General features: G+C 65.7%; 212 protein-coding genes, 1 tRNA gene and 1 pseudogene (2 of these 214 only partly in view). 121 read left to right on the top strand and 93 right to left on the bottom strand.

Going from position 1 to position 226,426, the window contains the following annotated elements:
* Positions 1-174, top strand: the final stretch of a protein-coding gene (locus JQ639_RS08495; protein ID WP_211965686.1) for a DUF1194 domain-containing protein. The gene continues 666 nt to the left of window position 1, outside the view; only the last 174 of its 840 coding nucleotides appear in the window; its start codon lies off the left edge, out of view; its stop codon occupies positions 172-174.
* Between the two features lie 63 nt (positions 175-237).
* Here the strand turns inward: JQ639_RS08495 and JQ639_RS08490 are convergent, their stop codons facing one another.
* Positions 238-1,821, bottom strand: coding sequence for a 4-hydroxyphenylacetate 3-hydroxylase N-terminal domain-containing protein (locus JQ639_RS08490; protein ID WP_211965685.1), 1,584 nt, complete (start codon positions 1,819-1,821; stop codon positions 238-240).
* A 274-nt stretch (positions 1,822-2,095) separates the two neighbouring features.
* Here JQ639_RS08490 and JQ639_RS08485 point away from each other — a divergent pair, with 274 nt between their 5' ends.
* The 3 genes from JQ639_RS08485 (at position 2,096) to JQ639_RS08475 (ending at position 4,873) form a co-directional block, all read left to right on the top strand.
* Positions 2,096-2,656: a flavin reductase family protein gene (locus tag JQ639_RS08485; protein ID WP_211965684.1), complete on the top strand. Its 561-nt coding sequence runs from the start codon at positions 2,096-2,098 to the stop codon at positions 2,654-2,656.
* 66 nt (positions 2,657-2,722) lie between these two features.
* Positions 2,723-3,592: an intradiol ring-cleavage dioxygenase gene (locus tag JQ639_RS08480; RefSeq protein ID WP_211965683.1), complete on the top strand. Its 870-nt coding sequence runs from the start codon at positions 2,723-2,725 to the stop codon at positions 3,590-3,592.
* A gap of 363 nt (positions 3,593-3,955) precedes the next feature.
* The gene (locus JQ639_RS08475) at positions 3,956-4,873 is read left to right on the top strand and encodes a LysR family transcriptional regulator (protein WP_349644623.1); all 918 of its coding nucleotides are present in this window, start codon (positions 3,956-3,958) and stop codon (positions 4,871-4,873) included.
* A gap of 5 nt (positions 4,874-4,878) precedes the next feature.
* On the opposite strand, the gene JQ639_RS08470 is transcribed toward JQ639_RS08475, so the two are convergent.
* From JQ639_RS08470 to JQ639_RS08440, 7 genes are all read right to left on the bottom strand, one after another.
* On the bottom strand, positions 4,879-6,117 hold the full coding sequence (locus JQ639_RS08470; RefSeq protein ID WP_211965682.1) for a class I SAM-dependent RNA methyltransferase: 1,239 nt from the start codon (positions 6,115-6,117) through the stop codon (positions 4,879-4,881).
* The gene (locus JQ639_RS08465) at positions 6,110-6,841 is read right to left on the bottom strand and encodes a TlyA family RNA methyltransferase (RefSeq protein WP_211965681.1); all 732 of its coding nucleotides are present in this window, start codon (positions 6,839-6,841) and stop codon (positions 6,110-6,112) included. The genes JQ639_RS08470 and JQ639_RS08465 overlap by 8 nt, the downstream gene beginning before the upstream one ends.
* A gap of 47 nt (positions 6,842-6,888) precedes the next feature.
* Positions 6,889-8,811, bottom strand: a complete 1,923-nt coding sequence (gene dxs, locus JQ639_RS08460; protein WP_211965680.1) for a 1-deoxy-D-xylulose-5-phosphate synthase — start codon at positions 8,809-8,811, stop codon at positions 6,889-6,891.
* A 311-nt stretch (positions 8,812-9,122) separates the two neighbouring features.
* Complete coding sequence (locus JQ639_RS08455; protein ID WP_211965679.1) at positions 9,123-10,370, bottom strand: alpha/beta fold hydrolase; 1,248 nt, start codon at positions 10,368-10,370, stop codon at positions 9,123-9,125.
* A gap of 98 nt (positions 10,371-10,468) precedes the next feature.
* Positions 10,469-10,720 carry an exodeoxyribonuclease VII small subunit gene (locus JQ639_RS08450; RefSeq protein WP_211965678.1) on the bottom strand — a complete coding sequence of 84 codons (252 nt, stop codon included), beginning with the start codon at positions 10,718-10,720 and terminating at the stop codon, positions 10,469-10,471.
* Positions 10,721-10,932: 212 nt separating this feature from the next.
* Positions 10,933-11,862 carry a histone deacetylase family protein gene (locus JQ639_RS08445; RefSeq protein ID WP_211965677.1) on the bottom strand — a complete coding sequence of 310 codons (930 nt, stop codon included), beginning with the start codon at positions 11,860-11,862 and terminating at the stop codon, positions 10,933-10,935.
* Positions 11,863-11,957: 95 nt separating this feature from the next.
* Positions 11,958-13,730, bottom strand: coding sequence for an acyl-CoA dehydrogenase family protein (locus JQ639_RS08440; protein WP_211965676.1), 1,773 nt, complete (start codon positions 13,728-13,730; stop codon positions 11,958-11,960).
* A gap of 337 nt (positions 13,731-14,067) precedes the next feature.
* Here JQ639_RS08440 and JQ639_RS08435 point away from each other — a divergent pair.
* Together JQ639_RS08435 and JQ639_RS08430 are read left to right on the top strand one after the other, a co-directional pair.
* Positions 14,068-14,142 (top strand) — tRNA-Gln (locus JQ639_RS08435).
* A 430-nt stretch (positions 14,143-14,572) separates the two neighbouring features.
* Positions 14,573-15,355: a hypothetical protein gene (locus JQ639_RS08430; protein ID WP_211965675.1), complete on the top strand. Its 783-nt coding sequence runs from the start codon at positions 14,573-14,575 to the stop codon at positions 15,353-15,355.
* A gap of 375 nt (positions 15,356-15,730) precedes the next feature.
* On the opposite strand, the gene JQ639_RS08425 is transcribed toward JQ639_RS08430, so the two are convergent.
* The 4 genes from JQ639_RS08425 to JQ639_RS08410 all read right to left on the bottom strand — a co-directional run bounded on the left by JQ639_RS08425 (position 15,731) and on the right by JQ639_RS08410 (position 20,619).
* Positions 15,731-16,441, bottom strand: a complete 711-nt coding sequence (locus JQ639_RS08425) for a hypothetical protein (protein ID WP_211965674.1) — start codon at positions 16,439-16,441, stop codon at positions 15,731-15,733.
* 913 nt (positions 16,442-17,354) lie between these two features.
* The gene (locus tag JQ639_RS08420; RefSeq protein WP_211965673.1) at positions 17,355-18,320 is read right to left on the bottom strand and encodes an HlyD family secretion protein; all 966 of its coding nucleotides are present in this window, start codon (positions 18,318-18,320) and stop codon (positions 17,355-17,357) included.
* Positions 18,317-18,535 (bottom strand): DUF1656 domain-containing protein, encoded by a 219-nt coding sequence (locus JQ639_RS08415; RefSeq protein ID WP_211965672.1) that lies wholly within the window; start codon positions 18,533-18,535, stop codon positions 18,317-18,319. Before JQ639_RS08415 ends, JQ639_RS08420 begins: the two co-directional genes overlap by 4 nt.
* Positions 18,532-20,619: an FUSC family protein gene (locus tag JQ639_RS08410; RefSeq protein WP_211965671.1), complete on the bottom strand. Its 2,088-nt coding sequence runs from the start codon at positions 20,617-20,619 to the stop codon at positions 18,532-18,534. Before JQ639_RS08410 ends, JQ639_RS08415 begins: the two co-directional genes overlap by 4 nt.
* 96 nt (positions 20,620-20,715) lie before the next feature.
* Here JQ639_RS08410 and JQ639_RS08405 point away from each other — a divergent pair, with 96 nt between their 5' ends.
* The gene (locus tag JQ639_RS08405; protein ID WP_211965670.1) at positions 20,716-21,522 is read left to right on the top strand and encodes an AraC family transcriptional regulator; all 807 of its coding nucleotides are present in this window, start codon (positions 20,716-20,718) and stop codon (positions 21,520-21,522) included.
* Here JQ639_RS08405 and JQ639_RS08400 read toward each other — a convergent pair.
* Positions 21,519-22,145 carry an Lrp/AsnC family transcriptional regulator gene (locus tag JQ639_RS08400; RefSeq protein WP_211965669.1) on the bottom strand — a complete coding sequence of 209 codons (627 nt, stop codon included), beginning with the start codon at positions 22,143-22,145 and terminating at the stop codon, positions 21,519-21,521. The two genes, JQ639_RS08405 and JQ639_RS08400, sit on opposite strands and share 4 nt — an antisense overlap.
* A gap of 583 nt (positions 22,146-22,728) precedes the next feature.
* Here JQ639_RS08400 and JQ639_RS08395 point away from each other — a divergent pair.
* The 12 genes from JQ639_RS08395 (at position 22,729) to JQ639_RS08340 (ending at position 34,355) form a co-directional block, all read left to right on the top strand.
* Entirely contained in the window at positions 22,729-23,085 is a 357-nt protein-coding gene (locus JQ639_RS08395; protein WP_211965668.1) for a VOC family protein, read from the top strand.
* 70 nt (positions 23,086-23,155) lie between these two features.
* Entirely contained in the window at positions 23,156-23,662 is a 507-nt protein-coding gene (locus JQ639_RS08390; protein ID WP_211965667.1) for a flavin reductase family protein, read from the top strand.
* A 260-nt stretch (positions 23,663-23,922) separates the two neighbouring features.
* Positions 23,923-24,792 (top strand): branched-chain amino acid ABC transporter permease, encoded by an 870-nt coding sequence (locus JQ639_RS08385; protein ID WP_211965666.1) that lies wholly within the window; start codon positions 23,923-23,925, stop codon positions 24,790-24,792.
* A 13-nt stretch (positions 24,793-24,805) separates the two neighbouring features.
* A complete protein-coding gene (locus tag JQ639_RS08380) occupies positions 24,806-25,807 on the top strand; it encodes a branched-chain amino acid ABC transporter permease (protein ID WP_211965665.1) in 1,002 nt (333 codons plus the stop codon).
* Entirely contained in the window at positions 25,804-26,529 is a 726-nt protein-coding gene (locus JQ639_RS08375; protein WP_211965664.1) for an ABC transporter ATP-binding protein, read from the top strand. Before JQ639_RS08380 ends, JQ639_RS08375 begins: the two co-directional genes overlap by 4 nt.
* 4 nt (positions 26,530-26,533) lie before the next feature.
* A complete protein-coding gene (locus JQ639_RS08370; protein WP_349644624.1) occupies positions 26,534-27,244 on the top strand; it encodes an ABC transporter ATP-binding protein in 711 nt (236 codons plus the stop codon).
* A gap of 177 nt (positions 27,245-27,421) precedes the next feature.
* Complete coding sequence (locus tag JQ639_RS08365; RefSeq protein ID WP_211965663.1) at positions 27,422-28,189, top strand: enoyl-CoA hydratase/isomerase family protein; 768 nt, start codon at positions 27,422-27,424, stop codon at positions 28,187-28,189.
* Complete coding sequence (locus tag JQ639_RS08360; RefSeq protein ID WP_211965662.1) at positions 28,190-28,954, top strand: creatininase family protein; 765 nt, start codon at positions 28,190-28,192, stop codon at positions 28,952-28,954.
* A gap of 212 nt (positions 28,955-29,166) precedes the next feature.
* A complete protein-coding gene (locus tag JQ639_RS08355) occupies positions 29,167-30,297 on the top strand; it encodes an LLM class flavin-dependent oxidoreductase (protein ID WP_211965661.1) in 1,131 nt (376 codons plus the stop codon).
* Positions 30,298-30,326: 29 nt separating this feature from the next.
* Complete coding sequence (locus JQ639_RS08350) at positions 30,327-31,106, top strand: enoyl-CoA hydratase/isomerase family protein (protein WP_211965660.1); 780 nt, start codon at positions 30,327-30,329, stop codon at positions 31,104-31,106.
* A gap of 1 nt (position 31,107) precedes the next feature.
* Positions 31,108-32,979, top strand: coding sequence for an AMP-dependent synthetase/ligase (locus JQ639_RS08345; RefSeq protein WP_211965659.1), 1,872 nt, complete (start codon positions 31,108-31,110; stop codon positions 32,977-32,979).
* Positions 32,980-33,122: 143 nt separating this feature from the next.
* Positions 33,123-34,355 carry an ABC transporter substrate-binding protein gene (locus JQ639_RS08340; protein ID WP_211965658.1) on the top strand — a complete coding sequence of 411 codons (1,233 nt, stop codon included), beginning with the start codon at positions 33,123-33,125 and terminating at the stop codon, positions 34,353-34,355.
* Positions 34,356-34,403: 48 nt separating this feature from the next.
* On the opposite strand, the gene JQ639_RS08335 is transcribed toward JQ639_RS08340, so the two are convergent.
* On the bottom strand, positions 34,404-35,267 hold the full coding sequence (locus tag JQ639_RS08335) for an AraC family transcriptional regulator (RefSeq protein WP_249123017.1): 864 nt from the start codon (positions 35,265-35,267) through the stop codon (positions 34,404-34,406).
* Positions 35,268-35,945: 678 nt separating this feature from the next.
* Positions 35,946-36,143, bottom strand: coding sequence for a hypothetical protein (locus JQ639_RS08330; RefSeq protein ID WP_211965657.1), 198 nt, complete (start codon positions 36,141-36,143; stop codon positions 35,946-35,948).
* A 175-nt stretch (positions 36,144-36,318) separates the two neighbouring features.
* On the opposite strand from JQ639_RS08330, the gene JQ639_RS08325 reads away from it, so the two are divergent.
* On the top strand, positions 36,319-36,657 hold the full coding sequence (locus tag JQ639_RS08325; protein ID WP_211965656.1) for a VanZ family protein: 339 nt from the start codon (positions 36,319-36,321) through the stop codon (positions 36,655-36,657).
* 29 nt (positions 36,658-36,686) lie between these two features.
* Here JQ639_RS08325 and JQ639_RS08320 read toward each other — a convergent pair whose 3' ends face one another.
* On the bottom strand, positions 36,687-36,977 hold the full coding sequence (locus JQ639_RS08320) for a hypothetical protein (RefSeq protein ID WP_211965655.1): 291 nt from the start codon (positions 36,975-36,977) through the stop codon (positions 36,687-36,689).
* A 299-nt stretch (positions 36,978-37,276) separates the two neighbouring features.
* Between JQ639_RS08320 and JQ639_RS08315 the strand changes: the two genes are divergently transcribed.
* Positions 37,277-38,743, top strand: coding sequence for an undecaprenyl-phosphate glucose phosphotransferase (locus JQ639_RS08315; protein WP_211965654.1), 1,467 nt, complete (start codon positions 37,277-37,279; stop codon positions 38,741-38,743).
* A 32-nt stretch (positions 38,744-38,775) separates the two neighbouring features.
* On the opposite strand, the gene JQ639_RS08310 is transcribed toward JQ639_RS08315, so the two are convergent.
* The gene (locus JQ639_RS08310) at positions 38,776-39,423 is read right to left on the bottom strand and encodes a class I SAM-dependent methyltransferase (RefSeq protein ID WP_249123016.1); all 648 of its coding nucleotides are present in this window, start codon (positions 39,421-39,423) and stop codon (positions 38,776-38,778) included.
* Positions 39,424-39,595: 172 nt separating this feature from the next.
* On the opposite strand from JQ639_RS08310, the gene JQ639_RS08305 reads away from it, so the two are divergent.
* Positions 39,596-40,279 (top strand): WecB/TagA/CpsF family glycosyltransferase, encoded by a 684-nt coding sequence (locus JQ639_RS08305; protein ID WP_211965653.1) that lies wholly within the window; start codon positions 39,596-39,598, stop codon positions 40,277-40,279.
* Here JQ639_RS08305 and JQ639_RS08300 read toward each other — a convergent pair.
* A complete protein-coding gene (locus tag JQ639_RS08300) occupies positions 40,233-41,648 on the bottom strand; it encodes a lipopolysaccharide biosynthesis protein (RefSeq protein ID WP_211965652.1) in 1,416 nt (471 codons plus the stop codon). The two genes, JQ639_RS08305 and JQ639_RS08300, sit on opposite strands and share 47 nt — an antisense overlap.
* Positions 41,649-41,765: 117 nt before the next feature.
* On the opposite strand from JQ639_RS08300, the gene JQ639_RS08295 reads away from it, so the two are divergent.
* The 4 genes from JQ639_RS08295 to JQ639_RS08280 all read left to right on the top strand — a co-directional run bounded on the left by JQ639_RS08295 (position 41,766) and on the right by JQ639_RS08280 (position 46,843).
* Positions 41,766-42,842 carry a glycosyltransferase family 4 protein gene (locus tag JQ639_RS08295; protein WP_249123015.1) on the top strand — a complete coding sequence of 359 codons (1,077 nt, stop codon included), beginning with the start codon at positions 41,766-41,768 and terminating at the stop codon, positions 42,840-42,842.
* 44 nt (positions 42,843-42,886) lie between these two features.
* Positions 42,887-44,041, top strand: coding sequence for a glycoside hydrolase family 5 protein (locus JQ639_RS08290; protein WP_211965651.1), 1,155 nt, complete (start codon positions 42,887-42,889; stop codon positions 44,039-44,041).
* Positions 44,042-44,213: 172 nt separating this feature from the next.
* Positions 44,214-45,614 carry a GumC family protein gene (locus JQ639_RS08285; RefSeq protein WP_211965650.1) on the top strand — a complete coding sequence of 467 codons (1,401 nt, stop codon included), beginning with the start codon at positions 44,214-44,216 and terminating at the stop codon, positions 45,612-45,614.
* On the top strand, positions 45,611-46,843 hold the full coding sequence (locus JQ639_RS08280; protein WP_211965649.1) for a surface polysaccharide polymerase: 1,233 nt from the start codon (positions 45,611-45,613) through the stop codon (positions 46,841-46,843). Before JQ639_RS08285 ends, JQ639_RS08280 begins: the two co-directional genes overlap by 4 nt.
* Here the strand turns inward: JQ639_RS08280 and JQ639_RS08275 are convergent.
* Positions 46,833-47,933: a GNAT family N-acetyltransferase gene (locus JQ639_RS08275; protein WP_211965648.1), complete on the bottom strand. Its 1,101-nt coding sequence runs from the start codon at positions 47,931-47,933 to the stop codon at positions 46,833-46,835. The two genes, JQ639_RS08280 and JQ639_RS08275, sit on opposite strands and share 11 nt — an antisense overlap.
* 469 nt (positions 47,934-48,402) lie before the next feature.
* On the opposite strand from JQ639_RS08275, the gene JQ639_RS08270 reads away from it, so the two are divergent.
* Together JQ639_RS08270 and JQ639_RS08265 are read left to right on the top strand one after the other, a co-directional pair.
* The gene (locus JQ639_RS08270; RefSeq protein WP_211965647.1) at positions 48,403-49,578 is read left to right on the top strand and encodes a hypothetical protein; all 1,176 of its coding nucleotides are present in this window, start codon (positions 48,403-48,405) and stop codon (positions 49,576-49,578) included.
* Between the two features lie 2 nt (positions 49,579-49,580).
* Positions 49,581-50,519, top strand: a complete 939-nt coding sequence (locus tag JQ639_RS08265) for a glycosyltransferase family 2 protein (RefSeq protein ID WP_211965646.1) — start codon at positions 49,581-49,583, stop codon at positions 50,517-50,519.
* Positions 50,520-50,556: 37 nt separating this feature from the next.
* On the opposite strand, the gene JQ639_RS08260 is transcribed toward JQ639_RS08265, so the two are convergent.
* The 3 genes from JQ639_RS08260 to JQ639_RS08250 form a co-directional block, all read right to left on the bottom strand.
* Entirely contained in the window at positions 50,557-51,009 is a 453-nt protein-coding gene (locus JQ639_RS08260; protein ID WP_249123088.1) for a flavin reductase family protein, read from the bottom strand.
* A 121-nt stretch (positions 51,010-51,130) separates the two neighbouring features.
* Positions 51,131-51,835 (bottom strand): acyl-homoserine-lactone synthase, encoded by a 705-nt coding sequence (locus tag JQ639_RS08255; protein ID WP_211965644.1) that lies wholly within the window; start codon positions 51,833-51,835, stop codon positions 51,131-51,133.
* 96 nt (positions 51,836-51,931) lie between these two features.
* On the bottom strand, positions 51,932-52,654 hold the full coding sequence (locus tag JQ639_RS08250; protein WP_211974958.1) for a helix-turn-helix transcriptional regulator: 723 nt from the start codon (positions 52,652-52,654) through the stop codon (positions 51,932-51,934).
* Between the two features lie 533 nt (positions 52,655-53,187).
* Between JQ639_RS08250 and JQ639_RS08245 the strand changes: the two genes are divergently transcribed.
* From JQ639_RS08245 to JQ639_RS08195, 11 genes are all read left to right on the top strand, one after another.
* Positions 53,188-54,045 carry a class I SAM-dependent methyltransferase gene (locus JQ639_RS08245; protein ID WP_211965642.1) on the top strand — a complete coding sequence of 286 codons (858 nt, stop codon included), beginning with the start codon at positions 53,188-53,190 and terminating at the stop codon, positions 54,043-54,045.
* A 67-nt stretch (positions 54,046-54,112) separates the two neighbouring features.
* A complete protein-coding gene (locus JQ639_RS08240) occupies positions 54,113-55,399 on the top strand; it encodes an SfnB family sulfur acquisition oxidoreductase (protein WP_211965641.1) in 1,287 nt (428 codons plus the stop codon).
* Between the two features lie 53 nt (positions 55,400-55,452).
* Positions 55,453-56,754, top strand: coding sequence for a lysine N(6)-hydroxylase/L-ornithine N(5)-oxygenase family protein (locus tag JQ639_RS08235; protein ID WP_211965640.1), 1,302 nt, complete (start codon positions 55,453-55,455; stop codon positions 56,752-56,754).
* A complete protein-coding gene (locus JQ639_RS08230; RefSeq protein ID WP_211965639.1) occupies positions 56,751-57,821 on the top strand; it encodes an NAD(P)/FAD-dependent oxidoreductase in 1,071 nt (356 codons plus the stop codon). The genes JQ639_RS08235 and JQ639_RS08230 overlap by 4 nt, the downstream gene beginning before the upstream one ends.
* Positions 57,809-59,821 carry a class I tRNA ligase family protein gene (locus JQ639_RS08225; RefSeq protein ID WP_211965638.1) on the top strand — a complete coding sequence of 671 codons (2,013 nt, stop codon included), beginning with the start codon at positions 57,809-57,811 and terminating at the stop codon, positions 59,819-59,821. The genes JQ639_RS08230 and JQ639_RS08225 overlap by 13 nt, the downstream gene beginning before the upstream one ends.
* A 52-nt stretch (positions 59,822-59,873) precedes the next feature.
* Complete coding sequence (locus JQ639_RS08220) at positions 59,874-60,221, top strand: phosphopantetheine-binding protein (protein WP_211965637.1); 348 nt, start codon at positions 59,874-59,876, stop codon at positions 60,219-60,221.
* Positions 60,218-63,574: a non-ribosomal peptide synthetase gene (locus JQ639_RS08215; protein WP_211965636.1), complete on the top strand. Its 3,357-nt coding sequence runs from the start codon at positions 60,218-60,220 to the stop codon at positions 63,572-63,574. Before JQ639_RS08220 ends, JQ639_RS08215 begins: the two co-directional genes overlap by 4 nt.
* A 34-nt stretch (positions 63,575-63,608) precedes the next feature.
* Positions 63,609-65,138 (top strand): AMP-binding protein, encoded by a 1,530-nt coding sequence (locus JQ639_RS08210; protein WP_211965635.1) that lies wholly within the window; start codon positions 63,609-63,611, stop codon positions 65,136-65,138.
* Positions 65,135-65,395, top strand: a complete 261-nt coding sequence (locus JQ639_RS08205) for a phosphopantetheine-binding protein (RefSeq protein ID WP_211965634.1) — start codon at positions 65,135-65,137, stop codon at positions 65,393-65,395. The genes JQ639_RS08210 and JQ639_RS08205 overlap by 4 nt, the downstream gene beginning before the upstream one ends.
* A gap of 3 nt (positions 65,396-65,398) precedes the next feature.
* A complete protein-coding gene (locus tag JQ639_RS08200) occupies positions 65,399-66,019 on the top strand; it encodes a GNAT family N-acetyltransferase (protein ID WP_211965633.1) in 621 nt (206 codons plus the stop codon).
* Positions 66,020-66,035: 16 nt separating this feature from the next.
* Positions 66,036-67,070 carry a C45 family autoproteolytic acyltransferase/hydrolase gene (locus tag JQ639_RS08195; protein WP_211965632.1) on the top strand — a complete coding sequence of 345 codons (1,035 nt, stop codon included), beginning with the start codon at positions 66,036-66,038 and terminating at the stop codon, positions 67,068-67,070.
* Positions 67,071-67,125: 55 nt separating this feature from the next.
* Here the strand turns inward: JQ639_RS08195 and JQ639_RS08190 are convergent, their stop codons facing one another.
* A complete protein-coding gene (locus JQ639_RS08190; RefSeq protein WP_211965631.1) occupies positions 67,126-68,037 on the bottom strand; it encodes a beta-ketoacyl-[acyl-carrier-protein] synthase family protein in 912 nt (303 codons plus the stop codon).
* Positions 68,038-68,159: 122 nt separating this feature from the next.
* Between JQ639_RS08190 and JQ639_RS08185 the strand changes: the two genes are divergently transcribed.
* Complete coding sequence (locus tag JQ639_RS08185; RefSeq protein ID WP_211965630.1) at positions 68,160-70,400, top strand: iron-containing redox enzyme family protein; 2,241 nt, start codon at positions 68,160-68,162, stop codon at positions 70,398-70,400.
* A gap of 6 nt (positions 70,401-70,406) precedes the next feature.
* On the opposite strand, the gene JQ639_RS08180 is transcribed toward JQ639_RS08185, so the two are convergent.
* On the bottom strand, positions 70,407-71,237 hold the full coding sequence (locus tag JQ639_RS08180; protein ID WP_211965629.1) for a thioesterase II family protein: 831 nt from the start codon (positions 71,235-71,237) through the stop codon (positions 70,407-70,409).
* 8 nt (positions 71,238-71,245) lie between these two features.
* On the bottom strand, positions 71,246-72,400 hold the full coding sequence (locus tag JQ639_RS08175; protein WP_211965628.1) for an acyl-CoA dehydrogenase family protein: 1,155 nt from the start codon (positions 72,398-72,400) through the stop codon (positions 71,246-71,248).
* Positions 72,401-72,661: 261 nt separating this feature from the next.
* On the opposite strand from JQ639_RS08175, the gene JQ639_RS08170 reads away from it, so the two are divergent.
* Positions 72,662-73,855 carry a YbfB/YjiJ family MFS transporter gene (locus JQ639_RS08170; protein WP_211965627.1) on the top strand — a complete coding sequence of 398 codons (1,194 nt, stop codon included), beginning with the start codon at positions 72,662-72,664 and terminating at the stop codon, positions 73,853-73,855.
* Between the two features lie 16 nt (positions 73,856-73,871).
* Here JQ639_RS08170 and JQ639_RS08165 read toward each other — a convergent pair whose 3' ends face one another.
* Positions 73,872-74,681: an enoyl-CoA hydratase/isomerase family protein gene (locus tag JQ639_RS08165; RefSeq protein ID WP_256442966.1), complete on the bottom strand. Its 810-nt coding sequence runs from the start codon at positions 74,679-74,681 to the stop codon at positions 73,872-73,874.
* 240 nt (positions 74,682-74,921) lie between these two features.
* On the opposite strand from JQ639_RS08165, the gene JQ639_RS08160 reads away from it, so the two are divergent.
* Positions 74,922-75,092, top strand: coding sequence for a YjiS-like domain-containing protein (locus tag JQ639_RS08160; protein ID WP_211965625.1), 171 nt, complete (start codon positions 74,922-74,924; stop codon positions 75,090-75,092).
* A gap of 54 nt (positions 75,093-75,146) precedes the next feature.
* Here the strand turns inward: JQ639_RS08160 and JQ639_RS08155 are convergent, their stop codons facing one another.
* The gene (locus JQ639_RS08155; RefSeq protein ID WP_211965624.1) at positions 75,147-75,839 is read right to left on the bottom strand and encodes an alpha/beta fold hydrolase; all 693 of its coding nucleotides are present in this window, start codon (positions 75,837-75,839) and stop codon (positions 75,147-75,149) included.
* A gap of 86 nt (positions 75,840-75,925) precedes the next feature.
* Positions 75,926-76,396, bottom strand: coding sequence for an OsmC family protein (locus JQ639_RS08150; RefSeq protein WP_211965623.1), 471 nt, complete (start codon positions 76,394-76,396; stop codon positions 75,926-75,928).
* A gap of 549 nt (positions 76,397-76,945) precedes the next feature.
* On the opposite strand from JQ639_RS08150, the gene JQ639_RS08145 reads away from it, so the two are divergent.
* The 6 genes from JQ639_RS08145 (at position 76,946) to JQ639_RS08120 (ending at position 82,808) form a co-directional block, all read left to right on the top strand.
* The gene (locus tag JQ639_RS08145) at positions 76,946-77,689 is read left to right on the top strand and encodes a winged helix-turn-helix domain-containing protein (protein WP_211965622.1); all 744 of its coding nucleotides are present in this window, start codon (positions 76,946-76,948) and stop codon (positions 77,687-77,689) included.
* A gap of 166 nt (positions 77,690-77,855) precedes the next feature.
* Positions 77,856-78,647, top strand: coding sequence for an SDR family NAD(P)-dependent oxidoreductase (locus JQ639_RS08140; RefSeq protein ID WP_211965621.1), 792 nt, complete (start codon positions 77,856-77,858; stop codon positions 78,645-78,647).
* Between the two features lie 167 nt (positions 78,648-78,814).
* Entirely contained in the window at positions 78,815-79,747 is a 933-nt protein-coding gene (locus JQ639_RS08135) for a thiamine pyrophosphate-dependent dehydrogenase E1 component subunit alpha (RefSeq protein ID WP_349644787.1), read from the top strand.
* The gene (locus tag JQ639_RS08130) at positions 79,744-80,778 is read left to right on the top strand and encodes an alpha-ketoacid dehydrogenase subunit beta (protein ID WP_211965619.1); all 1,035 of its coding nucleotides are present in this window, start codon (positions 79,744-79,746) and stop codon (positions 80,776-80,778) included. Before JQ639_RS08135 ends, JQ639_RS08130 begins: the two co-directional genes overlap by 4 nt.
* Before the next feature lie 9 nt (positions 80,779-80,787).
* A complete protein-coding gene (locus JQ639_RS08125; protein WP_211965618.1) occupies positions 80,788-81,756 on the top strand; it encodes a hypothetical protein in 969 nt (322 codons plus the stop codon).
* A gap of 32 nt (positions 81,757-81,788) precedes the next feature.
* Positions 81,789-82,808: a cyclase family protein gene (locus JQ639_RS08120; protein WP_211965617.1), complete on the top strand. Its 1,020-nt coding sequence runs from the start codon at positions 81,789-81,791 to the stop codon at positions 82,806-82,808.
* Positions 82,809-82,866: 58 nt separating this feature from the next.
* Here JQ639_RS08120 and JQ639_RS08115 read toward each other — a convergent pair whose 3' ends face one another.
* A complete protein-coding gene (locus JQ639_RS08115) occupies positions 82,867-83,910 on the bottom strand; it encodes an alcohol dehydrogenase catalytic domain-containing protein (RefSeq protein ID WP_211965616.1) in 1,044 nt (347 codons plus the stop codon).
* Entirely contained in the window at positions 83,907-84,782 is an 876-nt protein-coding gene (locus JQ639_RS08110; protein WP_211965615.1) for an IclR family transcriptional regulator, read from the bottom strand. Before JQ639_RS08110 ends, JQ639_RS08115 begins: the two co-directional genes overlap by 4 nt.
* A 249-nt stretch (positions 84,783-85,031) precedes the next feature.
* On the opposite strand from JQ639_RS08110, the gene JQ639_RS08105 reads away from it, so the two are divergent.
* From JQ639_RS08105 to JQ639_RS08080, 6 genes are read left to right on the top strand one after another with little or no spacing between them, the layout of a single operon-like run.
* Entirely contained in the window at positions 85,032-85,859 is an 828-nt protein-coding gene (locus JQ639_RS08105; RefSeq protein WP_211965614.1) for an SDR family NAD(P)-dependent oxidoreductase, read from the top strand.
* 55 nt (positions 85,860-85,914) lie between these two features.
* A complete protein-coding gene (locus JQ639_RS08100) occupies positions 85,915-86,934 on the top strand; it encodes a TRAP transporter substrate-binding protein (protein WP_211965613.1) in 1,020 nt (339 codons plus the stop codon).
* Positions 86,935-86,969: 35 nt separating this feature from the next.
* Positions 86,970-88,811, top strand: a complete 1,842-nt coding sequence (locus JQ639_RS08095) for a TRAP transporter large permease (protein WP_371745064.1) — start codon at positions 86,970-86,972, stop codon at positions 88,809-88,811.
* 14 nt (positions 88,812-88,825) lie between these two features.
* Entirely contained in the window at positions 88,826-89,860 is a 1,035-nt protein-coding gene (locus tag JQ639_RS08090; protein WP_211965611.1) for a cyclase family protein, read from the top strand.
* 3 nt (positions 89,861-89,863) lie between these two features.
* Positions 89,864-90,736 (top strand): hypothetical protein, encoded by an 873-nt coding sequence (locus tag JQ639_RS08085; RefSeq protein ID WP_211965610.1) that lies wholly within the window; start codon positions 89,864-89,866, stop codon positions 90,734-90,736.
* 5 nt (positions 90,737-90,741) lie between these two features.
* On the top strand, positions 90,742-92,481 hold the full coding sequence (locus tag JQ639_RS08080; protein ID WP_211966521.1) for a thiamine pyrophosphate-binding protein: 1,740 nt from the start codon (positions 90,742-90,744) through the stop codon (positions 92,479-92,481).
* A 20-nt stretch (positions 92,482-92,501) separates the two neighbouring features.
* Here the strand turns inward: JQ639_RS08080 and JQ639_RS08075 are convergent, their stop codons facing one another.
* Together JQ639_RS08075 and JQ639_RS08070 are read right to left on the bottom strand one after the other, a co-directional pair.
* Positions 92,502-94,103 (bottom strand): ABC-F family ATP-binding cassette domain-containing protein, encoded by a 1,602-nt coding sequence (locus JQ639_RS08075; protein ID WP_211965609.1) that lies wholly within the window; start codon positions 94,101-94,103, stop codon positions 92,502-92,504.
* Positions 94,104-94,464: 361 nt separating this feature from the next.
* On the bottom strand, positions 94,465-94,677 hold the full coding sequence (locus tag JQ639_RS08070) for a DAPG hydrolase family protein (protein ID WP_211965608.1): 213 nt from the start codon (positions 94,675-94,677) through the stop codon (positions 94,465-94,467).
* A 212-nt stretch (positions 94,678-94,889) separates the two neighbouring features.
* On the opposite strand from JQ639_RS08070, the gene JQ639_RS08065 reads away from it, so the two are divergent.
* Complete coding sequence (locus JQ639_RS08065) at positions 94,890-95,849, top strand: SphA family protein (RefSeq protein ID WP_211965607.1); 960 nt, start codon at positions 94,890-94,892, stop codon at positions 95,847-95,849.
* A gap of 207 nt (positions 95,850-96,056) precedes the next feature.
* Here JQ639_RS08065 and JQ639_RS08060 read toward each other — a convergent pair whose 3' ends face one another.
* From JQ639_RS08060 to JQ639_RS08010, 11 genes are all read right to left on the bottom strand, one after another.
* A complete protein-coding gene (locus tag JQ639_RS08060) occupies positions 96,057-97,661 on the bottom strand; it encodes an ATP-binding cassette domain-containing protein (protein WP_211965606.1) in 1,605 nt (534 codons plus the stop codon).
* The gene (locus JQ639_RS08055; protein WP_211965605.1) at positions 97,658-98,632 is read right to left on the bottom strand and encodes a branched-chain amino acid ABC transporter permease; all 975 of its coding nucleotides are present in this window, start codon (positions 98,630-98,632) and stop codon (positions 97,658-97,660) included. Before JQ639_RS08055 ends, JQ639_RS08060 begins: the two co-directional genes overlap by 4 nt.
* A 14-nt stretch (positions 98,633-98,646) precedes the next feature.
* A complete protein-coding gene (locus JQ639_RS08050; RefSeq protein ID WP_211965604.1) occupies positions 98,647-99,522 on the bottom strand; it encodes a branched-chain amino acid ABC transporter permease in 876 nt (291 codons plus the stop codon).
* A gap of 18 nt (positions 99,523-99,540) precedes the next feature.
* Complete coding sequence (locus JQ639_RS08045) at positions 99,541-100,740, bottom strand: amino acid ABC transporter substrate-binding protein (RefSeq protein ID WP_211965603.1); 1,200 nt, start codon at positions 100,738-100,740, stop codon at positions 99,541-99,543.
* 99 nt (positions 100,741-100,839) lie between these two features.
* Positions 100,840-101,502: a DAPG hydrolase family protein gene (locus tag JQ639_RS08040; protein ID WP_211965602.1), complete on the bottom strand. Its 663-nt coding sequence runs from the start codon at positions 101,500-101,502 to the stop codon at positions 100,840-100,842.
* A gap of 59 nt (positions 101,503-101,561) precedes the next feature.
* On the bottom strand, positions 101,562-102,791 hold the full coding sequence (locus tag JQ639_RS08035) for an MFS transporter (RefSeq protein WP_211965601.1): 1,230 nt from the start codon (positions 102,789-102,791) through the stop codon (positions 101,562-101,564).
* A gap of 111 nt (positions 102,792-102,902) precedes the next feature.
* Complete coding sequence (gene kce / locus JQ639_RS08030) at positions 102,903-103,844, bottom strand: 3,5-dioxohexanoate:acetyl-CoA acetone transferase (RefSeq protein WP_211965600.1); 942 nt, start codon at positions 103,842-103,844, stop codon at positions 102,903-102,905.
* Complete coding sequence (locus JQ639_RS08025; RefSeq protein WP_211965599.1) at positions 103,841-104,770, bottom strand: 3-hydroxyacyl-CoA dehydrogenase family protein; 930 nt, start codon at positions 104,768-104,770, stop codon at positions 103,841-103,843. Before JQ639_RS08025 ends, kce begins: the two co-directional genes overlap by 4 nt.
* A gap of 5 nt (positions 104,771-104,775) precedes the next feature.
* Complete coding sequence (locus JQ639_RS08020) at positions 104,776-105,573, bottom strand: SDR family NAD(P)-dependent oxidoreductase (protein ID WP_211965598.1); 798 nt, start codon at positions 105,571-105,573, stop codon at positions 104,776-104,778.
* Positions 105,570-105,923, bottom strand: coding sequence for a cupin domain-containing protein (locus JQ639_RS08015; RefSeq protein WP_211965597.1), 354 nt, complete (start codon positions 105,921-105,923; stop codon positions 105,570-105,572). The genes JQ639_RS08020 and JQ639_RS08015 overlap by 4 nt, the downstream gene beginning before the upstream one ends.
* 69 nt (positions 105,924-105,992) lie before the next feature.
* Positions 105,993-106,871, bottom strand: coding sequence for a cyclase family protein (locus JQ639_RS08010; RefSeq protein WP_211965596.1), 879 nt, complete (start codon positions 106,869-106,871; stop codon positions 105,993-105,995).
* A 143-nt stretch (positions 106,872-107,014) separates the two neighbouring features.
* Between JQ639_RS08010 and JQ639_RS08005 the strand changes: the two genes are divergently transcribed.
* Entirely contained in the window at positions 107,015-107,788 is a 774-nt protein-coding gene (locus JQ639_RS08005) for an IclR family transcriptional regulator (RefSeq protein WP_211965595.1), read from the top strand.
* Positions 107,789-107,807: 19 nt separating this feature from the next.
* Here the strand turns inward: JQ639_RS08005 and JQ639_RS08000 are convergent, their stop codons facing one another.
* Entirely contained in the window at positions 107,808-108,527 is a 720-nt protein-coding gene (locus JQ639_RS08000; RefSeq protein WP_211966520.1) for a DNA-3-methyladenine glycosylase I, read from the bottom strand.
* A gap of 241 nt (positions 108,528-108,768) precedes the next feature.
* On the opposite strand from JQ639_RS08000, the gene JQ639_RS07995 reads away from it, so the two are divergent.
* The 10 genes from JQ639_RS07995 to JQ639_RS07950 all read left to right on the top strand — a co-directional run bounded on the left by JQ639_RS07995 (position 108,769) and on the right by JQ639_RS07950 (position 119,866).
* The gene (locus JQ639_RS07995) at positions 108,769-110,775 is read left to right on the top strand and encodes an alpha-ketoacid dehydrogenase subunit alpha/beta (protein ID WP_211965594.1); all 2,007 of its coding nucleotides are present in this window, start codon (positions 108,769-108,771) and stop codon (positions 110,773-110,775) included.
* Positions 110,775-111,581, top strand: a complete 807-nt coding sequence (locus tag JQ639_RS07990; RefSeq protein WP_211965593.1) for an IclR family transcriptional regulator — start codon at positions 110,775-110,777, stop codon at positions 111,579-111,581. The genes JQ639_RS07995 and JQ639_RS07990 overlap by 1 nt, the downstream gene beginning before the upstream one ends.
* 12 nt (positions 111,582-111,593) lie before the next feature.
* Positions 111,594-111,986, top strand: coding sequence for a RidA family protein (locus JQ639_RS07985; protein ID WP_211965592.1), 393 nt, complete (start codon positions 111,594-111,596; stop codon positions 111,984-111,986).
* Positions 111,987-111,991: 5 nt separating this feature from the next.
* Positions 111,992-113,380 carry an aminotransferase gene (locus JQ639_RS07980; RefSeq protein WP_211965591.1) on the top strand — a complete coding sequence of 463 codons (1,389 nt, stop codon included), beginning with the start codon at positions 111,992-111,994 and terminating at the stop codon, positions 113,378-113,380.
* A 2-nt stretch (positions 113,381-113,382) separates the two neighbouring features.
* Entirely contained in the window at positions 113,383-114,816 is a 1,434-nt protein-coding gene (locus tag JQ639_RS07975) for an amidase (RefSeq protein ID WP_211965590.1), read from the top strand.
* A gap of 27 nt (positions 114,817-114,843) precedes the next feature.
* Positions 114,844-116,097 (top strand): branched-chain amino acid ABC transporter substrate-binding protein, encoded by a 1,254-nt coding sequence (locus tag JQ639_RS07970; protein ID WP_349644625.1) that lies wholly within the window; start codon positions 114,844-114,846, stop codon positions 116,095-116,097.
* 76 nt (positions 116,098-116,173) lie between these two features.
* Complete coding sequence (locus JQ639_RS07965; protein WP_211965589.1) at positions 116,174-117,124, top strand: branched-chain amino acid ABC transporter permease; 951 nt, start codon at positions 116,174-116,176, stop codon at positions 117,122-117,124.
* The gene (locus JQ639_RS07960; RefSeq protein ID WP_211965588.1) at positions 117,121-118,425 is read left to right on the top strand and encodes a branched-chain amino acid ABC transporter permease; all 1,305 of its coding nucleotides are present in this window, start codon (positions 117,121-117,123) and stop codon (positions 118,423-118,425) included. Before JQ639_RS07965 ends, JQ639_RS07960 begins: the two co-directional genes overlap by 4 nt.
* Positions 118,422-119,171, top strand: coding sequence for an ABC transporter ATP-binding protein (locus tag JQ639_RS07955; RefSeq protein ID WP_211965587.1), 750 nt, complete (start codon positions 118,422-118,424; stop codon positions 119,169-119,171). The genes JQ639_RS07960 and JQ639_RS07955 overlap by 4 nt, the downstream gene beginning before the upstream one ends.
* On the top strand, positions 119,171-119,866 hold the full coding sequence (locus JQ639_RS07950; RefSeq protein ID WP_211965586.1) for an ABC transporter ATP-binding protein: 696 nt from the start codon (positions 119,171-119,173) through the stop codon (positions 119,864-119,866). Before JQ639_RS07955 ends, JQ639_RS07950 begins: the two co-directional genes overlap by 1 nt.
* Positions 119,867-119,922: 56 nt before the next feature.
* On the opposite strand, the gene JQ639_RS07945 is transcribed toward JQ639_RS07950, so the two are convergent.
* From JQ639_RS07945 to JQ639_RS07920, 6 genes are all read right to left on the bottom strand, one after another.
* Positions 119,923-120,606: a helix-turn-helix domain-containing protein gene (locus JQ639_RS07945; RefSeq protein ID WP_211965585.1), complete on the bottom strand. Its 684-nt coding sequence runs from the start codon at positions 120,604-120,606 to the stop codon at positions 119,923-119,925.
* Between the two features lie 120 nt (positions 120,607-120,726).
* A complete protein-coding gene (locus tag JQ639_RS07940) occupies positions 120,727-121,212 on the bottom strand; it encodes a response regulator transcription factor (RefSeq protein WP_249123011.1) in 486 nt (161 codons plus the stop codon).
* A 54-nt stretch (positions 121,213-121,266) separates the two neighbouring features.
* Complete coding sequence (locus tag JQ639_RS07935; RefSeq protein ID WP_211965584.1) at positions 121,267-121,467, bottom strand: hypothetical protein; 201 nt, start codon at positions 121,465-121,467, stop codon at positions 121,267-121,269.
* A 148-nt stretch (positions 121,468-121,615) separates the two neighbouring features.
* Complete coding sequence (fixJ, locus tag JQ639_RS07930) at positions 121,616-122,230, bottom strand: response regulator FixJ (protein WP_211965583.1); 615 nt, start codon at positions 122,228-122,230, stop codon at positions 121,616-121,618.
* Positions 122,223-123,725: a sensor protein FixL gene (gene fixL / locus JQ639_RS07925; RefSeq protein ID WP_249123010.1), complete on the bottom strand. Its 1,503-nt coding sequence runs from the start codon at positions 123,723-123,725 to the stop codon at positions 122,223-122,225. The genes fixJ and fixL overlap by 8 nt, the downstream gene beginning before the upstream one ends.
* A gap of 164 nt (positions 123,726-123,889) precedes the next feature.
* Entirely contained in the window at positions 123,890-124,618 is a 729-nt protein-coding gene (locus JQ639_RS07920) for a CBS domain-containing protein (protein ID WP_211965582.1), read from the bottom strand.
* 166 nt (positions 124,619-124,784) lie between these two features.
* Here JQ639_RS07920 and JQ639_RS07915 point away from each other — a divergent pair, with 166 nt between their 5' ends.
* The 4 genes from JQ639_RS07915 (at position 124,785) to JQ639_RS07900 (ending at position 129,391) form a co-directional block, all read left to right on the top strand.
* Positions 124,785-125,150 (top strand): hypothetical protein, encoded by a 366-nt coding sequence (locus JQ639_RS07915; RefSeq protein WP_211965581.1) that lies wholly within the window; start codon positions 124,785-124,787, stop codon positions 125,148-125,150.
* Positions 125,151-125,289: 139 nt separating this feature from the next.
* Positions 125,290-125,721 (top strand): CBS domain-containing protein, encoded by a 432-nt coding sequence (locus tag JQ639_RS07910; RefSeq protein WP_211965580.1) that lies wholly within the window; start codon positions 125,290-125,292, stop codon positions 125,719-125,721.
* Positions 125,722-126,025: 304 nt separating this feature from the next.
* Complete coding sequence (locus JQ639_RS07905; RefSeq protein WP_211965579.1) at positions 126,026-126,631, top strand: universal stress protein; 606 nt, start codon at positions 126,026-126,028, stop codon at positions 126,629-126,631.
* 63 nt (positions 126,632-126,694) lie between these two features.
* A complete protein-coding gene (locus JQ639_RS07900) occupies positions 126,695-129,391 on the top strand; it encodes a bifunctional acetate--CoA ligase family protein/GNAT family N-acetyltransferase (RefSeq protein WP_211965578.1) in 2,697 nt (898 codons plus the stop codon).
* Between the two features lie 24 nt (positions 129,392-129,415).
* Here JQ639_RS07900 and JQ639_RS07895 read toward each other — a convergent pair whose 3' ends face one another.
* The 4 genes from JQ639_RS07895 to JQ639_RS07880 all read right to left on the bottom strand — a co-directional run bounded on the left by JQ639_RS07895 (position 129,416) and on the right by JQ639_RS07880 (position 131,000).
* Positions 129,416-129,835 (bottom strand): hypothetical protein, encoded by a 420-nt coding sequence (locus JQ639_RS07895; RefSeq protein WP_211965577.1) that lies wholly within the window; start codon positions 129,833-129,835, stop codon positions 129,416-129,418.
* Positions 129,836-129,856: 21 nt separating this feature from the next.
* Positions 129,857-130,330, bottom strand: coding sequence for a phage holin family protein (locus tag JQ639_RS07890; RefSeq protein WP_211965576.1), 474 nt, complete (start codon positions 130,328-130,330; stop codon positions 129,857-129,859).
* A gap of 1 nt (position 130,331) precedes the next feature.
* On the bottom strand, positions 130,332-130,589 hold the full coding sequence (locus tag JQ639_RS07885; RefSeq protein ID WP_249123008.1) for a hypothetical protein: 258 nt from the start codon (positions 130,587-130,589) through the stop codon (positions 130,332-130,334).
* 114 nt (positions 130,590-130,703) lie between these two features.
* Positions 130,704-131,000, bottom strand: a complete 297-nt coding sequence (locus JQ639_RS07880) for a c-type cytochrome (RefSeq protein ID WP_249123084.1) — start codon at positions 130,998-131,000, stop codon at positions 130,704-130,706.
* 233 nt (positions 131,001-131,233) lie between these two features.
* On the opposite strand from JQ639_RS07880, the gene JQ639_RS07875 reads away from it, so the two are divergent.
* The 12 genes from JQ639_RS07875 to JQ639_RS07820 all read left to right on the top strand — a co-directional run bounded on the left by JQ639_RS07875 (position 131,234) and on the right by JQ639_RS07820 (position 142,346).
* Positions 131,234-131,374: a hypothetical protein gene (locus tag JQ639_RS07875; RefSeq protein WP_211965574.1), complete on the top strand. Its 141-nt coding sequence runs from the start codon at positions 131,234-131,236 to the stop codon at positions 131,372-131,374.
* 39 nt (positions 131,375-131,413) lie between these two features.
* Positions 131,414-132,748: an oxygen-independent coproporphyrinogen III oxidase gene (gene hemN, locus JQ639_RS07870; protein WP_211966515.1), complete on the top strand. Its 1,335-nt coding sequence runs from the start codon at positions 131,414-131,416 to the stop codon at positions 132,746-132,748.
* Positions 132,749-132,918: 170 nt separating this feature from the next.
* Entirely contained in the window at positions 132,919-134,550 is a 1,632-nt protein-coding gene (ccoN, locus tag JQ639_RS07865; protein WP_211966514.1) for a cytochrome-c oxidase, cbb3-type subunit I, read from the top strand.
* 10 nt (positions 134,551-134,560) lie between these two features.
* Positions 134,561-135,295 (top strand): cytochrome-c oxidase, cbb3-type subunit II, encoded by a 735-nt coding sequence (gene ccoO / locus JQ639_RS07860; protein ID WP_211965573.1) that lies wholly within the window; start codon positions 134,561-134,563, stop codon positions 135,293-135,295.
* A 12-nt stretch (positions 135,296-135,307) separates the two neighbouring features.
* Complete coding sequence (locus tag JQ639_RS07855; RefSeq protein WP_211965572.1) at positions 135,308-135,472, top strand: cbb3-type cytochrome c oxidase subunit 3; 165 nt, start codon at positions 135,308-135,310, stop codon at positions 135,470-135,472.
* A 6-nt stretch (positions 135,473-135,478) separates the two neighbouring features.
* Positions 135,479-136,354 (top strand): cytochrome-c oxidase, cbb3-type subunit III, encoded by an 876-nt coding sequence (gene ccoP, locus JQ639_RS07850; protein ID WP_211965571.1) that lies wholly within the window; start codon positions 135,479-135,481, stop codon positions 136,352-136,354.
* 94 nt (positions 136,355-136,448) lie between these two features.
* A complete protein-coding gene (ccoG, locus tag JQ639_RS07845; protein WP_211965570.1) occupies positions 136,449-137,903 on the top strand; it encodes a cytochrome c oxidase accessory protein CcoG in 1,455 nt (484 codons plus the stop codon).
* A gap of 17 nt (positions 137,904-137,920) precedes the next feature.
* On the top strand, positions 137,921-138,445 hold the full coding sequence (locus JQ639_RS07840) for a FixH family protein (protein WP_211965569.1): 525 nt from the start codon (positions 137,921-137,923) through the stop codon (positions 138,443-138,445).
* A gap of 13 nt (positions 138,446-138,458) precedes the next feature.
* Positions 138,459-140,651, top strand: a complete 2,193-nt coding sequence (locus JQ639_RS07835; protein WP_211965568.1) for a heavy metal translocating P-type ATPase — start codon at positions 138,459-138,461, stop codon at positions 140,649-140,651.
* Positions 140,651-140,836, top strand: a complete 186-nt coding sequence (gene ccoS / locus JQ639_RS07830; protein ID WP_211965567.1) for a cbb3-type cytochrome oxidase assembly protein CcoS — start codon at positions 140,651-140,653, stop codon at positions 140,834-140,836. The genes JQ639_RS07835 and ccoS overlap by 1 nt, the downstream gene beginning before the upstream one ends.
* Before the next feature lie 378 nt (positions 140,837-141,214).
* Positions 141,215-141,463 carry a hypothetical protein gene (locus tag JQ639_RS07825; RefSeq protein WP_211965566.1) on the top strand — a complete coding sequence of 83 codons (249 nt, stop codon included), beginning with the start codon at positions 141,215-141,217 and terminating at the stop codon, positions 141,461-141,463.
* 49 nt (positions 141,464-141,512) lie between these two features.
* Positions 141,513-142,346 carry a universal stress protein gene (locus JQ639_RS07820; protein WP_211965565.1) on the top strand — a complete coding sequence of 278 codons (834 nt, stop codon included), beginning with the start codon at positions 141,513-141,515 and terminating at the stop codon, positions 142,344-142,346.
* 63 nt (positions 142,347-142,409) lie between these two features.
* On the opposite strand, the gene JQ639_RS07815 is transcribed toward JQ639_RS07820, so the two are convergent.
* A complete protein-coding gene (locus JQ639_RS07815; RefSeq protein WP_211965564.1) occupies positions 142,410-142,577 on the bottom strand; it encodes a hypothetical protein in 168 nt (55 codons plus the stop codon).
* Positions 142,578-142,666: 89 nt separating this feature from the next.
* A complete protein-coding gene (locus JQ639_RS07810; RefSeq protein ID WP_211965563.1) occupies positions 142,667-143,281 on the bottom strand; it encodes a GNAT family N-acetyltransferase in 615 nt (204 codons plus the stop codon).
* Positions 143,282-143,442: 161 nt separating this feature from the next.
* On the opposite strand from JQ639_RS07810, the gene JQ639_RS07805 reads away from it, so the two are divergent.
* The 6 genes from JQ639_RS07805 to JQ639_RS07780 all read left to right on the top strand — a co-directional run bounded on the left by JQ639_RS07805 (position 143,443) and on the right by JQ639_RS07780 (position 149,212).
* Entirely contained in the window at positions 143,443-145,059 is a 1,617-nt protein-coding gene (locus JQ639_RS07805) for a GMC family oxidoreductase (protein WP_211965562.1), read from the top strand.
* Between the two features lie 118 nt (positions 145,060-145,177).
* Positions 145,178-145,609, top strand: a complete 432-nt coding sequence (hpaR, locus tag JQ639_RS07800) for a homoprotocatechuate degradation operon regulator HpaR (RefSeq protein ID WP_249126365.1) — start codon at positions 145,178-145,180, stop codon at positions 145,607-145,609.
* A gap of 75 nt (positions 145,610-145,684) precedes the next feature.
* Complete coding sequence (locus tag JQ639_RS07795) at positions 145,685-146,026, top strand: EthD family reductase (RefSeq protein ID WP_211965560.1); 342 nt, start codon at positions 145,685-145,687, stop codon at positions 146,024-146,026.
* Positions 146,027-146,043: 17 nt separating this feature from the next.
* The gene (locus JQ639_RS07790) at positions 146,044-146,862 is read left to right on the top strand and encodes a sugar phosphate isomerase/epimerase family protein (protein ID WP_211965559.1); all 819 of its coding nucleotides are present in this window, start codon (positions 146,044-146,046) and stop codon (positions 146,860-146,862) included.
* 171 nt (positions 146,863-147,033) lie between these two features.
* Complete coding sequence (locus JQ639_RS07785) at positions 147,034-148,230, top strand: NADH:flavin oxidoreductase/NADH oxidase (protein WP_249123007.1); 1,197 nt, start codon at positions 147,034-147,036, stop codon at positions 148,228-148,230.
* Between the two features lie 28 nt (positions 148,231-148,258).
* Entirely contained in the window at positions 148,259-149,212 is a 954-nt protein-coding gene (locus JQ639_RS07780; RefSeq protein ID WP_211965558.1) for an aldo/keto reductase, read from the top strand.
* Positions 149,213-149,316: 104 nt separating this feature from the next.
* Here JQ639_RS07780 and JQ639_RS07775 read toward each other — a convergent pair whose 3' ends face one another.
* The gene (locus JQ639_RS07775) at positions 149,317-150,027 is read right to left on the bottom strand and encodes an SDR family oxidoreductase (RefSeq protein ID WP_211965557.1); all 711 of its coding nucleotides are present in this window, start codon (positions 150,025-150,027) and stop codon (positions 149,317-149,319) included.
* A 10-nt stretch (positions 150,028-150,037) separates the two neighbouring features.
* The gene (locus JQ639_RS07770; protein ID WP_249123006.1) at positions 150,038-150,850 is read right to left on the bottom strand and encodes a shikimate dehydrogenase family protein; all 813 of its coding nucleotides are present in this window, start codon (positions 150,848-150,850) and stop codon (positions 150,038-150,040) included.
* 163 nt (positions 150,851-151,013) lie between these two features.
* On the opposite strand from JQ639_RS07770, the gene JQ639_RS07765 reads away from it, so the two are divergent.
* The 3 genes from JQ639_RS07765 (at position 151,014) to JQ639_RS07760 (ending at position 153,039) form a co-directional block, all read left to right on the top strand.
* Positions 151,014-152,039 (top strand): ABC transporter substrate-binding protein, encoded by a 1,026-nt coding sequence (locus JQ639_RS07765; protein ID WP_249123005.1) that lies wholly within the window; start codon positions 151,014-151,016, stop codon positions 152,037-152,039.
* On the top strand, positions 152,014-152,199 hold the full coding sequence (locus JQ639_RS35240) for a hypothetical protein (RefSeq protein WP_249123004.1): 186 nt from the start codon (positions 152,014-152,016) through the stop codon (positions 152,197-152,199). The genes JQ639_RS07765 and JQ639_RS35240 overlap by 26 nt, the downstream gene beginning before the upstream one ends.
* Positions 152,200-152,343: 144 nt before the next feature.
* The gene (locus tag JQ639_RS07760) at positions 152,344-153,039 is read left to right on the top strand and encodes an EthD domain-containing protein (RefSeq protein ID WP_211965556.1); all 696 of its coding nucleotides are present in this window, start codon (positions 152,344-152,346) and stop codon (positions 153,037-153,039) included.
* Positions 153,040-153,357: 318 nt separating this feature from the next.
* Here the strand turns inward: JQ639_RS07760 and JQ639_RS07755 are convergent, their stop codons facing one another.
* The 7 genes from JQ639_RS07755 to JQ639_RS07725 all read right to left on the bottom strand — a co-directional run bounded on the left by JQ639_RS07755 (position 153,358) and on the right by JQ639_RS07725 (position 161,150).
* Positions 153,358-154,434, bottom strand: coding sequence for an ABC transporter substrate-binding protein (locus tag JQ639_RS07755; protein WP_249123003.1), 1,077 nt, complete (start codon positions 154,432-154,434; stop codon positions 153,358-153,360).
* A 100-nt stretch (positions 154,435-154,534) separates the two neighbouring features.
* A complete protein-coding gene (locus JQ639_RS07750) occupies positions 154,535-155,410 on the bottom strand; it encodes an ABC transporter permease (protein ID WP_211965554.1) in 876 nt (291 codons plus the stop codon).
* Entirely contained in the window at positions 155,403-156,269 is an 867-nt protein-coding gene (locus JQ639_RS07745) for an ABC transporter ATP-binding protein (protein WP_211965553.1), read from the bottom strand. The genes JQ639_RS07750 and JQ639_RS07745 overlap by 8 nt, the downstream gene beginning before the upstream one ends.
* A complete protein-coding gene (locus tag JQ639_RS07740; protein WP_249123002.1) occupies positions 156,266-157,336 on the bottom strand; it encodes an ABC transporter substrate-binding protein in 1,071 nt (356 codons plus the stop codon). The genes JQ639_RS07745 and JQ639_RS07740 overlap by 4 nt, the downstream gene beginning before the upstream one ends.
* A gap of 22 nt (positions 157,337-157,358) precedes the next feature.
* The gene (locus tag JQ639_RS07735) at positions 157,359-158,285 is read right to left on the bottom strand and encodes a TauD/TfdA dioxygenase family protein (RefSeq protein ID WP_211965552.1); all 927 of its coding nucleotides are present in this window, start codon (positions 158,283-158,285) and stop codon (positions 157,359-157,361) included.
* 130 nt (positions 158,286-158,415) lie between these two features.
* Complete coding sequence (locus tag JQ639_RS07730; protein WP_211965551.1) at positions 158,416-159,852, bottom strand: flavin-containing monooxygenase; 1,437 nt, start codon at positions 159,850-159,852, stop codon at positions 158,416-158,418.
* A gap of 86 nt (positions 159,853-159,938) precedes the next feature.
* A complete protein-coding gene (locus JQ639_RS07725) occupies positions 159,939-161,150 on the bottom strand; it encodes an acyl-CoA dehydrogenase family protein (RefSeq protein ID WP_211965550.1) in 1,212 nt (403 codons plus the stop codon).
* 386 nt (positions 161,151-161,536) lie between these two features.
* Here JQ639_RS07725 and JQ639_RS07720 point away from each other — a divergent pair, with 386 nt between their 5' ends.
* Entirely contained in the window at positions 161,537-162,352 is an 816-nt protein-coding gene (locus tag JQ639_RS07720) for a class I SAM-dependent methyltransferase (protein WP_211965549.1), read from the top strand.
* Between the two features lie 63 nt (positions 162,353-162,415).
* Positions 162,416-163,756 (top strand): LLM class flavin-dependent oxidoreductase, encoded by a 1,341-nt coding sequence (locus tag JQ639_RS07715; RefSeq protein WP_211965548.1) that lies wholly within the window; start codon positions 162,416-162,418, stop codon positions 163,754-163,756.
* 278 nt (positions 163,757-164,034) lie between these two features.
* On the opposite strand, the gene JQ639_RS07710 is transcribed toward JQ639_RS07715, so the two are convergent.
* From JQ639_RS07710 to JQ639_RS07695, 4 genes are read right to left on the bottom strand one after another with little or no spacing between them, the layout of a single operon-like run.
* The gene (locus tag JQ639_RS07710; protein ID WP_211965547.1) at positions 164,035-165,264 is read right to left on the bottom strand and encodes an acyl-CoA dehydrogenase family protein; all 1,230 of its coding nucleotides are present in this window, start codon (positions 165,262-165,264) and stop codon (positions 164,035-164,037) included.
* 28 nt (positions 165,265-165,292) lie between these two features.
* The gene (locus tag JQ639_RS07705; protein WP_211965546.1) at positions 165,293-166,288 is read right to left on the bottom strand and encodes an ABC transporter substrate-binding protein; all 996 of its coding nucleotides are present in this window, start codon (positions 166,286-166,288) and stop codon (positions 165,293-165,295) included.
* 27 nt (positions 166,289-166,315) lie between these two features.
* Positions 166,316-167,029 (bottom strand): ABC transporter ATP-binding protein, encoded by a 714-nt coding sequence (locus JQ639_RS07700; RefSeq protein ID WP_211965545.1) that lies wholly within the window; start codon positions 167,027-167,029, stop codon positions 166,316-166,318.
* The gene (locus JQ639_RS07695) at positions 167,026-167,823 is read right to left on the bottom strand and encodes an ABC transporter permease subunit (RefSeq protein WP_349644643.1); all 798 of its coding nucleotides are present in this window, start codon (positions 167,821-167,823) and stop codon (positions 167,026-167,028) included. The genes JQ639_RS07700 and JQ639_RS07695 overlap by 4 nt, the downstream gene beginning before the upstream one ends.
* A 362-nt stretch (positions 167,824-168,185) precedes the next feature.
* Between JQ639_RS07695 and JQ639_RS07690 the strand changes: the two genes are divergently transcribed.
* Both JQ639_RS07690 and JQ639_RS07685 read left to right on the top strand, forming a co-directional pair.
* Complete coding sequence (locus JQ639_RS07690; RefSeq protein ID WP_211965544.1) at positions 168,186-169,256, top strand: LLM class flavin-dependent oxidoreductase; 1,071 nt, start codon at positions 168,186-168,188, stop codon at positions 169,254-169,256.
* Between the two features lie 186 nt (positions 169,257-169,442).
* Positions 169,443-170,819: an LLM class flavin-dependent oxidoreductase gene (locus JQ639_RS07685; protein WP_211965543.1), complete on the top strand. Its 1,377-nt coding sequence runs from the start codon at positions 169,443-169,445 to the stop codon at positions 170,817-170,819.
* 13 nt (positions 170,820-170,832) lie between these two features.
* On the opposite strand, the gene JQ639_RS07680 is transcribed toward JQ639_RS07685, so the two are convergent.
* The 7 genes from JQ639_RS07680 to JQ639_RS07650 all read right to left on the bottom strand — a co-directional run bounded on the left by JQ639_RS07680 (position 170,833) and on the right by JQ639_RS07650 (position 177,586).
* Positions 170,833-171,360: a carboxymuconolactone decarboxylase family protein gene (locus JQ639_RS07680; protein WP_211965542.1), complete on the bottom strand. Its 528-nt coding sequence runs from the start codon at positions 171,358-171,360 to the stop codon at positions 170,833-170,835.
* Between the two features lie 18 nt (positions 171,361-171,378).
* Positions 171,379-172,293, bottom strand: coding sequence for a branched-chain amino acid ABC transporter permease (locus tag JQ639_RS07675; protein WP_211965541.1), 915 nt, complete (start codon positions 172,291-172,293; stop codon positions 171,379-171,381).
* Entirely contained in the window at positions 172,290-173,150 is an 861-nt protein-coding gene (locus JQ639_RS07670) for a branched-chain amino acid ABC transporter permease (RefSeq protein ID WP_211965540.1), read from the bottom strand. The genes JQ639_RS07675 and JQ639_RS07670 overlap by 4 nt, the downstream gene beginning before the upstream one ends.
* Before the next feature lies 1 nt (position 173,151).
* Positions 173,152-173,847 carry an ABC transporter ATP-binding protein gene (locus JQ639_RS07665; protein WP_349644644.1) on the bottom strand — a complete coding sequence of 232 codons (696 nt, stop codon included), beginning with the start codon at positions 173,845-173,847 and terminating at the stop codon, positions 173,152-173,154.
* A gap of 32 nt (positions 173,848-173,879) precedes the next feature.
* Positions 173,880-174,638 (bottom strand): ABC transporter ATP-binding protein, encoded by a 759-nt coding sequence (locus JQ639_RS07660; protein ID WP_211965538.1) that lies wholly within the window; start codon positions 174,636-174,638, stop codon positions 173,880-173,882.
* Positions 174,639-174,642: 4 nt separating this feature from the next.
* Complete coding sequence (locus JQ639_RS07655) at positions 174,643-175,863, bottom strand: ABC transporter substrate-binding protein (RefSeq protein ID WP_211965537.1); 1,221 nt, start codon at positions 175,861-175,863, stop codon at positions 174,643-174,645.
* Between the two features lie 343 nt (positions 175,864-176,206).
* Complete coding sequence (locus JQ639_RS07650) at positions 176,207-177,586, bottom strand: LLM class flavin-dependent oxidoreductase (protein WP_211965536.1); 1,380 nt, start codon at positions 177,584-177,586, stop codon at positions 176,207-176,209.
* A gap of 297 nt (positions 177,587-177,883) precedes the next feature.
* On the opposite strand from JQ639_RS07650, the gene JQ639_RS07645 reads away from it, so the two are divergent.
* Positions 177,884-178,114, top strand: coding sequence for a hypothetical protein (locus JQ639_RS07645; RefSeq protein WP_211965535.1), 231 nt, complete (start codon positions 177,884-177,886; stop codon positions 178,112-178,114).
* 26 nt (positions 178,115-178,140) lie between these two features.
* Here JQ639_RS07645 and JQ639_RS07640 read toward each other — a convergent pair whose 3' ends face one another.
* The 3 genes from JQ639_RS07640 to JQ639_RS07630 all read right to left on the bottom strand — a co-directional run bounded on the left by JQ639_RS07640 (position 178,141) and on the right by JQ639_RS07630 (position 181,480).
* A complete protein-coding gene (locus JQ639_RS07640) occupies positions 178,141-179,010 on the bottom strand; it encodes a helix-turn-helix domain-containing protein (RefSeq protein ID WP_211965534.1) in 870 nt (289 codons plus the stop codon).
* A gap of 491 nt (positions 179,011-179,501) precedes the next feature.
* The gene (locus JQ639_RS07635; RefSeq protein ID WP_211965533.1) at positions 179,502-180,341 is read right to left on the bottom strand and encodes an AraC family transcriptional regulator; all 840 of its coding nucleotides are present in this window, start codon (positions 180,339-180,341) and stop codon (positions 179,502-179,504) included.
* A gap of 131 nt (positions 180,342-180,472) precedes the next feature.
* Positions 180,473-181,480: a SphA family protein gene (locus tag JQ639_RS07630; RefSeq protein ID WP_211965532.1), complete on the bottom strand. Its 1,008-nt coding sequence runs from the start codon at positions 181,478-181,480 to the stop codon at positions 180,473-180,475.
* Positions 181,481-182,187: 707 nt separating this feature from the next.
* Between JQ639_RS07630 and JQ639_RS07625 the strand changes: the two genes are divergently transcribed.
* A complete protein-coding gene (locus JQ639_RS07625; RefSeq protein WP_211965531.1) occupies positions 182,188-182,979 on the top strand; it encodes a MoaF C-terminal domain-containing protein in 792 nt (263 codons plus the stop codon).
* 105 nt (positions 182,980-183,084) lie between these two features.
* On the top strand, positions 183,085-183,474 hold the full coding sequence (locus JQ639_RS07620; protein WP_211965530.1) for a nuclear transport factor 2 family protein: 390 nt from the start codon (positions 183,085-183,087) through the stop codon (positions 183,472-183,474).
* A 50-nt stretch (positions 183,475-183,524) separates the two neighbouring features.
* Here JQ639_RS07620 and JQ639_RS07615 read toward each other — a convergent pair whose 3' ends face one another.
* A complete protein-coding gene (locus JQ639_RS07615; RefSeq protein WP_211965528.1) occupies positions 183,525-184,463 on the bottom strand; it encodes an AraC family transcriptional regulator in 939 nt (312 codons plus the stop codon).
* Positions 184,464-185,163: 700 nt separating this feature from the next.
* On the opposite strand from JQ639_RS07615, the gene JQ639_RS07610 reads away from it, so the two are divergent.
* Entirely contained in the window at positions 185,164-186,756 is a 1,593-nt protein-coding gene (locus tag JQ639_RS07610) for a GMC family oxidoreductase (protein ID WP_211965526.1), read from the top strand.
* 245 nt (positions 186,757-187,001) lie between these two features.
* Here the strand turns inward: JQ639_RS07610 and JQ639_RS07605 are convergent.
* Positions 187,002-187,130, bottom strand: a pseudogene (locus JQ639_RS07605) (glycosyltransferase family 4 protein); the annotation flags it as partial.
* Between the two features lie 57 nt (positions 187,131-187,187).
* A complete protein-coding gene (locus JQ639_RS07600; protein ID WP_211965524.1) occupies positions 187,188-190,730 on the bottom strand; it encodes an autotransporter domain-containing protein in 3,543 nt (1,180 codons plus the stop codon).
* Between the two features lie 447 nt (positions 190,731-191,177).
* Between JQ639_RS07600 and JQ639_RS07595 the strand changes: the two genes are divergently transcribed.
* Positions 191,178-192,140: an AraC family transcriptional regulator gene (locus JQ639_RS07595; protein WP_211965522.1), complete on the top strand. Its 963-nt coding sequence runs from the start codon at positions 191,178-191,180 to the stop codon at positions 192,138-192,140.
* Between the two features lie 103 nt (positions 192,141-192,243).
* On the opposite strand, the gene JQ639_RS07590 is transcribed toward JQ639_RS07595, so the two are convergent.
* The 5 genes from JQ639_RS07590 to JQ639_RS07570 all read right to left on the bottom strand — a co-directional run bounded on the left by JQ639_RS07590 (position 192,244) and on the right by JQ639_RS07570 (position 196,935).
* Positions 192,244-192,993 carry an ABC transporter ATP-binding protein gene (locus JQ639_RS07590; RefSeq protein WP_211965520.1) on the bottom strand — a complete coding sequence of 250 codons (750 nt, stop codon included), beginning with the start codon at positions 192,991-192,993 and terminating at the stop codon, positions 192,244-192,246.
* 1 nt (position 192,994) lies between these two features.
* Positions 192,995-193,702 carry an ABC transporter ATP-binding protein gene (locus JQ639_RS07585; protein WP_211965518.1) on the bottom strand — a complete coding sequence of 236 codons (708 nt, stop codon included), beginning with the start codon at positions 193,700-193,702 and terminating at the stop codon, positions 192,995-192,997.
* Positions 193,699-194,739, bottom strand: a complete 1,041-nt coding sequence (locus JQ639_RS07580; protein WP_211965516.1) for a branched-chain amino acid ABC transporter permease — start codon at positions 194,737-194,739, stop codon at positions 193,699-193,701. Before JQ639_RS07580 ends, JQ639_RS07585 begins: the two co-directional genes overlap by 4 nt.
* Positions 194,736-195,599 carry a branched-chain amino acid ABC transporter permease gene (locus JQ639_RS07575; protein WP_211965513.1) on the bottom strand — a complete coding sequence of 288 codons (864 nt, stop codon included), beginning with the start codon at positions 195,597-195,599 and terminating at the stop codon, positions 194,736-194,738. The genes JQ639_RS07580 and JQ639_RS07575 overlap by 4 nt, the downstream gene beginning before the upstream one ends.
* Positions 195,600-195,684: 85 nt before the next feature.
* The gene (locus JQ639_RS07570; protein WP_211965511.1) at positions 195,685-196,935 is read right to left on the bottom strand and encodes an ABC transporter substrate-binding protein; all 1,251 of its coding nucleotides are present in this window, start codon (positions 196,933-196,935) and stop codon (positions 195,685-195,687) included.
* A gap of 323 nt (positions 196,936-197,258) precedes the next feature.
* Between JQ639_RS07570 and JQ639_RS07565 the strand changes: the two genes are divergently transcribed.
* The 3 genes from JQ639_RS07565 to JQ639_RS07555 all read left to right on the top strand — a co-directional run bounded on the left by JQ639_RS07565 (position 197,259) and on the right by JQ639_RS07555 (position 199,039).
* Positions 197,259-197,792: a 2,4'-dihydroxyacetophenone dioxygenase family protein gene (locus tag JQ639_RS07565; RefSeq protein WP_211965509.1), complete on the top strand. Its 534-nt coding sequence runs from the start codon at positions 197,259-197,261 to the stop codon at positions 197,790-197,792.
* An 85-nt stretch (positions 197,793-197,877) separates the two neighbouring features.
* Positions 197,878-198,636, top strand: a complete 759-nt coding sequence (locus JQ639_RS07560; RefSeq protein WP_211965507.1) for an SDR family NAD(P)-dependent oxidoreductase — start codon at positions 197,878-197,880, stop codon at positions 198,634-198,636.
* A gap of 256 nt (positions 198,637-198,892) precedes the next feature.
* Positions 198,893-199,039, top strand: a complete 147-nt coding sequence (locus tag JQ639_RS07555; protein WP_211965505.1) for a hypothetical protein — start codon at positions 198,893-198,895, stop codon at positions 199,037-199,039.
* Between the two features lie 154 nt (positions 199,040-199,193).
* Here JQ639_RS07555 and JQ639_RS07550 read toward each other — a convergent pair whose 3' ends face one another.
* Genes JQ639_RS07550 through JQ639_RS07540 form a run of 3 tightly spaced genes read right to left on the bottom strand, consistent with a single transcriptional unit; the run spans position 199,194 to position 202,227 of the window.
* A complete protein-coding gene (locus tag JQ639_RS07550; protein ID WP_211965503.1) occupies positions 199,194-199,982 on the bottom strand; it encodes an SDR family NAD(P)-dependent oxidoreductase in 789 nt (262 codons plus the stop codon).
* A gap of 17 nt (positions 199,983-199,999) precedes the next feature.
* Positions 200,000-200,827: a molybdenum cofactor biosynthesis F family protein gene (locus JQ639_RS07545; RefSeq protein ID WP_211965501.1), complete on the bottom strand. Its 828-nt coding sequence runs from the start codon at positions 200,825-200,827 to the stop codon at positions 200,000-200,002.
* Between the two features lie 2 nt (positions 200,828-200,829).
* On the bottom strand, positions 200,830-202,227 hold the full coding sequence (locus JQ639_RS07540) for a transaminase (RefSeq protein WP_211965499.1): 1,398 nt from the start codon (positions 202,225-202,227) through the stop codon (positions 200,830-200,832).
* A 208-nt stretch (positions 202,228-202,435) separates the two neighbouring features.
* Here JQ639_RS07540 and JQ639_RS07535 point away from each other — a divergent pair, with 208 nt between their 5' ends.
* The 9 genes from JQ639_RS07535 to JQ639_RS07495 all read left to right on the top strand — a co-directional run bounded on the left by JQ639_RS07535 (position 202,436) and on the right by JQ639_RS07495 (position 213,742).
* A complete protein-coding gene (locus JQ639_RS07535; protein WP_211965497.1) occupies positions 202,436-203,119 on the top strand; it encodes a helix-turn-helix transcriptional regulator in 684 nt (227 codons plus the stop codon).
* Positions 203,120-203,300: 181 nt separating this feature from the next.
* Positions 203,301-205,301, top strand: coding sequence for a primary-amine oxidase (locus JQ639_RS07530; protein ID WP_211965495.1), 2,001 nt, complete (start codon positions 203,301-203,303; stop codon positions 205,299-205,301).
* 141 nt (positions 205,302-205,442) lie between these two features.
* The gene (locus JQ639_RS07525; protein WP_211965493.1) at positions 205,443-207,113 is read left to right on the top strand and encodes an amidohydrolase; all 1,671 of its coding nucleotides are present in this window, start codon (positions 205,443-205,445) and stop codon (positions 207,111-207,113) included.
* A gap of 4 nt (positions 207,114-207,117) precedes the next feature.
* A complete protein-coding gene (locus tag JQ639_RS07520; RefSeq protein ID WP_211965492.1) occupies positions 207,118-208,290 on the top strand; it encodes a CobW family GTP-binding protein in 1,173 nt (390 codons plus the stop codon).
* Positions 208,291-208,319: 29 nt separating this feature from the next.
* Positions 208,320-209,501 (top strand): ABC transporter substrate-binding protein, encoded by a 1,182-nt coding sequence (locus tag JQ639_RS07515; RefSeq protein WP_211965490.1) that lies wholly within the window; start codon positions 208,320-208,322, stop codon positions 209,499-209,501.
* A 90-nt stretch (positions 209,502-209,591) separates the two neighbouring features.
* The gene (locus JQ639_RS07510; RefSeq protein WP_211965488.1) at positions 209,592-210,461 is read left to right on the top strand and encodes a branched-chain amino acid ABC transporter permease; all 870 of its coding nucleotides are present in this window, start codon (positions 209,592-209,594) and stop codon (positions 210,459-210,461) included.
* Positions 210,448-212,163: a branched-chain amino acid ABC transporter ATP-binding protein/permease gene (locus JQ639_RS07505; RefSeq protein ID WP_211965486.1), complete on the top strand. Its 1,716-nt coding sequence runs from the start codon at positions 210,448-210,450 to the stop codon at positions 212,161-212,163. Before JQ639_RS07510 ends, JQ639_RS07505 begins: the two co-directional genes overlap by 14 nt.
* The gene (locus tag JQ639_RS07500; protein WP_211965484.1) at positions 212,160-212,870 is read left to right on the top strand and encodes an ABC transporter ATP-binding protein; all 711 of its coding nucleotides are present in this window, start codon (positions 212,160-212,162) and stop codon (positions 212,868-212,870) included. Before JQ639_RS07505 ends, JQ639_RS07500 begins: the two co-directional genes overlap by 4 nt.
* A 170-nt stretch (positions 212,871-213,040) precedes the next feature.
* On the top strand, positions 213,041-213,742 hold the full coding sequence (locus JQ639_RS07495) for a glutamine amidotransferase (RefSeq protein WP_211965483.1): 702 nt from the start codon (positions 213,041-213,043) through the stop codon (positions 213,740-213,742).
* A 16-nt stretch (positions 213,743-213,758) separates the two neighbouring features.
* On the opposite strand, the gene JQ639_RS07490 is transcribed toward JQ639_RS07495, so the two are convergent.
* A complete protein-coding gene (locus tag JQ639_RS07490) occupies positions 213,759-214,694 on the bottom strand; it encodes a LysR family transcriptional regulator (protein WP_211965481.1) in 936 nt (311 codons plus the stop codon).
* A 173-nt stretch (positions 214,695-214,867) separates the two neighbouring features.
* Here JQ639_RS07490 and JQ639_RS07485 point away from each other — a divergent pair, with 173 nt between their 5' ends.
* From JQ639_RS07485 to JQ639_RS07465, 5 genes are read left to right on the top strand one after another with little or no spacing between them, the layout of a single operon-like run.
* Entirely contained in the window at positions 214,868-215,752 is an 885-nt protein-coding gene (locus JQ639_RS07485) for a fumarylacetoacetate hydrolase family protein (RefSeq protein ID WP_211965479.1), read from the top strand.
* 20 nt (positions 215,753-215,772) lie between these two features.
* On the top strand, positions 215,773-216,354 hold the full coding sequence (locus JQ639_RS07480; RefSeq protein WP_211965477.1) for a VOC family protein: 582 nt from the start codon (positions 215,773-215,775) through the stop codon (positions 216,352-216,354).
* Positions 216,351-216,776 (top strand): nuclear transport factor 2 family protein, encoded by a 426-nt coding sequence (locus tag JQ639_RS07475; protein WP_211965475.1) that lies wholly within the window; start codon positions 216,351-216,353, stop codon positions 216,774-216,776. Before JQ639_RS07480 ends, JQ639_RS07475 begins: the two co-directional genes overlap by 4 nt.
* Positions 216,777-216,812: 36 nt before the next feature.
* Positions 216,813-218,021 carry an ABC transporter substrate-binding protein gene (locus tag JQ639_RS07470; protein ID WP_211965473.1) on the top strand — a complete coding sequence of 403 codons (1,209 nt, stop codon included), beginning with the start codon at positions 216,813-216,815 and terminating at the stop codon, positions 218,019-218,021.
* 28 nt (positions 218,022-218,049) lie between these two features.
* Positions 218,050-219,675, top strand: a complete 1,626-nt coding sequence (locus JQ639_RS07465) for an FAD-dependent monooxygenase (RefSeq protein ID WP_211965471.1) — start codon at positions 218,050-218,052, stop codon at positions 219,673-219,675.
* Here JQ639_RS07465 and JQ639_RS07460 read toward each other — a convergent pair.
* Together JQ639_RS07460 and JQ639_RS07455 are read right to left on the bottom strand one after the other, a co-directional pair.
* Positions 219,672-221,096 (bottom strand): sensor histidine kinase, encoded by a 1,425-nt coding sequence (locus JQ639_RS07460; RefSeq protein ID WP_211965469.1) that lies wholly within the window; start codon positions 221,094-221,096, stop codon positions 219,672-219,674. The genes JQ639_RS07465 and JQ639_RS07460 overlap by 4 nt on opposite strands.
* A complete protein-coding gene (locus JQ639_RS07455; protein ID WP_211965467.1) occupies positions 221,093-221,758 on the bottom strand; it encodes a response regulator transcription factor in 666 nt (221 codons plus the stop codon). Before JQ639_RS07455 ends, JQ639_RS07460 begins: the two co-directional genes overlap by 4 nt.
* Positions 221,759-221,862: 104 nt before the next feature.
* Between JQ639_RS07455 and JQ639_RS07450 the strand changes: the two genes are divergently transcribed.
* From JQ639_RS07450 to JQ639_RS07435, 4 genes are all read left to right on the top strand, one after another.
* Positions 221,863-222,912 (top strand): ABC transporter substrate-binding protein, encoded by a 1,050-nt coding sequence (locus tag JQ639_RS07450; protein ID WP_249122999.1) that lies wholly within the window; start codon positions 221,863-221,865, stop codon positions 222,910-222,912.
* 163 nt (positions 222,913-223,075) lie between these two features.
* Complete coding sequence (locus JQ639_RS07445; RefSeq protein WP_211965463.1) at positions 223,076-224,482, top strand: 2-hydroxycarboxylate transporter family protein; 1,407 nt, start codon at positions 223,076-223,078, stop codon at positions 224,480-224,482.
* 70 nt (positions 224,483-224,552) lie between these two features.
* On the top strand, positions 224,553-225,887 hold the full coding sequence (locus JQ639_RS07440; protein WP_249122998.1) for an MFS transporter: 1,335 nt from the start codon (positions 224,553-224,555) through the stop codon (positions 225,885-225,887).
* A 41-nt stretch (positions 225,888-225,928) separates the two neighbouring features.
* Positions 225,929-226,426, top strand: partial view of an isocitrate/isopropylmalate dehydrogenase family protein gene (locus JQ639_RS07435; RefSeq protein WP_211965461.1) — the beginning only. Its footprint extends 540 nt past the window's final position; the window shows 498 of its 1,038 coding nt (coding positions 1-498); it begins with the start codon at positions 225,929-225,931; its stop codon lies off the right edge, out of view.

Below are 226,426 nucleotides of genomic sequence, written 5' to 3'. Positions count from 1 at the left end.
TTCGTGGTGCCGATCAAGACGCGCGAGAAGTTCAAGGAAGCGATCCGCACCAAGCTGACGCTGGAAGTCGCGGGGCGCGAGCCCGAGGTGCGCGTCGTTCCTGTCGCTGCCGACAAGCCACGCATCACCTGCATGATCGGCGAGCAGCTCTGGCAGGATCGCTGGGGGCGATAGGTCTGCGTGATGTGAAGGGAGCCGGCGATGCCGTGCCGGCTCCGTTGCATCCGAATGTCGGGCTCAGCCCTGGACCATGCCGCGGCTGATGAGATTGATATCATCGGGGTTGATGAGATCGTTCGCCGTCCATCCCGACAGGTCGTAGTCGCCCATGCAACTGCGCACGAAGTCCTGCATCGCGCCGAGGTCGCCGGTCGCAGTCGCCGCCATCAGCGTCTCGACGCGCAGGTTTTCGTAGTTGCCGGCATAATTGCGCTCGTAGAGCTCGTGACGGCCGCCGAACTCGGTGCCGATGGCATCCCACAGCAGCTTGAGCAGCTTGACTCGGTCGATCGCGGCATAGCCGTTGGAGCCGCGGACGAAGCGATCGAGATAGGGGCGCACCGTATCGCTCTCGAAGTCGGCGGAGCTCGACGGCAGATAGATCAGTCCGCTGGCGACATGGCGCTCGATCAGCTCCTTGATCCGCCCATAGGCCATCGGCGCGAACACCCGATAGGCAAGGCCATAGTTGAGGTTGGGTAGGTTGAAGCCATCGGTGCCCTGCCAGGGAATGGGCGACTTGACCATGGCGTCGGCCATGCCGTGGAACAGGTTGCGCCAGGCGATCACTTCGCCGACAGCCGTCTGCACGCCGCGGAAATCCTTTGCGCCGGTCGCTTCCACCGCCATCGCGAACAGGCCGGCGATGAAGTCGAGCTTGACGGCAAAGCGCGTGACGCCATGCAGCGTGAAGCGTGGAATGAAGCCCGAGGCCGGGAAGAAGGCGTTGATCTTGTCGACGTCGCCGTAGATGAACACGTTCTCCCACGGCACAAGCACCTTGTCGAAGACGAGGATGGAGTCGTTTTCGTCGAAGCGGCTCGACAGCGGATAGTCGAACGGCGAGCCGGTGGCCGCTGCCATGTACTCATAGGACGAACGGGCGATCAGCTTGACGCCGCGCGAATCCATCGGTGCCGTGAAAATCAGTGCGAACGACTTGTCCTTGATCGGAATGCCATAGTGGGCGATGAAATTGTAGTGGGTGAGGGCGGAGCCGGTCGCCACCACCTTAGCGCCCGAGACGATCAGTCCGGCGTCGGTCTCTTTCTCGACATGCATGAATACATCGCGGACTTCTTCGATCGGCCGGTCGCGATCGACCGGCGGATTGACGATGGCGTGGTTCCAGAAATCGAGCCGCTCCTGGGTGCGGGCGTACCAGGCCTTGGCGTTGCCAGCGTATTCGCCATAGAAGCTGGAGTTGGCGCCGAGCGTGCCGAGGAACGATGCCTTATAGTCCGGCGATCGCCCCATCCAGCCGAATGCGACTTTCTGCAATTCGGCGATGGCGTCGCGGCTCCGGATCAGATCGTCGGCGGTGCGCGAGCCGAGGAAGAACGGATGGGTCAGCAAGCCTGACCCGGTGTCGGTCGGCACGCCGATGCGATCCCTTGTCTCGTGAAAGCGGTCGTACCAGCGCGCGACCATGCGCGCCGAATTGCGGAACGCGGGGTGCTGCGTCACGTTCTTGACGCGCTCGCCATAGACATAGATCTCGCGACCGTCCTGGATGCTTTCGAGAAACTCCGCCCCGGTATAGGCGCCGGTCGATCGCGGCTGCTGCGCGTCGATCGTCTTTGCTGCGGCTGCAACGCTCATGAATCATTCCTCCCTGATGACTGCGGCGGGGCAGCAACGTTGCCGTTCTGCCTGCGCGCCGCCGGTCGTGCGCTCTTCGGCGCCGCCGTTCGCAACGATTAGCGGTGGGAGCTGTCGGGCTGAAAGGTATGATGCAATACCGTGGCGATCATCGCTTTCTCGCGTTTGCCGGCGTATGCCTCCACCGGTCACCGCGCTGGACCGGTCGCGCGGATGCTGCAGATGCGAATATGTCTGCGGACAACGAAGAAGACCGGCACGGGATGGAAACCAGATGGCGTGTGAAACGCAGCAGGCGCGGGCGGCTGGTCCCGAAGCCATCGACCCGCGCAGGTTCCGCGACGCGTGTGCGCGCTTCGGCACCGGGGTGACCGTGGTCACCACGCACTGCGATGGCAACGATCACGGCATGACCGCGAACGCCTTCATGTCGATCTCGCTGTCGCCGCCCCTGATCGCAATTTCGATCGCCGCAACCGCCCGCATCCTGCCGAAGATCCGCAAGACCGGCTGCTTCGCCGTCAGCGTGCTGAGCGAAGGCATGGAGGACATCGCCTGGCATTTTGCCGGAAAGCCGCGCGCGCAGGCGCAGGATTGCCTGCGCTGCGATATCCGCCCGGCCGCGGTCGCCGGCTCCGCGGCGAGCTTTGTCGCCGACGTGACCAGCGAGATCATCGCCGGCGACCATGTCGTGTTCATCGGCGAGGTGCGGCAACTGGCGAGCGACCCCGGCGGTCGTCCGCTCCTGTTCTTCGGCGGCCGGTTTGGCGCGCTCGCCGAGACGCCTGCCATGCAGCTTTCGATCGACTACCAGGACCACGGCATGTTCTGGTGACGTTCATCTCGACCATCAAGGGCCTGCAAACGGGCCGTCTGTCATCATCAGCAAGGGAGGCCATCCATGAGGAACGTGACCATCGACAACATCACCGATGTGGTGATCAATGCCATGTCGCCGGACATTGCGCCGCGCAACAGGCAGATCATGACCAGCCTGATCAAGCATCTCCACGGCTTCGCCCGGGAGGTCGACCTGACATTCCCGGAATGGCTTGAGGCCTGCGAGTTCATGCGCCGCGCCGGCGACATCTCTGACGACAAGCGCAACGAGTTCATCCTGATCTGCGATATTCTCGGCCTCGAGGTGCTGGTCGATATGCAGGACCACCGCGTCACCGACGGCGAGAGCGAGTCGACGGTGCTCGGACCATTCTACCGCGAGAACCCGCCAGTGCTGCCCAAGGGCGCGTCGATCATCCAGAAGCATTTCGACAATTCGCAGACCGTGCGCGTCTCGGGGCGGGTGCTCGACACCGCGGGGCGGCCGATCGAGGGCGTCACCATCGATGTCTGGGAGGACGCGCCGAACGGGCTCTATGAGCAGCAGGACCCCGACCAGCCCGACTACAATCTGCGCGGCCGCTTCGTTACCGACGCCAACGGCGAGTATGCCTTCGTCGGCATCCGGCCGGAGCCGTATCCCATTCCCTATGATGGAGCTGCCGGCGAACTCCTGAACTACATGGGGCATCATCCGTGGCGTCCCGGGCATATCCACTTCATGCTGTTCAAGGACGGCTACCAGACCCTGATTTCGCAGATCTTCGACGCTGATACCAAATACCTCGACAAGGATTCGGTGTTTGCCGTGAAGGAAAGCCTGATCGGCCAGATGCGTCCGGCGCCCGCCGGCGCCGATACCGAGCTCGTGATGGACTTCGACTTCAGGCTGAAGAAGGCCGTCGCAAAGACGCTGATCGCGGCGGAATGATCGTGCGCACGGCCCGTCTCTCGCCATGCCCTGCGCAGGAGGGAGACGGGCCGGTCCTCACATGCGAGCGGGAAGTGCCGCGACATTCTCCGTTCGACCGAGCAGCGGCCATATGCGCAGCGGCAGGCTGGTCGCATCACTGCGACCGATCGCTGCGGCCGATCGACACCCGCAGGACGCCTGTTCATTTGTTGTGCGGCGAATATGATCCGGCCTGGGCGGCCGTGGGTGCTGTGCGCCGGCGGCAGCGATCGACGGCGTCATCGTGATGGTCATGAAGGAGCTGGGGCTTTTTCGATGAGTGAACATTTCGTGGTCTTCCGCTTCCGTTGGGCCAGCGCGCCGACGCGCATGTCGATCTAGATGAGCGGGGAGCGCGAAGACGCGATGGACCTGCGGCGGTTAGCCTATTTCGTGGCCGTCGCCGAGGAGCTGCATTTCGGCCGCGCAGCAGCGCGTCTGTCGATCGCGCAGCCGCCGCTGAGCCGGCAGATCGCCCAGCTCGAGGCTGATCTCGGCGTCATGCTGATCGACCGCAGCCGCAGCCAGATCCGCCTGACGCAGGCCGGAGAGGTCTTGCTGCTGCGGGCCCGCGATGTCCTCGGACGGCTCGACCAGGCCGAGCGCGAGGTCAAGCGGATCGGTGAGGGCATTTCCGGTTACCTGCGTATCGCGTTCGTCGGCTCCGCAACGCATGGCATCCTGCCCAACGTCATCAAGGCGTTCCGCACCAGTTTTCCCGAGGTCGAGCTGGCGCTGTCGGCGATGAACAACGCCGAACTCAAGCGTGCCGTTGTCCAGCGCGAGATCGATATCGCGATCGCGCGACCGTCGCTCAATGATGAGGAGTTGAAGTCCGAGCCGCTGCATCACGAGCCACTCATCCTCGCTATCCCGGATTCCTCGCCGCTGCTCGCCGCCGATCCGATCCGTCTTACGGCCTTGCGCGACGAGACGTTCGTGCTCTATCCCCGCAAGCCGCGCCCGAGTTTCGCCGACGACATTCTCGCAGTCTGCCGGGATGAAGGCTTCATTCCGAAATCGCCGGTAATGGCGCAGGACTATCAGACCGCCATCAGCCTCGTGTCGGTCGGTGTGGGGATCTCGCTGGTGCCGGCGTCAGTGTCGCAGTCGCCGCGGCTTGGCGTCGCCTACCGTCCCTACGCGGGCAACAATCCCGGCACGGCGCTGTCGCTCAACTACCGCCGCGACAACCGCACGCCCCATGTCTTCAATTTTCTGAAGATCGCGCAGCAGTTCGCGCGGCGTGGCCGCGGCTGATTTTCCTAACGGTTGAACCGCGCCACCAGCTCGACATGCGCGGTGTGACGGAACTGGTCGACCGGCACGACGCGCTCGCAACGGTAGCCGGCCTCGACTAGAATGCGGGCGTCGCGGGCGAAGGTCGCGGCGTTGCAGGACACCGCGACGATCACCGGCACCTTGCTCGCCGCGAGTTGCGTGACCTGCGCTTGCGCGCCCTGGCGCGGCGGGTCGAACACCACGGCATCGAACGTGCGCAGTTCCTGCGGCATCAGCGGGCGGCGGAACAGGTCGCGAACCGTCGCGGTTACCGGCTTCAGGCCGCGTGTCGCGGGCGCGGCCTTCTGCAGCGCGCCGACGGCGCCGGCATCGCTGTCCCAGGCCGACACGCGCACGCGCTCGGCGAGCCGCAGCGCGAACGGTCCGACGCCGCAGAACAGGTCGGCGACGGCCTTGGCGCCCTTGCAGTCTTCGAGCACCAGCGCGGCGAGCGTCTCCTCGCCGGTAGCGGTGGCCTGCAGGAACGAGCCGGGCGGCAGCGTGACCTCGGCGCGGCCCATGCGCACATTCGGCGGTGCGTGCATCACCACCAGTTCGCCGTGGCGCGTGACGCGCGTGATGTGATGCCGTGCGGTGAGTTGCGACAGCGCCATCATCGCCGGGCCGGCGAGGGGGCCGGAGCCGCGCACGTCGACGTCGAGGCCGGTATCGGTCGCGGTGATCTGGATGTCGAGCGGCTTGCCGACGTGGGCGAGCGTGCTGGCGAGGGCCTTGGCCGCGGCGAACGCGCCGTCGAGCGCGGGATCGAGGATCGGGCACTGGTCGAGCGGCACGATCTCATGGCTGCCTGCGGCGGAGAAGCCGACCTGCAGCGCCGTGCCGCTGCCGCGGCGGGCGTGGGCGACGAGGCGCCGACGGCCGGCGCCATGGGCGTCGACGAGGTCGGCGACCTCGGCCGTCAGGCCGGCTTGCGCGAGCGCCTCGACCACGAGGCCGCGCTTCCAGGCACGGTAGCCATCGCCCTGCCAATGCTGGATCGCGCAGCCGCCGCAACGGCCGAACTGAGGGCAAAACGGCGTGATGCGCTCGGCGCTTGCCGTGACCACGCGCGTCAGGCGGCGTCGGTCCGGATGACCGGGCACGTCCTCGACCTCGACGGTTTCGCCGGCGAGCGTGCCGGGCACGAAGACGGTTCGGCCATTCGCCGAGGCGATGCCGTCGCCGCGGTGGCCGACATGGTCGATGACGAGCTGTTCAGCCAAAGCGGGCTCCGATGAAGAATTCGACATTGCCGTCGCCGCCGGCGATCGACGAGGGAAACACCGCGATATCATGGCCGCCGTGGGTCCGTACGAACGCGGTGATGTCATCGCACACGGCGGCGTGCACGGCGCTATCGCGCACGATGCCTTTCTTGGAGTGGCGCCGCTCGGCCTCGAATTGCGGTTTGATCAGCGCGAGCAGGCTCGCTGGCCGTGCGGCGATCGCCAGTGCCGGCGGGAGCACGAGCCTGAGCGAGATGAAGCTGGCGTCGATCACCACGATGTCGGGCTGCTCGGCGAAATCGTTGGCTGTCAGGGTGCGAATGTCGGTGTGCTCGCGCCCGTCGACGCGTGGATCGTCGCGCAGGCGCGCGTGGAGTTGGCCATGGCCGACGTCCACCGCATGGACGCGGCGCGCGCCGCGCGCCAGCAGCACCTCGGTGAAGCCCCCGGTCGAGGCGCCGACATCGAGGCAGACATGCCCGTCGATCGCCATGGGATAGCGCTCCAGCGCGCCGGCAAGCTTGACGCCGCCGCGCGACACCCAGGGATGGGCGGGCGTCGCCGCGAGTTCGGCCTGCAGCGGAATCATCTCGGAGGGCTTGGCGACTGTGCGGCCGTCGACCGTGACCTGTCCGGCTGCGATGGCAGCCTGGGCGCGCGCGCGGCTCTCGAACAGGCCGCGCTCCACCAGCAGAAGGTCTGCGCGCTGACGCGGCTGCATGCGCGGTCTCGCCTCCGGGCGCCGCTCCGACGCCCGGAGCCGGACGGTTAAGCCAGCTTGCTGGTCTCGGCCTTGATGTCCTTGCCGAGCGCCTCGAAGGCCTTGGCGACGATCGCCTTGGCGTCGAGGCCGGCGCGGGCATACATCGCCGCCGGGGTGTCGTGATCGAGGAACTCGTCGGGTAGCACCATCGAGCGCACCCGCAGGCCGTTATCGAGCGCGCCGTGATCGGACAGCGCCTGCAGCACGTGCGAGCCGAAGCCGCCGATCGAGCCTTCCTCGATGGTCAACAGCACCTGATGCTCGCGCGCGAGCTTGAGCACGAGATCGATGTCGAGCGGCTTCATGAAGCGCGCGTCGGCGACGGTGGTCGACAGGCCATGGGCCTCGAGCTCGTCGGCGGCCTTGAGCGCCTCGCCGAGGCGGGTACCGAACGACAGCAGCGCCACCTTGTTGCCCTCGCGCAGCACGCGGCCCTTGCCGATCTCGAGCGGCACGCCGAATTCCGGCATCTCGACGCCCCGGCCTTCGCCGCGGGGATAGCGCAACGCGCTCGGAGCGTCGTTGATCGCGACTTGCGTCGCGATCATGTGGACGAGATCGGCTTCGTCCGCTGCCGCCATGATCACGAAGCCGGGCAGACAGCCGAGATAGGCATTGTCGAACGCGCCCGCATGGGTCGAGCCGTCGGCGCCCACGAGGCCGGCACGGTCGATGGCGAAGCGCACCGGCAGGCCCTGGATGGCGACGTCGTGCACCACCTGGTCGTAGCCGCGCTGCAGGAAGGTGGAGTAGATCGCGCAGAACGGCTTGTAGCCCTCGGTGGCAAGGCCGGCCGCAAACGTCACGGCATGCTGCTCTGCAATGCCGACGTCGAAGGTGCGTTCCGGAAACGCCTTGCCGAAGGTGTCGATGCCGGTGCCCGACGGCATCGCCGCGGTGATGGCGACGATCTTGTCGTCCTTCTGCGCTTCCTTGACGAGGCTCTGGCCGAACACGGCAGTGTACGCCGGCGCGTTGGACTTGGCCTTGACCTGGGTGCCGGTCAGCACGTCGAACTTGACGACGCCGTGATACTTGTCGGCGGAAGCTTCCGCCGGCGCGTAGCCCTTGCCCTTCTGCGTCACGACATGGACCAGGATCGGGCCGTTGGTGGCGTCGCGGACGTTGGTCAGCACCGGCAGCAGGTGGTCGAGGTTGTGGCCGTCGATCGGGCCGACATAGAAGAAGCCGAGCTCTTCGAACATCGTGCCGCCGGTCACCATGCCGCGGGCGTATTCCTCGGCGCGCATCGCACGCTCCTCGAAGAACTTCGGCAGCTTGTGGGCGATGTTCTTGGCGATCTCGCGGATCGACTGATAGGTGTGGCCCGAGATCAGGCGGGCGAGGTAGGCCGACATCGCGCCGACTGGCGGGGCGATCGACATGTCGTTGTCGTTGAGGATGACCACGAGGCGCGAGTTCATCGCGCCGGCATTGTTCATCGCCTCATAGGCCATGCCGGCGGACATCGAGCCGTCGCCGATCACCGCCACGACATTGTTCTTGCCGCCCGACAGGTCGCGCGCCACCGCCATGCCGAGGCCGGCGGAAATCGAGGTCGAGGAGTGCGCCGCGCCGAACGGGTCATACTCGCTCTCGGAGCGCTTGGTGAAGCCGGACAGGCCGCCGCCCTGGCGCAGGGTGCGGATGCGGTCGCGGCGCCCGGTCAGGATCTTGTGCGGGTAAGCCTGATGGCCGACGTCCCAGATCAGGCGGTCGTCCGGAGTGTTGAAGACATAGTGCAGGGCCACCGTGAGCTCGACGACGCCGAGGCCGGCGCCGAGATGGCCTCCGGTCACGGACACGGCACTGATGGTTTCCTGACGCAGTTCGTCAGCCAGCTGGCGCAGCTGCTCGGGCTTCAGCCGGCGCAGCTCGTCGGGGGTCTTCACGCGGTCGAGGAGGGGAGTGGGGCTCGGCGTGGACACGGGTGGCTTCCTTTGACTGATGATGGGGGCGGGCGAGGCGCTCGACCCGAGGCCGGCCCGGGGCCGACCAAGGCAAATGTCGAAAATTGGCAAGTTGATCCAGCGGCTTATACCAATTTTTTTTCACAAGCCAATCGTTAGAGGGAAGATGCTGCTGGCAGGACGCCGCGGCGGGGTGCCCCTTTAGGTCGTTTCTGCCCGGAAAGTGGTTCAAAATCGGGTGGATAGGCGGTTCCGGCAGGCCATGACGACGACCTGAACCGAATGGCCGGGCGATCCGGCATGGCTGGGCTGCGACCCCGGGCGCCGGCTCAGGCCACCCCGACGGGCGGTTCCTCCAGTTCCGACCATGCGCGCTGACGGGCTGGTCCGTCCCCGGTGGCGACGGCGAGGGCCGCAGCCGGGTGGGTGAAGCGGTCGCACAGGGTCAGGGGTCCGCAGACCATCATGAAGAAGTCGTAGGCGTTGGGCTGCTCGTTGGCCATCACGAACTGGAAGTGGATGCGAAAGAAGTGGCGGCGGAACGCGTGGTAGTTTTCCGGCGCGATAATATCGCGGAAGCGCACGGTGACGATGTGGGGATTGCGGCGGGCGGCGCCGACGTCGAGGCCATGGCCGGCGACCGGATCGAACGGATAGAAGTTCATCACGTCCTTGCGCGACTGGCAGTCGACCCAGTGCAGCGAGGGCTCCGTCGCGAGGCGTTTGAGGCGTGCGCGGAACTGATCGGAGACCGGCAGGAAGCCGACGATCGGCAGGTTGCCGCCGATGGTGAGCAGCATCAGGCGCGGACCGCGGCGGCCGATTTCGGGATCGATCTCGAGCGCGCGCATCAGGATCTCGAGACCGAGAAACGAGCCCGAAGAATGGCCGACCACGATGATCTCGTCGGCATCGCTGGTGCGCACGGTCGCGACGAGGTCCTGTGCGAACTGCTCGATGCGCCTGTCCCATTCAGGGCGCTGGCGGTGGGCGTACTGCCAGGTAAAGATGGTGTCGGACATCAGGTAGAGCGCGTAGGTGCGGCTCTCCAGGTATTTCAGCATGGTGCCGAGCAGGGCGACGAACACCGCTGTCGCGGCCGGCAGCGTGATCACCATTGGTATGCCGACACGATCGAGCCCGGCCGCGAACACCGCCGCGATGACGCCTGCAACCAGCGCCTCGATGACCAGCACGAACTGCGGATAGCTGATGAACGTGGCGAAGCGCCAGTTAGCCTTGCGAAAGCGCGTCAGCACGCCGTTGAAGATCAGGCGGATATAGATCGCCAGCGCCTGGGTCACCGTGCGCCAGATCGGCCACTCGAGGTCGGCCTTGATCAGGTCCTCCCAGCGCAGGAAGTCGTAGCGCGTCTGTGTCTGCCAGTCGGGGCCCTGGGTGTCGATCGTCCACGATGCGGCGCGCGCATCGGTCGACGCCGGTCGCCCCACCTTGCAGTTGAAGCCGTAGAGCGCCGCGAACTTGCGCAGCTCGCTGCGGAACATGCGGTAGTATTGCGCGAGCCCGCGGGGGTCGTAGCCTTGCACGTAGATGATGTGACGGCGGTTGACTCGCACGCAGGTCCCCGAATGGCGGCGGGCAGTGGGAGATGAGCGGCGCGGCGCCGCCATCGAGAGAGGCCGGAGGCGGCCGCGCGTCGCGAAGCGGCGTGGCCCTATTGAACGTCGAGCGGTTCGGTGCCGGCCACCTGGCCGGACGCGTCGGTGGTGATCTTGTCCACGCGCGCCTCGGCCTGACGCAGCAACTCGTCACAACGGCGCTTCAGGGCTTCTCCACGCTCATAGATCGCAACCGATTCTTCCAGCGGAACCTTGCCGTCCTCGAGACGCTTCACGATCGTTTCAAGCTCCTCGATCGCGCGTTCGAAGCTCAGTCTCTTCACGTCGGCATTGGTATTTTCGGCCATTCAGCTGTCCTCGAAGCGCCCCGCTTCGGTTTGAATCGTCATTGGGGGCGCATTGTGGCCGGGGGGCGTCCCTATTTCAAGCCGAGCGGTCCGGCCTGTGCAGGACACCGTGTTGTCACCGATCCATCATTCATCTTTGTGACGACGGAACCGTGGGGGTGGAACGATACCTGGCCTGGCGCTCGCCGTTGGGCTGAGGCCCGTGGCAGGGATCAGGCGGTCATCAGGCCCTTCACATGGGCGCTGACCGATTCCTTGAGGCCCTGCAGGTCGTAGCCACCCTCCAGCACGGAGACGATCCGCCCGCCGGCGGTGTCGTCGGCGAGCCGCATCAGCTGTTCGGTGATCCAGGCATAGTCGCCCTCCTGGAGCTGCAGGTTGGCGAGGGGGTCGCGCCAGTGGGCATCGAAGCCGGCGGAAATGATCAGCAACTCGGGCGCAAAGGTCCTGAGCCGCGGCAGGATCCGGTCGGTGAACGCCTCGCGGAAACGCGTGCCGCCATCGCCGGAGCGCAGCGGTGTATTGACGATGGTGTCGTGATCGCCGCGTTCGGACGTCGCGCCGGTGCCGGGAAACAGCGGCATCTCGTGGGTCGAGGCGTACATCACGGTGGGGTCGGCCCAGAAAATGTCCTGGGTGCCGTTGCCGTGGTGGACGTCGAAATCGACGACCGCGACACGGCCGACGCCATGCCGGCGCTGGGCGTAGCGGGCCGCGATGGCGGCGTGATCGAAAAAGCAGAAGCCCATCGGCTTGCCGACCTCGGCATGGTGGCCGGGCGGGCGCGTGGCGACGAACGCATTGCTGGCGCGGCCCGCGAGCACGGCGTCGACTGCGGCGGTGGCGCCGCCGACGCAGCGCATCGCCGCTTCCCATGTTCCCGGCGACATCGAGGTGTCGCCATCGATGTAGACGAGCCCCTCCGCTGGCGAGATGTGATGCAGCTCGTTGACGTAGTGTTCGTTGTGACAGAGCAGCACGTGATCGATCTCGCCGATCGGTGCCTCGGTGCGTATCAGCGCATTGAAAGCGTCCGGCGACAGCGCCTGCTCGATCGCACGCATGCGGTCGGGCCGCTCGGGATGGCCGGGCGGCACGACATGGTCGATGCATGCGGGATGGGTGATCAGGAGCGTGGACATCGGCGGGTCGATCCCTTCAGCAAGAAGACGGCGGGGGCGCCGTCGGGACGCGCCGGCGGGTCCGCTGGCGCGGACGGCCGCCGGTCCATCGTGCATCAGCCGGTGAGCACGGCGTCGGCGCCGTTCACGGTGTCGGCGCTGTCGATCACCATGCGCTCGAGGCCGGACGCCTGTACGGTGACGTTCTCGGCGAAGAAACGCGCCAGCGTGACGTAGCGCTGGCCTTCGCCATCGCCGCGCGCCGCGAGCGCTTCCTTGGCGAGCAGGCAGCCGCCGAGCGTCGAGCCGAACAGCCTCAGATAGGGCGTCGCGCCGGCGAGGGCGTCGTTCGGCGCGGCCGCAAGGCGCTCCAGCAGCCAGCGGCCGGCGCGGTCGAGCGAGGCGAGGCCATCGCGCAGCCGTGCGGCGGTGGTGCCGAACGCCGGATCGTTGGAGCGCTCGACCTCGGTTGCGATGTCGTTCAGTTCCTTCAGCAGTGCGTCGACGGAGGCGCCGCCCTGGGCGGTGAGCTTGCGGGTGACGAGGTCGATCGACTGGATGCCGTTGGTGCCCTCGTAGATCGCGGTGATGCGGGCATCGCGGTAATGCTGCGCCGCGCCGGTTTCCTCGATGAAGCCCATGCCGCCGTGGATCTGCACGCCGAGCGACGTCACCTCGTTGCCGATGTCGGTGGAGAAGGCTTTTGCGATCGGCGTCAGCAGCGCGGCGCGCGCGGCGGCGGCCTCGCGCACCTTGGCGTCGGCAGCGCGGTGGGAGACGTCGATCGCCACCGCGGTGGCGTAGCAGATGGTGCGGGCGGCGGCGGTCAGCGCGCGCATCTGCATCAGCATGCGCTTGACGTCGGGATGGGCGAAGATCGGGTCGGAGCCCGCGCCCTTGGCGCCGCCGGCCTTGCCCTGGCGACGCTCGTGGGAGAACGCCAGCGCCTGCTGGTAGGCGCGATCGGCGATGCCGACGCCCTCGAGGCCGACGCCGAGGCGGGCCTGATTCATCATCGTGAACATGCAGGCCATGCCACGGTTCTCTTCGCCGATCAGGTAGCCGATGGCACCGTCCTTGTCGCCGAGGGTCATGGTGCAGGTCGGCGAGGCGTGGATGCCCAGCTTGTGCTCGACGCCGCTGGCATGGATGTCGTTGCGCGCGCCGAGCGAGCCGTCGGCGTTGACCAGGAATTTCGGCACGAGGAACAGCGAAATGCCCTTGGTGCCGGCGGGCGCGTCCGGCAGGCGCGCGAGCACGAAATGCACGATGTTATCGGTCATGTCGTGTTCGCCGTAGGTGATGAAGATCTTGGTGCCCTTGAGGCGGTAGGTGCCGTCGCTCGCGCGCTCGGCGCGGCTGCGCAGCGCGCCGACGTCGGAGCCGGCCTGCGGCTCGGTGAGCTGCATGGTGCCGGTCCATTCGCCGGAAATCAGCTTGGCGAGGTAGATCTGCTTGAGCTCCTCGCTGCCATGGGCCTCCAGCGCCTCGATGGCGCTGGCGGTCAGCAGCGGGCACAGGCCGAACGCCATGTTCGAGGCGCTCCAGATCTCGGTGCAGGCGGCATTGATGGCGATCGGCAGGCCCTGGCCGCCCCAGGCCTCGGAGCCGGCGACTGCGTTCCAGCCGGCCTCGGACCAGCGGCGGTAGGCGTCGGGCCAGCCCGGCGCGGTGGTGACCTTGCCGTCGTTCAGCTTGATGCCGTTCTTGTCGCCCTCGCGGTTGAGCGGTGCCAGCACGTCGGACGCGAACTTGCCGGCCTCCTCCAGGATCGCCGCCGTCATCTCTGCGTCGAAATCGCCATAGTGCCCGGCCTTGACCGCTGCCGCGAGGCCTGCGCCCTGGTTGAGGGCCAGCAGCATGTCGTTGATCGGGGCACGGTAGGTCATGGGCATTCTCTCCTGGTGGAACGGCAGGCTGGTTTCTTGTCGTATCGGGGCGCGGCTGCCACTCTATATGTGGATGCGACCGGGGCCTGTCAGAGGGGCCGCCGGCCCGCCGGAAGATCCCGGACGATGCCGCAAACTGCCATGCCGGCGGGCCGGCTTCAAACAAAAGTGGGCGGTGTACCCCGACCTGGCGGAAACGGGCCACGGCCGCTGCTGGAGACGGCGCGGAGGCTGTCCCGACCGCGCCGATCCACCGCTTGAAATGGCCGATCTCTCCCTATACACCGGCGGGGCCTGAAGGGAATCCGTGCGGTCCAGCCCCGCGCCCCGGGGCCATTGGGGCGTCGCCAAGTGGTAAGGCAGTGGATTTTGATTCCACCATGCGGAGGTTCGAATCCTCCCGCCCCAGCCAGATTTCTGTCTTCGATATCAATCGGTTGGTGATTTCAGGAGGATCGATCCTGACATCGCTGGTCGTGGTTCTCGCCCAACTCCCAACGCCGGCTGCCGTGGCGCGTAACTTCGAATGTCACCCGCTCACGGGGCGTCATGGACCATGGTCTGCTGCCGGTCGGCCTCACAAGGTGGGCGTTCAGGTGGTTTTTAAGCTCGACGGGGCTGTTAGGGCATCGGCTGCGACGATGGGGCGCCCCGGGGCTGAATGCCTTCTCACGAGGGCAAACCGGAAGACAGGACAGACGGGGATACTTGAGGGCAAAAGAGGGCAAACGACCGAGCGGCGTATCCTGCCGTCCTATGGCAGAGTTACCAGCGCCGGAGTTGGATGACTGCTGGACGACAATGGCTCGTTTCAGCTGTGACCTTTGAGAGAAAGGCCGTTTATGCGCGAACTCTTCAAGGTACTTCCGCTAGGACTGCTATTGCCCGTCTTCCTCGCGGCAGCCTCTGTTAAGCCCGGGGATGCTCAAGCAAATATTTCAGCGTGGGCGGGTCGGGTTGGCATTCATGACCTGCCGACTTGGGCTACAAACCCGATGGCTGTTACAGTCGCATTTTACGCTGCAACTGGTGGCGCGGCGATCTACTCGGGCGCAGTGTGGATTGTACCTGCAATGCGCAGAAGAAGCGGCCCCGAGCTTACGAGAGTTTTAGTTATTTTTGCCCTGATCGCGACTTTACTTGGTGCGATAGGATACGCGGCAAGTTTGACATCGCGGAAACGGGATGTCCCAAAAGTCACCACCCCTAGCAATCAACTTGTTTCGACCTTTGGAAAAACAATCTTGAGGTGCGTCAAGCCCAAGACTGCCGATGCAAGAGACCCCAAAGACGTGATAGCCGAAACAGCAGAAAATATGCGCGCGATAGGTGAAAAGTTTGGCCTCTCGATGATGCTCACGACTATCCAGAATGGAATCCGCATCGAGATGTTGCCCGCGACTCGTGAAGGAAAGATACGAATGGGAGGCAGCGAAAAATGGCTGCTGGAAGCGAGCCGTTCTGACGCCGAATTGCTTGTATATTCTCATATGCAAATGCCGAGCGTATTGGGCATGCTTGCTGATCTAATGCCAATCGATCCGCAATCTAAGACGATAGTTCAGGAGAGAGAGACAATTGAGCATATCCTTGGAGTCGCGCTGGGCGGCTGTAGGATCATGTGAACCAGACACCATACCGGCAACGAAGGGCATCATGATATATCGGTTAGTGTTATTGGTGTTCGCGCAAGGAGCCGGGGGCTTGTCTATGGACCCGGGAAAAGGCGTCCCGGTATCAACCACATCTCTCCACGTAGGCAATTTTGCGACAGCCGAGAATTGCGCTGCTGCGGCAAAAGAGGCTGCAGCAAACGCAAGCTCTCTTTCCGGCCCGGGATAGCCGTCGGCAGTTTACAGATTCATGTGTATCCGGGCTACCGACGGCAAAGTTGCGCCGCCACAAGAATTTAACAGCAAGCTTAGCCGGGATGAGCGTAGCGACTCCGGATCATTGAATTGCGACTACCCCGGATCAAGCTGAGCTCATCGGGGGCTACGCTAGCCCTGGATGCGTGGAGGCGCTTCCTCCATCATCGCCCCGTAGAGGCTGCCTAAGATGGAAATAAGCTTGCTGTCGGTCGGCAACGCTTTATCGATGTTATCAATCCCTCGAACGATAATGTAGAGACCCGCGAGGATCGCGAGAGCCGACAGCAAGCGCTCCGCTGCAATCTGCTTCCCAAAGATTGATATTAGAGCACTGCCAGCCCCGACGTGCACCTCAGCCAGTCCGTAGATGAAGGGCTGCTTCGATCGAATTACGAAAAGAATCAATCCACTGGCGAGCACACAAATAATTATCAAAATGAAGTTGATCAGCTCATCCTGGTTTAGATGGATCCCGAACAAACCAAGGGCAAAGATAGCGGCTCCTGCGATCAGTATTGAGAGGAACCCCACAACGACGGAGCAAGGCAATATAACCAGGAAGAATGCTGCCACTCCGCGATCAACAATGTTTAGAGCTCTTTTACCCCACGTTGTTGCTCTAATGGCTTCTCTGATTCCAAGGCCGCTGATGATAACAACGGCGGAAAAAACGAACCAGAGCAGAAACAAATTGACTAGCTTAGCCACGATTATCAGCGCGTTTAGGATTGTGCTCGACGTTTCGGCGCGAACGAGCGCGATGAAAAGCCCGTCCAAGACGAGAAGTGCTACGGTTCCGAGCACAATTGCGGCTACCAAGAATACCTTGCGATAATTCATGAGATTCACCTTCCCGGACGGGCGGACTATCTGAGAAATCTGTCACATGGTGTTGTTGGTTGTCACCCGAATTGGCTAGGTTGCCTAGACCCCGCGCGATAGCCGTTGCCGTCGCGAGACGCTGCGCGAGCTCTTCTGAATCCATCGACCCTGACCGCAGCGGGAAACCTCATCAACAGCTCCTCGAAGGAGTTGCAGCTACGCGCCAGCCTGAGCAGCGGATCGGCGATCGGCGACAGCACTGGCTCCCAATCCCCCGCTGATCCGGAAGCCCTCCTGTCAACCTCGTCAGCCAGCCCTTCGTAACGGAGTGCAAGCCGGTGGCATCCACCGCAGCCTGAACTTGCGACCGCGCTGGGCGACTTTTCTTCTTGTGTTGACCGCAAAGATTGATGTTGGTCTGAAGGCTGCCGAGCCTCGGCCGGCCAAGATAATGAAAAACTGATCCGCGAGACGACTAGCGTTGGCGCGCCACTTTCCGAGGGGAAGCAGCCGGGATCGCACGTACCACCTGCGAGCTATGTCAGCCCCGCCAGCCGGAAGGGCACCGTTGGCGTCACAGTTCCGCGTCACAATTGGCACGACTTTGAAGCGCCCTGAGATTTGGCTCTTCATAAACTGTAACTGGTGCCCCAAGCTGTGGAGCTTGGCGTCACAGATCGGATTGAAGGTCCCGCAAAAACAACGACGACTCATCTCTCGCTTTCGATTGGGGGCATTTGAAGTGGCGCGACGAGACAGAGTCACCAATTCCAGCCTATCGCAGAGAAACCCAACAAAGACGGGCACTTCCCGTATATTCCCATTTGATCCCAGCCATTCCCGGCAGTGACACGAGTAATTGCGCGCGACAGCTGCCGTGGAGATACAGGTGAGCGGTCGTTCGGTCGACGCTCAGGCAGATTTTCTTTTGCTAGAGCTTCCGCGTTGACGATGTCCCGGAACCGTCTTCCCGGAAGAAGGCGCGCAAAAGGCGCGAGATGCCAGCACCAAGCACCATCGGCGTGGGACCAGGGTGACTGTTGATCTGGACAGTGACGGTTCGGCCGACGATTAGCCCGTCTGTGCGGTCTTTCATATCGAGGCGAATGCGAACCGGAATTCGCTGTGCGAGTCTGACCCATGAGAAGCTGGGGTTGATGTTCGCCAGCATGCTTGCGCCGGAACTGCGGTCCCGGTCTTCGATGCCGGCGGCGATGCTCTCGACCTTCCCTTGCAGGATCGCGCCGCCCATCACCCTGATATCCGCGGTATCGCCGACATGGATGCGCGGGAGTTTGGTTTCCTCGAAATAGCCTTCGACACGGATCGTGTCGGTCTCGATCAGCGCCATGATCCCGCGCCCTGCGGGAAGATAGGAGCCCGGACGCAGGTCGAAGTTGGTCACGCGACCGTTTGTCGGCGCGCGGACCTCGGATCGGATCAGGTTGAGACGGGCGACGTCCAGATCGGCAGAGGCTTGATCATAGGCGGCCCTGGCCTGCAGGTTCGCGGCGTGTACAGCTTCGTGCTGCTGCTGGGAGATGACGCCATCGCTCAGTTTCTCATAGCGGGCATGATCGCTCGCGGCTTTGTCCAGGGCCGCCTGCCGGCTGGCGACCACGGCCTCCGCCTGTCGAACCGCCAGGCGGAAGCGTTCGGGATCCAGGCGGAGCAGCACATCGCCCTTGCGAACCGCCTGATTGTCCCTGATCAGAATTTCGTCGACCAGGCCGGACACGTCCGGAGCGACGACGACGACGTCGGCCCGGATGCGGCCGTCACGTGTCCAGGGATCGGCTTCGTAATGATTCCACATGCCGATGGCGGCCGGCACAGCGGTGGCGAGTACCAGTGACGTGATCAGGAGGCGCGGAAGGATCGAGTGTCTTGCGGTCACGGCAGCAGTGTTCCCAGTAAAGCATAGGAGATATCGACGAGGATCACGAGGATGGCGAATTCGAACAGCAGGGGATGCCACGCGATGGCGTTGATCCGCGGCGAGACGATGCGCTTGATCGCCGCGGACAGGATGGCCCCGAGCCCGAGCGCGAAGATACAGGCTGCGACGAACGTCGGCAGGAACACGCCGGCAATGCTGATCTCTTCGGTCATTGCGTGGCTCCGTCGAGGGCCGGCGCCGATGCATGGGGAAACAGCGTGCGGCGCAGGCCGACCAGTGCGGTCAGCTGTTGTCGTTGCGCGGCGCTGGCCCATTCGCAGCGCTGGCGGAGTTGTCGATCGATTGCCGCGCGCAGCGCCTGGGCTTCCGTGGAGGCGATCTCGCTGTTCCCCGATGCGAACCCGCGGAAGACGTGCGACAGCCTTGTGCGAAGATCCTCGAGGGTCTCTCCTTGCGCCTGGGCCATGCCGTCTGAACCCGACTTCAAGTCCAGCAGATCGAGGCCGATTTGCAGGGCCGCGAGCGAGCGGCCAGCCTCCGCCGCGACATCCGCGCCGGACATCGCCAGTCGTGGCACGACGAGACCGAGACGGTCGAGCATCACGCCGAGCCAGCGCTCCCGGCTCATCGGGCGACGGACTCCGGCGAGGATCGCGAGATCGACCCAGCCGTGGCGGATCAGGCGGTTTGCGGCGCTCTTGGCGCTCACTGAGCGGAACAGGCGAACGGCGAGAAATGCGGCCGCGATCCCGAAAAGGGAGGCCGCGTTGACGTTCGCGAACGCAGCGAAGTCGGCCGAGAACCTGTTCTGGAGATCGAGCGCGCCGATCAGGCCGAGAATGAGAGTCAGCGCCTTGAGCGCATGGCGCGGATTAGCCTGCAGGTAGCCCACGATGAGGAACGGCGGAGCCAGCGCACCGGCCAGCATCGGGAAGCCGTCGATCGCCGGGAAGATCAGGAACAGGTAGATGGCTGCGATCGGCAGCGACACCACGATCCAGATCGCGGTGGACATCAGGGCCGGAGCGGGATCGTCGAGGTTGCTGTAGAGCGCCGCCGCGATCGTGGCGATCTGGGCCGCGACGCCGCCCTCCGGCCATGCGGTTGCGATCCAGATCGCACAACAGCCAAGGACGGCAGCAAACAGGGCTGCGACGGACCATGCGGCGAGACCCTGATCGAGATGGAGAAGTCGTCTGCCGCGGCGACCATGGTCGGATGTCGCGGTCACCCCGGAGACGGAGGCGGCCCGAGATCCGTGGACCATCGCCGACAGCGCACGGGTCGCCGCCAGCGCGTCGATCAGGGCCGCCGCCTTGGCGATCGTGCTCAAGGTCAGGAGCCTGTCCCAGTTGCACGGCGCCGCGGGCAATGCGGCCTCGACGTCTGCGCATCGTCGCAGCAGCTCGTTCACGGTTTGCCGGGATCCAGCTGGATCGCGCGCCCATTCGCCGAGATGCGTGAGAAGCTGGTCCAGCTCGCGCGAGCGCCGCCCGCCGAGCGCGGCGAGATGGTCTTCGATCGCAGTCAGCATCGGCAGCACGAGCGCGAGTTTGTCCTGCAAAGCTCCGATCGCCCATGTCTGCGACGCGCTGGCGGTTGCGTCGTAGCGAAGGTGGGTTGACAGGATTTCGAACTGGGTGAGGTCTGCGGCCAGCCGCCAGCGTGCAGAGGTCTCTTGAGCGGGAGCGCTGTTCAGCAGGACGTCCGCGGTCCAGCGCGAGGCATCGCAAACCGCAGCATCGATCGTAGTTATCAGAGCGCCCGTGACATGGCTCGGAAATAGCAGCGTATGGACGGCTGTCGCGCAGCAGATGCCGAGCACGATTTCCTCAACACGCGCCAGGGCGACGTCGAACACGAGATGCGGCGCGGTGACGCTCGAGAACGCGACAGTCGTTGCCGTGTAGCCCGCGAGCACGAAGGCGTAACCGCGGGGTGTGCGATCCTGGAGGGAGATGTACAGGCAGAGCGCCGCCCACCCGGTGATGGCGACGCTCATCAGCGTTGGCTGATCAGCGAGAATGGGAACCAGCGCCAGGGCCGCGCAGGCGCCGAGCAGCGTGCCGAGCAGGCGGTAGATGGCCCGCGAACGCACCGCCCCAGCCAGTGGCTGTGCCGTGAGATAGACGGTCAGCATCGCCCAGGAGGGCCTCTGCAGGCCGAGACGGAACGCCAGATACGTTGCGATCATCGCTGCGATGAACGAATTGGCCGAGAACAGCGCCCACCGCGGATCAAAGGTGCCGGGATATGCGATGAATCCGGAAATCCGGGACAGGATGATGCGTGTCATTGGTTCTACGCCGGGTCTGTGGAGCAGCCGGACGATAGAACTTGGCGTGCATCGCGAATTTCGTTACTTTACCAAAAAATTGCGAAATACTGACAGATGCGTGGCTCGCTGCTCGACTATTACCGTGAACTGGATCCGGACACGCTCGAGCGTCCGGTCGTCGCGCTCGCGGTCGATATTCAGGAAAAGAATGACGAAGTTCCGATCCACATGCACCGCAAAGGGCAACTGGTTCTGGCGGACCGCGGAGGTGTGACGTGCGAGGCGCCGAGCGGGCTCTGGATGGTGCCCCCGCGATGCGGCGTCTGGATTCCCGGCGGCATGCCGCACAGCAACCGGACGACAGCCAATGCGAGCATTCATTTCCTGTATGTGGACATGAATGCGGCCCGCGTCCCGAAGGATTGCTGCACGTTGGCGATCACGCCGCTGCTGAACGAACTGATCCATCGCCTGGCGATGCTGCCGCCTCTCTATGATCCGCAAGGGCCGACGTCGCACATCGTCACCGTTCTGCTCAACGAGCTGATCGAGATGCCGACCGAACAGTTGCATCTTCCGGTGACGCGCCATTCGAAACTGCGGGCGATCGCCGATGCCTTGATGGAAAATCCGGCGGATCGCCGCACGGTCGCGGAATGGGGAGAAGCCATCGCGCTCGGCGAGCGGACCTTGATGCGGCTCGTCGTTGCCGAGACCGGCATGACCTTCGGTCGCTGGCGTCAGCAGCTTCACATCATCATCGCGTTGCAGCGTCTGGCCGCCGGCGAGTCCGTGCAGTCGGTATCGGAGGTTCTCGGCTACGAATCCGTGAGCGCCTTCATCACGATGTTCAGGAAGGCGCTCGGCAAATCGCCGGCGCGGTATTTCTCGACCCGGCAGAGATTCGAATCCGGCCGCTAGAGGCCGGCTGCATTGTGATCGAGCGCGCGTGAGGTCTCGATGCTTCTGCCATCGTCCAGGTGGGCCTGAAGAGTCGCATCGTAATGCGGCTTCGCCGGTCTGTCGGCGCGTCTGGAACCGGGATTGCCTGGTCTGATCTGGACGGGCCGGTTCGAGTCGATGGGCAGCACCGTCTTGTGGGAAATCCGCTTCAAGGCGAGGTTGGAGCGTATGCTGGCGACACCGGGGATGCGCGACAGCTTGTTGACGATGAGGTCTTCGAGAGCATCGACATCGGACACCATCACGCGGAGCAGATAGTCGCTGTCTCCGGTCATCAGATAGCACTCCATCACCTGGCTCAGACGATCGATCGAGCGCGTGAAGTTCTCGAGCGAGAGCTGGACCTGCTTCTCGAGCCTGATCTGGATGAAGGCGATGACGCCGATGCCGAGAACGGCCGGATCCAGAACGGCGATGCGCCGGTCGATCACGCCGAGCTTTTCGAGCGTGCGAACGCGGGCCAGGCAGGGAGAGGGCGAAAGATTGACGCGCGAGGCCAGCTCGACATTGGTCAGACTGGCGTTCTGCTGCAGTTCATTCAGGATCTTGATATCGATCCTGTCGAGAGCGGTCGTTGTCATGCGAGTCCTCCCCGGATAACTGCGGCCTCATCGAGGTCCGATCCCACGCGTTGTTCGCGTGGTGACATCTCCATGACAGCCATGCTAACCGCAGATGCGGCCGTACGAATTTCGATAAAATGACGACATATAGTCAAAAACGGTCAATTTCCGCGGCCGTCCATGGAGACGAGTCAGCCACTCACGCGCTGGCCTGAAGCTTCTGATCCCCAGGTCTCATTCGCGAACGGCCCCACCGGAAAACGGCCTGGCGGATTGTCGAACGGCCCGGCTGGGGATCGCGAATGCGTCATGAGCGTCCCGTCGCTCTCACTTGTCTTGGCCGCGAGGGTTGTGACCGTTCGTCACCGGCGCGCCTCCAAAGCGGACGAGAGCCCAGCCGGGACAGAGCGCCCGGGCGAGCCAACACCCGATAGGCCACGATGCCAAAGCCGAGGTGATGCGGCAGAAAATGCTGCACCTGCCAGATGAGCCATGGACTCTTCGGGCATTCATGCCGGGGCAGCGGTGCGACGATCGCAGGACAATCGGGGCCTGCGGCGGTCGCAGGCCGGCAGCCCGTTCAAAAAGCGGGAAAGAGGACATGAAGCTCAAGCAGGTCTATCTGACGGCCGTCGATCCCGAGGGACTGGCCGCGTTCTACGAGGCCCTCGGACTGACGATACGCTTCGCGGACCGCGGCAAGTGGATTCAGTTCATCGGAGATCCGACGGCTTTTTGTGTCGCCAGCCCGGCTGAATCGGCCTCCGAACAATCGCCGAATGCGGTTCTCGTGTTTGAGGTCGGTGATCTGGAAACGACCATCGCGCGGGCGCAGACGCTGGGCGCCAGGGTGCTCGGTGAAATCCGGGACATGGGCGCGCATGGTCGGGTCGCCCATCTCAGCGACCCGCACAACAACACGCTTCAGCTGTTTCAGGCTGCACCCAGGCAGGGCTGACGGTCGCCGCGCCGGACATCGCCGGTTCCATATATCAGGGGCTATCACCATGAATCTTCGAGTGCGACCGATGCCAAATCAGGAACCCCTGGTTTTCAGCAGCGCGGATTTTCGCAGCGCGATGCGCAATGTGCCGGGTGCGGTCTCCATCGTCACCACGGGACAGCGGCCAGGCAGGCATGGCCTGACGCTGACGGCGGGCTGTTCGCTGTCGACCGAGCCCTCGCGTGTGCTCGTGTGTGTCAACAAGTCCGCCGGGGCTCACGATACCATCGAGCAGGGCGCAGCGTTCTGCTGGAACATCCTCGCCGCCGAGCATGCTTCGCTGGCGAAGTCGTTCGCAGGGCAGGACGGCAGCAAGGGCGACATGCGTTTTGCCGACGGGTTGTGGCGCGAGCTTGCGACGGGGTCCCCGGTTCTCGCCGATGCGATCTGCGCCTTCGATTGCCGCGTCTGCGACTCATACGACGCAGGCAGCCACACGATCTTCATCGGGGAGGTGGTTGCACAGGCGACCAGCGCGGATCGCGAACCTCTCGTCTATGTGCAGGGCGAGTTCACCGTACCCAGGCGCTGAGGGGCGCGGGACGGGGATCTTCCGCGTGCCCTGAAAGTCGTGCGGATCGTCGCCGGTCCGGTCTCCTGTGTGAAAGCATCGATCAAGTCGACAACTTTGGAGCCGGTTCTGATGTCCGAAGTCAGGATGAGCGTCGGTGGTGCCGGTCGGCGCATCCGCTGCAAGATCGCGGAGGCGCGCAAGGTGACATCGGCGCGGGCAGTCCCCGCTGCGGATATCGCGGTGACGCGATGTGCGTCCGCCCCGGCCGGGGGGCGCTGATGCTGTCGCTCTGGCTCAACGTTCTCGCGAGCGGCATTCTGCTGGGGCTGGTGTACGGCCTCGTGGCGCTCGGCCTGACGATCATTTTCGGCGTCATGCGGGTCGTCAACTTCGCGCATGGCGAGATGGTCGTTTTCGGCGTCTATGTCGGCTACTGGACCGTTCGTCTCTGGGACATTCCGATCATCGCTGCTGCAGCCATCTCGGCGGTCGCGATGTTCATTTTCGGATATCTTTTGGAAATCCTGATCGTCAAACGGTTCGTCAATCGGCCGCAACACGATCAGTTCATCGTCTTCATCGGCCTATCGCTGCTCTTCAGCGGTGCGCTGCTGGTGGCCTTCGGACCGGATCCACGCCCCACGGCGTCCCAGCTGTCGTTTCAGACCATATCGCTCGGTGTCGTCGCGCTGGATCTGGCGCGACTTCAGGCTGCGGCGACCGCCGCGCTGCTCATTGCCTTGCTGGGAGCGTACCTGAAGTTTTCGTCGTTTGGTCGCTCGTTGCGAGCCGCCGCCGACAATCGGCTGGGTGGCCTGATCGTCGGCCTGAACATCCCCCGCATCTATGCGGTGACCTTTGGCATCGGTGCGGCCTGCGCGGGCGTCGCCGGCGCATTGATCTCGCCGCTGTTCGACGCCCAGCCCTATCTGGCGGTCGACTTCACCCTGCTGGCCTTTGTGACGGTGATCGTCGGCGGCCTCGGCAGCTTCGGTGGAGCGCTTCTGGGGGGACTGGTCATCGGTGTGGCCGAAGCCATCGCCGCACTGATGTTCACGCCTTCGATGAAGACTGCGCTTCCCTATGCACTGCTGATCATCATCCTGATTTTCCGTCCGAGAGGGTTCTTTGGTGCGAGAGAGATCTGAGGATACCGCGGACATGAAGCGATGGCTTGCCGGAGCAACGGTCTTTGCCGTGCTGGCTTTGATCGGCGCAGTGGCGAGTTCGTACCTCATCTCGTTAATGACGCTCGTGCTGCTGTTCACGTTCCTCGGCCAGTCCTGGAATTTGATGCTCGGGATCGGCGGGCAGCTCTCGATCGGCCACGCCCTCTTTGTCGGCCTCGGCGCCTATTCGGTCGGCGTCCTCGACGTGAAGTACGGTATTTCACCGTGGATCGGCCTCCTGCTCGGGACGTGCATCGCCGGATCGGTCGGTGCGGTGCTGGCGTGGCTGAGCTTCCGGTTCGAAGTGCGCGGCATCTATTTCGCGCTGCTGACGATCGCCGCGGCGGAGTTCGCCCGGATCGTGTTTGGTGGCTGGGAATTCGTCGGCGCGATGCAGGGGCTGTTCTTTCCCGCGCCGACGAGCACGATCGATATCGTGATGCTGCGGGGAGACGCGCGCTTCTACTACTTTGTCGCGCTTGGTCTGGCGGCGGTGGGGATCATCGGAACGGACCTGATCTCACGATCGTATCTCGGATATGTCTGGCGGGCGATGCGGGATGATGAGCAGGCGGCACGCGCGCTCGGCGTCCGCACATTCCGGCACAAGATTCTTGTGATCGCGATATCCGCCGCGGCGGCGGCCATCGGCGGCGGAATACTGGCCCTTGTGCAGGGGGCGATATTCCCGGATTCGATCATGGGCATGGGCCTCTCCGTCGACGTTCTGATCGGGCCCGTGGTCGGTGGCCTTGGCACGACATTCGGTCCGCTGGTCGGGGCGCTCACGGCCATTCCTCTCAACCACCTGATGAGTGCGCTTGGCGACAGTCTTCGGATCCCGGGGCTGAACAGCATCGCCTATGGGGTCGTTCTGGTTCTGGTCGTCTGGTTCCTGCCGAACGGCATCTGGCCGGCGATCGTCAGGCGCTGCCAGGCTGCCCGGACGCCGCGCTCGATGTGGTTGCCGCAACCGAGGAAGGTCGGGAAATGACGCCCCTGCTCGAGGTCCGACACCTCTCCCGATCCTTCGGGGGTCTGATGGCGGTGAACGACGTCAGTTTTTCCCTGACGGCCGGCCGTATTACCGCGCTGATCGGGCCGAACGGGGCGGGAAAGACGACATGCTTCAATCTCGTTGCGGGTGCGCTGCGGCCAACCGGTGGTCAGGTCGTCTTCGAGGGGCGCCCGATCGAGAATACGCCGCCTGAAATCGTCTGCCGGATGGGGATCGCGAGAACCTTCCAGATCGTGCGGCCGATGCGCGATATGTCGGTCATCGAAAACGCGATGGTCGGGGCCTTCAGCTGGACCACGCATGTCAACGAAGCGAGGGCGACGGCGTACGAGGCTCTGGACAGCGTCGGGCTCGCCGGCAAGGCCGACGCGCGGACGGATCAGTTGACGCTGCCGGATCGCAAGATGCTGGAAACGGCCAAGGCGTTGTCCACCCGCCCCAGGCTGCTGCTGCTGGACGAGGTGATGGCCGGCCTTCGGCCGACCGAGGCCGCAGGGGTGGTTCGTGTGCTCCAGAAGCTCGCCGCGGGCGGGCTGACGATCCTCCTCGTCGAACACGTGATGAGGATCGTCATGGAGATCGCCTCGACCGTGATCGTGCTTCACCATGGCGCGAAGATCGCGGAGGGAAGGCCGGGGGACGTCGTCGCGGACCCCAAGGTCGTGGAAAGCTATCTGGGAGCTGGCTTCCATGGGTGACCCCGTGCTTCTGTCGATCGACGGCCTTTGCGTTGCATATGATGGCTCTAACGCCCTGACCGGTGTCTCGCTGCAGGTCCACAGGGGCGAATTGATCTGTGTCGTGGGCGCGAATGGCGCCGGAAAGACGTCGCTGATCAGGTCGATCGCCGGCATCGTGCGCTCGTCGAGCGGCATCGTGAAAATGAACGGCGTCGACATCTCCGGACTGCCGCCATGGGACGTCTGCGAACGCGGCCTTGCGCAGGTCGCCGAAGGCCGGCAATTGTTCGGAAATCTGTCCGTCGAGGAGAATTTGCAGCTCGGCGGATCGCTCGAACGCGCAAGAGCCAGCCGGCACGAGACGCTGGAGTTCGTCTATCGACTGTTCGGGAGACTGCGGGAGCGCAGGCGGCAACTGGCCGGAACGCTCTCCGGCGGCGAGCAGCAGATGCTGGCCATCGGGCGCGCGATCATGTCGAAGCCCGAGATCGTCATGTTCGACGAGCCGTCGATCGGGCTGTCGCCTGCCTTGACGGATGTGATGTTCGGCGTGGTGAAAGCCCTGCATGAGCAGGGCATCACGGTGCTGCTGGTGGAGCAGAATGTGGCGAAATCCCTCGCGTTGAGCAATCGCGGCTACGTTCTGGAGAGCGGATCGATCGTGCTGCACGGACCGAGCCGCGAATTGCTGAATAACCCCGAGATTCAGCGCGCCTATCTCGGAATGTCGTGACTTCCACCGGCGCGATGGCGGCGCTGCCGTCGATCTGCGACGTGGACCGCCGAAGATCAGGCCACAGAGCATGAGATGCTGCGATTCCGAGCCCTGACGGCTGTTTGTGCCGAGGCCGGTCGGCGGAGCCGCGCTCTACGGTGATCAATGCCGATGTCGGTCGTCTAGGCTCCTGCCATGGAAAGCGATGACGTCCTTCTCATCGAGCGCGATCTCGATATTGTGACGATGATCATGAACAGGCCGCCGGCCAATGCCCTGAACAACGGGCTGGTCGGCCGCCTGCTGGATGCGGTTCGCGCCCTGTCTGCCGAGGCGTCGCCGCCGGGGCTCGTTCTGACCGGCGCGGGCGACCGCTTCTTCAGTGCGGGCGGCGACATCAAGGAAGTGGCAGGCATCGAGATATCCCGGCCGCGCCTGCGAAATTTCCATGCGCTGCTGTGCGAGATGGAGAGATATCCAGCGCCATTCGTATGCGCCGTCCGTGGCTATGCGGTTGGCGGCGCGTTGGAATTTCTTCTCCATGCCGATCATGTCGTCGCGGACGCTGCATGCAAGGTCGGATTTCCGGAAATCAATCATGGTTTGCTGCCCGCGGCCAAGGGAATGAGGCAGGCGGTCCGGAAACTGGGGCTGCGAGAAGCCCAGGCGTTGCTCTATGGGGGCGAACTGGTCGGCGCGGAGAAGGCGCGCGATATCGGAGCGATCAATGAGATCGTGGCCACAGCAAACGTGATGCCGCACGCCACCGAAGTCTGCAGGTATCTGCGCGGCAAGGACCAGAGGCTGTTCGCTGCCATCAAACGCTCGCTGAACCTGACGGGGCAGATGGACGACGCTGCGCTCGAGGCGATGACCATGGAGGATCTGGGAGCCTATCTGACCGGCGACGGCTCGGCGAATGCACGTGCCCGCTTTCTCTCGAAGAACGCCACGAAGGAATGAATGACGGTGCCCCTACCTGACCAGCTCCGCCTTGAGTTCATGAGCTTCGAGGAGGTATCGAATGCCCTGGCGGCGGGGATATCGACGGTTCTGATTCCGTGTGGCGCTGTCGAGCAACATGGGCCGCACCTTCCGCTGTGCATGGATGCCGATCACGCCGATGCGCTGGCGGAGCAGATCGCGCGGCGTCTTGCAGATGCCTTGATCGCGCCCACGATCAAGGTTGGCTGTTCGACCCACCATCTCGGCTTCTCCGGCACCATTTCCTTGCGGCCGGAGACCTTCGAGGCGATGTGCCTCGACTATTGCACCTCTCTCGCGCGGCACGGCTTCAAGCGTATCCTGATGTTCTCCGGGCATATCGGAAACTTTCCCATCCTGCGTGACAGCCTTCCCCGGCTGAAACGCGCTGTGCCGCAGGATGTCGAGATCGCTGCGTTCTGCGACTCGATCGCCTGGATCGACCGCTGGCGTCATGCCGTCGCTGAAGCCGGAGGCGACGCGGACTCTGTCGGAGGGCATGCAGATATCGCGGAGACAGCGTTGATGATGTATCTGCGTCCCGACAGCGTGCGCCGGGATCGATTCGAAGTCGGGCACCTCGGGGCGCTGAGCGAAGAACAGCTTCATGCCATGTGGAAGAATGGCATCAAGTCGGTCACACACAACGGCATTATCGGCGACCCGCATGGCGCGACCGCGGACATCGGCAGGCGATGTCTCGAAGCGATCGCAGATCTTCTCGTTACCTCGTTCGGTGAGTAAGACCGGCTGCCGGTTGTCTGTCCGGCACTTTGGAGAGACGCCGCCGCGCGATGCCGCGTTTCTCCGTCCCCCATACAAAACCGAAAACCTGTATCATCGCCTGACAGCATAAAATTCGGAAAGTCCTGCCACGGCGACAAGCTTTCGGGCAAAAATGTCGCCGCGCCCGTGACACCCTCTGCCATCTCGAATTTCCCAGAGGATGTTATCAGATGGCACTTTCGTTCGGGTTCTGGTCGGAGCAGGAAACCCAGGTCGGACACAGCTACGCGCGCCGGCTTCATGAACTGGTCGATGAGGTGCGCCTCGCGGAAAAGATGGGGTTCGACTGCGTCGCGCTGTCCGAGCAGCATGTCGCGCTCGGTGGCATCTCGAGTTCCGCCCCGGAAGTGGTCTACGGCTATCTCGCCGCGGTCACCTCGCGCGTAAAGCTGAGGTCGGCGGTGACCCTGATGCCGCAGAAGATCAATCATGCACTGCGTTCGGCGGAGCGGCTGGCGGTCACGGACATCCTGTCGCACGGCCGCATGGAGTTCTACGCCGGCCGCGCCAACACGACCATCGCCATGCGGGCCTTCAACGTCGACCCGAACGAGACGCTTGCCCAGATGGAGGAGGGTATCGCCCTTCTGAAGAAGTCGATGCGCGAGGACATCTTCACGTTCGAGGGCAAGTACTACCAGATCCCGCCGCGCATGCTGGTGCCGAAGCCCATTCAGAAGCCGCATCCGGTCATCGGCATCGCGGCCACGAGCGAGCGCAGTCACGGCTGGGCGGGAGCGGAAGGCCTCGCGGTCATGAGCGCCTCGATCTATCAGGGCTGGGAGGTTCAGGACCGGCTGCTCAACGCATACCGCCGTGCCTGGAAGCGCGACGAACAGGGGCCGCTGGAGCGCCCTCGTATCGGCCTGCCGCTCTTTTTCGGCATTGGCGCCACCGATCAGAAGGCGAAGGACGACTATGCCGAACCTCTGATGCACTACGCGCGGATTTCAACCGACGCGTATCCGCGCCTGGCGAGGCTTGCCGACGATTATGCCTACATGAGCGAGAGCGTGCCCGCCATGGAGCGTGCCGGGCGTGACTGGGACTATCTGCTCAACCACTCCGCGACAACGGTGTGCGGCAGCCCGGATACCGTCATCCGCCAGATCGAGAAGTTCCAGGCGCTGGGAATCGACGAGGTTCTTCTCCACCTCGATTCGGTCAGCCACGAGAAGATCATGGAGGCCATCGACATGTGCGGCCGCTACATCATTCCGCACTTCAACGACAAGAACAACGTCGTGCGCCCGACGGAAGACATCCTGGCGCAAATCCGCGCCATGCGCCCCCAGCAGTGAACTCATCGAGAACAGGACGGAAAGATCCCATGCCACCGCACGTTTACACGTATCTGCTCGTCGAGAAGCGCTCCAGCGGCGTCGCCGTCGTGACGATGAACCGGCCGGAGATTCTCAACGCCATCAACTGGGACATGCACGAAGAGCTCGAACAGGTCTTCGTCGAGCTCGACGACGACAAGGACGTCCGGGCAATCGTGCTGACCGGCGCGGGCCGCGGTTTCTGTTCGGGCGGTGACCAGAAGTCGCTCGACAAGGGGCCCTTGCCGTCGCCAACGAGAAGCGGACGTCACCTCGTTCGCAACATGCTCGAAGTCGAGGTGCCGATTGTCGCGGCCGTCAATGGCGCGGCCGTCGGGCTCGGCGCGACGCTTGCGCTGTTCTGTGACGTCATCTTCGCAAGCCCGACCGCGCGGTTCGCCGACACCCATGTGACGGCGGGCGTCGTCGCCGGCGATGGCGGCGCGGTGATCTGGCCGCTGCTGATGGGTCCGGTCCGGGCGAAACACTATCTCATGACGGGCGAGTTCATTTCCGCGGAGAAGGCCGCCGCGATGGGAATGATCAACGAGGTCGTGGCGGATCGAGAGGTCAGGGACGCCGCGATCGAATATGCCGAGATGCTGGCGAGCGGTCCGCGAGAGTCGATCGTCTGGACGAAGTATAGCGTCAACAAGATCATCAAGCAGTACGCCCATCTGGTGCTCGATACGTCCGGCGCATTGGAAATGCTGACCTTTGCATTGCCGGAGCGGCGGGAGGCGGTCGCTGCTTTCGCGGAGAAGCGGAAGCGCTTCGCGGAGAGGTGACATGGACGTCGAAAGCCTGACGTCGGGAGCCCAGCTCGCCGATGTGACCATCCCGCAGCTTTTGGGTGCGCGCAGGGCGGAGCGGCCGGAGGCGGTCGCATATCAGCAGAAGCGCCACGGCGAATGGTTCGCCGTGACCTGGCGGCAATACGCGGATCACGTCGCCAATCTCGGAGCTGCCCTGCAGAGCGCCGGGCTGCAGCGCGGCGATCGTGTAGCCATCATGGGGGATGTGTCCCAGGAATGGCTTCTCGCGGACATGGCGACGATTTGCGCCGGCGGCGTCATGGTCGGCGTGTATTTTACCTCGTCGCCGGAAGAGGTCGCCTACTACATCAGCGATTCCGGCGCATCCTTCGCCTTCGTCGGCAGCGAGCTCCAGCTCGGGATCGTCCTGGCATCCGGCGAGGCCGGGAAGTTGCGGAAGATCATCGTCCTCGACCCGCACTGGGACGGGGCAGCTGCGGCGGCGAATGTCGTCTCTCTCTCGGCGTTTTGCCGGACGGCTTCGGTCGATGCCGATGCTTTCCTTCGAGCGCAGGCGGCGGCGGCCCATGCGCAGGATCTGGCCAGCATCGGGTACACCTCCGGCACCACGGGCTTTCCCAAGGGCGCCATGCTGACCCACCTGTCGCTGCTTGCCGGTGCGCACAGCGTGACGACCTTCAATCCGAGACTGCGTGCGGATGCGCACCGCGTCGTCGTGCATCTGCCGCTCTCGCATACGGTCGCCCGTGCACAGGCAACGACCTTGCCTCTGCTGACCCGGATGGTGCCTTATTTCGGCGAGACCAGCGCGGAGTTCGCCCAGACGATCCGGGACGTCAAGCCGACATACTTCACGGCGCCACCTCGCTTCTACCAGCGGTTTGCAACACAGATCCTCAGCAAGGTTCATTCGGGATCGGCGAAGCAGAAGCTGGACTACCAGTTCGCGATGACGATCGCCCGCAAGGCGCTCGACGACCGCCAGTCCGGCGGCACGCCGGATCCGCTGATCTCCGCTCTGTTCGCGGTGTGCCAGCAACAGGTTTTCCGGCCGCTGCTGGCCGAGGTCGGTTTCGAGGATCTGACGATCACCTATACGTCGTCCGCGGCAATGCCTCCAGAGCTAATGTCGCTGTGGCAGCTGTGGGGCCTGCAGCTGAAGGAATGCTACGGTCAGACCGAACTGGTTGGTGCCAACCTCGTTCAGATGGAGGAATGGCCGGAGGCGGGAACGGTCGGCGTGCCCGTGCATGACGCCGCCTGGGAAACGGCGGTTCTCGAAGACGGGGAGATGATCGTCAGAGGACCGGGCCTCTTTGTCGGATACTGGAACAAGCCGGAAGAAACGCGGTCGACCTTGCGCGACGGCTGGCTCTACACCGGTGACATTGTGGAGATCGGACCGACGGGTCTGTTCAAGCTGGTCGATCGCAAGAAAGAAATCATCAATACGTCCAACGGCAAGTCCGTCAGCCCGACCCAGATCGAGAATGAAATCCGGCGCAGCCCGTTCATTTCCGAAGCCGCGGTGATCGGGGAAGGAAAGAAATATCTGACCGCGCTGATCGAAGTGAATGGCGCCGCGACCATGGAATGGGCGAGGTCGCGCGACCTTCAGATCGAGCAATACTCGGATCTGGCGAATTCCGAGCCGGTTGTCCAGCTGATCGAAGGCGAGGTCGGAAAGGCCAACAGCAGGCTTGCCAGAGCCGAGCAGATCAAGGCCTTCCGGATTCTACCGGAGGAGCTGTCTCCCGAAAACGGATTGATGACCCCGACCCGAAAAAAGCGCCGAAAGCAGATTCTGGAAAGGTATCGGTCGCTGATCGAGACGCTGTATGACGAGAGCGAAGACCATCTCGTCCGGGCCGAAGTGAGAACCTGATCCGCGTCGGCGCCAGCTGCAAACGCGTGCGGCTGTGCCTGCCGCAGCGGTATTCGCCTAGCGCTGCCGCGGCGATCGCCATTGATCGAGCCTCGATCAGGCATCTGAAAACAACAAAGCCTTTGAACGGAGGGGAGCGTCACATGAAGAAATCGAATGAAGGCGGTCTAACGCGTCGCGGTTTGCTCGGCAGCGGCGTCGGTGCTGCCGTGGGTCTCATGTCTTGGCCCGGCGGCGCAGCCATTCCCGGCAAGGTGCGTGTCGGCGCGATCAACCCGAGCAGCGGTGTTCTGGCGTTTCCGGGACAAGCCTGTGTGCGTGGTATCGATGTCGGCGCGAGGTTTGCCCGGGAGAAATTTGGCATCGACATGGAGATCATTCATGCCGATACGCAGAGCCGACCGGAAAATGGACGCATCGCAGCCGAGAATCTGATCAGGCAGGGCTGCACGGTGCTGATCGGTGCCTGGGACTCGGGTGCAACCATATCGGCGCTGCAAGCGGCGGAGGCCGCGCAAGTTCCGATGGTGGTGCATGTCGCGAGCGCGACCCAGGTGACCTCGCAGGGATTCACCCAGGTGTTTCGCTACTGTCCGACGTCGCTGACCATCGTCAGGAAATCTCTGACAGAATTGAAGTCGTTGCTGTCCTCGGTGAAGGACGCGCCGACCAGCGCCGTCGTCATGCATCTCAACAACACCATGGGGCAATCGACCGCGGCCAGCATCGACCAGGCCTGGAAGGAGGTCGACGTCCCCTTGAACATCGTCCAGTCCATTCCATACGATGAAAAGGCCAAGGATCTTTCCGTCGAGGTCGCCAAGGCGAAAGCGTCCGGCGCCGACGCGCTGGTCTCGGTGACACGCGTCAATGACGCCGTCATGATCATCCGCGAGTGCGTCAAGCAGGGATGGAATCCCAGGCTGGTCTTCTCTCCGAACTCGAACGGGGTTCAGGACAAAGCGTATTACGACGCCTTGGGCAAGTACGGCGACGGTGCGATCCTTTCGACGTTGTGGTACAATCCGAAAGCGCCGGACGCTGCGACGATCCTCAGGCGGTTCGCCACCGACTATCCAAATGACTGGGTTGATGGCAATTCGGGATGCGCGTTCGAGGCGGTGCAGATTGTGGCCGATGCCGTGAGCCGTGCCGGTTCGCCCGAGTCTCTTGCCGTCCATGCTGCGCTGAAGGCGACGGACATGATGCCGATCCTGATGTCCAGTGGCAGGATCCGGTTCGATGCGACCGGACAGAATACCGGAAGCGATGTGACCATCCTGCAGGGGCAGAACGGCAGGCCTCGGGTGGTCGCGCCGCAGGTCGTGGCGGAAGCATCTCTGCAGTATCCGCTGGTCCCGTTCAACGCAAGGTGAGGACTGCAAGCCACGGCACGGGCTCCCGCAAGCGGGGGCTTGGAGGGCTTACGCAAACGCCTCATGATTGACGAAGCTGGACCGCTCGGCGAGGAAGCGGCGCGGGCTCTTGCCCATTGTCTTCTTGAACATGGTGATGAACGCGCTCGGCGTCTCGTAGCCGAGATCGAGCGAGACGGCCTGGACCGAAGCGCCGGCGGATAGCCGCTGCAAGGCAACGAGGATGTGAAGGCGCTGCCGCCAGCGCCCGTATGTCATTCCGGTTTCCTTCAGGATCAGGCGGGCGAAGGTGCGCACGCTCATGGCGTAGCGCGCGGCCACTTCCTCGACGGTGCTGCGGTCGCCGGGATCGTGGAGCAGGGACGTCGCGAGTTGCTGAACACGGCTGTCCGGAGAGATCGGCAGGTAGATCTGTTCGGTCGGCATCAGCAACAGTTCGTCGAGCAAGACACGTCCGAGGCGGTCGATCGGGCTTTCGGGCTGATACAGCGGCGGGCAGACCGACAGCCGCTGGATCAGTTCGCGCACAAGCGAGGATATCGTGAACGTGCAGCATGTCCTGGGAAGCATGCATGCCTGCGGATCGATGAAGACGGTGTAGACCTTTCCGTTGTCGGATACGCAGTTGCTGTGCAGGACCCCCGCGGGGATCCATACCGCGCCCCGCGGCGGTACGATCCACAGCCCGCCCGGTGCGCGACACATGACCGATCCATGTGAAGCGACGACCAACTGCCCCTTGTTGTGCGAATGCAGCGGGAGTTCGTCGTTGTCTTTGCCCGTTTCGATATAGAAGGAGAGAACCGGGCGGTCGAACTGATCCGGATCGACCGGATCGTAGTTGATCCGAATGTCCGGCAGCGTCATGCGGGCGAAGTTGTGGTCCGCTTCAAAACCGGGTGACTTGTGCATCGAATCCACTCGTGTGGGCTGTGCTCCACGCTTGGGAAGCGCCAAGCGTGGACGTCGCTGTCTGACGGTAGACGTAAACAGGGTGTGTAACCAGCCGGATCTTTTGTTCGGACCCATCATGTCGCATGAGTGGCAGCGAAGCCTTCGATCTTCATCCAAGACGGTTTCTGTACGTCGCCGAAGGCTTCTGGCGCGAGATGAGTATGGCGCTTGAGCGCCCGACATCCGCGTGTCCGGCTACTGGGGGGCTCTCGAGGGAAGATCAGGCCTCGAACAACCGGCGCGTGCCCTCATGGTGTAGATTCCGCTGGTGGAGATCGTCGGAGCTTCGGCTCCGCGCCGCGCAGGTGTCATGGCAGCGCTGATCGATCGATGAGCGAACGGGACCGTCCGTCCGCGACCTTGCGCAGGAATTTCTCTGCCGCTGCGGGATCTGATGGGGTTACAGCCCGTGAGAGGGCCAGCACTTGCCGGGAATGGCCTTGCCTTTCCTCCCGGAGAGCCGAGACCGGTTGGGATGGTGTCCCGCTCTTCCGCACTCCGGCGCTTTGGCTTGCCACTGCCAGGTCGTTGGGACGGGCGTCGTTGGACGAAGCGCCCGTCAAAATTTCCGGAATGCTTCAGGGCAGCGCCATCAGACCCGGGGCTTTGATGAGCAAAGCGCCTTTCAGGCTTTGGTCAGGCACGGATGCGGCGAGCGCCAATGGTGCTTCGGGGTCCGTGCAGCCGCGCCGGTGCCGCTGCCAGCACCATGATTAATTCACGGCCGAGGCCTATGAGGATCGCGCAGAGTGTCGTGGCAACATAGAGGATCGACACGATCAGCATCAGTGGAACAAGCCAGGTGCTGCGGAGAACGAAGGACGTGCCGGTCATCGCCAAGCCTCGTGCCAAAGTCGTCGTGCGAACAGACAATTTTACACAATCTGGCCGAAAGCGTAGCGCCGCTCCTGGTCTCCCGATAGACGTACTTTCCCGTACTTCGGGCGAGGTGGGGCGATGGAGCGTCGCCGCGGTTTGAAGCAGCTGTTCGAGCGGTTACGATGTCACGATGATTCAGAAGGTCTCCCTCGTTCTCGCGTGGCTCGCGGTTGCCGTCATCGGTTTTGCCACCCTGTCGTCGATCGGCTTGCGGCCACACCTCGCAAGTCCGCATCGCGAGCATTTCGCGGCCTTTGCCCTCGTCGGGGTGCTGTTTTCGCTGGCCTATCCACGGCGTCCGGTCGTGATTCTTGGCCTTGTCGTGATCGGTGCGCTATCGCTGGAGTTGCTTCAGATGCTGACGCCGGATCGGCATGCGCGCATCGTCGATGCGGCGTTCAAGGTCGCAGGCGGATTTGCCGGTGTTGTCGCCGCGCAGGTGTTGTTGCTGGTTGCACGGCGCCGGTGAGGGCGGCGGCGGGGGCCGGAGCGTTGTACTCAGCGATCGAGCAGCGGAGATCGCCGCGGCAGCGCTTTGCGGAGGCCGCGGCCCTGCATCGATACGGTCAGCGCACGAGCGCCGAGGCCCGCCGCATATCCGAGCTGCAGCACGATGCCGACGAGGACTGCGTTACCGATCGCGGCGCCAAGGCCAGTGCCAGCCATTATGAGTTGCAGCAAAAGGATACCGACAAACGCCGCTCCGACGATCGGCAACAGGATCCAGACCCGGAAGCCTCTGAGGACATAGCCGGTCAAAAAAGCGATCAGGATGCCTGACGTCGTCATTTGCGATCTCCGCATCCATCATCTGCGCCGAAATCCTAAGAAAATGTGAACCTGATGCCTGTGTTGGTACGTAACTGATAAGCATGTGCCGGTGCGCCGGATCCGGGACAGCTAGCCAATGACAAATTTGTGACCGTGAAAATCAACCAGGGGTTGCGATTTTCATGTTGCGGCGCACAATTGCACGTGACGTTTGTTGCGATGCATCAATGTTTAATGTTTAGTTAATGTAATGACTTGCGGGGGGAGGCGGCGGGTTTTGGTTCCCTGACTCTGAGGATGTGGCGTTGAGACGCGTGATGAAAGTATCGAGCGTTGCCATACGGTCCTGGCAGCCGCCTGGCGGCGCCAGTGCACAGCCGGGTTTGCGGCTTTCGTTCGCCGCCCTGCAGTCCTGCACCGCGTCGGTGGACGCCGTGCTGATCGTTCTGGCCAGTGTTGTCGGCGGCATCGGCTATCAGCTGTGCGTCAATGCCGATTACGGCGACATCAACGCTTTCATTGGCACGGGCCTGATCGCGGCGCTGCTTTACGGCCTGATCGTGCATTCCATCGGCCTCTATCGCATGTCGTCGCTGGCATCGCCGCGCGGCGATCTCTGGCAGGTCGTGGCGCTGTGGTCGCTGGTCAGCCTGCTTCTCACCTTGCTGGCTTTCCTGCTGAAGATCGGCGCGGCGTTTTCCCGCGGCTCGATCGTCTGCTTTGCGATGCTCGCGCTCGTGCTCCTTGTGGCGTCGCGTGCGCTTGCCAAGCATCTGATCAGGTCCGCTGTCGCGGAAGGCAAGATCCGCGGCCGCCGCGCCATCCTGATTGCGGCGCGGGACGAACTGGTTGCGCTCGACGGCTTCGATCTGCTGCAGAATTTCGGTGTCACGGAGATCGGCCGCGTCAGCTTCCCGAGTGCCGGGCGTGACAGCCTCACGATTGGCCCGTCCGACCTTGAACAGCTCGATCAGGCGCTGAAAGTTGCCCGCGACAGCGATGCCGACGAAATCGTCCTGGCGTTGCCGTGGAGCGATCCGCGCAGGCTCGATCTCATCCGTGACCACCTGCGGTCGTCGCCGCTGCCGGTGCGCCTGTTGCCCGACCGGCATGTCCGCTCCCTGACGCACAATCCGCTCTATCGCTTCGACAAGACGCTGGCGGTCGAGGTGCAGCGTGCGCCGCTCCAGTCCTGGGAGCGGGCGTTCAAGCGCGCGTTCGACATCGTCGGCGCGTCATGCGCGCTGCTGATGCTGTTGCCGCTGATGCTGATCACGGCGCTCGCGATCAAGCTGGATTCGCCGGGGCCCGTTCTGTTCCGGCAGCGCCGCACCGGCTTCAACGCCCGGCAGTTCGCCATCTTCAAGTTCCGGACCATGACCGTCATGGAAGACGGGCCCGAGATCACGCAGGCTTGCCGTGGCGACGACCGGGTGACCCGGGTCGGCAGGATCCTCAGAACGTCAAGCATTGACGAACTGCCGCAGTTGATCAACGTGCTGATCGGCGACATGTCGCTCGTCGGTCCGCGGCCGCACGCGGTTGCCCATGACAACTTGTTCGGCGATCTGCTGTCGGCCTACGCGTTCCGGCATCACGTCAAACCCGGTATCACGGGCTGGGCGCAGGTGCATGGATACCGTGGCGAAATTCATCGCGTCGAGCAGATGAAGGCGAGGGTCGAGCACGACCTCTGGTACATCAACAACTGGAGCATGGCGCTCGATGTCAGGATCGCGGTCCTGACATTTGTCGAGCTCATGCGCCGTCGCAATGCATACTAACCTCAAGGAGACCCCGGCTCCGCGGCGATCGGCTATCGAATGGCGATAAGGGACTTTGTGAATACGACTTTCTCCCGTTCGATCGTGTAATCCGGGAACAGCGTCTTCATCGCATTGAAGTCCAGCAGCGTGGCATCCGACAGGATGGTCCGCGCCTCGTCCTCGTTCGTTGCCTTCGGGTAGAAGCCGCATGCGCGCGCCTTGACGATCAAGATGCGCCAGGGCTCGGGAAGCCAATGAATAAAGGGCATGCGGAAATGCGGTTCGATGGGAAACCAGTAGTTGGGGGTCTGGATGAAGCCGCGCGGCGCGACACGGCGAATTTCTGCGGCCATTCGCTTCTGGTTCGCCCAGCTGCCGACGTGCTCGATGACCGAGTTGGAGTAGACGAGATCGAATGCGTTGTCCGGAAACTGGAGCTGGCAGGCATCCCCGGCGACGCTTTCGAAGCGCGGATCGGTAATCGGTTCGGCTTCGAGATTGAGGAGCGTGACATGAACGGCGCGATTGCCCCAGAGATCGGACAATGCAGCCCAGTGCTCCATCCGTCCTCCGACATCGAGGACACGGCACTGCGCCTTGGTCGCGATGATCTCGTCGACGATGCCGAGAAAGCGCTTGAAGCGCGCGAGGCGGAAGCGGTTGCGATAGACGTCGTCGGGGGTGGTGCCAAGAAACATGAGGGCGTCCGAGTTCTGCGCGATCGGGATCGGACTGCCTTTTACCAAACAACGCCTCAAAAGAGGTGTCTTAATTATAACTTACTTAACAGCTCTGGTCGGTAATATGTCGACGATGTCTACGCGTGAAATACTTGGAATTCCGGTTGTTGCGGCGACCGCGGGCGACGCGGTGCGCAAGGTCGATGCTCACCTCGGCGGTAATTCCGCTGCGCTTGTCACGTTCCTGAATGCTCATGTCTCGAACGTCGCGGCCCGCAGTTCCGAATTGCGCGACGTGCTGCGCAACAGCCTCGTCCTGAATGACGGTATTGGCGTCAGCCTCGCATCCTTCGTGCTCCACGGCGAATTCTTCCCCGACAACCTGAATGGCACGGACTTCATCCCGCGCTTCCTCAAGGAAACCCGGCATCTCTTCCGTATTTATATCGTCGGCGCGGCCGCCGGCATCGGCGAGCGCGCCATCGAAGCGCTGAGCGCGACTGCGCCGCAGCACGACTATGTCGGCGCGCACCATGGTTTCTTCGACGATCACGAATCGGGAGCCGTTCTGGAGGACATCCGGCAGTCCGGCGCCGATCTGGTGCTCGTGGCGATGGGCACGCCGAAGCAGGAGCTGTGGGCGGAGAGCCACCTGATCCGCACCGATGGCCCCTCCGCGATCTGTGTCGGCGGATTGATCGATTTCGTGTCGCAGGAAAAGCCGCGCGCCCCCCGCTGGGTGAGGGCGCTGCGTGCCGAATGGATCTTCCGGCTGATCGTCGAGCCGCGCCGGCTGTGGCGGCGCTACCTGATCGGTAATGGCTGGTTCATCGCGCGCCTGGGGCTTGCCTACTTCCAGTCGCGACGAGCTTGAGAAGATCGAAGCGCCACACGACGAGCGCGAGGGCGGCCGACAGCAGCAGCACGTCGACGGCATGCCGGACGGCTTCCGTAGCTATCTCCGCTCCGATCAGACGGCACAGCAGCACCAGCACGGCCGCGATCACCGGAATGCCCACCAAAGCCGGCACGTCGATCGGCAGCACATGAAGACGGCGGCCGATGACAGCGCCGATCAGGCAGGCCGCCGCATGGGCAATCATCAGCGCGATGGCGCCGCCGACTGCGCCATGCGCCGGCACCAGCAGGATCGCCAGCACCGTCGACGACAGCACGAACGCGACTGCGATCAGCAATTCCAGGAACGTACCGTTGCTGAAGTAGATCACCTGTCCGAAGTAGAAGCTGCGCAGCATCATGAAACCGAAGCCGACCGCGAAATACGGGATGATGCCGGCGCCGGTGTCGGCGAACTCTGCGCCGAGCAGCAACCGAGCCAGCGTGTCGCCGAACAGGATGAAGAACGCTGCGCCGAATGCGCCAGCAGTGAGGCAGGCGCGAAATGCCGAACGCATCACCGCGTCGGAAGCGTCCCGGCGGCCTTCGTCGGCATGCTGCTTGGCGACGGTGATCAGCGCCAGCGCGATGGACTCGCCGGCGACCATGTAGCTCTGGCGCATCATGTCGGCGATGACGCCGTAGGGGCCGAGCACGGCATTGCCGGCGAAATGGGCGATCAGGAAGCGGTCGACGGTTTGCCCAAGGGCGAAAACGCCGAACGACAGGATCAGCGGCCAGCCATAGCGGACGAGTGCATGCATCGCGTCGGGTGTCGGACGGGCGGTGCGGAAGCTTCGCAGCATCGTCAGCGATGGGATCGTCGCCACCAGATGGCCTGCAGAGACGCCAAGCGCGAGCGTGAAGGCAGAGTGGTTGAAGGCAAGGAATATGCAGCCGATCACCAGCACGAACACGGCCCGGCAGATCATGCTCACCGCGACGGTCGTCGCCTGATGGAGCGTGCGGTTGATTTCGAGGGCGCCCTCGTAGACCGTCATGGTGGCGAACAGCGCGATCAGCGCCAGGGTGAAGTCGAGCCGCATCGGCAGCAGTGCGCAGAGCGCGAGCAGCACGGTGCTGGCGATGCCGATGGCGGTCGCCATGAGCCGTGCATAGGAAGCGATGATCGCGCGCTCGTCCGCGGCGCGATAGACGCCGAAATAGGAGAATTTCATCCACTGTGTCGCGAAGCCGTAGACGACGATGGCCCAGGCGAACATCAGGATGTAGGAGCCATAGTCCGCCGGGCCGATCAGGCGGGCGAAAACCGCCACCGACGCCAGGTTGCCGACCGCTGAAATGGCGCGGGAGCCGAAATAGACAACGAGTTTTGAACTGCCCATCATGAACTTGAATTGGTCGAAAAGCCGCGGCGGCGCCAGGTTCGTCGCGCCGTCCGTTAACCGATCGGAACGCCGCCCGCCTGTACTATCGCCTTTGGAAGGTAAGGGACAGTGAATATGGGCAAGGAGAGCAGGGGGGAGCCGCTGAGGGTCCTCCAGATCCTGCACACCGACGAACGGGGCGGCATCGAAACGCTGGCGAGCGCCATCGCAGCGGGGCTCGCCGCGCGCGGCGTCGAGGTCGATACCGTTTTTCTGTTCTCGCGTCCGGACGCCGGCTTTGTCGGCAAAATCGCCGGGGCGTTAACCATGGCCTGGCGTCTGCTGCGCGATGACCATGACGCGATTGTCGCGTATCAGGCGACGGCATCGCTGCTCGTCGGGCTGTGCGGTGCTCTCCGCGGCTGCCGCCGCCGCATCGTTCATCAGACCGCCGTGCCGGCCGCGACCGCGTGGCCGCTGCGCCTCGCGGACAAGATCGCCGGTTCGCTCGGCCTCTATACTGCCAATGTCGCCAACACCGCGGCGACGCGCAAGCAGTTCGACGGCTATCCCGCAAGTTATCGCCGGCGGCTGGTGCTGATCGAGCACGGCCTCGTTCATCGTGCCCCCTGGCGCACCCGCGAGGAGACGCGACGCCTGTTCGCGCTGCCCGAGGACGCCCCGCTGCTTCTCAATGTCGGGCGCATGGCGCCCCAGAAGAACCAGGCGGTGGTGATCGCCGCTCTCGCCGAGGTCGATGGCGCCGCATTCGTTGTCGCCGGACAAGGCTCCGAGCGCGATGCCTACGAGGCACAGGCCGAACGGCTTGGCGTCGCCGATCGGCTGCATCTGCTCGGCGCGGTTGCGCCGGCGGAAATCGCCAATCTCTATGCGGCATGCGATGCTTTCGTTTTCCCGACCGTCTGGGAGACGTTCGGGCTCGCTGCCGCGGAGGCTGCGATGAGCGGGATTCCGATGGCGGTCTCGGACATCGCGGTGTTGCGCGAGGTGCTGTCCGCGACGACGGCGCCGGTGATCTTCGTGCCGCCGGACGATCTCAAGGGTTGGGCTGCTGCCATTCGCCAGTTGCTCGCAACGCCGCCGCCTCGCCATGTGCTGAACGCGTTCGCACAGGAGGTCGCGACGCGCTATTCCGTCGAGCGTATGATCGACAGCTACATTGAATTGCTGAACGATCGTCGCGAACCATGATCTCCAGATTTGCACGACCGCTGCTTGTGTCTGCTGTCGCCGTCATGATCCTTGCGGCCAGCAGCGCCGGAGCGTCGCCGTTCCGGAAAGGCACCAGCCTGCAGGTCTTTACGTTTCCGGCCGTCGTCGGCGACGGCTATGCCGACGATCCGTTTCCGTCGCGGGCGGGCGCCGAAACGTTCTTCGCGACGGCGCGGCTGGCGGCGGCCGGTTTCGATCACGTCCGCCTGCCCGTCGATATCGGTCCCTTCCTCGACGATCCCGGCGAGCGCCGCTGGAAGGTGTTTCGAGGCTATTTCGCAGAGTTCGTGCGAGATCTCAGCCGCAATCGGCTCGGGATCATCGTCACGCTGGTTGCGCCGGGATCGCATGGACAGATTCCGGAAGACCAGCTCGATGGCCTGACGGGAGCGAGGTTCGGGCGCTATGCGGCGCTCGTGGAGCGGTTCGCACGCGAGCTCGAGAGCTGGAAGCTGCCGGCTCTGGCGCTCGAGCCGATGAACGAGCCGCAGCAGGCTTGCGCCAAGCCATCCGGACCGGACTGGACCGACTATCAGGACGTTCTGCTGCGACGGATGCGCGCAGCGGCGGGCTCGCTCTGGCTCGGTGTCACCGGGGGCTGCTGGTCACAGATCCAGGGCCTCGAGAAGCTGACCGGTGAACGGCTGCGGGATTCGCGCGCGTTCCTCAGCATTCATTTTTACGACCCGTTTCTGTTCACCCACCAGGGCGCGGACTGGACGCTGCCGATCATGCCGTTGATTTCCGGACTGCCATACCCGGCACGTGAGGGCGCGGCCGACAATGTGCTGGGGCGTATGCCCGGCCTGAAGCTGTCGCCGAAGGACGAAGCGCGCCGCCCGCAACTGACGCAGCAGGCAACGGACGCTGTGCGCAACTACTTCCACGAAGACTGGCGGGCCGACGTGCTCGCGGCGAAGCTGGACAGCTTGCAGGCATGGTGTGCGCGTAACAGCGTGCCGGCGGACCGCGTGGTCTTTACCGAGTTCGGAGCGATGAAGACGGCCGGCGGTGGCGTATCCCGGCGGCGCTGGCTGCACGATGTTTCGTCCTCCGTTGCATCCCGGGGCTGGGGGTGGACGCTATGGTTGTTGAAGCAGGGACCGTTCGGCCTCGACGATGCCGGCGGCCGCTATGATCCGTCCCTGCTGGAGGCGATCGGTGTTGGCCCCCTCTGAGGCCCGTGACGATTTTGGCAAAATGGCTTATTTTTTGCTAAAATTGCCGTCACGTTGACGGATCGCCGTGAGAGGCGCCGGGCTGTCCCGTTGTGCGCCATAGGCGCACCTCTTCGGGACGCGACTGACAATGTAAACCGGACGTCAAGTAGTACCGCGTAAAGGCTCTGGTATGGCACTTTCAGAGAATGACAGATCCAGTGTGTATATACCGCTGGCCCGTCTGGATATCCGTGAATTCGCCGGAATGTTCCGCCGCCGCGCCGCGATCATCATCGCCTCGGTCATTGTCTGCGCCTGCCTCGGGGCGACCTACGTCGCTCTGGTTCCGCCGAAATACGCCGCCTTCGGCCGCATTCTGCTCGATCCGCAGGGGTTGCAGATCGTCGGCACAGGTGTCGAACAGCGTGGCGCGCGTGACACCAGCGCGATCGAGGCGGAGAGCCAGGTCTACGTTCTGACCTCGCGCAGCGTCTTCGATCGCGTCATTGCCCGCGAGAAGCTCGAAACCAGCCCGCTGTTCGGCGCCCGGCCGCGGGGCATCCTCACCGGCCTGCTGGTCGGCCTCGGCATGGCGCGTTCCGTCGATCCGCACGCCATGGCTCTTCGCCAACTGGAGCGCGCGGTGTCGATCACCCGCAGCACGGGATCGTTCGTCATCAACGTCAATGTCGTGACGGAGGATGCTCAGGTCTCGACTCGTGTCGCCGACGCCATCATGGAGTGCTACGTCGACGAGCAGAACCTCGCCCAGGCCGAAACGGCGCGGCGTGCCGGCACGGCGCTGGTGACGCGGCTGGAAACCCTGCAGTCTCACGTGCGCGAGGCCGAGCAGCGCTACGAGAAGTACCGCAGCGAGCATGGCATCGTCGTCGCCAACGGCCAGCCGGTGCTGGACAAGCAGATCAGCGATCTCTCGGGCCAGATCTCGACCGCGGAAGCGCGGGTCAACGAGCTGCGCTCGGCGCTCAACCAGATCGAGGGTGTCAAGAAGGGCACGCTCGACCTCGACGCCATTCCCGAGGCGTTTCGCGGTGGCGCCATCGAGGCTCTGAAGAACAAATATGCAGTCGCCAAACAGGCCGAGGTCAATATCGGCGCGACGCTGGGACCGCGGCACCCTGATCGCGTCACGGCTGCGCAGCAGACCGCGGAGGCGCGGCGGCAGCTCGACCAGGCGATCCTCGACATCATCCAGTCGACCACGGTCGACCTCAATCGTGCTGAGGCGGTGGTCAGCGGCCTCAAGGCGAATCTCGAGAAGGCCAAGACCGACCTGTCCGGCATGAACGAAGCGTCGGTTCGCCTGCGCGAGCTCGGTCGCGACGTCGAGGCCAACCGATCGATTTACGAGGCCTTTCTGGTGCGCTCGCGCGAGCTTGGTGAGCAGCAGCGTTTCGACAGCTCCAACACCCGCATCATCAGCCGGGCCACCGCGGCTTTCGATCCGAGCGGTCCGACGCCGGTGCTGGTGCTGGCCGCGAGCATCCTGTTCGGCCTCGGCCTCGGTGCGGCGCTTGCCTGGCTGGTCGAGCAGGCCTGGTTCGCCAGGAAGAAGGCCCCGCTGCGATGACCGACGCCGTCGCCGCTTCGCATCGCGCGGCCGGCATGGACTTCGACGGTGCGCGCGTGGCGCGGCTGATCGTCATCGCGGCGCTCGTCTTCAATCTGATACTGAGCTTCGTCAATGCCAGCGTCATGCGGATCGGCGCGAGCCATGTGATCGCGGTCGAGCTCGTTCTGCTCGGGATCGCGACGGCAATGGTTGCGAGCCGGAGCGTGGCGTTCTATGCCGTGTCGGTGCTGGTGCTGCCGATGCTGATCCTGCTGCTGGTGCTGCGTTATCAGCTCGATGCCAAGGCGATCCGCGACGCCTTCATTCCCATCGTGTTCTTCTTTCTCGGCCGGCACTTCGGATCGCCGGAGTCGGGAGATCGCGTCGTGCTCGCCGCGATCCTGGTCGTGGTTGCAGGCGCGCTGTTCGAGTGGCTGTTCCTCGATACCTACCTGAAGTATTTCGATGTGCTCGGCTACTATCAGGCGCGCGGCAGCGTTGATGCATCCGTCGGGGGCGATGGCCCGGGGCTGTTCATTAGCGGCTTGCGCTTCGAGGGACGTACGCTGCTGCCGTTTCTCGGCGAGCATCGGGTGTCGTCGGTGTTTCTCGAGCCAGTGTCGCTCGGCAACTTCGGCGCCATCGCCTTTGCCTGGGTTTTGCTGCGCGACCACGGCCACATCTGGCGCCTTGTTATCAAGGTGCTGCTGATCGCCATGGTCCTGGTCCTTGGCGACGCCCGTTTTGGGCTCTACCTCTGCGGTGTGGTGCTGCTGGTCTACATGGTGTCGCCGCTGGTGCGGCCGACCATGGTGTTCGTGCTGCCATTCCTGATCGTCATCGCGCTGGTGACCTATGCCGGCGCCATGGCCGGGGCACCGTGGGACAACACCATCATGGGCCGCTTCCTTCTCAGCGGTCAGCTGCTGTCGACGCTGGACATCAGCCAGGCGCTCGGCATCAAGGTGTCGGCTGTCGATTTCGACGATTCCGGCTACTCTTACGTGCTGTCGCGCTATGGCATCGTCGGCGCCGCTGTGCTGTGGGGACTTTATGTCTACGGTGCACCGGCGGAAACGGCATCGTCGTGGCGCTACAAGCTGTTCGTCTGTGTCTACCTCGTACTGCTGCTGTCCATCAGCACGTCGACGGTGACGATCAAGACGGCGGCGCTGCTCTGGTATCTGGCCGGCTGCGTCGCCACCGGCGTGGCGTCGGCGCCGCAGGTGTTGCGCTTCAGGGATTAGCGCTGCGCCGGACGAGCCGTCGCGCCCAGTGCTGGGCCGTTGGCGAGTGTGACATCGCCTTTGCGAGGATTCGCCCGGGAACGGTGAAACCACGCCACAGGGCCCACATGCCGGTGGCGCTGGTGCCGAAATCCCGTTTGTAGGACTGGTCGCCGATCGTGAAATCGAACCGTGCCATGCCGCGGGCGATGCAGTCTCGCAATGCATCCTCGATGACCAGCAGGCCAACCGAGTAGTTGCGGTAGCGGGCGAAGTCGAAGCCCGTGAGGACGAGATGGAAGGTGTCGCCGCTGACAAGTCCGAACGCGATGCTGGCCGGAGCGCCGTTGACGTTCAGGGTATAGGCGCGGCCGAGCGGGCCGTCCGCGGACACATCGCGATAGAAGCGCGCGAACGTGTCCTTGCTAAGGATGTCGATCATGGTGATTTCGCGGAAACGGTGTTCGCGAAAAGCCCGGATCCGGTCGAGCGCCTCGGCGAGGCCGTCGGGCGTTTCGGTGACCGCGATGTCGATGCGCCCCTTGCGTGACAGATCTCGTCGCTTGGTATCGAGGAACCGGCGCTGTGACGCCGACATGCTGGCATCGCGCCAGTGCTCGAACGTGCCGAACAGGCGGGTGTCGTGGGCACCGAAATCGAGCTTGGTGCGGTGTGCGCGGCCGATCAGGTCGAGCGCGGGCAGGGACGGCTCGGGAACTTTGCGGGCGACGATGATATCGTTCCTCGCCAGCAGCCTTTGGAGATCGGAGGCGAGGGCCTTGTCCGCGAGCAAGGTCGGCAGTTGCGCAGGATCGGCAATGACGGTGCAATAGTCACTGACACCGAAGTCCGCGAATTCTGCGACGCGAAACATCCAGTAGCGGCGCTGGACCAGCGGGAGCACCGCCACGAGCTGTGCGCTGGCCTGCTCCCTGATCGTGATGATGGAGGGGGAGACTCGGAAATCCGCAACAAGGCCACCGTAGACGTGGTCGAGCCACGCGGGGCTCTGAAAGACCGTCGCATTGGCGCGCGCGTACAGGTTCTTATACTCATCCGATTGGAAATCGTAGGAGCTGAGATCGGCGATGGTCCAGCGTGAGGAGGTCATAAGTCTTTCGACGTCGCGATGACATCATCGCGATCTACAATACGAAGCTGTACTGTGCATAGCAATTCTTCGTCCCGTTGTACTTGCAGTCGGGATTGCCCCGATATCGGGCGGCGTTGGTCGGAGGGGCGCGGATGACCGCGAGCGCATCGGGCGTTCGTCACGCGAGCAGGATATCGAGAATGACCCGTTGAGAATGAGGTCGCGACGACGAACTGACCTTCGTGGCGCCGGCCGCTCGGCGGGACGAGGCGGCGTCGGCGGACCTTGCCGGACTGATTTGGGGGCCGGGCGTTGCCATGGAAGCGTCTTTGAGGTGCTGCCGGTTACAGGATACGCCCAGATAAGCCATTGCATTTGAAGTGTTTCTGATTAGAACCATTTCGGTTGCGGAGCGGCGGCTGGATGTCGTTGCCCTGTCGTCGCGGGGCTTCTGCGACAGTTCATGACGCCTTGGGGGCAGGTGGAGATGGTGGAAAGCGCTAAGACGCTGCCTGATCGCGCGAAATGGACGTTTAGCCTCGGTTTTCGGCGGCTCTTGCTGGCCATTCTCTGTGCCGCAGTGGCGGCCAGCGTGTTCTGGTCAGCGGCGCACTGGAGCGAGCGCCGCGGCGTCTTCGACGACATCGGCTACCTGCGCCAAGCCCATCTGTTTCAGCGTTTTGGCCTCGGCGGTTTCGACACCGACATCCGTCGGGACGACGATCACTTTTTCAGGGATGCTGCGGCTGAGGTCAGCGCCCTCGTCTGGAACGATCCGAACCGGCCGATCACCCATACCTTCATTCCGAAAAGGGACACCTGGGTCCTTCAGTACCCGCCGGGTACCGGGGCATTGCTGGCGGTCTTTCCCGAAGGGCGGCAGGTCGCGGGCCTCTATATCTCTGCAACGCTGGTTGTGCTGCTGGCGGCCTGTGCGCTGATCTTCCGGGCCCGATCCACCCTTGTGTTGAGTGCCTGCGGTCTGTTCGGCGTGCTGTCGGTCTACATGATGGTGAACCCCGCCAAGGCCAGCTACTCAGCGGCGCCGTCCCTCGCCATTTGCGCCCTGCTCGGGCTGCTGACGCCACGCCTGTTCGCCTCCGCAGGCGCTACGCGGCTGGCGGCGGCGGCTCTCATCGGTCTCCTTGTCGGACTGAGCGCGAACCTGCGCATTGCCAATATCCTGCTGGCCGGCGGGTTTGGTTTCGGCTGCCTGCTCGAGCTGCTGCACGCACGGTTCGGCCGTTTCAAGAGCGAAACAGTGCTCGTCGGTCTCGGCATTCTGGCAGGTGTCGTGCCGACGCTGGCGGCCAACTGGATCAATGTCGGCAGTCCGCTGTCGACGACCTACAGTTCGGTCGATGCGTCGCCCCCCGACTGGACGTTCAGTTCGGCACTCTATTATCTCACCAACACGCAAGGGATCCTGCTCGTCGTCGGGCTGGCTGCAGCCATTGTGCTGCATGTGCGCGCGCCGGCACGCCGCACGCGCATTGCGGCACAGGTTGCGATCGTCAACAGTCTCATTAACGCGGCATTCTTTTTCACCCATCAACTTTACACGCCCTATTATCTGATGCCTGGCGTGATGCTGTCGCTCTGGATCGTCCTGGCGGCATCGGTCGATGCCGAACGTGAGCCGCTTGCGGTTCAGGGAGTGTGATGATGGCTGTCCAGGTTGCGCGGGTGGCCGTCCTGGTTCCGTGCTTCAACGAGGAGCAGGCGGTCGGCAAGGTTGTGGCGGATTTTCGCGCCGCACTGCCTGATGCGGACATCCACGTCTACGACAACAATTCCAGCGATCGCACCGTCGAGGTGGCGCGGGGCGCGGGCGCTCTGGTCGGCCGTGAGCGGCGGCAGGGCAAGGGCCATGTGGTGCGCCGGATGTTCGCCGATATCGACGCCGACATCTATGTGCTCGTCGACGGCGATGCGACCTACGATGCGCCCAGCGCGCCGCAGATGATCGAACTGCTGGTCGAGCAGTGCCTCGACATGGTCGTCGGACTGCGTGTCGATCAGGTCCAGGCCGCTTATCGTCCCGGCCACCGTCTCGGCAACCGCGCGCTCACCGGGTTCCTCGCCATGGTGTTCGGCCAGCAGTTCAAGGACATCCTGTCAGGCTACCGCGTGTTCTCTCGCCGTTTCGTCAAGTCCTTCCCCGTGCTGTCTGACGGATTCGAGATCGAGACCGAGCTGACGGTTCACGCGCTGGAGCTTGCGCTGCCGGTCGCCGAGGTCGCGACGCCATATTATGCGCGGCCGGCGGGATCGGAATCCAAACTCAACACCTGGCGGGACGGCTTCCGCATCCTCAATACCATCATCAAGCTGTACCGCTCGGAGAAGCCGCTGAGCTTCTTCGCCGGCATCGGCGTCCTCCTCGCGCTCGCCTCCGTCGTGCTCGCCGCTCCCTTGGCGGTAACCTATCTCGAAGAAGGGCTCGTTCCGCGACTGCCGACCGCGGTGCTGTCGACCGGCCTGATGATTGTCGCCGTGCTGGCGATCAGCTCCGGCCTGGTTCTCGATACCGTGACGCGGGGGCGCCGCGAGATGAAGCTGCTGGCCTACCTGTCGCAGCCGGCGGTGCGTCGCAAGCCCTGAGCATCGGCGGGCGGCTCCGGGCCTCCGTCCGCTCGGGTCAGGTCAAGGCATAGGATGCAGCCGGATGGCCGTCCTGCCAGAGCAGGGGAGAGATGGGATCGGCGACCCGAGCGGCCTCGATCCGGCCGACGATCACGACATGGCTGCCATAGGCCATGCTGCCGTCGAGGCGGCAGAGCAGGGTCGCCTGGCCGTCCATCAGGCAGGGAAGACCGTCGATGACATCCCAACTGCCGTACTGGAAGCGAGCGGAACCTTTCTCCGCTCCGCTGAATACCGGGATCAGCGATCCCTGGCGCGCCTGGAGCAGGTTGGCCGAGAAGCGCTGGCAGCGCATCAGGGGGGCAAAGAGGCTTGCCGACCGATTGATGCAGGCGACAATAGCAGGCGGATCGGCGCACAGTGAATTGACCGTCGTCGCGATCATGCCGATGTAATGTTCGTCTTCCACCGTGGCGATGATCGACACGGTGGACGTCAGGCGCCGCATGGCCTTGCGGAAGTCCGTCACGATCGTGTCCGGATCGCTCAGCCGGAGATGTCGTGCCGTGGCGGTGGCGGATATCGTTGCCGGGTTCACGAAATCCTCCCAGAGCAGAAATTGATGATCCTCAGTTTGGTGCAGAGCCGCCGGTCTCGAGCCGGGCGTCGGCGTGAGGCCTGGGGGTCCTGGGGACCTGCGCGTTCCGCGTGCCGGCGGCCGTCATCAGCGGCAGGTCGCGCGCCCCCGACGAGGTCGTCACAGGTGCGAAATTGGCGAGGGCGCGGGCGCGGTCGAGCGAGTCGCGCCGAATATCGATCTGGATCGCGAGCGTCGGGACGTTTTCCACGGGCTGCGGCAGGCCGAGAGGGTGCACGACAAATCCAGCCTCGTGAAAGCGCGGCAGCCACCACATCTCGATGACCGCCGTGATCGAGGCGATACCGACATTGAGGCAGAACTCCTGGACGGCGGCCAGCAGCTCGAAATAGACCTTGCTCGACCGGTACTCTTTCACCACGAAGAAGCGCGACCATTCGTAGATCGCCACATCGCGCGGAACCGGACCGCGCGTGACCAGGTGCGGAAACACCTCGCTGATCATGTGCGGCTGCAGCGTCGGAAACAGACGGTGTCCTCCGATGACCCGTTCGCCGTCCATGGCGAGCATATAGATCGTGTCCGCCGTGTCGAACGCGTCGATCTCGCGGCCGTCCGGACGAGCGAGCGCTCGCCATCCCCGCTCCTCGACGAAGATCCGGTGGCGAATGACGTGATGGTCTTCGATGGCCCTGGCATATGGTCGCCGGTTCAAGGCGGTCACCACATGGATCATGTTGCTCCCTCTCATCGCTTGGCGAATGCTGGAAGGAACAATGGATGCGGCAGTTTTCTCCTCAATGGCAAAGGGTTGGACTTGACGTAAAAATAGTCACCACGGGATTTCGTGAAGCCTGATCGCCTCGGCGACGGCCTGGGTCTTGTTGATCGCCCGCAGCTTGCGGGACGCGGAGCCCACATGCTTGTTCACGGTGTCGACGCCGATGCCGAGTATGCAGCTCGTTTCCCATGCGGATTTGCCGGCCGCGGTCCAGGCCATGACCTCGCGTTCGCGCGCCGTGAGCCGTCGTCGTTGCGCCACGATTTCGCTGCGGGTATGGCGCAGCTTGTTGAACGCATAGACGGACATCAGGTGCACGCTGGCCTTGGCGAACTGCGCCGTGTCGACCTTGTCGCCGCCCATGGATACACACCACTCCAGCCCGAACAGGCCGTGGATCGGGACACAGAACCCGGCACTCATGCCGAACGACTTCGCTGCGTTCATGATGTGACGCGAGCGTGGGTGTCGCTCGGAGTCGTAGCGCGCGTCGGCCCACTCGAATGGTTCGATCGTCGAGCGGCAGAGCCATGCGACGGGATCGTCGAGGATGTAGCGTTCGCGCGCGTAGATCGCGAACCATTCGTCGGGCCAGTGCTTGTGAAGAATCTTCTGCTCGAAACGTTCTGTGAGATTCGGAAGCCCGGTGACGATGACCGTCGTGTAGCCGAAGGAGGAAATGGCTATCCGCAATTCGTCGACGATCCGTTCCGGATCGGGCACCAGTGTAATGCGATCGATGAAGTCAAATGCCTCGCGACCATAGTCCAACATCACTGTGGTCTCCTCGCCATCGCAAAATGTTTTTGGAGTTGCTAGATCACGATCAATCCATTCGTTTTCATGTCGGGAATGCTCTCGGCGCCCTGCCGGGGCGCCGAGCCGTATTCGCCTCTGGATGGTTGCTCAGAGCCAATGCACGGTCAAGATGCAGATCGGGTTGTCGGCTTGGTGTGCCAGACGAAGGTGGCCGATGTGGGGGCGAAGCGTGGCGCCCCTCCGTCACGACTGTTGTCCTTTCAGTTCGCCCCGTGATCATCGCGCAATACCGGTGCGGGCGTATGCGGAGGTGTGCTGATCGCGAAGACGAATATGTGTCAACGTTTCGGGGAGGCGATACCGCGTCAGCAGTGTGATGTCGCATTCCAACTTAGATCGCAGCCGATGGCAAATGTTGGGGGGTTGGCTGTCGAAGGTCGATGATCTTAATTGCGCCCGCTCCTGCACCGCAGGCGCTCTGCCTTCTCGTCGCGATCCATATTGTCATCTTCTCTTAAAATTTGAAGAGAGTATGCGCGGAGGCCACAATGGACATTCAGCACGCCAAGTCGACGCCGCCCGGCGCTTCCAAGGGCGTCTGGGAGGACGCACAAGCCTACGAACTCTACATCGGGCGCTGGGGACGTGTGGCGTCTCGCGAATTCGTGTCCTGGCTCGCGCCACCTTCGCGGCTGAAGTGGCTCGACGTCGGATGCGGGACCGGCGCACTGAGCGAGGCCATTGTCGATACCGCACCGGAGTCGGTGACCGCGGTCGATCGCTCGGACGGCTATCTTGCGCTCGCCCGCAAGATGATTCCCGGAGCGGGAGTGACCTTCCTTACCGGTGACGCGCAGGATTTACAGTTCCCCGATACATCGTTCGACGCGACGGTGTCGGCATCGATGCTGAACTTCCTCGCGGATCCGCCGCGCGCCGCGCGCGAGATGTGCCGCGTGACGAGATCCGGGGGGCGCGTAGCCGCCTATATCTGGGACTATGCCGAAGGCATGCAGTTTCTGCGAGCGATCTGGGCGGTTGCGTTCAAGCTCGACCCCGAGGCCATCAAGCACGATGAAGGTCATCGTTCGTCGATCCGGACGATCGACGACATGGCGAATCTGTTCGCCGCCTGTGACCTCACGCAACTCGAAACGTGCAAGATCCAGATTCCTACACGTTTCGCAAATTTCGACGCTTACTGGAAACCGTTTCTCGGTGGCCAGGGAACCGTTTCCAGCTATGTCTGCAGGCTGTCGTCAGAGCTGCGCGAAGAACTCAAGGAAGGCGTGCGCCGCGCGCTGCCAACGGCCGCCGATGGCAGCATTCACTTGACAGCACAAGCGCTGGCCGTACGCGCGCGCCGGCCCCAGGCCAGGCTCGGTGTCCGCCCGCTTCGTTCGTGAGACGTTGGAGATCTCGCTCGCGAGAGCCAATCGGCTCCCGCTCGCTCCCGGATCGCTGGAGAAACACATGACAACGGCGCAAACGCGCGAGGCCTCCACGACGACGGTCGTGATCGGCGAGGATGGGCACGGAACACCGGCGGTGCCCCCTCGAGTGATTGACTTGGAGCCTCGGGCAAAGGTCATTGCCAACGACGCCTCCGCCATTGCCGCTGCCGAGCAGGTTGCGGCAGTGGTGGCTCCAGGGGCTGCCGATCGGGACCGCGACCGGCGACTGCCATATGAGGAGCTCCGCGAATTGGCCGCAAGTGGACTGCTCGGCATCACCGTCCCGAAGGCTGCGGGGGGCGCGGGGGTTTCGACGACGACGCTTGGACGAGTGATGCAGATTCTCGCCGCGGCCGATTCCAACATCGCCCAGATTCCGAAGAACCATTTCCTGGCTCTCGATATCCTGTCACTGAACGGCTCCGCCGACCAGAAGCGCTTCATGTTTGACGAAGTCCTGAACGGCAGGCTGATCGGACATGCGGCCTCCGAGCGCGGAACGAAGAATGTGCTCGAGATCAAGACCCGCCTCGCTGGCAATGGCACAGGCCCGAAGCTGACCGGCAAGAAATTCTATACCACCGGATCGCTCTACGCCGACTGGATCGCCGCCAGCGCGATCGATGACAGCGGGCGCTACGTCACCTGCTTTGTCCCGCGCCATGCCGAGGGAGTGACCGTGATCGACGACTGGTCCGGCTTTGGGCAGCGCACGACCGCGAGCGGAACAACGATTTTCGATGGTGTCGTGGTCGATCCGACGCTGGTGTTGTCTCTGGAGGATGCCTACGTCAAGCCGACCCTGGCGGGGCCCGTGTCACAGTATCTGCATGCCTGCATCGACCTCGGGATTGCCGGCGCGGCGATCGACGAAACCATGTCGTTCGTCAATACCAGGGCGCGTCCCTGGGCTGACAGCGGCGTCGATCGAGCCTGTGAGGATCCCTACATTATCAGCGCGATCGGAGATCTGCGGATCCGCCTGTTCGCGGCGGACGCGGTGGTCGAGAAGGTCGGATTGAAGCTCGACCACGCCGCAGCATTGCCCACGACCGAGGACGCAGTCGCTGCGGCGTCGATCGATGTCGCGATCGCCAAGGTTCTGACGACCGAGCTTGCGATTCTCGCCACCAACAAGCTGTTCGAACTGTCGGGTGCTGGTGCCACGCTGGCGAGCGATAACCTCGATCGGTACTGGCGAAACGCGCGGACCCACACACTGCATGATCCCGTCCGTTGGAAATACAACGCCGTCGGCGATTTCTTTCTCAATTGCGTGAACCCACGGCGTCACAATTACATTTGACCGCGCTGCGATCGGTCAATGCCTTGCGAGCCGGTTGAACGGTGAGAGACATCATGCGCTATCGATGCGTGGGTATAGGCGTCGGACCGTCCAACCTCAGTGTGGCATCGCTGCTTCACGATCGGGAAGGCATCAGCAACGTTTTTTTCGACAGGAAGCCAAAATTCTCCTGGCACGATGGCATGCAGTTCCCCGAAGCCAATCTTCAGGTCGCCATCTTCAAGGATCTGGTGACGCTGGCCGATCCGACCAACAGCTTTTCGTTCATTTCCTATCTGCACTCCCAGGGGCGGATCTATCATTTCCTCAATGCGCGCTTCGAAAGCGTTCCACGCCGCGAGTTCTCAAACTATATGAGATGGGCCTGCGAGCGGAATGGCAATATTCGTTTCGCGGAGGATGTGAAAAGCATCACGTTCGACGGCACCTTTATCGTTGAGACCTCGCGCCAGCGTGTGATCGCCGACAACATCTGCGTCGGTGTCGGGATTTGCCCGAGAGTCCCGCCGTTCGTTCGCCTTCATCCGGATTCGACCAGTTTCCATGTCGCCGATTTCCTGCCGAACGCCTATCGGTTCCGCGGCAAGCGCGTCGTCGTGGTCGGCGGAGGTCAGTCTGGAGCGGAGGCGGTGCTGGCGCTGCTCACCGGCGGCCCGGGAGGGCTGCCGCATCAGGTCTCCTGGATTTCATCGCGAGACAATTTTCTTCCGCTCGACGATTCACCGTTCACCAATGACTATTTCACGCCGAGCCATTCGTCGTATTTTTTCGAGCAGACCGAACGCAGCAAGACAGCTTTTGTCGAGCGCAACCTTCTTGCCAGTGACGGTATTTCCGATCGGACCCTGCGCCAGATCTATCAGCGCATCTACACGCTGCGGTTCATCGATGTGGGCCCCCCTTCGGTTGGGTTGCTGCCAGGGCGGCGCGTGGTGCAGTGCGCCTATGACAGTGTCGGCTGGAATCTGCTGCTTGAGCATGCGGCGAGCGGGGCTACGGAGGTTTTGCGGGCCGATGTGGTGGTATGGGCCACGGGATTTCGACCGGCAGCGATGGAGTTTCTGGCGCCGCTCCTGCCACGGATCGAACGCCAACAGGATGAAATCCTGATCGACGACGATTTTGCGGCGATCTGGGACGGGCCCGCCGATCGCAACATCTTCGTGCTCAATGCCGCCCGCCGCCAGCGGGGGCTGCCGGATCCCAATCTGAGCCTGACGGCATGGCGCAGCCAGCGCGTGGTCGACCGGATCTGTGGCGGCGGACATGTTGGTGAAATCCAGCAGCCTTCGTTCATCAGTTGGGCTCAGTCGATCGAGCAATGTGAACGGCAGCCGCTCGAGAGGTTTGCATGACCGGGCCGATCGCGATCGTGGGAGGTGGAATTGTCGGCTGCTTGCTGGCGCGTGAGCTGTTGGCCGCGCGTGCCGACCTCCGCATTGTGCTTCTGGAACGTGACCTTGTCGGACTCGGGGCGTCGCAACGTTCCGCCGGTGTCCACTTTCCGTTCGGGCGAACCGAACGGCTGCGCGCGATGACGCGCTTCAGCGAGCAATACTATGCCGATCTGGGCCGACGGAATCCGCATCTGCCGCTGTTTCCTGTCGACTTCGTCGCGGCTGCGCCGGGTGCCGCGGCCGTCACCGCGCAGGAATGGTTCACCACGGCCGCTGCCGGCGACGTACCACCGTCGCGGCGTGTCGGGCTGTCGGCGTGGCCGCCGGACGCCGCGTTGTGGATGATGCCGGGATGCCACCATGCGGATGTCGGCGCACTGGCTCGCTCTCTGGCGACGGATTTGCGGCAGCACATTACGCTGCTGGAAGGGGTCGACGTCACCGCCGTGAATGAACGCGGTGACGGCGTCGCACTCGAGCTGTCGACCGGCGAAACCCTGCGCGCCGAAAAGGTCGTGCTGGCGCCGGGACCGTGGGTGAATGCGGCCGCCTGGCGACACCTGACCGCGCCGCTCGGCGTGCGCGTCAAGAAAATCGTCGCGCTGCATCTTGATCGCGCGGTGCGGCCGGACGCCGCCGCGGTGTTCTTTCCGCAGGACGACGCCTTCATCGTGCCGCTGAAGGATCGCGGCCATTGGCTCTACAGCTATACCTGCACGGAATGGGATCTGCAACCCGACGACATCCACGGGGGACTGACCGAGCGAAACCTCGCGGATGGCCGGGCGATTCTCGCCCGTTACGACGAGACATTGGCGTCCTCATTGCGATCGGGGCGCGTCTTTTGCGACGCCTACAGCCCAATGCGCGAGCCGCTCGTCACCACGGTCGGTGAACTGGGCCACATTGTCTTCGCCGGTGCGGCAAATGGGTCCGGCTATCGCCTGGCGCCCGCGATCGCTCGGGAAGTTGTCCAGCTTCTGAATCTCGAACATGGTCGGGGAGTTCTGCAATGCGCATCGTAGACGTGGCATTCGAGTCGTTCTCGCCGGCCTTCGGCATCGACATGGCGTCGATCTCAACCTTCGTCGGCGGCGACACGATGGCGAGTTTTGGCCGTGTGGCCGCTGGAGGAGAGAGCACGCCGCACCAGCATGACGAGGTCGAAGCCTTCGTGATCCTGCACGGTATCGGCGAAGTCATTGTCGACAACGTCGTACACAAGGTCGAGCCTGGCGTGGTGGCGATCTTCGATCCGTTCGAGACTCACGTGCTGCGCAACACCGGAGATGGCGATCTCACCTTCCTGGATGTGTATCGGCGTGATCCCGCGGCTGCGGTTTCCGCGGCAATGAACAGTGGCCACGAGCGCCTGTCCGGACGGCCTGTCTTCGTGTTTTCGACGCCGCCGACGCCGAATGGCGACCTGCATCTCGGACACCTGTCCGGGCCCTATCTCGGTGCTGACGTCTTTGTGCGCTTTCAGCGCCTGAACGGTGTCGAAGCCTACCATCTGACGGGGAGTGACGATTTTCAGAGCTACGTGGTCGGTCGGGCGCGCCAGGAGGGAAAGGTCCCGGCGGAGGTGGCAGCGCACTACGCCGCCGAGATCCAGACGACACTGGATATGATGGATATTCATCTCGACCAGTTCACCATCACCGGGACGGACGGCCGCTATCAGGATGGGCTCCGGCTGTTCTTCTCGCGGATCGTTGGTTCGGGGCGCGTAACGCGGCAGCGCGGGCCGGCTCTGTTCGACGGCGAGAGCGGTGCTTACCTCTACGAAGTCGATGTCGCTGGCAAATGCCCGAGCTGTGGCGTCGCGACCAGCGGCAATATCTGCGAGGAGTGCGGCGAACCGAACACCTGTGTCGAGCTGCTCGATCCGAAGTCGCGACTGTCAGACGCGCCACCACGTCGCGGATCGATCGAACGCTATGTTTTGCCTCTTCATGAATTCCAGGACGCTGTTGCGGATCATCATCGGCGTGGGAAGGTCTCCGCGCGTCTTCAGGATCTGGCCAGGCGCCTGTTCAGACGGCAGACGTTCGACCTGCCGGTGACCCATCCGGCGCAATGGGGAGTTCGCCCCAGCGAGGACACCGAGGGCGCGCAGGTCATCTGGGTCTGGCCGGAGATGGCTTTCGGTTTTCTGCACGGCATCGAAGAGCTGGGGCGCAGGCTTGGTCGCGGCTGGACTGCTGACGAGCCACGGAGCGACTGGAAGATCGTCCATTTTTTCGGCTACGACAACAGCTTCTATCACACCATTCTCTATCCGGTGCTGTATCGGCTTGCCTATCCCGACTGGCAGAACGATATCGAATACAACGTCAACGAGTTCTATCTGCTCGACGGGCAAAAGTTTTCCACCAGCCGGCGGCACGCGATCTGGGGCAAGGACATCCTCTCTCCCGCCACGGTCGACGCCATACGCTTCTACCTTTCGATGACACGCGGGGAGATCGAGCGTACCAACTTCGAGCTCGCCGCATTTCAGCGGGCGGTCTCAGACATTCTGATTGCTGGCTGGCAGAGCTGGCTGTCCGATCTCGGCTGCCGTGTGAAGACGGATTTCGCCGGACGTGCGCCGGATGCAGGAATCTGGGCTCCCGAGCACAGCGCGTTCCTTGGGCGGCTGCAGCTTCGTCTGGAGGCGATCACTCTCGGCTACGGCGCTGATGGCTTCTCGCTGAACGGGGTTGCAGCGGAGCTTCGGTCTCTGGTCGAGGATACGACGCGTTTCGCCAGGGCGAATCGCGCGCTTGCGGACGATCCTGCCACGCGGGACCTGTGGCGCACGGCGATTGCCCTGGAGCTCGCCGCGGCGCGACTGCTTGCACAGGCGACCGCGCCCATGATGCCGCAGTTCAGCGCACGCCTTGCACAGGCGCTCGGCGAGGGCGCGATCACGCGATGGCCGGATCGCGTCGCGCTGGTTGCGCCCGGGACGCCTATCGGGCTCGCTGACGCCATCTTCTTTGGGCCCGCCGAACTCATGCGGTCGGCACGGGCCGCTTGACGCCGGCAGGTCGGGGTCAGGCGGGCGGGTCCATTGTCGAAAGGAAATTCAGATGGCCGATCATGGTTCGAGCGTTGCGGGTCGTTCGCCTGCGGAGGCAGGGACGGATATCGACTACATGCTGGTACAGCAGAGGATCGAGAGCATTCTCAGACGTATCCTCCGGCTCGATCGGCGCGAGGCCATTGGTGGTACGCCATTGTGCGAGCTCGGGCTGAGTTCGATGGGAGCGATTACGATGCAGTATCAACTCGGTGTCGAGTTCGGCACCGATCTGCAGGTCAGCGAGATCCTCGGCGCCCGTAGCGTCGAGCGCCTGGCGAAGACCGTGCTGTCCCGTTCGGCCAGCGAGGCAGCGGTTGCGGCGGGAGCGGGTGGCAAGAGCGGGGTGCTGATATGAGTATCGAGCAGGTGCTCCGGACCGTGGCGGAGCGTGGCCTGACGCTGCGTCTGGATGGAACGGATCTACGTCTTGAGGGGGCACAATCACGGATCGATTCTTCGCTGATTGCGTCAATTCGGGCCGTCAAGGCCGAGATTGTCGCGCATTTCGAGGGACTGCGTGCCGATCCGGATGCTGCTCATGATGCCTTTGCGTCGACGCCGATGCAGCAGAGCTATTTCTATGGCCGGCAAGAGCATTTCGCGCTCGGCGAGGTTGCATCGCATGTCTACCACGAGATCGAGGGCGTCTTCGATGCGGCCGGTCTCGAGCGCGCGCTCGCCGCGGTTGTTCGACGCCATGGCGCACTGCGCACCGTGTTTCGCGACGATGCCCTGCAGGTCGAGCTCGAGTTCGAGGTGCTGACGCCGCCTTATGTGAAGGTGACGGATCTGCGCAATGCCGATGGCGATGTGACGACGGGCCGCGCGGCACGGCTGGCGACCCGGGAGGCGATGTCGCATCAGCGTCTGCCGGCAGACCGCGCGCCGTTGATCGACGTGCGGCTCACCATCCTGTCGGACCGCGAGATGGTGCTCCATGTCAGCCATGATGGCCTTGTGATGGACGGCATCAGCTCGTTCCTGTTCTTCCGTGACTGGTGGCGGTTCTACCGGTCGCCGGAGGATGTTCCCGCTGCGCTCGATATCTCGTTTCGTCACTATGTCGAGGCGCTCGCCGCCGGCCGCAGCGGTCCAGCGGCGGAACGAGCACGCAGCTACTGGCTGGGCCGCCTCGGCGAGATCGCGCCCGCACCGCAACTGCCAAGGCGGGGCGATCCGGCGACGTTACGCCGTCCGTCCTTCGTGCGTCACACCATTGAGGTCGATGCGGCGCGATGGGCATGCCTGAAGACAGGATGTGTTCGCGCCGGGTTGACGCCGACAGCCATGCTGGCGTCGGCTTACGCCGACGTTCTGTCCCGCTGGGGCGGCGGTGATCGCTTCACGCTCAACATGACGGTCGCCAATCGGCTCCAGTTGCACCCGGATATTGACCAGGTCATCGGCAATTTCACCGATTGCCTGCTGCTGTCCGTGGACCACGACAGCGCTGCGAGTTTCTCCGCGCGGGCGCTGAAGCTTCAGGACGGACTTCGGCAAGCGCTCGATCATCGCCAGTTCTCGGGCATCGAAGTCATGCGCGCGCTCGGGCGCCATCAAGGTCTGGCACAGGCCGTGCCGATGACCTTTACCTTCAACAGTACGATTGGTGCGACATGTGATGGCTCGTCCATCGCGTGTTTCGGGCGGGAGGTCTATGCCGTCAGCCAGACCCCGCAGGTGTTGCTGAACCTGTTCGTGCTGGAGCGCAATGGCGCGCTTGTGGTGGAGGTCGATGCGGTCGATGAGGCATTTCCGGAGGGGCTGGTTTCGGACGTCGTTGCCGCTTACGGACGCCTTCTGCATGCGCTCGCGGAAACCCCGTCGGAATGGCAGAAGCGCGAGCATACGCTACTGCCACCCCGGCAAGCGGAGCGCCGGCGGGAGGTGAACCGAACGGACGCGCCGATCCCACCTGGTCTCGCATATGCCGCGTTCCTGACGCAGGTGGAGCGAGATCCGGAGGCGGTGGCGATCATCGCGGGGGTGCACACGATCACCTATCGCATGCTGCGCGATGCCGCGATTGCGATCGCGGCGCGGCTGAAGCGCCATGACGTGGGACGCCATGATGTCGTGGCGCTGGTGATGCGCAAGGGCTGGGAAGAGGTGGCCGGCATTCTCGGCATTTTGCTGGCGGGGGCGGCTTACCTCCCGCTTGGCGCGGGTCTCCCCGAGGCGCGGCTTCGCGCGCTCCTGCGCGAGAGCGCCGTGCGATGTGTCCTGAGCCAGCAGGATACCGGCGACATCGCCGGAACGGAGCTGGATCGCATCGTGGTCGACGCGTCGCTGTTCGACGCCGCTGAGGCGAACAGTCCGATGGCTTTCGACGGGGACCAGCGGGATCTCGCCTATGTCCTCTATACGTCGGGATCGACGGGGCGTCCCAAGGGGGTGATGGTCAGTCATCGCGGTATCGTCAATCTCGTGACAGATATCACGGGGCGGCTTGCGATCGGCCCGCGCGACCGCTTTTTCGCGGTCACGCAGACGGCGTTCGACCTGTCGGTCTTCGACATCTTCGGCGCACTGTCAGTCGGGGCCGCGCTGGTCATTCCCTGCGGCGACGCCGAGGCGGACCCGGCACGATGGTTGACGCTGGCCGGCGACGCCGGCGTCACCGTCTGGAATTCAGTGCCGTCGACCATCGCAGCGCTGCTCGACGAGGCAGGCCCGACTGGCAGCGGCCTGCCGCCGACGTTGCGTCTGGCGCTGCTGAGCGGAGATCGTATTCCGGTCGCACTGCCCGCCCGCCTGATGGCCACCAATCCCGCGCTGCGTGTCGTCGCGCTTGGCGGTCCGACCGAAACGACGGTCTGGAACATCATCTACCCGATCGAGCGTCTCGAGCCGGCGTGGAGCAGCATCCCTTACGGCCGGCCGACCGCGAACAATCGCTACTATGTGCTTGACGGCGACCTGCGCGAATGCCCCGATTGGGTGCCCGGAGAGCTTTATGCGGCCGGCGTCGGACTGGCCGAAGGATACTGGTCCGATCCCGATCTTACGGCGGCACGGTTCGTTCATCATCCCCAACTCGCCGAGCGGCTGTATCGGACCGGCGATATCGGGCGCTACACGCCGGACGGCGACATCGAGATTCTCGGGCGCGCCGACTTCCAGATCAAGCTGAATGGCTACAGAATCGAGCCGGCGGAGATCGAGGCCGCATTGGAGCGCCACCTCGGCATCGCCCGGGCGGTCGTGATCCTCCGCACGGTGGCGGGGGAAGCGCCCCATCTCGTGGCGTTCGTGGTCGCGGCGGAGGGAGTGGGCCGGCCAACGCCGGATAGCGAACTGGCGGATGAACTTTCGGCTGCCCTGCCGTCCTATATGGTGCCGCGGCGTTTCGTGTGGCTGGCTGAGCTGCCGTTGACGCCCAACGGCAAGGTCGATCGCGGTGGCCTGAAGACCATCGCCTTGCCGGATGAAGCGGCTGCTGCAGCCGCGCTCCCGCCGACGCCGGTTGATACGGCACTGGCGCGCCAGCTGGTGACGATCTGGTCGGAGATTCTGCGGGACGATGCGGTGGACATCGACAGTCCGTTCTTTGCGCTGGGAGGGACGTCGCTTCAGGCGGTTCGTCTGCTGGCGCGCGTGCGCAAGGAGTTCAAGATGTCCGTTCCGCTGCAGGAACTGCCGAGGTTCGAGACGCCGAGAGCGATGGCGCGGCATATCGAGAGCCGTGACATGCGTGCAGCATCCTGAGCGAACGGTGCTTTGTGCCGAAGGAGACAATACGATGGCGCCGATTGTCGATCGCCTGGCGAATGGCCACCCGGTGGCCGGGGGCACCATCACGATCTATCAGCCCGGCCGGCGCGACCGGTTTGAGCTTGGTGAGCTCGACGCACTGGCGCGAAAGACGGCGGCGTATCTCACCGGGCTCGGTATTCGGGCCGGCGACCGGATTGGTATCGCCGCTCCGAACTGTCTGGAGTGGGTTCTGCTCGATCTCGCCGCGATCAAGCTCAAGGTGGTGACGGCGGGCTTTGAAGTCGGCAAATTTGCGGTGAGTTCCGATCTGCTGGATCGGTACGGCCTGCGTCTGCTGTTCGCGCACCGCGGCGCGGGCGACGACCGCATCCGCTCCATTGCCGAGCTGTTGCCGGCGCTCTCCGCCATGGCGGATCCGCCGCAATCGGATCCCGTGGTCTATGCGCCAGCCGATGTCACCACGATCAAGTTCACCTCAGGAAGCACGGGCCAGCCGAAAGGGCTGGCCGCCACTGTCGGCAGCATCGACAGCTCCATCACCGCTGTGCAACGGCTGTTCGGCCATGCCCCGCCAGACTGCCTGTTTGTCTTTCTGCCGTTGTCGCTGCTACAGCAGCGCTACTGGATCTATTCGGCGCTTGTTCACGGGCATGACGTCGTCGTCGCGACCTATGAACTGGCCTTCCATGCGCTCCGGCGGGAGCAGCCGACCGTGGTGATGGGGGTGCCGGCGTTCTACGAAACCCTGCGCCGGCAAATCACTGCGCTCGCCCAGGCCGATGTCGGGAGCGAGAACGCGGGGCGGGAAGCATTGCGGGCGCGGGCCTGCGAGGTGCTGGGGAGCCGGATCCGCTACCTGTGGACCGGGTCGGCACCCGCCAGTCCGGACGTCCTCGCATTCCTCGATGGCTGCGGAATGCCGATCTTCGAGGGCTATGGCATGAACGAGACCTGCATCGTCACCAAGAATGCGCCGGGCGCGCATCGCCGCGGCAGCGTCGGGCGGCCGCTCGATGGCAAGACCGTCTTCCTCGACGACCGCAACGTGGTCAACGTCCGCAGCGACTATCCGGTAAACACCCGCTACCTCTATTGCGCCGCGGGTGAATCCGAACGGATCTTCGGGCCGGACGGTACGGTCCATACCGGCGACATCGGGCGGATCGATGCTGACGGCTATCTCTACATTCTCGGCCGGGCCGACGATATCATCGTGCTGGCAAACGGCCGCAATGTCATGGTGCGCAAGGTCGAGGAGCGCCTCAAGGCCTGCGACGTGATCGACGACTGCATCCTCGCCGGGTTCGGCCGCGACCATCTGCTCGCCGTGGTTTGCGCCACAGATGGCGGCGCGGTTCGGGAACGCATCGCAGCGCATATTGCCGAGGTGAACCGTGAGCATGGCACCGATGAGCGGATCGGCGGCTTTGTCGTGATCGACGAGCCTTTCAGCATCGAGAACGGCCTCCTCACGTCACAGTACAAGCCGCGTCGCAAGGCGATCCTCGAACGCTACCAGGACGAAATCCAGCGTGGATATGGAGGGCTGCAATGAACAGTTTCCAGCAGGTCGTCACCCAGGATCTCGCCAGGCTGGTGTCGCCGCCGATCGAAGCGAGCGCCGTCGATCTCGACGCCGAACTCTATGGCCACTATGGCCTGAGCTCGCTCAACATGGTCCTGCTGATGACGTCCGTATGCGACCGTACCGGTACCGCGATGATGCATCTGACGGAAGAGGACATCGCAGATCTGCGCACACCGCGCGACATCATCGCGCTGCTGGCGAAAATCAATCATGTGGAGGCCTGACCCATGTCCTGGAGCGACAAGGCCGGCGCCGTCCTGGAAAACGATCAGCTTCATTTGCGACCGTTCGTCAGCAGCGATCGCGGCGAGCTTGCCACGATCGCATTCGACGCGGATATCTGGCGCTATTTTGTGACCAGAATTGACAGCGACGAGGATCTCGATCGCTTTCTCGCTGTCGCCATCGGCGATACGCGGGCCGGCCGCCGCATCGTTCATGGTATCGTCGACAAAGCGAGCGGGCGGCTCGCCGGCAGCATGGCGTTCGGCAACCTTGCCGAGGCCGACCGCCGTCTTGAGATTGGCTGGTCATGGCTTGGCCGGGACTACCGCGGCAACGGCATCAACCGTTGGGCGAAGTATCTGATGTTGCGCCATGCGTTCGAGGTGCTGGACGTCGAGCGGGTCGAATTCAAGACGGATGTGCTTAACATCCAGGCGCGCAAGGGTCTTGCCAATATCGGGGCGACGGAAGAAGGCGTCTTCCGCAGCTACAACGTGATGCCGGGCGGGCGGCGCCGGGACGCGATCTATTACAGCATCCTGCGACGTGAGTGGCCGGTGGTGAAGGCAGGACTGGAGGCTGGCCGGAAATTACTGCGACCGGCGAGCGAACTGGCCGCGTGAACGTTCGGGGCGTGCAATGGTGCCCGTGCGCATGTCTGGCGACGCATACCGGATTGGCGGAATGCACGGAGAGGCGTTCCGCAGCGAGATCCATGCCTTCCTGAGCGACGACCTCTGTCGCCTCAACCGGCTGCTGTCTCGCCCGACGTCGCTCGTGGCGCTTCGTCCGGCTATCGATCGCTACCGCCGCGCCATCGTCGACGATGCTCCGGATCTCGCGGACGAGGTTCGTGGTCTCGCCGCAGGAGCTCGCATCGGGCTCGATGAGGCGGTTCTGCTCCAGATCAGGCGCGAGGTGCTGGGATATCATCGAATTCCGACCATGGGGGACTGCACGACCCTGTTCAGCCGCCGTAACGGCGGCCAACCGGTACTGGCGCAGACCATTGATCTCAACGGCAATCTCGACGAGATCATGACTGTTTTGCATGTGACGCATCAGGGCGGCCGCCGCGTGCTGCTGCTGTCGTTTGTCGGTCTGCTCGGCTACCTCGGCATCAACAGCGATGGACTGGCCATCGGATTGAATCTCGTACTTGGCGGTGAATGGACGGCGGGACTGCCGCCCTATCTCGCGATCCGGCACCTGCTCGACACTTGCGCCAGCGTCGAGGCTTGTCTCGACCGTCTGGCGGGCCTGCATCTGGCGAGTTCGCGGGCACTGACGATCTGCGATCATGACGACGCGGTCACTCTGGAGGTGATGGAAGGAAAGATCGCCGTGCGGCGCGGCGCGGAAATGGTGCATACCAACCACTTCCTTGCTGAGCCGTTCATCGCGGCGGACGCGATCAATCCTTTTGCCCGCAACTCGTCGTTACGACGGCTTGCGGCGTGTGAAGAACGCCTGGCGCAGTTGCCGAAACATCCGTCCTGCGCGGACTATATGGACATTCTGGTGCGCGAGCCGATCCGCGTTCGCGATACTGGCGACATTCGCCGCGAGCGAACCGTCGGCGCGGTGGTGCTGTCCCCCCGGGACCGCGCCATGCATGTGCGTCGTGGCGATCCGGCACAGGCAAGGACGCAGACGTTCCATGTCGATGGCTAGGACCAGCGCACCCTGTGTGCGGCGGGCGCGGCGCGCACGCAAAGCCGGATACATGTCACATCATGCGCACGAGGCCGGCGAAGCGTGCTCCGGAGACGCTGGAGCCCAGCGCGACGAGATCGCCGCTCGACAGGGCGCCGCGTGCGGCGAGGTCGACAAGATTGATGATCGGATCGCAGGCGGAGACGTGGCCGATCCGGGTCACATTGTCCAGGAACAACTGCCGCGCGGCGAAGCCGGCCTGCTGCTCCTTGATGGCTACGATCGGCCGAAACAGATTGTTGTGGGCCACATGTTTGACATCGCCAACCGCAACGCCGCAACGGCTGGCGATGTCGGCGTGGGCCTGCCGTGTCAGCGCGGCGGAAATCTCGGCACCGGGGCGCATCGCGGCGGCATCGATCGCGACGGCGGTGTCGATCAGTTCGAAATCCCCGGGAAGATCGCGGGTCACGATGAAAGAGGCGGCGCCATCGCTGAAGATCGCGAAATGGCGCAGTCGCGTGTCCTCGTCGGCCAGGGCGTCGAAGGCTGCGACCAGCACTGCCTCGTGCAGGCCGGCGAGCAGCAGGGCCTGAGCAATCCGCAGGCCGGCCATCAAGGTCGCGCAGCGATTGAGGCTGGTGCCATAGGGCGCCGCGGCCGGAAGATCGAGCGCTTCCAGGAAGCGGCCGACGATATCGGCATGACCGTCGACATCGCCGGGAAATCGTGTTCCGCACAGGACAACAGCGTCGATCGGCCGCCGCCCTGCAAACGCGGCCACGCTTTGCTGCGCGGCCGCAAGGCCGATGTCGACGGCGCTGCTGCGCGTTCGGCAATACGATCCCCAGCCCCACAACGCGGCATCGTGGATCATTTGGTGGCGGTCGAGAAAACCCTGCAGATCGGGCAGATCGGCGACGGCGCATACGTCCTCGCCCAATGCATATCGGCAGCCGTGAAGATGGAGCTTCGATGCGCTCATGGTTCACTCCGGGGTGGAGAGCCGGCGGCGTCGGATGGATCGGATCATGCCATGGCGGATGTCGGCGGCGCAACCATCGGTCGCGTTGTGCCTGCGCCGTTGTCTCATCAGGAGAGCGCGAGATGACCGAGCAAATGAAATGGATTTCACCACCCGATACGTTCTGTGGTGGCACCATCGATACGTTTCGCTTTAGCCCCGGCGCGCGCGCGGCGGCTGATGAAGTCCTGGCTTCCACGCCGGTCGGGATTTTTGCGTCATTGATGCGTGATCAGGAAAGCGAGGGCGGTCTTCTGGCAGCCAAGCAGGTCCTGGACGCGACGCTTGCAGCGCCGATCGATGACATGCCCGGCGCCGGGCAGTGGTTTGATCCCACGGGCCGCCTCGATCTCGCGCGGCTCGAAACCTGGGTGCGTGAATGCCGTGCGACTGTTGCCGGCCGCCTCGCGCAGGCCTGTGCGCTTGGCGGTGAAGCGCGCGAAGTCATGCTGCGCGAGCGTGCGGCCATTGCGCTGCTCGCCGGATGCTGGCTCGATACGATCTCGCAGCCGGCGACGCAGCCCGCCGGCATTGTCAATGATCTGTTTGCGCACTACTGGCGGCTGCAGGGAGAGGGTCGCCCGGGACGCTCGGTCGAGGCTGGCCGGCGGCGGCTTCTTGAACAGTTCGGCGTCTATCTCCCGCCGGTCGGTGATCCGGATTTTCCGCGCGAGGCTGGCATGGGAGCCCGGACTGCCTTGCATGCCGCGTTCCTGCTGTCGCTGTCACGTTATCCGGTGAATTACCTGCCGGAGGTTGTTGGCATCCACTACGCCTCCCATGTGATGGCCTGCGATAGCATTCTGCTCGGCGAGCCGCCGTTGCTGGCGGAAAATGAGATACGATCGATCCTCGGAGCGTATGTCGATCTGCTCGGGGCGAGCGGTCGATCTGCGCTGGAACGACGTGTCGCCCGAGCCGTATCGCTCGGCGTGGCATTGGAGGTCCGGCACGCCGGACTTCTGGTCGCGATGGCGGAACGTAGCGCAAATCAGACGCTCGATGGCAAGGTCGCCGATATCATCCGGCGTCATGCGCCGTTTGCGGGCAAGCAGCATCGCCAGGTCAAGGTGGGCGGCAAGCTGTTGAGCCAGTGGTTCGCTGATCCGACCTTCGATATCGCGGCGTTTCTGGCAGACTTCAGGCAATCGTGGCACGTCCGGACGACGACATCCGGCAATTCGCGCTTCATTGATGCACTCAAACTCGGTGGCCCGATGTTCGGCGTCTTCAGCGAACGCGAGGCGCGTGTTCTCCGCGACTGGATCGCGCGGATTTCAACGACGAAAGACGCGCCGATCGTGGTCACGGTGGCGCGGCCGGACGAGGCAGACGCTGCGGCGTGGCTCGATTCCATTCGCGGCGAACAGCCCGCTGGCGTGGTGTTCGAGACGGCGGGTGAGCTCGACGATCGCGCGCTCTTCTATCGCCTGGTCAATATCGAGAATTTTCCACATGTATTGCCGCCTGCGAGGCAGCGCGCAGCGGCGGCACTCAAGGCGGCGCAGGTCATGTTCTCCGCGGGAGCCGATGGCCGCTATACCGATGCGACATTCTTCCCATATTCCCCCGATGCCCTGATGGCGCGTGTCGATGCGATCTACTGGCGCAAGCTGGTCGATCCCTATGCGCCTCTGCAGCAGATTCCGTCGCGAGACGATGTGATCTTCGGTCAGAAGATGTTCGCTCTCGGCAGCCTGATCGACGGATCGTGGGTATTCAGGATCGGCAATGCGGGACGCCACACGCGGGCCAGCGACAGCATGCTGTTCGCGATCTATGCGGACGAGATGGGGATGGGCGACGTCCGCAAGAATCATATCACGCTGATCCATCGGGTCCTCGCCAGCATGGGCATCGTCATGCCGCATATCCGCGAGGCGAGCTTCATCGACCAGGACGAGATTCCGGACGAGTTCTACGCCTTTCCCATCAACCAGCTGTGCCTGGGATTGTTCGCCGACAGTTTCTATCCGGAGATCGTCGGCTACAATCTCGGCATCGAGATGTTCGGACTAGGTGAACTGCGGCTCCATGAAATCCAGAAGCTGCGGCACTGGAATCTCGATCCGATCTACGAGGAAGCGCATCTGTCCATCGACAACGTGTCCGCCGGGCACGCGCATCAGGCCGCGACCATCATCCAGTCCTATCTTGGCCAGATCGAACGGCAACTGGGACAGGATGCCGTCGCGGCCGAGTGGCGGCGTATCTGGAACGGCTATGCGGTGTTTGCCTATTTCACGGAAGGATACCATCTGCGGCATGAGGCGCCCGCCGTGCCGCCTCTGGCCGACGAGCGAACAGACGTGCTGATGATCTGAGGCGGATTACCGGCCGCCGTGCCGGGAGACCCCGCGAGCAGGCTCGGCGTGGGCGCCGGCACGCTGGTCCGGCGGCGCAGGAGCGGTCGTCGCAGGCGGCGCGTCAATGGTTGATCCGACGTGGCGGATCACATCGGCCTTGGCATCGAGGATGAAGAAGTGTCCACCCTCGAAGTGCTGGCGTGTGATGGCATGGCGCGTCTCCTTCTGCCAGGCCGTCAGCGAACTATCCGGGACATGTCGGTCCCGGCTGCCGGTCAGCAGGGTGATCGGTACGTCGAGCGGAGCGCCGGGGCGGTAGCGGTAGCCGGCGATCAATGTGAAATCGGCCTTGAGGATCGGCAGGAAGATCGCTCGCAGGCCGGGTTGGCGCAGGATGTCGTCAGGCAGGCCGCCGAAGGCGCGAACCTGCTGAACGAATGCGTCGCCGTCGAGGGCGGCAATGGCGCGGGTCTGGTCCGAGGGCATCTGCGATGGCGCGCGACAGCCGGATGCGAACAGTCGTACAATGGGAAAGGACGTCAGGCGGCGAAGCGTTTCGAAAGCGAGCACCGCGCCAAGGCTGTGGCCGACGAAGTAGGCAGGCCGGTCGAGCAAAGGGCGAGTCGCGCCGGCGATGTCGCCGATCAGGCGTTCGATGTCGGTGGCGAGTTCGCCACCGATCTGCTGGCCGTGACCGGGAAGCTCGAGCGCGTGCACGCGGGTCCGGCTGCCGAGCGCCGATTGCCAGCCGGCATAGGTCGATGCGCCGCTGCCCGCATGGGGGAAGCAGAACAGGTGGACATCCGGCTCGGTCTGGCGCGGCGCGAAGATCCAGCGTGGCGGGCCGTGGGACATGGCAAAGCTCATGCGACGGGGCGCAGATGGCCGGCGATGATATTGCGCTGGATCTCGGACGTGCCTTCATAGATGCGCAGCGAGCGAATCTGGCGGTAGAGCTGCTCGGGAAGGGAGCCTTGGACCAGCCCGGCTGCGCCGAACAACTGGACGACATCGTCGATAACGTCCTGCGCCGCGTCCGTGGCGAAGAGCTTCGCGATGCTGGACTGCCTGGCGTAGCGCTGGCCGTGATCCCGCAGCCAGGCGGCCTGCGCCACCAGCAGCGCCGCCGCATTGGTGGCGATGTCCGCGTTCACCAGTTTTTCGCGTGCGGGCGCAGTGTCATACAGCGTCCCGCTGCCGAGCTTGCGGCTGCGTGATCGCTCGTTGGCTGCGCGCTGTGCGCGCCGCATGAAGCCGACCGCGGCGGCGCCGACCGTCAGGCGATAGCTCTCCAGCACGTCCATGGCGATCGCGAAACCGCCGCCCGCGGGGCCGACCAGGTGGTCGGCTGGGATGGCGCAGTCGCGGAACGAGAGCGTGGCGAATGCGCGCGGAGCGATGAAATCGATCGGTGCTGCTGTGAGGCCGGCGGTCCCGGCCGGCACGCGCAGCATGCTGAGCCCGAGGGCACCGGGGCCTTCGCCGGTCCGCGCGAGGACGCTATGGAAATCTGCGATGGAGCCGTTCGAGATCCAGGTTTTTTCGCCGTTGAGAACGAAGGTATCACCGCGCCTCTCGGCGCGGAGGCTGATGCCGGCGACGTTGGAGCCGGCATCCGGCTCGGAGATCGCAAGCGATCCGATGCTGCGACCGGTGAGGGCGTCGGGCAGCCAGCGCGCGCGTTGGGCGGGGCTGCCGTGGCATCGCAGCGGCGTTGCGGCCAGTGACTGGATGGAGAAGGCGAAATCGCAGAGGTCGTGAATGAACGCGAAACCTTCGCGAACGATGGCGATCGACCGGAAGTCCGGTGTTTCGCTGTCGCCGAAGGAGATCTCGAACCAGCGTTCGTCGCCGAGGAGGCGCGTCAACTGGCAGCCAAGTTCTGAAGGTGCGAGGTCGCGCCAGGCGTCGAGACGCTCCGCCATGCCGTCCGCCCAGCGCTCGATGCGCACGGCGAGCTCTCGGTGCTGCGGCGCAAAAATCGGCAGCGCAAGAATATCGGGATCGTAGATTTTCATGTCGACGAACCGCGCGGATGCATCCCCTTGAAGGACTATAGGCCGGGCTGGCGGTCTGCGAACCGGCAACTTCTTGGGGGGGGGGGAGGCACTTCGCTGTTGTCACCGCCGCGCCTGGGAGGCGCCCATCGCGTCAAGTACAAGGGTTTGCCATATGCAATAACTTTCCCTTGTCCGGCTCGTCACGTTATCCCTGCTCTGACAAAACGTGTCGCGCGGCACCCATGCTGCCCGCGGCTTCGGCTGGCCGCTGGAGTGACCATGGCACTGACGGGTGACGTCGCGCGGGACAGCTGGCAGCGCCACCTTCTGACCGCCGCAGGGTTGTCCATAGCGGCGGCCGTGGCGCTCGGCTTCTCGCGTTTTGCCTATTCGCTGCTGCTGCCGCCGATGCGCGAGACGTTGGGGTTGAGCTATGTGCAGGCCGGCGCATTGAACACAGCCAACGCCGCCGGCTATATTTTCGGTTCGATGGCCGCGGTGCTGTCGGCGCGGCGCTGGGGTGTGGAGCGGCCGTTCCAGGCTGGCCTTGTGGTCAGTGCGCTGATCCTGGCTTTCACCGCGGCGACGTCCGACTTCACGCTTCTGTTCGCGCTTCGCACGATTGGGGGCGTCTCGACGGCTTTTGCCTTCATTCTCGGCGCGGCCCTCGCGGGCGCCATTTCGCCGACCAGCAGTTCGGAGCGCAAGGGCTTGCTGGTCGGGCTCTATGTCGCCGGCAGCAGCGCGGGCATCGTGCTGTCGGGGATCGCGGTTCCGATCGCGCTGCAGGACGGCCCGCAGGGCTGGCGTGCGGGGTGGGTCATTCTCGGGGTGCTGGCCCTTGTCGGTATCGTGCCCGCGCTGCTGGCCGCGCGCGCTGTGCCGGTTCTCGACCGCGGCCCGGCCGCCATGCTGCGGCTGGACGAATTCGTGCGCATCCTGCCGGCGTTCTTCGGCTACGGTCTGTTCGGAGCCGGTTATGTCGGCTGGATGACCTTCATCATCGCGCTGCTGCGCGATCAGGGCGGCAGCGGCAGCCAGACCGCGGCGTTCTGGATCGTGCTCGGCGTGACGTCGACGATCTCGACCTCGCTGTGGGGGAGTGTGCTGGCGCGCCTGCCGGGGGGCCGCGGCCCCGCGGTGATCTTCTTCGTCACCATGCTGGGAACGCTGCCGGTCCTGATCCATCCCGGACTGGTCTCGGCGTTTCTGTCCGCCCTGATCTTCGGCAGCAGCTTCATGGCAGGCCCAGCCGCGGTCACCATCCTGGCGCAGCGGCAGCTTCCGGCCCGATCGCTCACCGCGGCTGTCGCCGTGCTCACGGTGGCTTTCGCACTGGGGCAGTCGATCGGGCCGATCCTCGCCGGCAAGGTCACCGATATGACCGGCGAAGTCGCCGCCGGCCTGTGGGCCTCGCCGGCGCTGCTGGGTCTCGCGGCACTGGTCTCGCTGCTTCAGCGCAGGGCCGCGTAAATCGGCGTGGGCGTCCTCACCGATCCCGAAACGTGGGTGTTCGCTTGGCCAGGAATGCGTCGCATCCTTCGTGCGCATCGCTGCTGTCGAAGGCGAGGCTGACCATGGCCTGCTCATAGGCTAAAGCCGCGGGCAATGGCATGTCGGCGCCGTGGTTCAGGGTGCGCTTGAGCAGCTTGAGCGCCAGCAGGGATTTTCCGGCGATCCGCAGCGCCAGCTCCATGGCTTCCGGCAAGACGCGCTCGCGCGAGACGACGCGATTCACGAGGCCGAGTTCGAGCGCGCTGGCTGCGGAAATGCTGTCGCCGGTGAACATCATTTCGCGCGCCCGGCAGGGAGAAATCTGTCGCATCAGGCGCTGACTGCCGCCGCCGCCGGGAAACAGCCCAAGGGCGATCTCCGGCAGGCCGAGCTTGGCCTGCTCCGCGGCGATGCGGATATCGGTCGCCAGCACGAGTTCGAGCCCGCCGCCCACGGCGAGGCCGTTGATCGCGCTGATGGTCGGCTTCTCGCAGGCTTCAAAGCGACGAAATGCGCGGTGCACGACATCGGCGAATTCCAGGTAGTGGGCGAGCGACCGCCGCGCGTTGAGATCGGCAATATCAGCGCCTGCGGCGAATGCGCGTTCTCCTGCGCCCGTCACGACGATCACACGGGCGTCCGGATCCTGCTCGAAGTTGGCGAGACCGCGCTGCAGGGCATCGATCAGCGGCAGATCGAACATGTTGAGCGCTTCGGGCCGGTTGATGGTGATGAGCCCGACAGGCCCTTCGATCTTGGTTGTGACCAGTGACACGATGCCCCCTCGATCTGCCTGCGGCGCCATGGAACGGTTGCGCCGCAGCTGGCGAGCGTGCCGCAGCTTCCGTCGCCTCAGACGCCTGTTTGAACCATCCTAATCCCGCGTTTCCTGCGGGAGCCCCCCAAACTCTGGCCATAGACAGCGCCGGGCGTATGGCCCCATGCAATGAGGGTTGAGCGCGAGTGCGCCTTGATTTGCGTTTGGCGACCCTCGCCTGCGTGGGATCACTTGCGATCCCGCATCTCCCATGAGTGGGAGGCGCGCATGACACGATTTTATTGGACGGTTCGTCTGCGCCGGATGGTCCGGATATGGCGTCGCAGAATGCGCGAGCGGCGGCAGCTCGCGCGGATGTCGATGTTGGAATTGCGTGATCTCGGATTGACGCCGCTGGATGCGCTTGCCGAATTCAGCAAACCGTTCTGGCAGGCGTAGCCGTATCCTGCGATGCCGAGGTCCGAGGCGCGAGCTGCTCCGGCGGCTGCTGTGTCAGCCAAGCCAGCGCGCGAGCGCGGAGTTGACGACGGAGGGGCGTTCGAGCGTCGACAGATGACCGCAATCGGGGATTGTGACGAGGGTTGCGCCGTCGATGCCGGAAGCAATTTCCTCGGACAGCGGCGGCGGCGTGAGCTGGTCGTTGTCGCCGACCATGACGAGGGTCGGGCAGCGGATGGAAGCGAGTGTCGCCCGTGAGTCCGGCCGCGTGACAATGGCGGTGTGCTGGCGAATGTAAGCACTGACGCCGACTTCTTCCGACATGGTGTCGCACGCGAGACGAAGTGCCATGTCGTCGATCCTGCTTTCATGAACAATGAAGGGAAAGACGCCCTCGTTGACGTCGGCAAGGCGACCACTTTCAGCCAGAGCGATACAGTCGAGCCGCGATCGGGTCTGAGCCTCGGTGTCCTGTCGCGCCGAGGTATCGAGCAGAACGAGGCGATCGACGCGTTCGGGAGCCTGCCGCATGATCTCGAAGGCGACATAACCTCCCATGGAGTGTCCGAGCAGCGTGAAGCGCGGCGGCGCGTCGTTCAGGATACGGGCCGCGATCGCCGCTATCGTGTCATCCCGGGTATGATCCGCGATGACGACCGAGCCAAGCGTCCACAAAAAAGGCACCTGCGCGTCGAACAGCCGGGCGGACGCATTCAGCCCGGGGATCAGAAGGAAGGCATGAGACATGCTCGATCCTCACCGTGGCGTTGCCATGTCTTTGCGTGGCGGTCCATTCGTTTCGAGTGGCCGTCAATGCTGGGACAGGGTTGCGATCAAATCGTGGCGGCGGCGCCGATTGTGATCATGGTTCGCACCGAGTTGGCAAGGAAGCATTGCGCGTGGGCCTCCTGGTGCAGTTGGGCTTCGGTCTCGCGATCGGGAGGAGGCCCCCCATAGGTGACGACGGGCGTGAGCGTCACCCGGGTGACGCTGAAATGGCCGCGATCGTCCGTCTGCATCGTGCCGCGCGCCTCGTCGCGATATGAATCGACGACAAATCCGTGTGAGGCCGCGATGTACAGGAAAGTCAGCATATGGCAGCTCGAGAGCGCGGCCACATAAGCCTCTTCGGGGTCAACGTCGGCGGGGGCAGACAGTGGAGGCGGTACGATGTGCGGGGAGGCCGAGGCTGGAACGTGCGCGCCCCCGTCGAACTGCCAGACATGACGTCGGCTGAACTTGCCATCGGCGAAAGCATCACCGATCGCGCGCTGCCAGACGATCGTTGCACCGAAATTGGGCATCGAGAGGCTCCTGTGCTCGGCCTTGCGTGTCATGAACGTCGCATAAGCGACTGACGACTATACGTCCGCCGGTCCTCGTGCGCGAATGCTTCCGCCCATCGACGATCACCAGAGGATGAATTCGCGGCATCGCAAGACGGCAGGCGCAGTGAATCGGCGATCGTGCCCGGTGCCATCCATTGAATAGCCGATTTTCCGCGACACCATCACCGCGCGATCGAAGCGCGCTGGTGGTGTGGTTGTCGCCGTCGGCACGACAGGTCGGAGGCTGGATGCGATGCGGATTCAGTCTTCGCCACGACGATGAGACAAAACTGAAACAAAACATACGATGTTCTAACTTGTGGTTGAACGTGGAATTCAACGCACGTATGCTGCAGAGCGGCATTGAGGAACGAAGCCACGATCGGCGCTGTTTCCACGGGCGATTTCCCACGGGCCATTGGCCGAGAACGACAGTGCGGCGGGATGAACCTGTCGTTTTGCGAGGGGCGGGGCGCTCAGAGTTGGCGAGACATCATGCGATGAGCCAACGGTGGTTGTTGTGCGATGACGCTTGCCGTAAAGCCGAGAATCCTGCTCGCGGGTGACAAGAGCTTCATCAGCTTGCTGAAATACATCGTCGAGAACGAGGGATTCAGCGGAATTCTGACTGACGATCTCGGCGAGGCGATTGTCCTCGCCGAAGCCGAGCAGCCTGACCTGATCGCTCTTGATGATGTCTGGCCCTATGGATCGGCCGCTGCGGCGCGTGACCGGATCGGCAGCAATGTGCGGACGCGACATATTCCGGTCCTGATCCTTGCCGCGGGAGCAGCAGGTGCCGTCAGGGCGGCTCCGCACATCGACGAAGTCGACTACATCCTCAAGCCATTTGCCCCCGACGAATTCACAAATCGATTGCGCGGCCTGTTGCGATCCGCGTCGTCGGTGGCCGACACCAACGTGTTGTGCTTCGCCGACATCGTGATGGAGCTTGATGCGCATCGCGTCTACCGCAACCAGCGCAGTGTCCATCTCGGCCCGGTCGAGTATCGGGTTCTTCAGCAACTGTTGCGCCATCCGCGGAAGGTGCTGTCACGCGACGAGATCCTGCTGCTGGTCAGGGGCGCGCGCAGCGACGCGGTGACCCGCGCGGTCGACGTGCATGTCAGCCGTATTCGCAAGGCATTGTGCGAGAACGGAGAGGTGGACCTGATCCGGACCGTGCGGGGTGTTGGCTACTCGCTCGATGCGGACGGCGGCGGTCCGCCGCTGTCTGCGGGCGGGCGTTTGGCGCGCCGGCTGGCTTGATCCGCTTTCCAATCGTTCGTGACCGGCGCGCGAAGTATTTGTAAGGAGAACGTTTCGTATTCTTAAGTATAGTTTTTCAAGTACTTGAACAAATTATTATATTTGACTTGGATTTTTTCTTGAATGATCCTGCGGTGACTGACGCTCGAAGTAGCGAGAGGGTCGCATGACAGGTCTCATTGGCAAGATCGCGTTGGTGACGGGCGGGACCCGAGGACTCGGGGCCGCGACGGCACGCCGCCTCGTCGAGGATGGTGCTCACGTCGTCATCGTCGGCCGCGACGAAGCCGCGGCGCGCAAATTGATATCCAGCGTCGATGCCGGACGGCGGCTGATGTTCATCAAGGCGGATGTCGGTGATGTCGACGCGGCCGCCGACACCACGCGGCGGGTCGTGGAACAGTTCGGCGGCATCGACATTCTCGTCAACAGCGCCGGCGGCAGCAAGCTCATGCCGTTTCTCGATACCGACGCCGCGACGCTGGAAACCATGCTCTCCGTCAATCTCAAGGGCACGTTCTTTTTCGCTCAGGCTGTGGCCAGGACGATGGTGAACCGCGGACGTGGTGGCATCATCATCAACATCTCCTCGATCTCGGGACAGCGCGGCAGCACGCTTCGTGCGGCGTATGGCATGGCAAAGAGCGCGATCATCCAGCTCACGCGGGTGATGGCCGTCGAGCTCGCGCCCCACGGTATCCGTGTCAATGCCATCGCTCCGGGGCCGATCGAGACGCGCGCGGCGACCGAACGACATTTGCCGACCACGCGTAGCGCCTACCTTCGCACCATTCCGATGCGGCGCTACGGTACGCCGGAAGAGGTGGCTGCCACCGCGATGTTTCTGGTCTCGGATGCCGCATCCTATGTCACCGGACACATTCTGAATGTCGACGGCGGCTTCTGCGCTGCCGGCATCATGGAGCAGGAGATCGCAGCACAGGTGTCTGCGGCGTAGCTCCTTTGCTTTCAAAATCAAGAAATCGATCTGGAAACGCCCGCGATGTCGTCGTTCAACGAAGAGGTATCGCCGTGGTTACAGCACAGCTGACGCAGGTTCGAACGAAAGATCCGCATGTTGATGGCATCCGCTCCGATGCCCAGCGCTTTCTTGAACACTACCGCATGATGTGGCGAATTCGTGCCTTCGAGGTCGCGGCCGAGGAGAGTGCTGCCGCCGGGCACATCCGGGGCATGATCCACTCCGCTGTCGGCCAGGAGGCCGTTGCCGTCGGCATCTGCGCCAACCTGCGCCGCGACGATCTGGTCACGAGCACCCATCGTAATCATCATCATGCGCTCGCCAAGGGTGTCGATCCCATTGCGATGATGGCGGAGCTGTTCGGGCGCGGGATCGGCGTTTGCAAGGGCAAGGGCGGCTCGATGCATATCGCCGACTTCAATGTCGGCATGATCGGCGCCAACGGCGTTGTCGCAGCCAGTGTCGCGATCGCCGCCGGCGCGGCGCAGGCGTTGCGGATGAAGGGATCGGATGCTCTGACGGTCGCCTTCTTCGGCGATGGCGGCATGAACCGGGGGCAGTGCCTCGAAGCGTTCAACTACGCCGCGGTCTACCGCCTTCCGATCCTGCTGGTATGTGAGGACAACGGCTGGGCGGCGACCACACGGACGGCGACCGTGAGTGCCGGACCGGGCACGGCGGCGCGAGCCGAAGCGCTCGGGGTGGAGGCTCATGCGGTCGACGGCAACGATATCGAGGCCGTCGATCGTCTGACACGGCATCTCGTCGCTGAAATCCGGGCCGGCAGCGGGCCGCGTATCCTGCATTGCCAGACCTACCGGCTGCGCGGCCATACCTGTGCGGATCAGGCCTCCTATCGCGATCAGGCCGAGGTGCAGGGCCGCTGGGGCGATGATCCGATCGCCCGCTGCCGCCAGTTGCTGCGCGAACTTGCAGTCCCTGCGGCTGCCGTCGACGCCATCGAGGCGGAGGAGGACCGGCTGATCGCGCAGGCGGTGGCGACCTCGCTAGCCGCGCCGTGGCCCGACATCGGCGAAGCCTATCTCGACATCCAGACTGCAGGGAGCGGATCATGACCGTAACAAGCATGACGGTGGTCGAAGCCGCACGCATGACGCTGCGCCAGGAGATGCAGCGCGATCCGGACATCTGGGTGCTAGGTGAGGACATCCGGCACGGCGGCGTGTTCGGACAGTACAAGGGGCTGGTCGACGAGTTCGGCCCCGAGCGGATCGTCGATACGCCGATCGCGGAGGCGACAATGGTCGGCGCCGCCGTCGGCGCCGCGCTGGCGGGCACGCGTCCGATCGTCGAGACGCGCTTCTCCGACTTTGCGCTGTCCGCCATCGACGAGATCGTCAACCAGGCCGCAAAGGTGCGCTACATGTTCGGTGGCCAGGGCCGGGTGCCGATCGTGGTGCGCATGCCGTCGGGCCTGCGAAAGAACTCGGCGGCCCAGCATTCGCAGAGTCTCGAAGCGTGGTTCGCACATATACCGGGTCTGGTGGTGACCGCGCCGGCAACGCCGGCCGATGCCCGTGGGCTGCTGCTCACCGCCCTGCGGGGTGAAGATCCGGTGATGCATCTGGAAGCCAAGGAGCTGTGGCAGGTGACGGGTGATGTCCCGGACGCGGGAGAGCCGATCCCGTTCGGGGTCGGCCGTGTCGTGCGGGCCGGCTCCGATCTGACGGTCGTGACCTGGGGCACGGCGCTGCATGAATCGCTCCGCGCCGGCGAGGTGCTGCAGGACCATGGCGCGTCGATCGAGATCATCGATCTGCGCACACTGTGGCCATGGGACAAGGCGCTTGTCCTGCGATCGGTGGCGCAGACCCGGCGGCTCGTCGTCGTCCATGAGAGCGTCCGCGATGTCGGTATCGGCGCAGAGATCGCCGCGACGGTCGCCGAAGAGCTGCATGAGACGCTGGTTGCGCCGGTCCGCCGGGTGGCTTCACCGCGCATCCCCGTCGGCTATTCGCCGCCGCTGGAGGATGTCTATCGCGTCCGTGCATCGAAGATCGTCGCGACGGTGGCGCCGCTGCTGGGAATCGATCCATCCAGGATCGGGCCATCGAACGCGGCCACCACGGTCAGCGACCAGTATTGAGGTCATGTCATGCGCATCCTGGCCTGGCTGGGTCGCCATGCGACCGCAGCGCTCGCGCTCGGCGTGTTCGTCGGGCTGTTGATCCCGCCGCTCGCGGAGTTGTTGCGCGGCGGGCTCACGGTGCTGGTGTTCCTGTTCACCGCGGTCTCGCTGCTCAAGATCGACGGTGCGACGTTCGCGCCGGTCCGGTCCCGGCCAGGATTGCCTTGTGCGATCATCGTGTGGTGCCTCGTCGTCGTCCCGCTGCTGGCGGGCGGCGCCTTGCGGTTGCTGGCGCTGCCCGAAGGCCTCTCTCAGGCGATCGTCATCTGGGCGTCATCGCCGCCGATGACGGCGGCCATCGTGTTTGCGGTTCTGCTCGGGCTCGATGTGCCACTCGCGACCGGCGTCGCGCTGATCAGCATCTTTGTGGTGCCGCTGATCGGTCCGGCGCTCTGTCTCATGCTGGCGGGGCTGCCGATCGGGATCGATGCGCCGGTCCTGATTGCGCGTGTCGGGGTGTTCATCGGACTGGCCGCCGGAGCGGCCTATGTGGTCCGCCGGCTTGCCGGCGGTGAACGCCTCCAGCGTCATGCCGATGCGCTCAACGGGCTCATCATCGTGACGTTGATCGCCTATGCCGCAGCGCTCACGGCGGGACTGGGAGATGCCTTTGCGGCACGGCCGGGACGCATCCTGGCATTCGTCGCCGCCGGCTTCGTCAGCAATGTTGCCGTCCAGATCGTCACGGCGTTCGCCTTCCTGAAGTTCGGCGCGACGCGCAGCGCGACCGCGGCGATGCTCGCCGGCAACCGCAACATGTCGATCCTGTGCGCCGGGCTCGGCGCTGCGATCACGCCGGATATCATGCTGTTCTTCGCGGTCAGCCATGTGGCGGTCTATACGCTGCCGTGGCTGCTGCGGGGCCTCTATGACAGGATTGGCGAGCGCGCAAAGTCGGCGATCGCCGGTGAGAAGATGCTGCCACGATCGGCCTGACTGGCCAGCGGCGCGTACAGATGAGGGAAGCCATGTCCATGCCACGCTGGAAGAAGCGCCCTGCCGGCGCCAACTGGGGCGATTTCGGAGCCGACGACCAGATCGGGCGGCTCAATCTGCTGACGCCGGAGCGCGTGAAGCGGGCGGCGGCGGAGGTGCGCGAGGGGCGTACGTTCTGCCTCAGCCTGCCGCTCGATTATCCCGGCGGGCAGGCGTTGGCGCCACATCGGTTCCCGCCGAAGCTGCAGCCGACCGTCCGCCACGGACGGACCTATTTCAACTACGCTTTCACCAACGAGGGCGCGCAGTATTCCGACTGTGGCTGCGATGACGCCGTGCTGCTGTGCACGCAGTACTCCACCCAGTGGGACAGTCTTGCGCACATCGGTCAGGCGTTCGACGCCGATGACGACGGCGTGGCCGAGTTCGTCTACTACAACGGTTACCGCGCCGGGATCGACGTGCGCCAGCCAGAGGCGCGCGTGGAAGGCGATGGCGGTGCCGCGCTCGGCATCGAGAACATGGCCTCAACCTGTGTCCAGGGGCGCGGCGTGATGGTGGATCTCGAGCGCCGGTTCGGTCGCGCGCGTTACCTCGTCGGTTATGACGATCTGATGCGGATCATCGAGGCCGACAGCGTCGAAGTCGAGGAGGGCGATATCCTCTGCCTGCACACGGGTTTTGCAGCGGCTGTCCTGCAGATGAACCGGACGCCCGATCCCGCGGTGCTGCATGATCTCTGTTGCGCGCTGGACGGCGCCGATCAGCGGTTGCTGCAGTGGATCACCGACAGTGGCGTCGCCGCGATCGCCGCCGACAACTATGCAGTGGAGGCGATCCCGGCGCGGGGCGGCGAGGGGCCGCGGCCATTCGTCCCGCTGCATGCCCACTGCCTGTTCAAGCTCGGCGTTCACCTCGGTGAGCTCTGGCATCTGTCGGAGCTGAACGCCTGGCTGCGGACCCATGGCCGCAGCCGCTTCCTGCTCACCGCGCCACCGCTGCGGCTGTCCGGCGCCGTCGGCTCGCCGGTGACGCCGGTGGCGACGGTCTAGCGGTTCTCGCCAGCATCGTTGGGGAGCGCGATGTTTGCTCCGACCGCCGGCGCTGCTGTCAGGGACGCAGCACGACCTTGCCGGCTTCGCCGGACGCGGCGAGCGCGAATGCGGCGTCGTAGTCGGCGAGCGGCAGGGTGTGGGTCAGCACCTGCGACAGCATTACGCCATGCGAGCGCAGCAGCGCTTCTGTCTGCAGCCAGGTCTGGTCGAGGCGTCGGCCATAGACGCCGCGCAGGGTGATCTCGCTGAGGATGACATGGCGGGTCATGTCGATGCTGAACGGGCGGTCGGGAAGGCTCGCGAAGACGATATCGCCGCCCCTGCGGGTCTGGGTCAGTGCATCCTGGAATGCCTGTTCGCTGCCCGAGGTCTCGATCACGACATCGAACTTGTCACGGACGAGACGCGCCGGCATCGCGTCGGCGAGCGACTGGCGTGCTGGATCGACGACGTCGTCGGCGCCGAGACGCTGCGCCAGTGTGCGGCGATAGGCGGCAAGATCGGTTGCGATGATCGCACCGGCACCATAGGCACGTGCCGCGGCGACGGCGAACAGGCCGATCGGGCCGCAGCCAACGATCAGCACATTGGCGCCCGTCACAGGGATTTCGGTGACGGCACGGACGGAAACGCCGAGCGGCTCCATCATGGTTGCGAATTCGACGGGAATGCCGTCCGGGACGACACGGAGCAGCGCGTCGGGGACGACAGTGTGGTCGGCGAAGCAGCCGAGCCCCATCCGGCTGAACAGCCTGAGGTTGTCGCAGGTGTGGCCGCGTCCCAGCCGGCATTGGTGGCAGTGGCCGCAGGGCAGGTGGGTCTCGGCGCTGACGATGTCGCCCTCGCGCACCCGCGTCACGCCGTCGCCGACGGCGACGACGGTGCCGCCGAACTCGTGCCCGAGGGCGGTCGGCGGCCGGTAGCTGCGCGCAGCCCAGTCGTTCCACTTGTAAATGTGCAGATCGGTGCCGCAGATCGAGGCGCTGTGAATCCTGACCAGCACGTCGTGCGGGCCGATGGCCGCGACCGGGTGATGGCGCAGGCCAAGACTGCGCGGCGCTGCAGCTTCCTTGAAGACCGAACGTGTCGAGAGGTTCATCGGGAACCTCCGCGGGTCGAGCGTTTCGCTTTGTGATCCTCGGGCGACGACACCTGGATGGCGTTGTCGGCAAAATCCGATTGCATCAGCGCGGCAAGCTCCGCCGCCTCGCGCTGCAGCAGTTGCACCACCTCCGGAATGCGCTCGCCGCGCAACCGCTCGGCGATTGCCGCGACACTCAGCGAGGCCAGCGGGCGCCCTTCGCCGTCGAGCACCGGTACTGCGATCGCGTTCATTCCGGGAATCACCCGCCCGTCGTTGAATGCGAAACCGTAGCGCCGCGTCTCGGTGACAAGCGTGCGCAGCAGGTCGGCGTCGAAGCGCGGGTAGTCCTCGAGCCAGTGGCGGTTGCCGGCGATCGCCGCGTCGATCTCGGCGTCGGACAGGAACGACAGCAGCGCGAGGCTGCCCGATCCGATGCCCAGTGGACGGCGGTGGCCGACCTCGAGAGAGAGTGTCCGGATCGGAAACGATCCGACCTCGCGGCCGATGCACACCGCGGACAGACCCTCGCGCACCGACACATATGCGGTGTCGGCCGTGATCCGCGCGATACGTTCGAGAAAGGGATAGGCCAGCGCGCCGACATGACGGTGGCGTGCGGTGGTCGCGAGCAGGCCCAGGCCGACGCCGAGGCGATAGCGACGCGTGCCCGCGTCCTGGGCGACGAAGCCGACATCGGTCAGTGCCCCGAGCAGGCGATGGACGGTTGCCTTGCCAAGTCCGGTGCGGCGGGCGACGTCGCTGAGCATGGCGCCGCGTTCGTCCTCGCCCACCAGCGCCGCCAGCAACTTCGCCGCGCGATCGATGGTCTTGACCGCCGCTGCGGTCTCGCCGCCGCGCTCGAGCGCTTCGTCTGCGATGAGTTCCATTATTCCTCCCTGTGACAGGTACATTTTTGAAACAGATGTCACGCCGGTCGGCGCGGCGAAAGCCTGTTTCCGCTGCATATGAACGGGATTTTCAAATCGACGATTTGACATCCCGTTTCAGCAGTGTAAGTGTTCCATATATTAAATATAACTGTTCCACAATACGGAACGATTTCGGGGAGTGAAACGATGTCGTCGGGGTGGCCCTCTGGCGCGACCGCTTCGCGCGAACACAGCGAGCCGGCCGGCATGGGTGGTGGCCAAACGCGGCCCCATGCGCATGCCCATGGCCGGTTTCGCGGCAAGGTCGCTGTCGTCTTCGGCGCTGGATCGTCGGGGGCCGGATGGGGCAACGGAAAGGCGGCGGCCACGCTCTATGCCCGGGAGGGCGCGATGGTCGTCGCGGTCGACGTGCAGGGAGCTGCGGCTGAAGAGACCCGCGACATCATCCGCGAAGAGGGCGGGCAATGCCTTGCGCTGCAGGCAGACGTGACGTCGAGCAGCGCTGTGGCCGACGTCGTTCGCGAGGCGGTCGATGCCCTCGGCACCATCGACATCCTGCACAACAATGTCGGCATCACCGACATGGCCGATGTGATCGAGGCCGGCGAGGACAGCTGGCGCCGGGTGATCGACACCAATCTCACCAGCGCGTTCCTGACCTGCAAGCATGTTCTGCCGATCATGCTGGAAAGAGGGCAGGGCGCCATCGTCAACGTCTCTTCGCTCGCCTCGATCCAGATCAACAGCTATCCCTATATTTCATATTATGCGGCAAAGGCGGGCCTCAATCATTTCACGCGCGCCATCGCGGTTCAGTATGCCGCCCGCGGCATTCGTGCCAATGCGGTGCTGCCTGGTGTGATCGATACCCCTCTCATTCGAACCCAGATCGCCGGCCGCTATGAAAGCACCGAAGCGATGCTCAGTGCGCGGCATGCGGCAAGTCCGATGGGGCGTATGGGGGACGCGTGGGACGTCGCTCGCGCCGCGCTTTTCCTGGCCTCGGACGAGGCTGCATACATCACCGGAGTCTGTTTGCCCGTCGACGGCGGCAAGAGCTGCGTCGGGCGCTGAATTTCATACGACGACAACGATCGGCGTAACGCCGACGCATTTCATGGAGGAAGCCATGCTCAAGTTGAGCCGTCGAACACTGCTCACGGCGGTCGGGGCGGGGATGATTGCGAGCCCCGCTATCCGGCTCAGGCGGGCGCACGCCGCCGAGTTCACCTACAAGTATGCCGGCAACGTCAACGCCGAGCATCCGCTGACGCGCAACATCACGATCGCCGCCGACAAGATCCGCGACCAGACCGCCGGACGGGTCGAAATCCAGATCTTCCCCAACAGTCAGCTCGGTTCGGAAATGGACATGCTGACCCAGGTCCGAACCGGGGCAATCGAATTCTACACCATCTCCGGGCTGGTGCTGGCGTCGCTGGTGCCGATCGCCTCGATCAACGGCATTGGCTTCGCTTTTCCCGACTATCCCGACGTCTGGCGCGCGATGGACGGCAAGCTCGGGGCGCATGTCCGCGCGGCGATCGACAAGTTTGGCGTCGTGACCTTCGGTCGGATCTGGAGCGGAGGCTATCGCCAGGTGACGTCGAGCGTGAAGCCGGTGCGCACGCCGGCCGATCTGCAGGGGCTCAAGATCCGCGTGCCGGTCAGCCCGCTTTGGACATCGATGTTCAAGGCGTTCGGCGCCGCGCCGGTCAGCATCAACTGGGGCGAAGTGTATTCGTCGCTGCAGACGCGGGTGGTCGATGGGCAGGAGACGCCGCTGGTCAGCATCGAGAGCGCCAAGCTCTATGAGGTCCAGAAATATTGCTCGCTCACCAACCACATGTGGGACGGCTTCTGGTTCCTCGCCAACCGGCGTGCGCTCGATCGTCTGCCGCCGAACCTGCGCGAGACCGTCGTCGGCGTGATCGATGACCAGGCGGTCGCGCAGCGTGCCGAAGTGGAGCGGTTGAACAGGAATCTGCAGGAGACGCTGACCCGCCTCGGGCTCGTCTTCAACAGTACGGAGCCGGAGCCGTTCCAGGAAGCGCTGCGCAAGGGTGGCTTCTATGAGGAGTGGAAGGGCCGTTATGGCGAGGCGGCATGGTCGCTGCTCGAGGAAAGCGCCGGAAGGAAGCTGTCATGACCGTCGCCGAGCAGGTGCCGCATGCCCATGCGCAGATGATCTCCGGTGGAGTTGCGCCGCGGCTGCGGGACATCGAGAACGTCCTCTCCCGGATCGTTGCCGCTCTCGCTGGCGGACTGGTTCTGGTCGAAGGCGTGATTCTGCTCGCCGGCATCGTGGCGCGGTATGTCTTTCACGCGCCCCTCCTGTGGTCGGATGAACTGGCCTCGATCCTGTTCACCTGGCTTGCGCTGCTGGGTGCGGCCATGGCGTTTCGCCGCGGCGAGCACATGCGGATGACGGCGGTGATCGCCCGAGTGCCGCCGGCGGCGCGTCAGTTTCTCGACCTGCTGGCGACGGCGCTCGCGACCGCCTTCCTGTTTCTCATCCTTCCCGCGGCGGTCGAGCTCGCGCAGGAGGAAGCGCTGATGCTGACGCCGGCCATGGAAATGTCCGGGGCCTGGCGCGCTGCCGCGCTGCCGGTCGGCGTCGCCGTCATGGCGATATTCGGCGTGCTGCGTCTCGCACAGGCTGTGGACCGGCGCCGCGCCATCACGGCAGCGCTGATGACCATTGCCGCTGTCGCGCTGGTCGGCGCCTGTGCGCCGCTGTTCGCCGGCTTTGGCTATTTCAATCTGCTGATCTTCTTCGTCGGCTTCGTGTTTGCCATGGTGTTCGGCGGGGTGCCGATCGCCTTCGCCTTTGGCCTCGCCACCTTCGGCTATGTCTCGGTCGCCACCCATGCGCCGATGCTGGTGGTCGTCAGCCGCATCAACGAGGGCATGGGGCACCTGATCCTGCTGTCGGTGCCGCTGTTCGTGCTGCTCGGCATGATGATCGAAATGACGGGCATGGCGCGTGCCATGGTCCAGTTCCTGGCGAGCCTGCTGGGGCATGTGCGCGGCGGCCTGTCCTATGTGCTGGTTGGCGCGATGTACCTGGTGTCCGGCATCTCGGGTGCCAAGGCCGCCGACATGGCGGCGGTGGCGCCGGTGCTGTTTCCGGAAATGAAGGCGCGCGGTGCCAGGCCCGGCGATCTGGTGGCGTTGTTGGCGGCGACCGGCGCGCAGACCGAAACCGTGCCGCCCAGCCTTGTTCTGATCACGCTCGGCTCGGTGACCGGCATTTCGATCGCCGCGCTGTTCACCGGCGGTCTGCTGCCCGCGCTGGTGCTGGCGGTGACGCTGTGCCTGACCGTTGCCTGGCGCTATCGCCGCGAGGATCTGTCGGGCGTGGTGCGTCCGTCGCGGCGGGAAATCGGGCGCGCCTTCGTGGTCGCGCTGCCGGCGCTGGCACTGCCGTTCGTGATCCGAGCCGCGGTCATGGAAGGCATCGCCACCGCGACCGAGGTCTCGACCATCGGCATTGTCTATGCAGCGCTGGTCGGGATGCTGATCTATCGGCAGTTCTCCTGGCGGCAGCTGCTGCCCAGGCTGGTGGAGACGGCAGTGCTGTCCGGCGCCATTCTCTTCATTATCGGCACCGCCACGGCGATGGGCTGGGCGCTGACCCAGTCGGGTTTCTCGCAGACGCTGACGAAGGCGATGGCCGGCCTGTCCGGCGGCGCCGCGGTCTTCATGGCGGTGTCGGTGCTGGTGTTCATCGTGCTCGGCAGCGTGCTGGAGGGCATTCCCGCAATCGTGCTGTTCGGACCCCTGCTGTTTCCGGTGGCGCGGCAGCTCGGCATTCATGAGGTGCACTATGCCATGGTCGCCATCCTCGCGATGGGGCTCGGCCTGTTCGCCCCGCCGTTCGGCGTTGGCTACTACGCCGCCTGCGCCATCGGGCGCGTCGCGCCTGACGAAGGCATGCGGGCGATCTGGGGATACCTGCTGGCGCTGTTCGCGGGTATCGTGCTGGTCGCGTGCGTGCCCTGGATCTCCATTGGCTTCCTGTGAGACGGGACGTGCACATGATCGACGATAGGCAGCGCGTGACGGCGCGGCGCTGGGTCCATCGGCCGGCGGGCTCGAACTGGGGCGAGTTCGGGGACGACGACCAGCTCGGCCGTCTCAACCTCATCACGACCCACAAGGTGCGGGAAGGGCTCGCGGAAGCGCGGGAAGGGCTCACATTCTGCCTCAGCCTGCCGCTCGACTATCCCGGCGGGCGCGCGCTCGCGCCGCATCGTTTTCCGCCGCAGCGGATGTCGACCGAGCGACATGGCGAGCGCTACTTCAACTATCGCTTCACGCACGAAGGGGCGCAGTTTTGCGACTGTGGGTGTGACGACGCCGTCCTGCTGTGCACCCAGTATTCGACGCAGTGGGACAGCCTCGCCCATATCGGTGCGTTGTTCGATGCCGATGGCGATGGTGTCGCCGAGCCGGTCTACTACAACGGCTTCCGCGCGGAAGCCGATGTCGTGGCGCCGGAAACCGCAGCTGTGGCGAGTGCGCTCGGTGTCGAGCACATGGCGGAGCGTTGCGTCCAGGGCCGGGGCGTGCTGGTGGACCTCGCGCATCACCTCGGTCACGGCCGCACGCTGGTCGGTTATGACACGCTGATGCGGGTGATGGACGCCGATCGCATCGAGGTCGCCCCCGGCGACGTGCTCTGCCTGCACACCGGTTTTGCCGAAGTCGTGCTGGAGATGAACCGCGATCCCGACCCGGCTGTTCTGCACAATGCCTGCGCGGCGCTGGACGGCGCGGATGAGCGGCTGCTGCAGTGGATCACCGATTGCGGCGTTGCCGCGATCGCGGCCGACAACTATGCGGTCGAAGCCATTCCGGCGCGCGGTCCGGAGCGTGGCGCGCGGCCGTTCGTGCCGCTGCACCATCACTGCCTGTTCAAGCTGGGCATCCCTCTCGGCGAGCTCTGGTACTTGAGCGCACTCGCCCGCTGGCTCCGTGAGCATCAGCGTTCGCGCTTTCTGTTGACCGCACCGCCGCTGCGCCTGCCTGGCGCGGTAGGATCTCCGGTCACACCCGTGGCGACGGTGTAGGCCATGGCGGGAATCGTGCTCGACAGCATCACCGAGCTGCCGCCCGATGTCGCGGGGCGCCCGGTTGTCGCGGCCTCCCATGGCGGGATCTATTCGGCGCGTTGTGCGCTTGGCGCAGCCGCGGGCGGGGTGATCTTCTGTGACGCCGGTATCGGCCGCGAGCAGGCGGGTGTCGCCGGCCTCGCCCTGCTCGATGCCCATGGCATCCCGGCGGCGGCGGTCAGTCACGCTTCGGCGCGGATCGGCGACGGGGCGGACTGTCTCGCGCGCGGTGTGCTGTCGGTGGTGAATGAGGCGGCCCGTCGGTGTGGCCTTCGCGAGGGCATGCGCGCTGCCACGGCATTCGCCCTTCTGCAGGATATGCCGGCGTGGTCTCGAGATGGAGGCGATCGCCGGGCCGATGGTCGGTCGGCATCCATCAATGGTGCCGGCAATGGCTGTGGGAGCGAAGTACGGTTCGCGATGGCCGAGTTCCTTCCGGTGCCGGTGGTGACGATCGATTCCAATTCGCTGGTCACCCCCGCAGATGCCGAGGCCATCGTGCTGACCGGCTCCCATGGCGCGCTGCTGGGCGGTCGCAGCGCCTCCGCCATCAAGCACCGCGTGTTTGCGGTGGTCTACAACGATGCCGACGTCGGCGCCGATGGCGCCGGCATTTCCCGCCTCGGCGCGCTCGACGCGCTCGGCATTCCCGCCGCCACGGTCAGCGCGTGGAGCGCCCGCATCGGCGACGGCCGCTCGACCCTGGCGGATGGTTTCATCACCCATGTCAACCGCAGCGCCGCGGCGATTGGCGGTGAGCGTGGCATTTCGAGCGCGGCTTTCGTCAGCCGCCTCGCGGAAGTCTGGATCGACACGAAAAGGAGTGAACCGTGAACGTGATGCAGATCGATACGTCCCTGACCATGACCGGCGGCCGTGCGCTTGGCGAAATGCTCAAGCTGCATGAGGTCGAAGTGTTGTTCGGGATGGGTGGGTTTCAGCTGCTCCCCTACTATGAATCCTGTCGTGTGCTGGGATTGCGGCATGCACTGATCAATGACGAGCGTGCCGGGGTGTTTGCAGCCGACGCTTATGCCCGTGTCACCAACCGGCCGGCGGTCGTCGATGCGACGCTCGGCCCGGGGGCGACCAATCTGGTCACGGGTCTTGCCGAGGCGCTCAACGCCGGCATCCCGATGATCGCGATCACCGGCGACACCAATCGGGAGCATTCCTGGAAGAACATGACCCAGGAGGCGCACCAGGTCGAGGTGTTGCGGCCCGTGGTCAAGGAGGTGATCCGCATCGAGATGCCGCGGCGCATTCCGGAGCTCGTCCGCCGCGCCTTCGCGATCGCGACGTCGGGGCGCCCGGGGCCGGTGCTGATCGACATCCCCGAGGACGTCGCCCACGCCGAGGTGGCGTTCGATGCCACCGATTTCTGGGTCGATACGGGCACCTTGACGGCGCAGGCGCGACGGTCGCGTCCCGACGGAGCGGAACTTGCGCGTGCGGTGGAGAAGCTCGCGCGGGCCGAGCGGCCACTGATCCTTGCTGGCGGCGGGGTGCACATTTCCGGCGCATATGCGGCGCTGCAGGCTCTGGCGGAAGGGCAGGGTATTCCCGTCGCGCACACCATGTCGGGCAAGGGCGCGATCGCCTGCAACCATCCGCTGTCGGCGAGCCTGTTCGGGCGTTACTCGCGTATCGCCAACGAACTGGTCGAGACCTCCGACTGCCTTCTGGTCGTCGGCTGCAAGCTCGGTGAGGTCGCGACGAAGCGATTCCAGTTGATCGGCCCGGCCAAGACGGTGATCCATGTCGATATCCTTGCCGAGGAAATCGGCCGCACCACACGCACGGCGATCGCGCTCGCCGGCGATGCGCGGCTGACGCTCGAGGATCTGTCCGCCGCACTCGGCGACGGCGGCCAGCGGCGCGCCCGTCGTGCGGATTATCTGGCCGAGATCCCGCGGCGGATGGCGGAGTGGCGTGTGGGGGCGGCCGATCGGCTGGAGTCGCGGGAGACGCCGATCAACATCGGCCGTCTGATGGGCGAGTTGAACGCGGTGATGCCCGAAGATGCCATTCTGGTTGCCGATGGCGGTTTCGCTGCCCACTGGGGTGGCCTGCTGTTCGATACCAAACGCGCCGGGCGTGGCTTTGTCGCCGACCGCGGCTTCGCCTCGATCGGCTATGGCGTTCCCGGCGGGCTTGGCGCCCAGCTCGGGGCGGGCGCGTCGCGCCGGGTGATCGCGATGACCGGCGACGGCGGCTTCAACATGTCGATGGGCGAGCTCGAAACCGCCCGCCGTCTTGGCGCCAACTTCATCACCTGCGTCTTCAACAACGCCGCATCCGGCTATGTGAAGGCGCTGCAGCATGCGGTCTATGGACCCGGCAGCTATCAGTCGTCCGATCTCGTCGAGATGGACTACGCCGCGATCGCGCGCGCCATGGGCTGTCATGGCATTCGCGTGACCGATCCGGAGCAGTTGCGGCCCGCATTGCTCGATGCGCTGGCGACGACCAGCCGGCCGACGGTGCTCGACATTGTCGTCACCCGGGATCCGGCGCGCATGCTCCCCGGCGTCGACAACCGCACGCTCAGGGTCAACAAGGGCGACCGGCCGGTCTGAGCCTCGCGGGCGGGCTGCGGCTAGCGGTTGCCGCCGCCCGCGGCTGCAAGATCGATTCGTTGCTCGATGCCGATGGCGTCGAGGAACAGCTCGTCGTGGCTGACGACCACCAGCGCGCCGTCGTAGGCGGTGAGGGCGGCTTCGACGGCTTCGATGGACGCGATATCGAGGTGGTTGGTTGGCTCGTCGAGGACCAGAAGCGGCGGCGGATGCTGGCGGCCGAGCACGCAGGCAAGCGCTGCGCGCAGGCGTTGCCCGCCGCTTAACGTGCCGACGATCTGCAGCGCGGCATCGGCGCGGAACAGGAAATTCGCGAGCATCGCACGGCACGCATTGTGGCCGGCTAGCGGATTGAGACGCATGAAATTGTCGGCGATCGAGGCCTGCGCGTCCAGCACGTCGACGTGCTGGTCGAGCATGGCCATGTCGACGGCAACGCACACGCGGCCATGCGAGGGCTGCAGCTGGCCTGTGATCAGCCGCAGCAGGCTGCTCTTGCCCGCGCCGTTCGGACCGGTCACGGCGATGCGGCGCGGTCCGGTGATGGTGAACGACAGGTCGTGGATGACGGGCGGCGCGCCATCATAGCTGGCCGTGACGCGATCGAGCGTGAGGACCGTGCGGCTGGCCGCAAGCCCGGTGGATGCGAGCGTGATGGCGAGTGGCCGCAGGATCTCGATACGGGCGCGCGCGGTGGTGGCGGCCTCCAGCGCGTCGGTGCGCTGGCGGTTGGCGAGCCGCACGCCGTCGCCCGTGCTGGCCTCGGCCCGGCTCTTGCGCGCGCCGAGCAGGATTTTGGGCAGATCGCCGCGCGCCCCCTTGCGCGCTCCGGCGCTGCTGCGCCGGTCGCGCCGTTCGGCCGCGATGCGGGCGTGGCGATCGGCTTCAGCCATTGTCTTTTCAGCGTGGGCAAGGTCGTGTTCGGCGGCCCGCAGCTCGACGGCCTTGCGTTCGCGATACTGCGTCCAGTTGCCGCCATAACGCGCCGCGCCAAGCGACGTCAGCTCGACGATGACGTCCATTTCATCCAGCAGCCCGCGATCATGGCTGACGACGACGGCGCCGCCGCGCCAACTGGCGATGAGGTCGATCACCGCCTGCCGCCCGGGGCGGTCGAGGTTGTTGGTCGGCTCGTCGAGCAGCAGCATGTCCGGCGCGGCGAGCACCAGCGCGGCAAGGCTCGCCCGCGTGGTTTGGCCGCCGGAGAGCGCCGCCAGCGCGGTGTCGAGCGGGATGGTGAGGCCGACGTCCGCGAGCGCGGTCGCGATGCGTTCGTCCAGCGACCAGTCGACGTCGGCGAGCTCTTCGGCCGTGGCATGGCCATGCGCGGCGCGGGCGAGCACCGTCAACGCCTGCCGTGCACCGAACAGGTCCGCGACCGACGCGCCGGAAGGCGGCTGAACGGTCTGCCGGAGCAGACCGACGGTTCCGGCGATCGACACGGTGCCGGCGCGCGGCGGCAGGTCACCGGCCATCGTCGCGAGCAGCAGCGATTTGCCGATGCCGTTGCGGCCGACGATGCCGGTCCGCTCGGGTCCGAAGCTCAGATTGATGTCGCTGAGAAGGGCTCTGCCGTCAGGCGTGGACAGGCCGACGTGCGATAGAACGATGGAGGCTGGCATGCGCTTGGAAATCCCCGTGGGCAAGGCTGGTCGGCATTGCTGTCGGGTTGAAATCCATGGCTGCGAAAGTCCTCTGAGGTTGTCTTCGTCGCCTGATTAGTCACGATCGGCGCGGAGATCAAGCATTGCGGCGGCGGATGCCGGCCGCGATGAAGGTGATCATGCCGCGGTATTGCGGCGGTACAGTGTCGGCAGGAGCGCGCCAATGTGCGGCGGCACAGGATCGAGTGCGCCGAGCCCGAAGCGCGAGCGCATCGCCGCAGCCTGAATAGCGTCGGACCGCCGCCAAAATACTCGTGCGCGATATGCGTGCCGCCGACATAGCGGCCGGTGCCGCGCTCGCCGATCCATCCCACTACTTTTATTGCTCGGTGGTGTGGACATAGCCGAGCCACCATTCGGCCATCGCTGCCGTGCCGCCGATCATGTGGGCGCGCGCCGCGACATGCGCGCGGCCGTCGTCGTGACGGATCCAGTCGCTCTCGAACCGCGAGATCGCTGCGTCGAGCAGTTGGTTGGCATCGGCAAATCGCATGCAGGGCCCTTCGGTGGTGAGGAAGGCGTTGGGCGTCATCGGGTGCCAACGTGATCGTGAACCGCAATGTGATACAATTGAATTGCAATGTGATTATTGGGCAACAGCCGCGGGGAATCCGGCGGCGCCGGCCGCTGCGGTATTGTTGTGTGTATCGATATTCAGTACGAGTGTACCGCTATACAATAATCACTCGGGGGAAATCAATGACTGCTTTACGGCGGACGGCCGCGGCATGCGCGGCGTCAGGGATGGTTGCTGCGCTGAGCAATGGTGTGGCGCATGCGTATGAGTTCGGTTCTTCCGGCTGGGCGCAGAAGCCCGGTCTCACGCTCGGCGCCGCCACGGCCGGTGCACCGCCGCCCGGTGTCTACATGTTCCAGCAGTTCGGCACTTATCAGGCGTCGCTGGTCGGGCCCGGTGCGCCCAACGTCGGCGGTGCGCAGACCAGGGTCCAGATCGCGGCGGAAGCGACCGGCTTCGTGTTCGTGCCCGGCTGGTCGTTCCTGGGCGCGACCTACAACGCGGTGCTGGTGCAGCCCGCGCTCATGGCTGGCATCGGATCGCCCATCAGCATCAGTTCCGCCGGATTGCACAACACCTATATCGTTCCGGTCGAGCTGAGCTGGAAGCTCGGCGACAGCGGCTTCTTCGTCAAGGCGGGGCTTGGCATGTACGCGCCGGATGGCTCGACCAGCGGGGCGAACGGGCTCGGCAATGTCGGCAATCCGTGGTGGACGTTCCAGCCGGAGTTCATCGTCTCCTACCTGAAGGATGGCTGGAATCTGACGGCAAACCTGTTCTACGAGACCAATACCCGCAGCACCGTCACCAACTACAAGAGCGGTGACGTCCTGCACGCCGAGTTCACCGCCACCCGGACCATCGACCGCTGGAGGGTCGGGCCGGTCGGATACTACGTCGGACAGGTGACCAACGATCAGTCGAGCGCGTTCTACAACGGCGCGATCAACGTCAACCGCTACAATTTGTGGGCTGCCGGTCTGCTGGTCGGTTATGATTTCGGTCCGGCGACCCTCAATGTCTGGGCCTTGAACGAGTTCTCCGCACATGCCTCTGGCGGCACGGCCGCGCCGGGCCAGGATGCGGCGAGCATCACCAGAGGCTATTCGGTCTTCGCCCAGGTGAGCTTTCGCCTGTGGGCGCCCGACGAGCCGGCGCCGCTCGCGCGGCCGCTGATCCGCAAATAACACCCACAGCACGTCCTTGAGCATTCGCCGCGTTTTCCCTCCAGGTTTCGCGGCGGATGTTTCTTTTCGTGGTCAAGACATCATCATGGCCACCGTGATACGGCCGCGCGATGCGACGATCACGCCGCGACGACGGACTTGCTTCTCCGAATAATGCTGATGCCAGTGATGGCGCGGCTGCGCGCCGGCAACCGAGCCGCGCCGATGTCAGCCGGCCGCGTGCTGGTCCGCGTGCTCGGCTGCGCCGATATAGATGTGCCGGAGCCTGGGATCGGCGGCGATCTCGCGCGGCGTTCCCGTCAACGCGAAACGGCCTTGTTCGAGCACGTGGGCGCGGTCGGCGAGCGCCAGTGCCCGCTCGATGTCCTGCTCGATCACGATCAGCGTCATGCGGGCCTGCTTCAGCAGCGCCAGCGCCTCGTACAGCCTGTCCATGACGATCGGTGCAAGGCCGAGGCTGATCTCGTCGAAGATCACAAGGCGCGGCTGCGCCATCAGCGCCCGCCCGATCGCCAGCATCTGCTGCTGGCCGCCGGACATCGCCGTGCCGCCTTGCGTCCTGCGCTCGGCGAGGACGGGAAAGAGATCGTAGACGGCGGCGAGCCGCGCGCGGGCGGTGGTGCGGTCGACATGGCGGGCGGCGATCAGCAGATTGTCCTGCACGGACAGCGTCGGAAAGATGCGGCGCCCCTCCATGCAGTGGGCGATGCCATGGCTGGCGATGCGATGCGGCGGCTGCCCGGTGATATCCGCGCCGTCGATCCGCAGCGTTCCGGCCGATGGCGCGATGGCGCCGCTGATGACGCGCGCGAGCGTCGTCTTGCCGGCGCCGTTGGCGCCGAGGATCGCGATGGTCTCGCCGGGCATGGCGGTCAGGTCGATGCCCTGCAGCACCTGCGCCTGGCCGTAGCCGGCGCGGATGCCGGCGAGCGCGAGCAGCGGCGTACCGGCAGATGAAGCTGTCGTCGGGGCGGTCAGCGGCGCCAGCACCCGTGCCTCCGCGTCCGGTGCGGCGAGGTGGACGTCGTCGCCGGCGGCGGTCACCGCGGTCTCGTTGGTCGTGCCCTGGCGGGCGCCGCTGCTGCCGAGATAGACCGCGGCAACCTTGTCATTGCCGAGCACCTCGTCGGTCGGCCCCTCGATCAGCATCTTGCCGAAATCGAGCACCAGCGATCGCCCGCAACAGGCGCGGACGACCCGCAGCACATGCTCGACGATCAGGATCGCGGTGTGGTCGTCGCGGATGGACTGGATCAACGCGATCAGCTCGCTGATCTCACTGTCGACGAGGCCGGCGCCGACTTCGTCGAGCAGCACGATGCGCGGCTTCAGCGCCAGCGCGCGCGCGACTTCGAGGCGCTTGCGTCGCAGCAGCGGCAGGCTGTTCGCCGGACGCGTCGCGACGTCGAGAAGCCCGGTGCGCGCGAGCAGGGCTTCGCGCTCCTCGCGCGCGGTCTCGGCGCGGATGAACGGGGCGACGGAATACTGCGCGACTGCCAGATTGTCGGCGACCGTCATGTCGAGGAATGGGCGCGGGATCTGGTAGGTGCGGCCGATGCCCGCGCGCGCCCGCTCCGCGGCGGGCAGCCGCGTGACGTCGCGGCCGTCGAGATGAATGGTGCCTGCGCTCGGGGCGAGCGCGCCGCCGATCAGGCCGATCAGCGTCGACTTGCCGGCGCCGTTGGGACCGATGACGCCGGTGATGGTGCCCGGACGCAGGACGAGATCGACCTGGTCGATGGCGACGAGGCCGCCATAGCGCTTGACGAGGCCACGGGCGACGAGAAGGGGCGCAGCTTCCAGCGTTGTCATGGTGTGGCTCGCGAAGGGAGGGCCCGTTCGGCAAGGCCGACAAGGCCATGGGGCGCGAAGCGGATCAGGACAATCAGGATGGCGCCGGTGATGGCGACATGCAGTTCGGGATAGTCAGCGAGGGCTTCGCCGACGGCGACCACGAGCACCGCGCCGACCAGCGGGCCGAGCCGGCGGCCGACGCCGCCGATGACCACCATCGACAGCACGTCGATCGACCATTGCAGCCCGAACATGCCGTAGGGCTCGATCGCGCCGAGCTTGACCGCCTGCAGGCCGCCGGCCATGGCGGTCAGCGCGCTCGCCAGCATGAAGGCCGCGAGCTTGACGCGGAAGGTGCGCACGCCCAGCTGCGCCGCCGCATCGGCGTCGTCGCGCACGGCATGCATGATCACGGCGGCGCGGCTGCGCCCGCACAGCGTGGCGGCGAGCGAGGCGATCACCGCGAGCGTCAGCGCGTAGCGGAACAGGACGGGCAGGGCCGGCGGATCGTCGCGCAGGATCAGCCCGGTGGCGCCGCCGAACGCCGGGACGTTGATCATGGTCAGCCGCAGCAGTTCGGCCAGCGCCAGCGTTCCGACGGTGAAGTACAGGCCGCGCAGGCGGAACAGCGCCGGCGACACCAGCGCGGCAAGCGCGCTGCCAGCCACGGCGCAAGCCGCAAAGGCGAGCGGCAGCGGCAGGTCGAGATGGTTGAGCAGGCCGAACGCGACATAGCCGCCGAGCCCGACGAAGCAGGAGGTGCCGAGCGAGACGAGGCCGACCGAACCGGCCATCAGGTTCCAGCCCTGCGCCAGCACCAGGAAGATGCCGATACGAAAGCCGAGCTGCAGCCAGTGGTCACCGGCGATCGCGGGCGCGAACCACAGCGCGATCCCGGCGACGGCGAGCACGGCGATTTCGAGGGAGCCGTGCGAGGCCGAGGTCGACCACGCAAGAGCGGGACGGGCGGAGGCAGTTGAGGAGATCATGGGGGATGCCTGGGTCATGTGCGGCCCCTTGCCATGAAGCCGTCGGGGCGGAACGCCAGCACCAGAAGGAACAGCGCCATGCCGACGAGGTCGCGGTAGCCGTCGCCAAGCGTCAGGCCACCGACGCTCTGCAGTGCGCCGAGCGCGACGCCGCCGAGCAGCGTGCCGAGCACGTTGCCGAGACCGCCCAGCACGACGATCGCGAGGCTGTTGAGGAGATAGGCGCCGCCGCTCGACGGTGCGAACTGGAACGCGGCGCCGATCAGCGTGCCGCCGACGCCTGCGCAGGCTGCCCCCAGTGCAAACGTCAGCATCTGCACCCGCGCGACGTCGACGCCGAGCGTCGCGGCGGCGCCGGCGTCCGCCGCGCTCGCCCGCAGGTCGCGGCCGAACGCGGTTGCGGTCACCAGCCAGTGTACCGCGAGGATCAGCGCCACCGAGATGGCACAGCCGATCAGGTAGATCAGCGGTACGGTGACCGGGCCGATGGTGAGCGGCACGGTGGCATAGTCGCGGGCGATCGAGCGCGTGTCGGCGCTGAACGCCAGCACGAACAGGTTTTCCATGATGATGGCGACGGCGAACATTGTCATCATCTGGGCTTCCGCGCCGCGGCTTGCGAGCGGCGCCAGCAGCAGGCGGTACAGCGGCACGGCGAGACCCCCGACCACGATCGCCACCACGGGAAGGCCGAGCAGCGGATCGAGACCGGTGGTCTGCAGCAGGTAGAGGCCGCCATAGGCGCCGACCAGCAGGAAGTCGCCGTGAGCGAGATTGACGAGCCGCATCACGCCGAGGACGATCGACAGACCGAGCGCGGTGAGGGCCAGCATGCCGCCGAGCAGGAGGCCGGCGGCGATGGTGCTGGAGACGATGCCAATGTCGGGCATGGTGCGAGCCTCGCGGGATCAGCGCAGCGGGAACAGGAAGTCGCCGGTCCTGGCGTCTTTCGGCCAGACCACGATGGTCTTGCCGCCCTGCCATTGCAGCGACACCACGGGCAGTTTCGCCGTGTGGTCGCGGTCGAACTGCACGGGGCCGACGACATAGGTCTTGTTGGTCTCGCCGATGGCCGCGTTGATCTTTTCGGGGTCCGTCGAGCCGGCCGCCGCGATCGCGTCGAGCAGGATCTGGGCGGCGGCGTAGGAGTCGGCGATGTGCTGGCTCGACGTCAGCCGCGTCTCGCTTTCGAACGCCTTGGCGAGTTCAGCCGCGCCGGGATAAGGAAACGACGGATCCCAGTAGCCGCCGACCAGCACGCCGTCGGCGAGCTTGCCGAGCGCCTCGGCGAACTGCACCGGCTCGGCGCCCTTCTCGATATTGAGCACCTTGGGCGTGAAGCCGGCGGCCGCCATCTGCTTGCGGATCGCGATCGCCTGCGGGGTGATGGCGTCGACCATCACGATCTCTGCGCCCTTGCTCTTGGCCTCGGCGATGATCGAGGTGAACTGAGTATTGTCGACCGGGAAGTCGGCGTTCTGCACCACCTCGTAGCCGAACTCCTTGGCGAGCGCCGGCCAGATCTGGCCGCCGACCATCTGGCCGTCCGGGCCGTTGTCGTGCCAGATCGCGATCTTGCGGTTGGTCTGCGCGCCGAGGTCGGCGAGCGCCTTGAACTGCACCGCCGCGAGCTGCGGCTCATGGAAGAACAGGTCCCAGACATACTGCCACTTGCGCACCGCCTTGAACGCCTCGAGCGGATTGCAGCCGGTCACCATCGGCTTCCTGGCGCGTTCCGCCACCAGCGCGCCGGCATTGACCAGCGCCGGCGTGCAGGACCCGAGCATCGCCACCACGCGCTCGCGCGAGATCAGCGTTTCGGTGTTGGCCGCCGTGGCGTTGGGATCGGTCTTGTCGTCGCGGATCACGAGGCGAACCGGACGCCTGGCGCCGTCGATGGTGATGCCGCCGGCCTTGTTGACCTCGTCGACCGCGCGCTTGTAGCCCCATTGCTGGAAGCTGCCGAAGCCGGCGAGCGGGCCGGACAGCGGCAGCGATGCGCCGATGACGATGTCGTCGGCGGCGGCTGCCGGATGCGCGCCGATGACAGCTGCGGTGAAGCCGAGCGCGATCGTAGCCGCGCGAATGCGTGAACGCTGAAGCGTCATGTGTTTCCTCCTGTGATGATGAAAGCCGCCGGCTTGGGCCGGTCTTGGTGGAGCGATACGGGCCGTACGCGACGGCCCGTCGCAGGCGTTGCGGTCGGCTCAGAAACTGTCGTCGAGCGTGACGCGGCGGTACAGCGTCGGCAGCACCTCGGCGAGGTAGCCCATCTCCTCGACGCAGTGCTGATGCAGTCGTCGCGCGAAGGCGACGTCGACATGATCGGCGCGCATCTGCCGGATCTGGGCCTCGGGCAGCGTCACCGTCGGATCGCGGTGGCTGATCAATCCCAGCCAGAAGCGCGAACGCATCTCGCAGCCATAGTCGGTGTCACGTATCAGATGGGTCATGCGGCCGATCTGGATCGGCGCCTCGAGCAGTCCCGGCCGCGCACACACCGCGAACATGCCGGACGCCTTGTAGCGCTCGGCATCGAAGGTCTCCGTAGGCTCGTGGATGTCGATGCGCAGCTTGTAGAGCGGGCCGTCGGTGCCGGCGAGATACTCGTGCACGATGTGCGAGGCGCCGATGTAGCGTCCGTTCACGCGGTTTTCCCAGGCGCTGTAGACATGGTCGCGCGGATGCCACAGGCGGTACCACTCGATGTCGCCGAGCCAGGAGAACCACCAGTCGATCATCTTGGCGCGGCATCCGGGCATGCGGGTCAGGGCGGCGACCACCCACTTGCCGTCGTCGAGCTCCTGGTAGCCGGATTCGAACGGCAGGTAGCCTGGCTTGAGCATCTCATTGGCGTCTTCGAATCTCATCTGCTTTCTCCCTTTGTGGTCGGTGTGGTCGTTTCGAATGTGGCAAGTCGGGTTGAGTTCTATGTCGTCTTCGCCGCGGCTGACGCCTGCTGGACGAGCCTTTGCGCCTGACCCGCCTGCGTCGGCCTGGGGGATCTGGCGAGCAGCACTGTGAACAGCGCGGCGAACAGAAAGCCGACGGCGCAGAGGGCGACGCTGACGCCGAGGCCGTATCGCGCGGCGATGATGCCGAGCACGAACGGAGCGAGGGCGGAAATGCCCCGGCCGACATTGAAGCAGAAGCCCGCGCCGAGGCTGCGAATGCGCGCTGGATAGAGCTCGCTGAAGTAGGATCCGAAGATGCCGGCGTAACAGAAGAACAGCGCGACGACGGGGCCCAGCCAGAACAGCAGTGTGGTGTTGGCGCTGAGGCCATAGATCGGCAGCATCACGACTGCGCCGCCAAAGGACCAGAGCAGGGCCGCGGGCCGTCCGATCTTGTCGGCGAGCCAGCCGAACGCCTGGTAGCCGACGAACATGCCGATGTTAAGCATGACCACGAACCACGACATGTCAGCGGCATCGAGGCCACGGTCTTTCACGAGATAGGTCGGAATCCAGGTATTGGCGCCCCAGTAGCCGACAAGGGCCGAGGCTGAGGCAAGGGTGCCGAACACAGTGGTGCGCAGATATTCGGGCGCAAACAGTTCGCCGACCGAGACCCGCTGCCGCCCGGCCGCGGAGTGGCGTCGCTGCTCGCGCTGCTCTGCCCATGCCGCCGACTCCGGGACGAACAGCGCCGTATAGAGCGCGGCGACCACCGCGCCGAGACCACACAGGAACAGCGCCCGCCATCCGTAGCTCGGCAGAATGATCGAGGCGATGAATGCAGCGCAGCCAAACCCGATCGGCCAGGATCCCAGAACGAAAGCGGTTGCCCGCCCCCGCTGTTCGGCGGGCCAGGTTTCGCTGATGAACGCCGCCGCCACACCCCAGACACCGCCCAGTCCGAGGCCTGCGAGAAAGCGCAGCACCATGAGGTCGGTCCAGCCCCGGGCAAGGGCGATGGCGCCCGTCAGCACGCCGAAGACGACGAGGCTGGCGATCAGCGCCGGCCGCCGTCCATAATTGTCCGCGTACCACCCGATGACGACGCTGCTCAAACCGACGCCGGCAAGCGTCGCCGCCCCCAGCAGTCCCGCGTCGGACAGCGACAGATTCCATTCGGCGATGATGGCTGGCATCGCGAGCGCGAGCAGCATGAAATCCATCGCATCGAAGGCGTAGGCGAGAAAGCATGCAACCAGCACGTGCCATTTCACTGCCGGTCGCGCGCCCGATCTGTTGTCGCCGCTCATCTCGTTTCCTTCCCAATTGTCAGATGGCCGCAGCGTTTTCCGCTTCTCGGCCCTTCAGCAGTGTCAGAAGCCGACCTGGTCGCCGCCTTTCAGCGCCAGCATCGCGCGCGCCTCCGCCGGCGTCGCGATGGCATGGCCCAGTTCTTCCATGATGCGCCGGATCTTGGCGACCTGCTCGGCATTCGAGGTCGCGAGCTTTCCTGGTCCGATGTACAGCGAATCCTCCAGGCCGACGCGGACATTGCCGCCGAGCATTGCGGCCTGGGTCGCGAACGGGATCTGGGAGCGCCCGGCGGCCAGCACCGACCAGTGATAGTCGGCGCCGAACAGACGGTCGGCGGTTTCCTTCATGAACATCAGGTTGCGCATGTCGGCGCCGATGCCGCCGAGGATACCGAAGATGGTCTGGACGAAGAACGGCGGCTTGACCAGCTTGCGGTCGACGAAGTGAGCGAGGTTGTAGAGATGGCCGACGTCGTAGCATTCGTGCTCGAACCGCGTGCCGTGCTCCTCGCCGAGCATTTTCAGGATGCGCTCGATGTCGCGGAACGTGTTGCGGAAGATGAAATCGTCGGTGCCGCGCAAATAGGGCTCTTCCCAGCCGTACTTCCAGCTCTTGTAACGGTCGGCAAGCGGGAAGATGCCGAAGTTCATCGAGCCCATGTTGAGCGAGCACATCTCGGGTTTGGCGACCAGCGGCGCGGCGAGCCGCTGCTCCACCGTCATGCTGAGGCTGCCGCCGGTGGTGATGTTGAGGACGGCGTCGGTCGCCTGCTTGATGCGCGGCAGGAACTGCATGAACACCGCCGGGTCCGGCGAGGGGCGGCCGTCGGCGGGATCGCGGGCATGCAGGTGCAGGATCGCGGCGCCGGCTTCGGCTGCTTCGATCGCCTGGGTGGCGATGGCATCCGGCGTGAACGGCAGCGCGTCCGACATGGTCGGGGTGTGGATGCCGCCGGTGACGGCGCAGGTGATGATGACCTTGTTCGATCGCTTTTGTGTCATGGCTTGGGTTCCGTTGCGGAGGCGGGCGCGCCGAAGCTCGCCTTGAGATGTCGGGTCAGCCGCGCGCGCAGCGCGGCCTGCTGCTCGGGGCTCCAGCGTGCAAAGCCTTCGCCGCTCTTGAAGCCGAGGCGTCCCTGCGCGATCAGCTCGTCAAGGTAGGGCGAGGGCGTCGTGGCGCGGTCGAGCGCGGGAAAGACGTAGCCGTGGATGGCGCGGGTGAGGTCGAGGCCGACGAGGTCGGCGTTTTCCAGCGGACCGAGCACCGCGAGGCGGGCGCCGAAGCCGGACTTCACCACCTCGTCGACGGTCTCGGCGTCGCAGACGCCCTCGGCGACCAGTGCGATCGCCTCGCGCCACAGCGCATGCTGCAGGCGGTTGCCGACGAATCCCGCGACATCCTTGCGGACCTCGACGGGCGTCTTGCCGACCTCGCGCAGCAGCGCCATCGTCGCCGCCACCGCATCGTCGGCGGTCTGCGGTGTCCGCACCACCTCGACCAGCGGCACGAGATAGGGCGGATTCCACCAATGGGTGCCGAGCGCGCGGCCGCGCGGGGTGACCTCGGCCATGATCTGCCCGATCGGGATCACCGAGGTGTTCGAGGCGAGGATGGCGTCGCGCGGCGCGGCGCGGGCGACGTCGGCAAAGATCTTCTGCTTCAGGGCGAGATCTTCCGGCGCCGCCTCGATCACCCAGTCCGCACCCGCGACGCAGGCTTCGAGTGTGTCGACCACGGTGACGTGCGTGAGTGCGTCGCCGCTGGCGCCGAGATCGTCCAGCGTGCCGCTGATGCGTGCGAGGATCGCGGAGCGGACGTTCGGCAGGGGGTCGGTGATGGTGACGGTGTGGCCGGCGCGGGCGAACACCAGCGCGATGCCGTGTCCCATCAGGCCGCCGCCGAGAATGGCGATGCGTCGTGCGGTCATCGCTGTCATCCCGCCGTGTAGCCGCCGTCGGCGTAAAGAATGTGTCCGGTGTAGAAGTCCGAGGCCTTCGATGCGAGGAACAGCAGCGGGCCGGCGAGGTCGGCCGGTTCGCCGAGCCGACCCTTGGGGACGCGCGCGAGGAAGCCTTCGCGCGTGGTGCGTGCGCGGTCGTCATCGCCGAACATCCAGGCGGTCAGCGGCGAGCGGAATACGGTGGGCGCGATGGCGTTCACGGTGATGCCGGTCGGGCCCCACTCGCAGCCGAGCGCGCGGGTGATGCCGTCGACCGCCGATTTGGAGGCGCAGTAAGCGGTGTAGCCGGCGGGATGGCCGAGCAGGCCGCGCGCCGATGACATCAGGATGATCTTGCCGCCGTCGCCCTGGGTGAGCATCTGCGCGCCGGCGGCGCGGGCGAGCAGCCAGCTCTGGGTGACATTGGCGTCCATCACGTCGAGGAAACGCTGCGGCGCCATCTCGGTGATCTTGGCGACGTCGTTCTTGCCCGATGCAACGACGAGGATATCGAGCCGGCCGAAGCGTGCGACCGCGGCTGCGACGATCCCTGCGCAGGCGGCCTCGTCCGACGGACGCTGTGCAATCGTCTCGACCTCGGCGCCGCGGGCGCGGCAGTCGTCGGCAATCTGAGTGAGGGCATCGGCCTGGCCGGCGGCCAGCACGAGGCGTGCGCCGGCGGATGCGAGTGTGCGGGCGGCGACGGCACCGAATGCGCCGGAGGCGCCGGTGACGATGGCGACCTTGCCGGCAACCGAGAACAGCGACGGGGGATCGGTGGGCACGCTCATGGCGCCGGGCTCCGTGATGGATAGGGGATGATCACCAGCATGGTGCAGACATGGTTGGATCGGTTGGCGATCTCGCGCACCTCGTTCGGAGGAATGGTGCAGGAATCGAGCGGCCCGAGCACGATCTCCTGCTCGCCGGCGCGCACCGTCATCTCGCCGCTGAGCACGACATAGACCTTTTCGAACGGCGTGGCGTCCGGGCCGGCGCCGCCGCCGGGCAGAAACTGGGAATAGCCCACCCACTGGTTGGTCGGGCCGCCGGGCTCGAAACCCTGCAGGCGCAGGCCGACCACGCCGTGATGATGGGGCGCTTCATACGGCGCGGCGTCCGCGAACCGTTTGACGTGCATGGGCGTGTCCTCCTTCGCCGCTCCCGGCGGGAGCGGCGTTGGTGTTGGCGTTGGCTAGGGCGTTCGGCGTTATGTCGCGAACGCCGTGCCCTTCTCGATGCGATAGCCCTGCGCTCGGTCGATCATCGCGACGAGGCGGATGATGCAGCCGTCGCCGCGGTCCCAGTTCCACGGGAAGAACGCGAAGGTGACGCGCTTGTTGGTGACCGCGTCGAGATCGCCGCCGACATTCTCGATGCCGAGAATGCCGTTGGTGAACAGCTTGCGGTGCACCGGCTCCCACTCCGGGTGGTCGTCCTTCCAGTCGCGGCCGCCCGACCACTGCCGGTACTCCTCGGCGAGATGCGGGTGCAGCGGGCCGTTGCGATGCGGGCCGATCGCGGTCGCCAGCGGATGGTCGTTGGCCTGGGTGTCATGGCCGACGACCTTGACCTTCTTCTCGACGAACCAGTCGGCGGCGGAGGCGACGAAGCCCGGGCACTTGCAGAAATATTCCTCGCTGTCGCGGTACTTGTGATGCCAGCCGGTGTTGACGATCACGACGTCGTTGGGCTGCACCGCATGTCCTGCGGCCTTCTCGAGGTCGTCATAGGTGATCGGCTCCCACATTGCTTTGGGGATCGACACCACGATGCCCGAGCCAAAGAAGTGCGGCAGCGGCACCTCGTCGATGAACGGTGTGTCTTCCACCACATGGGCGGGCGCGTCGATGTGGGTGGTGTTGTGCATGCTGGTCGTGATGCGCTGCGACAGCACGCCCGACTTCGCCATGTAGTGGATGCGTTCGATCTTGACGTCTTCGAAATACGGCCAGTTCGGCGACTGGAAGCCGAAGCGATGGGAGAGATTGTAGAACTCCAGGCCCATCGGGTTGTCGAGATTGCTCTGGAATTCGATGCCGCGAATCTTCATCGCTGCGCGCTCCTTGTCGTGTCCTTGCGTGTCCATCCCGCCGGCCGCCAAAACGCCGCCGGGCTTCTTGTACCAAGATACAATGCATGTGTACCATATAGCAGTCAAGCGGCTGCGGCCGATTTGTTCACCGGCTGCGGGCGCGCTAATGCTTGCGCGACAGGACGAGGAGATTCTCTGTGAGTGTGCGGACGGACGACGACGACAAGGGGGCAGCGCTCGGCGTGCAGGTCATCGCCCGCGCGGCCAGTGTGCTGCGTGCGCTCGAAGGCAAGCCGGATGGTCTCAGCCTCGGCGAGATCGCCCGCGCGGTCGGCCTTGCGCGCTCGACGGTTCAGCGCATCGTCGCGGCACTGGCGAACGAGGACTTCGTCACTGAGGCGCAGCCCGGCCGCGGCGTGCGCATCGGCCCGGGCCTCGCCCGTATCGCCGCCTCGCTCAGCTCGAACTTCACCGACATCCTGCATCCTCATCTCGTCGCGCTGCGCGACGAGGTCGGCGAGACCGTCGACCTCTCGATCCTGTCGGGCGGCTCGGCGGTGTTCATCGATCAGATCCCGGGCCAGCAGCGCCTCGTCGCGGTGTCCGGCATCGGCGAGCGCTTCCCGCTGCATTGCACGGCGAACGGCAAGGCGATCCTGTCGTGCTTTGCCAAGGAAGATGCGGCGGCGCTGATCGACAAGAGCGTCACCGAGCACGCCGACTATCCGATCGCTGATCGCAGCCGCCTGCTGAAGGAGCTCGACGCCACGCGCCGCAAGCATCTCGCGTTCGATCTCGCCGAGCACGGCATCGGCATCAGCGCGGTCGGGACGGCGATGGTCGATCCCTTCGGCCGCCCGGTTGCGGTATCGATCCCGGCGCCGACCCACCGCTTCAATGCGGAGCGTGAGATGCTGTCCGCCGCGTTGCTGCGCTTTCGCGAGAAGTTGCAGTCGATCGTCGGCCGCTGATGCGGCCGGCGGGCCGGCCTTACTCCTCGCCGCCGGCCATGGCAGCGAGCTTGTCCGCCGCGTAGTTCTCGCCGATCGACAGCGCGCAGATCCGCGACAGCTGGATGTAGGGCAGGCCGGTTTCCTTGGCCCAGGCGTTGAACTGGTCCTGCACCCGTGTGAGGTCGCGCTTGGAGGTGACGCTTTCGGCGATGTCGAGGCCGGCGTCGCGCAGGCATGTCACCACGTCCTTCGATGTCACGAAGCCGTCCCAGCCGAGAAAGCGCAGCAGCATCTGGCCGGTGTTGCCGCCGAGCCGGCTGCCGCGCTTGGTGAGCAGCTCCAGCAGCCCGATTTCGTTCGATGCCGGCCACGCCGCCAGCATGCGGCCGAAGCTGCCGTGCTCCCTGGCGATATCGCGCACGAACACCGCATTGCTGCGCACCGACATGATCTTGGCGCCATTGCGCACGATGCGCGTGTCCTTCATCAGGCCATCCCAGTAGTCATCAGGCTGTAACGACAGCCGTCCGGGATCGAAGCCGAGAAACGCCTCCTCGAAACCCTCCCACTTCGCCTCGATGACGCTCCAGGCAAAGCCCGCGGAAAACACCCGCTTGGTCATCATCGCCAGTGCGCGATCGTTGCGCAGCTTCGCCAGCGCCTTCACGTCCGGCGCGGGCGGCAGCAGCTTGGCGAGCGCCTTGGGGCCGCCTTTGCGCTTCTCGGCGCGGGCGCGAATGGTCTTGAACGATGGCACGATGAAGTCTCCGGTCATGCGGTCATGGTGGCGGGCGACGCGAGCCTAGGAGGCGCGGTCGTAGCCGTAAAGCGGAGCGGGATCAGGCGCGCGAAGCGGACGAGGCGTGGTGCGGGTGGACTCCATGCGCCGTGTATTGTCATATAGTGATAATCTTATAATATATTTGACATCTTGGTCTCCGAACGGCTCTCTGTGCGCACAACGTTTTGTGCAGGGAGGCCGTTTCAAGGTGAGTCAGTTGTCCAATTCCGATCGCGCGTTTCTGCTGACTGCCTACGAGGAGATGCTGCGCATCCGCCGCTTCGAAACCGCCTGCATCGAGCTCAGCACCGAGAAGGAGCCGCGCATCGCCGGCTCGGTTCACACGTGCGCCGGCCAGGAGGCGGTGCCGGTCGGCGCGCTCGCGGCGCTGCGTGCGGACGACCAGGTGGTCGCTACCTATCGCGGCCATGGCTGGGCGCTGCAGAGCGGCATCGGGGCGGAGGAACTGCTGGCCGAGCTGTGCCACCGCGCCGCGGGCGTCAACGGCGGCCGTGCCGGCTCGGCGCTGGTGATGGCGCCGGAGCGGCGCTTCCTCGGCGAGAACTCCATCGTTGGCGCCGGCGTGCCGATCGCCTGCGGCGCGGCAATGGCGGCGGTGAGCGAAGGCTCCGACCGCGTCGTCATCGTCACCTTCGGCGACGGCGCCACCAGCCAGGGCGCGTTGCATGAGGGCCTGGTGTTTGCGGCCAGCCGCAACCTGCCGGTGATCTTCGTCTGCGAGAACAATGGCTGGTCGGAGATGACCCCGATCTCGGGCATCGTGAAGGTCGACCGTCTCGCCAAGCGCGCCGGCGGTTACGGCATCCGCGGCGTGTCGATCGACGGCACCAATCCGCTGGCGGTGCGCGACACCGTGGCCATGGCAGCCGCGGAGGCGCGCAAGGGCGGCGGCCCGGCTTTCATCGAGTGCCATGTGCCGCGGCTGTGGGGCCACTACAACCGCGATATCGAGCACTATCGTCCCAAGGACGACCGCCAGGCCGCTGGCCGCAAGGATCCGATCGCGCTGCTGGAGACTTCGCTGGTCAGCGATGGGGTTGCGAGCGCCGACGAGCTCGCGGCGATCGCCGCGCGCGTCACCGGCGAGATCACGACCGTGATCGACAAGGTGACCGCGCTGGAGGCGCCGCAGGTGGCTGAAGCGGGGCGCCATGTGGTCGCGCTGCCGGTCGCAACGCGAGCCGCGGCCGATGCCGCCGCCGAGACGCGCGAGATCACCTATGTGCAGGCCGTCAACGAGGCGCTGCGCACCGAGCTGACGGCGCGACCGGAGATGCTGCTCTATGGCGAGGATGTCGGCCATGCCGGCGGCATTTTCGGTGCCACGCGCTACCTGCAGCGCGACTTCGGCGCGGCCCGGGTGTTCGATACGCCGATCGCCGAGAGCGCCATCCTTGGTTCGGCGGTGGGGGCTGCGATGTGCGGTCGCCGGCCGGTGGTCGAGATCATGTGGGCCGACTTCATGCTGGTCGCGCTCGACCAGCTCATCAACCAGGCCGCCAACGTGCGCTATGTCACGCAGGGCCGCACCACGGCGCCGCTGGTGGTGCGGGTGCAGCAGGGCGCGACGCCGGGCTCGTGCGCGCAGCACTCGCAATGCCTCGAGGCACTGCTCGCCCACATTCCCGGGCTGCGGGTCGGCCTGCCGGCCACCGCCCAGGATGCCTATGCGATGCTGCGCGCGGCGATCGCCGACGCCGATCCCTGCATCATCATCGAGGCAAGATCGCTCTATCAGGTCAAGGCGCAGGTCGCGCTGGGTGGGCCGGTCGAGCCCGTCGGCAAGGCGCGGCTGGTGCGCGAAGGCCATGATGTCGCGCTGGTCGGCTGGGGCACCATCATGCCGCACCTGATCGCGGCGGCCGAGACGCTGCAGCAACAGGGCGTCAATGCCGCGGTGCTCGACCTGCGCTGGCTGTCGCCGCTCGACGAGGAGGCGCTGGCCGCGACGGTGCGCGGCTGCGGCGGTCGCGTGGTGGTCGCGCATGAAGCCAACCTCACCGGCGGCTTCGGCGGCGAGGTGGTGGCGCGGCTGCAGGAGCTGTGCGGGGCGATCCAGTTCCGCCGCGTCGGCGCCCCCGACGTGCGCATGCCGGCATCGCCGGTGCTGCAGCGGGCGCTGCTGCCCAATGCCGACACGGTGGTGCAGGCGGCGCACGAGGTGCTCGCGACGACGGGAGCGAGGGCGAAGGAGGAGGCTTGATGAAGAAGCGCGGCGGAAGTGCGGTGGCGCCACCGGATGCGCCGGTAGACGACAGCATGCCCCGGCAACGCATCAATTCGGTGGCCCGCGCGGTCAACATCCTGCTGGCGATCTCGCGCAGCGAGCAGGGGTTGACCGTGAAGGAGATCAGCGACGCGCTCGGCATCGAGCGCCAGACCACCTATCACCTCGTGCACACCCTGGCGGCGATGAACATGATCGCGCGCGACGAGCAGCGCCGCTATCAGCTCGGCTTGCGCGTCGGCAGCCTGACGGACGCGTTCCAGCGCCAGTTCTCGGCGCCGGATTATCTGCGGCCGCTGGTGCGCGACCTCGCCACCGCGAGCGGCGAGACCTGCTATGCCGTCGGCTGGTGGCAGGGCGAGATCGTCACGCTGGCGGTGGTGCGCGGCACCTCGGCGATTCAGGCAGCCGAAGTGCCGCACGGCCAGTATGGCGACGCCCATGCCCGTGCCGCCGGCAAGCTGCTGCTGGCGTTCGCGCCGTTCTCGCGCCGCAACGACTACCTGCAGCGCCATCCGCTGCGCACGCGCACCGCCAACACCATCACCGAAGTCAAGCGCCTGGATGCGGAGTTCGTGCGCATTCGCGACCAGGAATACGCCGTCGACGACGAGGAGTTCGCGCTCGGCGTCTGCTGCATGGCGGTGCCGCTCGACGGCGGCGGCGCCCCCTTCGCGCTGGCGCTGTCGGCGCCGGCCGACCGCTTCCGCGAGCGCTTCGACAGCTATCTGCAGAGCGCGCGGCGCATCGCCAATAACAATCTCGAACCAACCAACATCTAGTCGGGACGAAACATGCTCAGCTACAGGACCAGTGACGACATCGCCGCGCCGTTCGGCAACTACAATCATGCGGTCGAAGTGCCGCCGGGGGCGCGGGTGCTGCATCTCGCCGGCCAGGTCGGCGCGCGGCGTGACGGCACCATTCCGGACAGACTGGAAGAAGAGGTCCGGCTGATCTTCGCCAACCTCGAAAGCGTGCTGAAGGCGAGCGGCATGGCGCTGTCCGACCTCGTCAAGCTGAACTACTTCGTGGCCTCGACCGATCATCTCGCGACGCTGCGCACGGTGCGCGACACCATCCTCAAGGCGCCCTATCCGGCCGCCTCGCTGGTGATCGTCAAGGCGCTGGGACGGCCGGAGTGGCGCATCGAGGTCGACGGCATCGCCGCCAAGGTCGGAGCGTGACGCCGATGCGCAACGATCTGCACGTTCAGGACATCAGCCTGCATCTTCATCCGCAGACCAACCCGCGCGCCCACGAGACCCGTGGCCCGCTGATCATGGCGCAGGGCAACGGCGCGCGCGTCGTCGACAGCGACGGCCGCGAGTACATCGAGGGCATGGCGAGCCTGTGGTGCGCCTCGCTCGGCTTCAACGACGCGCGGCTGGCAGCGGCCGCCGCCACCCAGTTCGCGACGCTGTCGACCTATCACACCTTCAACCACCGCTCGAACCAGCCCTGCATCGAGCTGTCGGAAGCGCTGCTGGCGATCGCGCCGATCGCGCCGGCGCGGGTGACCTATACCAACTCCGGCTCGGAAGCGAACGACTCCATGATCAAGCTGGCCTGGCTCTACCAGGCAGGGCGTGGCAAACCGCACAAGCGCAAGATCATCTGCCGCCGCGGCGCCTATCACGGCAGCACCATCTTCGGCTCGGCGCTCAGCGGCCTCGACCATGTGCGCGGTCCGCTGGTGCCGCCCGCCAGCGAGATCCTGTTCACGGATACGCCGCATTACTATCGTCGGGCACAGTCTGAGCAGTCGCAGGCGGCGTTCGTCGACCAGCTGATCAACAATCTCGAAGCGCTGATCGTCGCGGAGGGCGCCGACACCATCGCCGCGATGATCGTCGAGCCGGTGATGGGGGCGGGCGGCGTCATCATGCCGCCGGACGGCTATTTTCCGCGGCTCGCCGAGCTGCTGCGTCGCCATGACATCCTGGTGCTCAGCGATGAGGTGATCTGCGGCTTCGGCCGCACCGGCCACTGGTTCGGATCGCAGGCGTTCGGCTTCGCGCCGGACATGATGTCGGTGGCCAAGGGCCTGTCGTCGGGTTACCAGCCGATCGGCGCGGTGGTGCTGTCGGAGGCGATCTTCGCCGCCGTCGCGGACGAGGCTGATCGCATCGGCACCTTCGGTCATGGCTTCACCTATGCCGGCCATCCGGTGACCAGCGCGGTCGCGCGCGAGACGCTGAAGATCTACCAGGAGATGGACCTGATCGGTCACGTCCGTCGCCGCGCAGTGCCGTTCCAGCAGCAGCTGCAGGCGTTCGCCGATCATCCGCTGGTCGGCGACGTCCGCGGCATCGGCCTGCTCGGCGCGCTCGAACTCGTCGCCGACCGCCGCGCGCGCACGCCATTCGCGTCCGGTCTTCGGGTCGGCCCGCGGGTGGTGGAGAGTGCGCTCGCCCACGGGCTCATCGTGCGCAGCCTTGGCGACATCATCGCAGTCTGTCCGCCGCTGATTATCGCTGAAGCCGACATCACCGAGCTGTTCGCGCGGCTGACTCGCGCGCTCGACGACGTCGCAGCGTCGCTCGCCGCGGACGAGCAGTCTTCCAAAGAGGTTCACTGAAGATGTCCAATGATCCCCTCGACCTCGACGCCGTCGGCCAGGCCGCGCTTGTCGTCGCCAAGAAGATCTCGCCGCGCGAGCTGGTGGATGCCGCCATCGCCCGGATCGAAGCCGGCGACGGGGCGATCAACGCCGTCACCCAGCGGCTGTTCGACGATGCCCGCGCTGCGGCGGAGTCCGACCGGCATCACGGCCCGTTCCGCGGCGTGCCGTTCCTGCTGAAGGACTTCTACTGCCATATGGCAGGCACGGCGACGACCGGCAGCGCGCGTCTGCTGAAGGACAATGTCATCGACCATGACAGCGAGCTGATGCGGCGCTACCGCGCGGCCGGCCTGATCACGGTCGGCAAGACCAACACGCCCGAGCTGGTGTCGATGGGCACTACCGAGCCGAGCTGGCGCGGCGCCACCCATAATCCCTGGAATCTCGACCACACCCCGGGCGGCTCGAGCGGCGGCGCCGCGGCGGCGGTCGCGGCCGGCTTCGTCGCCATGGCCCATGCCAATGACGGTGCCGGCTCGACGCGCATTCCCGCGGCGTGCTGCGGGCTGTTCGGGCTGAAGCCGTCGCGCGGACGGATCACGCTCGGTCCGGACGTCGGCGAATCCATTGGCGGCATCACCGCCGAGCATGTGGTGACGCGCTCGGTGCGCGACAGCGCCGCGCTGCTGGACGCCACCAGCGGCGGCCTGCCGGGTGATCCTTACGTGGCGGAGCCGCCGCGGCAGGGCTTTCTGGCCGCGACACGGCAGCCGCCGAAGCGGCTGCGCATCGCGGTGTCCGAGACGCCGCTTTACGCCGCGAAGATGGATGCCGAATGCGTCGCGGCGGTGCGCCGGACGGCAAAGCTGTGCGCCGATCTCGGCCACGACGTCGTGGAGGCGCGTCCGAAAGTCGATGGCGATGCCTTTCGTGCCGCGGTCGAGACGTTCTGGCCGATGACGGTGACGCGGGCGCTGTCGGTGCTGGCGGTGCAGCGCAACTGCACGGCGGCGTCGCTCGCCGCGGAGCTGGAGCCGTTCAACCAGTACCTGTTCGAGCAGGGCAGCCGGCGCAGCGCCATCCAATACCTGGCGGACCTGTCCTTCTTCCAGGCCGTGACGCGCACCTTCGGGCAGTTCTTCACGGACCATGACGTCTGGCTGACGCCGACGCTGGCGTTCGTGCCGCCGCGGCTCGGTTATTTCGACGCCGCGCGGCTCGGCGGCGCGGAGGCCTACCGCCGGGTGATCGATTCCTTCGCCTTCACCGTGCCGGCCAATGTCGCCGGTCTGCCGTCGACGAGCCTGCCGCTCGCCACCTCGGCCAGCGGGCTGCCGATCGGCATCCAGATCACCGGCCGCCTCAATGACGAGGAGACGCTGTTCGCGCTGTCGGCGCAGCTCGAGCAGGCCGCGCCGTGGACTGGCCTCGCGCCGCGGGCCGCAGCCTGATCATCAAACAAGTAAAAAGGGGGAAACATGACACATCAACTCTCGCGCCGCGCCATGCTCGGCACCGCGCTTGCCGGCCTCACCGCGCTGGCGCTGCCGGCGCGCGCCGCCACCGACAAGGTGCGCGTCGCGTTCATCGATCCGCTGTCCGGGGGCGGGGCGATCGCCGGCGAGCACGGCGCGCGCCATTTCCGCTTCCTGATCGACAAGATCAATGCCGCCGGCGGCGTGCTTGGCGGCACGCCGCTCGAGCTCGTCGTCTATGACAACAAGAGCGCGGTGCAGGACACGCTGATCCAGGCGCAGAAGGCAATCGACGCCGGCACCCGCATCATCGTGTCCGGGTTCGGCTCGAACGTTGCGCTGGGGTTGTCGGACTTCCTGCAGAAGCACAACAGCCGCAACCCCGAAGCCCAGGCGATGTTCCTGAACTACGGCACCATCGATCCGGCGCTGACCAACGAGAAGTGCAGCTACTGGCATTTCCGCTTCGATGCCGATGCCGAGATCAAGATGCACGCGCTGACGAGCTTCATCCGCGACCGCAACGAGATCAGTAAGGTCTACGTGATCGGCCAGGACTATTCCTTCGGCCAGGCGGTGCGCGCCTCGGCGCGCCGGCTGCTGGCCGAAAAGCGTCCGGATATCGCCATTGTCGCCGATGAGCTGCACCCGCTGCTCAAGGTCAACGACTTCGCGCCCTACATCGCCAAGATCAAGGCGTCGGGCGCGGATTCCGTGATCACCGGCAACTGGGGCCAGGACTTGGCACTGCTGCTCAAGGCGGCGGCGGATGCCGGCCTCAAGGTCGACTGGTACACCTTCTATGCGGGGCTTGCGGGCAGCCCGACCGCGGTGCGCCAGACGGGCCTCGATCATCGGATCTATCAGGTCGTCGAATGGCATTCCAACGTGCCGGGCAAGGAGATGCAGGATCTCAATGCCGAATTCCGCTGGCGCTATGACGGCAAGGGCTGGTGGTACCTGCGCGCCAAGACCGCGATGGACATGCTGGTGAAGGCGATCGACACCGCCAAGGCGATCGACGCGGCGAAGATCTCCGCGGCCATGGAAGGAATGCGGATCAAGAATGCGCTCGGCGCCGAGGTGTGGATGCGCAAGGACGATCACCAGGCGTTCCAGGACCTCTATGTCGCCTCGTTCGGCTCCGGCGTGCCGGTGGACGAGGAGGGCACGGGATGGGGCTGGAAGACGGTCGCGACCATCGCGGCGGCGGATACCCTGACCAGGACCGTGTGCCAGATGGACCGGCCGAGCTGATCGTCGTCTGATCCCACCACCTTTTCTGTCATTCAGCCGATCGCGCGGCGAGGTCGCCGCGCGCGAGGGAGCGCGCATGCTCGAATTCCTGACCTTCTCGGTGCTCAATGGCGTGCAGTACGGCCTGCTGCTGTTCCTGCTCGCCAGCGGGTTGACGCTGATCTTCTCGATGATGGGCGTGCTCAACTTCGCCCATGCCAGCTTCTACATGCTCGGCGCCTATTTCGGCTTCCAGGCGAGCCTCAGCCTCGGCTTCTGGCCGGCGCTCGTGGTGGCGCCGCTGGCGGTGGGCGTGCTCGGGGCGCTGGTTGAGCGCTTCGGGCTGCGGCGGGTGCATCGGCTCGGCCATGTCGCCGAGCTGCTGTTCACCTTCGGCCTCGCGTTCGTCATCGACGAGGTGGTGGTGATGCTGTGGGGCCGCACCCCGGTCGACTACCGCGTGCCGGCACTGCTCGACGGCCCGGCGTTCATGCTGTGGCAGACCAGCTATCCCGCCTACAAGCTGTTCCTGCTGCTGGCCTCGGTCGCGATCTTCGCCGGCCTGCTGATGTTCCTCACCCGCAGCCGGGTCGGGTTGATCATCCAGGCATCGCTGACCCATCCGCAGATGGTGTCGATGCTCGGGCACAACGTGCCACGCATCTTCATGGTGATGTTCGGCGCCGGCACCGGCCTTGCCGGGCTCGCGGGCGCCATCGCCGGGCCCGCGCTGGTCACCCAGCCATCGATGGCGGCGCTGCTCGGGCCGATCCTGTTCGTGATCATCGTGCTCGGCGGGCTCGGCTCTCTGACCGGCGCGCTGATCGCTTCGCTCGCGGTCGGCCTGATCCAGACCTTCGCGGTCGCGGGTGAGGTGTCGATCGCCGACCTGCTGGCGCGCGTCGGCGTCACGCTCGGCCACTCCGAATGGTTCGGCAACTTGTGGCACGCGACGTTGGCGCAACTCGCGCCGGTCATTCCCTACCTTCTCCTGGTGCTGATGCTGCTGCTTCGGCCCGCCGGCCTGATGGGAGCCCGAGAGACATGAGCCAGTCCACCTCCATGCCGATTCCGGCTGCCGGCAACGGCACGCTGCGCGGCGCCGTCCGTATTCTTGGCCCCTGGGTCTGGACGGCGCTGCTATTGCTCGCGCTGCCCCGCCTGTTTCCCTCGACCGGCGCCCTGGCGACGCTGTCGCTGATGGGCGTCGCGGTGACCTTCGCGCTCGCCTACAACATGCTGCTCGGCCAGACCGGCTTGTTGTCGTTCGGCCACGCCATCTACTACGGCCTCGGCGGCTTTCTCGCCGCCCACGCCATCCTCGGCGCGGCCGCGGCAGGGGTGCGCATTCCGTTGCCGTTGATGCCGTTGGCGGGGGCGTTCACGGGGCTGGCGTTCGGCGCGCTGTTCGGCATCGCCTGCACCAAGCGTGCCGGCACGGTGTTTGCGATGATCTCGCTGGGGTTGGTGGAACTGGTCACGGCGCTGGCGCTGGTGATGACCGGCTTCTTCGGTGGCGAGCAGGGCATCGCCTTCGATCGCACACGGATCGCGCCGTTTCTGGGCCACCGCTTCGGCTCGCAACTCGAGGTCTACTACCTGATCGCGGCCTGGACCTTCCTCGCGGCGGCCGCGATGTATTTCCTCACCCGCACGCCCTTCGGGCAGCTGTGCAATGCGGTGCGCGAGAACCCGATGCGGGTCGAGTTCCTGGGGTATTCGACGCGCACCATCCGCTTTCTGGCGCTGTGCCTGTCCGGCCTGTTCGCCGGGCTCGCGGGCGCGCTCGCCGCCATCAATCTGGAAGTGGCGTCCGGCGCGATGCTGGGCGGCCAGCAGTCGGGTCTCGTGCTGCTGATGACCTATATCGGCGGCGTCGGCCAGTTCGCGGGGCCTGTGGTCGGCGCGATCCTGATCACGCTGCTGCAGGTGTCGCTGTCCGACATCACCGGGGCGTGGCAGCTCTATTTCGGCCTGCTGTTCATGCTGGTGGTGACGTTCGTGCCCGGCGGCCTCAGCGGGCTGATTGTGCTGCACGGGCCGCTGCTGCGTGCCGGGCTGCTGCCGCGCCTTGCCGCGCCCTACGCCAAGGGCGTGATCCCGCTGCTGCTGACCGGCGTCGGCGCGAGCCTTGCCATCGAGCTCGCCTATCGCCTCACCATTGGCAGGGCGACCGGAACGGCGCTGCAGATCGGTTCATGGCAGATCGACGCCACCGCGCCGGTGCCCTGGATCGTGGCTCTCGCCGCGTTCGCGCTCGGCGTCGTGCTGCTGCGCCGCTTCGGGCCGGCGATCACAGCCCGCGTGGCCGACCTGCAGGCCGATGCGCTCGCGAGGCTGCCGTCATGACCGACACCATTCTCGCCCTTGCCAATGTGCAGAAGAGCTTTGGCCGCACCGCGATCATCCGCGGGCTCGATCTCGCGGTCAGGCGCGGCGAGCGCCATGCCATCATCGGCCCGAACGGCGCCGGCAAGTCGACCACCTTCCACCTGATCTCGGGCCGGCTGCGGCCGACCGGCGGCGACATCCATCTCAACGGCGAGCGCATCGATGGCCTCAGCCCGAGTCTGATCAGCCGCCGCGGGCTGTCGCGCAGCTTCCAGATCACCAGCCTGTTTCCGCAGCTCTCGGTGTTCGAGAACCTGCGCTGCGCGGTGCTGTGGTCGCAGGGCACGGGATACTCGTTCTGGCGGCCGATCGCCTCGCTCGCCTGCGTGCGCGAGCGCACCATCGAGGTGCTGGAGCTGATCGGGCTGGCGCATCGCCGCCATGTCCCCGCCAGCACCCTCAGCTATGCCGAGCAGCGCGCGCTGGAGATCGGGATGGCGGTCGCCGGCGGCGCCGAGGTCATCCTGCTGGACGAGCCGACCGCCGGCATGAGCGCCTCGGAAACCGTGCAGGCGGTGGCGCTGATCCGCAAGGCGACCGCCGGGCGGACCTTGCTGGTGGTGGAGCACGACATGGGCGTGGTGTTCGACCTTGCCGACCGCATCTCGGTGCTGGTCTACGGCCAGGTGATCGCCACCGACACGCCAGACAACGTCCGCGGCAACGCCGCGGTGCGCGAGGCCTATCTCGGAGACCTGCACTGATGCTCGACGTCGTCGATCTGCATGCCCACTACGGCAAGAGCCACATCCTGCAGGGCGTGACGTTCCATGTCGGCCCGGGAGAGATCGTGGCGCTGCTCGGCCGCAACGGAGTCGGCCGCTCCACCACGGTGAAGTGCATCATGGGCGACGTGCCGCCGGAGGGCACGATCCGCTTCAAGGGCGAGGCGATCGCCGGCCGCCGGCCGCACGAGATCGCGCGCCTCGGCCTCGGCTACGTGCCGGAAAACCGTGATGTGTTTCCGGCGCTCACCGTGCGCCAGAATCTCTTGCTCGGCGAGAAGCCGGGGCGGCGGGAGGCGCGCTGGTCGATCGACGAGATGTTCACGCTGTTTCCCAATCTGGAAGCGCGCGCCGATACGCCGGCCGGCGTGCTGTCCGGCGGCGAGCAGCAGATGCTGACCATGTGCCGCACGCTGATGGGCGATCCCGACCTGATCATGATCGACGAGCCGACCGAAGGGCTGGCGCCCAAGGTGGTGGAGCAGGTCGGCTTGTTGCTGCGCGAGATCGCGGCGAAGGGCATCGCCATTCTGCTGGTCGAACAGAAGCTCGCCATCGCGCTGACCATCAGTCACCGCGTCTACGTGATGGGCCATGGCCGCATCGTGTTCGAGGGCACGCCGGCGCAGATCAGGGACAACGAGGCGATGCGGCGCGAGTGGCTGGAGGTCTGAAGCCGCCCGCGCCTTGAAATGAAAGCTTGAGCTGAAACCCTGGACTGAAAGCCGCCTCAGGCGTCCATGCCGCGCAGCCGCTGGCGGTTGCGCAGCACGATCTGGCGGGCGCCGGAGAAGCCGAGCACGCCCTCATCATGGAGTTGGGACAGCGCGCGCGACACGGTCTCCAGGGTGAGGCCGAGATAGTCCCCGATATCGCGGCGGCACATCGGCAGCGCCATCATGCCGGCGACCGCAAGACGGCGATCCATCTCCAGCAGGAAGGTCGCGACCCGCTCCATGGCGGTCTTGCGGCCGAGCAACAGCATGTGGTCTTCGGCATGCTTGAGGCTGTCCGCGGTCATGTCGAGCAGGCCGCGCACCACGGCGACATCGGTCATCGCCGCCTGCTCGAGGCTCTTGCGCTTCACGAGGCGCACGCTGGTGTCGATGATGGCTTCCGCGGTCAGGCGATGGGTTGCCCCGCTCTCGAGCCCGAACACATCGCCGGGCAGGTGGAAGGCGCCGATCTGGCGACGCCCGTCGGACAGCAGCTTGTAGGTGCGCACCGCACCGCGGATCACCTGGTAGACATAGTCCGCTGGCTCGTCCTCGCCGTAGATCTCGGCATCCTTCTTGTAGGAAAACTCGGTCGCGACGAGGCCCGCGTGGCCGGCGATGGCGCCGAACTGATCGCCGGGGCGCGCGGTGCCGAGGGCAATATGGCCAACAGCGGGACTGAGCGACGGGGTGAGCATGGCGATCTCCAGGAAATGCAGTGGATGGCCATGGTTTTACGCGTGCTTGGCGGCGCCGAAAATTTCGCCTCTTACCTTAGGGGCCACCCCCTAGGGGATCGTACGGAGGTGACAGGCCGGTCAGGACGCGGGGGGAAGAGGATTTCGATCGATCGCGGCACGCAGCGTCGCGGCGAGGCTGTCTTCGAGATGCGGCTTGAGCAGCACCGTATGGACGCCTGCGGCGTTCGCCTTGGCGGCGATGGCTTCGTCGGGAAAGCCGGTGATGAGGATGACCGGAGCGGCGATTGCCGTGGCGCGCAGCCGGATGGTGAGGGCGAGGCCGTCCATCGTGTCCATCTTGTAGTCGATCACGAAACCGTCGGCGTCATGCGTCGCCTCGGAATTGAGCAAGGCCGCGCCGCTGCGAAAGGTGCGGACCGTAAAGCCTTCTGTTTCCAGCAAAAATCGTAACGAATTGAGCACCGCCGGGTCGTCATCGACGACGTGGACGCTGAGCGGGGCCGGGCAGACGGCCGCGGTCTCCTCGAAAGGATGCTGTGAGCTGGCTGGTTCCATGGCCGGCAAGGTAAGGGGCGGACGGCCGAGCGCCTTGACCTGGCTCAAGCCGCCGCAAGATCATTGCCCGAGGGAGGGGGTGTCGACGATCTCGCGCAGCGCTCAATGACAGGTTCTGGGTGGCTTGATCCGCGGCGGGGCAAAATCCTCGCCGTCGATCGAAAGGGCCGCGTCCTCCGACGCCGCGTCGGCGAGCCGGCGTGCGATGTCGGCCAGTTGCACCGACATCCGCGGGCAAGTGGCGGCTTCGGCGAGTTCGAGACATTCCGCGGCGCATTCCAGGGCGACATCCGACAGATGCATGGTGGCCTCCTCGCCAGTTGGCCGAACCTATGCCTCTTTTGCTCGCGGGAGTTGCGCTGGATCAAAGCCGATGCCGATCATCGGCAAGCTCGCTCGATCGCAGGCGGCTGCCGGCCTGCGGGACCGGTACTGGCGTCCCACACAAACCCTACGCCTTCAGCAGGCCGCCACGAATGGCGAAGCGGACGAGTTCCGAGACGCTGTTCGCCTGCATCTTGGTCATGACGTTGGCGCGGTAGACCTCGATGGTCCGGGGGCTGATGTCGTAGTCGCGTGCGATCTGCTTGTTCGAGGCTCCCGTGATCAGGCCTTCGAGCACCTGCCGTTCGCGCGGGCTGAGGCTGTCGATGCGGGCGATGATCTCGGCGGTCGCAGCGTCGTTCTGGGCCTGGCCTTCGCCTTGTGCCAGGGCGGTCTCGATCATGCCCACCAGCCGTTCGTCCTCGAATGGCTTTTCGAGAAAGTCGAGCGCGCCGAGTTTCATCGCCTCCACCGCCAGCGGAATGTCGCCGTGCCCGGTCATGACGATGATCGGCAGCACCCTGGTGCCGGCCTTCAGCCGCTTGAGCAGCTCGATGCCGTCGATGCCTGGCATCCGCACGTCCGAGACCACGCAGCCGAAGGCGATTGCAGGGAGGGCTTCGAGAAAGCTGACGGCGGTCTCGAACAGAGTCACCGTGAACCCGGCGGAGCCGAGCAGGAAATCCAGCGAGTCCCGCATCGCCGGATCATCGTCGATGACGTAGACGTTGCCACTACTCATCGCGTCCTCCGTCGCCTGATGCGGCCGGCAGCGTGAAGCAGAAGGTCGCGCCTCCGGTCGCATTGGTTCTGGCATGCATGCGCCCTCCGTGCGCCTCGATGATCGAGCGGCTGATGGACAGGCCGACGCCCATGCCGGTTTCCTTGGTGGTGAAGAACGTCTGGAACAGATTCTGCTCGACCCCCTCGCCGAAACCGTGGCCGGTGTCGGAGATTGTGACCTCGATCATGTCGTCCGCGGCCGGGGCGTTGGAAGCGACGAGTTCGCGGCGTGGCGACTTCGCCATCGCCTCGAGCGCGTTGCGGAACAAATTGACGAGCACCTGCTGTACCTGGACACGATCGACCAGCACGAGGTCGTGGGCGGGATCGAGATCGAAACGCAGTTGCACGCCTTGTTCACGGGCGCCGGTGAGGCCGAGCGCGCCGGCTTCCTCGATCAGCTTGGCGACGCTTTCCTCCCGCCGTTCGGATTCGCCGCGTGACACGAAGTTGCGCAGGCGGCGAATGATCTGGCCGGCGCGAATCGCCTGTTCGGCAGCGCGGTCGAGCGCGCTCTCGATCTTCGCCGTGTTGGGATCCTGGCTGCCGGCCAGCAGGCGGCGGGAGCCCTTCATGTAGTTGCTGATCGCCGACAGCGGCTGGTTGAGCTCGTGCGCCAGCGCGGACGCCATCTCGCCCATGGCGCTGAGGCGCGAGACATGGACCAGCTCCGATTGCAGTTCCTGCAGTCGCGCCTGGGTCTGCTGGTGTTCGGTCAGGTCGCGCACGAAACCGGTGAAATAGCGTTCGCCCTGCGACGTCGTTTCGGCGATCGACAGGTGCATCGGGAAGGTGGTGCCGTCCTTGCGCCGTCCGCTCACGATACGGCCGATGCCGATGATATGGCGCTCTCCGGTACTTTGGTAACGCTCGAGATAGCGGTCGTGGCGGCTGCGATCGGGTTCGGGCATCAGGATGCTGACATTCTGCCCGATCGCTTCCGCGCCGGTGTAGCCGAAAAGCCGTTCCGCCGCGGTGCTGAACGACTGCATCAGACCGCGCTGGTCGATGACGACCATGGCGTCCGGAATGGTGTCGAGAATCGAGCGCAGATGGCTTTCCCGCGTTCGCAGGGCATCCTCGATGCGCTTCTGGTCGTCGATGTCCAGTACCACGCCGCTCAGCCGGCGCTGTCCGGCGGCGTCCCGCGTCAGCGCGCCCTGGACCCGTACCCAGTGGCCACCAGGGGCGTTGTTGATGCGGTATTGCAGGTCGAAATTGCCGTCCGAAGCGCGCAGCCGCTCGACGGCCTGCTCGGTGCGCTGCCGGTCGTCCGGCGCGAGCAGCGACAGGAAGAGGGCGTAGGTCAGGGGAGCGTCACCGGCGATTCCGAACAGGCGTCGCGTGGTATCGGACCAGGACAGGCGCTGGGTCGCGAAATCGAACTCCCAGAGGCCGACGCCGGACTGATCGATCCCCCGGCGCAGCTGGTCGTCGTGAAACCCGTCGCCCAAGGATGAGTCCGTCGGCAAGTGCTTGAAATCCCCAGCAATCTGCGCGGTCCGGCCGCAATGATCCGCTGCTGTATTATCCTCCAGATCGCCGGCCGGGCTCAAGAAAAAAAGGCGCCGCGCGCGGGCTTGAGACGCGAGGCGCCCGAAGTCGATGATGGCGGGGCTTAGCCGGCGCGGGCCAGCGCTTCGTCTTCGGCGGAATTCACATACATTCCCGACATCGGGTCGACCCAGCACAGGTGATCGTGGACTTCCTTCACGCCGGCGACATTCTCCGCGGCCACGAGGCAGGCGCGGCGCGTGCGGTCGTCCGTGATGACCCCGTGCAGATGGACGACGCCGCGGCGCGCCGACACGCTGAAGCCGAGCGGACGCCAGTCGTTGGCCTCGATCGTCGCGGCGACGCGCTGCTCGATGTGGGCGTCGTCGGCGGTCGGGTCAGGGACCTCCCGCGCAAGACTCGCCACCGCCCGCACGAGGTTCGCACGCGTGACGATGCCGACGACCCGGCCATCGCCCAGAACCGGCAGCCGTTTGACATGCCGCGTTTCCATCAGCTCGACGATCTCAGCAAGCGGAGTGCTCTCGACGATCGAATATGGGCTCATGGTCATGATCTCGCCGACCTTGCGTCCGCGCTCGTGAACGAAGGCATCGGCCTCCTTGCCCGGGCCGATGAGGAACTTGAGCCAGCGGTTGCGCTTGCGTTGCGTGCCGACTTCTGCCCGGCGCAGGAAGTCGCCTTCGGAGACGATGCCGACAAGCTGCCCTTCCGGCGAGACGACTGGCAGACCGCTGATGTGGTGCTTGAGCATGAGATGAGCCGCCTCGACGATCGGTGTATCGGGTCCGATGGTCACCACGCCGCGTGTCATGATCTGATGCGCGCGCATCTGTCTGGCTCCTGGTTGAGATCGACTGAAGCTAACCCAGCCGCACGGTTGCAAGCTTGATCCAGGTCAAGCGGCCCGTCGCAGCGTGATGGCGCGATTTTGACCCAGGTCAATGAAGCGGCGCCGCCCCGTTTCGCATCATGGCGCAGCGACAGGAGATGGCGCCATGAGCGACGGCATGCCCAGGATCGAGACGGAGCGTCCGCTGGCGACGGCGGCCATGCACGAGATGACGCAGCCGGGACGACACATGATGGAGTTTGCGTTCGACCTGCAGAAGGCCTGTCTCGACGAAATGACCGTCGCCGGCGATGAGGCGATGGAGCGGCTGCGCCGGGATATGGAGATCGGGGCCGAGTTCGTGGCGCGCATGGCCTGCGCCCATTCGGTGCAGGAGATCGCCACTGCGTTCAGGGATTGCGGCGGCCATCGTGCTGAAGCGTTGCGCCGCGACAGCGAGCAGATGCTGCGCCATGGCCAGCGCATTTGCGAGCGGGCATCGAAATTGTGGCCGGATCCCGTCCGGTCCTGAAGGTACCCTCCCTGCGGCCCGGCCGTCCGTCGGTCGGGTCGCCTTTTTTTTGACCTCGATCAATCCGCCGCGGTTGCGGCCGGTGCAGCCTGTCTGGGCCGCCGGGCGCGCCCCGGCCTGCCGTGACCGGGAGATGCCGTTGTACCGTTTTCTCGACGAGACCGCAGCCGACCACATGACCCGTGCGGTGAAGACGACGACGCGCGCCGAAACCATGGCGGAGCTGCAGCGGCGGTTCGATGCCGACGATTTCAATACATATCCCGTCGTCGAGAATGGCGAGGTCGTCGGGATCGTCACCAAGTTCGATTTCCTCAAGATGTTTTCGCTGACGCCGGCCCGCCTCGTGCCGCGCTATGACGACTTGATGAAAGTCGCGGTCGGCGAGGCGATGACCAGCGATTTCATCTACGTCACCCCGGTCACCCGTCTCACGCGCGTGCTCCAGCTCATGGTCGAGCATCGCATCCGCAGTGTGCCGGTGATCGACAACGCGCAGGGATTGGTCGGCATCATCTCCCGGGAGGACGTGATGCGGGCGCTGCAGCGCTGCCAGGGCCGGGACAGTTAGCCGATCTGCCCGGCCTCCCGGGCGAGATCGCGATCGGGCCGGCGACATCCCGGCGATTGCAGACGGATCGGGAGACGCGACCATGCCTGTCCAGGATATCTACCTTCCTCTGACCAGCCAGGCGCAGCCTTCGGCGGAGGCAATCGCGGCCTGTGTCGCGATCACGCACGCGCTCGAAGCGCGGCTGACGGCGGTTGCGATCGACGCCGCTGCCGATCCGGCTGCGCGTTCGTTCGAGGCCTTCAGCCGCTTCGGCCAGCCTGTCTCAGCGTCGTCGAACCCGCGCGGCGCGCTGGACGCCGTGGTGGCCGAAGCTGTCCGTCGCGGCGTGGCCTGTCACCGCGTGGTGCTTGCGGGAACCGTCGAGAGCGAACCGGCATTGCTGGCGGAAGCGGCGCGTCTCCATGATCTCGCGCTGCTGCCATTGCGGTCGCATGACAGCGCGATCGAGAAGACGCTTCTGGCGCTCGTGTTCACGTCGGGACGACCGCTCCTGATCTTCCCGCAGGAGCGCGCGGCCAAGCTGCCGATCGCCTTCGATCGGGTGGCGATCGCCTGGAATCGCAGCGCGCAGGCCGCGCGCGCCGTCGCCGATGCGCTGCCGTTCCTGCGCGCCGCCGCCAGCGTTCAGATTTTCACGGTCTCCGACAAGCCCTCGGATGTCGAGGCGGCCTCGGGTGGTGCCTTGATCCGCCATCTTGCCGCGCACGGGATCGATGCGACATTCGAGGCCGTTCCTCTGGCTGGCAGCTCGGTCGGCAAGGTCTTTGAGAACTATGTGAAGGCGAACGCCATCGACCTCCTGGTCATGGGAGGGTATGGCCGGTCCTGGCTGAAGGAGTTTACATGGGGCGGGGCGACGAATACGATTTTGGAAAGCCCGCCCTGTTGGGTCCTGATGTCGCACTAGGGACGTTGGATCAGGATATGGTGCGGCTCCCGGTTCGGTCCGCGCCTGTAAAGTCGTGATGCAATGTCGGTCTATCGGCTGAGCAACCTGCTGTCGCCGCGCTCCGTTGCGCTTGTCGGAGCGTCGCCGCGTCCCAACTCGCTGGGGCGGGCTATCCTCGGCAACATTCGCTCGACGGGCTTCGAGGGGCCGGTCGGCGTCGTCAATCCGGCGCATCGCGAGATCGCCGGGCTTGCAACCGTCGCGCGTATAGCCGACCTTTCCTTCGTTCCCGAGCTTGTGGTGATCACCGCGCCCGCCGAGGCGATCCCCGGTCTTGTCGCCGAAGCCGGCGAAAAGGGTGCGGCCGGCGCATTGATTGTCAGTGCCGGCCTCGGGCGTGGCCCCGGTTCACTCAGCGATACGGCGGAACGTGCCGCGCGCCGTCATGGCATGCGTCTGATCGGTCCGAATTGCCTCGGCATCATGATGCCGTCGGTGCGTCTGAATGCGTCGTTCGCGGCCCACATGCCGCAGCCCGGCGGCTTGGCGCTCATTTCGCAGTCCGGCGCGATCGTCGCCGGCATGGTCGACTGGGCGGCCCAGCGTGGCGTCGGCTTCTCCGGCATGGTCTCGATCGGCGATCAACTCGATGTCGACATCGCCGACCTGCTCGACTACTTCGCGCTCGATCCGGCGACCCAGGCCGTGCTGCTCTATGTCGAGGCGGTCAAGGATGCCCGCAAGTTCATGTCGGCCGCGCGTGCCGCAGCCCGCATGAAGCCGATCGTTGTCGTGAAATCGGGGCGTCTGGCGCAGGGAGCGAAGGCCGCGGCGACCCACACCGGCGCACTGGCCGGATCGGACGCGGTCTACGACGCGGCCTTCCGTCGCGCCGGCATGTTGCGGGTGTTCGACCTGCGCGAGCTGTTCGATTGCGCCGAGACGCTGAGCCGCGCCAATCCACCACGGGGCAAGCGGCTGGCGATTCTCACCAATGGCGGCGGCATCGGCGTGCTGGCGGTCGATCGTCTGGTGGAGCTCGGTGGTATCCCGGCGACGGTGACACCGGAATTGCGTGCCGAGCTCGATGGCGTGCTGCCGCCGACCTGGTCGAAGGCCAATCCGATCGATATCGTCGGCGACGCTAATGCCGAGCGTTATGTCGCGGCCCTCGGGCCACTGCTGGCGGATCCCGGCAGCGACGCCATTCTGGTGATGAACGTGCAGACCGCGGTTGCGCCGGCGGACAAGATTGCGGCGGGGGTTGCCGATCTCGTGCGCGCCGAGCGCGTTCGGCGCTTGGCCGGCAAGCCGGTGCTGGCCGTTTGGGTCGGCGCCAGCGAAGCGGTGTCGGATACGTTCAGCGCGGCCTCGATCCCGAGCTATCCGACGGAAGACGATGCCGTGCGCGGCTTCATGCATCTCGCTCATCATCGCGACGTGGTCGAGGCGCTGTCCGAGGTGCCGCCGAGCCTTCCTGCGGACTTCGCACCCGACGCCGCCGCGGCGCGCGCGATCGTCGACGCGGCCATCGCCGACGGCCGCGAATGGCTCGACCCCGTCGAGGTGGCGCAAGTGCTCGCGGCGTATCAGATCGCGATGGTCCCGACCGTCTCGGCGGCCGATCCCGACGAGGCAGCGGCGCATGCCGCGGCGTTTTTCGCCCGCGGCGAAACGGTCGTTCTCAAGGTTCAGTCGCGCGACATCGTGCACAAGTCGGATGTCGGCGGAGTGATGCTGAACCTGACCAATGCCGAGCAGGTCCGGGCCGCTGCGGTCGAAATTCTGGCACGCGCCCGCGCCAAGCGGCCGGATGCCCGCCTTGCCGGCGTCATCGTGCAGCCGATGGTGGTGCGCTCCAAGGCGCGCGAACTGATCCTCGGCATCGCCGATGATCCGACCTTCGGCACGGTCATCGTGTTCGGCCGGGGTGGTACCGCCGTGGAGGTGATCAACGACAAGGCGCTGGCGCTGCCGCCGCTCGATCTGCCGCTGGCGCGCGATCTCGTCGGCCGCACCCGGGTGTCGCGGCTGCTCAAGGGGTATCGCGACGTGCCGGCGGCCAAGACCGACGAGGTGCCGCTGACGCTGGTCAAGCTGTCGCAACTGGCATCGGATCTGCCGCAGATTCGCGAGCTCGACATCAATCCGCTGCTCGCCGACCACCGCGGCGTGCTGGCCGTCGACGCACGCATCGCGGTCGGGCCGCCCGTCCGAAAGTTCGCCGGCTCAGGCAACATGAATTTTGCGCTGCGGCCTTATCCGTCGGAATGGGAGCGCGGCCTCGTCGCCAAGGACGGCTGGCGCCTGATCGTCCGCCCGATCCGGCCCGACGATGCGCCGCAGATCCGCGAGCTGCTGAGCCATGTCACCATGGAGGATCTGCGGCTGCGCTTCTTCGCGCCGATCAAGGAGTTCTCGCATCAGTTCATCGCCCGCCTCACTCAGCTCGACTACGCCCGGGCGATGGCGTTCGTCGCGATCGATGCGGCGACCGGAGAGATGGTCGGTGTCGTTCGCATCCATTCGGATTCGATCTATGAGAACGGTGAATACGCGATCCTGCTGCGCTCCGACATGAAGGGGCGCGGGCTCGGCTGGGCGCTGATGCAGCTTTTGATCGAATATGCCCGCTCCGAGGGGCTTTCGCGGATCTCGGGCCAGGTGCTGCAAGAGAACATGGTGATGCTCGACATGTGCCGCGACCTCGGCTTCAAGGTCGCGACCGATCCGGCCGATCCGGAGGTTTGCGACGTCACGCTGGCGCTCAAGCCCTGAAGTGTGCGGGCCGTCCCGCGCTGGCTACAAGCGCGCGACAGAGACCACGCGAAAAGTGTGCAGGACGCCGCCGTCGCGAATTGCGACATACTCCCCGGGAGCGAACCGCTCGTCGGCAAAGTGATGCCCGGCTTCGTCCGGCAGCGCGCTTTCTGCGCCGTAGTGGAAAGCCCAGGTTCCGCCGGGACGATGAATGAGGTGGCCGGTCGTCTGCTCGCCGGGACGCAATCGGACCACGCGGCAGGCCTCGCGGTGCACCTGCCATTGCGCCGGATCGATCCGGCCGTCGGCGGCAAGCGGCGCGACCAGCACATACGCGATGGCATGCGCTCCCTCGGGATGTCCGGGCTCCCGTGCGAGGTCGAGGCGAATCTGCCGGAAAGAGGGCGGCAATGACGTGTTGAGGATCGGGGGCAGTTCGGGATTGGCGTGAGCGCGGGGCATGGTGCGGTCTCCTCGGCAGTTTCAGCCGGCCTCGGGTTTCGACGCCTTGGGCTTTGTCAACTGACGGACGATGACGGTGAGCAGCGGCAGCAACAGCGGGAGCAGGGCGCCTTCGAGCGGATGGCGGAGAAAGCCGCTGACCTGCGCCTGCAGTCCCTGAGCCTCCACCTGGAGCGCATTGATCGCGCTATCATGGATATCGTTGGCGAGTGCGATCTCGCGGGCGGGAGGCCCGCGAGATGCGATCACGAAGATTGTCGCGGCGATCGCGAAGTTGATGGCGCCAAGTGCCGCGGCGGACAGGATCGCGCTCCAGACCTGGACCAGCGCGAAGTAGGCGGCGAGTTCGAGCATCAGCAGTCCGAACGCCGCAATCAGCGCGGCGAAGGCCTTCATGCCGAGGCTGACCAGCAGATGCCGCAGACGGATGTCCGCGATGATACGGTCTGCGCGCCACAGCGCGCGCACGTGACGCGTGACGTTCTCGGCATTCATGTCAGGCCCTCCTCAACATGAAGCCGACGACGACCCCCAGGGCAAATGCCGACGCCAGCGTGGTGATGGGACGTTCTGCCACGACATGCCCCACATGGCTCTGCTCGTCGACGAGTGTCTGTCCGAGTTCCTCGATGGCGGCTTTCAATTGCTGCGAGAGATCCTCGATCTTGATTTTCGATGCACTGGCGATCGCCCCGCTGCGGTCGCCGATGACGCGGCTGATGTCATCCTTGAGCGACTGCAGTTCGCTCTTCAAATCGTGTGTCTGCAGCATAGCGGCGCCTCCCGCGTGATGGTGAATGCCGGCACCTTAGCCGGGGGCGGGTCAGCCCCATTGACGTGCGTCAAACCGTGCCCGGTTGCCGTCGCTTCACTCCAGGCTCTTGATGAACGCCAGGAGATCATTGATCTGGTCGGGATCGAGCTGGAAAGCGGGCATGGTCGGATGCCCCGTGTAGATTCCCTCCGCGAACGCCTCCGCCAGGGTCTCGATCGGGTAGCGCTGATGAAGGGTGCGAAACGGCGGCGCGATGGCCAGCGGGCTGTCCGTCACCCGATCGACCGAGTGGCAGCGGGCGCAGTTGGTGCGGGCGAACGTCTGGCCGCGCCGCATGGCGGGAGACGACGTCTCGCTGGCGGGGGCATCGCTCAGGGCGATCACCACCAGGCAGGCGGCGAGGGCGGCTGTGGAGTGCAATTTCGGCACGGCATGACCTCTTGATTCGTCCGGAGCTTCCTGGTGACCGAGCGATATTCCATCCGGCGCCGGAGACCGGTTTGACCTGGGTCAATCGTGGCGGGCGGGCCTGTCGGGCGGCGATGTCGGCGGCCCGGTTTGATCCGCATCAAGGCCACATCCTGGGGGCGGCCCATAGTGCGGACGGAAGCGGGAGAGACGCCATGCTGTTGATCGATATCCTGATCGTAGCGAGCGCGGTGCTGTTCGCGGTCGCGGTGTGTGCCTGTGCGCTGACCGGGCGGCCGTCGTCCGTCGCCACGCAGGCCGTGGAATGGCCCCGGCGCAAGCGGCGCGCGTTCTGAACGCCGCGCCGTGATCGCAGGAGAATACGCATCGTGCCAATGAGTGCTGTCGTTCGCCGCCATGCCGAGCGGCAGGTGCCCCGTTACACCTCCTATCCGACCGCCGCGGAGTTCGCGACAGATGTCGGCGTCGCCGATCACGCCCGTTGGCTCGGGGAGATCGGTGCGGCAGAACGCACCTCCCTCTACCTTCATGTGCCATATTGTCGCGATATCTGCTTCTATTGCGGCTGCCATGCCAAGATGGCCCGCCGGGACGACGTGGTGATCGATTATCGCGACGCGCTGGTGCGGGAGATCGCCACGGTTGGCAGCTTGCTCACGGCGGCGCCGCGCGTCACGCGACTGCATTGGGGCGGCGGGACGCCGGGTATTCTCGGCGGCGCCGGTCTTGGCGCAGTGGTCGACGCTCTCGACCGGCGATTTTCGCTGGGATCGGCTCTCGAACATGCCATCGAGCTCGATCCGCGCTATGTGACGAGGGTTTTCGCTCGCGATCTCGCCGCGCTGGGAGTCAATCGCGTCAGCCTCGGCGTGCAGGACGTCAATCCGCTGGTCCAGGCTGCGATCGGGCGGCTGCAACCGACCGACGTGGTTGCTGCGGCCGTGACGCGCTTGCGCGAGGCCGGCATCGACGCCTTCAACTTCGATCTCATCTACGGCTTGCCGCTGCAGACCGTCGAGACATTGCGCCGGACCGCCCGCACTGTCGCGGCGTTCGCGCCGGATCGCATCGCCTGCTATGGCTATGCTCATATGCCCCAGCGCAAGGCCGGCCAGCGTCGGATCGATGCCGCTCAATTGCCCGGGAGCACCGAGCGTTTCGCCCAGGCGGAGGCGATCGCGGAGGAGTTTCTGGCGCAAGGCTATGTGCGTGTCGGCTTCGATCACTATGCCCGGCCGGACGATGTGCTGGCGCGGGCCGCGGTCACGGGCACGCTTCGCCGCAACTTCCAGGGCTATACCGACGACGATTGCGGCACGCTCATCGGTTTCGGCGCCTCGGCGATTTCGTCGCTGCCGGGAGGTTATGTCCAGAATATCCCGGATGTGCCGGCCTATCTGCGTGCGGTCGATGCCGGCGGCCTCGCCACTGCGCGCGGCTGTTCGCTCACCACCGAGGATCGCGAGCGCGGCCAGATCATCGAGAGCCTGCTGTGCCGCTTTTCCGTCGATCTCGACGCGATCGCGCCGCATCGCGCCTTCGTCGACGAACTGCTGCAGCTTCAGGTGCTGGCACGTGAGGGGCTGGTCGAGGTCGATGGTCGCATTGTCACCGTCAGCGACGAGGGGCGAACTGTCGCCCGGGTCGTTGCCACGGTGTTCGACACTTACAGCCGCGATCGCCTCGGCCGCTTCAGTGTCGCCGTCTGAGTGATCCGCCCGGCGGATGCCTGCCGGCGTGGCCGGCTTGCTGATTTCCACGATTGTCCGGATTGCCTTTTGACCTCGATCAAGTCGGGGCGCGTCGGATTGCTGCTAGTGAGATTCATCCTTCACACGCGAAGTGCATCACCATGAAACAGACCAAGACAGCCAATTGGATGACGGTCGGCGAGCTGGGGCTCGTGCTGATTTTGGCCCCCGCCGTCCTGCTGTGCATCTTCGCCGCGTCGCGCGCGCAAGACGTCGCCTTCACCTTCCATGCTTCCGTCGCGGCCCTTGCCAGCCTGCTGGCGGTGGTGGCGATCTTCTATCGCTACGCCGAGCGCCCGGCAGGGCCGCCGCCGCAGGAAATCAACGGACGACCGAACTACAATCTCGGCCCGATCAAGTTCGCCAGTGTGATGGCGATGTTCTGGGGCGTTGCGGGTTTCACCGTCGGCCTCGTGATCGCGCTGCAACTGGCCTATCCGGTGCTCAACCTCGACCTGCCATGGACGACGTTCGGCCGCTTGCGGCCGTTGCACACTTCGGCGGTGATCTTCGCCTTCGGTGGCAACGTGCTGATCGCGACCTCGTTCTACGTGGTGCAGAAGACGTCCCGCGTGCGTCTGGCAGGTGATCTTGCGCCGTGGTTCGTGGTGGTCGGCTACAACTTCTTCATCCTGATCGCGGGCACGGGCTATCTGCTCGGCGCGACCCAGGGCAAGGAGTACGCCGAGCCCGAATGGTATTCGGACCTGTGGCTGACCATCGTCTGGGTCACCTATCTGCTGGTGTTCCTGGCGACCGTGATGAAGCGCAAGGAGCCGCACATCTTCGTCGCCAACTGGTTCTATCTCGCCTTCATCGTCACCATCGCAGTGCTGCATCTCGGCAACAATCCCGGCTTGCCGGTGTCGGTGTTCGGTTCCAAGTCCTACATCGCCTGGGCCGGCGTGCAGGACGCCATGTTCCAGTGGTGGTACGGCCACAACGCGGTCGGCTTTTTCCTCACCGCCGGCTTCCTCGCCATCATGTACTACTTCATCCCCAAGCGGGCGGAGCGGCCGATCTATTCCTACCGGCTGTCGATCATCCACTTCTGGGCGCTGATCTTCCTGTACATCTGGGCGGGTCCGCATCACCTGCATTATACGGCGCTGCCCGACTGGGCGCAGACGCTGGGGATGACCTTCTCGATCATGCTGTGGATGCCGTCCTGGGGCGGCATGATCAACGGCCTGATGACGCTGTCGGGCGCCTGGGACAAGCTTCGTACCGATCCCGTGCTGCGCATGATGGTGGTGTCGGTGGCGTTCTACGGCATGTCGACCTTCGAAGGGCCGATGATGTCGATCAAGGCGGTCAACTCGCTCAGCCACTACACCGACTGGACCATCGGCCATGTGCACTCCGGCGCTCTCGGCTGGGTCGGCTTCGTGTCGTTCGGCGCGCTGTACTGCCTCGTGCCGTGGCTGTGGAACAAGAAGAGCCTGTACAGCCTCAAGCTGGTCAACTGGCACTTCTGGATCTCGACCATCGGCATCGTACTCTACATCTCGGCGATGTGGGTGTCCGGCATTCTCCAGGGCCTGATGTGGCGCGCCTACACCGCGCTCGGCTTTCTCGAGTACTCCTTCATCGAGACCGTCGAGGCGATGCATCCCTTCTATGTCATCCGTGCCGCAGGCGGGGCGTTGTTCGTGATCGGCTCGCTGATCATGGCCTACAACCTGTGGATGACGGTTCGTGCCGGCGAGGCCGCGGAGGTCGAAACCCCGCCGCTCGTCGCGCTGCATGCTGCTGAATAGAGGCCGAGCCATGTCGTTCTGGAAGCGTCATCAGATCTTCGAGAAGAACTCGATCATTCTCATCGTCGGTATTCTTGCCGTGATCGCCATCGGCGGTCTCGTCGAGATCGCCCCGTTGTTCTACCTCAAGAGCACGATCGAGAAGGTCGACGGCATGCGGCCGTACACGCCGCTGGAACTGGCCGGCCGCAACGTCTACGTCCGCGAGGGCTGCTATCTCTGCCACTCGCAGATGATCCGGCCGCTGCGCGACGAGGTCGAGCGCTATGGCCACTACTCGCTTGCGGCCGAGAGCATGTACGACCACCCGTTCCAGTGGGGCTCGAAGCGCACGGGGCCGGACCTCGCGCGCGTCGGTGCCAAGTACTCGGACGAGTGGCACGTGACGCACCTGAAGAACCCGCGGGCGATCGTGCCGCAGTCGGTGATGCCGGGCTACGCCTTCCTCGCGGAGACGCCGCTCGAGGGGGCGACCATCGCCGATCACCTGCGCACCAACCGCGCCGTCGGCGTGCCCTACACCGAGGAGCAGATCGCGAACGCCGAGGCTGATCTCAAGGCTCAGGTCGATCCCGACAGCGCCGATTCCGATGCCTTCGCCAAACGCTATCCCAAGGCGGCGATCCGCAACTTCGACGGCAAGCCGGGGCAGCCGACCGAGATGGACGCGCTGGTGGCGTACCTGCAGATGCTCGGCACGCTCGTCGACTTCAAGCTGTACAACGAAAAAGCCAACCTGCGCTGAGGAGGCCGCATCATGAAAGCCATCCTGACCGTCCAGAACCTCGCGTCGGACTTCGTCGTGACCTGGTGGACGCCGGTGTTCGTCGGCGTCTTCCTTGCCATCGTCGCATATGCGCTGCGGCCGCGGAACAAGGCGGCGTTCGACGCCGCCGCGCGGATGCCGTTGCGGGAGGATTGAAGCATCATGAGCGAGCATCACGAGGAATTCGACTCTGTTTCCGGCAAGACCACGACGGGGCATGCGTGGGACGGCATCAAGGAACTGAACACGCCGCTGCCGCGCTGGTGGGTGATCACCTTCATCGCCAGCATCGTCTGGTCGGTCGGCTACTGGGTGGTCTACCCGGCCTGGCCGACGATCCAGGGTTACACCACCGGCGTCATTAGCTATTCGTCCCGGGCGGACGTCGCGGTCGAACTCGCCAACCTCGGCAAGCTGCGCGGCGAGAAGATGGCCGTGCTCGGCGCGACGCCAGTCACCGAGATCGAGAAGGACCCGGCGCTGTTGGCGCTCGCCCGTGCCCAGGGCAAGGCGGCATTCGGCGACAATTGTGCGCCGTGCCATGGCACCGGCGCGGCCGGCGCCAAGGGCTATCCCAACCTGAACGACGATGACTGGCTGTGGGGCGGCACGATCCAACAGGTCATGCAGACCATCCAGTTCGGCGTGCGCTCGGGGCATGCCAAGGGGCACGAAGGCGCGATGCTGGCGTTCGGACGCGACGGCATCCTCAAGAAGGATGAGATCGTCACGGTCGCCAACTACGTCCGCTCGCTGTCGGGCTTGCCGACCGAGAACGGCTTCAATGCCGCCGCCGGGCGCAAGCTGTTCGCCGACAATTGTGCGTCCTGTCACGGTGCTGACGGAAAGGGCAACCAGGAGCTCGGTGCGCCGAACCTGACTGACCGGATCTGGCTGTACGGCTCCGATGAGGCGACTCTGATCGAGACCATCACCAATGGTCGTGGCGGGGTGATGCCGGCGTGGACCGGCCGGCTCGACGAGCCGACGATCAAGGCGCTCGCCGTCTACGTTCATTCGCTGGGTGGCGGCAAGTAGTGGCGGCGCGGCTTCTGCCGCGCCCCTTGAGCTGGATCAAGCCATGGCCGGCGAAGGCCGGCCATCCTGATCCTGCCATGCGAATGGATTTTCGATGAGTACGATCACAAGTTCAGACGACGCGGACCCCGACGATATCGGGCCGCTCTACGCCGCCCGCAAGAAGGTCTATCCGCAGCGCGTCTCCGGCACCTTCCGCAGCATCAAGTGGAAGCTGATGGCGCTGTGCCTCGGCGTCTACTACCTGCTGCCGTTCGTGCGCTGGCACCGCGGGCTTGGCGCCCCGGACCAGGCGGTGCTGGTCGATCTGCCCAACAGCCGCTTCTACTTTTTCTTCATCGAGCTGTGGCCACAGGAGGTTTACTACTTCACGGGCCTGCTGATCATCGCGGCGATGGCGCTGTTCCTGATGAACGCGCTCGGCGGTCGCATCTGGTGCGGCTATCTCTGCCCGCAGACGGTGTGGACCGATCTGTTCTACGCCGTCGAACGCCTCGTCGAGGGTGACCGGCGCGAGCGCATGAAAAAGGACGCCGCCGACTTCACCTTGCGGCGCTTCTTCGAGGTCACGGCCAAGCACTCGATCTGGCTGCTGATCGCGTGGTGGACCGGCGGCGCATGGGTGTTGTACTTCGCCGATGCGCCGACCCTGGTGAAGGAGCTTCTGACGTTCCAGGCACCGATGGTCGCCTATGTCTGGATCGGTATTCTCACATTCACCACCTATGTTCTCGCAGGTCACATGCGCGAGCAGGTCTGTGTCTACATGTGCCCGTGGCCGCGGATCCAGGCGGCACTGACCGATGAGTGGGCGCTCAATGTCACCTACAAGTACGACCGCGGCGAGCCCCGCACGTCGGTGAAGAAGGCCGCCGAGGCGCGGTCTCACGGTCAGAGCGTCGGCGACTGCGTCGATTGCCGGCAATGCGTCGCCGTCTGCCCGACAGGCATCGATATTCGCGATGGCGCTCAGCTCGACTGCATCCAGTGCGGCCTGTGCATCGACGCCTGCGACACGGTGATGACCAAAATCGGACGGCCGACGCGGTTGATCGGCTACGACAACGACATCAACATCCAGCGCCGCATGGCCGGCAAGGCCGAGGTATTCCGGCCGCTGCGCGCGCGGACGGTGGTGTATGCCGGACTGATCGTCGGCGTCGGCGCCATCATGCTGTATGCGCTGGCGACCCGCGTGCTGCTCGACGTCAGCGTCCTGCACGACCGTAACCCGCTGTCGGTGCGTCTCAGCGACGGCTCGGTCCGCAACGCCTATACGATTCGCTTGCTCAACAAGCGCGCCTTCGACCAGGTCGTCGCGATCGACGTCGATGGCGTTCCCGGTGCGACCCTGCAGGTGGTCGGCCAGGATGCCATCACCCAGGAGCGTCCCGCCATCGTGGTCGGCCGCGACCGCACCACCGAGGTGCGCGTGCTGGTGACAGCGCCGGAGGGCTCGCTGCCGAAGTCGTCGCCGGTCACATTCCATGTCACCGACATCGGCCTCGGTGAGGTCGCATCCGCCACCGATCATTTTCTCACCCCCTGATCGACGGAGCCTTACGCATGTCCCGCTCGTCGCTGCCATCCACAGTTGCCCCGTCCGGTGCCGGCTGGACGCTGAAGGGCGGACACGTTCTGGCGATCATCCTGACGTTCTTCGGCATCGTGATCGGCGTCAACGTGATCATGATGACCCTTGCCGTGCGCACCCTGCCGGGCACCGACGAGGATAGCCCCTATCGCGCGAGCCTCGCCTATGAGGGCGAGATCCATGCCGCCGCGGCGCAGGATCGCCGCGCCTGGCGGGTCGAGGCCCATGTGACGCGCGACACCGATGGCCATGCCGTGTTGCGGGTCGAGGCGCGGGACCGTGATGGCACGCCGCTCGAGGGTGTCGCCTTCTCCGGCCGTCTGGAACGGCCGGCCGACAAGCGTGGCGACCGCGTGGTCGCGCTGACCGGAGGCGGGGCAGGGATTTACCGCGGCGCGGTTGCCGATATCGCCGCCGGCCAGTGGGATCTCGTGCTCGAGGGCGAGCGCGGCAGCGAGCGGGTCTTCCTGTCGCGTAACCGGATCGTTCTGAAGTAGCGGAGCGAGACGCATGGAGCTGGTGCGGGATTTCTCCCACTACGTCAAGGACGCCGCGCCCGGCGTCGCGCATCTCGATCTCGCGGTCGAGGGCGTGACCTGTGCCGGCTGCATGGCACGGATCGAGCGCGGCATCGGCGACATTCCGGACGTGACCCTGGCGCGGCTCAATCTCACCGACCGGCGTCTCGCGGTGGAATGGCGCAAGGGGGCGTTCGATCCCGCCGAGGTCATTGATCGTCTGGCGGAGCTTGGCTATCGCGCCTATCCGTTTGAGCCGGTGCGCGCCGAGGTGGAGGAAGCCGAGCAGTCGCGCTTCCTGCTCCGCTGCCTCGGAGTCGCCGCCTTCGCATCCATGAATGTCATGATGCTGTCGGTCCCGGTGTGGTCGGGCAACGTCAGCGACATGCTGCCGGAGCAGCGCGATTTCTTCCACTGGCTGTCGGCGCTGGTGGTGCTGCCGGCGGCGGCCTATGCCGGCCAGCCGTTCTTCTTGTCGGCGTTCCGGGCGCTGCGCGCCGGCACCGTCAACATGGATGTCCCGATCGCCATCGGCGTGGTCCTGGCGCTCGGCATGTCGCTGGTCGAGACCGCGACCCATGCCCACCACGCCTATTTCGACGCCGCGATCATGCTGCTGACCTTCCTGCTGGTCGGCCGCTACCTCGACCAGAACATGCGGCGGCGAACGCGGGCGGTGGCCGGCAACCTCGCGGCACTGAAGGCCGAGCGTGCCACCAAGTTCATCACCGACACCGAGATTCGCGAGGTGCCGGTGGCGGCGATCCGCAGCGGCGATCTCGTGCTGCTGCGTCCGGGAGAGCGCTGCGCCGTCGATGGCACGGTGATCGAAGGGCGTTCGGAGATCGACCAGAGCCTGATCACCGGCGAAACGCTGTATGCGCCGGCGGGGCCGGGGGCGCTCGTCTATGCCGGCACGCTCAATGTCTCCGGCACGCTGCGTGTGCGCGTTGCCGCGGCGGCGGAGGGCACGCTGCTCGACGAAATCGCGCGCCTGCTCGATCATGCACTGCAGGCACGCTCGCGCTATATCCGCCTCGCCGATCGCGCCTCGCGGCTCTACGCGCCGGTGGTGCATGTCACCGCACTGCTCACCATGATCGGCTGGGTGCTGCTGGGGGCGTCATGGCATGACGCCATCGTGACCGCGATCGCGGTGCTGATCATCACCTGTCCCTGCGCGCTCGGCCTCGCCATTCCGACGGTGCAGACCATCGCCGCGGGCGCCATGTTCCGCGCCGGCGTGCTGCTCAACGCCGGAGATGCCATCGAGCGCGTTGCCGGCGTCGACACCGTTGTGTTCGACAAGACGGGAACGCTGACATTGCCGGAACTCGACGTCGTCAATGCCACCCATGTGTCGCCCGACGTGCTGGCGCTGGCTGGCCGGCTCGCGCTGGCCAGCCGTCATCCCGTTGCCGCGGCGGTGGCGCGGGCCGCGGAGGCCCGCACGCCGCTGCCGGGGGCGGTCGAGGAGCCGGGCCAGGGCGTACGCGGCATGATCGATGGCGTCGAGATGCTGCTCGGCAGTCCGGCGTTCTGTGGCGCAGAGGCGCAGGCCGCCGCGATGCTCGCGGGCGATCCGGAGGTGTCGGTGGTCGCGTTTCGCCACGGCGCGATCCGCGAGGTCTTCGCCGTGCGTCAGCGGCTGCGCCCCGACGCCGTCGCGGTGATCACGGCGTTGCGCGAGCGTGGCATCGCCATCGAGATCCTCTCCGGCGACCGCGAGGCCGCCGTGGCGCATGCCGCCCGGACGCTGGGCGTGGCCGCGTGGCAAGCGGGACTGACGCCGGCGGACAAGATCGCGCGCATCAAGGCGCTGCGCGAGGAGGGGCGGACGGTGATGATGGTCGGCGATGGCCTCAACGACGCACCGGCGCTTGCGGCGGCGGCGGTCTCGATATCGCCGGTCAGCGCCACCCATGTCAGCCAGGCGGCCGCCGACCTGATATTCCTTGGCAAGCCGCTGGCGCCTGTGATCGCCGCGATCGATCTGTCCCGCAAGGCCTTGTGTCTGATGCGGCAGAACCTGTGGCTGGCCATCGGCTACAACGTGCTGGCGGTGCCGGTCGCCATCGCCGGCTTGACCACGCCGCTGATCGCAGCGGCGGCGATGAGCGGCTCCTCGCTGCTGGTCATGCTCAATTCCCTGCGCGCCCGTCGTGCTGGACCGGAGGTGACGTGATGGAAGTCCTGATCTACCTCGTGCCGCTGGCGCTGCTGCTTGGTCTGCTCGGGCTCTGCGGTTTCCTGTGGTCGTTGCGCAGCGGTCAGTATGACGATCTCGACGGCGCCGCGTGGCGGGCGATCGCCGACGACGAGCCCGCGGGTGATGGCGGTCAGTACAGCGGGCGCCCTCGCAGCAAGTAGAGGACGATGATCGCGCATCCGATCATCACAGAGGCGGCCAGCACCATGGTGCGCCGCGTCGACGGTTGCATGCGGCGTTGCAGCGATCTGCCGGTCAGCAAACCCTTCAGAGCTGCCTTTCCCTTCATGGCTCGGCCTCATGGCGAACGGGATGGGCCAGCCTAGCGCCGCTCTGCCGGCCAGCCTTGAGGCAAGTCAAGCGGGCAAGTCGATCGGGCAGGCAAGTCGGGCAGACAGGTTCAGCAGTGCGTGACGCATGACGAAGGCGTGACGGCGTCGCTCGCAAAACCTCGCGCCGCCCTTGACGGGGATCAATGTGGGCGCCGCGCTGCCGGACGATGCTGACGGGCATCATCGTTCGATCGCGGGAGTCCTGTCATGACGGAACGTCTGCTGCGGCTGCTCATTATGGGTGTTGTGACGTATGGCGCGATGGCGCTGATCCACTACCTCTGGTTCGCCGATGTGAAGCCGATCGCCTTCGCGCCGGAGGAACAGGCCGGTTGGCGGGTCGATGTCGCGTCGTCCCTTCTCGCGCTGGAGATCGTCGGGGGCATTGTCGCCGCCCTGTCGGCGTTCTTTCTCGTGGTGGTGATGTGGAGGCAGCGACATGGCCAGGCGTCGTGACGGCGCCGGGCGGCGATTGATCCATTCGTAGACAGGTCGGGAGACAGGCATGATCAAGGACATTATCGTCAAGCTGGAGCGGGAGCCCGCACGCAACGCCGCGGTATGCGGTTACGCCGCCTCGATTGCGGAAGCATTCGAGGCCCACATCGCCGGAATCGCGTTTGCCCATGCCGGGATACCGCCTTTCGTGCTCGCCGATGTGCCGGCTGATGTGATCCAGAAGCTGATCGACGACAGCGCCGCGCTGGCGCGGAAATCGGCCGATCAGTTCCAGCAGGTCGCCGAGCGCAGCCGCCTGTCGGCGGAGCGACAGGTGCTCTCGGATACTGACGTCCTGCCGTCGGAGGCGTTCGCCGAGATGGCGCGCCGTTTCGACCTTGCGGTGGTGATGCAGTCGGATGGCGACAAGGGCGTCCACAACGATCTGCTGATCGAGACGGCGCTGTTCGATGCCGGCCGGCCGCTGATGCTTGTGCCCTACATCCAGCAGAGCGGCATGAAGCTTGATCGCGTTGTATGTTGCTGGGATGGTGGCCGTCCTGCGGCGCGCGCGATACACGACGCGATGCCGCTGCTGAAGCGGGCGCGTGTCGTCGAGCTGCTCATCGTTGCCAATGATCGCAAGCCGGCGGAACGGGACGCGCGAGGCCTTGAGATCGGCCGACATCTTGCTCGCCACGGTCTCAAGGTCGAGGTCGAGGTGATGCCGGCGGCCGGCATCGGCGTCGCCGATGTCATCGTCTCCCATATCGCCGACAGCGGTGCCGATCTGTTGGTCATGGGCGGTTATGGTCATTCGCGCCTGCGTGAGATCGTGCTCGGCGGTGCGACGCGTGACATTCTCAAGGAAATGACGGTGCCGGTCCTGATGTCGCACTGACAGTGCATGCGCGCGATCGGGCGGAGTGGCAATTGCCACTCCGCCTTTTCGTTGGCTTGGCGATCAGGATTTGCGTGGGCGCGGCCACAGCGCGGCCACCACCAGGACCAGCACCACCAGCGTGACCGCGACCAGTGTCTGCATGATGCCGAAGTTGAGTTCGTCACGGGCGATGAACAGCGCCGTGATCGGCGCGGCGATCAGCAGCAGAAGGCGGATGAGCAGCGACATCGGAAAATACTCCGGCAAGGTCAGGCCGAAACGGGCCCGTAGCCTTACGATGGCGGAGAACTGCGTTTGCCGACTTGAGCTGGGTCAAGTCAGTCGCGGGCGAGCCCGCCGAGTCGTTCCCGCACTGCTGGCCACTCGGCCGCGATGATCGAGAAGCGGGCGGAGTCCCGTGGGGTCTGGTCGGGCGCCAGGCGATGGGAACGAAGGGTACCCTCGAAGGTTGCGCCAAGCCGTCCGATCGCGGCACGCGAGCGCTCGTTGCGGGCGTCGGTGTGCAGGCAGACCCGCAGCACGTCCCATGTCTCGAACGCGAAGGTCAGCAGCAGCGTCTTGGCCTCGCCGTTGATTCCGGTCCGGATCGCCGAGCGGGCAAGCCAGGTGTGGCCGATCTCGCCGGCGTCGGGCGCGTTGCGGCCGTGGCGTGGATGTCCGGCCGGCCAGGCCCAGCGTTCGAGATTCCAGAACCGCGTCGAGCCGATGACCCTATCGTCATCGCGGCGCACAATGGCGAACGGCAGCGCGCTGCCCTCGCTCTGCCATGCGCGGGCGGTCGCCACATAGCGCGCGGCCTCGTCGGTGGTGGCGGGGACGAAGGTCCACTGGTAGGCCGAGCGGTCCGCCGCGGCCGCGACGAGACCCTCGATATGGCGCTCGCCGAGCGGCTCGAGACGAACCAGGCGGCCTTCGAGCACGATGTCGTCCATGATCGCTTTCCGGGGGGATCGGGAAGGCCGACCTTACGCGATGCGTCGGGATTCGGCGCACCCGTTCGCGCATCGGCGCCATGCGGCGCGCCGCTGGCCCCGAAATACATCTCATGTTAAGCGCATTTTCGACTATCCATGTCTGAATTGCGAAGGGCTTTATGCAGGAGAAGGGCGTCTACGACTTCATCGTCACGGGGGCGGGATCGGCGGGTTGCGTGCTGGCCGCGCGGCTCAGCGAGAACGGCCGCTATTCCGTGCTGCTGCTGGAGGCAGGGCCCGAGGACAATGGCTTCTGGGTCCATGCGCCGCTCGGCTACCCGATGCTGTTTGCCAACCCGAAGTACAACTGGATGTTCGACAGCGAGCCGCTGCCCGAGCTGAACGGCCGGTCGACCTATCAGCCGCGCGGCAAGGTGCTCGGCGGCACCAGCTCGATCAATGGCATGATCTACATTCGCGGCAACGCCCGCGACTATGACGAGTGGCGTCAGCGCGGCTGCGACGGCTGGAGCTACGACGAGGTGCTGCCCTACTTCCACAAGGCGGAGGACCAGCAGCGCGGCGGCGACGAATTCCACGGCACCGGCGGCCCGCTCAAGGTCTCCGACCATCCCGAGACCTACGAGCTTGCGGATGCCATCATCGCCGCCGGCGTCGAGGCCGGCATTCCCGCCAACCGCGACTTCAATGGCGCGCGGCAGGAAGGCGTCGGCTACTACCAGACCACGACCTACAAGGGCCGGCGCTGGAGCACGGCGAAGGGCTACCTCAAGCCGGCGCGCGGCCGCGCCAACCTGACGGTCGAGACCGGCGCCCATGCGTCGCGTCTGCGCCTCGAGGGACGCCGCGCCGTCGGCGTCGAGTTTCGCACCGCCTCTGGCGCCATGGCCAGCGCCACTGCGCGCAAGGAGGTGATCGTCGCCGGTGGCGTGTTCGGCTCGCCGCAACTGCTGATGCTGTCGGGCATCGGCCCGGCGCAGCATCTCGCCGAGATGAACATCCCGGTGGTGCACGACCTGCCGACGGTCGGGGGCAACCTGCACGATCATTTCTACATCCAGCTCATGTTCCGCTGCCCCAAGCCGATCACGCTCAACGACCTGTCGCGCAGCTGGCCGATGAAGCTCAAGGCCGGCATGCAGTATCTGCTGCAGGGCAAGGGCATGCTGGCCGGCAACGGCATCTACGCCGGCGCCTTCGTCCGCAGTGATTCTCGCCTCGAACGCCCGGACCTGCAGATCAACATGAACGCCTGGAGCGTCGCCGAGCGGACCCGCGCCGGCATGATCCCGCATGCGTTCCCGGGCTTCACCATGAGCCCGGTGCACCTCAAGCCGGAAGGCCGCGGCACCGTGCGGCTCAAGAGCCCTGATCCGTTCGCGGCGCCATCGATCCGCTTCAGCTTCCTGCAGACCGACTACGACATGCAGGCGATGATCAGCGGCATTCGTCTGGTGCGCAAGATCTCGCAACAGCCGGCGCTCAAGCCCTACGTCACCGAGGAGCTGCAGCCGACGCTGGCGGTGGAGAGCGATGCCGATATGGCGGCGTTCGTCCGCAATCTCGGCTATTCCAATCTCCATCCGGTCGGCACCTGCCGCATGGGCTCGGACGCCGCGGCGGTCGTGTCGCCGCAGCTCAAGGTCAACGGCATTGACGGATTGCGGGTGGTCGATGCCTCCGTGATGCCGATGGTCGTTGCCGGCAACACCAACGCGCCGACGATCATGATCGCGGAGAAAGCCTCCGACATGATCCTGGCGGACGCGCGCTAGGGTTGCCGTGGCGCGGGGCGGGGACGATCGGATCGCCGCTCGGCCGGATGCACAGGCTCCGCGTGAGCCCGGGCATGCCGGCAGCGGTGGCATGCGGCAGTTCTCGCGATCGCTGCCAATGCTGCTGTTGCGCGCCCGCGAGGCGGTGATGCGCCAGTTTCGTCCGATGCTGCGCGAGCATGGCGTCACCGAGCAGCAGTGGCGGGTGCTGCGCGCGCTCCATGCGGCGCCGGCCACCGAGATCACGGAGCTCGCCCGCGCGACGTTTCTGCGGGCGCCGAGCCTGTCGCGCATCCTCAGGGATCTCGAACCGCGTGGCCTTGTGGTGCGGCGCGCCGATGTCCACGACCATCGCCGTGTCCGTGTTACCCTGGGCGCTGCCGGCGTCACCCTGATCGATCAGATCTCGCCGCGCTCGGAAGCCATCTATCGCGACATCGCCCGCCGTCTCGGCGGGGAGAAGTTCGACCGTCTGCAGGATCTGCTGCGCGAGCTCGAGGCCGAGATGCTGCGCGATGCGCCGCCCGAGATTGATGACGAGACGTCGTGACGCATGCACCAGCACGGCGTTGACCGCCATGTTCCCTGCGTTTATTAACATGTGAACCAATTCAGGGAGGTCCCCATGATCAAGCGCATCACCATCGTCGCTCGCAAGGAGGGCCTGTCCGATGCCGAGTTCGATCGGCGCTGGCGTGTGCAGCATGCGCCGATGGTGCTGTCGCTGCCCGGCGTGTGTGGCTATATCCAGAACCAGGTGACGGAAGCGACCACGGCCGACGCCAGGGGCCGACGGGTCGACGGTTTTGCCGAGATCTGGTTCGAAAGCCGCGCGGCGATGCAAGCGGCGCTCGCCACCGACACCTGGGCCGCGATCGTCGCGGACGCGCAGGAATTCATGGGTGAGATCGCCGGCTACTCGATCGAGGAGCGCGTGTTCCGGCCGGTCGCGCAGACCGCGCACTGACGATGGCCGGCGCCATCATGCCAAAGCTTTCGCTCGCTCACATCAGCCTGTTGCCGGCATCGCCGGTCGAGATGATCGACGCGGCTGCCGCTGCCGGCTTCGACTGTGTCGGCATTCGTCTCGAACCCGCGCTCGCGGACGAAGCGCGGTTCCCTGTCACCCCGGGCTCGCCGATGATGCGCGAGATAGCCGCGCGCCTCGACGCCGCCGGCCTGCGCATCCTCGATGTCGAAGTCTTCCGTCTGATTTCCGGCCAGCGCTTTGCGCGCTATCGCGGGGTGCTGGAGGCCTGTGCCCTGCTCGATGCGCGCGAGCTTCTGGTCACCTGCAATATCGCCGACGAAAGCGATGCGGCGGATCTTCTGGCGGATGCCGCCGACGTCGCTGCGGAATACGGCCTGTTCGTCAATCTCGAGTTCATGCCGTTCTTCGCGGTGCGCGATCTCGACACTGCTCTGCGGATCGTCGCGCGCGCCGACCGCGCCAATGCGGCGGTGCTGGTCGATGTTCTGCATGTCCATCGCGCCGGTGTGCCGGTCGCCGATCTTGCCGCGTTCGACAAGCGCCGTATGCGCTATATCCAGCTCTGCGACGGCGCGCAGCCGCCGGCGGATCCCGAGACCATGCTGTTCCAGGCGCGCTACGAGCGGTTGATGCCGGGCGAGGGTGTCATTCCGCTGCGCGACTATCTGCGTCAGTTGCCACGCGACTGTCCGTTGTCGCTGGAGGTTCCGATGCGCAGCCGTCTCGCGGAAGTCGGGGCGCTGGAACTGGCCATGCAGGCGATGCGGACGACGCGCGCGCTGCTGTTGAGCCTGGACGATGCCGCGTCCTGATGGGCGCGGCAGGCGTGTCGCGGCGTTGGTCGCTCTGCATGCTTGCCGTCCGTCACGCTCCCGACCGCACGGGCCGGTGCCGCGCAGATTGCGCGTCCGTCCAATTCGTTTCCGTCACGGGGATGCCGCATCCGGCGTGTCATGTGGCCCTCGACCAAGAAAGGATATCCCATGACTGTCGGCGTGGCCGGTGACCCGATGCCCCTGCTGTTTCAGCCCTTGAAGATCCGCGACCTGATCCTGAAGAACCGCGTCGTGATCTCGCCGATGTGCCAGCATGCCGCCGACTTCGGCAAGGCGACCGACTGGCATCTCGTCCATCTCGGCCGCTTCGCCATCGGCGGCGCCGGGCTGGTATTCGTCGAGAGCACCGCGGTCGATCCGCGCGCGCGGGTCGGCTCCAACGATGTCGGCCTGTGGGCGGATGACCAGATCGCGCCGCTGCAGCGGATCGTGCGCTTTGTGCAGGACAACGGCGCGCGCATCGGTGTGCAGCTTGCCCACACCGGCCGCAAGGCCGGGTCTGAAGCGCTGTGGGACGGCGGCCGGGCGCTGACCGAGGCGCAGATGACGGCATCGGGAGAGCCGTGGCGCCGCGCCGGTCCCAGCGCGATCGCCGCCGGCCCCGAATGGAGCGTGCCGCATGAGATGACCCATGCGGACATCCAGGAAGTCAACGCGCTGTTCGTCGACGCCACCCGCCGCGCCGAGCGCGCGGGCTTCGATGTCGTCGAGCTGCATTTCGGCCATGGCTATCTCGCGGCGAGCTTCCTGTCGCCGAAGTCGAACCAGCGCACTGACGATTATGGCGGCTCGCTCGAGAACCGCATGCGCATGCCACTGGAGGCGGCTGCCGCGGTGCGCGCGGCGTGGCCGCAGCACAAGCCGCTTTTCGTGCGCATCTCCGCCGTCGACGGCGCGGAAGGCGGCTGGAGCCTCGACGATTCGATCGTGCTGGCCCAGCGCTTCAAGGCGATCGGCGTCGACGTCATCGACTGTTCGTCCGGTGGCCTCGGCGAGGAGACGCGCTCGACCAACGTGCCGCGCGGGCTCGGCTTCCAGGTGCCGTTCGCCGATCGGATCCGCCGCGACAGCGGCATGCTGACCCAGGCGGTCGGCGTCATTCTCGATGGCCCGCAGGCGGAGCGCATCCTGCAGCAGGGGGAGGCCGATCTGATCGCGGTCGGCCGCGAAGCGCTGTTCGATCCGAACTGGGCGGTGCACGCCGCCTATTCGCTGGGCTGCGATCCCGAATTCGCCACCTGGCATTTCCGCCACGGTGGCTGGCTGGCCAAGCGCGAGCCGCTGATCCGCAAGTTGCAGGACGAGGTGCGGCGCGCCAAAGCGGCGCAGGCCGAGCGTCGCTGATCCCATTCAGACCGGAAAGGACGACACCATGCGCTACCGTCGGCTCGGCAATTCGGGGCTGAAAGTCTCGGCCATCGGCCTTGGCTGCAACAACCTGTCACTGCGGATCGATCTCGACGCCTCGAAGGCCGTGGTCGATGCCGCGCTCGATGCCGGCATCACCCTGTTCGACACCGCCGATGTCTATGGCGACGGTGGCTCGGAAGAGTTTCTCGGCAAGCTGCTTGGCGCGCGTCGCCGCGACGTCGTGCTGGCGACCAAGTTCGGCATGCCGTTCAAGGGCGATCAGGCGAAGAGCGGCGCCAGCCGCCGCTACATCATGCAGGCGGTCGAGGACAGCCTGAAGCGCCTGTCGACGGACTGGATCGACCTTTACCAGATGCACAAGCCCGATGCCGACACACCGGTGGAGGAGACGCTGCGGGCGCTGGAGGATCTGCGCCGGCAGGGCAAGGTGCGCTATTTCGGCTGCTCGCAGATGGCGCCGACCGACATCGTCGAAGCGGCATGGGCGGCGCGGCTGCTCCAGCTCGAGGGGTTCGTCAGCAGCCAGCACGAATACTCGCTGCTGGCGCGCGGCATCGAAGGGACCGTGCTGCCGCAGATGCGCAAGTACCAGCTCGGCCTGCTGCCGTTCTTCCCGCTCGCCAACGGCCTGCTCAGCGGCAAGTACCGCAGCCTGTCGGAGCTGCCGCCGGGCTCCCGTCTCGCCACGCCGAACACGCCGTGGCTGCAGCGCGAGGCGGCGAAGCTGCTCAACAACGACAAGATCGCGCAGGTGCAGAAGCTCGATGCGTTCGCGCGCGAGCGCGGCCGCAGCTGCCTCGAGCTTGCCTTCGCCTGGCTGCTCGCCAACCCGGCGGTCGGCAGCGTCATCGCCGGTGCGTCGCGTCCCGACCAGGTGGTCCAGAACGCCGCTGCCCATGCCTGGGAGCTTGATGCCGCGGAGTTGCAGGCGGTCGAGGCGCTGCTTGCCGGCTGACGGTTCGTCGCCCGGATGAGCGAAGCGATATCCGGGATGTTCACACGGCGCGAGACCCGGATGTCGCGGCGCTTATCCGGGCTACGCGGGCCGCATCTAGCGCCTCACACCAGTGAGGCGCCGCCGTCGAGCATCAGCACGGTGCCAGTGGCGTAAGGATTGGTCGCCAGCATCAGCAGCGCGTCGGCGATGTGCTCGGGCTTGCCGACGGTGCCGGCTGGATAGTGCGCCGCCATCTTCGCGATCATCGCTGCCCTGGCGTCCGGCGCCATGCCACTCCACAGCTCGGTGTCGACGAGGGCCGGCGACACGGCATTGACGCGCAGCGGTCGCAGGTCGAGTGCGAGGCCGCGCGTCAAACCCTCGATCGCGGCGTTGATGGCGCTCATCAGGGCAAGGCCCGGACCCGGGCGTTGCGAGCGGAATCCGGCGATGAAGCCGAGCGAGCCGCCCGGCGCGACCTTGGCCGCGCGCGCCACGCGGTAGATACCCCAGAACTTGCTGTTCATCGCCGCCTGCGCCTCGCTGACGGTGATGTCGCGGATCGATGCGATGCGCACATCGGCCGCCGTGACCACCACATGGTCATAGGTCGTGCCCGCGGCGAAGAAGCGTTCGACCGAGGCATCGTCGGTGACGTCGATGACGCCATGCGTCGCGCCGTCGCCGAGCGCGTCGGCTGCGGCCTTGAGCTTGTCCGCTGACCGCGATGCGATGGTGACCCTGGCGCCGGCCGCCAGCGCGGCCTTCGCGGTGGCGAAGCCGATGCCGGAGCTGCCGCCGACGACGAGAAGATGACGGGAACGAAGATCCATTGCAGTGTCCTCAGGCGGGGGCGCGTCGCGCGCCCATGAACTCGGCGAGCAGCGGCAGCTGCGACAGCAGCATGGCGTCACCGTAGTGGATCGGCGCGCCACGTGCAGCCGCGGCCTTCAGCAGCGGCGTGTCGCGGGGCGTCATGATGACTTCCGCCACCACCATCTGCGGCGTGACGCCGGCGATATCGAACGGCAGGGGATCGTCGGCCTTCAGGCCGGCGCTGGTGCCGTTGATCGCGATGTCATGGCCGGTCGGGCTGGCGTTGCCGGTGCCGATGTCGCAGGTCGGAAACGTCGCGCGCACGCGTGCCGCGAGTTCCTCCGCGCGGGCTGCTGTGCGGTTGTAGATGGTGATGCGCGCCGCGCCGGCTTCGGCGAGGCCGAACACGATGCCGGCAGCGGCGCCGCCGGCGCCGGCGATGAAGATGCGCTTGCCGCGCGGATCGTGACCCTGGGCGCGCAGGCCCTCGACGAAGCCGAGGCCGTCGAGCTGATCGCCAATCAGGCGCCCATCAGGCTCCCGGCGCACGACATTGACCGCGCCAACACGCGTCGCACGCGGCGTCACCTCGTCGAGCAGCGGCACGACCGCCATCTTGTGCGGAACGGTGACGCAGAAGCCCTTGAGGTTTTCCAGCACGCGCGCGCCCGTCAGGAACGTGCCGAGGTTGTCGGGACGCACGTGAAACGCGAGCATCACGGCATTCACGCTCCACTCGCGAAACAGCGCGTCAAATCGCCACGGCGATGTCACATGCGCGACGGGATCGGCGACGGTGCCGAAGATCAGGGTGTTGCCGTTGAGAGAAGACATCGTCATGCGCCGGCTGAGTTTGAACTGCGGGAAGGAGATGATGCGAGAAGGGGGATGTCGTGTGCGGCAACTGCCCGTGCAGGAACGAGAGGCGCGTTTGACTTGAGATAGTTAACATGATTAGTAATTTTCGCAAGCGCGGAGCAAACCGCGCGGCAGGGGAGGACATATGACGATCACGCGACTTTCTGCGGCGCTTGCGCTCGCATTGCTGGCCCATGTGGCGCCGTCGATAGCGGCCGAGCCGATCCGGATCGGCTTCAACAGCGATCTGTCCGCGTCGCCGTCGGCGCAGAGCAGCCAGCATGCGCTGCTCGGTTTCAATGCTGCGATCGAGGACATCAACAGGCAGGGCGGCGTGCTCGGTCGACCGCTGGAGCTCGTGGTGCGCGACGACGTCGCCCAGCCGCCGAAGGCGATCCAGAACATGAGCGACCTCATCGACGGCGAGAAGGTCGTCGCGGTGATGGGGCCGACCAACTCCGGCAATGCGCTCGCTTGGAAGCACATTCCCAACACCCGCAAGATTCCGGTCATCACCGTTCTCGGCACCGCGACGGGCATCACCCAGCCGATGTTGGCCGGCGCCGACAATTACATGTTCCGCCTGTCCGCCGTCGATCGCGAACAGGTCGTGGCGATCCTGACCTATGCGTCGAAGAATCCGGCGACCAAGAAGATCGCGGTGTTCGTCGAGACCACCGGCTATGGCCAGGGTGGACTGAAGGACATCGAGGAACTGAAGGGCCTCTATGGCATCGCGCCGGTGATCGTCGACAAGTTCAACGTCAGCGACACCGACATGACCTCGCAGCTCAACAAGATGAAGAGCGCAGGGGTCGATACCATCATCATGTGGGGGCAGGGCACGCCGATGGGGCATGTGCTGCGCAGCATGGAGAAGATCGACTATTTCCCGATCGTGCTGACGAGCTGGGCGTCCGACAACAAGAGCTTCATCGATGCCGCCGGCCCCAGGCTTGGCAATATTCCGATCTTCCTGCGCACCATCGCGCCGGATTACACACCGCGTCAGCAGCAGCTCTACGACCGCGTCAAGGACAAGATCACGGCGCCGTCCGTGTTCTGGGCGACCTGCCAGGGTTACGACGCCATGAAGCTGCTGGCGCTCGGCCGGCACCACCGACGGCGATGCGGTGCGCAAGGCGATGGAGGACCTCAAGGGAACCTATGAGGGCTACTCCAAGACGTATGACAAGCCGTTCTCGACCACCAACCATGAGGGCATCGGCGGTCCCGATTTCGTCTGGACGCGCTGGGTCGATGGCAAGCTGACGCGCTACAGCGATGCCGTCATCGCCGGACTCAAGCCGGCGGATTTCAAGCGGCCGTAGGCGGGGGATGGCTGCTCGCCCGCAATAGGGGACGTCAAGGCGGAGCGAGTCGTCTATACGCTCTGGCGGTTCCGCCGCTCCGGAGCACTCTCCGGAGTAGCGGCCGTTTTTCTTGTTGGCCGTGCGGTCGAAGGAGTCGTCACGATGGAAGTCAGTCGGATCGGAATTCTGACACGCAAGGCCGGGATGAGTCCGCAGGACTTCCGCCGTCACTGGTCGGACGTTCATGGATCGATGGTCAAGCGTCTGCCCGGGCTCGTCCGGTACTACCAGCACCATGTCATCGACAATAGCCAGCTTGGCATCGACCACGCCCGTGGCGGCTGGCAGGTCGACGGCTTTTCCGAGATCGTGTTCGAGAGCCGTGCGGCGCTCGACGCGGCGCTGGGCTCAGCGGCATTCACGCCGACCACGAGCGACGTCAGCAACTATGTTGACAGCATCCGTCTCGTGGTCTGCGAGAAGAACGTGGTGCTGTCTTCGCCGCAGGACAGTGGCAAGCCGTTCGTCAAGCGGATGTCGATCCTTACTCGCCGCTCGGACATCGACACCGCTCGCTTCGTGCATGAATGGACCGGCAAGCACGCCCGCGACGTGCCCGGGCTCCCAGGCATCATGGGCTACACCCAGAATGTCGTTGTTGACCGCTATCGCACCATGACGGAAAAGACGACGTGGGAAGACCTGCCGGTCGACGGCATCGTCGAACTCTGGTTTCCGGATGCCGAAGCTATCGTCAAGGCGTTCGCCTCGCCGCAGGCTGATATCACCCAGACCCACGCGAGGGATTTCATCGCCACTATCACCACCTTCCTCGTGGAATCGCGCCGCCTGCTGTGATGAGCGGGTATCCGAGATGCGCTACGTTCCCGTATTTTCAGCGTCATCACCGGGCCGACGCGCAGCGTCGAGACCCGGTGATCCAGCTTCATAATCACTCGTGATGCTGTGAGAAGGCTGGATTGCCGGGGCGAGCCCGGCAAATGACGAAGCGGGTGTGGTCCGCGCCCAGGATCAACCACACCGCCGCAGGCTTGCCTCAGCCATCCATGTCTTTCTTTGCAGCAAAGCCGCGCAAACGCGGATGCGTAGCAACCGGGCACTCCCGATTCATTGCGCCCGACGCGAATTTCGTATTCGCGTCGGGCGAACTTTCACTCACCCCGCGATATCCACCACCACGCGATTGGCGAGCTTCACCGGATCGGTCGATGGCTTGATGATCGACGCCCGCTTGAGGTCGCCGGTGATCTTGATGACCTCGCGGCGGAGCACGTCGCCGGCCGGGTGATGATCGTGGGTATGGCTGCGCAGCATGGCCGCGAGATCGGCGACCGCGACCTTCGGCGTGTACTTTGAGAAGATCTGCGCGGCGTCATCGGGATTGGCCGAGACATGGATGGCGGCGTCGCGGATGGCGTGGGTGAGAGCCGCGACGGCGGCCGGATCGCTGGTCCACAACGACGTACGCACGCCGAGGGTGCAGCACGACAGGTTGGCATAGTCGCCCGACAGGTTGGAGGCGATTTCCACCAGATCGCCGTTGGCGCGCTGCTGGGTCAGCCATGCGGTCGGATCGGAATCGGCGATGGCCTGGATCTCGCCCCGCTGCAGCGCTGTGGCCAGCAGGTCGGCCGGGAATTCGCGCCATTGCACGTCGGTCTGCGGATCGAGGCCGGCGTCGGCGAGCAGGATGGCGAAGAAATTTCGCGGCGGGCCGGAAATGCTGGACACGCCGATCGTTCGGCCTTTCAACTGGGTGATGTCGGTGAAACCTGACGTCTTGGTGACGAAAAGGCGGGTGCAGCCGCCGTGCATGCCGGTGGTGAGCTTGACATCGATGCCTTGCTCCAGAGGCTTGAGCCAGTTGAGCAGCATGCTGGCGCCGACGTCGGCCTTGTCGGTCGCCAGGGCCTGCAGCATCTGGTCGGTGGTGCCGGCGTACTGAATGAACTCGACGTCGAGATTGTGCTTGGCGAAATAGCCGCGTTCCAGCGCCACGGGAATAGCGGTGGTGCAGATGGCCGTGCCGCTATAGGCGAGGCGGATGTGGCGCGGCGGCCCCTTCGGGTCCGCGGCCGGGCTGTCGGAGGTGCGGCAGATCGGAGCGCCCGCGAGTGGATCCGCGGCAGTCGCACCAAAGATCGGAAACGCGCGCGCACTGCTGAGGACGCCGAGCGGAGCGGCGGCGCCGAGCGCCGCCGCGAATCCGAGCAGGCCGCGTCGTGAGGTCAAGCGACGCCGGCTCGCGCCAGCGATGGATTCTGTCGGTGTATGATCGTCGGGATCAGGCATGGTTCACTCCTCAGCAAGAAAATGAATGGCGATGACAGCGTCAGGTGGGTGCGGTGGCGCGCCAGCGCGTCGCCCGGCGCTCCAGCGCTTCGAGCACGGCATTGAAGGTGAGCCCCATCGCCGTGATGGCGAGAATGCCGAAATACATCTGCGGGATCAGGAAGCTGTACTGGCCATAGATGATCAGGAAGCCGAGGCCGGCCTTGGCGCCGACCATTTCGGAAGCGACCAGCACCAGCATGGCGGAGGCGCTGGCGAGGCGGATGCCGACAAAGATGGTCGGCGCCGCGGCTGGCAGGATCACCTTGGTGAACAGTTGCAGCGGCGTCGCCCCCATGGTTCGCGCGGACTTCACCAGCAGCGGATCGACCTGCCTGACCGCGGCGATGGTGTTGAGCAGCAGCGGCCAGGCGCAGCTGTAGATCACCATGGTGACCTTGGAGACCTCGCCGATCCCGAGCAGCAGGATGAACACCGGCAGCAGAGCCAGCGGCGCGGTGTTGCGCAGCACCTCGATGAGCTGGTTGAGGATCCGGTCGAGGCGTGCCGAGCGACCGATGGCGAGACCGAGCGGGATGATGGTGGCAACGGCGATCAGGAAGCCGCTGAGCGCGCGGAACAGGCTGGCGCCGACATGGTCGTAGAGCTGGCCATTAAGCGCCAGCTGCCAGCCGGCGTCGAGTACGTCGGAGAATGGCGGCAGGAAAGCGGGGTCGGCGAGTCCGAGCCGGGGGGCGGCTTCCCACAGGGCGAGCAGCGCCAGCACCAGCGCCGAGCGCTGCCCGAAGGCGATGGTCCGCCGCAGCGCAGCGGCAACGACCGGCAGGATGATCGCCGGCTTTGTGTGTGGTGTTTCTGTGGAGGCCGCGCCGTCGAGGGCGAGGCCGGAATCGAACCCGGTATCGAAGCTAGACATGAGCTGCCTCCTGTCGCGATGCACCGCTGGCGGCGACGCCATGCACGGGCCCGCTCTGGGCCGCCTGGGTCTTGAGAACCTCCTCGCGCAGCAGCGTCCAGACCTCGTGGCGCACCTCGCCGAACAGCGGCAGGGCACGCACGTCCTCGCTGTCGCTGCGCAAGGCTTCGGGGATTGTGATGACCTGCTTGATCCGCCCGGGACGCGCCGTCATGACGGCAACGCGCTGCCCGAGCACGACCGCCTCGTCGATGCCATGGGTGATGAAGACGATGGTCTTGCCGGTGGTGCGCCAGATCCGCAGCAGTTCAGTCTGAAGCTGTTCGCGGGTCTGGGCGTCGAGCGCGGCGAACGGCTCGTCCATCAGCAGCACGTCCGGATCGTAGGCGAGGCTGCGGGCGATCGCGACGCGCTGCTTCATGCCGCCCGATAGTTCGTGCGGGTAGCGATTGGCGAATGCTGCGAGGTTGACGAGGTCGAGGTAATGCCGGGCGCGATCGTGGCGTTCGGCCGTGCCGACGCCGGCGACCTCGAGGCCGAACGCGACGTTCTGGAGCGCCGTTCGCCACGGAAACAGGGCATACTGTTGAAACACCACGCCGCGGTCGCGCGCCGGCCCGGTAATGGGCCGGCCGTCGAGCAGGATGCGGCCGCTGCTCGGCGTCGCGAGGCCGCCGAGCAGGTCGAGCAGGGTGGATTTGCCGCAGCCGCTCGGACCGACGAGGGCGAGAAACTCGCCGGGCTGCACGTCGAGGGAAACGTCGTCGAGCGCGGTGAAGCGGCGCGCCGCGCCGCCGTTGTCGCCGCGGACCTCGAATTCCTTGCGGACATGCTCGAGGCGGATCTTGGCTACGCTCATCGCGCGACCCCCGCCGTCTTCCCTGCGTAGGGATTGAATTCGTTGGTGTACGTGTCGGACGCCTTCACCTGAGAGGGTTTCAGCGTGCCGTCCTTGACCAGCCAGTCGATCCAGATCTGGAGCTGCTGGTCGGTGATCACGCCGCCAGTGGTGGGAATACCCGAGCTGCGCCAGTACTTGATTGCGGAGGCATCCTCGTTGCGCTTGCGAGCGGCGATGATCTTTTCGAAGCGCGCACGCACCTCTTCGGCCGGCGTGGTGCGTTCCCACTCGATCGCTTTCGCGATGCCCTCGACCAGCTTGCGGGAGGCGGCCGGATTGTCGCGGATGAACCTGGTGTTCAGCACGTATGGCCCGCCCGTGAATCGGCCGAACAGATCGACATCAGAGAACAGTTTGCGGATGCCGCCGCGCTCCAGAGCCTTGTCACGCAGCACGCCGGCAAGGGTCGTGACCTCGACCTGGCCCTGGCGCAGCGCCTGCTCTCCCGTGACCGGGGGCACCACCACCAGCGTCACCTGACGGATTTCCTCCGGGGTGAGGCCACCGCGGGTGAGGTACTCGCGCAGCACGAATTCGAGATGGGCGCCGAGCGTGTTGACGGAGACTCTCTTGCCGATGAGATCGCGCGGCCCGTGGATCGGGCTGTCCTCCTTGACGAAGAAGCCCTGCCAGGTGTCGTCATCGGAGCCGTAGTTGGCGACCACGGCCTTGATCGGCGCCTTGGCGGCGACCAGCTTGATGACGGCGCCGTAGAAGGCGCCGCCAATGTCGATGTCGCCGGTGGCGACGCTCTGGATGTCCTGCGGCCCGCTGATGGTGTTGCCGACATATTTCAGCTTGAGCGGCGCCAGGTAGCCGAGGTCTTCGGCGATCTCGGGCAGGGTGACCTGGCCGGCCCAGCCTTGGTAGCGGATCTCGGTCTTGTCCAGCGCCGGCTCGGCGAAGGCCTGGCCGAGGGCGACGCCAAGCAGTGCGGCGCCGATGGCGAGACGGCGCAGCGTCGCGGCAAGAAACATGTGACGCGGTGCAGCGGTGGCGCGGGCCAAGAGGGATATGCGGGTCATCGGGACAGTCCTCCGCTACGGCTCAGGCGGCCTTGACCGTGGGCTTCTGCGCCTTGATCCGCGTCGTGCTGCGGCGGCCGTCGACCCCGACGGGAATGTCGCCGTCGACGGTGGCGCGGCGCACGATGCGGTGCTGGTCGCCATAGTCGTTGACGGCGTAGTGCTGGGTGGCACGGTTGTCCCAGATCGCGACGTCACCCGCCTGCCAGCGCCATCGCACGGTGTTTTCCGGCGCGGTGATGTGAGACTGGAACAGGTCGTAGAGCTTCTGGCCGTCGCTCTTCGGCAGGCCGATAAAGCGCTGCACGAAATTGCCGAGCAGCAGCGTACGCTCGCCGGTCTCGGGATGCACCCGCACGACGGGATGCTCGGTCTCGTAGATCGTGCCGGTAAACACCTCCTCGAAGTGCTTGCGGTCGGCTTCGCTCGCCCGTGTCTTCACAGCGGCGTAGTCGTAGGCATTGCTGTGGAGCGCCCACAGCTCGTCGGCGAGACGCTGCAGCGGCTTGGGCAGGTTGTCGTAGGCCGCCGCGGTGTTCGACCAGACGGTGTCGCCGCCGAAGGGGGGAATCACGACGCCACGCAGCACCGAGAATTTCGGATAGGCATCGACGAAGGTGACGTCGGTGTGCCACTGGTCGGCGCGCCCGCCGCCGCGGCTGGAATCGAGTTCGAGTATCGACGAGGTGCCCTTGATTGCGCCGACGGTCGGATGCGGCACCAGCGCGCCGAGGCGCTGGGCGAAGCGTTCCTGCTCGGCATCGTCAAGATGATCCTGCCCGCGGAAGAAAACCACCTTGTGCTTGAGTAGCGAGTGGTTGATGGCGCGGATCACCGGATCGGGCAGATCCCCCGCGAGGCGCACGTTCCTGATTTCGGCGCCGAGGCGGCCGGCGAGTTGCACCGTATCGATATGTGCGGCGAGGTCGGTCACGGAAGACTGTGTCATCATCAACTCCATCGCAGTGCGACGACCGGGCGAGCCATGCGTCACCGATCACCGGTCGCCATGCGTCCGGCGGCGCATTTTGGGATCGTTGGACGACGGGCCGGCGATTGCGCGCCGGCCCGAAAAGCAATCATTCAGCAGCGGCGCGTGCCACAGCCGTACGCACCGCGCCGGCATAGAGTTCCGGCGCGAAATCCTCCGCGATCGGGCCGTTGATTCGCGCTGCATGCGCGTCGAGATCGGCGAGGAACAGGTCCTGGCTGATGCGGCGAACGATGGCGGGGATGTCGCGCTTGAAGCTTGGCACATCGCCGACCGGCAGGCCGTAGCTGACGAACGCCGCCGGGTTGAAGATGTGAATATCCTTGAGGAATGGTGCCTGGCCCGGGGTCTTCTCCAGATACTCGTGGCCGGCGCCGAGATAGGGATGGCCGGCGAGCCCGTCATGTTCTTCGCCCGCGGCTGGCGTGAAGCGGTCGCGCCACAGCAGGATCTCGCCGGCGAACTCCTGCAGTTCCGGGCGCGCCGACGGATCGATGAAGTAGCCGGTGCCAGCAATAGCGAAGTCGAAGGCGAATTCGTCGGCCGCGGTGCGTGCGACGATTCGGCCGTCGCGGAATTGGGCCGAGGCCCATTCCGACGCGAGGTGCAAATGGAAGTTCGGAAACCGGGTGACACGGGTAATGGCGTCGGTCGGCGGCGTCGAGCCATCGCGCTGGTAACGCAGCGCCTGCTGCCAGCGCAGCGCGTCGGGCAGCGCATAGTAGTTGTCATAGGCGCCGGGATAGCTGCGCAAGCGAATGACCGGCAGTGCGGCGATGGTCGCGCGGCGCGCGAACAGGTGAACGTCGGCGGCGCCGTTCTCCAGCGCCACGGCTGCCGCGTCGAAGGCGGAAGCTGCGCCGCCGATCACCGCCACGGTCTTGCCGCGCAGCGCCTCGAAGTCGATGGGCTGAGAGGTGTGAGCGTAGGCATGGGCGGGCAGGTTGCGGCTCAGCACCGCCGGGATCGTTGGGCCGCCATTGCCGGCGACGCCATTGGCAAGAATGACCTTGCGTGCGGTCTCGATGCGCAGCTCGCCGTCGACATCGAGATGCAGCCGGAAATGGCCGTTATGGGGTTCGATCCGCACCAGTTTGGTGCGGTAGCGCACCGGGATGTTCAGGGTCTCGCGATACCAGGCGAGATAGGCCGCCCAGTCGGTGCGTGGAATGCGATCGAGCGTTGCATAGGCATCGGCACCGTGACGCGCCTCGTACCAGGCCTGGAAGCTCAGGCCCGGCAATCCCAGTTCCGGTCCTGGCAGGACCTTGGGCGTGCGCAGCTTGTTCATGCGTGCCCGTGTCAGCCAGACGCCGGCGCTCCCCGGACCGTCGGCGCCGTCGATCACGGTGACACCGCCAATGCCAGCGCGGCGCAGCGCGAATGCGAATGTAGTGCCGGACTGGCCGCCGCCGATCACCGCGACGTTGTGATCGATGCCGGCGCGCGGCGGCACCCAGTTGTCGGGATCCGGCCCGATCAGGCGAAGGGTTTCGTGGGCGGCGGTATCAAGAACTTGGGACATGGGATTCTCGGGGTAAAAGATAAGGAGAAGTGTGGTCTGTGAGTAAGGCGCTTGACCCGTCATCTTAAGCGGCAAGCCCATCATTTTCAGCCGCCGAGTACGCCGAGATAGGTGCGGCCGATCAGGTCGTGAGCGGCGTCGGAATTCGGCGGATGGAAGGGACCGGAGCGGACGTCGCGGTACAACCGCTCGAGTTCGTTGCGGCGGTAGAGCGAGGATGCGCCGGCGATCTTGGTGGCAAGATCGACGACGCGCCGCGCGCCGTCGACCGCATGCTGCTTGGCGGCGACGATCTTCGCCGGCCAGTGCGGGCCGTGGTCGACGCCATCGGCCCATTCGCTGGCGACACGGTCGAGCAGCGCCCAGATGCTGTCGAGTTCGATCGCAGCCTGCGCGACGTCGCGTTGGGTGTAGGGATGATGGGCGTAGGTCTTGCCGCCGAGGGCGGCGGAGACGCGTGTTTTCGCGCCATCCACCGCAATGTCGAACGCGCGACGGGCGATGCCGTAGTACACGGCGCCGATTGCCGGGATCGCTGCGCCGAAGATGCCGTCGACGAACGGGTCCGCGGGCGGGCCGGCGGGAATGACCCGCGACACATAGGGCGCCTCGGCCACGGCGCCGTCGAGTACGGTGTCGTCGCTGCGGGTGGCACGCACGCCGATGGTGTCCCAGGTGTCCTCGGTGCGGTGGCCGCTGTCCTGGCGGCGGATGAAGGCGTGAACGATCTTCGGCTGGGCCGGATCGCTGCTGTCGAGCGCGTGGACGCCGAGCCAGTCCCATACCGGCGACAGCGAGGTGAAGATCTTGCGGCCAGTGAAACGATAGGCCCCGTCGGGCAACGGCTCGGCGACCACCGCCGAGTTGGCGAGGCCGAGATCGTTGCCGATCTCGCCGTGGCCGGCGGCGAAGATCTTGCCGGCTGCGGCCTCGCGCAGGATCCAGTCGGTCGAGTGATCGCCCTTGCGCCAGAGATAAGCGGCTGTGCCAGTCCAGTACAGGTGCATGTTGATGGCGAGCGCCGTCGCCGGCGCGTGATAGGCGAGGCGGGCCTGCTCGCGCACCACCTCGGGAGTGGTGAAGCCGAGGCCGCCAAGTTCGGTCGGCACGGCGAGTTTGAGATAGCCGGTCTCGCGCAGCGCCTCGAGGTCCTCGTAGAAGAAGCGATTGTCGCGGTCATAGCCGGCGGCGCGGGCCTTGATGTCGGCAAGCAGCGCGTCGCTCAGCACGGTGCGTCCGCCATGACGGTCGGCGGCGGCGTGCGGTGTCGTGTCGGTGCGTCGCAGGATCTGGTTCATGCCGTACCTTCCGTCGCGGGCGGGAACTGAGGCCGAAATCCTAAAATCGGCGGCTCAATAGTCAATAAAATGAATAGACTAATATTTGCGCCGATCCGCGTGCGCTGTTTCGGCTTTGGCGTGTCGCACGGCAGTCTTTGGTCGTGTGCGGTCCCGGCGGTGATTGCCGGCCGTCGCGGTGTCGACCGGATGATGATGCCGCGAGTCGGATTTGCGATGCCACGTCACGACAAAGCGGCAGCACGGTGCTGTTGCGGTCGTGCTCGGCCAAGCCGGTTTTGTGCTGGCACGGCCGCGAACAACGCAAATCCATTTCATCGACTTCACATATCGAGCGGCTACAATGCTTTCCCGATCGGAATATTGCTGCCGAGGACGTCGGACCCATGTCGAGCGCGAATGCTGCCGTCAGTTTCCAATACGATACGCCTGAGCTTGCGGATGCCTATGAGCGCGCCGGCGTTGTCCAGTTCAACCATGGCCAGGTGCTGATCGAGCGGCTGCGCATCGCGCCCGGCGAACGCGTGCTCGACGTCGGCGCCGGCACCGGACGGCTTGCTGCCTATGTCGCCGAGCTTGTCGGCCCTGCGGGCGAGGTCGTGGGCATCGATCCGCTCGGCCATCGCATTGCCATCGCCCAGTCGCGCAGCGGCGCCAACGTGCGGTTCGCGACCGGGCAGGCGGAGGACCTCTCGGCCTTTGCCGACGGGTCCTTCGATGTCGTCTATCTCAACAGCGTGCTGCACTGGATTGCGGACAAGCCGCGGGCGCTGGCCGAGGCGCACCGCGTCCTGCGGCCCGGCGGTCGCATCGGCCTCAACACCAAGGATCCCTCGAAGCCGCACGAGATCCGCGGCTTCATCCAGACGGCGCTCGCCGATGCCGGTCTTGCTGGCCGGCGGAGGGACCCGCAGGGGGGCAGTGATGGTGCGGCGCTGCAGGTCCTGCTGGAGGAGGCCGGCTTTCGGCCCGGCGACAGCGTCCTGCATACGATCGTCGATTTCCACGACAACGTCGATGACCTGCTGACCTGGTCGGAAAGCAGCGCGTTCGGCAATTTTCTGTCAGGCTTCTCGCCGGACGAGCGCAGCCATATTCGCGCCGCCCTGGCGGCGCGGCTCGAAAGTCGCCGAACACCCGACGGCTTGCGGCTCGAGCGCTACCTGCGCTTTGCCACTGCGGTCAAGCCGGCTGCGAGCTGAGCACCGGTCGGCCGCCCGAACGCCCCTCCATCACAACACGATACGCCATCCGGAGCCTGCGCCATGTCTCGCCGTCGTCTTGCGCTCAACCTGTTCATCTATCCGGGCGGTCATCATGAGGCAGCCTGGCGGCACAAGGATGCGGCGCCCGAACGGGTGCTCGACATCAGCTACTACCAGGAACTGGCGCAGCGTGCCGAGGCGGCCAAGTTCGACGCAGTATTCTTTGCGGATGGGCCGGCGCTGGCGGACAACATTCGCTATGCGGCGCGCTTCCGCGTCGAGCCGATCACCTGGCTGACGGCGATTGCCGCCGTCACCAGCCGCATCGGCCTGATCGCCACGGCCTCGACCACCTACAACGAGCCCTATAATCTCGCACGGCTGTTCGCCTCGCTCGACCATATCAGCGGCGGCCGCGCCGGCTGGAATATCGTTACCACCAGCGCGCCCCAGGCCGCGCAGAACTTCGGCTTGCCCGAACACCCACCGCACGACGAGCGTTATGACAAGGCGCGCGAGTTCCTCGACGTCATCACCAAGCTGTGGGACAGCTGGGAGGACGACGCGGTGATCAACGATCCCGTGTCCGGCATCTTCGCCGACGCCGACAAGATCCATGCCATCAATCACATCGGCCGTCATTTTCGCGTGCGAGGGCCGTTCAACACCGCGCGTTCGCCGCAGGGACGCCCCGTCTACGTCCAGGCGGGATCGTCGGACGATGGCCGCGGCTTTGCGGCCTATCACGCGGAAGCGATCTTCACCGCGCACCAGACGCTTGCAAGCGCCAGGGAGTTTTACGCTGACATCAAGGCGCGGGCGCGCGCCTTCGACCGCAATCCGGAGCATATCCGGGTCCTGCCCGGCCTCAGCCCGTTCATCGGCAGCACGACGGCTGAAGCAAAGCGGCTAGAGGAGGAGTTCAACGACCTGATCCAGCCGGAGTACTCGCTGACGCAACTGCGCCAGATGGTCGGCATCGACCTGTCAGGCTTCGATCTCGATGGCCCGTTCCCACGGCACCTGATCGATACCAGCGGGCCGCGCGGCGTCGCCAGCCGTTTCCAGCTGGTCATCGATATCGTCGATCGCGAGCGGCCGACCATTCGTCAACTGGTGCAGCGTCTGGCCGGCGGCCGTGGGCACTTCGTGCTGGCGGGTACGCCTGAAGAGATTGCCGACCACATCCAGACCTGGTTCGAGGGCGGTGCGGCCGACGGCTTCAATGTGATGCCGCCCTGGTTGACCGGTGGCTTCGACGCGTTCGCCGAGCATGTCGTGCCGATCCTGCGCCGCCGCGGCCTGTTCCGCGAGGAATATGAGGGCAAGACGCTGCGCGACCACTATGGCCTGCCGCGCCCGGACAGTCAGTACAGCCATCCCGCCCGTGCGATCGCGTAGGACGCGTCTCTCCGTCCTTTGGGCGGCACGGCGACAGGCGCAGCATCGCCTTCATTCTCTGCGTCATCACCGGGCTGGCGCGTTAGCGCTGCGCCCCCGGTGATCCAGCTCTATAAACCGCAACAGATCCTTCCTCATGGTGAGGAGGCGCGTCAGCGCGGTCTCGAATCATGAGGCCGTGGCGCATCCGCCGCGCCTCTCGGGTCCCATCCTTCGAGACGCGGCTGCCGCTGCTCCTCAGGATGAGGGGAGCGGCCCCGCCGGAGCGTCATCGCGTCCTAAAAGAATCCCCGCGACGGCAGTGGCGTGCCGTTGATGGCCTGGTCGCCGATGGCGCGGGCCTTGTAGCTCGCCGGGTTGTGGGAGGCGAGCGTGCGGGCGTTGCGCCAGTGGCGATCGAGGTTGGTGCTCTTCTTGGTGGCCGAGGCGCCGCCGACATCGAGCAGCTGGCTACCGGCCCGGATCGCGAGTTCGTCGACGACGATCTTGGCCTGGGCGGAATGCAGTGCGGCGGTCGCCGCCAGTTCCGCGGCGGCGCTTGATCCCGCTTCGAAGGCGTCGCTCGAGGCGTCGAGCGCGTCGGCGGCCGCGAGGATCGCGGCCTCGGCGGCGAAGGCGGCGGCCGAGATCTCACCGACGGTCTGCTGCAACAGCGGATCGTCGACGGCGCGCTCGGTCGGCGCGTAGTAGAACGTGCGCTGGCGGCGGCGCACCAGCGCGACGGCATCGCGCAGCGTGGCACGCAGGATGCCGCCATTGATCGCGGTCAGGAACAGCTGGGCATAGGTGTTGGAATAGGCGACGCCGTACGCGACATCCGGCGCGTCGAACACCACCTCGCTGCGCGCCACCGGCACGTTGCGGAAGTGGGTCGTGCCGGTGCCGGTGAGGCGCTGGCCGAAACCGTCCCAGTCGTCGACAAGCTCGATGCCCTCGCGCTTGACCGGAATCAGCGTGGCGGCCAGCGCGCCCGACGCTTCGGCAACGCGAACCAGCACGTAGTCGGCATAGAGCGTGCCGGTGCTGTAATATTTGGTGCCGTTGAGGCGATAGCCGTCGCCATCCGGCGTCAGCACGGTGTCCGGCGTGACGTCGCCGACCTTGCGGCTGTCGAGTTCGGTGGTCGCGAGGCCGATGATCGCGCCGTCAGCCACGGCCTTCTGCCAGGCGCGGCTCTGGTCGTCGCGCGGCGTGCGGGCGAGCCGCTCGACGACGCTGAAATGATTGCGCAGGATGTGGGCGACGTTGGCGTCGGCATCGGCGAGACGGATGACGACGGCGAATTGCTCGCGAATGGTGCTGCCGCCGCCACCGTCGGCGGCGCGCAGGCGCAGCGCGCCGAGGCGCGAACGCCGGATCAGATCGACGATGTCGAACGGCAGGATGCGGTCGCGGTCGCGCTCGGCGGCGCCTTCGGCGATGTGATCGAACAGGATCTGCAGCTCGGGCGCGCGGGCGGTGAGCGGACGAGGCAGCGCGAGGTCGTTAATGGAAAGCGGCTTGTTCATGGCGATAACCAGCGATTGAGGGGGAGCGTCAGAGAGTGGCGAGGTAATCGGTGACGGTAACGGTCTCGGGCAGCACCTTGCGCGCGACCAGCCAGTCCGCAGCCTTCTGCAGGTCGGCGACGAAGGCCTTGTCGCTGACGGGATGGAAGCGGTATTGCCGCTTCAATGCGATGAACTGGTCGCGAATCTGGTCGCTGTAGCCGGCCTTGGCCTGGGTGATGCGTTCGGCCTCCACGGTGTTCTCGGACACCCACTTGGCCTCGTCGAGGAACGCCTTGTTGACCGCGCGTACGATATCAGGGTTGTCGGTCGCGAACTTGCGGGTCGTCAGATAGGACGTGTAGTCGATCTGGAAGTCGAGGTCGCGGCCTTCCAGGAACAAGTCATGAGCCTTGTATTCAAGACGCGCGATGTCGACGCCCGGGCTCCACATCGACCAGGCGTCGACCTTGCCGGAGGCGAGCGCAGGCGCGGCGTCCGGTGGGTTCAGATAGACGAATTTGACGGCGTTGCGATCGACCTTGTGTTTCTCAAGCGCCGCCACCAGCAGGAATTCGCCAAGGCCCGAGCGGTTGACGGCGACCGATTTGCCGACCAGATCCTCGATCCGCTTGATGCCGGAATCGTCCTTGGCGATGATCGCGGTGGTGCGCGGCTCGTAGACGACGAACTGGGTGAAGACGAGAGGCGAGCCGGCGATGATCGCGGCAAGCGCCGGGGTGGTGCTGCCGCCGAAGCTGAAATCGGCGCTGCCGCCGGTCACCGCCTGCAGCGTCGGCGCATGATTGGGGAACGGTCCCAGCCATTCGACCTTGATGCCGTCGTTCGCAAGGCGTCTCTCGAAGTCGCCGCGCTCCTTGGCAATAACGTTGAGGCCGTTGAAGCCCCAGGTCAACCGAACCTTGTCGGTGGTGCGGCCGCCGGCAGCGTGGCCGGAGCCGGCAAGCCCGGCGAACGCAACGGCGCCGGCGAGCGACGTCTGCAGGAAGCGGCGGCGGGACGGACGAGAGAACGAGGTCGGCATGTCGGAAGGATCCACAGGTTGGGGGATTCAAACGGCGAGTTGACGCACGCCGACGCCGAGCTCGGCGAGCAGGCGTGCGCGGGTGGCGTCGGCCTGACCGGGAGCGGGCCGGTGTTCGGCGGCGAGGCGGCCGTCGCGCATGACCAGGATGCGGTCGGCCAGCGCGATCGCCTCGTCGACGTCATGGGTGACCAGCAGCACGCCGGGGCGGTGGCGGGCAACAAGCTCGCGCACGAGGTCGTGCATGCGAATGCGGGTCAATGCATCGAGCGCGGCGAATGGTTCGTCGAGTAGCAGCAGCTGCGGCTCCTGGACCAGCGCGCGCGCCAGCGCGACGCGCTGCGCCTGGCCGCCGGAGAGGTTGCGCGGCCAGTCGTCCAGCCGGTCGCCGAGGCCGACCTCGGCGAGCGCTGCCGCGGCGCGGGTGCGTACATCATGGCCCGGCAGGCCGAGCGCGACGTTTTTCCAGAGCGTGTCCCATGGCAGCAGGCGATGCTCCTGGAAGACGACCGCGGGCCGGCGCGGCCCCTCGATCACGCCACCGTCGACCGCGTCGAGGCCGGCGACGGCGCGCAGCAGCGTGGTCTTGCCGCAGCCGCTCTCGCCGAGCAGCGCAATGAATTCGCCGCGTGCGATGCGCAGGTTCAGTCCGTCGATGACCGTGCGTGCGCCATAGGCGCGTCGCAGCCCGGTGATGACCAGCGCGGGGGTGAGCGATTGCTGGGCGGTCGCCGCGGTCATCCCGGTTGCCGTGCAAAGTTGGGGTGCCAGGCGAGCAGCCGCCGTTCAAGCAGGCGGGCAATGGAATCGGCGGCGACGCCGATCAGCGCATAGATCACGATGGTCAGGACGATGACGTCGGTGCGCAGGAATTCGCGCGCGTCCATGGCGAGAAAGCCGATGCCGGATTGGGCGCCGATGGTTTCGGCGACCACCAGCGCGAGCCAGGCAGTGGCCAGCGCATAGCGCACACCGGTGAGGATGGACGGCAGTGCGCCGGGCAGGATGATCCGGCGGATCAGTTCGACCGTGGAAAGACCCTGGACGCGGCCGAGCTCGACCAGCTTGGGGTCGACCTGCCGGATGCCGAGCGTGGTGTTGATGTAGATCGGGAACGCGACGCCGAGCGACACCAGAAAGATCTTTTCGGCCTCGCCGACGCCGAACCAGACGATGACCAGCGGCAGCAGGGCAAGAAACGGGATGGCGCGTACCATCTGCACGCTGCGGTCGATCAACGCTTCGGCGAGGCGGGAGAAGCCGACGAGAATGCCGAGCAGGAAGCCGATGCTGCCGCCGATGGCGAAGCCCGCAGCGGCGCGCAGCAGGCTGACGCCAAGATCGGTGCCGAGGCTGCCGCTGCCAGCGAGCTTTATCGCCGTCCGCAGCACCTTGCTTGGCGCCGGCAGGACCTGCGGCGACAGCCACCCGCTCTGTGCGAGGATCTCCCACGCCACGACCAGCAGCACCGGCGCGGCCCAGGACAGGGCCAGCAGGCCGTGTCGGCCGGGCAGCGTGGCCGGGCGTCGCGATATCGTGGGGCTGCGGGCATGAGCGGACGTCGCTGATGGCGCGTGCTGGATATGGTCGGCGACGATTTCGCTCAAATGATCGTGATCCCGTGGGTGACGCTGGCCGCGCGCACGGCGAGCCTCTGACGGCATCGCTGCGGCGCACCGGCGCTGCACCACGAAATCTTCCATGATTGATGGTCTAGAGAAATAGTGGTGTATTCCAAATTGCCCGCGGTTCGGGGGTGACCGCTATCGCTGAATGGGCCGGCGCGACACATTCGTTTTTTTCCTTCCGGGCCGTTTGAACCGGAGGGAGATTTCGGGCAGCAAGCGATATCCGGTGCGGCGCGACGGAGGTCGCGGCGAGCAGAAAGGCGTTGATCATGTCGTCGGCTATTCGTTTTGGCATCTGGGCTCTGGTGCACGGCTCGCGTGGGGCGCTGCAGGATCCGGACGAGCCTTATGATGCGTCGTGGGAACGCAACCGCGCACTCGTGCTGGAGGCGGAGGCCCTGGGCTATGATTCCGCGCTGGTCGCCCAACACACCATCAACCCGCACCAGGAGGATCTCGATCAGCTCGAAGCCTGGACCGCATCGGCGGCGCTTGCGGCGCTCACCAGCCGGATCGAGATCATCACCGCGATCAAACCCTACCTGTTCCATCCGGTGGTGCTCGCCAAGATGGCGCTGCAGATCGAGAACATCAGCCGGGGGCGTTTCGGCATCAACCTCGTCAATGCCTGGAACAAGCCGGAGCTGGAGAAGGCCGGCATCGGCTTTGCCGAGCACGATGCGCGCTATGCTTATGGCCGGGAATGGATCACCGTGGTCGAGCGGCTGATGCGCGGCGAGCGCGTCACCTACAAGGGCGACCATTTCGACGTCAGGGATTATGTGCTGCGGCCGGGCGACCTGTACCGGGCACGGCCCGCGATCTATGTCGGCGGCGAATCCGCGCCGGCGCGCGACCTCGTCGCGGGGCATGGCGACGTCTGGTTCATCAATGGCCAGCCGCTTGCCGACACTGCGGCGCTGATCGCCGACGTCGCCGCCCGCCCGCGCTCCGGGCCGCCGCTGCGCTTCGGCCTCTCGGCATTTGTCGTCGCGCGCGAAACCGATGCGGAAGCAGAAGCCGCGCACCAGCACCTGCTGGCACTAGCGGCGAAAGATGCGCCGATCCGGGCCGTGCAAAAGGCCAACACCGATCCCAAGGTGGTGATGATGCAGACCATGCAGAAGTCGCCGCGGGTCGGCAGTAACGGTGGCACGGCCGCCGGGCTCGTCGGCAGCTACGACACGGTCGCCGCGCGCATCTACGCGTTCCACAGCGCGGGCATCGAGTTGTTCATGCTCCAGTTCCAGCCGTTCGAGGCGGAGATGCGGCGGTTCGCCGAGCATGTCATTCCGCGCGTGCGTCGATCGGACCGGTTGCGGATCGCCCGACCGGCGTGACGGCCGTGCAATCGCCTTCATCTCATCGATGTCACGGAGGTGGCATCGCTGCTTGCCGTCGCGCCCGAAGAAGCGCCGAAGCTTGTCGCACTGACGGCATGCCGTGCTAGACAGGCAGATGGCGGCGAGATACGGCCGCGAGTCCGACGCGTTCTCTTGTGACGCCTTCTCTTGTGATATGGCTCCATGACCAAGCTCCGCGAACTGCGCTTCAACGCCTTCAACATGACCGCCCCGGGCCACAACTGGGCCGGTCTGTGGTCGCATCCCCGCGATCGTTCGATCGATTACAATACGCTGGACTACTGGGTCGAGTTCGCACGTATCGCGGAACGCGGGCTGTTCGACGGCATCTTTCTCGCCGATGTGTTCGGCGTCTATGACGTGTTCGGCGCCAGCCCGGAGACCGCCATCCGTCATGGGGTGCAGCTCCCCAATGCCGATCCGACGCTGCTGGTCTCGGCGATGGCGCTGGTGACGCAGAACCTCGGATTCGGCATCACTGCCAATCTATCGCTCGAACATCCCTACCAGTTCGCACGCCGGTTCTCGACGCTCGATCATCTCACCCGCGGCCGGATCGGCTGGAATATCGTCACCGGCTATCTCGACAGCGGCGCGCGCGGCATGGGCTTTAACGCCGGCCGGCAGCACGACGACCGCTATGACGTCGCGGAGGATTTTCTGACGGCAACCTACAAGCTGTGGGAAGGCAGCTGGCAGCAGGACGCGGTGCGCCGTGACCGCGCCAGCGGCATCTTCACCGATCCGGCCAAAGTCCATGCCGTCCGGCACGAGGGGCCGCACTACCGTGTCGACGGTATCCATCTGTCGGAGCCGTCGCCACAGCGCACGCCCCTGCTGTACCAGGCGGGCGCCTCGAAGCGCGGCCGCGCCTTCGCCGCGCAGCATGCCGAGGCGATCTTTCTCAACGGCCAGACCCGGCCGATGCTGGCGGAGACGGTGCGCGCGATTCGCATGGCGGCGCAGCAGCTCGGTCGCGATCCCTACGATATCCGCCTGTTCGCGGGCCTCAACGTCATCGTCGCGCCGACGCGCGGCGAGGCGCACGATCTCCATGAGGAGTATAGCCGGCACGTCAGCCAGCAGGGCCAGATGGCGCTGCTGTCAGGATGGACCGGCATCGACTTTTCACGTTTCGCTCCGGAGCAGGCGCTGGAATATGTCGAGAGCAACGCCATCCAGTCGATGGTTGAGAACCTGACGCGGCGCAGCGAGCGTCCCGTCAAGGTCGGCGATCTCGCCTCGCTGAGCCCGGCCGGGGCGCGGGCGCCGTTCGTCGTCGGCTCGCCGCAGGATGTCGCGGACGAACTCGCCGGCTGGGCGCGTGACACTGACATCGATGGCTTCAATCTCGTGCGCCTGGTGGCGCCGGAATCGCTCACCGCGTTCGTCGATCTCGTCGTGCCCGAGCTGCAGTCGCGCGGTCTCTACAAGACGGCGTACCACGGCGGAACCCTGCGCGAGAAATTGTTCCCGCAGGGCGGCGCATTGCTGCCCGTGACGCATCCCGCCGCGCGCTTCCGTCGCGCGGTGGCGTGACGGAGCAGTTCGCCTAGACGTCGACCTCGACCTGCAGCACGTCGTTGAAGCGGTTGAAGGCGCCGCACAGCGCGGTGCGCCAGGTCAGCTCGACGATCTGTGCGTCGCTGAAATGGGCGCGCAGGCGCTCGAACATCGCATCACGGATGCGGTGCCAATTGCTGGTGACGGCGATGGCGTACTCCACCACCAGGCGGTCCACGGCGTCGAGCTCGGGATGCTTCTCCCAGTCCAGCAGTTGCGCCGCGCCTTCTGGCGTAATGCCTTCCACCGCCAGTTTGGGGGCATGCTGGGCAACGCAGAACGTGCACTGGTTGACCAGCGAAACGGCGACGATCGCGAGCTCCAGGTAGCGCTTGGGTAGCACGTTCTCCTCGGCGAGTTCGGTCAGCAGCCGCCACGTATGTTCGAAGATCGGCAGGCGATTGGCCATGGCGCCGGCCTGTCCCTCGAATGCGCCGCCGTAGACCGTCATGCGGTCCCATAGCGGCCGGAGGTGGTCGGGCAAGTCGTCGCGGCGGCGAAGGGGAACACGGGCCATGGCACAAAACTCCGATTGTCAGACGCGGGGGGATGTCTGGTCCGCGAGCACCGAGCGTGGTTCGCGGCCGAAGCCATCCGGCTTGAAGATCAGCAGCGCGACCAGCCCGACACCGACGAGACACAGGCGGATGGCGGCGAGATCGGACGCACCAAGGCCGGGAATATAGTCGATCAGGAAGCGGCTGCCTTCCAGCAGGAACACCAGCGTGAACGCGCTGACGAGCACGCCGCGGTTGCTGCCGCGGCCGCCGATCACCACCACCATGAAGGCGTAGGCGGTGATGATGGGGCCGAACTGGGTGGGATCGATATAAGTGTAGTAGAAGGCGTGCAAGCTGCCGGCAAGGCCGAGAATGGCGCCGCCGACAGCGAAGACGCGCACGCGGACGCCGAGGACCGATTTGCCGAGGGCCTCGACGACACCAGGATCGTCGCGCGTCGCGCGCACGAGGCGGCCGAACGGCGAGCGTGCCAGCACCTCGAGGATCACGTAAACCGCGACAACGGCGAGGAGGGCGATGGCGAGGAAGCCGGTGTCGGCGAGGTCGCGCGGCCACAGCTCCTGGAATGGACGCGCGATGCCGGTGACGCCGAGCATGCCGCGCGTCAGCCAGCCCTCATAGCTGATGACAAGACGCAGGCACTCGGCGAAGCCAAGCGTGACGATCGCCAGATAATCCTCCGACAGCCGTACCGAGATCAGCGAGCTGGCGGCGCTGACCGCGGCAACGCCGGCCATGGCGGCGGCGAGTGCGAGCAGCGGCGGCACGCCCTGGACGGTGAGCAGGGCGGCGATGTAGGCGCCGAGCATATAGAAACCGAACAGGCCGAAATTGACGAGGCCACCCAGGCCCCATTGCAGGTTGAGCGCGAGTCCGGCGAGGGTCGCGATCGCGACGACGGTCAGCGTGGCGACGAGATAGGCGGTCATTTGGTGATCCACCGCGTTCCGAACAGGCCCCAGGGCCGCAGCAGCAGCAGGCCGGCCATGACCAGGAAGGTCACGATCATGCGATAGTGGACCGGCATCACCAGCGTCGCCAGCTCCTCGGCGATGCCGAGGGTCAGCGCGCCGGCGACCGCGGCCATGGGATTGGCGATGCCGCCGAGAATGGCCGCGGTGAATACCGGCAGCAGGTAGGTCCAGCCCATCTGCGGCTCGATGTTGGCATCGAGGCCGACCAGCACGCCGGCGATCGCCACCAGGATGCCGGACAGCACCCAGACGGCGGCGACGACCCGTGCGCGGGTGATGCCGCGAACGGCCGCGAGGTCGGGATTGTCCGCCACCGCGCGCATCATGCGGCCGAGGCGGGTGAAACGGAAGATCACCCACACCGCGGCGAGCGCGACGACGACAGTGGCGAGGATGGTGAGCTGTTCGTGGTTGAGGCGAATGCCGCCGAGGCGCAGCGGCCGCGCCACCGCGACGTCATAAGCGCGCGGCGAACTGCCGGCGAGGAAGCGGATGGCGTTTTCGAGCGCGATGGCGACCCCCATGGAGGCGACCAGCAAGGTCACGCCCGAACGGCTGCGCAGCGGGCGGTAGGCAAGCCAGTCGATCGCAACGGCGAGGACGGAGAACAGCACGGCGCCGCCGCCTGCGGCGAGCCACAGCGGCAGACCAAGGACGACATTGCCGACATAGACGAGATAGGCGCCGCAGGTCAGATAGGAGCCGATGGCGTAGTTGGCGAAGCGCAGCACGCTGAAGGTCAGGGACAGCGCAAGTGCCGGCAGCGCCAGCAGAAGGCCCGTGACGATGCCGTTGACGAGAAGCTGGCCCACGTCACGCGCCCCCAAGGTAGAGATGGCGGATATCTGGGTTCGCGAGCAGGTCTGCGGCCGGCGCGTCCAGGCGGATGCGGCCGCTGACGAGGACGATGCCGCGGTCGGCGGCGCCGAGGCCGAGGCGGGTGTTCTGCTCGATGATCAGCAGCGTGACGCCGGAGGCGGCGATGCGGCCGATGATCGCGAACAGGCTCTCGGCGTTGCGTGGCGACAGGCCGGCAGACGGTTCGTCCAGCGCCAGCACGGACGGTTGCGGCATCAGCGCGGCGGCCATCGCCACCATCTGGCGCTGGCCGCCGCTGAGATGCCCGGCCATATGGCGCAACCGCGCGCGGATTTCGGGAAAGAGGTCGAGCACGGCGTCGAGGCGGTCGGCGAACGCCGCGCGGGCGCGGTCGGCGGTGAACTCGTAGCCGACCGTCAGGTTCTCCAGCACCGTCATGTTGCGAAAGACGTTGGCTTCCTGCGGCACGTAGGCGAGTCCCCGGGCGGCGCGGCCGGGCGCGCCGAGGCCGGTCACGTCGGCGTCGCCGAGCAGGATGTGCCCGCTGAACGGCGAGAGGAGACCGACGGCGGTCTTCATCAGGGTCGACTTGCCCGAACCGTTGGGGCCGACGACGACCAGCGTCTCGCCGGTGCCCACCGCAAGACTCACGCCGTGCAGGATCGGCTGGCCGCCGTAACCGGCAACCACGTCGCGCAATTCAAATCCGGTCGGCTGAGAGGTTATGGCAGAGTCCCCAGATAGGCCGACGCCACCTGGGTGTCGGCGATCACGTTGTCGAAGCGGCCCTCGGTCAGCACCTGACCCTCGGTCAGCACATAGACGTGGTCGCTGAGCGCACGGACCATGGCCATGTTGTGCTCGACGAGGCCGAAGGTCACGCCCTCCTGGCGAAGCGCCTGCACGAACGCGACGACCTCACTGATGCGCGTCGGGTTTACGCCTGCGCTGGGCTCGTCCATCAGCACGATGCGCGGGTCGAGCATCAGCGCGCGACACAGCTCGAGCAGCTTTTTCTGGCCGCCCGACAGTGTGCCGGCCGGTGCGTCCGCGAGCCGCCACAGGTCGACGCGCTGCAGCAGTGCGCGCGCCTTGTCGATCCCGGCGGCTTCCTCGTCGCGCATGGCGCCGCGGGCGAACACCAGCGAGGCGAGACGTTCGCCACGCGCGTGCGGCCGCGCCACGAGAAGGTTCTCCAGGACTGTGAGGCTGGACAGCTCGCTTGACAGCTGGAAGGTGCGGGCAAGGCCGCGCCGCGCGCGCCATGCCGGGCCGTGCCGCGTGACCGTTTGTCCGCCGAGCCGGACGTCGCCGGCGACAGGGCGCACGGCGCCGGCCAGCACGCCGAACAACGTCGATTTGCCTGCGCCATTGGGGCCGATCAGCGCGGTGACAGCGCCGGCCGCCAGGCGCACGGACACCCCGTTCAGCGCCTTGAAACCGCCCTCGTAGACGACGCTGACGTTGTCGGCCTCGAGCATCGTCTCAGCGGATCTCGCCGATCAACTTGCTGTCGCCTGACTTGATGACGAAGTGGCCGTAGGTCAGGTTGGTCTGGTCGCCGTTCGCGGTGAAGCGGAAATCGGAGGCCGCGCCGGCGTAGCGGAACGGTTTGCCGGCGCGCAGCAGCTTGAGCGCCTCGGCGGGATCGCCGACGGACGGCGCGTCGGCGTTGGCGAGCGCTGCGAATTCGGGGCCGAAGCGCGTCGCGTCGGTGCTCTTGGCTTTCTCGATGGCGAGCGCGGTGAGCACGATCTGGTCGAACACCTGGGCGCCGAAGGTCATGATGGTGCCGTCCGGCTTGCCGATCTCCTTGAGATAGCGGCTGTAGGCTTCGGACTTGCCGACCGGCACGTGCTGGGTGTGATGCACGCCCTCGGCGACGTTGGCGCCGACATTCTTGACGAACTGACCGTTGCTGCCAGCAGCGTTGCCGAACGCATAGATCGTGCTGTCATAACCCGAGCGGAACGCTTCCTTGGCAATCGCGCTGAGCTCGTTGATGTAGGCGGCGACGAAGACGGCGTCGGGCTTCTTGGCGAACACCTGCTCGACCTCGGTGCGATAGGACGGCTGGCCGGCATTGAAGCTGACCTCGTCGAGCACCTTGCCGCCGGCCTTGGTGAAGGCGTCGCGGAACGGCTGGATCGTGCTCTTGGTGAACGGCGTCTGCAGCACGAGGATCGAGGCCGTCTTGACGCCGCTGGTGACCATCGCCTTGCTGAAGGCTTCGCCCCAGGCGCGGCCATTGGTCTGGAAGCGCCACACGAGATTGCGGTTGTCGCCCTCGGTGATCTCGTCAGCCGAGCCATTGACGCTGAGCAGAACGCCCCTTTCCAGCGTAATCGGCTTGACAGCGAGTGCGACCGCGCTGCTCCACACGCCGCCGACCGAGACGACCTTGTCGACGTCGATCAGTTTGCGGACGGCGGCGACGCCGGCGGTCGGCTGCGACTCGTCGTCCGCCACCACCAGCTCGAGCTTGCGGCCGAGCACACCCCCTGCGTCATTGATGATTTTCACGGCGGCGCGCGCCGCCTGCTCCTCTTCCGGACCATAGGGGCCGCCGGTACCGGTCAGCGGGGCCAGCAGGCCGATCCGGAGAGGGCCGTCATCGGCAAGGGACAGCGCAGGTGCGGACAGGGTGGCGGTCAGCGCCAGCGAGGCGGCCAGGACGGAACGGCGCGACAGGTACGAGGATAGCACGGTCATCTCCAAACGTTCGGTCGCGCGCAGTCACGCAGCATTGCTGCCTGCAAATCCGCCCACGGCCGATTCCGGTGTAAGTGCCGGCCGGCGGTCAGCGACCGTCCTCAGCGGGCACGTTCACCATCGACGTCCCGCGGCTCGCCATTCATGTCAACACGTTCACGAAAAGAAGAATGTTTCGATGACGTATCGCTGCCATGGGGCAACAACACACTCCATCATGGACAAAAAATGAAACGTTTCTCGCCGCGCGAGCTGGGCCAGGGGCTCGGCTGACCGCTCGGCGGGCCGGGTTCCTGGAATCGGGGGATGGAAGCTGTGCCCAGGACAGTGGACGTCGCTAGCCGGATGTCGCTGCCGGGCGGTGGCGCGTCGCCGGATGCGGCGCGCTCAGGCGCGCGCGGCCGTTGCCGAACAGCTTTTCGCGTAGCGTGCCGGTCTGGTAATCGGCTTTGTAGCGCCCGCGCCGGGTCAGCTCCGGGACCAGCAGGTCGGCGACGTCGGCAAAACTGCCGGGCGAGACAGCAAAGGCGAGGTTCAGGCCATCGACGCCGGTGGCCTCGATCCAGGCCTCGATGCCGTCGGCGACCTTGTCCGGGGTCCCCACCAGCACCGGGCCGATGCCGCCGATACCGACATGCTCGGCAACCTCGCGCACGGTCCATACCCGGTCGGGATCGGCGCGGCTGATGTTGTCCATGGCGGTGCGACCGGCCTCGTTCTCGACGTGGCGGATCTCCTGGTCGAGGGCGTAGGTCGAGAAGTCGACGCCGGTCCACCCGGACATCAGCGTCAGCGCGCCCTCATGGCTGATGTGGCGGCGATAGTCGGCGTGTTTCGCCGCGGCCTCGGCTTCGGTTTCGCCGAGGATGACCGTCATGATGCTGAAAATCAGCAGCTCCGCCGGATCGCGGCCGGCTTCCGCGGCGAGCGTGCGCAGCGCATCGACTCGCGCGGCGACGATCTTCGCCGACGGGCCGGACACGAAGACGCATTCTGCATGGCGCGCCGCGAAGATGCGGCCGCGCGGCGAGGTGCCGGCCTGGTACAGCACCGGCGTGCGCTGCGGCGACGGCTCGCTGAGATGGATGGCGTCGAGGCGATAATGCGGTCCGTCGTGGCGCACGCGATGCACCTTGGCGGGATCGGCGAAGATGCCGCGCGTCCGGTTGCGCAGCACCGCGTCGTCCTGCCAGCTGCCCTCCCAGAGCTTGTAGACGACCTCCATGTAGTCGTCGGCGACGTCGTAGCGGTCATCGTGGGCGGTCTGCTGTGCGCGACCCATGCCGCGCGCGGCGCTGTCGAGATAGCCGGTGACGACGTTCCAGCCGATGCGCCCTTCGGTCAGGTGGTCGAGCGTCGACATCCTTCGCGCGAACGGATATGGCGGCTCATAGGACAGCGTGCAGGTGACGCCGAAGCCGAGATGTTGCGTCACCGCAGCCATCGCCGACACCAGCATCAAGGGATCGTTGACCGGCACCTGTGCAGCATTGCGCAGTGCTGCATCGGGATTGCCGCCGAACACATCGTAGACGCCGAGGACGTCGGCGAGGAACAGGCCATCGAAGCGGCCGCGCTCCAGCGTGCGGGCGAGTTCCAGCCAGTAGGGCAGGCGGTTGTAGTCGGTGGAACGGTCCTGCGGATGGGTCCACAGCCCTGGCGACTGATGCGCCACGCAGTTCATGGCGAAGGCGTTCAGGCGGATGTCTCGGGGCATGGCGGATCTCGCGGTGCGGCGGCCGAAGCGAACGGGGTGATGCCGTCCGCGATAATCGGTTCCGCAGGTGCTGACAAGCGATGCGCCGTCTTCCGGGCCGCGCGCGCTGCGTCGGTGCGCCGCCGCCGGCGGCGGTTTAGCCTCATCGGACGATCCTGCAGGAAACAAACCTGCTGCATGCGTACGCGCGCGAAACGCGTTCATTGTTTTCTTCGCGCACGCATTGCCAATCCGCCGATGCGGCAGGAGCATCACGACAACGCGGCGTGATGCGTCGCAGGGAACAGGAGCGTTGCGATGGCAGAATCCGGGGTGATCGATCTGCAGGCATGGCGCAAGCGTCTCGTGCAGCGCGATGAGGCATCGCAGCCGTCATCGCCGCAGGAGCCGTCGCTGCCCGCACAGGGCACGTCCGGCGAACTGTCGGCCGCGTCGTTCGCATTGCCGATGGCGTTCTTCGCGTTCTGGCCGGCGTTCGTTCCGGCCGAGGCGACGCAATGGCCGCGGCGGCCGGGCGCGGGTGATTGACCGCGCCTGTGGTTCGTGGCGGCAGATCAGCTCTGGCGGCCGAACAGCTGCATCCGCAGCTCGCGTGCCGAGACGCCGTAGGCGCGGCGGAAACGGCGGCTGAAATGCGAGAAGTTCGAAAAGCCGAATTCGAGCGCCAGCGCGCCGATGGTCTGCTGCTTGAAGTCGGGTGAGCTGATCTTGGCGCGGCAGGCTTCAAGTCGTTGGCTCCATAGCCAACTCGAGAAGGTTTCGCCTTCCTGCCGGAAGAGCGCATGCAGGTAGCGGATCGAGATGCCGATATCCGCGGCGGCCCTGGCGGGCGACAGGCCCGGCGTCTGCAGGCGCGCGAGCGAGTACGACTTGATGCGCTTCAACGTCGCCGACCGAGTCCAGCTGTTCTGCCGGCGAGGCTTGATGATCTCGGCTGCGCTGATGGCCAGCAGGGATACCGCGGTTCCCGACAGCCGTGCAAACGTTCGTTCATCGAGGTCGCGCAGGTAGTCGGCGAGGCGATGCAGATAGCTTGCTGCCAGCGCCGACAGGCCGGAATTGCTGCCGAATGGCTGGGTGGCGATGATCTCCGGACAGCCGACGGCGCGGATGATCGCGTTCTCGGAAAAACCGACCAGCAGCGCCTCGAATGGGTCCTGGAAATCGACCTGGAACGGTCGTGTCAGGTCATGAAAGACATAATGACCGGCATCGATGCGAACGTCCTGGCCGTCCTGTCGGACCGTGCAGGAGCCGCTGATCACGAACGAGGCCAGCATCGTGGCGGATGGATCGCCGCCGGGGGCGGGGCCGTACCGCAGACGATCGCCGCTGATCCGGCACACCCGGACGTCGCCGGCCGCGTGAGCCTGAAGATCGGTCAGAGGCGAGGGCAGGGCGTGGTGAACGCCGATACCCGGCATGGCGTCACCAAGCGCGGGACGCGTGTCAAAGGAAAGGCGCTGCAAATCATGTCGCGTGCTTGCGAGGCAGTCGGTGATATCCATTGCTGCAATCGGTCCCCACATCCGTTCGTGGCGGGCCCGCCGCCGTCATTCGCGTCCCGTTCTGGCGGGCATGCCTGCGAATGTCGGAATCAAGGGGCCAACGGCACGTCCGAGTCTCAGTGGAGTTACGGATCTGGCGTTCGCGTCGCGCTTGCGGCGATGTGAGACGTGGACGTCAAATCAACTCCACCTGATGCGACGATAAGTCCGAACGTTCTACAATCGAAGCCCAATATGCGGGAAACCATGCTATCTGCCTGCAAGGGCAACTCTTTGGTCTCTCCAAATCAACGTGCTCATAACGCCCTGCAATATTGCTGCGGCGCAGGGGGAAGCCGTCGCGGCGCGTCGCGCGTGCAGGGATATCCGGCGGCAAGAGGCGTGCGAATCGGCGTCCCGGCCGTTCCTTACGGCCGATAGGCGCGCGGCGACAGCCCGAACGCGCTCTTGAACGAGCGGCTGAAGTGGGAGAAGTCGCGGAAACCGCAGTCGAACGCGATCTGTTTGATGGACCGGCTCGCCAGCAGCGGATCATCGAGCTTGCGGCGCGTCCTCTCCAGCCGGCGCTGGGCCATCCATTCGCGCGGGGTGGTGTCGAACTGGTAGAAGCGTTTCTGCAGCGAGCGCAGCGTCATGCCAAGCTCGGTGGCGAGTGCGTTGACGTCGAACGCGGGGCTGTCGAGCTGGTCCTCGGCCCGCACCAGGTTGGAGAGGAAGTTCTGATCGGATGCGGTGTCGGCAGCCTCGTCGATCGCGACCTCGATGAGATCGGCGAGCACCTCGCCCATCTTCTGGACGATCATGCCGTCGGCGCCGGGAACGAAATCCTTCATCCGCCGGATGCAGTCGGTCAGGAGGAGGCCGATCGAGTCGTCCTCGCCGAGGCGGATGGCGTGCCGGCGGTGGGGACGAAAGCGCAGCGAGAACACCGGACCGCCGGAAGCGATCACGCATTCCGCCTGCGCATCCGCGGCGCTCCAGTGGATCTGCGCGAACGGCGTGATCAGCAGCGCTTCTCCCGCATGGAGCGGATGGCTGTCGCCATTGCTATGCAGCATGCCACGACCACGGGTCTGGATGCAGATGGCGAAGCTGAAATGGCAGTCCGGATCGTTGGGAGAAATCCTGAGGTCAGTTCCGTGGCCGTCCCAGAACTGCAGTCCGGTGAACTGCCCGCGCTGGGATCTGCGGTCGGGAGCACGGGATGGCGTCGATAGGAGGTGCGATCCGGTTTTCATTTCGATCATGGCGGACCATCTGTGTGTGAGTTCTGAAGACGGCCCGGCCGGCGATGGCGCACGCGCACCTCGCCGGCCAGCCGTTGGTCGATGAAGCGATCCGAAGCAGCCGCTTGGGGCTGCTTCGGACAGACCGGCGCTTACTTGAAGATCGCCGGGCGCTTGGTGATCGGGGCGGCCGGCTCGTCCGGCGCCCAGAGGCGGTAGCTGAGGCTCGCGAACGCGGTCCAGCCCTTGGTGATGCTGGCGGTGTCGCCGCCGGCGAGGTTCGGCGTGCCGCCGGACGCCTTGGACGAGACTTCGTCGAGCGCCCACACCGTGAGGGTGGCCGGTCCGAAGTTATAAGCGACAAGGCCGCCAACCGCCCAGATGTTGTAGCGGTTCACGTTGATTGCGCCGTTGTAGAACGCGCTGGACTTGTCGTTGCTGACCTGGCCGACATAGTAGGCGACCGGACCGAAGGTCCACTTGTCGATCGTCTTGGTGACGGTGAAGTCGGCGTGGAAGACGTCACCGCTCTGGTAGCCCGTATAGGTGTTCTTGGTGTTGAACTCCTCATACAGGAAGGCGGTGATGTTCCAGCCGTCCTTCAGATAGGACACGATCAGTTCGGGCTGGAAGGTCCACCACGGGTTGCCGACGTTGTTGAGGCCGGCCGGGCCGCTGATCGAGCCGTTCGGCGTGTAGATGCCGAGGCCGGTCTTGATGAAGAAGCCGCTGTCGCCGAGCTTCCAGCTCAATTCAACCGGCACGATGTAGGTGTTGTGCATGCCGGCCTGCTGCGCGTTCACCGGATTGCCGACGTCGGCCATGATGAACGGCTGCACGATGACGGCGTTGTAGGTGGCGCCAAGGAACGTCCAGCCCGGTACGAAGACGAGACCGGAGGCCTCGACCGCGGCATGCACCTGGGTCCGCGCACCGCCAACGTTCGGCGCGCCCGGACCGACGATGTTGGCCTGATAGGTGAAGACCTGGTCGAACATGTAGATGCCCGGGGGCGGCGCGCCGGCGCTCGCTCCGATGGTGATGCCGGGCTTGGTCGCCCAGCCGGGCGAGCCGAATTCATAGGCGCTGGCCGAGCCAAAGCTTGCCGCGGTCAATGCGGCAGCGCCGACCAGGACGCTTGCAGTCTGCTTGAAGTTCATCGTTCCCCCTAGCCCCGTGAAGCCAACGCTTCGCGAGTCAACGTCGTTGCAATGGGGAAATGCTATGGTGACGCTTTTCCAAGAGCTTCGCTGGCTGCGAAGTAAAAGTTGGCTCAGGACGAATGCGCGCGAGTGTGTCGATCGGGGCACAGATTGTCGGCGGATCGCTTTCTGAACGCTTCAGAATCGCCGTTCTAGACCGGTCGAGAAGTGTTGCTTGATCGTGCGTGCAGATCCGCCGATGGATCTCCCGGCGATGCGTTGTTTCTGTATATCGTCACCCGGAAATGGTGCACGAGCACGGACGATGCACCGCCATTTTGCGCCTCAATGTGTCCGCTTCCAGCCGGGCAGCAATCTATTCCTCCCGATGTTCGGCTGTTTACTGGGCCCGGCCTGCGGGCCGGGCCACTTTTATCGCTGTGGCGGCTTTGTCCTGCTTTCATTGTTGCGCTGCATCGCCTGTTGCTGGCATTGCGCATTCGCAATGCAGCAGCGCTGCCGGCACAATCGCAATCGTCAAGCGCCGGTGCACGATGCGATCTCGTGGCGGCTTGACCAGGCGCGAACAAAATCGGGTCTGATGCCGATAGCCCGCGGCCGTGGCCGGCTTTGAACTGGCGTGCGCTTCCACGGCCGTGCGAGGGTGCGCTGCGCCGGTCCGCGCCGCTGCGAGGCCGGCGATCCGCGAATGCAGGGACCGCCGCATGTCCACCCAGGACCGACCACAAGACTGGAAGAATTACGACGACTTCGCCGCCGGCATCGACACCAACCGGCTGCCGCAGTCACGTGCGCTCGATGGACGCTCGTTCGATCTTCGCTTCGATGACGCGCGCACGCTGCATCTCGCGTTCGCAGAGGGGCAGGTGGCATGGTCGGATGCCGACGGCGCCGGCAGCGATCCCTGCGATGTCGTCGAGGTCGCGCCATCCACCTACTTCGTCGATGTCGCCTTCGCGACCCGGGCGACGCAGGCGTCGACGCTGATGCTCAATACGGCGACGCGGCGGGTGCTGTGTGTCACCTCGATCGTCCGTGAAGCCGGTGAGGTGCGCGGCGAGCCACGCGTTGCCCAGGTGTTCCGGCCCGGCATCATCGGCAACCTCGATGGTGCGCTCGGTGCGGTGGTGCCGGCGCCGAGCCGCGACCTGATCGGTCTGCGTGCCCATTTCACCTACAGCCCGCAGCACACTTACGAGCACACCTACCTGTCGTCCGAACGCTATTGCTGGCAGTGTCTGGTGGGCGTGCAGCGCGGTCACGGTGATGTCGACCTGACCACGACCTACAAGTTCGACGACAACCAGTATGTGTTCACGTTCCGGGAATTCCTCATCCCCGTCGCCTCGGTGTTTTTCTACAACTTCGATGCGATGCGTTCGACCGGCAAGTTCCTGGGTATCACGGGCGCTGGCCAGATCGAAAACAGCCGCGCGGGTGCGCTCATCCGCAAGGCGTCGATGACGTTCTATCTGCCCGGCCAGGAGCCGGTCTGAAACGGCTGCTGAAGACAATTGGTCATCAACAGGAGTGATGGCGCCCTGGCGATGCCGTCACGATGGAATCGCACTCTGATCGAAAGGTGAAACTTGGAAGCGAAGATGCGGACGGCTTATGAAATCGTGAAAGCCCACTATGACGCCAGCAGCCGCGGCGACCTCGACGGCATGCTTGCCGATCTCGCGCCCGATGGGGAGTGGATCGAGATGGACGGCTCGCTGTGCGCGGGCACCCATGTCGGTCCCGCCGCCGTGGTCGAGAATGTGTTCAAGGTGATCGGCAGCACCTTCGAGGGCTTCGAGTTCCGGCTCGACCGGCTGCTCGACGCCGGCGACGAGGTGGTGGCGATCGGCGGCTATCGTGGCAAGCATCGCCAGAGCGGCAGGCCGTTCAGCGTGCGCACCGCCCATCTGTGGACGGTCAGGGACGGCAAGGTGCGCCGTTTCGAGCAGTTCACCAACACCAAGCTTCTGGAAGACGGCGCGGCCTGAGGCCGTGCATTCCGGCCGCGGTGCCCGTGAGGGCTCCGCGGCGCGGCCGGTCAATAGCCGCTGTGCCGGCGCGCGTCGCTCGGCGACATGCCGTAGCGCTTGCGGAAGGCCCGCGAGAAATGCGCGGTCGATGAGAAGCCGCAGGAGAACGCGATCTCCGAGATCGATCCGTTGCGGAAGCTGTTCGCGGTCAGGCGCTCCCTGGTGCGCTCGAGCCGCAGATCCCAGATGTACTGCGAAGGCGTCGTATCCGCGGCCTGGAACGCGCGGAAGATGTAGCGCCGCGAGCAGCCCATGCGCTGGGCAATTTCCTCGATGTCGAGGTCGCTGCGCGACAGGTTGTTCTCGATGTACGCCTTCACGCGGGCGCGCAGGATGCGCAGCGTGCAGGAATCGTCTCCCTCCTGATCCGAAGAGATCATCATCGTCGCCAGTCGTGCCAGCGAGTCGCCGACACGCGAAGCCTCCAGCTCTTCGAACTGTGCAATCTCGTCCATGGTCGAGCGCACGAACGCGGCGACGACGCGCGGCACGCCGGCAGGATCATCACAGAACACATGCGGCAGCGACAGCCGCTCCAGCGCCGCCGCCGAGAAGTTGTTGCGCGGCACCTGCAGCAGCAACTGGCTGATGCGCGACTGGTTGTTGAGCTGGTACGGGCGGGTCGGATCGTAAACGATCCAGGACTTCGGTCCGAGCGCGAATGCCTTGCTGTCCTGTTCGAAGATCGACTGGCCTTCGAGCTGCAGGATCAGCTTGATCGAGTCGACATCGTGGCTGCGTTGCACGACGCGTGTCGCCCTGACGCCGTGCGGGCTCGCGGTGATGCGTGACAGCCGGCATGCGCCGAGCGGGGCGGACGTCAACTCCGCGTCGGCGTCGTCATCGGCATGAAACCCGAGCTTGATATTGCCGAAGAACTTGCGTGCAGACTCGGCAAAAGACTGCCCCGAGCTGACCGTAACATGGTGGTCCTCGACCATGGTCATCGTTTTCCTCCATCGTTGCGGCCGGCGATCCGGTCCTGTTTTTTTGCCATCGTAGCGACGGCAGGATATTCGTCAATCTTTCTAAAACGTTGCACCGTTTTATCTGTGTCCGTCGGGTTCCGTTCCGGGGGTATCGAGACGGCTCCCCGGCGGCAGTTTATCCCGTGCGAAGTTTCGCTTGATCGCTGGCGCAGGCGGCCTCCGTGGCCGTCGCGGGATCGGTCCCGGCCCCCTAGTAATGCGGTTCCCACGACGCGCCCGCGTCGAATCGGAACCCGCCATGCCTGCGCTGTCGCCATCCCCACCAGCCTGTGTCGCCGCCGATGCTCCGTGCCAGCGGGCACGTCGCGCTACCGCGGCGCGCCCGGCCGATCCAGCCTGTGCGGCGAGCGTCTGGCAACGGGGCTGCGGATCGAGGCGGAAAGTGTCGGCATGGAACGTGATCGGCAAGATGAAGGGGCGGCGTGATCGCGCTGATGGCACAGCGGAAATCGGATGCTTGCGCTTCGATACATCGTTTGGCGCGGCCGCGAAAAGTAGTCACTTTGCAGTAACCTTTGAGGTCACCGCCGGGAAACTGACCGGTCTGGCCTGCGCCGATCGCGTGGATCGCTGGCGGCCTCGGCCCTTGTCCATACGAGTGCCGGGATTGCGCACGCGCCGGATCAATTCGACAACCCCAATCGCAAGGTATGCATGAATGGCTGAGGAATTCGACTACGTGGTGGCCGGTGCAGGCTCGTCCGGCTGTGTGATCGCCAACCGCCTGGTGGAGGCCGGCAAACGCGTTCTGCTGCTCGAATCGGGGCCGGCCGACAACGACATGTTCATCCACATCCCGGCGACGTTCGTCCGTGTCATCGGCACCGAGCGCAGCTGGGTCTACGAATCGGAGCCGCAGGCCAAGGCCGCCAACCGCGCCATGTACGTTCCGCAGGGCCGCACGCTCGGCGGTGGATCGTCGCTCAATGCCATGGTCTACATCCGCGGTCAGGCCCGCGATTACGACGAGTGGGCCGAGATGGGATGCGACGGCTGGGCGTGGCGCGATGTGCTGCCGGTGTTCCGCCGCTCCGAAGCCAACACCCGCCTCGTCGATGGCTACCATGGCAACGACGGCCCGTTGTCGGTCACCGACATCGCCTATAAGCATCCGTTCAGCCGCGGCTTCGTCGCGGCAGCGCAGCAGGTTGGCCTGCCGCTCAATCCGGATTTCAACGGCGAGCAGCAACTCGGCGCGGGCTTCTACCAGACCACGACGCGGCGGGGGCGGCGCGGCTCGACCGCGGTCATGTACCTGCGCCCGGTGATGCGCCGGCCCAATCTCAAGCTGATCACTGAGGCCCACGTCTCGCGAGTGGTGCTGGAAAACGGTGCGGCATCGGGCATCGCCTATCGCACGGCGGATGGCGCCGAGCACGTCGCGCGTGCCCGCCACGAGGTCATCCTTACGGCCGGGGCGCTGGCGACGCCCAAGATCCTGCTGCTGTCCGGCATCGGTCCTCAGCAGGAGCTCGCCGCGCTCGGCATCCCGGTGATCCGGGACCTGCAGGGGGTGGGGCGCAACTATCAGGACCATCTCGAGGTCTCTGTCTACGGCCGGGCCCGCAAGCCGATCAGCCTTCTCGGCAACGATAGCGGCCTCAAGGCGCTGCGTCATGGCGCGCAGTACTACCTGTTTAAATCGGGGCTCCTGACCTCCAACGTCGTCGAGAGCGGCGGTTTTGCCGACACCCTCGGCACCGGCCGGCCGGACATCCAGTTTCACGTTCTGCCGGTGCTCGCCGGCGACGTCGGCCGCGAGCCGCTGGAAGGCCACGGCATGTCGATCAACCCGTGTTTCCTGCGGCCGAAGTCGCGCGGCACCGTGCGGTTGCGCGCCGCCGATCCCTCGGCGCCGATCCTGTTCGATCCGAATTATCTCGCCGAGCAGGAGGACGTCGACGCCCTCGTGCGCGGCGTCAAGCTGGCACGCAAGATCCTGCGGGCCCCGGCGCTCAAGGCGCTGATCGAGAAGGAGTTGCTGCCGGGCGAAGCCGATGACCTCGACGACAAGGCGATCGAGGCGCATGTGCGCAGCTATGCCAAGACGGTGTACCATCCGGCAGGCACCTGCCGCATGGGCAAGGATGATGGCGCGGTGGTCGACCCCACGCTCAAGGTACGCGGCGTCAGCCGGCTGCGCGTCGCCGACGTCTCGGTGATGCCGAAGATCGTCAGCGGCAACACCAACGCCCCGGCTGTGATGATCGGCGAGCGCTGCGCTGATTTCGTGCTGGCGGAGAACCGGTGAGGGGGGATAGGGGATCGCGCCGCTCGCCCGGGCTGCGGCCATGTCGGGTGCACGCCGCTTCTGCATGCGGCCATTAAGGAGCTCAACCGCCTGGCGAGAAGACACGGTGTCGAACTGCGGCAATCCTATGTCGCGCTGCCAGGGTCCGGTCGCGCGAGCGCGTTCGACCGCCGGAAATGTTGAACTTCTGCTGCCTCCCCGGCAAAGCCGGGGGGCCTTCTTTGTTAGGCGAGCTAGGCAAGGCCTCCTGCGCGCGCGGCGACCAGTGCGCCGGCGGCGGCCATCGCCACGATCAGCGTCAAGCCAAAACCTTCGTTGCGCGAAGTGAAGGCGTAGCTCGTTAGCCGCTGATACCTGCGCTGTGCCTCATCGATCACCACCTAACAGACCCCCAGCCCGACGTCCGGCCATTTCTCGTTGTGAGTGGCCTCTCAGAACCTCCAGGTGAAATCGGCCTTCGCGCCGTTGTCGTGAGCGCCCTTGGCGATCTGTCCGGAATAAGCGATTCCGATCGTGGCGTTGCGCGTCACCGCGATCGACAGGCCTGCGTCGATCGCCGCGGCGTCACGTGCGATCGGCACGCCGGCAATCGTGAAGGGCGAGCCGCCGGCAAACGCGACGGCTATGGTCGGAGTCACGTCGCCGAAGGCGTGGCGCCAGCCAAGCGCGCCCTTCAGCGTCACGATGGCCCCGCCGACCTGGACCTCCGACGATCCGCGCAGGCCAAGTGTCGAGAAGGTCACGCCGGTGTCAGCAGCAACGCCCGTCAGCGCCGCAACGCTGCCGGCTTCGATAAAGCCGGTGCTGCGCACCCCGACCCAGGCAGCGGCGGCGAATGGCTCGAGCATGCTGTGCGGCGCAACGTCGAAACGATAGGCGAATTCGCCGAAGGCCTGTGCGGTCTCGGCCCGGCTGCCCGACGACAGGCGACCGACGAAGCCGGGGAAAGCGATCGTGCGTGTGGTGTCGAGGTTGTGCCAGCTATAGGCGGCCCCGGTACGCAGACCGAGTGCGCCAAGCTGCCAGCCGGCATAGGCGCCGACATGATAGTCGTCGCTGCCGACGCTGGCATTATCGGCATCGCTGCGCAGGCTGGTACGGCTGTAGCCTGCGAGTACGCCGAGCCGCATGCCCTCCGCCACCAGGGCATCCGTGCCAGTGACGATCCCCCTGGTGTCGCGCGACAGCGCCGCGGCATTGCCGTCGCTCGCGGTCGCTCCCCATGATCCGATCATGCGCCCCCAGATCGCAACAGCAGCGTCGCGGCGCACGGGCGTCTGGTCCAGCGAGGCATAGGCCATCGCGGGGTTGCCCGGCAGGCCGAGGTCACTGAAGGCATCCCTGATGCGATCCATCGCGGCGTCGCGCAACAGCCGGCTGTCCTCGATCAACGCCGACCGCGTCGAGGCGTGAATGTCGCCCGACAGTTGGTCGAAGGCGTTGCGCGCCTGCGCCGCATTGAGCATCACCACGGCATTCCACATCGCATTGCCGTAGCCGTACGCATCGGCCGCGGTGCCGGATGCGATCTGGTTGCGCGTTGTGCCGATACTGCCGAAGGCCGCGGCGTTGCGCGTCAGCATCAGATAGACGTCCTTGGCATCATAGCTGAGCGACGGCGTGAGGAACGCAGCGTCGGAGGTGACGCCGGCGAACGTGCCGGTCACCCCGCCAGCCGAGGTCAGGATCGTGTAGCGATTGGTCGCGGAATAGACGCCCGCGCCGACCTGCGCCTGTACGCTGCCGCCGCCGATCAAGGTCGTGCCAGTGACGGCGAGCTTGTCCGACGCTGTCGGTGAGACCTGGGCCTGGAAGGTCGAGCCGGCGGCGATCACCGCGTTGCCTGCGACGTTCAACGTACCAATCGAATTTCCCGGCGCGAGGATGCCCTGCAGTTGCAGGCCGCCAATCGTACCGTTGCCGCCGATCGTGCCGTCGCTGTTGACGATGACGGGCGCCCCCGACAGCGTGCCGTTGACGGACAGCGTTCCGCCGGTGACCGAAGCGATGCCGGTAAAACCGCTGGAATCGCCGGTCATAATGGTGTGGCCCGCTTGCTGATAGATCGTGCCAGATCCGGACAAGGCGGCATCGAACATGTAGGCGGAACTGGTGTGGTTGAAGATGAGCTGGCCGTTGCCGGCGCCAAACACAATGCCGGCCGCATTCACCGTTCCCGCGCCGACCGCCGTCCCGCCGGTAGAGGCGCCGATGATCAGCCTGCCGCTCGATCCCGCCTGGCTTGCGATCTGGATCGAATTCTGCACGACGACGCTGCCGCCATTGGCGACGATCAGCGCCCCGTCGCCGGAGAAGCCGACGCTCAAATCGCGGGCGCTGAGGGAAGAGCCGGCACCATCGACATTCAGCGTGCCCCGCCCCGTCGCCGCCACGCCCACACTGACGTCGCGGCCGGTGACGTTGCCGCCATGGGTGATATTGGCGGTGCCCGAGCCGCCCGAACCGACGTAAAAGAGATTCTCTACCGAAGCAGATGAATTCTGACCATCGACGTTCAGCGTGCCCGTGCTGCCCGTATTGTAACCGACGTAAAGATGGTTATGCGCAACGAGGCTTCCCCCCGCGGTGACATTGACCGTGCCGGTGCCGCTGCGACCGACGTCGAGCGCATAGGTCGTGAATGCCGAGCCTGCGCCGTCGATTTTGATCGCGCCCACGCTGCCGGACTGTGCGCCGACATAGCCGCCGGCGGCGCTCGCGGTCGCACCTCCCGTGATCACGAGGCTGCCATGACCGTATTCACCGACATGGAACAGGGAGCCACCACTGCTCTGGACGACCGTCAGCATCGAACCTTTGCCATCGATGGTCACGGTGCCTTGACCGCTCGGCTGCATGCCGACCAGCAGTCCGTCGACCGTCGCCGTGGCGCCGGTGTTCACCGTGAGACTTCCCTGGCCTTGATTGGCGATGGTCGCAGTACCGCCAAAGCCGGCGACCGGCGATACGGTCAGCGACGAACCTGTTCCCGACACCGTCACGCTCCCCCCAGCGGAGGCCTGATCCGCGACGAACAATGACCCGGTGACCCCGGCAGTGGCGCCCGCGGCAAGGCTGACGCTCGCTGTGCCGATAATGCCGACCTCAAGCACGGTGTTGGCCGTCGAGCCGACCTGAAGTGACGTGCTGGCTCCCGAGGCCGTGAGGGTGCCCTGTCCGCCAATACCGGTCGACATCTGGATGGAATTGGTGGTCTGAAAGCTTCCGCCGTTGGTCAAGGCGACTGTGCCCGTGCCGGCCCCCCCGATCGTGACCAGGCCATTGGTGGTGAGCTTCGAACCGTTGCCGTCGATGGTGACGGCCCCGCTTGCCCCCGCATATTGGCCAAGCGTGACGTTGACGTTTGCCGTGTTGGAGGCATGCACCTGCCCGGCGTTGGAGACCTTGAGCATACCGGTGCCATATAGTCCGACCGTCAGCGAACCGGCGGCGGTAAAAACAGATCCCGCGCCGTCGACGTTGACGGTTCCAGAACTGCCGGCGAAATTGCCGATCGCGACCAGCGTGGCGCCTGCCGTGCCGCCTGCGGTAAGGTTCAGCGTGCCGTTCCCGTAATTGCCGACATAGAGCGCCTGCCCGTTGACCACACTCCAGTTCGAGCCGGCGCCCGTCACGCTCACGGCGCCGGTCGCGTGCGAGCCGTCGCCGATGATGCCGGTCGACGAGAACAGCTGCGCGCCGGAGCTGACGGTCAGAGCACCGCTGTTGGCCTGAGCGACGTCGATCCCGTTCGCGTAGCCGGTGCCGCTGGACAGCACCGCTGGCGGCACGGATGCCGAGTCGAAGAAGACCGCGTCCGATCCCGTCGGCACCGCGTTGCCACCGCCGGGGATGATGGTCCAGTTGTTGGCAACCGACCAGTTCGACGACTGGCTGCCGTTCCAGACCAATTGGTCCGCAAATGACGGCGACAAACCGGCAACGAGCGCGATAGCGGTCGTGCCGAGCAGCATGGAAAGGCGACGAGACGAACGGCGATAATATCGAAGCATGACCGATCCCAGCGACGGAAGGCAAATCCCTCCGGAAGCGGATCAGCTAAAGCAGCTTCGAAGAATCGTCTTGCTCAGCGCTGGACTGTACTTGTCCGATTGATGAACCCGATGAGGTTTCTCCGCATTGCTGCGGTTTCGCAACACTTTTCCCCTGCGCGCCTTGAACCGGACATGACCCCACTTGACCTATACTGGACAAGGCAGCCGCGGCGTTGTTGAGCGTTCGACCACGTTGCCGTAACATCGGCCCATCCTGAACCGACACGCCCCCGAAGCGACCAACTTAAATTGATCTCTCGGAATTGAAGTGAAACCGCTCAGGACGTTCAGACATGCTCCTGCCATCCCGCCCCTCCCGTGCATCGATCGCATGCACGGCTGAACCCCCGATGCAGGATTGACCTGATGCAGAAGATGATCGTGTCTACGACCGACCTGCCGGCCGGGATCGACGACGAAGCGCGCTTCAATGCGTGGCACGATGCCTTCCGCAGCCGGTTCGGTGCGGCGGAGATGTCGCAGGTCGGCGATGGTCCTTTTCACGGCGAATGGGTCGTTGCCCCCTTCAAGGAAACGCTGCTGGGCTATTTCAAGGGCACGCCGATCTCGGTGGCGCGCTCGAAGCAACAGGCGGGCGCGCTCGATGGCTATACGCTGAGCTTCAATTTCGCATCCCACGCCTCGTCGCTGCTGTTCTCGTTTCCGCAATCCGACCGCGAAGCGCTCCTCACCCAGGGCCAGGCGGTGCTGTTCCGCCCTGGCGAAGCCTGGCGCTGCGAGCCCGCCGAGAACTGCCTGTCATTCCGGATCCCGAGCCGCGCGTTGCAGGGCCTGGTACCGAACCCCGGCGACCTCTCCCACAGTCCGATCGACGGTTCGCTGCCGGCGATGATCCACCTCCGGCGCTATCTCGGTATGCTGATCGCCAATGACGGCATCCCGGACGATCCGGCCTTGCGGGAGCATATCGAGGTGACGCTCATCGACCTGGTCGCGCTGGCCGTCGGCGCGGAGCGCGATGCGGCGATGCTCGCGCGCACCCGCGGCCTGCGCGCGGCGCGATGCACCGAAATCCTGGCCGAGATCCGCGACGGCTTTGCCGATCCGGTCTTCTCGATCCAGCGCGTGGCAGTCAGGCTCGGCGTGTCCGCGAACTACGTGCAGAAGCTGCTGGCGGAGACCGGCACCGGCTTCAGCGAACGCGTGCTGGAACTCCGCCTGCAGAAGGCGCGTACGATGCTCGCCGATCGCCGCAATGATTTGCTGAAGATCAGCGACATCGCGCTCGCCTGCGGCTTTAACGAAGTGTCCTATTTCAACCGCTGCTTCCGCCGCCGCTTCGGCGAGACGCCGACGGCGGCGCGGTAGGTCATCGCACGGGGCCAGCACGCGGTCGGAAGCCCTGACCCAGTGTGGCGGCGCTCACCCGGGCTATGGCTCCGCGATCGGAGTTGCGCTTGCCGCGCCCAACCTAAGACGTTTCCGCCTCGGCCAGGCGCTTGCCGCCGGCGAGGTAGGCGCTGTGCAGGATGTCCGGATTGTCCTGGAGCGTTGCGGCGCTGCCGCTGAAAACGATCCTTCCGCGCTCCAGGACATAGGCTTGGCGCGACAGCGATAGCGCCAGCGTCGTAAACTGCTCGATCAGCAGGATGCCGGTGCCGCCGGCGGTGATGCGGGGCAGCGTCTCGGCGAGGCGCTTGACGATCGCGGGGGCAAGGCCGAGCGACAGCTCGTCGATCAGCAGGAAGCGCGGCCGGGCGATCAGCGCCTGGCTCATGCTGACCATCTGCTTCTGCCCCCCCGACAGCGCTCCGCCGGCGATGTCGAGCCGCGCCTTCAGCTCCGGGAATAGCGCCAGAGCCCGCTCGATCTCGTCGGCGAGAATAGCTGTGGTGTGCATGCTGCCGGCGGCACGCAGGTTGTCGCGCACCGTCAGCGACGCCAGAATGCGATGCCCTTCCGGTACCACGGCGATGCCGGCGCGGCGTACCGTGTCGGGCGGGCGGCCGTCGATGCGCTGGCCATCGAAGATGATGTGGCCGGTGGTGACGGGAAGGGCGCCGGCGATGGCGCCGACCAGCGACGACTTGCCGGCGCCGTTCGCGCCGACCAGCGCGGTGACCTCGCCGGGGGCGATGTCGAGCGAGACGCCGTGCAGCACCGCCTTGCCGGCACGGTGAACCACGAGGTCGCGGATCTCGACGCGGGCGGTATTCGTCATGTCATGCGTTTCCAAGATAGGCTTCGCGCACCACCGGCTCGTCGAGCACGGCGCGGGTCGGTCCGAGGGCGAGGCGCTTGCCAAAATCGAGCACCAGCGTCTCGGTGCAGGTGACGGCGATGAGGTCGACGTCGTGGTCGATCAGCAGGATCTGCGCCCCGAACGTCGAGGGGATGCCGACGATGCGCTGCTTCAGCAGCATCGATTCCGCCTCGTTGAGGCCGGCCGCCGGCTCGTCCATCAGGATCAGGCGCGGCTTGCCGACGAGCGCCTTGGCGATTTCCAAAAGACGCCGCTCGAACAGGTTGAGCGCCGCTCCCAGGGTCTGCGCCACAGAGCCGAGCCCGACATAGTGCAGTGCGCGCTCGACCTGCTCCTCCGGCGCCGAGCCGCCGCGCGGCATGTGGTCGGCGATCGCCAGCACGTTGTCCCAGGCGGTGAGGTCGTCGGCGATCTGCTCGGTCTGGAAGGTGCGGCGCAGGCCGAAGGCGACGCGCCGCGTCGGCGTCAGCGCCAGCAAGTTGGTGCCGTCGATGTCGATCGCGCCCTGGCGCGGCCGCACGAAGCCGGAGAGGACGTTGAGCAGGGTGGTCTTGCCGGCGCCGTTCGGGCCGATCAGCCCGACGATCGGCGCGGCGAGGTCGGCGGACAGCGCCTCCAGCGGGCGGACCGCGCCGAACTGGACGGTGACATCGCGGATGCGGATCATCGCGCTGTCCTCCCGGTGAGGCGGCCGATGCGCGCGATCAGGTCCGTGAGCTGGCCGGCGACGCCGGTCGGCGCGGTGATCAAGGCATGCAACAGCGCGGCGCCGAAGAAAATCATCGCGACATTGCCGTCGACACCGTAGTCGGTCAGCAACGACGGCACTGCGCGCAGCAACAGGCCGGTAATCACCGCGCCAACCCAGTTGTAGACGCCGCCGACCACAGTGAGCGCGAATAGGCTGAGGGATTCCGAGGCTGGGAAGGCGCGGCCGTCGAGCTGGCCGACGCCGCCCGCGAGCAGCGCGCCGGCCACCCCGGCGAGAAAGCCCGCGAGGGCGAATGCCCAGGTCTTGTACAGCAAAAGGTTGACCCCGGAGGCGAGTGCCGTGGTCTCGCCGGCGCGGATCAGCGCCCAGGCGCGGCCCGGCCTGGTGCGGCGGTGCAGCTCGACCAGCATCAGGCCGAGCGCCAGCACGCCCACGCAGTAGACGAAATAGGCGCTGTTCGAGCCCGCGATTGCCGGCCGCGCCATCATCAGCCGCTGGGTGGCGTCGGCGCGGCCAAGAAAGCCGGGGCCGCCGTCGGGATAGCCCCAGGCGTTGATCAGAACCTGGAAGCCGCCGGCCAGCATCAGCGTGACCAGCGCGAGATACAGTCCTCGCAGCCGCAGCGCCGGCAGGCCGCACAATACGCCGATCGCCGACGACGCAATGCCGGCGGCGACAAGTCCAAATTCGAAGGGCAGATGCAAGGCGAAGCCGAGCCGCAGCGCCACCCAGCCGCCGACGCCGAGCAGGCTGTACTGGCACAGCGAGACGAGGCCGAGCTGGCCGTACAGCAGTCCGACGCCCGACGCCGCCAGCGCGATCGCGGTCGCCGACGTCAGGGTCGAGATCCAGTAGCCGTTGGCGAGCGCGGCGACGACCAGCGCGGCGGTGATCAACGCCAGCGGGATGACGACGATGTTGCGGTAGCGGTCAAGACCCGGACGGCGGACCGCCACGACATCGCCGACCGCACCGGCGTCCAGGGCACTCATCGCTGCTCCATCTTCAGCTTGGCGGTGGTGCTGAGCACGGCGACCGCGATCAGGGCGACCACGAAGGGCGTGGCGGTGCGATAGGCGGCGATCGCCGGAAAGATGCTGAGGCAGGCCTCGATCACGCCGATGACAATGCCCGCGATAGCCGTAACCGTGAGCGACGACAGCCGGCCGAGGATCGCCGCCGCGATGGCCGGGATCACCAGGAAGGTCAGCTGCAGGCCCTGCAGCCGCACCATGTTGGCGAGCAGCACGCCGCAGATGCCGGCGGACACGCCGCTGATCACCCAGGCGATGGTCTCCACCTTCACCACGCGAATGCCGAGCAGGCCGGAGAGATCGCGGTTGTCCGCCAGCGAGCGCATCTGCAGCCCAAGGCGCGTGCGCGCCAGCAGGGCGCTGATCGCTGCGACGATGACGATCGCAAGGCCGATTGCCAGCACCCGCGTCATGGTCAGGCGGGTGTCGAACAGGTCGAGATAGGTGCGGTCGGTCGGCAGCGTCAGGCGGCGCGGGATTTCACCCCACATCCAGCCGATGAAGCCGAGCAGCACCAGCGCGAAGCCGAGCGTACCGGCCGCGCGCACCACCGGATCGCGGAAGGCGAGGCGCGGCGCGACGAAGCGGCCATAGGCATACGAGCCGGCGGTTGCGACCGCAATGGCGGCGAGCCAGCCGAGCGGCGCAGCGTAGCCGGCATTGATCACCGACCAGGCGCAGAACGCGCCGAGCGCGCCGACCGCGCCATAGGCGAAGTTGAGAACGCTCGTGGCGCGGTACAGCACCACGAGCCCGACCCCGGACAGGGCATAGACGGCCCCGATCCCGAGGCCGGACACGATGAAGGGCAGCAGCATGCGATCAGGTCAATCCAGAGGTGGCGAGGGGGGATAGCAACGCCCGGAAGGCAGGCGAACCCGCCTTCCGGGACGCGCTCCCCATTCAGCGGACGATCCCCGCCTTGCTTTCGTACGCACGGATGTCGGCGAGCTCGGGATCGACAATCTTGGCGCAGCCGGCGACCGCCTTCCAGGTGTTGCCGCTGGTGACCGAGGTCCGCAGCGTGTTGTTGGCGTTGTGTCGTGGCGCGTCAGCGCCGTAGTACCAGGTGCTGCAGAGGATATCGCTCTCGAACCTGGTCACGCCGCGCAGCGCAGTGGTGACGCTGTCGCGGTCGATCTTGGCGGGATCGAGCTTGAGCAGCGTTTCCGTCGCGAGGCGTGCGGCGAGGTAGCCGGCCTGGGCGAAGGTGTCGCGCGGCACGTCCTTCGAGGCGTACGTGTCCATCACGCCGAGCCAGTTGGTGTTGTCGGCCTCCTTGGAGTCGAGCGGCTGGAATTCCATGTTGACCACGAACTTGCCGTCCCAGGCAGCGCCGAGCGCGCCCGGCACGTCGTTGCTGTAGCCCGACGCCGCGGAGCCGAACTTGATCTTGTCGATCAGGCCCTGCTGTTCGGCGGCGACCATCAGCGGCAGCATGACGCCCTTGGGCATGCCGAGGATGATCGAATCCGGCTTAGAACTCGCCGCCTGCAGGATGGTCGAGTTGGCGTCGGACGAGCCGGGATCGACCAGGATGGTGGTTGACTTCAGGCCGTTGGCCTTGGCCCAGGTCTCAATGCCGTCGCACGACCACGCGCCGACATTGGGAATGTTCGGCGCCACGCAGACGAAAGTCTTGGCACCATAGGCTTCGTGGATGTATTGCGCGGCCGCGATCGAAGACAGCCGCGGCCCGGCGTTGAGCGGCGCGTAGTTCTTGGCCGTGAAGCATTCGCGGGGAACGCCCACGCCGGCGATCACCAGCGTGTTGCTGGCCTCATAGCCCTTGGCGTTGGCGGCGCATTCCACGAAGCTGGAATTGCCGACCATCGCCACCACCTTCTGGTCGTCGACCAGCTTGGCACGCAGTTGCGCGGCGGTTTCGGGATTCCACTGATCGTCGCCGATGATGTAGTTGACCGGGCGGCCGTTGATGCCGCCGTTGTCGTTGACGCACTTGAAATAGGCTTCGGCGGAGCGGGCCGAGGCGCTGAAGTCGTCGGGACCTGTCTTGCTGACGATGGCGCCGATGTTGATCGGCGCACCGGTTGCCTTATGGCCGTTGCTCAGTCCGCACTTGACCGTGGCGGCCTGGCAGTCGGTCATGGCGGCGAAGCCGATCAGGCCGGCCACTCCAGCGGCCGTTGTCATGAGTGAACGCGATAGACGCGACATCAAAGTCTCCCCCTCAAATTCTGCCCGCGACGGGCAGCGTTATGAAAATCATTGAAAGCATGCGGTGTCGGCGTTCGACTGCGACGATCACCTGGTTCCGTCGGACGCTCTCGGGCCTGCGACGGAATGTCCCGTCAGCCTAGATTCAACGGGGAGGCGAGGGGAACGAGGCGTCTTGATCGGGCGGGAATGATCATTTGACCAGAAGGGATTTGGACCACGCCTGAGGCTACCGGGCGCCGGTTCGGCCATCTAGAACAACGCCACTGCCGATTTGGACAACTCAGGAGACAGTTAGAATGCCGGAGGCTGCGACGAGCGAATTTTGGCGTGATCTGAAGCCGATCACGAAGGTCTTTCAGCCCGATGCGCTGCCCGAGGTGTATCTTGCCAATGCGCCGACCGACGACGAACGCTACTACGTGCCGTTCACCGACACGGTGTTCTCGCGGCCGCTGTGGATCTCGCCGAGCCAGAACAAGTGGTGCGATATCCTGATGGCGAAGAAGGCGGGCCTGGTGAACCGCCACTATCATCCGCATGAGGTGTTCGCCTACACCATCTCCGGCAAGTGGGGGTATCTCGAGCACGACTGGACTGCGACCAAGGGCGATTTCGTTTACGAGACGCCGGGAGAGGGCCACACGCTCGTCGCCTATGATCACGAGGAGCCGATGCGGGTGTTCTTCCAGGTCAAGGGGCCGTTGATCTGGCTCGACGAGCACGGCGAACCAAACGGCTATTTTGACGTGCACCAGTATATCCAGATGTGCCGCGACCACTACGACAAGGTCGGCATCGGCGCCGATTACGTCAACAAGCTGTTTCGCTGATGGCGGCGACGGGGCTTTGGCCTCGCCGATGCCTGCAAGCGATTGATCGGAGAGCGGCGCGCCGCGCCGCCGGGGGAGAGTTGTGATGGGTTTGCTCAACGGCAAGACGTGTATCGTGACGGGCGGCGCCGGGAGCCTTGGTATTGCGGCCGCGCGCCTCTTTCTGAAGGAAGGTGCGAGGGTGATGCTGCTCGATCGCCGCGAGGCCGAGCTGCGAACGGCGGAGGCGAGCCTTGCCTCGACCGATGTCGTTGGTATGGCGGTGGACGTCACCGACCGCGCGAGCGTGGAAGCCGCGCTCGACGCAGCGGTCGCGCGCTTCGGCAAGATCGACGTGCTGTTCTCGAACGCCGGAAATTTCGGCACGGTGCGGCCGATCGCCGAGTACCCAGAGGATGTGTTCGACGCGGTCTATGCGGTGCACGTCAAGGGGGCATTCCTGATGTGCAAGCTTGCCGCTCCTCGCATGAACGACGGCGGCAGCATTGTCATCACATCGAGCGTCGCCGGCACGCGCGGCGATCCCGGCGTCTACGCCTACATCACCGCCAAGCATGCCCAGGTCGGGCTGATGCGCTGCCTCGCCAAGGAGCTCGCTGGCCGCCGCATCCGTGTCAACACCATCCATCCCGGGCCGATCGCCAACGATTTCCAGCAACGGGTCGAGGACGATCTCAGCGAGATCATCGGCCGCAACGCCACTGAATTCTTCGACAGTCAGATCCCGCTCGGCCGCCACGCCTCGCCCGACGAGGTCGCAAAATCCGTCGTCTATCTCGCGTCCGATCAGAGCAGCTTCACCACCGGCGCCATGCTGATGGTCGATGGCGGCATGAGCGCGTGAGCGCTGACGTCGTCGTTCGAGCGACGTCAAGGGCATCCTCGTTACGTCAAGGCCATGACTCATCGCGGCAAGATCAGTGGTCGAGATTCCGGGGGCGTCGCGTAGCCTGTCATCGGACAGCGCTGCGAGCGGACCCGTCGTCGACGCCCCGGAATGACCAGGAGACGGGACAACGTTCGCCGCTTCTCTTTGCGTCATCACCGGGCCGGCGCGCAGCGCCGTGACCCGGTGATCCAGCTTCGGATGCTTCTGCCGCTTGGAGAACAAGCTGGATGCGCGGGTCAAGCCCGCGCATGACGCATTGAATGTGGTGGGCGGCGGCAACGGAATCGAAATGCCGGCGATAATAGTCGGAGCGCACGGTGGATCGGTACTTCACGGCTCGTCAACGCTGCAAGGCTGATCGCGCCACCCTCGTTTTGTCCTTCCCCGCCCACCTCTCCACAAAAAGATGCCCGGCACGGAGGCCGGGCATGGAGGGAGGAGCACGCTTGGAAAGCCTCGGGAAACGGCGCGGCGGAGCGTGTGGCCGCCGGGCCGGAGCTGGTCCAATATCCTTAGTCGGCAAAGCCGATGGTCGGCAGGTCCACCACCGAGGAGCCGCCATCGACCGGAAGCATCGCGCCGCACACCATCGCCGCTTCGTCGGAGGCGAGGAAGCAGATGACGTTGGCGACCTCGTCCGGCTCGGCCGGACGCCGCATCGGCACGTTGCGGGTGACGAGCTGGTAAGCTGCCTCGATCGAGGGCAGGCCATGCTTCTGGATGATCACATCCATCTCGCCGTCGGCCATGTCGGTCTTGACCCAGCCCGGGCACACCGCATTGGTGCGCACGCCGCGCGGGCCGAAGTCGCGCGCCAGCGACTTGGTCAGGCCGACCAGGGCGTGCTTCATGGTGACATAGCCTGCCACCTCGGGTCCGGCGAACAGCCCGGCGAGCGAGGATACCACCACGATATTGCCGCGCCGCTTCTGCAGCGACGGCAGCGCGGCGCGCGCTGAAACGAAGGCGGTGTCGAGGTTGGAGTGAGTGGCCTGACGCCAGGTGGCGTCGTCCATCTCCTCGACGGTGCCGAAGCCGTGGCCGCCGGCATTGGCCACCAGGACGTCGAGGCCGCCGAACGTGTCCAGGGCGAGTTCGACTGCGCGGCGCATGTCGTTGCCATCGGCGGCGTCACCGACCGCGACCAGTGCGCCGGTCTCGGCGGCCACGCGCTCCAGCGGCTCCCTGCGCCGGCCCGTGACGATGGCCTTGCCGCCGTCGGCATGGAAGCGGCGGGCGACGGCCGCGCCGATGCCTGTGCCGCCTCCGGTGATCAGCGCCGTCTTGTTGGCGAAGCGCATGGAGAATCCTCTCCGCTCTAGAGTGTGTGGACGGTGGTGTTGACGAGCTTGCTGACGGCGCCGACCTGGAAGTTGCTGACGGTCGAGAGGCTGTCGTCGGCATAGCCGAAGATCTTGCCGGTGGTCTTCATCTGCTCGAGATCGACCAGCACCGCGCCGAGCGTCGGCACCACCTTCTCGCGCCAGATGAACAGGTAGAGCTTGTCGGCGATCTTGATGTAGTGCGCGCGGTCGACATCGGCGAGGCCTTTTTCGGCGCCGGACAGGCAATGCCAGGCATACCGATGTTCGTTGAGATAGATGTGCTCGTAGACTTCGTGTGGATTGTAGCGATGCTGCAGGCGGACGCCGGTCAGCTCGGTTGTCGCGGCATGATGCGCGGCGGCGGCGTCGAATGGCCGGTCGATCGAGGCGAACTGGATGTCGGCGCCGACCGATGTCAGTTCTTGCTGCTGCTGGGCCTGGCGGAAGATGCTGCGGTGGGCGACCTCGCCGGCCGGCAGTTGCGCCACGACCGAGGTCGCGACCTTGCGGTCGAGGTCGAGCACCAGCGACACCGAGGCCGGCGGCCGGGCGTCGGGCAACACGAAATCAACGAAATAGATGCCGGGCCGCAGGCAGGTGGCGAGGCAGTGGCTGTCGCCGCGGCCGGCCGGGCCGCTGAAGCTGATGGCGCCGTCCTTGCCGAATGCGCAAGTCGCGGTGCGACCGTCGGCGAAATGCAAGGTGAGCGTCTTGCCGTCGAGATCCGCGGAGCGCACGAGATTGTTGTTGTCGGGCGCGAAGCTCTGCGCCAGGGCGCCTACGGAAATCCAGTTGGTGGCGTCGGCAGAAGCGTTGGTCATGGTCACTCGTCAGTCGATGGGGAGGAGGTGAAGTCGGTGAGCATCTCGCCGAATACGCGGTCATAGGTCGCGATGTCGTCGAGGGTGGTGAACGGTGAGATCAGCGCCATGTTGTGGAATGGCGTCAGCAGCACGTTGCGGTTGGCGAAATAGAGATGACTGAGCAGCTCGATGTCGTCGGACCGGGCGCGCGCGGCCTCGCCGCCGCTGCGCGGGCGATGTGGCAGGTAGAGATACTCCACCCGCGCGCCCATGCGCGTCACATGCCACGGCAGGTTGAACTGCGCGATCCGCCGCGCGATGACCTTTTTCAGCGCTTCGGCCACCATCGCCATGTGGCGGTAGCTCGCCTCCGTGATGACCTCGTCGAGCGAGGTGCGGATGGCGCGCAGCGTCAGCGCGTTGGCGGCCAGCGTGCCGCCGAATCCGTAGTGGTTGATGCCGGGGCCGGCGGTGATGTGCTCCAGCGCCTTGCCGAGGTGCTCGCTCATGCCGTAGACGGCGCTGGGAATGCCGCCGGCCAGCACCTTGCCGAGCACCACCATGTCCGGGTCGAGGCCGAGCGCGCCGGTGCCGCCGGACGGACCCATGCAGATGGTGTGGGTCTCGTCGATGATCAGCAGCGTCCCCGTTTCGCGGGTCAGGCGGCGCAGGCCGTCGTGGAAGCCGTCGGCCGCCGGTACCATGCCGATATTGGTCATGTGCGGTTCGGCGAGCACGGCGGCGACGTCGCGGTCGGCGAGCGCCGCCTCGAGCGCGGCGAGATCGTTGAACTCCACCACCTTGGTGGTGCGGGCGAAGTCGACGCCGTTGGGATTGACGCCGTGCTGCGGCCGCATCGCGCCGTCGCGCAATTCGACCTGCGTCTCGTCGACCGAGCCATGATACTTGCCGTTGAACACCAGCACCTTGTCGCGCCCGGTAATCATGCGTGCGATGCGCAGCGCAAAGCGATTGGCCTCGGTCGCCGAGGTGGCGAGCTGCCAGTACGGCACGCGAAAGCGGCGGCCGAGCTCGCGGCTGACCGCGATGGCGTCGCGGGTCGGCAGCATGTAGGACGCGCCCTGGGTGATCGCCTCGCCGATGGTCTTGGCCAGGGCGGGATGGGCGTGGCCGAACATGCAGGCGGAATCGCCGAGGCAGAAGTCGACGTAGGTGTGGCCGTCGACGTCGGTCAGCCGCGCGCCTTGGGCGCGTTCGGCGAAGATCGGGAACGGCGTGCCCCACTGGCTCATCCAGTGCAGCGGCACGCCATGGGGCATGTGCTGCAGCGCTTCGGCGTGCAGCTGCTGCGCCCGCGGCCGTTGTTCCCGAAATTTCCGCTCTTCCCGGGCGCGCAGTGCCGCCAGAGTGTGCGGAGCGACACCGTGTGTGGCGTCGCCGTCTGCCGATAGCGCCATGCCGTCCCCTCAAGCTATGGTTGCCATGATCGGGAGAAACGGCCGGGATCACCATCAGCCGAATGGTTGATCGGGCCGCGGTGCTCGACAAAGGGCACTGTCAGTCAAGCGTGGCCCGCAAATTGCTTGACTGGACCATCCGACTACCGCAGCGTTCGTCCCAACGGGTGCATCAAGAATCCCCGGCGGGAGAGAGTTGGAGGGCACGATGGATATGATGACGGACGTCGTGGATCCGGCGGCGGAACGAACCATGCAATTCGCCAACGACGTGCTCGAGGCGAGCGGCGCGGCGTTCTACCGGGTCAATCACGACATGTCGCTCGGGAACTTTCTGCTGCGCGGCGTCCCCATGGACTTTCACCGCCAGTACGTCGAGCGGATGAACCGCTTCGATCCGCTGCATGTGCGCAACATGCAGGCGACGCGGCGGGGGGTGGCGCGGCTAACCGACGAGATCGCCACCGTCCACACGCCGGATGTCGAGACCTACCGCTCGTTCTCGTCCCATTTCGGGATCGGCGACATGATCGAGTTCTTCTTCCGCCAGGAGAGCCGGATCGTGGCTGGCATGAGCGTGATGTGGCGCGACGGCATGGCAATTCCCGACAGCGCCATGACCATGGCTGCCAAGATGCACGAATACATGGAGTTCACGCTGCTGCGTGAATCGACCATGGAGACCATCGATCGCAAGATCACGCGCTACGGCCTGACGGCGCGGGAGCGCGAGGTGATCGACCTGTTGTGCTGCGGCCGCACCAACCGCGAGATCAGCGCCTGCCTGACCATCAGCCTCGCGACGGTGAAGACCCATCTGCTGCACATCTTCGAGAAGCTCGGGGTGGAGAACCGCTCGGCGGTGGTTGCCCTGATGTCCCGGTTCCACTGAAACGGCCGTCGGCCGGAGCCCTTGCCGGCCGTTGCGGAATGCGCCGTCCCGTTGCCGCGGCCTGCGGCTGTCTCAGCGGCTGTCCCTGCCATGCTGCAGTGCGGTCGTCCACCGAACGGTTGATTTTCAACCGGGCCGGCCGCGCTGACACTCGCGCAGGTTCATCAAGGGTAAAAATGCCATGTCGCAAACGGACACCTGCGCCTGCGCCCCCGCGGCGGAAAAGGCCCTGGGGGTCGGTCATCCGCTCGATCCGCTGTCGCTCCAGGAAATCGAGCTGGCCACCAGCCTGCTGACGGCTAGCCAGAAACTCGGCCCGGAGACGCGCTTTGCCATGGTCCATCTGGCCGAGCCGACCAAGGCGGAGCTCGCCGCCCATGCCGGCGGCGCGGCGCTCGCCCGCCGGGCTTTCCTGCTGGTGCTGGATGCCCGTACGGGTGCCGCGCACGAGGCCGTGGTCGACCTGACCGCCGGGGCGGTCAGCCAGTGGGCGCGGCTGCCCAACGATGCCGCGCCTTATGGCCAGCCGCCGGTGATGCTCGAAGAATTTGCGCGCTGCGAGCAGATCGTCAAGGCCGATGAGGGCTGGCGGCGGGCGATGCGCCGCCGCGGCCTCACCGATGCCGACATGGAGCTGGCGCAGATCGATCCGTTCTCGTCAGGCTTCTTCGGTCGCGATGTCGAGAAGGGCCGCCGCATCGTTCGTGCTGTCAGCTACTATCGCTCTCACCTCAAGGACAACGGCTACGCCCATCCGATCGAGGGCGTGGTCGCGGTCGTCGATCTCGTCGCCAACCGTGTCACCGACCTTGTCGACGACGAGGTGGTGGTGCCGATCCCGCGCAAGAACCGCGACTACAATCGCGAATCGATCAGCGAGACCCGCACCGACATCAAGCCGTTGCACATCGTGCAGCCGGAGGGCGCCAGCTTTACGGTGGATGGCTGGGAGGTGTCCTGGCAGCGCTGGAATTTCCGTGTCGGCTTCACGCCGCGCGAGGGCCTCGTGCTGCATCAGCTGTCCTACGACGACAAGGGCAGGAAGCGCTCGATCGTCCATCGCGCCAGCGTCACCGAGATGGTGGTGCCCTACGCCGATCCCACCGCCAACCATTACTGGAAGAGCGCGTTCGATGCCGGCGAGTATGGCCTTGGCAAGCTCGCCAATGCGCTGGAACTGGGATGCGACTGCCTCGGCCATATCCGCTATTTCGACATTCCGGCGGCCGATGATCTCGGCCGTCCGTTCGTGATGAAGAACGCGGTGTGCATGCATGAGGAGGACTATGGCATCCTCTGGAAGCACTACGAGTTCCGCAACGACACCTATGAAGTGCGCCGCTCCCGCCGCCTGGTGATCAGCTTCTTCGCCACCGTCGGCAATTATGATTACGGCTTCTACTGGTATCTCTACCAGGACGGCACCATCCAGCTCGAGGCCAAGCTCACCGGCATCATCCAGACCGCGGCGGTGGCGCCGGGGGCGACCTATCCGTGGGGCGGTATGGTCGATGACGGTCTCGGCGGCCCGACCCACCAGCACTTCTTCAATGTGCGCCTGCACATGGATGTCGACGGCGGCGGCAACAGCGTCACCGAGCACGAGTTCGTGCCGCGGCCCTGGGGCAAGGACAATCCCTATGGCAATGTGTTCGACACCACCAGCCGCACGCTGCAGCGCGAGCGCGACGCGGCGCGAATCGCCGACGGCGCCACGGGCCGTTACTGGAAAGTGGTCAATCCGAACCAGAAGAACAGCGTCGGCAAGCCGACCGGCTACAAGCTGATCGTGCAGCCGAGCCCGCTGATGCTGGCGCAGGAGGGCAGCACCGTGCGCCATCGCGGCGGCTTCGCGACTCGTCATGTCTGGGTGACGCGCCATGACCCGGCGGAGAAGTATGCCAGCGGCGACTATCCCAACGTCCATGCCGGCGGCGACGGCCTGCCGCGCTACATCCAGCAGAACCGCGACATCGACAACCAGGACATCGTGCTGTGGCACTCGTTCGGCCACACCCATGTCTGCAAGCCGGAGGATTTTCCGGTGATGCCGGTGGAGTATGCGGGCTTCATGCTGAAGCCGAACGGCTTCTTCGACGCCAACCCGGCCATGGACCTGCCGGCCGAGCGCAACGCGCGCAGCGTCGACGGCCGCGACGCGAACGGCCATTGCTGCAGCTGACGGGGCACAATCCGGCGCCCGTGCGGCGCCGGACTTCGGCCGTGCGGCGGGCGGGACGGACGACACATCAGCCATATGGTTGATTGTTCGCGACGCGCCGACGGCAATGATCTGATGACAGTTGAACAGGACGTTTTCCCCATGGTGCAGGAGTCTCAGGCCGCCGATCTCGTGATCCGGAATGGCCGCATCTATACGGTCGATCCGTCACGGTCGTGGGCGAGCGCGGTCGCGATCAAGGGCGGTCGCATCGTCGCGGTCGGGTCCGAAGCCGATGTCACCTCGATGATCGGCAAGGCGACCCGGATTCTCGATCTGCAGGGCCGCATGGCGATGCCCGGCATCGTCGACGTTCACAACCACATCATGATGGGCGGGCAGGCCGATCTCTACGAGACGCGCTTTCCCTCGACACTGAGCATTCGCGACATCGCCGACCGCATCGCGGCGGCCGCCGCCAAGGCAAAGCCCGGCAGCTGGATCGTCGGCGGCCAGTGGGGCACCGATCAGCTGGGCCGCATCAACACCACCGAGGCGCTGGCGCTGCTCGATGCCGCCAGTGGCGACAACCCGGTGCTGCTGCGCGACGATACCTATCACAACCGCTGGGTCAATTCGGCGACGCTGAAGCTCGCCGGCATCACCCGCGATACGCCGAACCCCGAGCAGGGCGAGATCGGCCGCGATCCCAACACCGGCGCGCTGACCGGCGTGATGATCGAAGCCGCGTCGGGCCTCGTCGAGCGTGCGCTCGCCGAGTCCGGCCACTACACCGCCGAGATGGACCGCGCGGCAGTGGCCCGCTCGATCGCGCTGCTCAACTCCTACGGCGTCACCGGCTTTCTTGATGCGGCCAGCATGCAGCCGATCCTTGCGGCGCTGAAGGGCCTCGACGACCGTGGCGAGCTGACGGCGTGGTCGGTCGCGGCGATGCCGGCGATCGAGCCGTCATTCATGTTCGGCCTCGCCGGCGATGCGCTGTTTGCGCTGCGCGAGAGCTATCGCGGTGTCCATGCCAGGCCGGACTACGCAAAAATCTTCCTCGACGGCGTGCCGGGCGCCAAGACCGCCGCGTTCCACGAGCCTTATGTCGCCGATCCCATCCATGGCTGCTGTTTCCGCGGCACCACCATGCTGACGGTGCCGGACCTCGTGCGCTGGGTCGGCAAGTGCGAGAAGCAGAACATCGCGGTCAAGATCCACTGCGCCGGCGATGCCGCGGTGAGCCAGGCGCTCGACGCCATCGATGTCGTGCGCAGCTTCAACGGCCCGACCACGCTCGTCCACCACATCGCCCACGCCAGCTATATCGCGCCGCAGGACATCGCGCGTTTTGCCGCGCTCGGCGTCGCCGCGGACCTGTCGCCGATCATCTGGTATCCGACCGTGTTCCTCGAGGGCCACAAGGCGGCGATGGGCGAGGAGCGGGCAACGCGGTTCTGGCCCAACAAGAGCCTGCACGAGGCGGGCGCACTGATCGCCGGCGGTTCGGACTGGCCGGTGGTGCCCAACCCCGATCCGTGGACCGGCATCGAGGGCATGGTCACCCGCCAGAATCCGTCCGGCGAGTTCCCGGGCCAGTCGCTGTGGCCGGAGCAGGCGCTCGACCTCGCCACTGTGCTCGAGACCTACACCATCAGCGCGGCGCGGGCGATCGGCCTTGGCCGCACCACGGGGTCGATCGAAGTCGGCAAGTCCGCCGACATCATCGTGCTCGATCGCAACGTCTTCGAGACGCCGAATGACGAACTCGCCGACACCCGCGTGCTGACGACGTTGTTCGAAGGCCGCATTGTCTACGAGCGGGGCTGACCGTATGGCCGCAGCCGACCTCGTTCCCGTCACGGTGCTGACCGGCTTCCTCGGCAGCGGCAAGACCACGGCGCTGAACCATCTGCTACGGAAGCCGGAGCTCGACGGCACCGTGGCGATCATCAACGAGTTCGGCGAGGTTGGCCTCGATCATCTCCTGATCGAGACCAGCGAGGAACGCTTCGCGCTGCTCGACAACGGCTGCATCTGCTGCACGGTGCGCGGCGACCTCGTCGAAACGCTCAAGGACCTGCTGCGCCGGCGCGAGGCCGGCGACCTGCCACGCTTCTCCCGCATCCTGCTGGAAACCACCGGCCTCGCCGATCCGGCGCCCGTGCTCCACACCCTGATGGTCGATCCCGACATCGCGGCGCGCTACCGCATCGATGGTATCGTGGTGACCGTCGACGCGGTCAACGGCGAGGCAACGCTGCGCAGCTATGCCGAGGCGGTCAAGCAGGTCGCCGTCGCAGACCGTCTGCTGATCACCAAGACCGATCTTGCCGCGCACGCGACCGTGGAAAGCCTCACCACCCGGCTGTCCGGTCTCAATCCCACGGCCGACATTCTTCTGGTGCGCGATGGGGCGGTCGATCCGGCGGACGTGCTCGATATCGGCCTGTTCGATCCGGCGGCGCGCAGCGCCGAGGTTGTCGCCTGGTTCGCGCGCAGCGCTCCGTCGCTCGCCGCCGGGACGCCGCACCATCATTGTCATGATGCCGGCTGCACCGATCCGTCGCACGATCATCATGACCATGGCGGTCACAGTCATGGTGACCATGGGCACCATGGCCACGGCAGCCATCACCATGGCGTGCAATCGTTCAGCCTGCTGATCGACGGCCCGGTGGCATGGGAGCCGTTCGCGACCTGGCTCGACTACGTCGCCTCGCTCAAGAGCGAGGAGTTGCTGCGCTTCAAGGGCCTCGTCAATGTCGCGGAGAAGCCCGACCGCCCGGTGGTGGTCCATGGCGTGCAGCACGTGTTCCATCCGCCCAGAGATCTCGATGCCTGGCCGACAGATGACCGCACCACGCGGCTCGTCTTCATCGTGCGGGATATTCCGCGCGCGCTGATCGAGCGAACCCTGTGCAGGTTCGCCGCGATCGAGCCCGCGCGACTGCGCCAGCCGGCGGGCGCACACCACGACGAGCGCCGGCAGTTCGAAACGATCTGAACGACGACAAGCACCTAGGGGGAACGACAATGAAGCATTTGAGAACGATAGCAATGGCGGGGGCGGCCAGCCTCGGATTTCTGGCTCTCTCCGGACAGGCTTTTGCGGCCGGTCCGACCTGCGCGGGCGGCGCGATCAAGGTCGGCGCGGTATCGACCGTGACCGGCCCGGCGGACTTCAGCGAAGTGCCAAAGGCGACCGCGGCGGCGTTCGATCAGCTCAATGCCGCCGGCGGCATCAACGGCTGCAAGATCGATTACACCATCTCCGACGACAAGGCCGACCCGCAGGTTGCCGCCCAGGCCGCGCGCGACCTGATCGACAACAAGGAAGTGGTGGCTATGGTCGGCTCGGCCAGCCTGCTGGAGTGCCAGGTCAACGGCGCCACCTACAAGCGCAAGAACGTGATGTCGGTGCAGGGCCTCGGCGTCGATGCCGCCTGCTTCAACTCGCCGAGCATCGCGCCGGTCAATGTCGGCCCGTTCGCGCTGTCGACCGCGGTCAGCTATTATGCGACCCGCTCGCTCAACACCAAGAAGCTGTGTGCCTTCTTCATCATCATCGGCGGCACCCAGGAAGCCTACAAAGCGGCGCTCGCCAACTGGGAGAAGATCACCAGCCAGAAGATCCATCTGCTGGATCTGACGCTGCCCTACCAGGGCGATCTCACGCCGTACGTCATCAAGGCGCGTGATGCTGGCTGCGACGCCGTCATCAACAACTCGGTCGAACCCGGCGTCGTGCAGTGGGTCAAGACCGCGGAAGCGCAGAAGATCACCGGCATCAACTGGCTGTTCCTGGCGCCGGGCTACACCGAGCAGGTGGCGAAGGCGCTCGCCGACACCAACCAGCCGGTCTATGTCGGAACCGAATGGGAGCCCTACACCGAGACTGGCTCTGCGGCGAACAAGGACTGGATCGTGGCGATGAACGCTTCCAAGCGTCCGCTCACCGCGTTCTCGCAGGGCGGCTACCTCGCGGCTCAGGTGTTCACCGACGTCATCAAGAGCATCGACGGCCCGGTGACCCGCGACAGCGTCACCAGCGCGCTGCTCAAGATGAAGCCGGCAAAGTATCCGCTGGCGGGTTCGCCCTACATCTTCGGCGAGGACAAAACCCACTCGCCGATGCAGTCGACCAAGATCATGAAGCTCGATCATGGTGCCTGGAAGGTGCTGACGCCGGATTGGGTCGTGCTGCCGACGATGTAAGCATGGACGTCCGTTCGCGGACGAAGCAAGCTCAGGGATGAGGACGACAGGGCGGCGGCATGTCCGCCGCCCGAATTCTACGGAGTGACGATGAATGCTCTGCTGACATCCGCGGTTGCGGGACTGACCGCGGGCGGCGCCTATGCGCTGCTCGGGGTCTGTTCGGTCTTCACCTACCGCCTGGTCGCGGTGATCAATTTCACGGCCGCGGCGATCGGCGCTGCCGGCACCTTCGTGCTGATCGCGCTCAGCGAGGCCGGCATGCCGCTGTGGCCGGCGGTGTTTCTCGGCCTTCTTGCCGGTGTCCTGATCGGCGTTACCATCGGCTTCGTGATGACGCGCTGGTTCGCCGAGGCGACGGCCTCCAGCAAGGCCGCGGTCACCGTGGCGCTGCTGGTTGGCATGGTTGCGTTCGGCCTGCGCGTCACCGGCGGCCAGCATCCGCATCATTTCCCAGACCTGTTTCCGGGCTCGGCGTTCCGTCTCGCCGGCGTCGAGGTGACGAAGGCGTCGGCGCTGACCATCGCGCTGGCGATCCTGTTCACCGTGGCCTCGGACCTGTTCCTCAACCGCACCCGCACCGGCCTGCATCTGCGCGCGCTGTCGGAGCGGCCGATGGCGGCCGAGCTGATCGGCGTGCCGGTGCAGCGCCTCGCGCTGCTGGTATGGGGCATCACCGGCGCGGTCACGACCTTCTCGCTGATGCTGATTGCGCCGCAGCGCTCGCCCGATTTCATGTCGCTCAGCCTCCTGGTGGTGCCCGCGCTGGCAGCGGCGCTGATCGGCCTGTTCCGCAGCTTCTGGATGACGCTGATTGGCGGCATCACGATCGGCATGATCGAGGGCATGACCAGCGTGTTCGGAAGTCTCAATCAATACCGCGGCGCGGTACCGTTCCTGATCATTCTGGCGGTGCTGTTGTGGCTGCAACGGGGAGCCCGCTGGGATGAAGCACGCTAGTTTTCGTTCGAGCCTGGTGATCGTCCTTGCGGCGATCGTCGCGGGCGCGCTCATTGTCGGTGTGCTTCCGGGCTACTGGACTTATCTCGCGACCTCGGTGCTGATCTCCGGCGTCGCGCTGCAGAGCATCGGTCTCGTGTCGGGACGCACCGGCATGATCGCGCTGTGCCAGATGTCGTTCGCCGGCGTCGGCGCCTGGACGGTCGGCTGGCTCAACGTGGCCGAGGCGCCGGGCGGCCTGCCGCTGTGGATCCTGATCGGTGGCCTCACAGCCGTGCCGTTCGGCGTCGCCATCGGCCTGCCGGCGCTGCGCCTGCGCGGCATCAACCTGGCGATCGTCACGCTCGGCTTCGCCACCGCGTTCGATGCGGTGCTGGCCACCATCACCTTTCCGGGGCAGACCTCGTTCACCTCCGTGGTGCGGCCGGCCCTGTTCGACAGCGACGGCGGCTATTTCATCTTCGCGCTGATCTTCTACGTAATCATCGCAGTCGCACTCGAGTTCATCAGCCGTGCCCGCATCGGCGCGACCTGGCTCGCGGTGCGCCACTCCGAGCGGGCTGCGGCGGCCCATGGCATCAGCATTCCCTATGCCAAGCTCACCGCGTTCGCGCTCAGCGCCTTCATCGCCGGCATTTCCGGCGGCCTGCTCGCCGGCTATCTCGGCACGCTGGTGGCTGATAACTTCAACATGATGAGCTCGCTGGCGCTGTTCGCGGTGGCGACCATGGTCGGCGCCCAGTTCGCCGAGGGCGCGCTGATCGGCGGCATCATGATCACGGCGTTTCCGGAGATCCTGCGCCGGCTCGATCTCGGCCAGGATATCGGCAACGTGCTGTTTGCGTTCGGCGCCACCCATGCGCTGAGCGCCGGCGAGACGTTGAGCGAGGTCTGGCGGCGGGCGGTGCGCAAGCGGCGTCTGCGCAAGGCGGCAGAGGTCGGGGGCACGGCGACGCCGCAGTTCTCGGTCAGCCCGCGCGAGCGCGGTGGCATGCTGGAGACGCACGGCCTCACCGTGCGCTACGGCACGGTGGTGGCGCTCGACACGGTCGATCTGGTGGTGTCGCCGCAGTCGGTCACCGGTCTGATCGGCCCGAATGGCGCCGGCAAATCCACGCTGATCGACGCGGTGGCCGGATTCCTCGACGCCTATCAAGGCAGCATCCAGCTCGACGGCAAACCGCAGGAAGGGCAGCCGGCACATCTGCGGGCGCGCGGCGGCATCCGTCGCACCTGGCAGACCACCCGTATCGCGCCGGAACTGACCGTCGGTGAATACATCCGCCTGGCCGCGGGCGCGTTGTCGGACGCCGATCTCGAAGCGGTGCTCGCCTGGATGGGCTGTCCGCATCGCGACATGCTGGTCGCCGAAGTCGACGTCGGCACCCGCCGCCTGCTCGATGTCGCCGGCGTCGTCGCGTCACGGCCGGCACTGGTGCTGCTCGACGAGCCGGCGGCCGGCCAGTCCTACGACGAGACTCTCAAGCTCGGCCGCCACATCGCCGAGATACCGAAACTGTTCGGATCGTCGGTGCTGCTGGTGGAGCATGACATGGACCTGGTGCGGACGGCATGTTCGACCATCAACGTCCTGGATTTCGGCCGCCTGATCGCATCGGGCCCCACCGCGGTCGTGCTCGATGACCCGCGGGTGCGCAAGGCGTATCTTGGCATCGAGGAAGGCAGGACGGTGGCGGCATGAGCAAGCTCGAAGTCTCGGCGGTCTGTGTCGACCGCTCTCATCTGCCGGTGGTGCGGGACGTCAACCTGACCGTGGAGAGCGGCAAGATCAGCGTGCTGCTCGGCGCCAACGGCGCCGGCAAGACCACGCTGCTGGAGGGGCTGTCCGGCGTCATCCCGATTGCCAGCGGCCGCATTGCCGTCGATGGTCATGACGTGCAGCGGGCGCGGCCCGGTGAGCGGGTCCGTGCCGGGCTTGCCCATGTCGAGCAGGGCCGCACGGTGTTCCGCCAGCTCACCACCGACGAGAACCTGCGCGCGGGGGCGCGTTCGGCGGATGCGCTGGAGGAGGCCTATGAGCTGTTCCCGGAGCTGCGGCCGCGCCGCCAGATCAAGGCGGGGCTGCTGTCCGGCGGCGAGCAGCAAATGCTGGTGATTGCCCGCGCGCTGGTCGGCCGGCCCAAGATCCTGCTGGTCGACGAGATGTCGGCGGGGCTGGCGCCGGTGATCGTGCGGCGTCTGATGACCACGGTCCGTCAGCTCGCCGATCAGGGCCTCGCGGTGGTGCTGGTCGAACAGTTCGCCGAGCTTGCGCTCGCGATCGGCGACCGCGCCTATGTGTTGCGGCGCGGACAGATGGTCTATGACGGCTCGTGCAACGAACTGCGCGAGGCGCCGGACCGGTTGCACCAGCTCTACCTTGGTGCAGCGACCAGCCACGCCGCCTGAGCGGCGCTTGGCCGGCCGTCTGCGGAGCGGTCCGCTCCACAGTGCCCCGAGCGCAATTTTGTGCACGTTCGGCATGCGCGGTGCGTTCTGGCGAAGAACTTGATCGCCGTGCTATGTCCGCAAGCCCGCCGGGGCCCATCGCCGGGTCGGCGCGCACGAGGACATCGCCGATGCCGAAGACTGTCGTCGCCATTCGCCACGTTCATTTTGAGGATTTGGGCATCTTCGCACCGGCCCTTGCGGATTCCGGCTACGCCATCAGCTATCGCGATGCTGGCGTCGACGACCTCCGCGCCCCGGCGGTGGAGGACGCCGATCTGCTCGCCGTGCTGGGCGGCCCGATCGGAGCCTATGAGGACGACAAGTATCCGTTTCTCACCGAGGAGATCGCGCTGATCGAACAGCGGCTCGCCGCAGGCCGGCCGACGCTCGGCATTTGTCTCGGTGCGCAACTGATGGCCCGCGCCCTCGGCCAGCGCGTTTATCCTGGGCCCGCGAAGGAGATCGGCTGGGCGCCGGTCAACCTGACGGAGGCAGGGCGCGCCGGGCCGCTGCGACATCTCGACAACGTTGCGGTGTTGCACTGGCATGGCGACACCTTCGACCTGCCGGATGGTGCGGATCGTCTGGCCTCGACGGCGGTCTGTCTCAATCAGGCGTTCGCCATCGGCGCCAATGCACTGGCGTTGCAATTCCATCCGGAGGTCGAGGCGCGCACATTTGAGCGTTGGCTGATCGGTCATGCCGCGGAGCTTGCGCAGGCCAGCCTCACGCTGCCGGCGCTGCGGGCAGACACCCGCGCCTTCGCCGCTGCTGCCGATCGTCACGGCCGCGCCTGCCTCGACCAGTGGCTGCAGGAGCTGCGCGTCTGAGCGGGTGTCGGCGGCTTCAGGGTGATCGGAAGGAGGGGGCCGGACTTGCGAGCGGCGTGCTGTCGTAGGTCTGGCGCAGCAGTGCCACAAGGCGCTGCGACAACTCGGTCGGCTCGGCAATCCGGATGCATCCGATCGGCTGGCGCTCCTCGATCTGCACATACGCGATCTTGGCGAGGGTGCCGGCGCGCACCTCGTTGAAGACGTGGTGGGTCTGAAACGCCGAGACGAACTGCGACTGCGTCACGATCGAACGGCGCAGGTTGACGTCCTCGGTTTCCAGCGGCACGTCGAGGATGACGCCGGCCTGGGCGAAGTGTGCGTCGATGCGGGCGCGCGGCGTGGTGTCGCGGCCGCCGAGAATCCAGCGCGCGGCGCCGAGCTCCGCCGCCGTCGGCGCAGCGCTGTGGGCGAGCGGATGGTCGGGCCGGCAGTAGAAGCCGAACTCCTCGTAGTTGATCAGTTCCTGCACGAGGCCGGTGCTGTCCTTGTGGGTGAGAAGGGGGCCCAGCACCATCTCGACCTTGGCGGCCTTGAGCAGCTCGATCATTTCGGCCTGTGAGCCGACGACGACGCTGACGGCGACATTCTCGGCGGCGTAGAGATCGACGATCGCCTTGGCGACCAGTGCCACCGGATGCACCGGCACCGCGCCGATCGCGAGGTGACGGCGCTTGCCCGAGACATGGGCGCGGGCGTTGCGCTCGATCAGCTCGAGCTCGGCGCGCAGCCGGCGGGCGTGACCGAGGATGCCGAAGCCGAAATCGGTCAGCGTCACGCCCTTGGCGTTGCGCTCGAACAGCCGCGCGCCGAGCTGTTCCTCGAGCTCGCGAATCGTGCGGGTCAGCGCCGGCTGCGACACATGGAGCTGTTCGGCGGCGGCATTGATGCTGCCGTGCTCGGCGACGGCCAGAAACGCCAGCAGGCCATGGGTGTTCAGGAGGCGCGCCATCGCCCCCGCCGCACGGTGTCACGTTCATTCATTCCGTCCGGCTCCGCCCCGATCACTTTGCGCATAACCCTATCAGGTCTTTGTATTACCACGCGCGATTTGCGGGTGTTACCCCTCGACGGCTGCGACATGGTGCACATGCCGCGCTGCAAAAAGAAACGCCGGGGACCCGCATGCGACTGCTCACCTTCACCGATGATGGCGGCACGCGGATCGGCGTTCTCAAGGACGAGGCAATCGTCGATCTCGGCGTCGCGGCGCCGGAGCTGCCGCGCGAGATGGTCGCGTTCCTGGAAGCGGGCCCTGCGGCGATGACGCGGGCGCGCGAAGCGTCGGCGGCGGCGCCTGCAACGCTGGCGTGCTCCACCGTCATCATTGAGAGCCCGATCCTGCGTCCCCCGAAAATTCTTGCCACCGGTCTCAACTACCGCGATCACGCCATCGAGGTCGGTGGCCCCGACGCCAGATTTCCCGAACGCCCGGTGTTCTTCAACAAACAGTCGACCGCGGCGCGCGCGCCCTACGCGCCGGTCTATCTGCCGCCGGAATCCGACCAGCTCGACTACGAGGCCGAGCTTGCCGTGGTGATCGGCCGGCGCTGCCGGCGCGTCGCGGCCGAAGATGCCGCGAAGGTCATCGCCGGCTATACCATCCTCAACGACCTGTCGCTGCGCGACTGGCAGTTTCGTGCGCCGACAGTGCTGATGGGCAAGTCGTGGGACACCCATTGCCCGATGGGGCCGGTCATCGTCACGCCGGACGAGCTGCCGCAGCCGCTGGCGCTGGGCATCCGAACGCTGGTCAACGGCGAGATGCGCCAGTCGTCCAACACCGAGAACCTGATCTTTGATTGTGGCGCGCTGGTCGCGGCGCTGTCGACCGTCTTCACGCTCGAGCCCGGCGACGTCATCGCCACCGGCACGCCGGGCGGCGTCGCCGCGTTCCGGCCCGGCAAGCCATGGCTCAGGGTTGGCGACGTCGTGCGCGTCGAGATCGACGGGATCGGCCATATCGAGGCGCGGGTCGAGGCCGACCCGATCGGGTCGTTCATTCAATAAGGCAACAGGGGAGAGCGCAGATGAGCGGGACCATCGCGGGCAATGGGGAGCGCAGGATCGTTCCCGACCGGCTGGCGCATGTGGTGCTCAAGACCACAGACAAGGCGCGGCTGATGGACTGGTACGGCCGCGTGCTCAATGCCCGTGTCGTGTTCCAGAACGATTTCATCGGCTTCCTGACCTATGACGAGGAGCATCACCGCATCGCCTTCATCCAGATCCCGGGGCTGGAGGCGGCCAGCGCGAAGTCCACAGGGCTGCACCACATCGCCTTCACCTATGCCACCATGGACGAGCTTGTCGCCAACTACGAGCGGCTGGCGCGGGAGGGCGTCGCGCCGTCGCACTGCGTCAACCATGGTCCGACGATCTCGATGTACTACAAGGACCCGGACGGCAACGCGGTCGAGCTGCAGATCGACAACTTCGCCACCAATGAAGAGGTCGACGCCTGGTTCGCATCCGGCGAGTTCGCCGAGAACCCGATCGGCGTCGATTTCGATCCGGCCGAGTTCGCGGCCAAATTTCATGGCGGCGTGCCGGAGGCCGAGCTCAAGAAGCGTCCCAATATCGGGCCGCGCGGCCTGCCCAACCGGTCATGAGCGGCCATCCGGGCGATCGGGTCGACGGTGCGACGCGCACCGCGATCGAGGCCGTGCTTATCGAGTGGGCATGGCTGATCGATCATGGCCGCGCCACCGAGGCAGCCGTGTTGTTCACCGCCGACGCCGAGCAGTCCATCGCCGGGGTCGTGGCGAGCGGCAATGCCGCGATCTCGGCCGGGCTGCAGCGCCGCGCGGCGCTGACCCAACGCACCTCGCGCCATGTCGTCTCGAACATCCGCCTCGATCTGGCGGCGAACGGTGATATCGCGGTGTCGTCGATCCTGACGCTCTACCGCTCCGACGATGCCGCGTGGCCGGCGCGACCGATCATGGTCGCCGATGTCGCCGATACGTTTCGCCGCACCGACGACGGCTGGCGCATCCACACGCGTACGGTCAGTCCTGTGTTCGCCGACTGATCCCATTCGATTTTTGCCGAGAGAGGAAGATATCCGATGAGCCTGAGAAGCGTTGTTGCCATTGCCCTGGCGGGCGGCATGCTGGCGGGGGCAGCGGTGGCGGAGCCGCAATACGGGCCGGGCACCAGCGCGACCGAGATCGTCATCGGCAACACCGTGCCTTACAGCGGGCCCATCGCGATCGTCTCGACCATCGGCAAGACCCAGGCCGCCTATTTCAGGATGATCAACGACCGCGGTGGCATCAACGGACGCAAGATCCGTTACGTCTCCTATGACGATGCCTATTCGCCGCCCAAGACGGTGGAGCAGACGCGGCGTCTGGTCGAGGGCGACGAGGTCGCGATCGTGTTCGCCGGCGCCGGCACCGCGACCAACGCCGCCGTGATGCCCTATCTCAACAGCAAGCGCGTGCCGCAGCTGTTCCTGTCATCGGGCAATGCCAAGTTCAACGACCCCAAACGCTTCCCGTGGACCATGGCGTGGTTTCCGCAGGCCGAAATGGAAGGGCGGCTCTACGCCAAGTACGTGCTGGAGACCAATCCTTCGGCGCGCATCGCCGTACTTTACCAGAAGGACGACTTCGGCAAGGACATGGTCAAGGGGCTCAAGGATGGTCTCGGCAAGCACGCAAGCATGATCGTCGCCGAGGCGGGCTATGATCCGACGGATCCGACGGTGGATTCCCAGATCGCGACCCTCAAGGCCTCGGGCGCGGACGCGTTCATGAACTTCGCGACCCCGCGCACGGCGGCGCTGGCGATCCGGCGCATCGCCGAGATGGGCTGGAAGCCGTCGATCAACGCGCTGGCGTTCGCTTCGATCTCGGTCGGCGGCGTGCTCAAGCCCGCCGGCCTCGAAAACTCGGTCGGTGTCGTCTCGGCGAACTTCATGAAGGACCCGACCGACCCGGCCTGGGATGACGACGCCGGCGTCAAGACCTGGCGCGCCTTCATGGCGCAGTACTATCCGGATGCCGACATGACCAACGCGTTCTTCACCAGTTATGCCTACAGCGTCGCGCAGAGTCTCGTGCAAGTACTCAAGCAGTGCGGCGACAACCTGACGCGCGACAACATCATGGAGCAGGCGCGCAACCTCAAGCCGATCGACTACGACCTGATCCTGCCGGGCATCTCGATCAGCAGCAGCCCGACCGATTATACTCCGGTCAAGCAGATGCGGATGATGCGCTTTGACGGCACTCGCTGGACCTATTTCGGCGCGGTGATGAATGCGGATTGAGCGGCCGGACGGCACGGGAGCGGGCGTGATGGATACGCCGGTGCTGATCGCTGGCGGCGGGCCGGTGGGGCTGACGCTGGCCTTGCTTCTGGCGCAGCAGGGCGTGCGCTCGATCATCGTCGAGCGGCGGCCGCCGCGGGTCGAGAGCGCGCCAAAGGCGCATGTGATCAATCCGCGCTCGCTCGAAATCTACCGTGCGCTTGGGCTCGATCTCGACGCATTGCGGCGCCAGGGCGCGTCGCGCGGCGATGCCGAGGCATCGCGCTTCATGACGACGCTGGCCGGCATCGAGCTTGGCCACATCCCGCTCGACGTCGCCGACGATGACGCGCTGGCGCTGACGCCGACGCCGCTGCTCAATATTGCCCAGCCGAAGCTCGAGGCGATGCTGGCCGCGGAAGTCGAACGCAATCCGGCGATCGAGCTGCGGCTCGGCCACACCTGGACCGGCTGCCGCGCGACCGACGGCGGCGTGGTCTCCACGGTCGAGCACGACGGGCGGACCTACGAGATCGCCAGCGCCTGGCTCGCGGGGGCCGATGGCGCCGGCAGCCGCGTTCGCGAGCATCTCGCGATCCCGATGCAGGGCATTCCCGCCGTGCGCCCGCGCATCACCATCCATTTCGAGGCCAACCTGCGCAGCCTCGTGCGCGAGCGGCCGGCGATCCTGTACTGGATCCTCGATCCCGCCGTCGCCGGCACCTTCATCGCCTATGACATCGACCGCACCTGGGTGTACACGCCGCGTGTCACCCCGGAGGCATTCGATCCGGAGCGCTATACCGAGGCCCACTGCGCCGAGCTGATCCGCCGCGCCATCGGCCGCGACGATGTCGCTGTCGATGTCCGCCATGTCGTGCCCTGGATGATGTCCGCCGAGGTCGCGACCGCCTATCGCAGTGGCCGCTGCCTGCTGATCGGCGATGCGGCCCACCGTTTTCCGCCGACGGGGGGCTTCGGCCTCAACACCGGCATCCAGGACGCGCACAACCTTGCCTGGAAGCTTGCCGCGGTGCTGCGCGGTGCGGACGACACGCTGCTCGACAGCTACGACGCCGAGCGGCGACCGATCGCCGAGATCAACACCCGGCAGAGCCTGCACAACTCCAATCGCCTGCCGGACCTGTTCCGCCTCGCCGAGGAGACGATCGCCGACGGCGATGTCTCCGCCGCAGACCACTTGCGTCTTGCCGCGGAGATCGCCACGCACCGCGCTCATTTCCTTAGCCCAGGCCTGCAGCTCGGGTTCTCCTACGGGCCGCCGGTGCGCGGTCCGGCCGACGCGACGCGTTACGATCCGTCGGCGGGGGTGGGTGACCGCATGCCCCATGCGTGGCTGGTGCGCGGCGGCCGCCGGCTGTCGACGCTCGATCTGCTCAGCCCGGTCACGTTCACCCTGATCGCGGGCCGCGATGCCGCCATCTGGCGCCATGGCATCGCCGATGCGCTGTGTACGGTGGAGCTCGACGAGACCGTCATCTTCGAGACGGCCTGGCGAGAGCTGTGCGGTCTTGATGGCCGCGGTGCCATGCTGGTGCGGCCCGACGGCCATATCGCCGCCGTGGTCTCCGACGATGATGCTGCATCACGCGCGGCGATCACCGCGGCGCTGGCGCGGTTCGGCGTCGCTGCGCGCTGTCACGCGAAGGCCTAAGCATTGTCGCGCGCGCTGGTCGTCTCCGGTTCGCGCGGCAGGCTGACGGTGGCGATCAGCCCGCGCCCGTCCGGCCCGTCTGCGAGCTGGATCGTTGCGCCGGACTGCTGCAGCAGCGATCGCACGATCGCCAGGCCAAGGCCCGAGCCCGACGGGACGTGGGGGCCGGGCACGCGGTAGAAGCGGTCGAACACCCGTTCGCGGAATTCGGGCGCGATTCCCGGACCGTCGTCGATCACCTGCACAATGGGGCGCTCGCCATTGCCGTTCACCCGCACCGTGACGGTGCCGCCGCGGCGGTTGTAGCGAATGGCATTGTCGATGAGGTTGACCAGGGCTTCGTGCAGCACGGTGGGTGCGATCCGCGCCACGGCGTCGCTGTCCGCCTCCAGCGCCAGCTCGATATCGCAGGCCGCGGCGATCGGCGCCAACTGGCTGATGGCGTCCGCCGCGGCGGCGCGCAAATCGGTGCGCTCGGCCGCCGTGGCTGACGCCATCGCGCTTTGCTCTGCGCGCGCCAGGGTGACGAGCTGCGCCACCAGGCGATCGAGATGCTGCGCCGAGCGCTCGATCTCGGCAATGGTGTCGCGTTCGGCTGCCTGGATCGTGCCGCGCTTGAGCAGCGCGAGGTGGACGCGCAACGAGGCGAGCGGGGTCTTCATCTGGTGGGACGCGTCGGCGATGAAATCGCGGATGACCTTGATCGCGATATCGAGGCGGCCGAACAGCTGGTTGATCGCCCGCACCGGCGGGTGGACCTCGCGCGGCACTGCGGCGAGATCGAGCGGTTGCAATTCCGCGCCGGTCCGGACCTGGCGGGCATCGATCTCCCGGCCAAGCGCGGCGAGCGGCGCAAGGCCGCGGCCGACCGCGAACCAGCCGAGCGCGGCCGCCGCGAGAATGATGCCTGCCCCGAGGCCGCCGAGCGCCAGCAACAGCTCGCGCTGGGTCGCGTTGCGGCCGTTGCGGGTCTCCGCGACCTCGATCAGCACCGGGTGCGGCTTGCCGTAGACAGGCTGGGCGAGGGCGGCGAGGCGGATCGGCGCGCCCTTGTAGACCATGTCGAAATGCCGGATCGTGCCGAAGGGCTGGGCGCGCAGCGCCGCGAGCGGCAGGTCCTGATAGCCGGTCACGGCGGTGCCGTCATAGGATACGCTGTAGTAGATGCTGTCGTTGGCGCGCGTCTCCAGCATGCCGAGCGCGACCTGTGGCAGGTCCACCGTAACCTCGTCGTCCTCGACGCTGACCCGTTCGGCGATGGCGCGGACCGAGCCGTCGAGCACGCGGTCGTAGGCGGTCTCGACCGTGCGATCGATTAGCAGTGCGCCTGCGGCGCCGAGCGCGATCGCCAGCACGCTGGTCGGCACCAGCAGGTTGAGCAGCAGAATGCGGCGCAGCGAGGGGGCGCGCGGGCGCGTCACCGCTCCTCCATCAGGTAGCCGAGGCCGCGGATGGTGCGGATCGGCGGCCCATCATTGCCGAGTTTCTGGCGCAGGCGGGCGACGTACAGCTCGATGGCATTCGGCGCCACCGGCTCGTCGAAGCCGAAAACCTCGGAAATGAGCCGCTCCTTGCGGACCAGTTTGCCCGAATGGGACATCAGCACCGCGAGCACCGCTGCCTCGCGCCGGCGCAGCGCCAGCGGCGCATCGCGCAGCCGTGCGGTCGCGGTCGACGTCTCGAACACCAGGGCGCCGCAACTGAGCACCGGGGCGGCGCGCCCCTTGCCGCGTCGCGCCAGCGCCTTGACGCGGGCCTCGAACTCCGAAAGGTCGAAGGGTTTGGTCAGATAGTCGTCGGCGCCGAGATTGAGGCACCTGACCTTCTCGGCGACGGCATCGTGTGCGGTCAGGATCAGGATCGGCACCTCCGAACCCGCGCGACGCAGCCGGCTGAGCACGTCCTCGCCGGACATGTCGGGCAGGCCCAAGTCGATAACGATCAGCGAATAGGCCTCGGATGGCGCGATCTCGATGCCGCCATGGCCGCTGATCTCATGGTCGACGGCGATGCCGGCCGGCGCCAGTGCCTTTTTGAGGCCCGTCGCCAGGGAAATGTCATCCTCGATAATCAGAATTCGCAAGACGATCGCCGCGCTGCACCATTGCCAATGCATCAATGTACGTTCAGATTGCTTGTCAGGTCAAAGTCGCGTCTCGTTCATCTCCACCGGGAACTCCTGTCCTGTTGCTGCTTCGTGCGATCGCCTGGGCTCTGGTTGCGCTCTGCGTGAGCCTGCCCGGACGCGCGGTCGCCGAAGGGGGAGGGTCTGCCGCCGACGGCCGGCGCGAACTCCTGATCCGCAGCACGACCGATCGGGCCGAGGCCGCCGAGCTGCTGGCCGGCTTCCGTGCGCTGTATCCGGACATCGCTGTCCGCTATACCAAGATCGTCTCGGGCGAGCTTTTCGACGAGATCGCGAAGCCGTCAGGCGCGCCCGACACCGTCGCCGACGTGGTGTGGAGCTCGGCGATGGATCTGCAGATCAAGCTCGCCAATGATGGACTGGCGGCAGCGTATCGCTCGCCGGAGGCCGATGGGCTGCCAGCCTGGGCGCAGTGGAAGGACCTTGCCTATGGCGTCACGGCCGAGCCGGTGGTGATCGTCTACAACAAGCGGCTGCTGCGCGGCGATCTGGTGCCACGCGATCACGCCGATCTGGTGCGCATCCTGACGGAGCACCGTGATGTGTTCCAGGGGCGGATCGCGACCTACGATCCGGAGACCAGCGGCACGGGGCTGCTGTTCATCACCCAGGACGCGCGCATCATACCGCAGATCTGGAAGCTGGTCGCGGCGCTCGGCCGCACCAGCGCGAAGCTCTACACCTCATCGACGCCGATGATCGACCGCGTGCTGAGCGGCGAGTTCGTGCTCGCCTATAATGTCCTCGGCGCTTATGCGCTGGAGCGCGCCAGGCAGGACCACGACCTCGGCATCGTGTTTCCGGCGGATTATACGCTGGTGATGACACGGATCGCGCTGATCCCGCGCGCGGCGCCCCACCCCGAGGATGCGCGCCGATTCATCGACTACATGCTTTCCAGGGATGGCCAGGCGAGGCTTGCCGCCCATTCCCTTGGCGCGGTGCGCACCGATATGTCACCGGCAGCGCCCGGCGCCTCGGCTTCGGCCTTGCGGCCGATCGCGTTGAACATCGATCTGCTGACCTACCTCGACCGCGCCAAGCGGGCACGTTTCCTTGCGCAGTGGGCGAAGGCTCTGCAAGGGCAGTGAGGATTGCTGTCGCGCGCCGGTCGCGCCGCGACAGCTTGGTGACAGCAAAAGCCATCTATCGTTTCCTGCAATCAAGAGCATGACGAAAGGGTCAGCAGAGCTGCCGTTCAGGCGGCTGCTGGGCGAACCTTCCGCACAGCAACAAAAAAGAGGGAGGATCATCATGTCGGCACAGGACCTGGGCGCCGTCCAGACAACGTCGGGCGCGCTGTCATCCGCGATACAGCCGGGGGAGCGTCGCGATGGCGATACGCCGCGCTTCTGGCCGGAGGGGTGGTGGCGCCTCATCGATTGGCGCATTGGCATTATTCCGTTCCCGATCTACCTCCTGCTGTTCGTGCTGATCGCCACTCTGGTGGTGACCGGTGAGATCAAGTCCGACGGTCCGACCATGATCGCGGCGCTGGTGCTCGGTGGCTTCACCTGCGCCGAGATCGGCAAACGGCTGCCCGTGCTGCGGGCGATCGGGGCCGGAGCGATCTTCGCGACCTTCATTCCATCGGCTCTGGCCTATTACAATCTGTTGCCTGTCAAGATGGTCAGTTCGATCACCGAATTCACCAAGGCGACCAACTTCCTCTATATCTTCATCGCCTCAATCATCGTCGGCAGCATTTTCGCGATGGACCGCGACGTGCTGATCAAGGGCTTTCTCAAGATCTTTGTCCCGCTGGCGATCGGTTCGGTGGTTGCGGGTCTGGTCGGCACCGTGGTGGGCACGCTGCTCGGGCTCGGCGCCCATCACACATTTTTTTATGTCGTGGTGCCGATCATGGCGGGCGGCGTTGGCGAGGGGGCCATTCCGCTGTCGATCGGCTACGCCGCACTCACTGGCGTGCCGCAGGGGGAGGTGTTCGCGCAGGTGCTGCCGCCGGTGATGCTGGGCTCGCTGACCGCGATCCTGCTGTCTGGCGCGCTCAATTTCGTCGGCAAGAAGTATCCCCATCTCACCGGTGAAGGCCGGTTGCAGCCCCTCAAGGAGGGCGAGGCCGACCTGCAGGCCGGCGGGCACGGCGAGGACAGTTCCGCCGCCGGCGTCGTCAGCGTCAATGTCATCGCCGCCGCCGCGCTGACCGCGATCACGCTGTACCTGCTCGGCGTCATCTGCCATCATCTTGTCGGCCTGCCGGCGCCGGTCGCCATGCTGTTCCTGGCGGTTCTGGCCAAGCTCACCCGCGCGGTGTCGCCCCAGCTTCAGCAGGGGGGCCTTGTCGTGTTCGATTTCGTGCGCAGCACAATGACCTATCCGCTGCTGTTCGCCATCGGCGTCGCCCTGACGCCATGGGACAAGCTGATGGCGGCCTTCCACATCGCCAACATCATCACCATTGTCGCGACGGTCGCGACGTTGATGGCCACCGGCTTCGTGGTCGGCCGCTTCATGAACATGTATCCGATCGAGACCGCGATCGTGAACGCCTGCCACAGCGGTCAGGGCGGCACCGGCGACGTCGCGATCCTCACCGCGGCGAACCGCATGCAGTTGATGCCGTTCGCACAGATCGCCACCCGTATCGGCGGCGCCATTACCATCACGACCGTGCTGATCGTGCTCGGCTACCTGAAATGACGTGGCGCCGCCGCAATGCGGCGCTATGCTGTCCCTGTTTCCCCGTCGCAGTCCGGAGGATTCCGTCCCCATGATGCCGCAAGCCGACACCGTCGCCGAGCCCGTATCGCCGCTGGAGGCCGAAACCATGCGCCGCGTCGGCTGGCGCATCGTGCCGTTCCTGATGCTGTGCTACTTCATTGCCTTCGTCGATCGCGTCAACGCCGGTTTCGCGGCGCTGCAGATGAACAAGGACATCGGCCTCACGGCGGCGGCATTCGGGCTGGGCGGCGGACTGTTCTACATCACCTATGTGATCTTCGAGATTCCGAGCAACCTGGCCATGGAGAAGGTCGGCGCGCGGCTGTGGATCGCGCGGATCATGATCTCTTGGGGCATCGTTGCGGCGTGCATGGCGCTGGTGGTCGGTCCTTACTCGTTCTATGCGGTGCGGCTGCTGCTCGGCGCGGCCGAGGCCGGTTTCTTTCCCGGTGTCATCCTGTATCTCACATACTGGTTCCCGACGGCCTATCGCGGGCGGATCGTCGCGATCTTCATGGTCGCGATCCCGATCTCGAGTTTCCTGGGATCACCGATCTCGGCATCGCTGCTGCAGATGGACGGCGCCCTCGGTTATCGGGGCTGGCAGTGGATGTTCGTGCTGGAAGCGCTGCCGGCCATCGTGCTCGGCATCCTGTCGTTCGCCGTCCTGCCGGACTCACCCGCGAAAGCGGCATGGCTAACCGCGCCGCAGCGCGACTGGCTGGTCGGGCGTCTCGCAAGCGAACGTGCGGCGCCGCGCAAGACCGAAGGCCATCTGTCGCTGTGGCAGGTGATGACCAACAGGTACGTGCTTGCGGCGTCGCTGATCTATGCCGGCGCATCGGGCGCCAGCCAGTGCCTGTCGTTGTGGCAGCCACAGATCATCAAGTCGTTCGGTCTGACCAATATGGAAACCGGCCTGTTGAACTCCCTTCCGTTCGGCATCGCGTCGGTACTGATGGTGCTGTGGGGCCGCAATTCTGACGCGAAGCGCGAGCGCCGCTGGCACACGGCGATCCCGCTGTTTCTGCTCGCCGCCAGCCTGGCGGTCGCACCGCTGACCGGTTCGCTTGCGCCGACCATCGCCATCCTGTGTGTTGCCGTTACCGCGACCTACATCGTCAAGGGGCCCTTCTGGGCGCTGGCGACCGAGTGGATGTCGGCCGGTGTCGCCGCGGCTGCAATCGCCCAGGTCAATGCCATCGGCAATCTCGGCGGCTTCTTCGGCAGCTATCTGCTCGGGGTCATCAAGGATGCTACCGGCAGTTATGCGCTCGGGTTGCTGCCGCTGGCGGGGTTGTCCGCGGTCGGCTGCCTGCTGGCGTTGCTACTTGGCCGCGGCACGCAGCGTGAGCCCGAAGCCGCCCTGAAGGCCGTGCACTGATCGTTCCCCGTAGGTTGCCCCTCGAATCCAGCGAGCTTCACATGAGCGCGACACAGAGCCGGATCCCCGCCACCTTGATTCCCGGCGATGGCATCGGCCCCGAAATCATGGATGCGGTCACCCGCATTCTCGAGGTGCTGGGGGCGCCGTTCGACTGGGATGTCCAGCAGGGCGGCATGGCCGGCATCGCCAGCGCCGGCGATCCGCTGCCGCAGGCACTGCTGGACAGCATTCGCCGCACCCGCCTCGCGTTGAAGGGGCCGCTGACCACCCCGGTCGGCGGCGGCTTCCGCTCCGTCAATGTCCGGCTGCGCGAGGAGTTTCATCTCTATGCCAATCTGCGCCCCGTGCGCACCATGGTGCCGGGCGGCCGCTATGAGGATATCGACATCGTCCTGATCCGGGAGAACATCGAAGGCCTGTACGTGGCGTTCGAGCATTACATCGCCATCGGCGACGATCCGCATGCGGTAGCGATCTCGTCCGGCGTCAACACCCGCGCGGGCGCCGAGCGCATCATCCGCTATGCCTTCGAGTAT

It is taken from the genome of Bradyrhizobium sp. U87765 SZCCT0048, assembly GCF_018131225.1.
In the GTDB taxonomy this organism is placed as follows: domain Bacteria; phylum Pseudomonadota; class Alphaproteobacteria; order Rhizobiales; family Xanthobacteraceae; genus Bradyrhizobium_A.
This window is presented reverse-complemented; position numbering and strand designations above follow the sequence as displayed.

Excerpts from the sequence above, each read along its gene's own strand:
- JQ639_RS08230 (WP_211965639.1), top strand. The coding sequence starts at position 56,751 with ATGACCGGGCCGATCGCGATCGTGGGAGGTGGAATTGTCGGCTGCTTG.
- JQ639_RS07775 (WP_211965557.1), bottom strand. The coding sequence starts at position 150,027 with ATGGATCTTCGTTCCCGTCATCTTCTCGTCGTCGGCGGCAGCTCCGGC.
- JQ639_RS07540 (WP_211965499.1), bottom strand. The coding sequence starts at position 202,227 with ATGGCGCTATCGGCAGACGGCGACGCCACACACGGTGTCGCTCCGCAC.
- JQ639_RS08020 (WP_211965598.1), bottom strand. The coding sequence starts at position 105,573 with ATGAGCGTGCCCACCGATCCCCCGTCGCTGTTCTCGGTTGCCGGCAAG.
- JQ639_RS07795 (WP_211965560.1), top strand. The coding sequence starts at position 145,685 with ATGATCAAGCGCATCACCATCGTCGCTCGCAAGGAGGGCCTGTCCGAT.
- JQ639_RS07855 (WP_211965572.1), top strand. The coding sequence starts at position 135,308 with ATGAAAGCCATCCTGACCGTCCAGAACCTCGCGTCGGACTTCGTCGTG.
- JQ639_RS08200 (WP_211965633.1), top strand. The coding sequence starts at position 65,399 with ATGTCCTGGAGCGACAAGGCCGGCGCCGTCCTGGAAAACGATCAGCTT.
- JQ639_RS08190 (WP_211965631.1), bottom strand. The coding sequence starts at position 68,037 with ATGAGCGCATCGAAGCTCCATCTTCACGGCTGCCGATATGCATTGGGC.
- JQ639_RS08325 (WP_211965656.1), top strand. The coding sequence starts at position 36,319 with ATGATTCAGAAGGTCTCCCTCGTTCTCGCGTGGCTCGCGGTTGCCGTC.
- JQ639_RS07810 (WP_211965563.1), bottom strand. The coding sequence starts at position 143,281 with ATGGACGACATCGTGCTCGAAGGCCGCCTGGTTCGTCTCGAGCCGCTC.
- JQ639_RS08015 (WP_211965597.1), bottom strand. The coding sequence starts at position 105,923 with ATGCACGTCAAACGGTTCGCGGACGCCGCGCCGTATGAAGCGCCCCAT.
- JQ639_RS07645 (WP_211965535.1), top strand. The coding sequence starts at position 177,884 with ATGGCAGAATCCGGGGTGATCGATCTGCAGGCATGGCGCAAGCGTCTC.
- JQ639_RS07815 (WP_211965564.1), bottom strand. The coding sequence starts at position 142,577 with ATGTCGCTGCTCATCCGCCTTCTGCTGCTGATCGCCGCGCCGATCACG.
- JQ639_RS08260 (WP_249123088.1), bottom strand. The coding sequence starts at position 51,009 with ATGCGGCGCCTGACGTCCACCGTGTCGATCATCGCCACGGTGGAAGAC.
- JQ639_RS08110 (WP_211965615.1), bottom strand. The coding sequence starts at position 84,782 with ATGGAACTCATCGCAGACGAAGCGCTCGAGCGCGGCGGCGAGACCGCA.
- JQ639_RS07875 (WP_211965574.1), top strand. The coding sequence starts at position 131,234 with ATGCTGTTGATCGATATCCTGATCGTAGCGAGCGCGGTGCTGTTCGCG.
- JQ639_RS08340 (WP_211965658.1), top strand. The coding sequence starts at position 33,123 with ATGAAGAAATCGAATGAAGGCGGTCTAACGCGTCGCGGTTTGCTCGGC.
- JQ639_RS07825 (WP_211965566.1), top strand. The coding sequence starts at position 141,215 with ATGACGGAACGTCTGCTGCGGCTGCTCATTATGGGTGTTGTGACGTAT.
- JQ639_RS07890 (WP_211965576.1), bottom strand. The coding sequence starts at position 130,330 with ATGAATGCCGAGAACGTCACGCGTCACGTGCGCGCGCTGTGGCGCGCA.
- JQ639_RS08240 (WP_211965641.1), top strand. The coding sequence starts at position 54,113 with ATGACAACGGCGCAAACGCGCGAGGCCTCCACGACGACGGTCGTGATC.
- JQ639_RS08045 (WP_211965603.1), bottom strand. The coding sequence starts at position 100,740 with ATGACGCTTCAGCGTTCACGCATTCGCGCGGCTACGATCGCGCTCGGC.
- JQ639_RS08395 (WP_211965668.1), top strand. The coding sequence starts at position 22,729 with ATGAAGCTCAAGCAGGTCTATCTGACGGCCGTCGATCCCGAGGGACTG.
- JQ639_RS07840 (WP_211965569.1), top strand. The coding sequence starts at position 137,921 with ATGTCCCGCTCGTCGCTGCCATCCACAGTTGCCCCGTCCGGTGCCGGC.
- JQ639_RS07490 (WP_211965481.1), bottom strand. The coding sequence starts at position 214,694 with ATGGCGCGCCTCCTGAACACCCATGGCCTGCTGGCGTTTCTGGCCGTC.
- JQ639_RS08135 (WP_349644787.1), top strand. The coding sequence starts at position 78,815 with ATGATGTGGCGAATTCGTGCCTTCGAGGTCGCGGCCGAGGAGAGTGCT.
- JQ639_RS08440 (WP_211965676.1), bottom strand. The coding sequence starts at position 13,730 with ATGACCTACCGTGCCCCGATCAACGACATGCTGCTGGCCCTCAACCAG.
- JQ639_RS07680 (WP_211965542.1), bottom strand. The coding sequence starts at position 171,360 with ATGGCCCGTGTTCCCCTTCGCCGCCGCGACGACTTGCCCGACCACCTC.
- JQ639_RS07835 (WP_211965568.1), top strand. The coding sequence starts at position 138,459 with ATGGAGCTGGTGCGGGATTTCTCCCACTACGTCAAGGACGCCGCGCCC.
- JQ639_RS08105 (WP_211965614.1), top strand. The coding sequence starts at position 85,032 with ATGGGTGGTGGCCAAACGCGGCCCCATGCGCATGCCCATGGCCGGTTT.
- JQ639_RS08315 (WP_211965654.1), top strand. The coding sequence starts at position 37,277 with ATGAAAGTATCGAGCGTTGCCATACGGTCCTGGCAGCCGCCTGGCGGC.
- JQ639_RS07950 (WP_211965586.1), top strand. The coding sequence starts at position 119,171 with ATGCTCGACGTCGTCGATCTGCATGCCCACTACGGCAAGAGCCACATC.
- JQ639_RS08065 (WP_211965607.1), top strand. The coding sequence starts at position 94,890 with ATGGTTGCTGCGCTGAGCAATGGTGTGGCGCATGCGTATGAGTTCGGT.
- JQ639_RS08175 (WP_211965628.1), bottom strand. The coding sequence starts at position 72,400 with ATGAAAATCTACGATCCCGATATTCTTGCGCTGCCGATTTTTGCGCCG.
- JQ639_RS08210 (WP_211965635.1), top strand. The coding sequence starts at position 63,609 with ATGGCGCCGATTGTCGATCGCCTGGCGAATGGCCACCCGGTGGCCGGG.
- JQ639_RS08425 (WP_211965674.1), bottom strand. The coding sequence starts at position 16,441 with ATGAATTATCGCAAGGTATTCTTGGTAGCCGCAATTGTGCTCGGAACC.
- JQ639_RS08350 (WP_211965660.1), top strand. The coding sequence starts at position 30,327 with ATGCCACCGCACGTTTACACGTATCTGCTCGTCGAGAAGCGCTCCAGC.
- JQ639_RS07675 (WP_211965541.1), bottom strand. The coding sequence starts at position 172,293 with ATGACCGCCTATCTCGTCGCCACGCTGACCGTCGTCGCGATCGCGACC.
- JQ639_RS08215 (WP_211965636.1), top strand. The coding sequence starts at position 60,218 with ATGAGTATCGAGCAGGTGCTCCGGACCGTGGCGGAGCGTGGCCTGACG.
- JQ639_RS08120 (WP_211965617.1), top strand. The coding sequence starts at position 81,789 with ATGTCCATGCCACGCTGGAAGAAGCGCCCTGCCGGCGCCAACTGGGGC.
- JQ639_RS35240 (WP_249123004.1), top strand. The coding sequence starts at position 152,014 with ATGGAGGACCTCAAGGGAACCTATGAGGGCTACTCCAAGACGTATGAC.
- JQ639_RS08450 (WP_211965678.1), bottom strand. The coding sequence starts at position 10,720 with ATGGCCGAAAATACCAATGCCGACGTGAAGAGACTGAGCTTCGAACGC.
- JQ639_RS08360 (WP_211965662.1), top strand. The coding sequence starts at position 28,190 with ATGACGGTGCCCCTACCTGACCAGCTCCGCCTTGAGTTCATGAGCTTC.
- JQ639_RS07475 (WP_211965475.1), top strand. The coding sequence starts at position 216,351 with ATGAGCGGCCATCCGGGCGATCGGGTCGACGGTGCGACGCGCACCGCG.
- JQ639_RS08085 (WP_211965610.1), top strand. The coding sequence starts at position 89,864 with ATGGCGGGAATCGTGCTCGACAGCATCACCGAGCTGCCGCCCGATGTC.
- JQ639_RS07520 (WP_211965492.1), top strand. The coding sequence starts at position 207,118 with ATGGCCGCAGCCGACCTCGTTCCCGTCACGGTGCTGACCGGCTTCCTC.
- JQ639_RS08010 (WP_211965596.1), bottom strand. The coding sequence starts at position 106,871 with ATGGACACGCAAGGACACGACAAGGAGCGCGCAGCGATGAAGATTCGC.
- kce (WP_211965600.1), bottom strand. The coding sequence starts at position 103,844 with ATGACACAAAAGCGATCGAACAAGGTCATCATCACCTGCGCCGTCACC.
- JQ639_RS07770 (WP_249123006.1), bottom strand. The coding sequence starts at position 150,850 with ATGACGATGTCTTCTCTCAACGGCAACACCCTGATCTTCGGCACCGTC.
- JQ639_RS07550 (WP_211965503.1), bottom strand. The coding sequence starts at position 199,982 with ATGCGCTTCGCCAACAAGACGGCGCTGATCACCGGAGGCGGCACAGGC.
- JQ639_RS07760 (WP_211965556.1), top strand. The coding sequence starts at position 152,344 with ATGGAAGTCAGTCGGATCGGAATTCTGACACGCAAGGCCGGGATGAGT.
- JQ639_RS08255 (WP_211965644.1), bottom strand. The coding sequence starts at position 51,835 with ATGATCCATGTGGTGACCGCCTTGAACCGGCGACCATATGCCAGGGCC.
- JQ639_RS08195 (WP_211965632.1), top strand. The coding sequence starts at position 66,036 with ATGGTGCCCGTGCGCATGTCTGGCGACGCATACCGGATTGGCGGAATG.
- JQ639_RS07900 (WP_211965578.1), top strand. The coding sequence starts at position 126,695 with ATGTCGGTCTATCGGCTGAGCAACCTGCTGTCGCCGCGCTCCGTTGCG.
- JQ639_RS07620 (WP_211965530.1), top strand. The coding sequence starts at position 183,085 with ATGCGGACGGCTTATGAAATCGTGAAAGCCCACTATGACGCCAGCAGC.
- JQ639_RS08475 (WP_349644623.1), top strand. The coding sequence starts at position 3,956 with ATGAGCGGGGAGCGCGAAGACGCGATGGACCTGCGGCGGTTAGCCTAT.
- JQ639_RS08185 (WP_211965630.1), top strand. The coding sequence starts at position 68,160 with ATGACCGAGCAAATGAAATGGATTTCACCACCCGATACGTTCTGTGGT.
- hpaR (WP_249126365.1), top strand. The coding sequence starts at position 145,178 with ATGCTGCTGTTGCGCGCCCGCGAGGCGGTGATGCGCCAGTTTCGTCCG.
- JQ639_RS07500 (WP_211965484.1), top strand. The coding sequence starts at position 212,160 with ATGAGCAAGCTCGAAGTCTCGGCGGTCTGTGTCGACCGCTCTCATCTG.
- JQ639_RS08465 (WP_211965681.1), bottom strand. The coding sequence starts at position 6,841 with ATGCAGCCGCGTCAGCGCGCAGACCTTCTGCTGGTGGAGCGCGGCCTG.
- JQ639_RS07640 (WP_211965534.1), bottom strand. The coding sequence starts at position 179,010 with ATGCCGGGTATCGGCGTTCACCACGCCCTGCCCTCGCCTCTGACCGAT.
- ccoP (WP_211965571.1), top strand. The coding sequence starts at position 135,479 with ATGAGCGAGCATCACGAGGAATTCGACTCTGTTTCCGGCAAGACCACG.
- JQ639_RS07750 (WP_211965554.1), bottom strand. The coding sequence starts at position 155,410 with ATGTCTAGCTTCGATACCGGGTTCGATTCCGGCCTCGCCCTCGACGGC.
- JQ639_RS07590 (WP_211965520.1), bottom strand. The coding sequence starts at position 192,993 with ATGACGAATACCGCCCGCGTCGAGATCCGCGACCTCGTGGTTCACCGT.
- JQ639_RS08385 (WP_211965666.1), top strand. The coding sequence starts at position 23,923 with ATGCTGTCGCTCTGGCTCAACGTTCTCGCGAGCGGCATTCTGCTGGGG.
- JQ639_RS07720 (WP_211965549.1), top strand. The coding sequence starts at position 161,537 with ATGTCGAGCGCGAATGCTGCCGTCAGTTTCCAATACGATACGCCTGAG.
- JQ639_RS07975 (WP_211965590.1), top strand. The coding sequence starts at position 113,383 with ATGTCCAATGATCCCCTCGACCTCGACGCCGTCGGCCAGGCCGCGCTT.
- JQ639_RS08430 (WP_211965675.1), top strand. The coding sequence starts at position 14,573 with ATGCGCGAACTCTTCAAGGTACTTCCGCTAGGACTGCTATTGCCCGTC.
- JQ639_RS07615 (WP_211965528.1), bottom strand. The coding sequence starts at position 184,463 with ATGACCATGGTCGAGGACCACCATGTTACGGTCAGCTCGGGGCAGTCT.
- JQ639_RS07635 (WP_211965533.1), bottom strand. The coding sequence starts at position 180,341 with ATGATCGAAATGAAAACCGGATCGCACCTCCTATCGACGCCATCCCGT.
- JQ639_RS08390 (WP_211965667.1), top strand. The coding sequence starts at position 23,156 with ATGCCAAATCAGGAACCCCTGGTTTTCAGCAGCGCGGATTTTCGCAGC.
- JQ639_RS08345 (WP_211965659.1), top strand. The coding sequence starts at position 31,108 with ATGGACGTCGAAAGCCTGACGTCGGGAGCCCAGCTCGCCGATGTGACC.
- JQ639_RS07700 (WP_211965545.1), bottom strand. The coding sequence starts at position 167,029 with ATGACCGCGGCGACCGCCCAGCAATCGCTCACCCCCGCGCTGGTCATC.
- JQ639_RS07725 (WP_211965550.1), bottom strand. The coding sequence starts at position 161,150 with ATGAACCAGATCCTGCGACGCACCGACACGACACCGCACGCCGCCGCC.
- JQ639_RS07495 (WP_211965483.1), top strand. The coding sequence starts at position 213,041 with ATGCCGAAGACTGTCGTCGCCATTCGCCACGTTCATTTTGAGGATTTG.
- JQ639_RS08480 (WP_211965683.1), top strand. The coding sequence starts at position 2,723 with ATGAGGAACGTGACCATCGACAACATCACCGATGTGGTGATCAATGCC.
- JQ639_RS08225 (WP_211965638.1), top strand. The coding sequence starts at position 57,809 with ATGCGCATCGTAGACGTGGCATTCGAGTCGTTCTCGCCGGCCTTCGGC.
- JQ639_RS07660 (WP_211965538.1), bottom strand. The coding sequence starts at position 174,638 with ATGCTCGAGGCCGACAACGTCAGCGTCGTCTACGAGGGCGGTTTCAAG.
- JQ639_RS08140 (WP_211965621.1), top strand. The coding sequence starts at position 77,856 with ATGACAGGTCTCATTGGCAAGATCGCGTTGGTGACGGGCGGGACCCGA.
- JQ639_RS07630 (WP_211965532.1), bottom strand. The coding sequence starts at position 181,480 with ATGAACTTCAAGCAGACTGCAAGCGTCCTGGTCGGCGCTGCCGCATTG.
- JQ639_RS07965 (WP_211965589.1), top strand. The coding sequence starts at position 116,174 with ATGCTCGAATTCCTGACCTTCTCGGTGCTCAATGGCGTGCAGTACGGC.
- JQ639_RS08275 (WP_211965648.1), bottom strand. The coding sequence starts at position 47,933 with ATGACCTCCTCACGCTGGACCATCGCCGATCTCAGCTCCTACGATTTC.
- JQ639_RS08090 (WP_211965611.1), top strand. The coding sequence starts at position 88,826 with ATGATCGACGATAGGCAGCGCGTGACGGCGCGGCGCTGGGTCCATCGG.
- JQ639_RS08070 (WP_211965608.1), bottom strand. The coding sequence starts at position 94,677 with ATGACGCCCAACGCCTTCCTCACCACCGAAGGGCCCTGCATGCGATTT.
- JQ639_RS07465 (WP_211965471.1), top strand. The coding sequence starts at position 218,050 with ATGGATACGCCGGTGCTGATCGCTGGCGGCGGGCCGGTGGGGCTGACG.
- JQ639_RS07955 (WP_211965587.1), top strand. The coding sequence starts at position 118,422 with ATGACCGACACCATTCTCGCCCTTGCCAATGTGCAGAAGAGCTTTGGC.
- JQ639_RS08375 (WP_211965664.1), top strand. The coding sequence starts at position 25,804 with ATGACGCCCCTGCTCGAGGTCCGACACCTCTCCCGATCCTTCGGGGGT.
- JQ639_RS08365 (WP_211965663.1), top strand. The coding sequence starts at position 27,422 with ATGGAAAGCGATGACGTCCTTCTCATCGAGCGCGATCTCGATATTGTG.
- JQ639_RS08075 (WP_211965609.1), bottom strand. The coding sequence starts at position 94,103 with ATGCCAGCCTCCATCGTTCTATCGCACGTCGGCCTGTCCACGCCTGAC.
- JQ639_RS07570 (WP_211965511.1), bottom strand. The coding sequence starts at position 196,935 with ATGACAACGGCCGCTGGAGTGGCCGGCCTGATCGGCTTCGCCGCCATG.
- JQ639_RS07985 (WP_211965592.1), top strand. The coding sequence starts at position 111,594 with ATGCTCAGCTACAGGACCAGTGACGACATCGCCGCGCCGTTCGGCAAC.
- JQ639_RS08445 (WP_211965677.1), bottom strand. The coding sequence starts at position 11,862 with ATGTCCACGCTCCTGATCACCCATCCCGCATGCATCGACCATGTCGTG.
- JQ639_RS07580 (WP_211965516.1), bottom strand. The coding sequence starts at position 194,739 with ATGAGTGCCCTGGACGCCGGTGCGGTCGGCGATGTCGTGGCGGTCCGC.
- JQ639_RS08280 (WP_211965649.1), top strand. The coding sequence starts at position 45,611 with ATGACCGACGCCGTCGCCGCTTCGCATCGCGCGGCCGGCATGGACTTC.
- JQ639_RS08160 (WP_211965625.1), top strand. The coding sequence starts at position 74,922 with ATGACACGATTTTATTGGACGGTTCGTCTGCGCCGGATGGTCCGGATA.
- JQ639_RS07990 (WP_211965593.1), top strand. The coding sequence starts at position 110,775 with ATGAAGAAGCGCGGCGGAAGTGCGGTGGCGCCACCGGATGCGCCGGTA.
- JQ639_RS07710 (WP_211965547.1), bottom strand. The coding sequence starts at position 165,264 with ATGAACAAGCCGCTTTCCATTAACGACCTCGCGCTGCCTCGTCCGCTC.
- JQ639_RS08115 (WP_211965616.1), bottom strand. The coding sequence starts at position 83,910 with ATGAACCTCTCGACACGTTCGGTCTTCAAGGAAGCTGCAGCGCCGCGC.
- JQ639_RS07565 (WP_211965509.1), top strand. The coding sequence starts at position 197,259 with ATGCCGGAGGCTGCGACGAGCGAATTTTGGCGTGATCTGAAGCCGATC.
- JQ639_RS08220 (WP_211965637.1), top strand. The coding sequence starts at position 59,874 with ATGGCCGATCATGGTTCGAGCGTTGCGGGTCGTTCGCCTGCGGAGGCA.
- JQ639_RS07485 (WP_211965479.1), top strand. The coding sequence starts at position 214,868 with ATGCGACTGCTCACCTTCACCGATGATGGCGGCACGCGGATCGGCGTT.
- JQ639_RS08250 (WP_211974958.1), bottom strand. The coding sequence starts at position 52,654 with ATGTTGGACTATGGTCGCGAGGCATTTGACTTCATCGATCGCATTACA.
- JQ639_RS08055 (WP_211965605.1), bottom strand. The coding sequence starts at position 98,632 with ATGATCTCCTCAACTGCCTCCGCCCGTCCCGCTCTTGCGTGGTCGACC.
- JQ639_RS07730 (WP_211965551.1), bottom strand. The coding sequence starts at position 159,852 with ATGTCCCAAGTTCTTGATACCGCCGCCCACGAAACCCTTCGCCTGATC.
- ccoG (WP_211965570.1), top strand. The coding sequence starts at position 136,449 with ATGAGTACGATCACAAGTTCAGACGACGCGGACCCCGACGATATCGGG.
- JQ639_RS07525 (WP_211965493.1), top strand. The coding sequence starts at position 205,443 with ATGGTGCAGGAGTCTCAGGCCGCCGATCTCGTGATCCGGAATGGCCGC.
- JQ639_RS08405 (WP_211965670.1), top strand. The coding sequence starts at position 20,716 with ATGCGTGGCTCGCTGCTCGACTATTACCGTGAACTGGATCCGGACACG.
- JQ639_RS07915 (WP_211965581.1), top strand. The coding sequence starts at position 124,785 with ATGAGCGACGGCATGCCCAGGATCGAGACGGAGCGTCCGCTGGCGACG.
- JQ639_RS07780 (WP_211965558.1), top strand. The coding sequence starts at position 148,259 with ATGCGCTACCGTCGGCTCGGCAATTCGGGGCTGAAAGTCTCGGCCATC.
- JQ639_RS08320 (WP_211965655.1), bottom strand. The coding sequence starts at position 36,977 with ATGACGACGTCAGGCATCCTGATCGCTTTTTTGACCGGCTATGTCCTC.
- hemN (WP_211966515.1), top strand. The coding sequence starts at position 131,414 with ATGAGTGCTGTCGTTCGCCGCCATGCCGAGCGGCAGGTGCCCCGTTAC.
- JQ639_RS07690 (WP_211965544.1), top strand. The coding sequence starts at position 168,186 with ATGTCGTCGGCTATTCGTTTTGGCATCTGGGCTCTGGTGCACGGCTCG.
- JQ639_RS07805 (WP_211965562.1), top strand. The coding sequence starts at position 143,443 with ATGCAGGAGAAGGGCGTCTACGACTTCATCGTCACGGGGGCGGGATCG.
- JQ639_RS08355 (WP_211965661.1), top strand. The coding sequence starts at position 29,167 with ATGGCACTTTCGTTCGGGTTCTGGTCGGAGCAGGAAACCCAGGTCGGA.
- JQ639_RS07530 (WP_211965495.1), top strand. The coding sequence starts at position 203,301 with ATGTCGCAAACGGACACCTGCGCCTGCGCCCCCGCGGCGGAAAAGGCC.
- JQ639_RS08205 (WP_211965634.1), top strand. The coding sequence starts at position 65,135 with ATGAACAGTTTCCAGCAGGTCGTCACCCAGGATCTCGCCAGGCTGGTG.
- JQ639_RS07705 (WP_211965546.1), bottom strand. The coding sequence starts at position 166,288 with ATGCCGACCTCGTTCTCTCGTCCGTCCCGCCGCCGCTTCCTGCAGACG.
- JQ639_RS07945 (WP_211965585.1), bottom strand. The coding sequence starts at position 120,606 with ATGCTCACCCCGTCGCTCAGTCCCGCTGTTGGCCATATTGCCCTCGGC.
- JQ639_RS07535 (WP_211965497.1), top strand. The coding sequence starts at position 202,436 with ATGGATATGATGACGGACGTCGTGGATCCGGCGGCGGAACGAACCATG.
- JQ639_RS07610 (WP_211965526.1), top strand. The coding sequence starts at position 185,164 with ATGGCTGAGGAATTCGACTACGTGGTGGCCGGTGCAGGCTCGTCCGGC.
- JQ639_RS08145 (WP_211965622.1), top strand. The coding sequence starts at position 76,946 with ATGACGCTTGCCGTAAAGCCGAGAATCCTGCTCGCGGGTGACAAGAGC.
- JQ639_RS07650 (WP_211965536.1), bottom strand. The coding sequence starts at position 177,586 with ATGCCCCGAGACATCCGCCTGAACGCCTTCGCCATGAACTGCGTGGCG.
- JQ639_RS08040 (WP_211965602.1), bottom strand. The coding sequence starts at position 101,502 with ATGAGATTCGAAGACGCCAATGAGATGCTCAAGCCAGGCTACCTGCCG.
- JQ639_RS08100 (WP_211965613.1), top strand. The coding sequence starts at position 85,915 with ATGCTCAAGTTGAGCCGTCGAACACTGCTCACGGCGGTCGGGGCGGGG.
- JQ639_RS08060 (WP_211965606.1), bottom strand. The coding sequence starts at position 97,661 with ATGACAACGCTGGAAGCTGCGCCCCTTCTCGTCGCCCGTGGCCTCGTC.
- JQ639_RS08245 (WP_211965642.1), top strand. The coding sequence starts at position 53,188 with ATGGACATTCAGCACGCCAAGTCGACGCCGCCCGGCGCTTCCAAGGGC.
- JQ639_RS07715 (WP_211965548.1), top strand. The coding sequence starts at position 162,416 with ATGTCTCGCCGTCGTCTTGCGCTCAACCTGTTCATCTATCCGGGCGGT.
- JQ639_RS07600 (WP_211965524.1), bottom strand. The coding sequence starts at position 190,730 with ATGCTGCTCGGCACGACCGCTATCGCGCTCGTTGCCGGTTTGTCGCCG.
- JQ639_RS07895 (WP_211965577.1), bottom strand. The coding sequence starts at position 129,835 with ATGCCCCGCGCTCACGCCAATCCCGAACTGCCCCCGATCCTCAACACG.
- JQ639_RS07820 (WP_211965565.1), top strand. The coding sequence starts at position 141,513 with ATGATCAAGGACATTATCGTCAAGCTGGAGCGGGAGCCCGCACGCAAC.
- ccoS (WP_211965567.1), top strand. The coding sequence starts at position 140,651 with ATGGAAGTCCTGATCTACCTCGTGCCGCTGGCGCTGCTGCTTGGTCTG.
- JQ639_RS07505 (WP_211965486.1), top strand. The coding sequence starts at position 210,448 with ATGAAGCACGCTAGTTTTCGTTCGAGCCTGGTGATCGTCCTTGCGGCG.
- JQ639_RS07545 (WP_211965501.1), bottom strand. The coding sequence starts at position 200,827 with ATGACCAACGCTTCTGCCGACGCCACCAACTGGATTTCCGTAGGCGCC.
- JQ639_RS07960 (WP_211965588.1), top strand. The coding sequence starts at position 117,121 with ATGAGCCAGTCCACCTCCATGCCGATTCCGGCTGCCGGCAACGGCACG.
- JQ639_RS08300 (WP_211965652.1), bottom strand. The coding sequence starts at position 41,648 with ATGGGCAGTTCAAAACTCGTTGTCTATTTCGGCTCCCGCGCCATTTCA.
- JQ639_RS07625 (WP_211965531.1), top strand. The coding sequence starts at position 182,188 with ATGTCCACCCAGGACCGACCACAAGACTGGAAGAATTACGACGACTTC.
- JQ639_RS07510 (WP_211965488.1), top strand. The coding sequence starts at position 209,592 with ATGAATGCTCTGCTGACATCCGCGGTTGCGGGACTGACCGCGGGCGGC.
- JQ639_RS08080 (WP_211966521.1), top strand. The coding sequence starts at position 90,742 with ATGCAGATCGATACGTCCCTGACCATGACCGGCGGCCGTGCGCTTGGC.
- JQ639_RS07970 (WP_349644625.1), top strand. The coding sequence starts at position 114,844 with ATGACACATCAACTCTCGCGCCGCGCCATGCTCGGCACCGCGCTTGCC.
- JQ639_RS07745 (WP_211965553.1), bottom strand. The coding sequence starts at position 156,269 with ATGAGCGTAGCCAAGATCCGCCTCGAGCATGTCCGCAAGGAATTCGAG.
- JQ639_RS08485 (WP_211965684.1), top strand. The coding sequence starts at position 2,096 with ATGGCGTGTGAAACGCAGCAGGCGCGGGCGGCTGGTCCCGAAGCCATC.
- JQ639_RS07480 (WP_211965477.1), top strand. The coding sequence starts at position 215,773 with ATGAGCGGGACCATCGCGGGCAATGGGGAGCGCAGGATCGTTCCCGAC.
- JQ639_RS08380 (WP_211965665.1), top strand. The coding sequence starts at position 24,806 with ATGAAGCGATGGCTTGCCGGAGCAACGGTCTTTGCCGTGCTGGCTTTG.
- JQ639_RS08125 (WP_211965618.1), top strand. The coding sequence starts at position 80,788 with ATGCGCATCCTGGCCTGGCTGGGTCGCCATGCGACCGCAGCGCTCGCG.
- JQ639_RS08025 (WP_211965599.1), bottom strand. The coding sequence starts at position 104,770 with ATGACCGCACGACGCATCGCCATTCTCGGCGGCGGCCTGATGGGACAC.
- JQ639_RS08155 (WP_211965624.1), bottom strand. The coding sequence starts at position 75,839 with ATGTCTCATGCCTTCCTTCTGATCCCCGGGCTGAATGCGTCCGCCCGG.
- JQ639_RS07515 (WP_211965490.1), top strand. The coding sequence starts at position 208,320 with ATGAAGCATTTGAGAACGATAGCAATGGCGGGGGCGGCCAGCCTCGGA.
- JQ639_RS07980 (WP_211965591.1), top strand. The coding sequence starts at position 111,992 with ATGCGCAACGATCTGCACGTTCAGGACATCAGCCTGCATCTTCATCCG.
- JQ639_RS08150 (WP_211965623.1), bottom strand. The coding sequence starts at position 76,396 with ATGCCCAATTTCGGTGCAACGATCGTCTGGCAGCGCGCGATCGGTGAT.
- JQ639_RS08400 (WP_211965669.1), bottom strand. The coding sequence starts at position 22,145 with ATGACAACGACCGCTCTCGACAGGATCGATATCAAGATCCTGAATGAA.
- JQ639_RS08265 (WP_211965646.1), top strand. The coding sequence starts at position 49,581 with ATGGCTGTCCAGGTTGCGCGGGTGGCCGTCCTGGTTCCGTGCTTCAAC.
- JQ639_RS08170 (WP_211965627.1), top strand. The coding sequence starts at position 72,662 with ATGGCACTGACGGGTGACGTCGCGCGGGACAGCTGGCAGCGCCACCTT.
- JQ639_RS07735 (WP_211965552.1), bottom strand. The coding sequence starts at position 158,285 with ATGACACAGTCTTCCGTGACCGACCTCGCCGCACATATCGATACGGTG.
- fixJ (WP_211965583.1), bottom strand. The coding sequence starts at position 122,230 with ATGAGTAGTGGCAACGTCTACGTCATCGACGATGATCCGGCGATGCGG.
- ccoN (WP_211966514.1), top strand. The coding sequence starts at position 132,919 with ATGACGGTCGGCGAGCTGGGGCTCGTGCTGATTTTGGCCCCCGCCGTC.
- JQ639_RS08290 (WP_211965651.1), top strand. The coding sequence starts at position 42,887 with ATGATCCTTGCGGCCAGCAGCGCCGGAGCGTCGCCGTTCCGGAAAGGC.
- JQ639_RS08410 (WP_211965671.1), bottom strand. The coding sequence starts at position 20,619 with ATGACACGCATCATCCTGTCCCGGATTTCCGGATTCATCGCATATCCC.
- JQ639_RS08050 (WP_211965604.1), bottom strand. The coding sequence starts at position 99,522 with ATGCCCGACATTGGCATCGTCTCCAGCACCATCGCCGCCGGCCTCCTG.
- JQ639_RS08335 (WP_249123017.1), bottom strand. The coding sequence starts at position 35,267 with ATGCACAAGTCACCCGGTTTTGAAGCGGACCACAACTTCGCCCGCATG.
- JQ639_RS08130 (WP_211965619.1), top strand. The coding sequence starts at position 79,744 with ATGACCGTAACAAGCATGACGGTGGTCGAAGCCGCACGCATGACGCTG.
- JQ639_RS07765 (WP_249123005.1), top strand. The coding sequence starts at position 151,014 with ATGACGATCACGCGACTTTCTGCGGCGCTTGCGCTCGCATTGCTGGCC.
- JQ639_RS08295 (WP_249123015.1), top strand. The coding sequence starts at position 41,766 with ATGGGCAAGGAGAGCAGGGGGGAGCCGCTGAGGGTCCTCCAGATCCTG.
- JQ639_RS07470 (WP_211965473.1), top strand. The coding sequence starts at position 216,813 with ATGAGCCTGAGAAGCGTTGTTGCCATTGCCCTGGCGGGCGGCATGCTG.
- JQ639_RS07790 (WP_211965559.1), top strand. The coding sequence starts at position 146,044 with ATGCCAAAGCTTTCGCTCGCTCACATCAGCCTGTTGCCGGCATCGCCG.
- JQ639_RS07785 (WP_249123007.1), top strand. The coding sequence starts at position 147,034 with ATGACTGTCGGCGTGGCCGGTGACCCGATGCCCCTGCTGTTTCAGCCC.
- JQ639_RS08285 (WP_211965650.1), top strand. The coding sequence starts at position 44,214 with ATGGCACTTTCAGAGAATGACAGATCCAGTGTGTATATACCGCTGGCC.
- JQ639_RS08270 (WP_211965647.1), top strand. The coding sequence starts at position 48,403 with ATGGTGGAAAGCGCTAAGACGCTGCCTGATCGCGCGAAATGGACGTTT.
- JQ639_RS08330 (WP_211965657.1), bottom strand. The coding sequence starts at position 36,143 with ATGACCGGCACGTCCTTCGTTCTCCGCAGCACCTGGCTTGTTCCACTG.
- JQ639_RS08235 (WP_211965640.1), top strand. The coding sequence starts at position 55,453 with ATGCGCTATCGATGCGTGGGTATAGGCGTCGGACCGTCCAACCTCAGT.
- JQ639_RS08095 (WP_371745064.1), top strand. The coding sequence starts at position 86,970 with ATGATCTCCGGTGGAGTTGCGCCGCGGCTGCGGGACATCGAGAACGTC.
- JQ639_RS07585 (WP_211965518.1), bottom strand. The coding sequence starts at position 193,702 with ATGATCCGCATCCGCGATGTCACCGTCCAGTTCGGCGCGGTCCGCCCG.
- JQ639_RS08180 (WP_211965629.1), bottom strand. The coding sequence starts at position 71,237 with ATGTCCCACGGCCCGCCACGCTGGATCTTCGCGCCGCGCCAGACCGAG.
- JQ639_RS08165 (WP_256442966.1), bottom strand. The coding sequence starts at position 74,681 with ATGGCGCCGCAGGCAGATCGAGGGGGCATCGTGTCACTGGTCACAACC.
- JQ639_RS07935 (WP_211965584.1), bottom strand. The coding sequence starts at position 121,467 with ATGCATCTGTCGGATGTCGCCCTGGAATGCGCCGCGGAATGTCTCGAA.
- JQ639_RS07595 (WP_211965522.1), top strand. The coding sequence starts at position 191,178 with ATGCAGAAGATGATCGTGTCTACGACCGACCTGCCGGCCGGGATCGAC.
- JQ639_RS07560 (WP_211965507.1), top strand. The coding sequence starts at position 197,878 with ATGGGTTTGCTCAACGGCAAGACGTGTATCGTGACGGGCGGCGCCGGG.
- JQ639_RS08415 (WP_211965672.1), bottom strand. The coding sequence starts at position 18,535 with ATGACCGAAGAGATCAGCATTGCCGGCGTGTTCCTGCCGACGTTCGTC.
- JQ639_RS08490 (WP_211965685.1), bottom strand. The coding sequence starts at position 1,821 with ATGAGCGTTGCAGCCGCAGCAAAGACGATCGACGCGCAGCAGCCGCGA.
- JQ639_RS07575 (WP_211965513.1), bottom strand. The coding sequence starts at position 195,599 with ATGCTGCTGCCCTTCATCGTGTCCGGCCTCGGGATCGGGGCCGTCTAT.
- JQ639_RS07920 (WP_211965582.1), bottom strand. The coding sequence starts at position 124,618 with ATGCGCGCGCATCAGATCATGACACGCGGCGTGGTGACCATCGGACCC.
- JQ639_RS07440 (WP_249122998.1), top strand. The coding sequence starts at position 224,553 with ATGATGCCGCAAGCCGACACCGTCGCCGAGCCCGTATCGCCGCTGGAG.
- JQ639_RS07445 (WP_211965463.1), top strand. The coding sequence starts at position 223,076 with ATGTCGGCACAGGACCTGGGCGCCGTCCAGACAACGTCGGGCGCGCTG.
- JQ639_RS07685 (WP_211965543.1), top strand. The coding sequence starts at position 169,443 with ATGACCAAGCTCCGCGAACTGCGCTTCAACGCCTTCAACATGACCGCC.
- ccoO (WP_211965573.1), top strand. The coding sequence starts at position 134,561 with ATGTCGTTCTGGAAGCGTCATCAGATCTTCGAGAAGAACTCGATCATT.
- JQ639_RS07740 (WP_249123002.1), bottom strand. The coding sequence starts at position 157,336 with ATGACCCGCATATCCCTCTTGGCCCGCGCCACCGCTGCACCGCGTCAC.
- JQ639_RS08310 (WP_249123016.1), bottom strand. The coding sequence starts at position 39,423 with ATGTTTCTTGGCACCACCCCCGACGACGTCTATCGCAACCGCTTCCGC.